The sequence below is a fragment of the Achromobacter sp. 1L-A-4-B-C2 genome, assembly GCF_057291955.1.
Genome location: NZ_JBXAWP010000001.1, coordinates 1 through 222172 on the forward strand (window position 1 = coordinate 1; position 222172 = coordinate 222172).

Consider the following 222172-nt stretch of genomic DNA (forward strand, 5'->3'; position numbering starts at 1 on the left):
AGTGAGGTATGTTCTTAAACTTGACGTCTAAGGTACTTCACTTCTAGTGAGCACTTGATTTCATTGTGCTTGTGAAGCAAGCCAAGGTTTAACCCCGGACTTAAATCACAGTGCATCGCATCAAGCGCCCACACTTATCGGTTGTTTAATTGTTAAAGAGCGGTACTGCAAATTCGGTACTACAAACTGCTTACTGCTACCTGCTGATCCTGCCAGCGCTGCCCGGCTTTCGCCTTGCGTCGCTTGCTGCTTTCAGCAGCAGAGAGGCGAGATTATGAAGAAGTTTTTATCGCTTGTCAAGTCAGCTTCGTTCGCTTTCGCGCCACCGCTTTCCTGCCTGCGACCTCTTCAGGTCTGCCCTCTTTAGCAGCTATCGAAACATCAGAACACCCATCCGGGTAAACCCTAAGTTTTCGGCAACTGCCAAGCCTGAAACTATAACACGACTTTTGCAGATTATGCAACCGGCTCTTGCCTAATTTGCATCCTATCTTGCAACCCCGCCACTGGCTTTCGCTAGGGCGACTCTGGAAACCAGAGGTCGGTTACTACTCAGGTGGCTTGCGATTTCGATTCGGGTAAACCCTTGTTCGTCACCACCAGCCAAGCCCAAGACTATAGCACGATTTTTGCAGACTGTGCAACTGGCTTTTGCCTGATTTGCACCATTCCTTGCAATCCCACCTGACTGCCATCGCTGGCTGCTTGGCGGCAGGCCGGAGCCCGTCGTACTGCTTGGCTTCGCCGTTCAAAATGTCTGAACTGCGAAGGAGCGAGACTATAGCACAAGTTTCGGGCCTGTCATGAAGGCGACTCAAACGTCGACGCATAGGGTGCGCCGGCCAGGGCTTCCTCCAGTCTCTCTATATATAGAGGATGCCCTCGGCGCCCCAGCCCCTATATATATAGCGACAAAGCGTGGTCATGCTTATCGCCGGTGGAGACGTCTACCAGCGCAGATAGTCCACGTTGCGCAGGCGGGCCAGTTCGCGGTGCACGGTGGTTTCGTGAACCAGCCACTCCGGTACGCCGACGTCTTGCATGATGCGAGGGTCCATGTCGGCGGCCACGTTACGCATGCGAGACTGCATGCGCCACAAGCGGAACGCCGCCCACAGCAGCGGCACCAACCCGGCGCCTGGCTGAAAGCTCGGGTGCCCGCCGGACGCGGTAGCCGGGAATGACGGCGAAACAGGTGAAAGTTGGGCGGACATGACCGTCTCCTTATTGCGTTTGACGATTCGGTAAGCGTAGCCGCCCAAATACCCGATGAAAATCCAATTGTTTTCGGCTTATTGGTCAGTTACGCTAACCAGCAATTCAATGTCCGAACATTCCGCCATGCGCCTCCCGCTCAACACCCTGCCCGCTTTCAGGGCCGTTGCCGAATTGCAGAACCTGCGCGCCGCCGCCGAGCGCCTTCATTTGACGCACAGCGCGGTCAGCCAGCAAATCAAGGGATTGGAAGAGCAGCTGGGTTTCGCGCTGTTTGAGCGCAGCGGACGCGGCATTGTCTTGAATAGCGCCGGCGCGGCGTTGTTGTGCAGCGTGCAGAGCGCGCTGGCCCTGCTGGACGAAGGCGTCATGGCGGCCGCCGCGTCGGCTACCGGTAGTGAACAACGGCTGCGCGTGTCGGTACTGCCGTCATTCGCTCAGCGTTGGCTATTGCCGCGCATGGCGCGTTGGCGTGCGCGCCATCCGGGTGTGTCGCTTGAGATCGAGACGTCCCAACAGGTGGTCGATCTGGTTCGGGACGGATTTCATGCGGCCCTGCGATTTGGCCGCGGACCGTGGGCGGGCGTGGAGTCCGAACCGTTGTTCGACATGCCGTTGCCCTTGATCGCCTTGGCGTCGCCAGAAACCGCCGCGTCGCTGGAAGACGACACGGCCCAAACGCTGGCCCGCCAGCCGTTGCTGGGCGAGCGGGAAATGTGGCAACACTGGTTCAACGCGGCGGGTCTGCGCACGCTCGTTACGCCCGTCGCCACGTTCAACGACGCCGGCATGATGTTGCAGGCCGCCGAACAAGGGCTGGGCATCACTCTTGGCCGCGAGCTACTCGCGGCAGATGCGCTTTGCGCGGGACGGCTCGTGCGCGTGTCGCCCATGCGCGTGCACTATGAGCAGGCGCAGACCTACCACTTGGTTTATCCGCCAAGCCTGCGCGAGTGGGCGCCGCTTGTCGCGTTGAAACAGTGGCTGCACGAAGAGCTGGAGTTGTCCCGCTGCGCGCTGGTTACGCCTTCATCCGACACCGACACGGACACGGGCATGAGCACGGACGCGGGGCCAGCCCGCCAGTGACGCCAGCTTAAGCAGCTTTGCGCGTCGCCGGTTTGTCAGCCTGCATCGAGTCCGTTTCATTGAAACGCTGGTGCCACGAAAAGGCCTCTTCCAGCAGATGCGGGGTTTGGCCGCCGCGCTGGCAAGCGCGATCAAAATAGTCCCGCAATGCCGCACGGTAGGACGGGTGCACGCAATTCTGGATAATGACGCGGGCGCGTTCACGCGGCGCCAACCCGCGCAGGTCGGCCAGGCCGCATTCCGTGACCAGCACGTCGACATCGTGCTCGGTATGGTCCACATGGGACACCATGGGCACCACGCTTGAGATATCGCCGCCCTTGGCCATCGACTTGGACACAAAGATGGCCAAGTGCGCGTTGCGCGCGAAATCGCCCGAGCCTCCGATGCCGTTCATCATGTGCGTACCGCCGACGTGCGTGGAATTCACGTTGCCGTAGATGTCGAATTCCAATGCCGTATTGATGGCGATAATGCCCAACCGACGAACGATCTCGGGCGCATTGCTGATCTCTTGCGGCCGCAGCACGATGCGTTCGCGGTAATGCTCCAGGTTTGCCAAGATCTTGTCGTACACCGGTTTGGACACGGTAATGGACGAGGCCGACGCAAACGCCAGCTTGCCCTGATCCAGCAACTCGATGGCGCTGTCTTGCAGCACTTCCGAGTACATCGTCAGCGCCTCGAAGTCCGATGATTCAAACCCGTGCAGCACGGCGTTGGCGATGGTGCCGATGCCGGCCTGCAACGGCAACAACGCATTGGTCAGGCGGCCGGCGTCGACTTCACCGCGCAGGAACGTATTGATATGCCCGGCGATGGCATTGGTTTCGTCGTCCGGCGGCAAGGCGTTGGAAGGGCTGTCCGGCTCGTGTGTGATCACGATGGCGGCGATCTTGTCCGGGTCCACCTGGATGAACGGCTGGCCGATACGTTGATCGGCGGTCACCAGGCCGATCGGCTGGCGCGCGGGGCGGTCGGCGGGCACGTAGATGTCGTGCAGCCCTTCGATGGCAGCAGGGATACCCAGGTTCAATTCGATGATGATCTGGTCGGCCTGCTGCGCGAACGACGCCGAATTGCCCACCGACATCGTCGGCACGATGGCGCCCGTTTCGGTAATGGCGGCCGCTTCGATAATCGCCACGTTGATCGGTCCGATATGACCGGCTCGCAATTGCTCCACCGTTTCGGACAGATGCTGATCGATAAAGGCAATATCGCCCTGATTGATCTTGCGCCGCAACGTGGTGTCGACCTGGAACGGCATGCGGCGCGACAACACGTTTGCCTGGGCCAGCATCTTGTCGGTGTCATGCCCCAACGACGCACCCGTAATCAAGGTGATCGACAGCGGCTCGTGTTCGGCGCGGCTGGCCAGCGCGGCCGGCACGGACTTACAGTCGCCCGCACGCGTGAAACCGCTCATTCCGACGGTCATGCCGTCCTTGATCAGCAATGCCGCCTGGTCGGCGGACGTGATCCGGGCAAGCAGCCCGGGATGGCGAATACGGTCGGAATGCATGGTGTCTCCACATTTAAAGGCCAACGGCTTGCGGCCGGACGCAACCATGACGGCCTTGCGCGTCCGGGCGCCGTCTGACGCGGCGTTTCCCGATATCCCGGCACAGACACAGGCACATTGCCGCCGTCCGGGACGAATTTTTCGCAGTATAGGAAGGCGCGTTGAAATCTCGTAATGACTTAAAATCATCAAAATCAGTCGTTTTTTTCATCGTTTTAATGGTCATTGCGCCCACGAGCGCACCGGGAGCCTGCCGCCATGGACGTGCGCGCATTGCGGTATTTCGTTGAAACGGTCAGGCACGCCAGCTTCACGCAAGCGGCCAAGACGCTGTTCGTGACGCAATCCACCGTCAGCAAAATGATCCGCCAGCTGGAAGAAGAAGCGGGCACGCCGCTGCTCATTCGCGATGGGCACACCGCCCGGCCCACCGATACCGGGCGCGTGATGTACCTGCGCGGTTTGCAGGTCCTGGAGACCATGCGCCAGCTGACCGAAGAACTGCGCCAGACCGCCGACGTGCGGCGGGGCGCGCTGGAAGTGGGTATTCCGCCGATGATCAACTTGCTGTTCACGCCGGTGGTCAAGCGCTTCCGAGAACTGCACCCTGGCATCCACCTGACCTTGCGCGAAGGCACCGGCCAAGCCGTCGAGGCGCTGGTCGCCAGCGGAGAACTCGAGGTAGGCGCCACCATCCTGCCCATTGCGCCCGACGGTGGACTGGCCGCCCAGCCCTTCGGGCGCTACCCGATCTGGGTGATCGGGCCGCCAGATGCGCCCTGGGCGGGAAAGACGTCGCTGCCCCTTAGCGCCCTGCGCGACGCGCGGCTGCTGATCCCCACCGACGACTTCGCCATCACGCGTCGGCTGCGCCAGGCGTTTGCCGACGCGGGTTTTCAGCCCGGCATCGCCGCCCAAAGCGCGCACTGGGACTTTCTGGTGGCAATGGCGTCGGCCGGGCTTGGCGTGGCGCTGCTGCCTGAACCGCTGATGCAGCGCATCAAGACGCGCGGGCTCAGCACCGCCAAGTTGGCCAAGTCCGGCATGCAATGGGAGGTGGGCCATATCTGGTTGCGGTCCGGCTACCTGTCGTTCGCCGCGCGCGCCTGGCTGGAGGTGTGCGACGCGGTGTTGGGCAAGCCCAAAAAGTCCGGCACGAGGGGGCCGGCGCCGCGCGCCGATTGAATCCAAACGTTGGCCTGGTAAACAGGATTTTCGAAGGCGCCCGAGCTAGCGGCGGTGTCCAGGCCTTTCCGGCGGAATCCGGCCCTATTTATCCGGCCGGCAGAAGACTGACTTGCCAGGCGGCAAAAGGAATTTTGAACCGGGGACACAGCACTATTTTTGTTGCAACGGCGGGGCTCGCGGCTTGTTATGCTGCCGCCTCGACGCGAGTGATTCGCCCCCGGAATATGACCCCCATCGCCTCCCCTTTTTTCCCCAGCCTGCGCCACGGGCGCATGCCCGCGTTCGCCGCCTTTCTCGCCGCGATACTGCTGTCGCTGTGCTTGATGCCCGCCTTCGCGGCGCCGCCGCCCAACCCTACTGAAACCGAGGCGGTGCTGGCTGCGGCTCGCAAGCAGATCGACGACATCCGCAAGCGTTTCACGGACGAGACCGACGACGCCGCCCTGGTCAAGCAACGCGGCGACGCGCTGGACATCCAGTCCAAGGCCGATGCGGCTACCGAAGCGCTGACCCCGCAACTGGCCAGCGTGACCGCCAGGCTGAGCGAGCTGGGCGCTCCGCCCGACGGCGCAAAAGAAGCGCCCGACGTGGCGGCGCAGCGCGCGCAACTGGAAAAGAACAGCCGCGCCCTGGACGCGCAGCTGAAGCTGGCCCGGCTGCTGTCCGTGGACGCCGGCCAAACCGCCGAACAGATTTCGGCGCAGCGGCGTACCCAATTCCAGGCGCGCATGGGCGAGCGCCGCGATTCCTTCCTGTCGAGCCAGTTCTGGACGGAATTCCGTTCCGAATTTCCGCGCGATCTGGAACGCCTGGAAGCCTTGGGTGACGACCTGTCCACGGCCATCGGACAGACACCGAAATGGGGCTGGCTGCTGCTGATTGCCATGGCCGCGCTGGTGATCGCACTTCGAATCTGGATCGGCCGCCTGATCCTCAAGCTGACCGCGACGCGCGTGCCGCCAGGCCGCCTGCGCCGCTCGTTCCTGGCCGTGGCGCAGGTGATGTTGTCGGTGGCGACGCCGGGCGTCATCGCCCTGCTGATCCATACCGGCCTGGACTGGAATTCGCAGCTGTCCGACAACACGGCCGCGCTGTTGGCCACGCTGGTAGCCACGGTCTGTTTCGGCGGCTACGTGTCGGGCCTGGGCAACGCGCTGCTGTCGCGCAACCGGCCGTCGTGGCGCTTGCCGCCTATCCATGACCTGGTCGCCGCGCGCTTGCACTGGCTGCCCAATCTGCTGGGCACGCTGGTCGTCATGATCTGGCTGGCCGAGCGCCTGCCCGTTTTGCTTAACGCCAGCCTGACGACGACCATCACGCTGACCGGCATCGTGGCCGTGTTGATCATGGCGACCATGAGCACGGTGCTGGCCATCGGCCGGCGCTTGCGGCGCAAGATCGTTCAGGAAAACGAGGCGCCCGCGCCCTTCTGGGTGTCGCTGTTGCTTGGCGCGGTCTGGGCCGTGCTGGTCCTGGGCATGGCCAGCCTGCTGGCCGGCTACGTGGCCTTTGGCGCGTTCCTGGCCAAACAGGTGCTGTGGATCCTGATCGTGATGGCGTCCGCTTATCTGCTGTCGACACTGATCGAAGACGGTTTCAGCACGCTGCTGGGCACGTCCCACCGCGACGGCGAACGCGAAGGTCCCAGCCTGCGCGACCAGGCGGCCGTATTGCTGTCCGGCGTGGGTCGCGTGGCGGTGGGCCTGCTTGCCATCATCCTGCTGCTGGCACCGTTTGGCGAAGGCCCGATGGACCTGCTCCAGCGCTTTGACCAGCTGCGCAAAGGCCTGGCGATCGGAGAAGCGCAGATCCGGCCTGGCGCTGTCTTGCAGGCGCTGATGGTGCTCGCCTTGTCACTGCTTAGCGTCAAGGTGCTTAAGCGTTGGCTGTCCAACCGTTATCTGCCCACTACCGAGCTGGACCCGGGGATGCAGCTGTCGGCGGCCACCTTGTTCGGCTATGCGGGCTTTGTGATCTCGTTCGCGCTGTCGCTGTCCGCCGCTGGCATCGGCCTGGAACGCGTGGCGTGGATTGCCAGCGCGCTGTCCGTGGGTATCGGTTTTGGCCTGCAAGCCGTGGTGCAGAACTTTGTGTCCGGCCTGATCCTGCTGGCCGAGCGCCCGGTCAAGGTGGGCGACTGGGTGTCGTTGGGCGGGGTCGAAGGCGACATCCTGCGCATCAACGTGCGCGCCACGGAAATCCAGATGGGCGACCGGTCCACCGTGATCGTTCCGAACTCGGAGTTCGTGACCAAGACGGTGCGCAACGTGACGCGGTCCAATCCGCTTGGGTTGGTGCAGATCAAGCTGCCACTGCCGCTGTCAACGGATGCGGAAGCGGTGCGCGAACTGATGCTGCAAGCCTTTGCCGACCACGAAGATGTGCTGGACACCCCGGCTCCCAATGTATTTTTGGACGGCCTGGAAAATGGCCATCTGATCTTTAACGCCAAGGGCTACGTATCGTCGCCGCGCGCGGCCTATGGCGTACGCAGCGCCTTGCTGTTCACCGTTCTGAAGCGTCTGCACGATGCGGGCCTGGAGGTCTCGTCGCCGCCCACCATGCTGCTGGCATCGGCGCCCCCCGGCCCGCCGAACCCGCCCGAACCCACCGCAGCCGTGGCGCCCCCGCCCTCAGCGTAGGCGCCAGCCGGTTCATCGCGATCGGCCCCGGTTCAAGCCCGGCCATCCCAGTTCATCCCAGTTCATCCCGGCGAATACAGGTCGGCGAAGCGCTGGCGCTCCAGGCGCGGATTGCGCAGCGGCGGCGAGGCCAGCGCGGTGGTTTGCGCGGTTTGCACCGGCACCGCTTGCAAGGCGGCGGTGGTCGCAAGCGGGCGTAATTGCGCCTGGGGTTGCGAGGGTGCCGCCAAAGTGCCGGCGGGCTGCGTCCCCACAGCGGGCGCTCCGGCGGTCGCCGTGGTCGGGGCCGCCTGTGCGACCGCCGTCGTGTCAAAGCGGTGATCGGCCGTCGTCAAGGCGGGATTGGTGCACAAGCCTTGCGCCACCAAGGCCGCCTTGGTGCGGTCGTCGGTCTGGCACAGGATGTCGATTGCCGCCGTTTCCAGCCGCCGTGAACGATCGGCGTCCTTGGTCGACGCGGCGGCCTGCATGGTGCGTTCAAAATTGCGCCGCAAGCTGCACTTCTGATCTTCGATCGGAATGGCCACGTTCATGCCGAAGCCCACCACGGACCCGCCGCCACCGGCGGACACCATGCAGCTATCGGACGAAAACGAACCATAAAAACTCTGGCCGCCAACCGGGGGCACCGTCTTCACGGTGCTGGATCCGCTGTTGTTCGAGTTCAGCGTAATGCCCTGGTTGTTGCCGGCGTTGGTTGCCCCCGACGATGCAGACGTCGTGGAACTTGAATTGCTGGTCTGTGCAACGGCCGAGCCGGCTGCAAGCGACAGCGTGATGGCAAACACGATTTTCTTCATGATGTCCCCTCGACCGGACGGCCGTAGCCGTCCGGAAAATCGGTCAGCGATTGAACCCGCCAACGTGACCCATCGACCCCACACCACCAATCGCCCCGAATGCGCCGATGTTGGCGGACGCGAAGGTGCCGGAGGCCGTTGCCTTGGTTTCCGTGTTCCCGAACGAGGCGCCGCCGTTGGCGATGCTGTCGCCCACCATGATCGGCGCGTTGCCCGAAATGTGGCCGTAGGATTCGCTGGTGGCATATTGCCGCGTGCTGGTCACCACCGTGGTGCCGTCCCGATTGAACGTTCCGCCAACTTGCGCCACGCCGCCCGTTTCGCCAAACGAGGTCTGGCTGGACGAGCCATAGCCGTTGACCTGGGTGGCCACGACGGAACTGCCGGTCGAGATGGATGAAGCCGTGCCATTGATCGTGCCGGCGTGGCCGGTGATCGACACGGAAGGCATGTTTGGACCGCTGGCATACGCGGATGCGGCAAACAATGACAGCGCTGCGACGACTGCGAGCTTTTTCATTTGAGCTCCTCCTGATCCGTTTCATACGGATGCTCAGGTGCCGGTGGCCTACCGGCGCGGACCCCTACGTCATGCCGGGCGCCTGACTGAAATGTTGGGCGTGGGACTTTCGTATTGGTACGGAATGATTGCTCCGTCCTAGGCTCGTCGATATCGGCTAAACGGGCGACCGGTTCCGTAAGGATGCAGTCAAAGGCAGGTAGCGGGCCGCACGAATGGCGTGCCAACCGGCATCACGCCGTGCGTATGGCCGATGAAAGTCGCAGGCGCGTGCCGTGCCCGCGGGCCGACCTTCAACTCTAAGGATGGCTCGGCGCGCGGTCGGCTCGGACAAGGGGCCTACCGCGCACGCCGGGGATGAGCGAGCGAGTGACCTTTAGGCTTACTGTCAGCCTTGCGACAAGCTGACAATGCGCAGCAATTGTGCCGACTCGCGGCGCGCCAACCACAGGTCGCCGGCCACCAGCAGCAACAGGAAGCCGCACTCGGCAAGGTCCAGGTCGGACACGAGGTGGTAGCTGACCAGCAGTGCGATGCCCGACAAACCGGCCAGCCAGGCGGGCCAGGGCGACAGCAAGCTGTCGCTGTTGGCGGACGTGCCGCGCCGGACGCAAAGCCACGCCATCAGGGGCAAGAAAAGCATCGACAGGGGAATGTAGACGGCGATGGCCGACAGCAAGACCGCTACGCTGAACTGTGTGTGCAGTGACAGGGCCATCAGCGCAACGGCGCCGATGCCCACATACCAGAACAGGCGCAGGGTAATGAGACGAGTCAGGACGGCGGCTCGGGAATTCATGAACAGGCTAAGCAAGAAATTATCAGCCATACTACTCCGGCCGGCCGGTGCTTACCCGACCCCATTTATTTGGAGACTCGTCATGATCCAGGAAATTGCCAGCATCCACGTTCGCGAGGGCCAGGAAGCGCTGTTCGAAGCGGGCGTCGCGCAGGCCAAGCCGCTGTTCCTGCGCGCGCGCGGATGCCACGGCATGGAACTGCACCGCAGCATCGAGCAACCGCAGCGCTACACGCTGGTGGTGGCCTGGGAAACGGTTGAAAACCACATGGTCGATTTCCGCGAATCGCCCGACTTCCAGGAATGGCGCAAACTGGTGGCGGGGTTCTTCGTCGAGCCGCCCGTGGTGCATCATGAACAGCAGGTGATCTGACCGCCCGGCGCCTGATGTCTGGGCGCCAGGCGTCAGGCGTCAGGCATTAGGCTTCGCCAGGCGGATCGTCGTATTTGCGGGCGCTGCCCGCGAACCGGTCCGCCGGATATTTCTCGGCGTTTTTCACCATCTTGCGCGCCACGGCATCGGCAATGTCGATGCCTAATTGATCCGCCAGCGCCACCAGGTACATCTGCACATCGGCGATCTCGTCGGCAGCGTGCGCCAACTGCGTCGGCGTCATCTCGCGCGACTGGGCCTCGGTCAGCCACTGGAACAGCGACACCAGCTCGCCCGCCTCGCCCGACAGCGCCATCGCCAGGTTCTTGGGCGAATGGAAAGGTTGCCAGGCCCGCTCGGCCGTGAAGGCCCGCAGCGCCAGCTTGATATCTTGCAGATCCGACATCTTCGTTCCTACGCCGTGGCCAGCCGCGCATTGGCCGCCAGCGCCACCGCGACCGTGGTGCGCACATCAGCCAGCGCCCGGTGGGTAGGGTTGGACGCACCCACGTGCCGCGCCAGGATTTCCAGTTTGTGGGAGGGCAATTCGGGCCACGCGCGGCGCGCCAACGCCAGCGTGCAATGCGTGGCATTGACGAACGGCAGGCCGGTGCGATCCGCCGTGGCGCCCAGAAAACGCCGGTCAAAAGACGCGTTGTGAAAGAACACAGGCAGGTCTTCGACGAATTCAAGAAACGACGAAAACGCCTGCATCACCGGCACGCCGTGACGGTCGACTTCGGCCTGCGTGATACCGGTCAAGCGGGTGATGAAGGACGGCACGGGCGACGACGTTCGAACCACCTGCGTATATTCGCGCGCCAGCGTGCCGCAGGTCTCGACGCGCACGGCGGCAAATTCCAGGATCTCGCAGGTGGCGGTCGACAGGCCGGTGGTTTCCAGGTCGGCCACGATGAATGGCCCCCGCAGCGCTTGAAGCGCCGAGGCCAAGGCCGCCGAAGCCTGCGTCTTGGCGGGCGTTCTTGCGGACATTCTTGCCGGCGTTCCGCTGGTGGATTTGCCGGCAGGTCCGGCCAATGCATCGGTCGATGTCGTCAGCGCGGGCGACAGCCCCGTGCGTGCGCGGCGATAAAAGAACGTCACGGCGTCACGGTCGTTGTAGCCAAGGGCGCAAAACGGGGCGACCCATCAGCCAACTGGCCAAAAAACAGCGAAGCCGGCCGCACCCACAGGCCGCGCTCGTGAGGCCAGAGGTGTTCGTACACCACCATCGACTCTTCGGTTTCGGAATGTCGGGCCGTGCCCACATAACGGTAAAGGCCGCCCTTGTAGTGGCGGTGAGAGGCAAGAGCCAGGGCTTCGGATTCAGTCATGGACGGTGGCCGCAAAAAAATCGACCTGGGCGGGAATGCTCCGGCCCAGGCCTGGGATTCAAACAATACCGTCTTTATAGCGCAATCGGCGCCGGCTTCAGTACCGCACGTACTCCAAGACGGGCGCCGGCGGCAACGCCGTATTGGCCGCGGGCCGGGCGCGCAACGCGGCGGTCACCGGTTTGACCACGCCCGCGGGCTGACGGCTAGCCCGCGCCGCCTGCGCGTCAGCGCTGGCCTGCGTCGCGCGCAAGGTCTGTTCGGCGTCGGCCGTCATCTGCGTGATGTCTTGCGTGACACCGCCCAGCTTGGCCGACTGCGCCAGTGACACATTGACCACCTCGGCCATGATTTCCGTCACGCGGCGCGACGACGCCACAATGTCCTCCATGGTGACCCCGGCGGATTGGACCTGCCCCGCGCCGCTTTCGATCTGTTCAACCGACGTGGTGATCAAGCCCTTGATTTCCTTGGCGGCTGCCGCGCTGCTCTGGGCGAGGCTGCGGACCTCGGCCGCAACCACGGCAAAGCCCTTGCCATGCGCGCCCGCGCGCGCGGCCTCTACCGCCGCGTTCAAGGCCAGGATGTTGGTTTGAAACGCAATGCCGTCCATGACGCCGATGATTTCCGATATGCGGCGCGAGCTTTCCGTGATGGCGCCCATGGTGCGCACCACGCCCTGTACGGTCTTGCCGCCCTGCTCGGCCACCTGGCTGGCGTCCAGCGCCAGCGCATTGGCCTGACTGGCGCGCTCGGCGTTTTCGGTCAGGCCCTGGACCGCCACGCGCAAGGTCTGCGCCGCGGTGAAGCGCTTGGTAATGTCGGTGGCGAATTTCACTACCTTGAAGGGGCGGCCCTCGGCGTCGAAGATGGGGTTGTAGCTGGCCTCGATCCAGACCTGGCGGCCGCCCTTGCCGATGCGCAGATACTGGCCGGTGTCATATTGGCCGCTGCGCAACTTGCGCCAGAACTCTTTATAGGCGGCCCCGCGCGCTTCGTCCGGGCGCACGAACATACTGTGATGCTGGCCTTCCACTTCCGCGGCCTGATAGCCCACGGTTTTCAAGAACAGGTCATTGGCGCGGATGATTGTGCCGTCAAGTTCAAATTCAATAATCGCCTGCACTTTCGAAATCGCGGCCAACTGCCCTTCGGTATCCGCTTGCCGTTGTTGCTGGTCGGTAATGTCGGTGGCGTATTTCACGACCTTGAGCGGCCGTCCGCGCTTATCGAAAATGGGGTTGTACGAGGCTTGCAGCCAGACGTCCGTGCCGTCATGGCGCACACGGCGATAGCGCCCGGCGTCATAGGCGCCCTGGCCCAGCTTGTGCCAGAAGGCCGCGTATTCCGCTGATTCCCGTTCTTCAGGGTCTACGAACATACCGTGATGATGTCCCACGACTTCATCAAGCGTATAACCCATCGTGTCCAGGAAGTTCTGGTTCGCCATGAGCACATGGCCCTGAAGGTCGAACTCGATTACGGCTTGCGCTTTGTGAATGGCGGATATCTGACCGTACAGGTCGGCCTTCTGCATGCCGCGATTTCCACGGAACAGCCGGCTTAATGTGATCCATTGCATAGGGTTTCTCCTGCCAAAGTGGGACGAAGTGCTGCCGATGACCAAAAGGTAATTTCAAATCAGAACCGATTGGCGCGTCCCAACCCTGCCTAGGCAATGCACGCCGCGCCGCATGCACTACCGCGTATGGCCGTCGCCCCAATGGCGACGAAGCCGACTAAGAAGATAAACCGTTCAGAATGTATCCAGTCGAAAATATTAATCCTATAAACGTACGTTTCTCCACCTTTTGGCTCGTTCAACGAAAAAAAATCGCGTTATTCGATAATCCTGATGGGTTTCTATGTTGGTATAAACCCGGTGCAACCTGAGTTACCACATGGGCACATTGCAGTTTCTGACAATTAACTAAAAAGGGCCGACTCCATATATGGAACCGGCCCTTTTATTAATATGAAAAACGTCATCGGGATTTATCCGTCCCTTATAAAATACTGTCCGGCTTGTCACTTAATATCGACCATGCGCGAGCCGTTAATGTCTCCCGCTTTTGCCTCTGGCGCGTCGTGCAAACGATCAGGCTGCGTCCAACTCGCGATACTGGCGGAATATGCATTCGCCAAAGGGCAACCGCCTGCCACTGGCAAAGTAGGGCTGCAATGCGGGCAGCGCCGCAACGCGCGCATGCAGCGCCATCACATTCGGATAATTGGACGCCACCGTCCCCATGCGCTTCGGAAAGGCGTAGAGCAAGCCATCAACCAGATGAAACAGCGATAGGTCCACGTAGGTCCAGCGGTCTTCGCCCGCCAACCATGCCTTCGGCCCGGCCAATACGCGCTCGAAATAGGACAGGAACTTCGGAATGCGCTCTTCCCGGAAAGTCCGGGCGCGCCGCGCGGCCTCTTCTTTTTGGTCTTCGTAGTAATCGTTGGCCGAAATGGGATGGTGGGTGTCGTGTGCCTCGGTCACCATATCGGCGATGGTCAGCTGCAATTGATTGACCCATAACCGCCCTTCCAGCGACTCGGGCGCCAGGCCGTGCTCTTCACCCAGGAACAGCAGGATATTTGCAGTCTGACCCAGCGTCATCTCGCCCGCCACCAGATAAGGCGGCGCAAACGGAGGATGCGGACGCGGCGTGCGCATGTCTTCGATCAACGCATCGTCCGAGGCGCCCGGCTCGCGCGCCCGCTCGCGATAAGGGATGGCGCCCGCTTCCAGCGCCAGGCGCACGAATTCACCGCGTCCGGGAATGGTTTCCCAATACCAAAGGTCGTAGGTCATGCCGTCTCCTTGCGTCGGGGGCAGGCTCAGGCGGGCAAGGCGTCGACGCTGTCTTCCTGCCCTTGGGGTTGCAGGCCTTGGGCCTGTTGATACTGGCGCGGCGATACGCCAAAGTGCGCGCGGAAATCACGCGAGAAATGCGCGCCGTCCGCAAATCCGCAGTCCAACGCAATCTGCGTAATGCTGCAAGGATTATTCAGCAACAACCAGCTTCCATATTCCAGCCGCAGTTGCCGCTGGAACGCCATCGGGGATTTTCCTGTCGCCTGCCGGAACGCGCGCTCCAGTTGCCGTCGCCCCACACCGACATAGCGGGCAATGGCGTCCAGCGGCGGGGGATTGTCGATGCGCTGCTCGATAAAGTGCGCAGCCTGGCGCACGCGCAGGTCCTGGATGCCGGACAAGTCGGTGCGGAAATGCGCCTGCGGCACCCGGCCGGGGCGCACACCTTGCAGCATCATGTGCCGCATTGCCTGCTGGGCCTTGTCCCGCCCGCAATGCCGGGCGACCAGATACAGCGCCAGATCGATGGCGGCCGTAGAACCGGCGCAGGAAATCAGGTCGCCCTCGTCCACGAACAGGCGGTCCACGACCGCGCGCGTTTGCGGAAAGCGCGCACGGAAAGCATCCAGCACATTCCAATGGACGCAGACCGTGCGCGGCCCGACCACGTCGGCCTGCGCCAGGGCGAACGTTCCGGTGCAGATGCCCAGAAGGCGCACCCGCCTTGCCGCCGCCAGCCGCAGCCAGTCGCGTAGCGGTTCCGGCATGCGGCCATTGATGTAGTCGTTGCCGCCGCACACGGCGACGTAGTCGAATTCGGCGGGGTCGGCCGGCAAGCCGTCGGCAACGTCTATCGTCAGCCCGGCGCTGGCGCGGCGCGGTTTGCCGTCCCAGCTCATGACACGCCACGAGGTATGGATCTGACGACTGCGGCCACCGTGGTCGCCCGCCAGGCGCAAAACATCCACCAGGCCGGCGAAAGCGGCCAGCGTGAACTGGTCCATCAACACGATGCCGACGTTCAATGCGGGTTTTTCCCGAGGCAGCGCGTCGTGGGCGTCGTCATAGGAGGGCGACTCGGCGGCGGGGTTGTCGGTGGCGGTCATGACGCAATTATTCAAGTTTTTGTCCCGCGCCTTCAAGCTCGTTTTCCCGTGCATCGCCCAAGATGCATCCATGGCAATGTCGGCAAGCGCCTCACTGGGCTCAGACTTCCGGAACATGCCAACAAATCGACAAGGGGAATCCACGATGGCAACACTTACCCGCAGCGCTTTGGCCGCCGCCCTGATGGGCGCCGGCCTCTTGATGGCCGGCCCCGCCGGTGCGCAGCAGCAGAAGATCACCGTCGCCTGGTACGGCGGCAACTGGGGCGATGCGTTTCGCGCTTGCGTGGCCGAGCCCTACACCAAGGCCACGGGCGTCACGGTGGTGCCTGAAGTGGGCACGTCGACAACCACCCTGGCCAAGCTGCAACAGCAAAAGAACGCGCCAACGATCGACGTGGCGTGGATGGACGGCGGCATCAGCGAACTGGCCGCGCAGGCCGGCGTGCTGGACACGCTGGACCCGGCCACCATTCCCAATCTGAAAAATGTGATCGACCAGGGCGTCTATCGCAATGGCGACGCGGCCTACGCGGTCAGCACCGGCTATTACTCGCTGGGCATCACCTACAACACCAAGGAAGTGCGCGAGGCCCCAACCAGCTGGAAGGACTTGTGGAAGCCCGAGTACGCCGGCGCCGTGGCCGTGCCGTCCCCCGCAAATTCTTCTGGCGTGCCGTTCGTGTTCTTCCTGGCGCGCGTCTGGGCGATAGACCCGTCCAACCTGGCGCCGCTCTACACCAAGCTGGCCTCGCTGGACACCGCGCTGTTCTTTGATAGCTCGGGCGCCGCCAGCAACGCCTACCAAAGTGGCGAGGCCATCATCGGCGCGCACTTCAACGTGGGCGCCTGGGACTTGATCGACAAGGGCCTGCCCATCGGCTTTGCCGTACCCAAGGAAGGCGCGTGGGCCACCGACGCCCGCCTGCATCTGGTCAAGGGCGCGCCCAACGCGGCGGCCGCCAAGAAGTTCATCGACACCGCACTGACGCCCGACGCCGCCGCCTGCCTGGCCACGCGCCTGTACCTGGGCCCGGCCGTCAAGGGCGTGCAGGTACCGCCGGACGTGGCCCGCAAGCTGCCGTGGGGCGCCGAAGGTTCCGTCAAGAACCTGAGCCTGTTCGATTGGAACCTGATCAACAGCCGCCGCGCGGAAGTCACCGACGCGTGGAACCGCCAAGTCGCTCGCAAGCGCTAGGCCGGGGTCGACCATGTCTGCTTTGCTTTCCATCGAAGGCGTGTCGATGCGCTTTGGCGCCTACCAGGCGCTGGACCGTATCGACCTGGACATCCAGCAGGGGGAATTCGTGGCCCTGCTGGGGCCCAGCGGTTGCGGCAAGACCACGTTGCTGCGATCGATTGCCGGCTTTCTGACACCGGAATCGGGCCGCATCCTGATCGACGGCCAGGACATCAGCCGCCTGGCCGCGCACCACCGCCCGCTGAATACGGTGTTCCAGAACTACGCGCTGTTTCCGCACATGACCGTGTTGGAGAACGTGGCGTACGGTCCTCGGCGCCAGGGTGCGTCCAAGAAGGACGCGGCGGATCGCGCACGCGCCGCGCTGGATATGGTGGGGCTGGCCGACTTCGGTGCGCGCTATCCGCGTGAAATGTCCGGCGGCCAACAGCAGCGCGTGGCGCTGGCGCGCGCCATTGTGAACCAGCCCAAGCTGCTGTTGCTGGACGAGCCCCTGTCGGCCCTTGACCTGAAGCTGCGCAAGCGCATGCAGCTGGAACTCAAGCATCTGCAAGCCAAGCTGGGCATCGCCTTCATCTTCGTCACGCATGACCAGGAAGAAGCAATGACGATGGCGGACCGCGTCGTCGTGATGCACGCCGGGCGCATTGAGCAGGTGGGCGCGGGCACGGATATCTATCGCCGCCCCGCCACGCGATTCGTGGCGGAATTTATCGGCGACGCGAACTTCATGACGTATACCGCGGCGGACGACGACGCGCTGCGTCTGGATACGCAAGGCGTGCTGGTGCCGCTGGCGGGCCATGCCGCGCCCGCACGCGGCGTGGCGGTGCTGCGTCCGGAAGATCTGCGCCTGGCCGATGGGCAAGACGCGTGCAGGTTGACGGGCGTGGTGGCCGACGTAATCAATGTGGGCAGCCACAGCATGATCCATGTGGATGTGGGCGGGCAGACGGTCGTGGCGCGTCATAGCGGCATCGCGCCGTCGGGCTTGCTGCCCGGCGCGACCGTCAGCCTGTCGTTCGCGCCCGAACAACTGCACCTGATCGGTGAACAGCCATGACGCGCCGCACCTGGCTATCGCCTGGCTTGCTGCTGGCGGCACCCGCGCTGTTCTTCGCGGCGTTCTTCCTGGCGCCGTTGGCCGTGGTTGCGGTGGCCAGCATCACCAGTGCTGCCGCCGGCCCCGACAGCGCGGGCGGCATGACCTTGACCGCGCAGCAGTACCTGCGCGTGCTGGCAGACCAGTACCACTGGGACGTCATCCTGACGACCTTCCGGCTGGCCTTTTTCACCACGATCGTTTGCGTGATCCTGGGCTATCCGCTGGCCTGGTACCTGGTGCGCGTCGTGCGATGGCAGGCGTGGCGGCGTTTTTGCGTGATCCTGCTGGTGGTGCCCTTGTTCACCAGCAACATCGTGCGCGCGTTTGGCTGGATGGTGCTGCTGGGCCGCAACGGGCTGGTGAACCAGGCGCTGGTGGGCGTGGGCGCGGCGGACCGGCCGGTGCGCTTCATCGGTACCGAGACCGGCATCCTGATCGGCATGGTGTACGTGCTGCTGCCCTTCGTGGTGCTGGCGGTGGGCAATGCGCTGGCGCGCGTCGACCCGGCTTGCGAGCACGCCTCGGCCGACCTGGGCGCCAGCCCCGCCGCCACCTTCCTGCACATCACGTGGCCGCTGACGCTGCCGGGTGTGGTGTCCGGCGCCATCATCGTCTTCACGCTGGCGGTCAGCGCGTATGTGACGCCGGCACTGCTGTCGGGTGGACGGATATCGGTCTTGTCCATGTTGATCTTCCAGCAATACAGCTCGGTCTTCGACTTTCATTACGGCGGCGCGCTCAGCATGGTGCTGCTGGTCTTCACCTTGATCCTGGTGGCGCTGGCCAACCGCGCCGCCACCTTGCCGGGAGCCGCGCGATGATCGCCCGCCACCTGATCCGCCTGATCGCGCTGGCTGTGCTTGCCTACCTGGCGCTGCCGCTGGTCGTCATCCTGGGCTCGTCGTTCACGACCACGCCGTACCTGGCGTTTCCGCCGCACGGCTGGACGCTGGACTGGTATCGCACGCTGCTGGTCGAAGCCGGCTACGTGGCGGCATTCACGACCAGCACGGTGCTGGCGCTGGCGGCCACCGTGGTGGCGGTGTTGCTGACGGTGCCGGCCGCGCTGGCGCTGGCGCGCTATGACTTCCCGGGCAAGGCGGCGATGACATCGGTGCTGATGTCGCCGCTGGTGTTGCCGCACATTGTGCTGGGCGCGGCGCTGTTGCAGTACGGCGCGTACTTTGGGTTGACGCGCAGTTTCCTGTCGCTGTTGATCGGGCACATCGTCATCATCGCGCCGTTCGTGTTGCGCTCGACGCTGACGTTGCTCACGCCCGAACAACGCGCGCTGGAAGAGGCGTCGGCCGACTTGGGCGCCAACCCATGGACCACGTTCTTCCTGGTAATGCTGCCGCAGATCCGGCCCGGCATCGTCACGGGTTCCATCTTCGCGTTCATCTCGTCGTGGATCAACGTGGAGCTATCCATCTTCAACACCACGGCGGACCTGAACACCATACCCGTCAAGCTATTCAATTATGTGCAGTACACGATCGATCCGACCATCGCAGCCGTATCGGGCGCCACGATTGTGGTTGCGGTGATCGCTATCGTCATCCTGGATTTGACCGTCGGATTGGACATGCTGTCCGAACGCGGCAAATAGTTTCCCCCATCCGCTTTTCCCCTTCATCCTACTTAGTCTGGAGCCACAGTCATGCGCAAGCAAGACGCGTTCGATGTCATCTATACCCATACCGAAGGCGAGCCCCTGTGCATCGTGCACAGCGGCATCCCCTACCCCGCCGGATCCACCATCCTGGAAAAGCGGGCCTTTCTGGAGCAGAACTACGACTGGTTGCGCCAGGCGCTGATGCGCGAGCCGCGCGGCCACAAGGACATGTTCGGCGTGTTCCTCACGCCGCCGTCCAGCCCGCAATTCGATGCCGGCCTGATCTATATCGACGGCACCGAGTATTCGCACATGTGCGGCCACGGCACCATTGCCGTCAGCATGGCGATGGTGGCCAACGGCCTGGTGGCGCGCGGCAAGGACGGCATCACCAAGATCCGCTTTGAAACCACGGCGGGCCTGGTCGTGTCGGAAGTCGCGTCCGAAGGCGACAACGTGCTGTGGACGCGCTTTGAAAACGTGCCCGCGTACGTGGCCGCGCAGGACATCCCGGTGGAGCTGCCGGGCTACGGCAAGCTGTCGGCCGACATCGTGTGGGGCGGCAATTACTTCGGCATCGTCGACCTGTCGGGCTGCGACCTGCGCATCTCGCCGGACAACGGCACCGAGCTGTCGCGCATGGGCCTGATCGTGCGTGACCAGTTGAACGCGCGCCACCGCATCCAGCATCCGACCGAAGCGCACATCAACAACCTGAACTTCATCACCTTCTGGCACCAGCCCACAATCGAAGGCGCGTTCTACAAGAACGTGCACGTGTTCAGCGCCGGCCAGCTGGACCGCTCGCCCGGCGGCACCGGCACCAGCGCCATGATGGCCATGTTCGAAGCACGCGGAAAGATGGGGCTGAACCAGCCGATCAAGTCCGAAGGCTTGCTGGGCAGCGGCACGTTTGAGGGCTGCTTGTTGGGCGAAGTGGACTTGAACGGCACGCGCGCCGTGCGTCCTACCGTCAAGGGCACGGCCAGCATCCTGGGCACCGCGCGTTGGGTCATTGATCGCAACGACCCGGTCGGCGCGGGCTTCCTGATTCGTTGATCGGGTAATCACCGATCGTCCAGAAACCACAATGCGCGACGGGCTACCCGGCCCGGCGCGCATTGTCTCATCGTGCCGCGGTGCGCGATCACGCCGTGGCGGCGTCTTCCAGAATCAGCTCGGCGCCGCGCTCGGCCACCATCATCACGGCGGCCTGCGTGTTGCCCGACACCATCTTCGGCATCACCGATGCGTCCACCACGCGCAAGCCCGTCACCCCGTTCACGCGCAGGCGCACATCGGTGACGGCGGCGGCGTCCGACCCCATGCGGCAGGTGCCGATGGGGTGATAGATGGTTTGCCCATTGCGGCGCGCGAAGTCCAACCATTGTTCATCGCTTTGCACCGCGTCGCCGGGGCTGAGCTCGGCCTGGATATAGGGCTGCATCGCGGGTTGCCCGACAATGCGCCGTGCAACCTTCATGCCGCCCACCAAGCTGTCGCGGTCAATCTGCGCCGACAGGAAATTCGGGCGAATGGACGGGCCCGCCAAGGGGTCCGCCGACTTGATGTGTATGGTGCCGACCGATTCCGGGCGCAGCTGCGCCACACCGACCGTCATGCCCGGTTGACGGTCCAGGATGCGTTCGGCGGCATTGGCGTAGCTGGCGTGCACAAAGAAAAACTGCACGTCGGCCGTGGGCAAATCGGGCGTGCTTTTCACGAAGCCGTGCACCAGCCCCGTGCCCAGCGTCAGGATGCCGGTGTGGCGGGTGTAATAGCGCGCCACCTGCTGCGCCAGTCGCCAGCCGCGCGACATCTCGTTCAACGTCACCGTGCCCTTCACCCGCCAATTCATGCGGGTGGCGAAGTGGTCGATGTAGTTTTCACCCACTTGCGGCTGCGCATGCACCAGCGCAATGTTGAACGATTGCAGCAAGGCGGGGTTGCCGATGCCGGACAGTTCCAGCAACTGCGGCGACTGCACCGCGCCCAGGCACAGGATGGTTTCGCGGGCGGCGCGCACGGTGTGTTCCTGCCCGTTCTTGCGGTACGTGACACCCACGCAGCGCTTGCCTTCAAACACCAGTCGCGTCACGTGCGCGCCGCATTCGACGCGCAGGTTCTTGCGCCCGGCGGCCGGCCTCAGGTAGCCGTCCACCACGCTCCAGCGGCGGCCACGGTGCTGAAGCACCTGGTAGTGGCCCACGCCTTCTTGCTTGCCGCTGTTGTAGTCAGGGTTCAAGGGCTGGCCGTCTTCTTGCGCGGCGCGCAGGAACGCGTCGGACACGGGAAACCGTTCGGCCACTTCTTCCAAATGCATGGGGCCGTTCTTGCCGCGTGTCTCGCCACCGCGCTCGTAATGCTCGATCTTGCGAAACAGCCGCTCGGCCTGTGCGTAATTCCAGCCGGTTGCGCCCGCGGCTTCCCAGCCGTCGTAATCCCGCGGCTGGCCTCGCACGTAGATCATGCCGTTGATCAAGGTGGAACCGCCCACGCCTTTGCCGCGCGGCACGGCGATGGTGCGGCCATAGACGTTGTCTTCGGGCTCGGTGGCAAAGCGCCAGTTGTAGTCGGGGTTCACCAGTAGCTTGGAAAAACCCGCCGGTATTGAAATCCACATGCTGCGGGCTTCCTGGCCCGCCTCCAGCATCAAGACGCGATGCTTGCCGTCGGCGCTGAGCCGGTTGGCCAGGATGCAGCCCGCCGTGCCGCCGCCCGCAATAATGAAATCGAAATCGCCCATCGTTCTACACCTTGTCCTGATGTCCGCCGCCTGCCTTATTTGGCGGGCTTATTTGGCTGCCGTCACGCCCAGCATTTCGGCCATCAATGCAATCTGGCAGACGAGCATCGGCGCGCCGTAATGCACTTTGCAGCCCTTGGCTTGCGCGGCCAGCAGCAGCGCGGTGTCTTTCGGCTGCATGATGACTTCGCACACAAGCTGCTTGGGCGTCAGGCGCTCGGTATCGAGCGGCAGCGCGTCGCCTTCCTTCATGCCCAGCGACGTGCCGTTGACCACCACATCATGGCCCGAAGGGTCGGGCGTACCCACGGCGATGTTCGCGTCGGGATGCAGCGACAGGATGCGCGCCTTCAGGTCCTCGGCCTTGGCCGGGGTGCGGTTGGCGATGGTCAACCGCGACACGCCGGCCTGCACCAAGGCAAAGCCGATGGCATTGGCCGCGCCGCCCGCGCCCGCCAGGTAGGCGCTTTTGCCGCGCAGGTCCACGCCCGCGGTTTGCAGTCCGCGCACAAAGCCTTCGCCATCCAGCATGTGCGCGGTGAGCTTGCCGTCGGCATCGCGGCGCACCACGTTGGCGGCGCCGATCTTGCGCGCCACCGGCGTCACGTCATCCACCAGGTCCAGGATGGCGGTCTTGTGCGGCATCGTCACGATGACGCCGCCCAGGTTCTCCAGCCGGCGCAAGCCTTCGACCACGGCGGCCAGATTATCGGGACGGGTGTGAAACGGCACGCAAACGCCGTCGTAGCCCAGCTGCGCGAACAGTTCGTTCATGCGCTGCGGCGTTTTCACGTGATGGATCGGGTCGGCCAGGATGCCGAACAGGCGGGTGTTGCCGGTGATTTCCTTCATGGGTTCTCCAGATTCAAAAGCGGTAGATTCAGGATGCGATGACTTCGCGGGCGACGGCGCCGATACCGGCCGCGTCCAGCTGGTAATGCGCGTAGAGCGTCGTGGGCGGCGCGATCAGGCTGTATTCGTCGTAGATGCCGTGGCGGCGCAGGCGCGTGCCGGTGCCGGCGTCGGCCAACACTTCGGCAACGGCAGACCCCAGGCCGCCCAGCACATTGTGCTCTTCCACCGTCATCATGCGGCGGGCCTGGCCGGCGGCGGCCAGCACCGCATCGCGGTCCAGCGGCTTGATGGTCGGCATGTCGATCACGCCCACGGACAAGCCATCCGCACGCAATTGCTCGGCGGCGGCCAGTGCGGCGTGCAGCGTGATGCCGCAGGCAATGATGTTCAAGTCAGAGCCGGTGGAATGCACGATGGCGCGGCCGAATTCAAACGGCGTGCCGTCTTCATACACCTGCGGATCGCGGCCGCGCCCGATGCGAAAGTAGATCGGCTCGGGCCAGTTGACCGATGCCTTGATAGCGGCGGCCAGCTGCGGGCCGTCGGCGGGCGACACGACCGTCAGGCCGGCCAGGGCACGCATCGTCGAGATGTCTTCGGTGGCGTGGTGCGACGTGCCATAAAACCCCAGGCTGATGCCGGTGTGATGGCCGATCAGGCGCACGGGCAGCTTCGTGTACGCAACGTCCATGCGAATTTGTTCGCAGCACAGCAAGCCAAGGAAAGACGCAAAGGTGGCCACGAACGGCATCATGCCGGTGGTGGCCAGGCCGGCGGCGGCCGACACCATGTTCTGCTCTGAAATGCCGAACTGGATGTAGCGGTCGGGATAGGCGGTGGCGAAGCGGTTCAGGCCGTTGGAGTATTGCAGATCGGCCGAGCCGGCGACCACCGGATGCCCGGCCTGAGCCAATTCAATCAGCGCATCGGATAGGTACGACAGCCCGGGGTTCACCGCGTTCAGCGCGCGGTACTGCCAGGAGTCGGGGGATAGGACTTGTGCCTGTGCCATTCAGATCTCGCGGGAAAGAATTTCGTCGACAGCGCTTTGCGCGTCTTGCGGCGCCAGGTAGCCCAGATGCCACCCCGGCTCGGTTTCCATGTAGGACACGCCCTTGCCCTTGATCGTCTTGGCGATCACGCAGGCGGGCTTGTCGCGCGTGTCGTCCGCGCGCAGGCGGCGCAGCAGCGCGGTCAGGTCGCGCAGGTTATGGCCGTCAACCTCCTGCACCTCCCAGCCAAACGCCAGCCACTTTTCCCGCAGCGATTCCACGCCCATCACGTCGTCTACCTTGCCGTCCAGCTGGTAGCCGTTGCGGTCAATGATGGCGACCAGGCGCGACAGCCGGTGGTGGGCGGCGAACAGCGCGGCTTCCCAGACCTGGCCTTCCTGCATTTCGCCATCGCCCAGCATCACGAAGACGTTGAAGTCGCGCCGGCTCATGCGGCCACCCATCGCCATGCCGACGCCGTTGGACAGCGCGTGCCCGATCGAACCGGAACTGAAATCGACGCCGGGGACTTTGCTCATGTCGGGGTGGTCGCCCAGCGGGCTGCCCAGGCGCGTATAGCCGTCCAGCAACGCGCGGTCGATGAAGCCGTGATCGGCCAGCACCGGAAACAGCCCGACGGCGGCGTGGCCCTTGCCCATCAGGAAGCGGTCGCGATCGGGCCAATGCGGCTCGCCCGGACGCAGCCGCATCACGTCGTAGTAGAGCGACGCAAAGATCTCGGCGCACGAAAAGACCGAGCTGTAATGCCCGACCTTGGCAATTTCAATCAATCTGATTGTCTCGAGCCGGATGTAGCGGGCCTTTTCCCGCAGCATCGCAACTTCCCCCTCGGTGGGGGCCTCCTGGTGCTGGCGCATGGCGCGTCCTTTCTACGTTAGGATATATGATATATAATATACCCATTGTGCTCGGATTGGCTATGGCGGGCTAGAATTCATCCCGGATTCACCCGTTCCCCCTAATACAGCAAGCCCGAAACGTCATGCCCAGCCTTAAACCGGTAAAGAAAGAGAACCTGTCCGTCAGGGTCTACAACGAAATCCGCAATGCCCTCATCAACGGGCAGTACGAACCCGGCGAACGCCTGATCATCGGCGAACTGGCTCAAGAGATGGGCGTGTCGATCACGCCCGTACGCGAAGCCATCTTCCGGCTCATCAGCGAACAGGGCTTGGAAATGCAGGCGGCCACGGCCGTCTACGTGCCTTATGTGAATTCGGAAAAGTTGCGGGAAATCCAGCAGATCCGTTTCCACCTGGAAGGCATGGGCGCGGCCGAGGCCGCGCAGAACATCACGCGCAAGCAGCTGGACAACCTGATCGCCCTGCAAAAGGATTTCATCTCCTGCACGTCGACCGATCCGAAGCGCGCCAGCTACCTGAACCGCAAGTTCCACTTCGCCATCCTGGAAGCCAGCAACAAGCCCATCTTGCGCAGCACCGTCGAATCGTTCTGGGTCATTACCGGGCCGATCCTCAAGGTGTTCCACGTCAAGACTGCCGGGCTGGACTATTCCGAAAACGAACACCGCCACGAAGCCGTGCTGGAAGCGCTTGAAGCGCGCGATTCCGAAGCCGCGCGCAGCGCCATCCAGGCCGACCTGGTCTGGGGCGGCAAGATCATGATCGATTGGTTGGTCGAACGCGAAAAAGAGCTCGACTACCGCCCTCCCGTGCCACGCAAATAGGAAGACTTCATGCTGAAGATTTTTGGCGCGCCCAGCCGCTACATACAAGGCGCGGGCGCATTGGACACCCTGGGCCAGACCGCCACCTTGTTCGGACGCCGCGCGGCACTGGTCATCGACAGCTATGTCCATGGCGTACTGGGTCCAAGAATCGAAAGCCTGTGCGCCGGGCACGACGTTGCGGTGACACCGCTGATCGTCGACGGCGACCTGACGCCCGAGCTGATCGACGCCCTGCGCGCGCAAGCCGCGCAGGCAGGCATCGACATGGTGATCGCCGTGGGCGGGGGCAAGTCGCTGGATGCGGGCAAGGCGGTGGCCAAGTCTTCGCACTGCCATCTGATCACGGTGCCGACGGTGGCTTCCAACGATGCGCCCACCAGCAAGAACTACGTGCTCTACGACGCGCATCACAACCTCCTAGCCGTTGAGCACATGCTGTTCAACCCCACCATCGTGCTGGTCGACACCGCCATCATTGCCACCGCGCCCGTGCATTTTTTCCGCGCCGGTCTGGGCGACGCCGTGTCCAAGAAATTCGAAGCGGAACAATGCCAGCGCAACGGCGGCAAGAACATGTACGACGGCGCGCCGCTGCTGACGGCGCAACTGATTGCGGACGGCTGCCTGCGCACGCTGCTGGCCGACGGCGTGGACGCCGTGGCCGCGGCCGGCACCGGCCAGCCCACGCCTGCATTCGAGCGCGTGGTGGAAGCGATGATCCTCATGAGCGGTCTCGGTTTTGAAAGCGGCGGCCTGTCCATTGCCCACGCGTTGACGCGCGGCCTGCCCAAGATCGGCGGCGTGGCCACCGCGCTGCATGGCCTGCAAGTGGCGGTCGGCCTGCTGGTGCAGCTGGATCTTGAACAACGCAACGACGGCATGCTGGCGGACCTGACCCAGTGGTACGCGCAGGTCGGCCTGCCCACCACCCTGCGCGAGCTGGGCGCGGCCGACATGCCCAGCGATGCAGACCTGACGCTGGCGGCCGAGCTGAGCCTGAAGGCCCGCCACGCCGCCAACTTCGATCATCCGCTGGACGTCGCCACGCTGGCGGACGCGCTGCGCCGCCACGCCTAGTCACGCCCCACGCAGCGCGGCCGGCCAGGCCCGCCGCGCTTGCCGATCAGAACGCCACGTTGTCCCGCCCTTTCAGCCCCAGCTTGGCGCGCGCTTCGTCGGGCGTGGCCACTTCCAGGTTCAGCGCTTCGACAATGGTGCGAATGCGCTCGACCTGTGAGCGGTTCGATTCGGCCAGCTGGCCCGGCCCGATCCACAACGAATCTTCCAGCCCGACCCGCACGTTCGATCCCATTGCCGCGCCGATGGTGGCCAGCGGCATCTGATTGCGGCCGGCACCCAGGATGGACCATTCATAGTCGTTGCCAAACAAGCGGTCGGCGGTGCGCTTCATGTGCATCAGGTCTTCCGGGTGCGGGCCAATGCCGCCCAGAATGCCGAACACCGACTGGATGAAAGGCGGCGATTTGACCAGCCCGCGGTCAACGAAATGCGCCAGGTTGTACAGGTGGCTGATGTCGTAGCACTCGAATTCAAAGCGCGTGCCGTTGGCGTTGCCCAGCGTCAGGATCGATTCAATGTCCTGGTACGTGTTGCGGAAGATCAGCGACCGGCTGTTCTCAAGATGCTCGCGTTCCCAATCGTGCTTCAGGTCCTTGAAGCGGTCCAGCATCGGGAACAGGCCGAAGTTCATCGACCCCATGTTCAGCGACGCCAGCTCCGGCTTGAACGTCGTGGCCGGGCGCATGCGTTCTTCGACGGTCATGTGCGGGCTGCCGCCGGTCGTGATGTTGATGATGGCGTCGGTCTCGTTCTTGATGCGTTCCAGGAACGGCTTGAACAGCGCCGGGTCTTGCGACGGCTTGCCCGTTTCGGGGTCGCGCGCATGCAGGTGCAGCACCGCTGCGCCGGCCTTGGCCGCGCCGATGGCCGCTTCGGCGATCTCATCCGCCGTGACCGGCAGGTGCGGCGACATGCTGGGCGTGTGGATGGCGCCCGTCACGGCGCAAGTGATGACGACTTTCTGTTTGGGCTTAGCCATTGTTGTCTCCGTCCTGTTGTTTGTGGCGCATCAAGCGCATCAGTTTTTCGTCGCGCCAGAAGCGGCGCTTGGCAAGGTCTGGTTCCGGCAGCAAGCGGCGGCGCTCGTCGGCCAGCGCTTGCACCAGCGGCGCGTCCCATGCCACGCATTCGGTTTGGTCCGCGCCTATGGACTGGTACAGCCCGCCATAGCGCGCGCAGTAATCCGCAATGCCGCCGGGCGCATTCAGGTCGATGGTTTCAAACGGCCCCATGAACGACCAGCGCAGGCCCAGGCCGTCCTTGACGGTGGTATCGATGTCCTCGGCGCTGGCGATGCCCTCTTTCGCCAGACGGAAGGCCTCGTGCAACAAGGCGCCTTGCAGGCGGTTCAAGATGAAGCCTTCGATTTCCCGACGCAGCCGCACGGGCTTCTGACCGATGGCGGTCATGATGCGGCTTGCCGCCTCCAGCGCATCCGGACTGGTCCACGGCGCTGGGCAAAGTTCCACAACCGGAATCAGATACGGCGGGTTGACGGGGTGCGCTACCAGGCAGCGATGGCGCCCTGGCAAGTGCTCGGTGAACTGGCTGGCCGGAATGCTGGACGTGGAACTGCCGATCACCGCGTCGGGCTCGGCGGCCGCATCCAGCTCGGTGAACAGAGCCCGCTTGATGTCGACCTTCTCGGGCGAGTTTTCCTGGATGTAGCACGCGCCCTTGACCGCATCGGCCAGGCTGTCGGCAACGTGCACGCGCTGGATGATGGCGTCGGCGTCGGTCAACAAGCCTTGCGCTTGCAACTCCTGCAACTGTTGCAGGATCAGCGTGCGGGCCTCGGCCAGCATGGCGGCATTCACGTCATGAAGACGCACCTGCCAGCCCATGCGCGCAAATACGATGGCCCAGCCCTGGCCGATCAGGCCGGTGCCGATGATGGCGGCAACGGGGGCCGCGGAATCGGCGTCCATCAGTAGAGCTTCTGCGTGAAGCCGTCCACCACGATGGCCTGGCCCGTCACGCTGCGGGCAGCCTCGCTGGCGTTGAACAACACCATGTTGGCGATGTCGCGCGCAGTGACCATGCGGCCCAGCACCGCCTGGTTTTCGTACTGCGCGGCAATTTCCTCAACCGGCCGCCCCAGCGTGTCGGCCTTCGCGGCGATCACGGCGCGGATGCGCGGGCCTTCCACGGCGCCCGGCAGGATGGCGTTGACGCGGATGCCGTGCGGGCCAAGCTCAATCGCCAGCGACTTGGTGAACCCGATCACGGCCCACTTGGACGCCGAATACACCGAGCGCCCGGCAAAGCCCAGGTGACCGGCAGCGGACGAAAGGTTGATCATCACGCCCGCCTTGGACTGCTTCAAATGGGGGATGGCCTGGCGCGCGCAAAGAAACTGGCCGGTGATGTTCACGGCCAGCGTGCGGTCCCAGTCGGCCTTGGACAAGGTTTCGACATAGCCTGTGGGGCCGGCAACGCCCGCGTTGTTGATCAGGATGTCCAGCCCGCCCAATTTTTCCTTGACGGCGGCAAACAGCGCGCCCACGCTATCTTCGTCGGACACGTCGGCCACCATGGCCTGCACGCCCGGCAGCTCGGACGGGATGGCGGCCACTCTGGTTTCGTTCACGTCGCAGACGAAAACCGTGGCGCCGGCGTGGTGGAAAACCTTGGCCATCTCCAAACCCAGACCATCCGCGCCCGCGGTGATCAGCACCTTTTTGCCAGCGAAATCGACTTCCTCGAACATGCTGTTGTCTCCTGGTTTTTATGGGAAAGCTTGCGTTTGATCATATACGATATATGACAAAGCGCGGAAATTTCCCCGCTTTCCGGGTTACCCCGCGCCAGGGGGCCGGCCCCTTTCGCCCGGCGGAATATTGCGGTTAATTTCCTGCGTCATCGGCCGCTAAGGCTTTATTCATGCGGCTTTAGGGAATTCCCCGATTCGGCTTGCTGCGGCCCCCACTAGAATCCAAGGCGGGGTTTTTGTACCTGACCGGCGCATATATCATATATTTAAAAAAGACGGACAGCACTCAAGACAGTCCGCATCCCATACCGACAAAGGAGCGTAGACAGTGTTCAAGTTCAATAAAATTATTTTGGCGCTGGGCGTGTGTGGCGCACTGGCAAGCGGCACCGCAGCGGCCGACATGAAAGTGGGCGCCCTCTTCCCGTTCAGCGGTGCGCTCGCGCTCCTGGGTCAAGAGAGCTATCGCGGTCTGGAGCTGGCCGTCAACGAGATCAACGCCGCCGGCGGCGTCAACGGAGAGAAGATCGAAATCATCAAGGCGGACGCCGTGGACCCGACGCAGGCCGTGTCGGAAACCAAGCGCCTGATTTCGGCCAACGTGGTGGGCGTGTTCGGCAGCTACGCATCGGGCATCTCGTACGCGGCCTCGCCCGTGACGGAACTGGCCGGCGTGCCGTACTTTGAACTGGGCGCCACCGCCCACAAGATCACCACGCGCGGCTACAAGTACCTGTTCCGCAGCAACCCGAACACGGCGCTGTACGGCGTGTCGGTCGTCAACGCGCTGCATGACACCATTGCCCCGGGCATGGGGCTGAACCCCAAGGACATCAAGATCGGCATCATCCACGAAGACGGGCCTTATGGCACCGACGTGGCGGCCACCGAGAAAAAGCGCGCGCAGGAACTGGGCTACACCGTGGCCGAAGTGCTGCCGTATTCCGCCAAGACCGTTGACCTGTCGTCGTTGATCCTGCGCCTGAAGGGCGCCAAGGTCGACGTCGTGCTGCAAACGGCCTACCAGAACGACGCCATCCTGTACTTCAGCCAGGCACGCGCCGCGGGCTTCAAGCCCAAGGTCGTGATCGGCGCGGGCGGCGGCTATTCGCTGGCCGATACGGCCAAGGCCGTGGGCGCCGACATGAACGGCGTGTTCGACCTGGACTTTCCCCAGTCGTCCATCAACCCGGCCGGCGCGCCGGGCCTGGACAAGTTCCTGCAAGCCTACAAAGCCACCTACAAGAGCGACCCGCAGTCGGGCCACAGCCTGACAAACTACGTGGGCGCCAAGGCTTTCTTTGAAGCCATCGGCAACGCCAAGTCCACCGACAAGGACAAGATTCGCGCCGCCGTCATGGCCTACAAAAAGCCGGCCGGCCAAACGGCTAACGGTTGGGCGTTCGACTTCGGCGAAGACGGCCAGAACAACGCCTCCACGTTCTACGTCATGCAGTGGCAAGACGGCAAGCTCGTCACCATTGCGCCCAGCAACCTCGCACTTGGCAAGCCCGTCTTCAAGAAGTAAGCGCGACGCCAGTGATCAGGCGCTCGGGGGCGCCTGATGTTTCCCGGGACACGCGCGCCCCGGCGCGGCCGCCAATGCAGCAGCCGCGCCGGGGCCGCATCCCGCTCTAAGAGGTTGCACCATGGATATCTTCATTCAACTGGTCATCAATGGCCTGTTGCTGGGCGGCGCATACACCATCATCAGCCTGGGGCTGACACTGATTTTCGGCGTCGTGCGTGTCGTGAACTTCGCGCACGGCGAGTTCCTGATGATCGGCATGTATCTGGTTTATCTGATTGCCGCGCAATTCGGCGTCCACCCGTATGTGGGGCTGGTTCCCGTTGCGGTGATCCTGTTCGCGCTGGGTGCGCTGACGCAAAAAGGCATCATCCAGCCGTTGCTCAATGCCGACCAGCACATTCAGATTTTCGCCACGGTGGGCGTGTCCACCATCTTGCTGAACCTGGCGCTGGTGATCTTCGGCGCCAACGTGTATCGCGCGCCGGTGGAGCTGGGCACGAACGCCATCGACGTGGGCAACTTCTCGATGGTGACCGGGCAGCTCATCACCTTCGTGATCGGCATCAGCCTGGCCGTGTTGCTGCACCTGTTCATGCATCGCACCTACCTGGGCCGCGCGCTGCGCGCCGTGGCCCAGCATCGCTATGCCGCCACGCTGATGGGCGTGAACGTGAACAACGTCTACGCCATCGCCTTCGGCCTGGGCACCGCGTTCGTCGGCATCGCGGCCGGCCTGCTGGCGCCGCAGTATCCGGTGTTTCCGACGGTGGGCACGTACTTCGTGCTGACCGCCTTCGTGATCGTGGTGCTGGGCGGACTGGGCAGCCTGTATGGCGCCGTGGCCGGCTCCATGATCATCGGCATCGTCGATACGCTGGCCGGTTATTACATCGCCCCCGACCTGAAAGAGGTCGTGTATTTCGGGATCTTCCTCTTGATCCTTGTCCTGCGACCGAACGGCCTGTTCGGCGTTGGCACAGAGTGATCAGAGCCACAAGGAGCGAGACGTGTTTCCCGACTTTCGAAGCCCCAAAGCCTACGTCAGCCTGATTTTGCTGATCGTGATGTTCCTCGTGCCCGCCGTCATGGGCACGCCTTTCTGGACCAACCTTTTTGTCTTGCTGTTCGTCTTCGCCTCGCTGTCCGTGGCGTGGAATATCGTCGGCGGCTACGCCGGCCAGTTGTCGCTGGGCCATGCCGTGTTCTACGGCATCGGCGGCTACACCGCCACGCTGCTGACGCAGAACTTCGGCATTTCGCCGTGGATCGGCATGCTGGCGGGCGCGGCCATCTCGGCCGCCGTCGCCATCCTGATCAGCTATCCCACGTTGCGGCTGCGCGGGCCCTTCTTCGCGCTGGCCACCATCGCCATCCTGGAGGTGGTACGGCTGCTGGTCATCCACGAGGAAAGCTGGACGGGCGGTTCCAGCGGCATCAGCCTGCCGCTCAATATCGGCTGGGCGTGGATCGTGTTCCGCGAAAAGATGAACTACGTGATCATCGCGTTCGGCCTGTTCCTGTTCGTGACGTGGGTGTCGTGGGCGATACGCAAGTCGCGCATCGGCCACTACCTGATCGCGATCCGCGAACGCGAGGACGCCGCGCTGGCCGTGGGCATCCATACCGTGCGCGTCAAGATCATCGCGGCCGTCGTCTCGGCCATGCTGACCAGCATCATCGGCACGTTCCACATCACCTACCTGACCTTCGTGGATCCCAGTTCCGCGTTCTCGCTGGAGCTGTCGATCCAGGTGGCCATGTTTGCGCTGATCGGCGGTCTGGGCACGGTGGCCGGGCCGATTGCCGGCACGTTCCTGGTGCTGCCCATCGCCGAGCTGGCGCGCGGCTGGCTGTCCAGCGTGGGCAACGGCATGCACGGGCTGATCTACGGCCTGATCCTGGTGGCCGTGGTGCTGACGATTCCGCGTGGGCTGGCGGGCGCCTTCGGACCCGCCATTGAACGCGGGCTGGCGCGCTTGCCGTATCTGGGCACGCCGCGCAAGAAGCCGAAGCTGGCCGACGAACTGCGGCTGCGCGCCGCGACCCGATCCGACCAGCCGGTCTTGAAGGCGGACAAGCTGTTCAAGAGTTTCGGCGGGCTGCGCGCCACCAACGACGTGTCGCTGACGCTGAACCAGAACGAAATCCTGGGCATGATCGGGCCGAACGGCGCGGGCAAGACCACGGTGTTCAATCTGCTGTCGGGCTTTCTGTCGCCGGACAAGGGCGATATTTCGATGCTGGACGCCGACGGCAACTGGGTCACCTGCAAGACGCCGGACGAGTTCGCGCACAAGGGCCTGGGCCGCACGTTCCAGATCGCCAAGCCGTTCACCGGCCTGACGGTGCTTGAGAACATCATGCTGGGCGCGTTCATCCGCACCTCCAACCGTGACGAAGCGGAGCAGATCGCGCTGAAAGTCGCGGAACAGACGGACCTGCTCAAGTACCTCAACACCGAGGCGCGCAGCCTGACGGTGGGCGGCATGAAGCGGCTGGAAATCGCCCGCGCGCTGGCGATCAAGCCGCGCATCCTGCTGCTGGATGAGGTGATGGCGGGGCTGAACCCGACCGACATCGAGAAGTCGATCCAGATGATCCGGCGCATCCGCGATTCGGGCGTGTCGGTGCTGCTGATCGAACACATGATGCAAGCCACGATGGCGCTGTCCGACCGCATCATCGTCCTGAACGAAGGCGCCGTGCTGGTCAGCGGCGCACCGAAGGACGTGGTCGAGAACCCCGCCGTCATCGAGGCGTATTTGGGCAAGGAGTACCAGGATGCTTAAGGTGTCGAATCTGTCGTCGGGCTATGGCAAGAGCCAGGTGCTCAACGGCCTGAACTTCGAAGTGAATGCCGGCGAAATCGTGACGCTTATCGGCGCGAACGGCGCGGGCAAGACCACCACGCTCAAGACGCTGTGCGGCGTCATTCCGGCCATGCAGGGCAAGGTTGAATTCGAAGGGCAGGACCTGACCAACCGCAACCCGTACGACATCGTGGATGCGGGCATCACGATGATTCCCGAAGGCCGCCAGCTGTTTCCGCACTTCACGGTCAAAGACAATCTGCTGATGGGTTCGTACAAGCGCGCGGCGCGCCCCATCGTGGCCCGCAAGCTGGACGAAGTGCTGCGCATTTTCCCGCGCGTCAAAGAACGCCTGTCGCAGTACGCCGGGTCGCTGTCGGGCGGTGAACAGCAGATGGTGGCGATTGCCCGCGGCATGATGGCGGACCCCAAGCTGCTGGTGTTCGACGAGCCTTCGCTGGGCTTGTCGCCGCTGCTGGTGCAGCAGATGTTCGACATCATCCGCAACGTGACGTCGCATGGCGTGACGGTGCTGCTGGTCGAGCAAAACGTGTTCCGCACGCTGCGGCTTGCCGATCGGGGCTACGTGCTGGAAAACGGCGCCATCGTGCGCACCGGCACCGGCGCCGAGCTGCTTAGCGACCCCCATGTCAAAAAGGCCTATCTGGGCCACTGAACTCCAGGATTCCCCTATGTCCCTACGCTGCACATTCATCGACCATGGCAAGGGCGGCGCGCCCGATTGCATGCAGGTCGCCCAACGCGACATGGAAGAGCCCACCGGCCGCCAGGTGCTGATTGAAGTGGCCTACGCCGGGGTCAACCGCCCCGACGTGCTGCAACGCTCGGGCTCGTATCCGCCGCCACCGGGCGCATCCCCCTACCTGGGGCTGGAAGTGTCCGGCACCATCATCGGCATCGGTCCCGATGTCACCGCTTGGAAGGTGGGCGACGCCGTCTGCGCGCTGACGCCCGGCGGCGGCTATGCCCAGTATTGCCTGGCCGACGAGCGCCACTGCCTGCCCGTGCCGCGCGGGCTGGACATGCTGACCGCCGCCGCCATTCCCGAAAACTACTTCACCGTCTGGACCAATGTGTTCGACCGCGCCCGCCTGTCCGCCGGCGAGAAGTTCCTGGTGCACGGCGGCTCAAGTGGCATCGGACTGACGGCCATTCAGCTGGCCCGCGCGTTCGGCGCGCAGGTCTGGACCACCGTGGGCAACCGGGCCAAGGCGGACGCCTGCGTGAAGGCCGGCGCGCATCACGCGCTGCTGTACCGCGACACCGACTTCGAAACCGCCGTGCGCGACGCCACCCAGGGCACGGGCGTGGACGTCATCCTGGACATGGTGGGCGGGTCGTACATCAACAAGAACATCCGGCTGCTGGCGGTGAACGGCCGACTGGTGCAGATCGCCTTCCTGGAAGGCAGCAAGGCCGAGATCGACGCCCTGCCCATCATGACCAAGCGCCTGCAATTCACCGGGTCGACGCTGCGCCCGCGTTCCGATGAGGACAAGGGCGCCATTGCCCGGTCCCTGGCGGAAAAGGTGGTGCCGTTGATGGAACAAGGGCAATGCCTGCCGCTGATCCATGAGGTCTTCCCGCTGGCCGACGCCCACCGCGCGCATGCCTTGATGGAAAGCAGCCGGCACATCGGCAAGATCATGTTGAAGGTGCAGGCATGAGCGGACGCTTTGATGGCCAGGTCGCCATCGTGACAGGCGCCGTGGGCGGCATCGGTTCGGCCATCGTCGGAGGTTTTGTGGCCGAAGGCGGCCGCGTCGGGCTGATCGATTTCAATGCCCAGGCTGGACAGGCCTATGAAAAGGTCCTGCAAAAACGCGGCCACGACGTCGCCTTCGTGCCCGCCGACGTCGCGCACTTCGACCAGTGCCAGGCGGCCTACGATCGCATCACCGCCGAACTGGGCGCGGCAACCATCCTGGTGAACAATGTCGGCATTTCGCCCAAGACGGACGGGCGCGCGTTGAAGGTCTGGGAAATGCCGCCCGGCGAATGGGACAAGGTGGTGTCCGTCAACCTGAACAGCGTGTTCTACATGACGCGCCTGGCCACCCCGCACATGGTCCAGCAGCGCCAGGGTCGCGTGATCAACATGTCGTCGGTGGCGGGCAAGGCGTATTGCGACATCGTGGCGGCGCACTACGCGGCCACCAAGGCGGGGCTGCTTGGGCTGACCCGGCATTGGGCTGCCGAGCTGGGTGAATTCAACGTGACGGTGAACGGGCTGGCGCCGGGCCGCATCAGCACGCCGCTGCTGAAAAGCGTGCCGCAGGAAATCAACGACGCCGTGGCGCGGGTGACGGCGCTACGGCGTCTGGGCACCCCCGAGGAAGTGGCCGACGCCTGCCTGTTTTTTGCGTCCGACCAGGCGCGGTTCGTGACCGGCCAGGTGCTGGATGTGGCGGGCGGCTGGCTGATGACCTGAGCCTGCAAGCCGGTAGGCACGCCGCGCCGCCGCCCGCACTGCGGATCAGGCGCCTTGCACGCCCAGTCGGTACACCACCGTGTCCAGCCGGCTGACGCCCGCCCCTTGGAACTTGGGTTCTTTGTCGAGGATGTCGCGGCGGTCGATGATGACCGCCGGCGCCACGCCCGCGAAGATGGCTTGCACTTCACTGTCGAGCACCGCGAACGGCGGCCCCGCCATTTCTTCTTGCGGATAGTCCAGCGTAATCAGCAAGCCCCGGGCAATGGGCGATAGCTGCCCGTATACGTGGCGCACGTAGTCGCCGCGCATGTCCTCGGGCAAGGCCACCAGCGCCGCGCGGTCGTACGCGCCCACGCAGTGCGACAGCAGCTGGGAATCCAGCTTGAAGATGTCGCCGCGGATGATTTCAATATTGCCCGCCACGTAGTGCGTGCCGTAGACGGATTCATGCGTGACCGGGCGCAACTCGTTTTCGCTGAAGAACTGTTCCACCGCCAACTGCGACAGTTCCACGCCCAGCACGGTGTGCCCCTGCGCCGCCAGCCAGACCATGTCCAGCGACTTGCCGCATAGCGGCACCAAAACCCGACCCCCCTTCGGTACGGCCAACGTGGGCCAGTACTTCTGCAAGAGCGGCGTAATCCGGGTTTGATGAAAGTGCGTGCGCCCTTCGCGCCAGCGTTCCAACCAGAATTCTGCGTCCATGTCCTGTCTGCTCCTCCTGTGTTTCGATTGCAAGCTATACGCTTTTTGCCGGGCCGGCCGGGGCCCGGGACGGCGGCGCGCCCGGCGTACCGGGCCACCTGCGGCGCGCGCGCTGACGCGCGATCCGGTGCCGGGCATTGTAGTGCCGGGATAAATAAGTGACGCCAACACAGTGACGCCGGCGTCACAGGCCGGTATGCTCTGCACCAGCATGCCCTTCCCCCTTAGGAACCGATGCCCGACGCTCAACACCTTCAGACCCTGCTTGGCCAGTGCGCGGAAAAACGCGAATCCGCCCTGGCGGAGGTCTATCGCCTTGCGTCCCCGCATCTGTTTGCGCTGGCCAGACGTATGTTGAGGGACCAGGCCGCCGCGGAAGACGTGCTGCAAGAGTGTTTCGTATCGATCTGGCGCCAGGCCGGCCAGTATCAGGCCACGCAAAGCCAGCCGATGACGTGGATGACTCGCATCGTTCGCAATCGCTGCATCGACCGCCTTCGTCGGCCCGATGTGGTGGTGCCGGACCCGGACGACACGTTGACCCTGGCCATGGCCGATGACAGTCCGGGTCCGCTGGCGCGTCTGCAAAGCAACCAGGAAGGCCGTCGGCTGGCTGATTGCATGGGCGAACTGGAAGGGCCGCAACGCGTTGCCATCGCCATGGCGTTTTTTGACGACCTGGCGCATCCCGACATCGCGGCGCGCCTGGACACGCCGCTGGGAACGATAAAGAGCTGGATACGCCGGGGCTTGCAACGGCTGAAAAGGTGCTTGGAATGAACTACCGCCACCCCGAATTGCAGGATCGCCTGGCCGCCGATTACGTGCTGGGCGGTTTGCGCGCGGGTGCGCGGCAACGCTTCATCACACTGATGCGCGACGACGCCGGCCTGCGCCGCGCCGTGGCCGAATGGGAAGACCGCCTGCTGCCCTTGGCATTGGCCTTGCCGCCCGAAACCCCGCCCGCGCATGTCTGGAAAGCCATTGCCGCGCGCATCGCGCCGGCCCCCGCCGCCGCCCGCACGTCCGCGCCACCGCGTGCCCTGTCCTGGTGGCGCGCCGTGTCCGCGGGCCTGGCCACCGCCGTGGTGGTACTGGCCTTCCTGATGCTCAAGCCGCCCACCGAGCCCGTCCAGGTCCGCACCGTTGCCGTGTTGTCGAACGACAAGGTGCCCGGCGCCATGGTCGTGAACACCCTGCCGGACAACCGTCTGGCCGTGCAGCCCATGCAGGACTTGGTCGCGCTGGCGGATGGCCGCGCGCTGGAGCTGTGGGCCATTTCGCCGGGGCAGGCGCCGCGCTCGCTGGGCGTGGTGCTACCCGGCCAGACCACGGTGCTGGCTCCCAGCCAGCTGCCGCAACAGGGTGACACCGTTGCCATTACGCTGGAACCGGACGGCGGCGCCCCCAATGGCATCCCGACCGGCCCGGTCGTGCTTAGCGGCAAGGTCATCTGATCAGGGTTTGTCCCAGGAAGAATTCGCGCATCCAATCGAAGGCCAGCCCCGTATCTCCTCATGACGGCCACACAAAAGGAGATCGTCATGAAATTGCTAGCCCAGATTGCCATCGCTACCTCTGCCCTGACCATGTCGCCCACGTTCGCGGCGGACGTCGTGGTGGGCGGCCAGGCGATGATGCCCACCAAGAACATCGTCGCCAACGCGGTCAATTCCGCGGACCACACGACGCTGGTGGCTGCGGTGAAGGCGGCGGGTTTGGTCGATACGTTGCAGGGCAAGGGCCCGTTCACGGTGTTCGCGCCCACCAACGCCGCCTTCGGCAAGCTGCCCGCCGGTACGGTTGACACGCTGGTCAAGCCTGAAAACAAGGCCACGCTGACCAAAATCCTGACTTACCACGTGGTGCCCGGCAAGCTGGACTTCGACGCGCTGGCGGCCAAGATCAAGAAGGGCGGCGGCAAGACGGAACTGACAACGGCCAGCGGCGGCAAGCTCTGGGTGATGATGAACGGCAAGCACAACCTGACCCTGAAGGACGAAAAGGGCGGTATGTCGACCATCAGCACGTACGACGTCTATCAGTCCAACGGCGTGATCCATGTCGTGGACACGGTACTGATGCCCAACTGATTGGGAGCCGGCCCTGCGGGGCCGTGGTTCCAGGCCCGGCCCAAGCGCCGGGCTTTTTTGCGTTCGGCATTTTTGCGTTCGGCTTGCCCGTGGCGCGTTTTGCAGCGCAATGTGGGCGTGCTGTTGGCTTGCTCTTGGCTTACTGTTGTTTGCTGTTGGCGCGATGCTGACTTTTTCAGCCTCTCTTTTTTTACCGCGCGCCGCGCTTCCGGTATCGTAGGCGTCCAACACCCCGCCCCGCTTGCCCAACCGCTTCAGGAACCGCCGACCGCCATGCTTGCGCCCCTACGCCGCCGTTTGCTTGCCTGCTTACTGGGATCGGCGCTTGCCTCCCTGGCCTTGCCCCCCGCCCACGCACAAGGCGCCGCACAGCTGGACCACGCGTACCAAGCCGAGCTGCGCGCCGAAAACGAAGCGTTGCATGCGCGCGTCCAGCAACTGCCGCCCGCCATGCAGACGCTGAACTCGCGGATATCCGCCGCGCTGCGAGCCAACGACCCGCAAGAGGCGCAGCGCGTGGCCGAAGAGATGGCCAAGCAGGATCCGCGCAACGCCGACGTCAGGCTGTTCCTGGGAAAGCTGCAAGCGCAGCAAGGCAACCTGCCCGCCGCCCAGGATCTGTTTGACGAAGCCATCAAGCTGAATCCGGACGACAAATGGGCGTACGTCAACAAAGCCGGCGCCCAGGCGCAACGCAAAGACCTGCCCAACGCCCTGGCTACCGCGCAAGCGCTGACCAGCCGTTTCCCGGACTGGAGCATCGGCTACAACCTTCAGGCCGCGTTGCTGGACAGCATGGACCGCCAGGCCGACGCGCTGGAAGCCTACCAAAAGGCCGTGCGCGCCAAACCCGCCAGCGCGCTGATTCTGTCCAACCAGGGTAATTTGCTGCGGCGCCTGGGCCGGCAGACCGACGCGCGCTTGTCTTATGAAGACGCCTTGCGAATCCAGCCCGGTTACCCACTGGCCCAGTCCGCGCTGGACGAGCTGCGCAAATGAGCGGACGCGCCATGATGACGCGTCGCCAGCTGCTGGCGGGGCCGGGCCGGGGTCTGGGTCTGGGGCTGGGTTTAAGGCTGAGTCTGGGTCTAAGGCTGGGCCTGGGCGGGCTGCTGCTGGCGCCGCTACGCGCACTGGCCGCCATCGACCGCAAGCCCATCATTCGGCAAGTCTTCGCCACGCCGATCGAAGCCATTCCGATCACGGCCCAGCACGCAGCGCTGATACGTTTGCTGCGCGTGCAATGGATGCCGATCGAATCCGGCGCGCCGGGCATCGATTTTGAACAGCCGCTGCTCGGTGGCCCGGACGCGCTGGCGGCCGCTCGCCGCGCACTGAAAACGTCGGACGATGCGCTGGTCATCCAACGCCTGGCCGAAGTGTGCCGCGTGGTGCCGGGCTTTGTGACGTCGGCGGGCAAACTCGCCCCGGGCCGTTACACGGTGCCGGCCGAGATGAAAGACACATTCGACTTCCCGCAAAGCGGCGTGGACGCGCAAGGCGGCTTCACGTTGCGCGCCGAACATCTGACAGTGTTGCGCGCTGCGGTGTGGCGCGAGGCCGGCCCGCAAGAGCTGCAAGCCGTGCTGCGCGAAGGCGATCGTTTCTGGCCGATGCCCATGATCGACGGCAAGCGGCCCTATGGCGACGCCAGTTTTTACCAGATCGACATGGCTCGCCTGCTGGGTGAGCCGTATCCCCTGAACGCCCGGGGCACCGCCATCACCGAAGCGGCCAAAGACGCCCGCCTGAAGAATCTGCATTACGAAACCCTGGCCGCGCTGCAAGTGTTTCTGGGCCACGCCGTCGTGCGCAAGGCCAAGCGGTGATGCGCTACACGCGCCGCATCAGGCTGCGCAGGTCGTCCCCGATCGGCACGGCGGCCAACAAGGTCAGCAGCAGCGCCAGGGGCCAGGTCGACCCGAAGCCAAAGTGGAAGAACGAGTACGCGCCCGTCACGCCGCCTACAAAAAACAGCGTGACCATCAGGCTCAGCACGATCAGCTTGCCGCGGTCAGCGCGCACCGGCGGCGTGTGCTGGGCATCGCTTTTCGCCACGTTCCAGTAAAACAGCTTGCCCAGTTCGATACCGATGTCGGTCACCATGCCCGTGACGTGCGTGGTGCGGATTTCAGAGCGCGACACCTTGGTGATCATCGCGTTTTGCAGGCCCATGATGTAGCACAGCAGCATCACGGTGCCCGGTACATAGAACCAGCGCAGCGTTTCCAGGTTAGCGCCCAGCAAGCCGAACAGCAGCAGCAACACGGCTTCCACCAGCAGCGGCAAGGCGTATTCGCTAGCCAGATGGGACCGCCGCCCGAAGTTGATCAGGAACGCGGAGCTGGCCGCGCCCGCCAGAAACGACAGCAACGCCGCCATGCCCTGCAACACCACCACGATGCCGCCCAGCGCCATGTGGTCCGCCATCATCGAGACAATGCCGGACATGTGCGAGGTGTACTGCTGGACGGCCAGAAACCCGCCCGCGTTTACCGCGCCGGCGGTAAAGGTCAGAAAATAGGCAAGGTGCCTGTTGGCTTGCGGGCTGCGGCTGACCGCCGTCAGCCGGCGCAAATACGGAATGGCCACGCGATTCCCTTCAAACGAAGAGCGTGCCTACGGCAACGCGACACACATTCTAGTCGGCGTCCACGGGCCGGCCTAGGGTTGGCGCACGGGGAAGTAGACGCCACCCAACGCGCCGTTCATGCCGCAGTACGGCGGGCCGCCCGCCGCCTTGTCCTTGGCCGGCGGGGTATCGACCACGACAAGCGCCGCGCCCTTGCGCGACAGTGTCAGCGTCCAGCCGCCGGGGTCGTCCGCCTCGACCACCAGCGTGTCTCCCTTGACCGTCGCCACGCCACTGGCGTCGCACAACCAGCGCGCATTCTGCGGCTGCGCGGCCTGGGCCTCGACCATCAGCTTGCCATCGGCCTGACGGACGATCGTGATGCCACCAGCCAGGTTGTCCCAGCTGCCTTCAAAACCCTGGCGTGGCGTCAGCACCAACGACGCAAGAAAAGCGTCGCGGTATTTCAGGCGGTCGGACAAGCTTTCGACGCGCTCGGCGGCGCTGCCGGGCTCGGCATAGTCTTCGTTGCGCACGCCGACAAAGTAGCGCTGGTCTTGCGTCAGCGCGCGGGCGGTGTCGGCGTCGAACGCCTTCTTGGCCTCGGCAAAGCGGCGCGCGATGCTGGCGTCTTGCGTGGCCAGGGCATCGCTGGCGCAGATGGCGCGGTCTACGTCGGCCGTGGCCTTGGCGCAGTCAAACGAGGGCTGCGGCGCGGCGCCCGCAGGCGCGACCATTGCCAGGGCGGTGACGGCCAGCGCAGCCAACCACGGCTTGACCGTCGGGGAAGGCACGCTGGCGAGAAAGCGATGTGTCATGGGAGGTCTTCAAGGCGGGGACGGAACGCGAAGATTCTACTCGCGCCGCCCCCGTTTCGCGCAGCTCTCGGTCGCACTCCGAACCGCCCAATGACCTGGGCGCGCCTGCGCCGCGGGTGGCCCCGCGCCGTTTACACCGCGCCCGATTCCGCCAATTGCTTGCGGCGGAACTCGCCCTGGCGCACGTGCATCCAGCCGGGATACTCGGGCGGCAGCGCGCTGACCTTGTCCAGCGCCGCCAGCTCATCCTGCGTCAGCTTGATGGCGGTTGCCGCCAGGTTGTCGTCCAGCTGGTCTACCCGCTTGGCGCCGATGATGACGCTGGTCACCACCTGCTGGTGCAGCAACCACGCCAGCGCCACCTGCGCCACCGACACGCCGCGCGCATCGGCCACGGATTTCAGGACGTCGATGCTGTCATAAGCGCGGTCGCGGTCCACCGGCGGGAAGTCGAAGGCGGCGCGGCGGCTGCCGGCTTCGGCAGAGCCGTCACGGCTGTATTTACCACTGAGCAAGCCGCCTGCCAGAGGGCTCCACACCATCAGGCCGACGCCTTCGCTTTGCAGCATCGGAACCAGCTCGCGCTCCAGGTCGCGCCCGGCAATTGTGTAGTACGCCTGTAGCGATTCAAAGCGCGCCAGCCCCAGGCGTTCGGCAATGCCCAGCGCCTTCATGATCTGCCAGGCCGCCCAGTTGGACACGCCCACATAACGCACGTGGCCATGCTGGACCAGCGTGTCCAGCGCGCGCACGGTTTCTTCAATGGGCGTGGCCGGGTCAAAGCCGTGGATCTGGTAGAGGTCGATATGATCCAGCTGCAAGCGCGACAGGCTTTTCTTCACGCCATCCAGAATGTGCACACGCGAATTGCCACGCGCATTCACGCCCGCGCCGGTCTGGCCGAACACCTTTGTGGCAATGACGACGTCGTCTCGCGCGACCTTCAAATCGCGCAGCGCCTGGCCGGTGATGATTTCCGACCGCCCCTCGGAATAGACGTCGGCCGTGTCGATAAAGTTGACGCCCGCTTCCAGGGCGCGACCGACCAGACGGTTGGCGTCTTCCTGTTGCAGGTTGCCGATCTTGCTCCACAACTCGCCTTCGCCGCCGAAGGTCATGGTGCCCAGGCAGAGTTCCGAAACGAATAGGCCGGTGCTGCCAAATTTCTTGTATCGCATGGTGGTGCTCCTTCTGCGGCACGGCGGATCCGTGCGCCCCGGGATGGGACGCCGAACGCAACTGGCCGGGGTGCGAACAGTATGCGTCGCAAGCGGCCGCCACGCGCTGCTTGATCCTGCCCGTTTTTTGCCTGATTCTCTGGCGGGTGCGCCGGAGAATCAGGCATACGCCCGATCCTCCTGATTTTTTGCCCATTTCTCCATAGGCTATCTGGCCCCGGTTCGGCGTGCCCACAGCGGGCATACACTGGAGCCCGCCCCCTATTCCGCCGAGCCTGTGCCGCCGCCAGGCCCGCGCCCCTCTCGGAGCCTCCATGCCTATTACTACCGAGCAAACCGAAGCTTCCGTCAATATTCCCGGCTTGGACGGTGCTTACGAACCCGCCCGCCGCGAGCTGCTTTGCACCTTGGACCGCATGACGGGCACGCTGGAGGGCTCGTTGGATACGCCCATCGAAGGCTTGTATCTGCATCGCCTGTCGCAACCGACCGGCGCCAAGCCCGGTTTGCAAAAAGCCGCGCTGGCCGTCATCGCGCAAGGCTCCAAGCGCTTGTTGATCGGCGACGAGAGCTTTGAATACGACCCCTTTCATTACCTGATCTCGTCGGTGGACCTGCCTGTGGTGGCCAAGGTGTCGGTGGCCAGCCCCACCCTGCCCTACCTGGGCTTGCGGCTGGACCTGAACCCCGAGGAAATCGCCGAGCTGATCAGCGACGAAAACCTGCCGCCGCTGGTGCCCGCCGAGGCCTCGCGCGCGCTGTGCGTCAATCCCCTGGGCGGCTCGCTGCTGGACGTGGTGCTGCGGCTGCTGCGGCTGCTGGACACTCCGCGCGACATCCCCATCCTGGCGCCCATGGTCAAGCGCGAGCTGCTGTACCGGCTGCTGATGAACGGCCAGGGCGTCGTGCTGCGCCAGACGGTGCTGCAAGACAGCCAGCTCAACCGCGTGGCCAAGGCCATCCGTATCCTGCGCGACAACTACGCGCAACCGCTGCGCGTGGAAGAAATTGCGCGCGACGTGCACATGAGCGTGTCGTCCTTGCACCACCATTTCAAGCAGGCCACCGCCATGAGCCCGCTGCAATACCAGAAGCACCTGCGCTTGCAGGAAGCGCGCCGGCTGATGTTGAGCGATGACGCCGGCGTGGCCTTGGCCGCGCACGCCGTGGGCTACGAAAGTTCGTCGCAATTCAGTCGCGAATACAGCCGTCTGTTCGGCACCCCGCCGCTGCGCGACAAGCAGCGCTGGAAAGAAGAGTCGGTGGGCGCGGCCGCCTGAGTTCGGCTTAGGGCCCGCGCGGCCGTCATCGCGTTATATGCTCCCGCTACGTCTTAATTCCGAAAGCGCGGGAAGTCATGCACGATTTGAATGATCTTTACTACTTTGTCCAGGTCGTGAAACACGGCGGCTTCGCGCCCGCGGGCCGTGCGCTGGACATCCCCAAATCCCGCCTCAGCCGCCGCATTGCCCTGCTGGAAGAACGGCTGGGCGTGCGGCTGATCCAGCGTTCCACCCGCACCTTTGCCGTGACCGAATTGGGGCAGGAATATTACGACCAGTGCCTGTCGATGCTGGCCGGCGCCGAGGCCGCGCAAGACGTCATCGACCGCACCCATGCCGAGCCGCAAGGCACGATACGCATGAGCGCGCCGCCCGCTTTGATCTATTACTTTCTAGGCGATGTGGTCGCGCGGTTCATGCAGAAGTGCCCCAAGGTGCACGTGTATTTGAAGAGCTTTTCGCGTTCCGTGGACGTGCTGCGCGAAGGCTTTGACCTGGCCGTGCGCGTGCGCTTCGGTCCCCTGGAAAACAGCGATCTGGTCATGAAGCCGCTGGGCACGAGCTGCCAGAGCCTGGTCGCCAGCCCCGCGCTGGCCCGCAGGCTGCCGCCGGACGCCGACGTTGCCAGGATTGCCGAACTGCCCACGTTGGCGCTGGGCACGGAACAGCGCGAATGCCAGTGGCGGCTGGACGGGCCCGATGGCGTGCGTCAGAACGTAGCGTTCACCCCGCGCCTGGTCACCGACGACATGCTGGCGCTGAAGCAGGCCACGATGCGCGGCGTGGGAGTGGCCGCACTGCCTCTGATGATGATTCGCGAAGAATTGGACGCGGGCACGCTGGTGCCGGTGGGCGCGCCCTGGGTGCCGGAGCCGGGCGCCGTCCATGCGGTGTTCCCCTCACGGCGGGGGCTGCTGCCCGCCGTGCGCGAGCTGCTGGATTTCATGGCGACGGAGTACCGTGAAAACGCCCAGCGCGAATGCGATACGCAGCAGCGCCACGGCATCCCTGGCCCGAAAGCCCCGCACCCATCGTCCGATAAATAGAACGCTGAGACGCAATTTGCCCGACTACCGGGGTTATTGGTTGATATTTAGAATTCTGTTCATGCACTCACCGCGCAACACCGCGCACCAAACCTGAAGACATAACGGAGCAAACCATGACCAAGCCCTACGTGAAACTGGACAAGAACGAAGCCGCCGTCCTGCTGGTTGACCACCAAGCCGGCCTGCTTTCGCTGGTGCGCGATTTCCAACCGGACCAATTCAAGAACAACGTGCTGGCACTGGCCGACCTGGCCGAATACTTCAAGCTGCCCACCATCCTGACCACCAGCTTTGAAGACGGGCCCAACGGCCCGCTCGTCCAGGAACTGAAAGACAAGTTCCCCACCGCCCCCTACATCGCCCGCCCCGGCAACATCAACGCCTGGGACAACGAAGACTTCGTCAAGGCCGTCAAGGCCACCGGCAAGAAGCAGCTGATCATCGCCGGCGTGGTCACCGAAGTGTGCGTCGCCTTCCCCGCCCTGTCGGCCCTGGAAGAAGGCTTTGATGTGTTCGTCGTGACCGACGCCTCGGGCACCTTCAACGAAGTCACCCGCAACGCCGCCTGGAGCCGCATGGAACAAGCCGGCGCGCAGCTGATGTCTTGGTTCGGCGTGGCATGCGAACTGCATCGCGACTGGCGCAACGACGTGGAGGGCCTGGGCACCCTGTTCGCCAACCACATCCCCGACTACCGCAACCTGATGGCGTCGTACTCGGCCAACCGCAAGGCCAAGTAAACCCCCGCCCGTTTTGCCAATGCAGGCCGGATGCAAAAATATTTGCATCCGGCCTGCATCCGTTTGGGCTCCCCGCGTGTAGTACCTGTACCGGCGCGCAATGGGCGCGTCGTCCACAGACCTTTCACGTTGCTGGAGACCGCTCATGAAGACCCAACGTTCGCACCGCATTCCCGCCGTTGCCGGCCTGTTCGCCGTGTCGCTTCTTGCCGCCTGCGGCTCGATGAGTTCCAAATCCATGGCTTATTCGCAGGCCAACCTGCCCGCCAGCGTCCAGGCGCCCGCCGGCAACAAGGTGGCCTGGGAAACCGTGGGCGTGGGCGAGATCACCTACGAATGCCGCGCCAAGGCCGATATGAAGGGCCAGGCCGAATGGGTGTTTGCCGGCCCGAAGGCCGTGCTTAACGACCGCAAGGGCAAGCAGGTGGGCACGTATTACGGCCCGCCCGCCACGTGGGAAGCCATGGACGGCTCGAAGCTGACCGGCACGCAAGTGGCCGTGGCGCCGGCGGGTGACGGCAACCTGCCTTACCAGTTGGTCAAGGCAAACCCCGCGATGGGCGCGGGCGCGTTGACCGGGGTGACCTACATTCAGCGCGTGGCCCTGAAGGGCGGCGTGGCGCCCAAGACCCCTTGCACCACCGCCATGCTGGGCCAGAAGAGCCAGGTGCAATACCAGGCCGACTACATTTTCTACAAGGCGAACTGATCCCGTGGGCCCGTCGTATTCCGACGGGCCTACGGCAGGGGACTCCGGGTAAGATGGCGCAACTTCCCACCGCGCAGGCTGATCACGCGCGGCCGCCCTCTTCCCGCTCCCCCGCTCTTGCATGCCGAACCGCCTTGATCCGGATTTCGATTACGAAGCCGCCTTGCAGGAATGCGCCGCCGGCCGCCGGGCCGCGCTGGAGGCCCTGTATCGGCAAGAAGGCCCGCGCCTGTTGGGTGTGGCCCAACGACTCCTGCGCGACCGCGCTTGGGCGGAGGACATCGTGCATGACGCATTCGTCAAGATCTGGAAGCAGGCGGGCGCCTTTGACGCATCGCGGGGTTCGGGACGTGGCTGGGTCTACAGCATCACCCGCAACCTGGCGTTGAACGCGCTGCGCGACACCGCGCGCGAAACCGACGTAGACGACGACGCCGCTGCCGCCCTGGACGCGCGACACGCCATCGAGGCCTGGCACGACACGCGTGACGCGTTCGACTGGCGCGCAAGCGCGGGCCGCATGGCCCCGTGCCTGGAAGAACTGGAACCCGTGCGCCGCAACTGCGTGCTGCACGCGTATGTCGAGGGGCTGACGCACAGCGAGATCGCGCAACGCCTGGGCGCGCCGCTGGGCACCGTCAAGGCGTGGATCAAGCGCAGCCTGCAAGCGCTGCGGGAGTGCCTGGCATGAACGCCCCGCAAGATGCTTACGACGACACCGACGAACTGGCAGGCGAATACGTGCTGGGCACCTTGCCGGCCGACGCGCGCCGCGCGGTGCAAACGCGCATGACGCACGATGCCGCCCTGCGGGCCGCCGTGGCGCGATGGGAAGCGCGCCTGCTGCCATTGACCAATCTGTCGACCCCGGTGGAACCGTCGGCCAGCCTTTGGCCGCGCATCGTCGGCACCTTGGATGCGGCGCAGGCCAAGGGCACCGCCCATGCCCGCGTACAAGCCCATGCCCGGGGACAAGCCCAGACGAACACGTCGGCGGCCCCGCGGTCGCGCCCTATCGGCCCACCCAAGCCGGGGCTGTGGGACAGCCTGATGTTCTGGCGCAGCGTAGCCGTGGGCGGTATGGCGGCGGTGCTGATCCTGGGCAGCACGCTGGCGCTGCGCCCTGCATCGACGCCGTCGGCCCCGCAATACGTGGTGGTGTTGGTGGCGCCCCAATCGCAGGCGCCGGGCTGGGTGGTGCAGGCGCAGGCCGGGCAAAGCGCCGTGCAACTGGTGCCCATCGCCGCAACGGAAGTGCCGCCGGACCGGGCGCTGGAATTCTGGACCAAGGCCGACGGCTGGGCCGGCCCGGTATCGCTGGGTTTGATCAAGCCGGGCGAACCCGTCGTAATCCCGCTTGACAAGCTGCCGCCGCTGGAGCCCAACCAGCTTTTCGAGCTGACGCTTGAACCCAAGACCGGCTCGCCCATCGGCAAGCCGACCGGCCCGATTCAGTTCATCGGGCGCGCGGTCAAGATGCTGTAGCCGGCAGGCGCGGGCTAGCGCTTGCGGCTGAAGGGATACGCTTGCTGGGCAAGGAAGGTGCCCGGCATGTCGTTATCCAGGATGCCGTAGTTTTCGGGCAGGCGATTGCCCACGCCGCGCACGGCCGTGCCGAAGATGTAGTCGATGAACGAGAAGTGGGCGGCGTAGTTCTTGTCGATGGCTTCCGTGTCCGACGAGTGGTGCCAATGGTGAAAGTCCGGCGTCACGATGATGTAGCGCAGCCAGCCCCACGGCAGCTTCACGTTGGAATGGATCAGCACGGCCTGGAAGCCGACGATGATGATGTAGGCGTCCAGCACGGCCTTTGAAAACCCCAGCACGAACAACACGCCCAACACCGCCACGCGCGTGATCAGCAGTTCAACGATGTGCAGGCGCGATCCGGCCAGCCAGTCCAGCGTGCGCGTGCTGTGGTGCACGGCATGGATGCGCCACATGAACGGGACCTCGTGGTAGACCCGATGCGCCGCGTACTGCGCCAGGTCCGCCACCAGCACCGCTACGAACAATTCCAGCAGATACGGCATCGACTGGATGGCGGCCTGTAGCGGCTCGTAGGCTGCCCAGGAAAACAGCCGGTGGATAAAGAAGTTGATGCACAGCAGCACCGCCCCCACCGACAGGTGGTTGAACAGGAAATGCTTCATGTCCACCTGCCACTCGCCGCGAAACACGGGTTGGCCGGGATACAGCGGCGTCAGCTTTTCGAAAATGATGAAGACCATGCTGGACGCCAGCAGGTCCAGGATGAACCAGTCCAGGCCCAGGTACGGGTGGTTGCCGGTATTGGACGTGGTCACTACGACCTGGCTGCCCCCGGCGGCCACCGCGCAGCAGACCAGCACGAAAGCCGAAATATTCAGCCAGCGCTGGCGACCCAGCACGATGTTGGCCAGTGCGATCGACCCTGACACCAGCAACGCGGAAAACAGCAGCGTGCGCATCGCCTCCACGGAATAGAAGGCGCGCAGTTCCGGCGTGGTCAGGTAAGCGGGAAAGTGGAAAGCCAATACGCCCAGCACGGCCAGAATGGCCAGGAACAGCGCGATCACGCCGCTCATCATGCCGGTCCCCGGGTGGATACGCCCGTCCTTGCTGAAAAGAGCAAAAACCTGCCGAACATTGGACGCGCGTTGTTTCATGTCTAAAAGATGACGGACCACGGGGTGCCGAGTGTATCTCCGGGCACACCCTTTCATGTAATCAAAAGTGAGCATCAACGACATTTTCACGCCGCGTATCTGCCGGCTTTGCGGGCGGTCAATTCACGCCAAGGGCGGTGGGCGCCGCGTGGTTGACAAGGCGCGGGGGTTGGCGTGTCATGGGCGAGCCGACGCGTGCCGCGTCCCGGTGCGTCGCCGGTTCCCGTCAACGGGTTCCCAAGAGAGAGGCCCTAATGTTCCCTGAATATCGCCAACTCATTACGCAGATGAAATCCGAGAACGCGCATTTCTCGGCCTTGTTCCAGCGCCACAACGACCTGGACCAGGAGATTCAAAATATGGAGGACGGCGTCGTGCCAAGCTCGGGCGTCAACATTGAAGTGCTGAAAAAAGAAAAACTACAGCTCAAGGACAAGCTCTACGGCCTGCTGCGGGCCGCCGACCAGAAGGCCGGCTGACACCCCAGCTTTGGGCGCTACATCAGCTCAAGCCCCGCCCCCCGCACGATGACCGCGTACTTGGCCATTTCAGAACGGAAGTACGCCGCCGTCTGCTCGGGGGGCATCAGCAAGATCTTGTTGTTCTGGGTGGCCATGGCCTGTTTGACCTCGGGCGCATTGAACGCCCGCCCCAATGCGTCGTAGACGCGCCGCACCTCGGCCGCCGGCAGCTTTGCCGGCCCCGCTGCCGCGAACCAGCCGCCTATCTCGTAGTCAACCAGGCCCTGCTCGCGCGCGGTGGCAAGATCCGGCAATGCCTCCATCCGTTCGCCGCCACAGGCAGCCAGCGCCTTGAGCGCCCCGCTTTTGATCTGCGGCAGGACCGACGGCAGCGACAACACCCCGAAATCCACCTGCCCGCCGATCAGGTCCGCCATCATGGGCCCCACGCCCTTGTACGGAATATGGCGCGCCTTGACGCCCGCCTGCTGCACGTACATTTCCGCCGCCAGATGCAGGATCGTGCCATTGCCCGACGACGCGTAGTTGTAGCGGCCCGGTTCCCGCGACAACAATGCCGTCAGATCCTTCAGGTTGTTGGCCGTGATGTTCTTCGGGTTGGCCACCAACAGGAACGGCGTCATGCCCACCATGCTGATCGGGGTGATGTCCGCCAGCGGATCGAACGGCAAGGACTTATAGACGCTGGGAAAAATCACATGGTTGTTCGACACCATGCTCAGCGTGTAGCCGTCGGGCGCCGACCGCACCAACGCCGACGTACCGACGATGCCGCCCGCGCCCGGCTGGTTTTCCACCACCACCGTGTGGCCCAGCGCCGACGACAAGGCCGGGCCGGCCGAGCGCGTGATCGTGTCCACGCCCGAGCCCACGCCTACCGGCAGGATGAACTTCACGGGCCGGTCCGATTGCGCGCGCCCCAGGCCCGGCACGGCCAGCATCGCGGCGCCCAGCGCCCCCAATAGTTGTCGGCGGCTCCAACCCGCGCGTTGATCGTTCATGTCTGTCTCCTGGTTGTTTTTTATTGCCGTTCATCAGGCCACCGCGCCCTGCTCCCGAAGCGCCGCGATCTGCGTCGCGTCATACCCCAGGTCTGCCAGCAGTGCGTCGGTATCCGCGCCCAAGGTGGGGGGATGCTGTCGTACCCCAAGCCGATGGCCGTCCATCATCAAGGGGAATAGCGCCGCGCCCGCCATCTGGCCGGCGCGTTCACCGTCGGGCAGCCGGATGTCGGCCAGCCCGCCCGTCGCGCGCAAATGGGGGTCGTCGTAAAGCGCTTCGGGTTTGACGATGGGCGCGAACGGCAGGCCGATGCGTTCGAAAACCGCCGCCAGTTCCGCCGCGCTGTACCCCGCCAGACGCGCGCGCAGGTCCGCCAGCAAGGTGGGGCGCAAGCGCACGCGGTCGTTGTTGGTCGCCATGGCGGGGTCGCGCTTCAAATCATCAAAGCCGAAAGCGTCGCAGAACGTGATCCACTGCGCATCGCTGACGGCCGCCAGGAAAATCTGCTCGCCATCCTTCACGGTGAAAACGTCGTACAGCGCCCAGGCGGATACACGTTCGGGCATCGGTGCGGACGGCTGGCCGGTGATCGCGTATTGCAGCATGTGCTGCCCCACCAGGAAGACATTGTTCTCGAACAGCGCCGATTGCACTTCCTGGCCGCGTCCGGTGATGCCCCGCTGAATCAGCGCGGCCATCGCGCCGATGGCGCCGAACATGCCGCCCATGATGTCGTTCACGCTGGTGCCGGCGCGCACCGGGTCGCCGGGCCGCCCGGTCATATAGGCCAGGCCGCCCATCATCTGCACAACTTCATCCAACGCGGTGCGCATGGCGTAGGGCCCGGGCAGGAAACCCTTGTGGCTGACGTAGATCAGCCGGGGGTTGTCACGTGCCAGCGACGCGTAATCCAGCCCGTACTTGGCCATGGTGCCCGGCCGGAAATTCTCGGCAACCACGTCGGCGCCGGCGGCCAGCTTGCGCGCGGCCTCGGCGCCGGCGGCGCTTTGGATGTCCAGCGCAATGCTCTTCTTGTTGCGGTTGAACATGGGAAAAAACCCCGCGCCCACGCCCAGCAGATGCCGCGTGCGGTCACCCTGTACGGGCTCGACCTTGATGACTTCCGCACCCAGGTCGGCCAGCACCATGCCGCAGGTCGGGCCCATCACCATGTGCGTGAATTCGACCACGCGCAGGCCGGCAAGCGGCAACGCGCGCGAAGTCTGCGGCAAGGACGGTTCTTGATGTGGTTGTGACATGACAAAGCTCGTGTGAAGTGCGCGGGCGCTTAAAGGCGCGCGCCGCGGGAACCATGGGTGTGAGGCTGCGCAAGCGAATGCGATGCAGCGCGGAACGTCTTGGGCACGCCGGCGCGCCACAACGCCCCATGCAATGGCTGCCCGGGCAGCCATCCATCCACGGCAGCGCGCAGCGCCAGCAGGGGATCGATGTCCACGCCGGTGGCGATGCCCATGCTTTCCAGCATGAACACCAGGTCTTCCGTACTGACGTTGCCGCTGGCGCCGGGCGCATGTGGGCACCCGCCGATGCCGCCCAGGCAGGCATCGAAGCGCGACACGCCGGTCTGCAACGCGGCCAGCACATTGGCCAGGCCGAGCCCTCGCGTGTCGTGAAAGTGCGCACAGCACAGGCGCTCGCCGGCAATGCGGCGCGCGTCGGTAAACAGACGCTGCACCGCCGCGGGGTCCGCATAGCCCACCGTATCGGCCAGGCTGACGCGGTCCGCGCCGGCGTCCAGCAGCGCCTGCATCAAGCGCAACACGTCGTGCGGCGGTACCTGCCCCTGCAAGGTGCAGCCAAAGGCCGTGCCGACGCCGCCTTCGATCAACATCGACGAGCCCGCCGCGTCGCGCGCCGCGCGTATCTGGCCCACCATCGCGACGACCTCGTCGGGCGTTTTGCGCAGGTTTGCCACGCTGTGTGCATGGCTGGCCGACAAGGGCACCAGCATCAGGTCGGCGCCGCTATCCAGCGCGCGTTCGGCGCCCTTTACGTTGGGCACCAGGACCGACACCGACAGACCGGGCAGTTTTTTCGCGTGAGCCACCAGCGCGTCCGTGTCCGCCAACTGCGGCAGCAGACGGGCGGGCACAAAAGAGCCGATCTCGATTTCGCGTTGACCGGCGGCGTAGGCGGCGTCGATCCATTCGCATTTGGTGTGGGTTGGCAGCACCACGGGCAGGCTTTGCAGCCCATCGCGCAGCCCCACTTCGCGCACGACGGCGGTGGGGGGAATCACAAAAGATGGGGCAGTCGGCATGGCGGCGGATTCGGCAAGGGGTGGGAAGACCGATGAAGATGAAGATGAAGATGAAGATGAAGATGAAGCCAGTTTAGATATTCTCTATTCGCGCACCAGCGGTATTTTGGAACGTTTAATATTCCCAATCGGAATTTCATATCAAGGCAGCCCGCCATGCGCGACCTGGACATCACCACCCTGCGCCTGTTCATCTCGGTATGCGAAACCGGCAATATCGCGCGCGCCGGCGAACGCGCCAGCATCGTGGGATCGGCCATCAGCAAGCGGCTGGCGCAACTGGAAGACACGGTGGGCGCCAAGCTGCTGACCCGCAAACGCCGGGGCGTCGAGCCCACCGAGGCTGGCGAGACCCTGCTGGAACACGCGCGCGCCATATTGGCCAGCTCGGACCGCATCGAACGCGACATGTCGGCCTATGCCAGCGGCGTCAAGGGCCAGGTCCGCATCCTGGCAACGGCGTCCGTGCTGGCGGAATCCCTGGCCGACGACATCGCGGCGTTTCTGCAAATGGCGCCCCATCGCAACATCCGGGTCGACATGGAAGAACGCGTCAGCCAGGAGGTCGTGCGCGAGGTAAAGGGCGGCATTGCCAGCCTGGGCATCTGCTGGGACGCGGCCGACTTCCACGGCCTGCAAACCCGGCCCTACCGGGGCGACCGCCTGGCTGTCGTGACCGCGCCCGGCCATCCGCTGGCGCAGCGCGAGGCGGTATGGTTTGACGACGCGCTGGACTTCGAACACGTCAACATGCCCGCCGCCGGCGCGGTCTTGCGCATGTTGCAGACGGCGGCAAGCCATAGCGGCAAGATCCTGCGCCACCGCGTCACCGTCAGCAATTTCGATTCGGCGTTTCGTGTGGTGTTGGCCGGCCTGGCCATCAGCGTCGCGCCCATCGAGGTCGCCACGCCCTATGCGCTGGCCCATGGGCTGCGCGTGCTGCCACTGCTGGATCCCTGGAGCCATCGCCGCTTCGCCATCTGCATGCGCGACGCGCAAGCGCTATCGGCGGCGGCGAGCCTGTTGCTGGACCACCTGGTGGCGGCCGGACATGCCTCTGCGTGAACGCCACCACGGCGCGGCAAGGCACGGCGTGCCGGGCCGGGCATGTACCCAAGTTCGCATACGGCGCGCCCCCGGACATCGTCTTAAGCCGCCCTGAACTCGGTTTAGATTAATTAGTTTTTCTAATCTGGCCCCAGCAGCTAGTCTGTCGCCCTTTTCATGGGGGTTGCAATGACGACCGCGTTCGTTCCTGGATTTTTGCTCAGCCTGGGCCTGATCGTTGCCATCGGGGCGCAAAACGCTTTCGTCCTGCGACAGGGCCTGCGCCAGGAATATGTGTTTGCCGTGTGCCTGGCCTGCGCCGTGTCCGACGCCATCCTGATCGCGACGGGCGTGGCCGGCTTCGGGCTGGCGGTGGACACGCTGCCCTGGCTGGAGCCGGCCATGCGCTATGGCGGCGCGCTGTTCCTGTTTGTGTACGCGCTGCGCAGCCTGCGGTCGGCGTGGCGCACGCAGCACGACAGCCTGGCGCCGTCGGCCACGCAGACGGCCGGGCTGGGCGCCACGCTGGCCACCTGCCTGGCATTCACCTGGCTGAACCCACATGTCTACCTGGACACCGTGGTGCTGCTGGGGTCCATCTCCAGCCAATACGAAGGGCAGAAAGTCGCCTTCGCGCTGGGCGCCATGTCGGCTTCGTTCGCGTTTTTCTTCACGCTGGGTTACGGCGCCCGCCTGCTTCGACCGCTGTTCGCCAACCCGCGCGCCTGGCGCGTGCTGGATGCCTGCGTGGGCGTGGCCATGCTGGCCATCGGCTTGAAATTGGTGCTGTAAACGCGCCGACTTGCGGCTGGCCGCAGTCATCTACAATCCGTTGACGCCGGCCGCATCAAGGGCCGGCCCGCAACACACAGGTAGCATGACGCGCGCGAAGAAACCAGCAGCAAGAAAGAAACGCCCCGCCGCCCGGGGCAATACAAAATCCGCCGGCCGAGCCTACCGGTTCATCAGGGCGCTGCTGGTGTCGTCGTTGGCCAGCTTCGGCGCCGCCACCTATGTGCTGAAACCGCAATGGCCCGCGCAACTGACGCCCGACGCCATTCTGGCTCGCCTGGGTTGGCCCGCGCAGGAAAAAATTGCCCCGGCCGTGATTCCGTCGGGCGCGCTGACCCACACGCGGTTTGCCGACTGTCCGCAGTTCTTCCCGAAAGGCCAGATGCCTGTCGTGCCGTCCGGCGCGGCGCTGCGCGAACTGTGCTTTACCGGCTTTGCCGTCTTGCATAACGGTCAAACCAAAACCCCCGTTTTCGTTGTTGAACGCCTGAACCGCAAGCTGCTCGCGCAGGCGCAGGGCATGCAGCGCACTGACAAGTTCTACGCGGAAGCGCGGCTGCCCGGCGCCGAACGCGCCGCGCTGGATGACTACAAGGGGTCGGGCTATTCGCGCGGTCACATGGCGCCGGCCGGCGACATGTATTCCAAGGAAACCATGGCGCAAAGCTTCTCGCTGGCGAACATGGTGCCCCAAGATCAGACACAGAACGCGGGCTCGTGGAGCCGCATCGAGCAGGACACGCGCAAATACGTCATGCGCGCGGCGGGCGACGTGTACGTCTATACCGGCCCCTACTACAGCGGCAAACCGGCGACGATCGGCGCCGGCGTCGCCGTGCCCAGCCACGTCTATAAAGTCGTGTACGACGCCACGACGGGCCGCTCGTGGGTGCACTGGCAGGCCAACGCCGCCAGCGCCAGGGAAGGGGCGCCCATCAGCTACGACGAATTCGTGCGCCGCACCGGCATCCAGCTGCTGCCGTCGGGCGGCTAGCCGACGGCAGCCGTGCGCGGGGTCGCAACGATTACGGCTTCAACACCACCTTGATGCAGCCGTCCTGCTTGTCGCGAAAGGTCTTGTACATGTCCGGGCCGGCTTGCAGATGTTCGTGGTGCGTGATGACGAATGACGGATCGATGCGGCCTTTGACGATCATGTCCAGCAACTCATCCGTCCAGCGTTGCACGTGCGTCTGGCCCATGCGCCAGGTCAGCCCCTTGTTCATCGACGCGCCAAACGGAATCTTATCGATCATGCCGCCGTATACGCCAGGCACGGACAACACGCCCCCCGGCCGGCATACGTAGATCATTTCACGCAGCACGTGCGGCCGGTCGGTCTCGGCGCCCACCGCCTGCTTCACGCGGTCGTACATGCCGCCCATGGCGCTGGCTGAATGCGACTCCATGCCCACCGCGTCGATGCACTTGTCCGGCCCCTTGCCCTGCGTCAGCGCGTTCAGCCGTTCCACCACGCTTTCTTCCTCGAAGTTGATCGTAATGGCGCCGCCGTCCCTGGCCATCTGCAACCGCTCGGGCACATCGTCGATGCAGATCACCTGACGGGCGTTGAGCAGCACGGCGCTGCGCACCGCCATCTGGCCCACCGGCCCCGCGCCCCACACCGCAACGGTATCGGTGGGCTCGATCTCGCATTGCATCGCGGCCTGCCATCCCGTGGGCAGGATGTCGCCCAGGAACAGGACCTGGTCGTCGGTGAGTTCGGGCGGTACGGGAATATGCGTGGTGTCGGCCCACGGCACGCGGACGAATTCCGCTTGTCCGCCCGCGTAGCCGCCCGTCAGGTGCGTGTAGCCGAACAGCCCGGCCGTGGTGTGACCGAACATCTTGGCCGCATCGTCGGCATTGCGGTTGGTGCGTTCGCAGACCGAAAAATTGCCGCGTCGGCATTGGTCGCACTGACCGCAGGTGATGGTGAATGGAATCACCACGCGGTCCCCTACTTTCAGGCGCTTGGTCTCGCTGCCCACTTCGACAACCTCGCCCATGAATTCGTGCCCCATCACATCGCCCGATTTCATTTCCGGCATGAAGCCGTCGAACAAGTGCAGGTCCGACCCGCAGATGGCGCAGGCGCTGACCTTGATGATGGCGTCGCCGGGATGTTCCAGAATCGGATCCGGAACCGTGTCGTACCGGATGTCGTGCTTTCCGTGCCAGCAAAGTGCTTTCATGTGTGTCCCCTTAGACATGCAACCGCAGCGTTGCGAATCGCGCGGTGGGGGCAGCAACTATCGTGCCTTCGCAGCGGGTTTTCCGGGCGCTACCGCGTGCGTGCGTGGGCATGCGGATTGCTAGGTTGCATGGCCCCGCCGGGCGGCATCGCGCTGGCGGGCCTCACCCAGGAGACACGCATGACCAAGCACGTCTATGTCGCAGCGCTTTGCGGCGCCATCATGTTGGGCGCACATGGCGTGGCCGCCGCGCAATCCGCGCAATCCGCGCCCAAGCCGGACCCCGCCGACTCCGCCGCGTCGATCACCAAGCTCAATAGCGAAGACCGCGGCTTCCTGACCCGGGCGGCGGAATCGGGTTATCTGGAAGTGGACGGCAGCAAACTGGCGTTGAAGAAATCGCAGAACGCAAAGGTCAAACAGTTCGCGCAAAAGATGGTCGACGACCACACCCGCGTGGGGCAGCAATTGCAAGCGCTGGCAAAACAGAAAGGCTTCGAGACGCCGAAGGAACCCTCGCTGGTGCAAAGCGCCAAGCTCAAGGCGCTGGACCTGCGCAGCGACGGCTTTGACGAGGCGTACAGCGACGAGATCGGGGTGGCCGCGCACGGAGACGCCGTCGAACTCTTCGACAAGGCCACCAAAGAGTCCAACGATCCCGACCTGAAGCGCTTTGCCGCCGACACGCTACCCGCGCTGAAGCGCCATCTGCAAGAAGCGCGCGCACTGCAAAAGGCCATTAAGGGCCAGGGCCAGGCGAAATAGCACGGCGCGCCAGGCATGGTGTTTGCTGAATGGCGCTGCGCCAATCATGGCCACCTTCACACCCATCACACCCATCAACACACGGGAGCAGACAATGACCCAGAAGACTTTGCAGGATCTATTCGTGCATGAACTGTCGGACATCTACAGCGCCGAGAAGCAACTGACGCGGGCGTTGCCGAAGATGGCCCGCGCCGCTTCGGACCCAGCGCTTGCTGAAGCGTTCACCCAGCATCTGGAAGAAACGCGCGGCCAGGTCGAACGCATCGACAAGATCATCGAATCCGCCGACTTCCGCCTCAAGCGCATCAAGTGCGCGGCGATGGAAGGCCTGGTGGAGGAAGGCCGCGACGTGATCGAAGACGTTGAAAAAGGGCCGGTGCGCGATGCTGCGTTGATTGCCGCCGCGCAGAAGGTCGAGCACTACGAAATTGCCGGCTACGGCACGTTGTGCACCTTCGCCAAGCAGTTGGGCCTGACCGAGGCGTTGACGCTGTTGAAGGAAACGTTGGCCGAGGAAAAGGCCACCGACGAAAAGCTCAGCATGCTGGCGCTACAGCAGACCAACGCGGAAGCCGCGCAGGCTGGTAAAGCCAAGTAAGGCCAGACAAGCGGCCTGAGCCGCCCACACCCCGAGGTCCGACGCGTGGGGGCGTCTTCGGATCTCGGGGTGTTTTCTTGATGCGCGGGTCCGAACGGTGCCGCAGCCGGTTCAATCCCGAATCGAACCCGCATCAATCACGTATGCGTGAAGGCCGCCGGGCACGACGGCCGCTGCCGCTTGCATCGTTCCGCCTGCCTGGCGATGCCCCGCCCGTTGCCAACGCAATGCCGACGCCGAAAGCGATATACACCAACAGCAAGGCGCCGCGCGTCAGTCGCTGCTCAAAGCCGGGTTGCAAGCGCTTGGGCGTTAATTGGTAATCGGCAAAACACGATGTGGCGGCCACCAGCGCCCCTTCCATCCACGGCCGCTTGCCCCAGCGCGTCTGCTGTACGCGTGCGCTGGCCCGGGCGTGCAGCGTGGCCCAGAAGATAGACGCCGCATGGTGGATCAGCAGCCCGGTCGCCGTGTGCTTCCAGCTGGGGTCATCCTGGTGCAGCGCGCGCTCGCCCCACAGCCACTGGCTGGTCGCATTGGTCGCGGCGGCGGCGTGCCCGGTCTGGTGCTTAGCCAACGCAATCAATGCCAACGTGGACAACGCGCTGGCCGCGCTACCGCTGCGTACGCCTTCTACAAAAGCTTGCCGCCATTCATGCATGGTGATCCCCTGGTTGATGTGGTGGCAGCCCGGGGCTTGTTGCCCCGACCCCGCCAGGTATGCAGTTTGCTGAACCCGCTGAACCGATCTGGCGCCGCGACAAAAAAGGAACAGGCATGAAAATTCTGCTGACCGGTGCGCATGGATTTATCGGCAGCCGGCTGGTCGACGCCCTGCGCGAAGACGACCATCAGCTGGTATGCCTGGTGCGCACGCCACGCCCCCGCGACTTGAACGTGCCGCGAGCAAGATACGTGCCCGCGGACTTTTCTCGGCTGACGCGGGTGGAAGACTGGGCGCCGCTGTTGTCCGGCGTGGATGCCGTTATCAATACGGTCGGAATTTTTCGGGAGTCGGGTTCGGCCAGCTTTGCCAACGTGCACGACAAGGCGGCCAAGGCGCTGTTCGCGGCGGCCCGGCAATACGGCGCGCAGGTCATCCAGTTTTCGGCGCTGGGGGCGGATGCCGAGGCCGCATCGGGCTTTCATATCAGCAAGCGCGCAGCGGACGAGGCGTTGCGCGCGGCCGGCGCACCGGCTTACATCGTGCAGCCGTCGCTGGTCTATGGCGTGGGCGGCAGCAGCGCCGCGCTGTTCAACCAGCTTGCCGTCATGCCTGTCGTCGCTTTGCCTGCGGGCGGCTGGCAGCGCGTTCAGCCCGTGCACATCAATGACGTGGTTGCGGGCGTGCGCGCGATGCTGGCGCAGCCGGCGCCCGGTGCGGTCACCGTGGCGTTCTGCGGCCCCGAACCCGTCACCGTGCGGACCTACCTGTCGATGCTGCGCAGCGGGCTGGGCGTGGCGGGAAGGCAGTGGATCATTCCGGTGCCGTCGCGTATGGCGAGCGCCGCGGCCAGGGCCGGCAGCTGGATGCCAGGCTCCTTGATCGACGCGGACAGCCTGGCCATGTTGAACCGCGGTAATACCGGCAACCCGATCGCCTTCGCCGCGCTGCTGGGCCGCAGCCCCGTCGCCCCCCCTTCGTTCATAGCGCCGCATGAGCAGGCACCGCTGCGCGCCGACAGCATCCTGCGCACGATGCTGCCCGTGATGCGGCTGTGCATCGCGGCCGTCTGGCTATGGACGGCGGCGGTATCCATGGGCTTGTACCCCATCCAGGACAGCCTGGCGCTGCTTGCCGACGCCGGCGTGCCCGACGCCCTGGCCCCGATCATGCTGGCGGGCGCGGCGGGCCTGGACCTGGTGCTGGGCGTGTTGACGTTGATGAACCTCGGGGGGCGCAGGCGCTGGGTGTGGCTGGCGCAGATGGCCTTGATACTGGGCTATACCGCCATCATCACCGTGCAATTGCCCGAGCAGTGGCTGCACCCCTTCGGCCCCATTTCGAAAAATGTGCCGATGCTGGCGGTGCTGGCGCTGCTGTATCTATGCGATAGCCGCGCGCGGAGGCCGTGATGGAATATCTTTGGTTCAAGCTGCTGCACATCCTGTCTTCCACGCTGCTGTTCGGCACGGGCATCGGGTCGGCGTTCTACCTGCTGTGCGTGGTCCTGCGCCGCGACGTCAAGGTGGTGGCCTCGGTGGCGCGCGTGGTGGTCGTGGCCGACTGGCTGTTCACCGCCACCACCGCCGTCATTCAACCGCTGACGGGCTGGTATCTGGCCCACCTGATGCAGTTGCCCTTGAACACGCCGTGGCTGTCCGCCTCGTTGATGCTGTATGCGGTGGCGATCGCTTGCTGGTTGCCGGTCGTGAGGCTGCAAATGCTGATGCGCGACAGCGCGACGGCCTCGGCCGCTGCCGGCGAACCGCTATCGCCCCGATTCATGCGCTACTTTCGCGCATGGTTCGTGCTGGGCTTTCCGGCGCTGGGCGCGTTCCTGGGGATTTTCTGGCTGATGGTGTTCAAGCCGGCGTAGGGGTGGGCCGTGGAAGGATCCGCGCCTTTGAACCCGTCCCCGTGGCGCGGCCTGGTGCCGTCTGGTGCCGCTTGCTGCCGCTTGCTGCCGCTTGCTGCCGCCTGGTGCCGCTTGCTGCCGCTTGGCGCCGCCTGGTTCGGGTAAGGGGGGCCAGCTTGGAACGGGACTTGCTGAGCGGCACTGGCACCGCCCGACAAGCACGGGCGGTCCTTGGATGCTTCACGTCAGGAGAAAACAATGAAAACGCAGATCAGCTATCGCAAACTCGACGGCGACCACGGCGTCGCCCTGGTCAACGGCGGTATCTCAGAGACACTGCAAGCCAAGCGTGAATTGGCGAACTGGCTGGAACTGCCTGAAGGCAGCAGCGCCAGCACCGAAGAACAACAGGTGGACATCCGCCTGAAACAAGGCGGCATTGCCCCGGAATCGGTGCAGTTCAACCACATCAGCGAATAGCCCGCCACAAAAGCACAAGGGCTTACGCCGTAAAAGCGTAAGCCCTTGATTTTTTTGGTCGGGGCGGTGGGATTCGAACTCACGACCCTCTGCTCCCAAAGCAGATGCGCTACCAGGCTGCGCTACGCCCCGAAGGGTGGCAACTATACCAGAATCCCGGCCCCCCGGGCGTAGACGCGCCGCGTGGTCGTGTGAACGTGGTCATGTCGCCCAAGACGATGCGCCCAAATAGAAATCGGCGCGCCATGAAGGCGCGCCGATTTTTTTATCCGCGCATCGGGCCAACGGTCCTTACGACAGGGCCCGCGCCGCAGCATCCATCAGCCGAAGCGGCCCGTGATGTAGTCCTCGGTTTCCTTGCGCGAGGGCTTCACGAAGATCTGGTCGGTCTGACCGAATTCCATGAGTTCGCCCAGGTACATGTAGGCGGTGTAGTCCGAGCAGCGCGCCGCCTGCTGCATGTTGTGCGTCACGATCACGACCGTGTAGTCGTTCTTCAGTTCGGCGATCAGCTCTTCGATCTTGGCGGTGGAAATCGGGTCCAGCGCCGAGCAGGGCTCGTCCAGCAGCAGCACTTCGGGCTTGATCGCCACGCCGCGCGCGATGCACAGGCGTTGTTGCTGGCCGCCCGACAGGCTGTTGCCGCTTTGATGCAGCTTGTCCTTCACTTCGTTCCACAGCGCGGCCTTGCTCAAGGCCCATTCCACGCGCTCGTCCATTTCGCCCTTGGACAGGCGCTCGAACAGGCGCACGCCGAACGCGATGTTGTCGTAGATGCTCATGGGAAACGGCGTGGGCTTCTGGAACACCATGCCGACCTTGGCGCGGATCAGCGAGATATCCGTCTTGGCCGTCAGCAGGTTCTCGCCGTCCAGGATGATTTCGCCTTCGGCGCGCTGGCCCGGGTACAGCTCGAACATGCGGTTGAACGTGCGCAACAGCGTGGACTTGCCGCAGCCCGACGGGCCGATGAAGGCGGTGACCTTCTTCTCCTGGATCGACATGTTCACATTGCGGATCGCATGGAACTTGCCGTAGTAGAAGTTCAGGTTCTTGACCTCGATCTTGTTCTTGACGGCGGTAGCGGTGTTTTCCATTTCTTTTCCCTTGGCTCCGGCGCGCCACGCGCGCCGGCAAAGCGATCTTTACTTGCGGAACATGTTGCGGGCAATGATGTTGATGCCCAGCACCAGTAGCGTAATCAGCGTGGCGCCGGCCCAGGCCAGGTCGTTCCAGTCCTTGAAGGGGCTGGCGGCGTATTGGTAGATGACGACGGGCAGGTTGGCCATCGGCGCGTTCATGTTGAACGACATGAACTGGTTGGACAGCGCCGTGAACAGCAGCGGCGCGGTCTCGCCGGAAATCCGGGCAATGGCCAGCAGCACGCCGGTGATGATGCCGGTCTTGGCGGCGCGATAGCACACCAGCGTGATCATGCGCCACTTGGGGCAGCCCAGCGCCGCCGCGGCTTCGCGCAGGCTGTTGGGCACCAGTAGCAGCATGTTGTCGGTGGTGCGCACCACCACCGGAATCACCAGGATGGACAAGGCCAGCGCGCCGGCCCAACCCGAGTAATGGCCCACCTGCGCCACGTACACGGCGTAGATGAACAAGCCGATGATGATGGACGGCGCCGACAGCAGCACGTCGTTCAAAAATCGCGTGGCAGGCGCCAGCCAGCCGCGCTGACCGTATTCCGCCAGGTAGGTGCCGGCCAGGATGCCAACCGGCGTGCCGATCAGCGTGCCTACGCCCGCCATCACCACGCTGCCGAAGATGGCGTTGATCAGGCCACCGGTTTGCCCGGGCGGCGGCGTGATTTCGGTGAACAGCGTGTACGACAGCGCGGGCGCGCCCTTGGTCAGCAGCGTCAGGATGATCCAGAACAGCCAGAACAAGCCGAACACCAGCGTGCCCAGCGACACCGTCAGCATGATGCGGTTGAGGATGCGGCGGCGCCGGTAGACGCCATTCTGCATATTGAGTACGGAGACAGCCATGATCTTTTCCTTGTGCTCGCGGCGCGTCAGGTCTTACGGCCTTCGCCGGCGGAAAGGCGTACCAGCAGCACCTTGGCCAGGGCCAGCACGATGGTCGTGATCAGGAACAGGATCAAGCCCAGTTCCAGCAACGCCGACTTCTGGATGCCGCCTGCTTCGTTGAATTCATTGGCCAGCGCGGAAGCAATCGAGTTGCCCGGCGAGAACAGCGAGCCCGACCATTTGAACGCGTTGCCGATCACGAACGTCACGGCCATCGTCTCGCCCAGGGCGCGGCCCAGGCCCAGCATGATGCCGCCGATGACGCCCGACTTGGTGAAGGGCAGCACCACGCGCCACATCACTTCCCAGGTCGTGCTGCCCAGCCCGTAGGCGGATTCCTTCAGCATCGCGGGCACCAGCTCGAACACGTCGCGCATCACGGCGGCGATGAACGGGATGATCATGATCGACAGGATCAGGCCGGCGGTGAAGATGCCGATGCCAAAAGGCGGCCCGGCAAACAGCCCGCCGATGACGGGCACGTTGCCCAGCGTGGCGATCAGGAACGGCTGCACGTACTGCTGGAATACCGGCACGAAGACAAACAGCCCCCACATGCCGTAGATGATGGACGGAATGGCAGCCAACATTTCGACGGCGGTGCCCAGCGGGCGACGCAGCCAGGTCGGCGACAGTTCGGTCAGGAAGATGGCGATGCCGAAGGAAACCGGCACGGCGATGATCAGGGCGATGGCCGACGTCAGCAAGGTGCCGATGATGGGCACCACGGCGCCGTAGTTCTGGTTGACCGGGTCCCAATCGTTAAGCCACAGGAACGACAAGCCGTATTTGGCCAGCGATTCGCGGCTGCCGTAGATCAGGGATACCAGAATCGCCGCCAGCAGGATGAACACCAGGAAGGCGAACAGGCGGGTCAGATTCTTGAACAGCGCATCCATCAGCGCGTTTTTATTTTGCTTCATAGGCGAAGGCGTGCCGGTAGTCACGGAGTCCGCCACGCTGGGCGAAAGCGGCACACTATTATCCATTACCGCGCTCATGGATGGACTTTCCTTAGATGACCTGGGTGGAAACGGGAACTGCTGGGGCGAGCCGCCCCGGGTCTCTTGGTGGCCAAGATTTCCGGGGCGGTCGCCGTCGGGTCAAGCGCGTGGCAGGGAAGCGTCAGGCCGTGCCCAAGGCAGGTCAGACGCCAATCTTGCGCGCTGTCCCCGGTTTACTTCCAGACGGGGGTGCCGTCGGCCGACTTGACTTCGCCCCAGGCGGCGCGGATTTCCTTGGTCACGGCTTCCGGCAGCGGCACGTAGTCCATGGCTTCGGCCGACTTGGCGCCGTTCTTGAACGCCCAGTCAAAGAATTCCAACACGGCCTTGCCTTGCGCCGGCTTGGCTTGCGACTTGTGCACCAGGATGAACGTGGCGGCGGTAACGGGCCACGAATCGGCGCCCGGCTCGTCGGTCAGGACCACGCCCATGCCCGGCGCGCCCTTCCAGTCGGCGTTGGCGGCCGCGGCAGCGAACGCCTTTTGCTCGGGCTGGACGAACTTGCCGGCCTTGTTCTGCAGTTGCGTCCAGGCCAGCTTGTTTTGCTTGGCGTAGGCGTATTCCACATAGCCGATCGAGTTCTTCAGCTGGCCGACGTAGGCGGCGACGCCTTCGTTGCCCTTGCCACCCTGGCCGGTGGGCCACTTGACGGCCTTGCCTTCACCGACTTGCGACTTCCAGTCAGCCGACACCTTGGACAGGTAGTTGGTCCAGCCGAAGGTGGTGCCCGAGCCGTCCGAACGGTGCACGACGATGATGTCGGCCGACGGCAGCTTGACGTCCGGGTTCAGCGCCTTGATGGCGTTGTCGTCCCACTTCTTGATCTTGCCCAGGAAGATGTCGGCCAGCACGGCGCCCGACAGCTTCAGCTTGCCCGGTTCCACGCCGTCGATGTTCACGACGGCCACAGTGCCACCGATCACGGCCGGGAATTGCAGCAGGCCGTTCTTTTCCAGGTCAGCCGCCTTCATGGGATCGTCCGAGGCGCCGAAATCGACGGTCTTGGCGATGATCTGCTGTTGGCCGCCGCCCGAACCGATCGACTGGTAGTTGATCGCGTTGTTGGTGGCTGCCTTGTAGTCCGACGCCCACTTGGCGTAGATCGGGTACGGGAACGATGCGCCCGCGCCGGTCACATCGGCGGCCTGGACGGCGAAAACGGCGGCGCTCAGCGCAACGCCCACGGAAACTTGTTTGAAGACACGTTTGAACATCAGGGTTCCTTCTGTGCTCGTTAAAGGAGTCTAGTCAGGCTTTTTCTAGTGCCTGTCTTTCAGCGACCCTCGCATCTTAGGGGCCCAACGTGACAAGATAGTGACAGTCACATACGCTTCATCAATCGCTTTGCGCCCCGCTAAAAACGTCGCGGCCGCCCCGGAAATACCGGGGCGGCCGCGTTCGTTAAGGCAAAAGCGCTGTGGTCGGAACGGACGCTACACGCCCAGCTTTTCAATCAGGTATTGATGCAGATTGAAGGGCTCGCGCCGGCTTTTTACCCGGGTGTAATCACCATCGGGCCGCTGCTGCCATGCCAATTGGTTATCGCGCAGCGCATAGGTGAACGCCTCGTCGATGACGCGTTTCTTCAACGCCTTGTCGTAGACCGGGAACGCGATTTCAACCCGGCGGAAGAAATTGCGGTCCATCCAGTCGGCCGACGACAGATACACCGTTTCCTCGCCATCGGCGTAGAAATAGAAGACGCGGGAATGCTCCAGGAAGCGTCCCACAATGGACCGCACGCGGATATTCTCGGACAGTTCCGGCACGCCGGCCCGCAGCGCGCACACGCCCCGCACGATCAGGTCAATCTTCACGCCCGCCTGGCTGGCCTTGTAGAGCTCTTCGATGATCTGCTCTTCCAGCAGCGAATTCATCTTGGCCATGATGCGGGCGCGCTTGCCCGCCTTGGCCGCGCGGGCCTCGGCGCGTATCAGCGCCACCATCCCGTCGTGCATGGTGAAGGGCGATTGCATCAGCGCCTTCAGCGACCGGCGCGCGCCCAGGCCCGTCAGCTGCGCGAAGACCTTGTCCATGTCCTCGCACAATTTCGGGTCGGCCGTCAGCAGGCCGAAGTCCGTGTACAGACGCGCGGTGCGCGGGTGGTAGTTGCCGGTGCCCAGGTGCGCATATCGGCGCAGGCGGCCTTTTTCGCGGCGCAGCACCACGGCCATCTTCGCGTGCGTTTTGTGGGCCACGACGCCATAGACCACATGCGCCCCCACCTCTTCCAGCTTGGACGCCCAGTTGATGTTGGTCTGCTCGTCAAAGCGCGCCATCAATTCCACCACCACCGTCACTTCCTTGCCGGCGCGCGCCGCCGCCAGCAGGATCTTCATCAGCTCGGAGTCTTCACCGGTGCGGTAGATGGTCTGCTTGATGGCCATGACGTCGGGGTCCAGCGCCGCCGCCGTCAGGAAATCAATGACCGGCTGAAACGACTGGTACGGGTGGTGCAGCAGGCGGTCCTGCTGGGCCACTGCGTCGAACAGGTCTTGTGGTTTGTCGCCCACCTTGTCAAAAGGCGCAGGCACGGGCGCGCGGTATTCCGGGAACAGCAGGTCGGGCCGCAGATCGGAATTGCACAGCTGCATCAGACGCGACAGGTTCACCGGCCCGGGAACGCGGTACGTGTCTTCGGCCTTTAGCGAGAATTCGCGCTGAAGAAAGGTCTCCAGTTCCACCGGCGTCAGTTTGTCGATTTCCAGGCGCACGGCGGCGCCGAAATTGCGTTGCGACAACTCGCCTTGCAGGGCGTGGCGCAGGTTGGTGACTTCTTCCTCGTCCACGAACAGGTCGCTGTTGCGGGTCACGCGCCATTGGTAGCAGCCCAGCATTTCCAGGCCGGGAAACAGTTCGCCCACGAAGGCGCGCAGCAGCGACGTCAGCAAGATGAAGCCTTCCGGATGGCCGGAGAGTTCGGGCGGCATCTTGATCAGGCGCGGCAGCGCGCGCGGCGCCTGCACCACGGCAATCGACGCCTGACGCCCGAAGGCGTCGGCGCCGGCCAGCGACACAATGAAATTCAGGCTCTTGTTGTAGACACGAGGAAACGGATGCGCCGGGTCCAGCCCGATGGGGGTCAGCAGCGGCATCACATCGCGGTTGAAGACGTCGCGCGCCCATTGCTGCTGCTCGGCATTCCATTCGGACGCGTGATGCAGGGTGATGCCCTCGGACTGCATGGCCGGCAGGATGGCGTCGTTAAGCAGGTTGTATTGCCGCGCCACCAGCTCGTGCACGGCCTGCTGGACGTTTTCAAACGCCTGATCGGGCGTCATGCCATCAGGGCCGACCAGGTTCGGCGACTGGCGCTGCTGCTCTTTCAAGCTGGAAATCCGGATTTCAAAGAACTCGTCCAGGTTCGAGCTGACGATACACACGTACCGCAGGCGCTCTAGCAGCGGCGTTTTCGGATCTTCCGCCATCGCAAGCACGCGTTCGTTGAATTTGAGCAGCGACAACTCACGATTCATGAGCAAGGGCTCGCCGGGCGGGCGTGTGGGCATACCGGATTCCATACGTTGGGAACAGAGCGTGGAGTTTTACTGCAAAAGAGTGACGGTTCTATGACACAAGTGCAAAACCGTAGCGTACGTCAAAATCGGGACATATAGCGCAACCGGATTATTCGGCCAAGCCCATGATCCATAAGCGAAAACCCGAATCTCAAGGCACTGTCACATGGGGTCTCTATAATCAGGCCACCTCAAAGCCTATATTACGAGCCGCATGGATCAACTTCTGGCCGCGGTGGACCTCGGGTCCAACAGCTTTCGCCTCTCCATCGGACGCATCGTTCAACAGGACGGTACGCCCCAGATTTACCAGATCGATCGTCTCAAGGAAACCGTCCGGCTTGCCGCCGGCCTGGATGCCGAGAAACGCTTGGGCGACGACGCCATCGAGCGCGCCATCGCCGTCCTGGAGCGTTTTGGCGACCGCCTGCGCAGCTTCCACCCCAACCGGGTACGCGCGGTTGCCACCAATACGTTTCGCGTCGCGCGCAACACGCGGGATTTCCTGCCGCGCGCGGAAGCCGCGCTTGGCTTTCCCATTGAAGTCATCGCCGGCCGTGAAGAAGCCCGCCTGATCTTCTCGGGCGTGGTCCACACCCTGCCCCCATCGCCCAACAAGCGCCTGGTCATCGACATTGGCGGCGGGTCCACCGAAGTCATCATCGGCAAGGGCCACGAGCCTGCCCTGATGTCCTCGTTGTACATGGGCTGCGTCAGCTACAGCCGCCAGTTTTTCTCGGATGGCGTGGTCGATGCGCACCAGATGAAGCAGGCCGAGCTGGCAGCGCGACGCGAAATCGAAGTCATCGCCAAGCAGTACCGCAAGATGGGCTGGAAAGAGGCCTATGGCTCGTCCGGCACCGCCAAGGCCCTGTTCGCCATCCTGACCGAAAGCCGCTTTTCCGATCGCGGCATCACGCGCGCCGGGCTGGCCAAGCTGAAAGACCGCATCGTGCGTTCGGGCCGCGTCATCCCGTCAGAGCTGCCGGGCATCAAGATCGAGCGTTCCGATGTGCTGCCCGGCGGGCTGGCCATCATGACCGCGCTGTTCGATGAGCTTGGCATCGACGTCATGCACACGGGTGACGGCGCATTGCGCCTGGGCGTGCTGTACGACCTGCTGGGCCGCGACGACGAGCACGACAAGCGCGACGAATCGGTACGCCAGTTCATGAAGCGCTATCACGTCGACGTCAACCAGGCGCGGCGCGTGCGCCACGCGGCGCTGACGCTGTTCGACGCCATGTTCCCCGAAGGCCCGGAACGCGCCGAACTTCGGCCGGCGTTGGGCTGGGCGGCGGACTTGCACGAAGTGGGCCTGTCGATTGCGCACAACGCGTATCACAAGCACACGGCGTACGTGCTTGAAAACGCCGACATGCCGGGCTTCTCGCGCGCCGACCAGCAGTTGCTGGCGCTACTGGCCCTGGGCCATCAAGGCAAGTTGACCAAGCTGGAACCGCTGATCCGCACGCGGCCGCAATGGAAAGCCATCCTGAGCCTGCGCCTGGCGGTATTGCTGTTCCGCCGCCGTGGCGAAATCGAACCGCTGCCGCTGACCGCGTCGGTGCGCGAAAACTCTATCGTGGTCCGGGTCAACCGGGAATGGCTGGCGCAACACCCCTTAAGCGACTTCACGCTGCGTGCGGAAGAAGCCGAATGGAACAAGGTGGGCTTTTCGTTCGAAGTGCTGGAATTCTGACAGCGCAATTCCGGCGCGTTGGCAACAAAAAGGGCAATGGCGCTGGCGCCATTGCCCTTTTTTAAAACAAAGACAGATCCGTCTGACGGCGCAGCTGCTTGAGTTCAAGCCGCAAAGGCCGCGTGGCCCGCCGTATCAATCTGATTTTCATTCGGCGGAACAGGCGGCGCATGATGATCAGCGCTGGCCGTTCAGGGCCGCGGGCTGGTCCAGCCCGAAGTGGCGGCGATAGCGCTCGTCCATGCGCTCCATTTTCAGCAGCACCGGGAAGTCGGCGGCGTTGAAGTCCGGGTCCCAGGCGGGTTCGCCACAGACCTTGGCGCCCAGCTTCAGATACCCCTTGATCAGTGGCGGCACGCGGGCCGGCAGCGTGCTGTTCAGCTTTTCAACCGGGTAACGGTGCAGCGGGGTCACGTGGGGATCACCGCTTTGGGGCAGTTGCGGCATGATCGTGCGCCACACTTCGGCGGCGGTCACACCGTCATCGCGCAGGCTGACGCTGGCGCAGCCCAGCACGTATTCGTAGCCGCCGCGTCGCAGGTATTCCGTCAGGCCGGACCACAGCAGCATGATCACCGCGCCGTTGCGGTAGTCGGAATGGGTGCACGAGCGGCCGACTTCAACCAGCTGGTCGCGAATCGGGCCCAGCCCGGAAAGATCGAACTCCGACTGCGCGTAGTAGCCGCCGGCTTCCCGCGCTTTTTCCGGCGTCAGGATGCGATAGGTGCCGACGACGCGGCCCGTATCCATTTCGCGCACCATCAGATGTTCGCAATAGGGGTCGAAGCGGTCATGCTCGATACCGTCATGCGCGTCGGGAAACACCGCGCCCATGTCCTCGGTGAAGACGTCGTAGCGCAGACGTTGGATCTGCTCGATTTCTTCAGCCGTGCGCGCCAGGCCTACCGCCAACACTTTCGGGGAGTTGCCCATCCAGGGTTCGGCGGGTTTACGGCTTGGGGTGGTGCGTGCTAATTCCAGCATTGCGCGTAGCTCCTAGAGAGTCCGGTCAGTTTGGACGCCCTGTATGTCAAAGACTTGACCAATATGTTACGTGACTATGAAGTTTAGTTCGGGGGAGATGGGTCAACTTTAGGCGAATCTCGACAAAACTTTACAATTCAATACCAAACCCGAATGCAGAAAAGCCACCCACCGAGACTCGGTGGATGGCTTTTTCTAAAGCGGCTGGGCCGGGCTCAGGCCAGGCTGGCGGCGAGCTTCTCTGCGGAGGAAACGGCAAGGGATTCATCTTCAGCTTCGACCATCAGGCGAAGCTTCGGTTCAGTGCCCGATGCGCGGATCAGGATGCGGCCACGGCCGTTCAGTTCGGCCTCGACGGCGGCACGGGCGGCGGTCAGGCCGGGGTGGGTTTTCCAGTCCTGCCCCGGGGTCAACGGCACGTTGATCATCTTCTGCGGGTACATGCGCAGGTCGCGCACCCACTCGGCCATCGTCGTATTGCCGCGACGCAAGGCAGTCAGCACCTGCAGGGCGGCGATGATGCCGTCGCCCGTGGAGTGGCAATCCAGGCACAGCAGGTGGCCCGAGCTTTCGCCGCCGTACTGCCAGCCGCGCGCCTGCATCTGTTCCAGCACGTAGCGGTCGCCCACGTTGGCGCGCTCGAAACCAACGCCCAGGCGCTGCATTTCGCGCTCGAAACCGAAGTTGGTCATCAGCGTGCCCACCACGCCGTCGACCTTGCCGCGCTGCATGCGCTCGCGGACGATGGCGTAAAGCAATTCGTCGCCGTTGTAGATGCGGCCTTCGCCATCAACCACTTGCAGACGGTCGGCGTCGCCGTCCAGGGCAACGCCCAGATGCGCGCCACGCGCCTGCACTTCCTTGGCCAGGGACTCGGGGTGCAGCGCGCCCACGCCCTTGTTGATGTTGAAGCCGTCCGGATGCACGCCGATGGCATGCACTTCGGCGCCCAGTTCGCGGAACACATGGGGGGCGATGTTGTAGGCGGCGCCATGGGCGGCGTCTACCACGATCTTCATCCCGTTCAAGTCCAGGTCGTTGGGGAAGGTGCTCTTGCAGAATTCAATGTAGCGGCCCTGCGAGTCCGACATGCGGCGGGCGCGGCCCAGGCCTTCAGAGCTGACGCAACCCAGCGGCTCGTCCAGCGCGGCTTCGATGGCGGCTTCGATTTCGTCCGGCAGCTTCATGCCCTGCGCCGAGAAAAACTTGATGCCGTTGTCCTGGTACGGATTGTGGGAAGCACTGATCACGATGCCGGCCACCAGGCGCAGCGCGCGGGTCAGGTACGCAACGGCCGGCGTCGGGATCGGGCCGGCAAGCAGCACGTCGATGCCCGCAGCCGACAAACCGGCTTCCAGCGCGGATTCCAGCATGTAGCCGGAAATGCGCGTGTCCTTGCCGATGACCACTTGCGGGCGGCTGCCGCCGCGTCCGGCGTGCTCGCGCGCCAGCACACGGCCGGCCGCATAACCCAGGCGCAGGGCGAACTCGGCATTGATGACCGGGCCGCCTACTTCACCGCGCACCCCATCGGTGCCGAAATACTTGCGTTGACTCATGAACTGATTGCTCCTTGTTCGGCCGCATGCCATACCTTAAGGGCATCAACGGTGGCGGCAACATCGTGCACACGCACGATGGAGGCGCCCCGCGACACGCAGGCAAGCGCTGCGGCGATGCTGCCGGGCAGCCGGTCGCCGACCGGTCGGCCCGTGGCCTGCCCGATCATGTTTTTACGCGACAGGCCGATCAGCAATGGATAGCCACCGCTGCGCAAGCTGGACAGCCGACGCAGCAACTGGAAATTCTGGTCTGCCGTCTTGCCGAAGCCGAAACCCGGGTCCAGCACGATACGGCGGGGGTCAACCCAGGCGGCACGCAGCTTCTGCGCGCGCGAACCTAGGAAAAGTCCGATTTCACCGATCAGGTCGGTGTATTCGGGGGGCGCGGCCTGCATGGTGCGAGGCTCGCCCTTCATGTGCATCACGCACAGCCCGCAGCGCGATTGCGCTACCGCCTCGATGGCGCCGGGCTGTCTGAAGCCATAGATGTCGTTGATCATGTCGGCCCCCGCATCGAGCGTGGCGCGCATGACTTCGGGCTTGAAGGTGTCGATGGACAGCGGCACGCCGCAATCTCGCAGGGCCTCGATCACGGGCAACAGCCTATCAAGCTCGTCCGTGATGGACACCGGGTCGGCGCCCGGCCGCGTCGATTCGCCGCCCAGGTCAAGGATCTGGGCGCCTTCTTCGATCAGTTGGCGCGCGTGCGCCACCGCGGAATCCGTATCGTCGTGCTGGCCGCCGTCGGAAAACGAGTCCGGCGTGACATTGACGATACCCATGACAAGCGGGCGCTCGAGATCAAACTCGAAGCGCCCGCAAAGGAAGTTATTTGCCATAACTCAGGACAAAAAACCTCAGACTGCTGCAGCCGTGCTGCCGCCAGCCGCCAGCCCGGTGCTGGGCGGCGTGTCCGTCGAATCCGACGGACCTTGCGGCGTTTTCGGGGGACGCGGAGGACGGCCCTCGATGATGTCGTTGATCTGGTCGGCGTCGATGGTTTCCCATTCGAGCAGCGCGGCCGTCATGACTTCGACCTTGTCGCGATTGTCTTCCAGGATCTTGCGCGCAACTTGGTATTGCTCGTCGATGATGCGGCGGATCTCGGTGTCCACCTTCTGCATGGTGGCTTCGGACATGTGCGTCGTCTTGGTGACGCTGCGGCCCAGGAACACTTCGCCTTCGTTCTCGGCATAGACCATCGGGCCCAGCTCGTCCGTCATGCCGTAGCGGGTGACGATGTCGCGGGCGATGGCGGTGGCGCGTTCGAAGTCGTTCGAGGCGCCCGTCGTCATCTGGTCCATGAACAGTTCTTCGGCGATACGGCCACCGAACAGCACGGCGATGGTGGACAGCAAGCGGCCCTTGTCCATGCTGTAGCGGTCGGTTTCCGGCAACTGCATCGTCACGCCCAGCGCACGGCCGCGCGGAATGATGGTGACCTTGTGGACCGGGTCAGTCTTGGGCAGCAGGCGGGCAACGATCGCGTGGCCGGACTCGTGGTACGCGGTGTTCTTGCGTTCCTCTTCGGGCATGACGATCGAGCGGCGCTCGGCGCCCATGATGATCTTGTCCTTGGCCTTTTCGAAGTCGGACATATCCACCGTGCGGCCATTGCGGCGGGCGGCGAACAGCGCGGCTTCGTTGACCAGGTTGGCCAGGTCGGCGCCCGAGAAACCGGGGCAGCCGCGCGCCAGGATGGTCGCGTCGACGTTAGGCGACAGCGGAACCTTGCGCATATGGACTTTCAGGATTTGCTCGCGGCCACGGATATCGGGCAGCGGCACCACGACTTGACGGTCGAAACGGCCCGGACGCAGCAGCGCCGGATCAAGCACGTCGGGACGGTTGGTTGCGGCGATCACGATGACGCCCTGGCCGGATTCAAAGCCGTCCATTTCAACCAGCATCTGGTTCAGCGTTTGTTCGCGTTCGTCGTTGCCACCACCCAGGCCGGCGCCGCGCTGACGGCCCACTGCATCGATTTCGTCGATGAAGATGATGCAAGGCGCGTGCTTCTTGGCGTTTTCGAACATGTCGCGGACACGGGCCGCGCCCACGCCGACGAACATTTCAACGAAGTCCGAACCCGAGATGCTAAAGAACGGTACCTTGGCTTCGCCGGCGATGGCCTTGGCCAGCAGCGTCTTGCCGGTACCCGGCGAGCCTACCATCAGCACGCCACGGGGAATGCGGCCGCCCAGCTTTTGAAACTTGCTGGGGTCGCGCAGGAAGTCGACCAGTTCCTGGACGTCTTCCTTGGCTTCATCGCAGCCGGCAACGTCGGCAAAGGTGATTTGATTGGTGTTTTCGTCGAGCATGCGAGCGCGCGATTTGCCGAAGCTGAAGGCTCCGCCCTTACCGCCGCCCTGCATCTGTCGCATGAAGAAAACCCATACGCCGATCAACAGCAGCATGGGGAACCACGACACGAAGATGCTCATCAGGAGCGATTGCTCTTCACGCGGCTTGCCAGAGACCTGGACGCCGTACTTCAGCAGATCGGAGACCATCCAGAGGTCGCCGGGCGAAGTCAGCGTATAGGCGCGGCCCGCGTCCGGGGTGACGTACAGCACCTCGCCCTGAACGTCGACCTTGCGGATACGTCCCGCCTTGGCGTCGTCCATGAACTGCGTGTAGGTCACGCCGTCCTGGGTCTGAGCGCGTCCGTCGAACTGTTTGAAGACGGTGAACAGCACCAGGGCTATCACCATCCAGACAGCGACTTTCGAAAATGAATTATTCAAGGTCGATCTCCTGCTTTCGATTCCGACCGGCAACCGCGCACCCGCATATGGCACAGTCACAAGTATGTCAATAGCCCATTCTACCCTGTTGGACCCGATTGCGTCCTGGGATCCCTGGGGTCCGTGTAGTTACGTCTGATTTGTCGTTATGGTGGTCGTTGTCTCGGCAAGCAGGTAAGTTCTTTGGGGTTCCAAGGCAGCATGCCCCGGCCCGGGTTACTTCAGATCGCGGGCAACCAGAAAGGTTTCCGAGGATTTATCCCGAGACGCCTTTGGTTTGCGCTCGACTACACGCTTGAAGTGCTGCTTGAAGGACTGCACGATCTGCGAAAAACCGCTGCCGTGGAAGGCCTTGACGATCAGCGCCCCATTGGGCTTGAGATGAGCGCGGGAAAACTCCATCGCCAGCTCGCACACATGCTGAATGCGCGCGGAGTCGGCACTACCCACGCCTGACAAGTTGGGGGCCATATCCGAGATTACAAGGTCTACGGCGCGAGATCCGACCATGTCTTCCAATTGTTTCAGAACGTCATCGTCGCGGAAGTCGCCCTGGATGAATTCCACCCCGGCCACCGGCTCCATGGGAAGCAGATCCAGCGCAATAATACGTCCGTCCACGACGCCGCCCGGCCCGGCCAGGCGCTCGCGCGCCACTTGGGACCAGCTGCCCGGGGCCGAGCCCAGGTCAATGACCAGGTCGCCCCGGCGCATCAGCTTTTCAGTGTCCAGGATCTCGATCAGCTTGAAGGCGGCACGGGCGCGATAGCCCTTCTGTTGCGCCAGCTTCACATAGGGATCGTTGATGTGCTGGTGAATCCAGTCTTTAGAGAATTTATTCTTGGCCATTACCGTACAATTCCACGCATGCCTATATTAGAACTTACCTCTCGTGAGCGCAGCGACCTTCGCTCCGCCGCTCACCCTCTGCGCCCCGTCGTCCTGATTGGCGACAATGGCCTGACCGAAGCCGTGCTCAAGGAAATCGACCTGGCACTGGCTTCTCATGGCCTCATCAAGGTACGCGCCGGCGGCGATGACCGCGAGGCCCGCGAGACCATGTTGTCGACGATCTGCGACACCCTGTCTTGCGCCCCGGTGCACCACCTGGGCAAGACGCTGATTCTGTTCCGCCCCCTGGCCGGCAACGTCAAGCCCGCCGCGCTGGCTGCTATGGAGCCCGTGGCTCCTGCCAAGCGCCGCGCTTCCGAACCCTACACGCCGAAGAAGCTGGCCGCCGAAGGCAAGAGCCTGGCCAAGCGTCCGCGCCGTAGCGAGTCCGAAGAGCCCAAGCCGGCCAAGGCCCGCTTCGTGCCGCAAGACCAGCTCAACAAGAACGGCAAGCCCATGCGCCCCAGCAACAAGCGACCTACCGCCAGCGGCCACGGCATTCCCCGCCGCGCCGGCAGTGCGCTGAGCCTGCGGGCCGGAGCACGCAGCGGCACCAGCCGCAAGACAGCAAAAAAATAAGGCCGGGCACAAAAACGGGCGCTTTACGCGCCCGGTCCACCATAGCGATCCGCGTAGGTACCGCGGGCAGCCAGCCTAACGCAGGCTTCAAGCTATGGCGTTTTGACAGTGTACCGCCAAGGCGATCGCGTTAGATGTAACGCACGCCCAGAACTTCATATTCGCGAACGCCAGCCGGGGCCTTGACCTCGACCACGTCGCCTTCGCTTTTGCCGATCAGCGCACGCGCCACCGGGCTGGATACGGAAATCAGATTGGCCTTGATGTCGGCCTCGACGTCACCGACGATCTGGTACGTCACGCGGTCACCCGAATCCAGGTCTTCGATATCCACGGTAGCGCCAAACACGGCGCGGCCTTCGGCATCCAGCGAAGTCGGATCGATCAGGTGGGCGTTGGAAAGCGTGCCTTCAAGTTCGGCAATCCGGCCTTCGATAAAGCCTTGGCGCTCGCGAGCAGCGTCATATTCGGCGTTTTCCGACAGATCGCCCTGCGCTCGCGCTTCGGCGATGGCGTTGATAACGGCAGGACGTTCCACGGTTTTCAGCCGCTGGAGCTCTTCTTGCAAGCGCTCGGCCCCGCGCACGGTCAAAGGAATGGCAGACATGTCGTTTCCCAAACAAAAAGTAGAAAAACGCCCCGACGGAGCGTTCTCGGTGAAGGTCGTTACCCTGGCGCGCACCCGCTGTCGGTGCAAGATTTGACACGAAGCTAGCGGCGCGGACGACCAAAACAAAACCCCGGCTCGGGTCGGAACCGGGGCAATCAAAGTCATATTGTGGGCAAACTCCACCGGAATTGCAAGCCACCCCGGAAAACGTGCTTTTGCACGCATTTCGGGGCTGTAACCCGCCAAAAACGGCTATTTCGTCAAAAATCCCTCAAGGCGGCGCGGGCTGGCTTGACGATCGCGAAGGGCTGTGACCAAAAAGATACTATTCAATAGTATTTTGTCATCGAGCCTGGCGCGGCGCCTGCCAGATACCGGCCAGATCACCGACCGGGGCCACGACCCGGCCACCCCACTTCTAGACCACCGGCCCCGGCTTCCGACGGCGCAGCAGCGCATACAGGAGGATGGCGCCGAACGTGGCGGTGCCGATCCCGCCCAGCATGAAGTCACCGATCTTGATGGTGAAGTCGCCCGCGCCCAGCACCAAGGTGACGGCGGCGACAATCAGATTGCGGTTGTCGCTGAAATCCACCTGGTTGACCACCCAGATTCGCGCGCCCGCAATGGCGATCAGGCCGAACACCACCACCGACATGCCGCCCAACACCGGCCCGGGAATCGTCTGGATCAGCGCGCCGAACTTAGGCGAAAAGCCCAGCACGACGGCGATCAGCGCGGCCACGACGAAGACCAGCGTGGAATAGATGCGGGTAACCGCCATGACCCCGATGTTCTCGGCGTAGGTCGTGACGCCCGTGCCGCCCACCGCGCCCGACACCATGGTTGCCACGCCGTCGCCCACGAAGGCGCGGCCCAGATAGCGGTCCAAGTCCTGGCCCGTCATCGCGCTGACGGCCTTCACGTGCCCCAGGTTTTCGGCGACCAGGATGATGGCGACCGGCACGATCAGGCCCATGGCCTCGGCCTTGAAGACCGGAGCGGCAAAATGCGGCAAGCCGATCCAGGCCGCGGCGGCCACGCCCGAAAAGTCGATGGGCTTGCCCAGCCCCATGCCGTTGGCCAGCACGGCGTACACCACGCACGCCAGGATCAGCCCGACCAGGATCAACAGGCGCTGGACCATGCCCTTGGTGTAGACGGCGATGCCGCCGACGCAAACAATGGTGACCAGCGCCATGAACGTGTCAAAACCCGACGCGCCCATCGCACCCTTGGCCGCGATGGGCGCCAGATTCAAGCCGATCACCGCAACCACCGCGCCCGTGACGACAGGCGGCATCAAGGCATCGATCCAGTTGGCGCCGCTGCCCGAGCGCGCATTGACGATCCACACGATCACCCCGATCAGCGTATAGGCCAGGCCACACGCGATGATGGCGCCCAGCGCCACGCCGATGTTGGCGTTGGCGCCACCACCCGCGTAGCCGGTGACCGCGATCACGCCGCCGATGAAAGCGAAGCTGGACCCCAGGTAGCTGGGCACCCGGCCGCCGACAAACAGGAAGAAGATCAGCGTGCCGATGCCGGACATCAAGATCGCCACGTTGGGATCAAAGCCCATCAGCAACGGCGCCAGCACCGTCGAGCCGAACATGGCCACGACGTGCTGCGCGCCCATGGCGATGTTCTTGGGCCAGGACAGCCGTTCGTCGGGCGCAATAATGACGCCGGGTTCAGCGTCGTCCGCCAGGCGCCAACGCGGGAAATAGGAATTGGACATGGATATCCCAAATAAGGTGTCGGGGTAAGCGGGCGCCAGTGTAAAGGGGGCCACGAAAAGGCGGCAATGTTTAAGTTGCGCTTGCCCAATGCCGTTCATTAGTTGAACGCCCCGCAATTCCCCCCAAGTACCAGGAGACATCATGGCTATCAATTCCCTCGGCGGCTCATCCCGGATCGGCAGTTTGGCCGACCTGTGGGTCCAGAAGATTCAAGCCAATAAGGAAGCGAAGGATCCCGCGGGCGGGGAGGCGACCACGGTCACCCCCGACGGCAAGATCCGCGTCAACAACGCTGGGGCGCAGAGCGTTGGGGGCACCAAGGCCTCGGAAGACACCGGTAACGACGACGAATTCACGCGTCAGATCAAAGAGCTGCAAAAGCAGCTCAAGCGCATCATGGATCAGATCGCCAAGGTGCAGGCCAGCGGCATGTCGGACGAGATGAAGGCACAGCAGCTTCAAGCGCTGAACGGCCAGGCCATGCAGATCCAAGGCCAGATCCAGCAGGTGCTGGTCCAGCAGGCCAAGGCGGCCATGGCCAGCGCCGCGGCCGGCGCATCGGGCGGCGGCGTATCCACCACGGCTTGATCGCAGCGCGTCATCAGCGGGGGGCCACCATCACGGCCCCACGCTGATGAGCCGCATCAAAATTTCTGATTGGACGCGTTGCAGACCAGACATTACTGTCTCCAGACAAATTAAAACTACGGAGACAAACCATGCACGCAATGCGCACCGCCCTTGCAGGCGCCCTTGCAGGCGCCCTGCTGGCCGTCTGCTCGGCACCTGCCCTGGCCGGCACCGTCACGGTGATCACGTCGTTCCCGAAGGACCTGACGCAGGCCTACAAGACCGCGTTTGAAAAGGCCAACCCCGGCATCACGCTGGAAATCCTGAACAAGAACACCGTGTCGGGCATTGCCTATGTGCGCGAAACGCCCGCAGGCCAACGCCCCGAAGTGTTCTGGGCCAGCGCGCCCGACGCCTTCGAAGTGCTGGGCCGCGACAAGCTGCTCGCCAAATCGTCCGACGTGGCGAACAAAGACGTGCCGGACAAGGTGGGCAACTATCCCATCAACGATCCGTCGGGCATGTACCTGGGCCAGGCGCTGGCCGGCTACGGCATCGTCTACAACACGCGCTATATCGCGGCGCACAAGATTCCCGCGCCCGTGGAGTGGAAGGATTTGCTGTCGCCCAAGTGGTTTGGCCACGTGGGCATCACGTCGCCGTCGCGCTCGGGCACCATGCATTTGACCGTGGAGACCATCCTGCAAGGCGAAGGCTGGGATGACGGCTGGAACACCCTGCTGCGCATGTCCGGCAACAGCAGCGCGGTGACAGAACGGTCATTCGGCGTGCCCGACGGCGTGAACAACGGCCAGTTCGGCGCCGGCCCGGTCATCGACTTCTTTGGCCTGTCCAGCAAGTATTCGAAGTTCCCCGTGGAATTCGTCTATCCGTCCGAGACCGCGATCGTGCCGGCCAACATCGCCTTGATCGACGGCGCGAAAAATACCGAGGAAGGCAAGAAGTTCATCGCCTTCACGTTAAGCCAGGCCGGCCAGGAGCTGCTGCTGGAACCGAAGATCTCGCGTCTTCCGGTGCTGCCGTATTCCGCGCTTGCCGGCAAGATCCCGCCCGGCTATCCAGACCCGGCGGACATTGCCAAGCGCAGCAAGGTGCAATTTAACGCCGACCTGTCCCAGACGCGCTATTACGTCGTGCAATCGCTGTATGACCAAACCGTCACTTTCCGCTTGAAGGAATTGCAGGCCGCCACCAAGGCGATCTACGACGCCGAGGCCAAGCTGGGCGACAAGGCCAAGTCGGGCAAGGCGGCCGAGCTGCTGGCCCAGGCGCGCAAGCTTGCCTGGGCACCGCTGGTCGATGGCAAGAAGGCCGCCGACCCGGCCTTCCTGGCGATCTTCGCGGGCAATAAGAAAGACGCCGCGGTCAACCAGCAGATCACGCAACTGGAAGGCGAGTGGAACGGCAAGTCCAAGGCCAACTACGAAGAAGCCGTGAAGCTGGCCAAGCAGGCTGCCGCGCTGTAAGCCGCCTCTGGCTAACCGCCCGTGGCTGACCGCCCGTAGCTAACCGCCCGTGGCTAACCGCCCGTAGCAAACCGCACCGGTCACACGGCCGGTGCGCCGTCCCCTGGCAACGATTTCGGGAATCTCGATGAATTCTTCGGGCCACTCACGCCTGCCCGCCGGCCCCGTATTGACGGCGCTGCTGGTATTCGGCTTTCTGCTGCTTTTTCTTGTCGTGCCCGTGGGCACGGTCTTCTACAGCGCCTTCGTGAACGCCGACGGCAGTTTCACGATGGGCCACTTCGGCGCCTTCTTCAATCAGCCGCTAATGCAGGAAGCGTTCTTCAACAGCCTGTACGTGGCGGGCTGGTCGGCGCTGCTGGCCTCGCTGATCGCGGTGCCACTGGCGTACTTCACGGTGCGCTTCGATTTTCGCGGTGCGCTGATCATCCAGACGCTGGGCGTGCTGCCGCTGATCATGCCGCCGTTTGTGGGCGCCGTCGCGATGCAGCTGATCTTCGGGCGGTCGGGCAGCGTCAACCTGCTGCTGAACGACTGGTTCGGGTTCACGATCCCGTTCATGGAAGGCTTGAACGGCGTCATCTTCGTTGAAGCGCTGCACTACTTTCCGTTCATCCTGATGAACCTGGTGGTGGCGTTGCGCAACATCGACGGCGCCATGGAAGAAGCCGCATTCAACCTGGGCTCGCGCGGGTTTCGCCTGTTCCGCCGCGTGATTTTCCCGCTGGCCCTGCCCGGCTACGTGGCCGGCGCGTCGCTGGTGTTCGTCAAGGTGTTCGACGACCTGGGCACCCCGCTGGTGCTGGGCACCACCAACATGCTGGCGCCGCAAGCGTACCTGCGCATTACGCAGGTGGGGCTGGAAGATCCGCTGGGCTATGTGATCAGCGTCATCATGATCGCGTTTTCGATTCTGGCGCTGTGGCTGTCGGCGCGCGTGCTGAAGGGGCGCGATTATTCCACCCTGCAAAAGGGCGGCAACTCCATCCAGAAGCGCAAGCTGGGGCCAATGGAAAGCGTGCTGGCCTATGGGTGGATCATCCTGGTGCTGCTGCTGGTGCTGTCGCCGCACATGGGCGTGCTGCTGCTGTCGCTGGCCAGCGTCTGGAGCTTCGCCCCGCTGCCGGATGGCTACACGCTGGCGCATTACTCGGCGGTGTTCTCGGAATCGCAGGGCATGATCGCCAACACCTTGCTCTATTGCGGTCTGGCGGCCGGGGTGGACGTCATTCTTGGCACCGCCATCGCCTACCTGATGCTGCGCACGCGGTTGCCGGCGCGGCAGTGGCTGGACTTGATGGCGTCGGCCGCGCTGGCGATACCGGGCATCGTGCTGGCAATCGGTTTCCTGCGCACGTTTCGCGGCATCGAGCTGCCGGGTACCGGCACGTTGCTGACCTCGTCGTGGATCATCATCATGATCGCGTATTCGGTCAGGCGCCTGCCCTACGCGCTGCGCTCGTGCGTGGCCTCGTTGCAGCAGATCAACGTGTCGCTGGAGGAAGCCGCGCAATCGCTGGGCGCCACCCGCATGAGCACGATCCGCCGTGTCGTCGTGCCCTTGATGGCGGGCGGCATGCTGGCCGGCTTCGTGACCAGCTTCGTGACGGCGGCGGTGGAATTGTCGGCCACCATCATGCTGGTCACCAAGGACAGCCAGGCGCCCATGAGCTACGGCATCTATCTGTATATGCAAAGCGCGGCGGGCCGGGGGCCCGGCGCCGCGCTGGGCGTGCTGGCGGTGACCGCGGTGGCCATCGGCACGTATGTATCGCACCTGCTGGTAGAGCGCGCGCAGTCGCGCCAGCGTCCGGCACGCACTGAAGGGGAATCCGCATGAAGAAGGTCAGCGTAGAGTGCCGCAACATCCGCCTGTCCTATGGCAAGACGGAAGTGCTGAAAGACGTGAACATCCACATCGAGCCGGGCGAGTTCTTTGCGCTGCTGGGCCCGTCCGGCTCGGGCAAGTCGACGCTGCTGCGCTTGATCGCGGGCTTCAATCGCCATAGCGCCGGCCAGTTGCTGGTGGACGGCAAGGACATCACCGGCACCCCGCCCTGGGATCGCAACATCGGCATGGTGTTCCAGAACTACGCGTTGTGGCCGCACATGACGGTCTGGGACAACGTGGCTTTCGGGCTGGTCGAACGCAAGTTGCCGCGTGCCGAGATTCGCGCCAAGGTCGAAGCCGCGCTGGAACTGGTGGGCCTGTCGCAGTATGGCAAGCGCCGGCCCAACCAGCTGTCCGGCGGGCAGCAGCAGCGCGTGGCGCTGGCACGCACCATCGTCATTGAACCGCAGGTGCTGCTGCTGGACGAGCCGCTGTCCAATCTGGACAAGAAGCTGCGCGTGCAGATGCGCCAGGACCTGTTGAGCCTGCAACGGCGCCTGGGCATCACCACCATCTTCGTCACGCACGACCAGGAAGAAGCCATGACCACGGCCGACCGCATGGCGGTGCTGGACCACGGCGTGGTGCAGCAGATCGGCGCGCCCAGCACGCTGTTCGACTATCCGACGAACCGCTTCGTGGCCAACTTCGTGGGCACGATGAATGTGCTGGAAGGCGATGTGCGTGAACGCACCAGCGGCAGCGTAGTGCTGGCCGTGCCTGGCGTGGGCGACCTGCACCTGCCTTTGACGGCCGAAGCCCCCGCCGCCAGCCGCCTGGCCGCCAGCTTCCGGCCGCACACCGTACAGATCGAAATGGCGGACGGCCTGGGCGACGCGCGCTATGTGTGGCTGCCCGGCATTGTGGAAAGCAGCGAATTCCTGGGCGAGTTCACGCGCTACCAGGTGCTGATCGGTGAACAACGCCTGACGGCGGATCAGTCGCACCTGGCCGGGCTGTCGCCGTTTCCTATCGGCGCGCCGGTATCCATCGGACTGGAACCCACCCAGATACGGCTGTTGGCGGCCTAAACTTGCCGCCATGGAAATCTATCAGATCCGCGCCTTCGTCACGGTTGCCCGCCTGGGCAACCTGACGAAGGCGGCCGAAGCGCTGTCTCTGACGCAGCCCGCCGTGACCGCGCAGATCAAGGCGCTGGAACAGAGCCTGGGCGTAGCCTTGTTCGACCGCAGCGGCGGGCGGCTGGCGCTGGCCAAGGCGGGCGAGGTGCTGCTGCCCACGGCGGAATCGCTGCTGGTGCTGGGCGCGCAATTCAAGTCCGAGGCGCAACAACTGCAAGGCAGCCTGCATGGCGTTGTGGAGCTTGGCGTACCCAGCGAAAAACCGGATTTCCTGCGCCTGGGCGAGCTGGCCTCGGCCGTGACGCAGCGCCTGCCGCTGGTAGAACTGAAGACGCAGACACTGCCCACCGCCACCTTGGCCGAACAAGTCAGCACCGGGCGGCTGCCGGCGGCGCTGACCATCGCGGCCAATCCCCCGCGTGGCGTATTGTGGCTGCCGCTGCGCAGCGTGCGCTATCGCATCGCGCTGCCCCACGACCATGCCGCGGTGCTAAAGCGCGGCGGCTGGCGCGAAGTGGCGCAGTTGCCGTGGCTGGACGGCCCGTCGGGCAGCCACACGCATCTGTTGCTGCGCGACATGTTTGAACGCCACGGCCTGTCGCCTCGCGTCGTCATGCAAAACGATGACCAGGCCAACCTGGAAGCGCTGGTGCGCGCCGGCGCGGGCTGCGCGCTGTTGCGCGAAGAGACCGCGCTGGCGGGCGCCGCCTCCCATGATTTCATCGTGTGGGGCCAGGCTCGCGCCGACGCCATGCTAGGCTTCATCCTGCCTTATGAGCGCGCTAGCGAGCCCGCGCTCGTCGCGTTAAGCTCGATCATTCATGCCATCTGGAAGCCCCGCGCGGTTATCGCGCCGGCCCAACTTTAGTGCCCAAGCTTTAGTGCCCAAGCTTTGATTCCCACGCTTTACCCTTCTCCCTGCCTTATTCCCCACTACGACCGTAATGACTGAAATCTGGTTCATCCGCCATGGCGAAACCGACTGGAACCGCCAGCGCCGCCTGCAAGGCTGGAAAGACATTCCCTTGAACGAATTCGGCGTCAACCAGGCCAGCCTGCTTGCCGCGCGCCTGCGCGACGAGGCCCGCCACACACCCATCCACGCCATCTACAGCAGCGACCTGCAACGGGCCCACGCCACGGCGGTGCCGGTATCCGAACAACTGGGCTTGCGCGTGCGGGTAGAGCCCGGCATCCGCGAGCGCGGCTTCGGCGTGCTGGAAGGGCTGGACCACGAACACATCGACGTGCAGGCGCCCGAAGCCGCCGCCGCTTGGAAAAGCCGCGACCCCTTGCGACCCCTGGATGGCGGAGAAACTCTGGGCCAGTTCCAGTCGCGCGTCATTTCCACCGTGGACGACATCGCTAGCCGCCACGACGGCGAGCGCATCCTGATGTTCACGCACGGCGGCGTGCTGGACATCATCTGGCGCCATGCCTCGGGCGTGCCGCTCAATGGCGCGCGCGATGCCGCGCTGCTGAACGTCAGCATCAACCGCGTCGGCGTACAGGGGCGTAAATGGGAAGTGCTGGACTGGGGCGACGTGGGTCACGTGACCGATGAGGTCGGCGACGACGTGGTGCCGTAACACGGCACCGCGTTCACGGGCGGCAGGTTCATCTTGCCGCCCGTTCGCGCATCACCCCGCTTTGCGCGGCTTGCGTGGCGCGTCACGCGCCAACTTGTCGTACACCGCGTTGGGCAACAGGCGCATCAGCTTGGCCACCACGCCCATCTGCCACGGGATCACCGTGTAAGACGTGCCACGCGTAATGGCCGCCTGCGCGCGTTGCGCAAAGGCGTCCGCCTCCATCAGGAAAGGCATCGAATACGGGTTCTTCGCCGTCATGGCGGTCTTGATGTAGCCCGGCGCAATGGTCACCACGCGGATGCCATCGCCCGCCAGCTCCAGCCGCAGGCTTTCGCAGTAGGTCACCACCGCGGATTTAGAGGCGCTGTAGGCGCCAGCCCCCGGCAGTCCACGCACGCCCGCCACGCTGGCAATGCCCACCAAACGGCCCGATCCGGCGGCGCGCATGGCGCCGACAAAGGGCTCGAAGGTGGCCACGGTGGCCAGCAAGTTGGTGTCGACAATGGCTTTGAAGACGTCATAGTCCTCACCGTGCTCGGTCAACGTGCCGGCACTGATGCCCGCGCTGGCGATGACGATATCCACCCTGCCCTGGCAGAACGCAATGAAATCGGCCGCCGCTGCATGCAGCGCGGCACGGTCGCGCACGTCAACCGCATAGCAACGATGGCTGCCCGGCAAGCTGTCGGCCAATTCACGCAGCGCGTCTTCGCGCCGGCCCAGGAGACCCAGCGTGGCGCCCGATGCGGCGTACTGCTGCGCCAGGGCGCGTCCCAGGCCACTGCTGGCGCCGGTGATGAAGACTCTGTTCATGGAATCGTCTTAAGCGAATAGGAATGCAGGGATGGAAAAAGGGCGGCCCTGATCAAGGGCCGCCCCGGCATCCTACCTCAAGCCCGCGGGCTTGGCGCTGTCGCGTCAGCCTTGGCCGCTAAGCGATGCGTGCAAGTCCTGCAACGGATACACCTGCAAGCCCAGGCCCTGGCGCAGATACTGCATGCCTTCAACCGCGGCGCGGGCGCCGGCGATGGTGGTGAAGAAGGTGACGCGAGCGGCCAGCGATTGCGTACGGATCGTGCGCGAATCGACGATCGCGTTGCGACGTTCTTCAACCGTGTTGATGACCAGCGCGATTTCGCCGTTCTTGACCATGTCCACGATGTGCGGACGGCCTTCGGTGACCTTGTTGACCACTTGCACCGGAATGCCCGCGGTTTCAATTTCGGCCGCCGTGCCGCGCGTGGCGACCAGCTTGAAGCCCAGGGCATGCAGGCCACGCGCCACTTCCACGGCGCGGGGCTTGTCCTGATTCTTCACGCTGATGAACACCGTGCCGGATTCCGGCAGGCGCACGCCAGCAGCCAATTGCGACTTCACGAAGGCTTCGCCAAAGCTCATGCCCACGCCCATCACTTCGCCCGTCGACTTCATTTCCGGACCCAGGATGGTGTCCACGCCCGGGAACTTCACGAACGGGAACACGGCTTCCTTGACCGAGAAGTAAGGCGGCACGACTTCCTTGGTGATGCCTTGCTTGGCCAGCGTCTGGCCGGCCATGGCGCGCGCGGCGATCTTGGCCAGCTGCAGGCCAGTGGCCTTGGACACGTAGGGCACGGTGCGCGATGCACGCGGGTTCACTTCCAGCACGTAGACGTCGCCGCCCTGGATGGCGAACTGCACGTTCATCAGGCCGCTGACGTTCAAGGCCTTGGCCATCATCGTCGTCTGGCGCTTGATCTCGGCGATGACTTCCGCCGACAGCGAGTAAGGCGGCAGGCTGCAAGCCGAGTCGCCCGAGTGCACGCCGGCCTGCTCGATGTGTTCCATGACGCCGCCGATGAACACGGTTTCGCCGTCGGCCAGGCAGTCCACGTCGACTTCGGTGGCGTTGTTCAGGAAGCGGTCCAGCAGCACGGGCGAGTCATTGCTGACCTTAACGGCCTCGCGCATGTAGCGCTCGAGGTCTTGCTGTTCGTGCACGATTTCCATGGCGCGACCACCCAGCACATAGCTGGGACGCACGACCAGCGGGTAGCCGATCTCGGTGGCGTGAGCCAGGGCCTCGCCTTCCGTGCGCGCGGTGCGGTTGGGCGGCTGACGCAGGCCCAGCTTGTTCAGCAGCTTCTGGAAGCGTTCGCGATCTTCAGCAACGTCGATGGATTCCGGGCTGGTGCCGATGATCGGCACGCCGTTGGCTTCCAGGGCGCGCGCCAGCTTCAACGGCGTCTGGCCGCCGTACTGGACGATCATGCCGACCGGGTTTTCCTTGTGGACGATTTCCAGCACGTCTTCCAAGGTCAGCGGTTCGAAGTACAGGCGATCGGACGTGTCGTAGTCGGTGGACACGGTTTCCGGGTTGCAGTTGACCATGATGGTCTCGTACCCGTCTTCACGCAGCGCCAGCGCGGCGTGCACGCAGCAGTAGTCGAACTCGATGCCTTGGCCGATACGGTTCGGGCCACCGCCCAGCACGATGATCTTCTTGCGATCGGTGGGCGCGGATTCGCACTCTTCTTCGTACGTGGAATACATGTACGCGGTGCGGGTGGCGAATTCGGCGGCGCAGGTGTCCACGCGCTTGTAGACCGGGCGCACGTTCAACTGGTGACGCAGCTTGCGCACTTCGGATTCAGCGGAATCCAGCAGGAACGCCAGGCGGCGGTCGGAGAAACCGCGGCGCTTCAGTTCCCACAGGGTGGCGTAGTCCAGGTCGGCCAGCGTCTTTTGTTCCAGCGCCAGTTCGATGTCGACGATTTCCTTGATCTGCGACAGGAACCACGGGTCGATGTGCGTGATGTTGTGCACTTCGTCCAGCGTGAAGCCTTGCGCAAAGGCATCGCCCACGTACCAGATGCGTTCCGGACCGGGCTCGCCCAGTTCGACTTGCAGCTTTTCGCGGTCGGTGGTTTTCTGGTTCAGGCCGTCCACGCCCACTTCCAGACCACGCAGCGCCTTCTGGAACGATTCCTGGAAAGTGCGGCCGATGGCCATGACTTCACCCACGGACTTCATCTGGGTGGTCAGGCGCGCGTCGGCGGTGGGGAATTTTTCGAAGGCAAAACGCGGCACCTTGGTGACGACGTAGTCGATCGACGGTTCGAAGGAGGCGGGCGTGGCGCCGCCGGTGATTTCGTTCTTGAGCTCGTCCAGCGTGTAACCCACGGCCAGGCGCGCGGCAACCTTGGCGATGGGAAAGCCGGTGGCCTTGGATGCCAGCGCCGAAGAACGCGACACGCGCGGGTTCATCTCGATGACGATCATGCGGCCGTTCTTCGGGTTGACGGCAAACTGCACGTTCGAGCCGCCCGTGTCCACGCCGATCTCGCGCAATACCGCGATCGATGCATTACGCATGATCTGGTATTCCTTGTCGGTCAGCGTCTGGGCCGGCGCCACGGTGATCGAGTCACCGGTGTGCACGCCCATCGGATCCAGGTTTTCGATCGAGCAGACGATGATGCAGTTGTCCGCCTTGTCGCGGACCACTTCCATCTCGAATTCCTTCCAGCCCAGCAAGGATTCTTCGATCAGCAGCTCGTTGGTCGGCGACGCTTCCAGGCCGCGACGGCAGATCGTTTCGAATTCTTCGGCGTTGTAGGCGATACCACCGCCCGAACCGCCCATGGTGAAGCTGGGGCGGATCACGGCGGGGAAGCCGGACGTGCCCACTTCCGCGGCGATGCGGCGTTGCACTTCCCAGGCTTCGTCCATGCTGTGGGCCACGCCCGACTTGGCCGATTCCAGGCCGATGTCGGTCATGGCCTGCTTGAACTTCTGGCGGTCTTCGGCCTTTTCGATGGCGTGTTCGTTCGCGCCGATCAGTTCCACGTTGTACTTCTTGAGCACGCCGTGGTGGGCCAGGTCCAGCGCGCAGTTCAGCGCGGTCTGACCGCCCATGGTCGGCAGCAAGGCATCGGGCTTTTCACGCTCGATGATCTTTTCAACGGCTTGCCAGGTGATGGGCTCGATGTAGGTGACGTCGGCCGTTTCCGGGTCCGTCATGATCGTGGCGGGGTTGCTGTTCACCAGGATGGTGCGATAACCCTCGGCCTTGAGCGCCTTGCACGCCTGTGCGCCGGAATAGTCGAATTCGCAGGCCTGCCCGATGATGATGGGGCCGGCGCCGATGATGAGTATGCTTTTTAGGTCTGTACGCTTGGGCATGATGCAATCTTTACTTTTGGCCGGACATCAGGGCGATGAACTTGTCGAACAGTTCAAGGATGTCGTGCGGACCCGGGCTGGCTTCGGGGTGACCCTGGAAGCAGAAGGCCGGGCGGTCGGTGAGCTCGAAGCCCTGCAACGTGCCGTCGAACAGCGACACGTGCGTGACGCGCGCATTGGCCGGCAGGCTGGCCGCATCGACCGCGAAGCCGTGGTTCTGGCTGGTGATGAACACGCGCTTGGACTGGAGGTCTTGCACGGGGTGGTTCGCGCCGTGGTGGCCCGTCTTCATCTTGAGCGTCTTGCCGCCCACGGCCAGGCCCATGATCTGATGGCCCAGGCAGATGCCGAAGACCGGCAGCTTCTTGTCCAGGAACACGCGCGTGGCGTCGATGGCGTAGTCGCAGGGCTCGGGGTCGCCGGGGCCGTTGGACAGGAACACGCCGTCAGGATTGAGCTTCAGGACGTCTTCGGCGCTGGTTTGCGCCGGCACCACGGTCAGGCGGCAGCCACGATCCGCCAGCAGGCGCAGGATGTTGGTCTTGATGCCGTAGTCGTAGGCAACGACGTGGAACTTGGACTGGTCGGGCTTTGCGAAACCTTCGCCCAGTTGCCACGTGCCTTCGGTCCATTCCGTCGTGGATTTTTGCGACACGTCCTTGGCCAGATCCTGGCCAGCCATGCCGGCAAAGCCCTTGGCCATTTCAACGGCGCGTTCGGCGTCGGTGCCCACGAAGATGCAGCCGCCTTGGGCGCCTTTTTCTCGCAGGATGCGGGTGAGCTTGCGGGTGTCGATGCCGGAAATGGCGACGATGCCCTGCGCGGCCAGATAGTCGGGCAGGGATTGCGTGGAACGGAAGTTCGACACGCGGGCGGGACAGTCGCGGACCACGAGTCCGGCGGCATAGACGCGATTGGCTTCCACGTCTTCGGCGTTGACGCCGGTGTTGCCAATGTGCGGATAGGTCAGCGTAACGATCTGACCGCTATAGCTGGGATCGGTGAGAATTTCCTGGTACCCGGTCATCGCGGTGTTGAACACCACTTCGGCAACGGTAGCCCCAGGCGCACCGATCGACACGCCTCGAAAAATGGTACCGTCCGCCAGAGCCAGAATTGCAGGAGGGAAGCGGTTGATCCCCTCGGGAAAAAGTTGCGGCAGCACAGTAAACCCCGGTTTTAGAATCGATAATCAAACCTTCGGATTATACCTTGACCGGGCCGATTCCCCGGCGAACCGCGCCAAATAAGGCCAGGATGGCGATTCCCCCCCTTCCCCCGGCTTCCCTCTCCCACTCCTGGCTGACGGCCGGACGCCCACGGCAGTGATACGCTAAGGAACCTTCAACCTTAGCCGTCGTGAGCCGTTACTTGTCCATGTCCAGCCAACTTGACGCCCTGCGCAATCACACCACCGTTGTCGCCGACACCGGAGATTTCGAAGCGATGAAGGCGTTGCGTCCCACAGACGCCACCACCAACCCGTCCCTTATTTTGAAAGCCGTACAGCAAGAGGCCTATCGCCCCCTGCTGGAACAGACGGTGCGCGATCACCAGGGCGCCTCGGCGCCCGAGCTGGTCGACCGCCTCTTGGTCGCCTTTGGCCGCGCCATTTTGAACATCGTGCCGGGCCGCGTGTCGACCGAGGTCGATGCCCGCCTGTCGTTCGACACCCGCGCCACCATCGAGCGGGCGCGCGGCCTGATTGCCCTGTATGAAGCCGCCGGCGTGCCGCGCGAGCGCGTGCTGATCAAGATAGCCTCCACCTGGGAAGGCATCCAGGCCGCCCGCGCCCTGCAAGCCGAAGGCGTGCGCTGCAATCTGACGCTGCTGTTTTCGCTGCCCCAGGCCGTTGCCTGCGCCGATGCGCGCGTGCAGCTGATCTCGCCCTTTGTCGGCCGGATCTATGACTGGCACAAGAAGGCCGCCGGCGCCGCGTGGGTCGAGGCCGACAACGCCGGGCCGCAAGATCCCGGCGTGCTGTCGGTGACGCGCATATACCGGTATTACAAACAGCACGACATTTCTACCGAAATCATGGGCGCCAGCTTCCGAAACGTGGGCCAGATCCTGGCGCTGTCGGGGTGCGACTTGCTTACCATCAGCCCGGACCTGCTCAACCAGTTGGCCGGCACGCAAGGCGATGCACCGGCGCAATTGCGCGCCGACGACACGGGCCCGTCAATTGACCGTATCGGCGCGGACGAGGTCAGCTTCCGCACGCTGCTCAATGAGGACGCGATGGCCAGCGAAAAACTGTCCGAAGGCATCCGCCTGTTTGTCGCCGACGCCGTAAAGCTGGATGCACTGATCGACGCACAGCGTCGCTGACCCTCCGGCATTGCGCAAAAAAAGTCGCGTGCCCACGGTTTGGGCACGCGACTTGCTGACATACCTGTTGGCCTGCTGGATGGTGGCCTTAGCGGTGATCGTCCGAATGCACCTGCAACGCTTCCAAAAAGCGCGACACCATGTTGTACGCCGCGACGGTTGCGGTCAGTTCGACAATGAGCTTTTCCGAGCCCATGGCGGCGCGGGCGGCTTCAAACACCGGCTGCGGCACCTGCACGTGGCGCGTCATGGCGTCGGTGTAGGCCAACACGGCTTTTTGACGTGGGTCGAACAGCGTTGAGTTTTCCCAATCGCCCAGCGCATCCAGCTGGGCCTGCGGCACGCCTTCACGAAGCGCGATCGGCGCGTGCTGATCGGCCTCGTAAGGCGCGCCGTTAAGCGCGGCAACGCGCATGATGACCAGTTCGCGCAGGTCTCCGGGCAAGCTGCTCAGTTGCCGGATGGAAGTCAAATAGTTCAGCCAGCCTCCGGCCACTGCGGGGCTGTGCAGCAGCATTTGGTACAGATGAAGCACGCTGCCGCGCTCTGCAACGATGCGCTCCACCAGGGGACGTGCGTCGGGATGAGACAGATCGGCGTAGGCAAGACGGGCCATGGAAGCTCCAGATAGGTGACAGGGCTGCAAATGCATACATTCATACAATATATTTGACATAATGACAGCTCATTGCGCGTCCCAGGTACCCCACCCACAATGAATGCGCCGACCCATTCCCCTACGCCAGTCACGCTCGCCAATTGCGATAGCGAACCCATTCATATTCCGGGCGCTATTCAGCCATTGGGCGCGTTGTTGGCGTTCGACTCGGATGGCATTTTGCAGTTTGCCAGCGAGAACGCCCCCACCGTGCTGGGCGCGCCGCTGACGCTGGGCCAGTGCTGCCCAGCGGGCACGCTGCCCCCCAGCCTGGCGCATTGCCTGATGGCGTGGCTGGACGATCCCGAACCCATCTTCGATCCCCTGACGCTGTCCCTGAACGGCGCCATGTTCGATGTCATCGGCCATCGCAACAGCAATGGGCTGACTATCGTGGAGTTGGAACTGCGCGTTTCAACGGACGCGGATATGGCGGACCCGGCGCGCATCTACCGCAGCATTGAACGCGTCCGGCGCCAACGCGATATCGCCGGGCTGCTGGAGTGCGCCGTGCGCGAAGTGCGCCGCGCAACCGGCTTTGACCGGGTGATGGCATACCGTTTTCATCCGGACGACAGCGGCGAGATCGTGGCCGAAGAGCGCCACGAATCGCTGGAAGACTGGGTGGGTCGGCGCTACCCCGCCGGTGACATCCCCGCGCAGGCTCGCCGCCTGTACACCGTGAATACGCTGCGCCAGATCGCGGACGCCCGGTATGCGCCCGTGCGCGTCCGGGGCGCACCGTCCGCCAGCGCCACGCCGCTGGACATGAGCTTTTCGGCGCTGCGCAGCGTGTCGCCGATTCACCTGGAATACATGGCGAACATGGGCGTGCAGGCCTCGATGAGCCTGTCGCTGGTGATCGAGGGCAAGCTGTGGGGCATGATTGCGTGCCACCACCATGCGCCGCGCCCGATCCCCTACCCCGCCCGGCTCGCTTGCGAAGCCATGGCGCAGGTGCTGTCCGCCGCGGTGGCCAACATCGAAGGCGCCGAACGCGCGGCGCAAGCGCGCCGCAACGCCGCGCTGGTCAGTGAAATAACGGAACGGGTGTCGGCGTCCGAAAACCTGCACCTGGCCTTGTCCAGCGGCCCGGACACGCCCGCCTCGCTGATTCCCAACGACGCCGCGCTGTGCCTGTGGGGCAACAGCGTCACCGTGTTCGGCGGCATTGCCCCGCGCGGTGAATTGGCCGGCATCCTGTGCGCGCTGGACCAAAGCGGACAGCGGGTGGTGCACACCGACAACATCGCGCGCGACTACCCCGAATTGCAAACCGATCTGGTGCCGTACGCCGGCCTGTTGGCGTGCAAATTCGACCCCATGAACAACGGCTGGCTGATCTGGCTGCGCAAAGAACAGGTTGAAACCCTGGTGTGGGGCGGCAAGCCCGAAAAGCAATACGCCGTGGGCAGCCAGGGGCCGCGCCTGACGCCGCGCGGCTCGTTCGAGGCCTGGCGCGAAGTGGTGCGCAATACCTGCACATCGTGGCTGCCGGGCGAACTGGAAGCCGCCGACAACCTGCGCGACGAACTCTCTCACATCGCAACCAGCCGCGCCGCTGACGTAGACCGGGCCCGCACCGCGCTGCTGGCCATGCTGGGCCACGATCTGCGCGACCCCCTGCAATCGATTTCGATGGCGGCCACGCTGCTGTCCAAAACGGATTCGGGCGCGCGCATGGGCGAGCGCATCCGATATTCCAGCGGCCGCATGCAACGCCTGATTTCGCAAGTGCTGGATTTGTCGCGCCTACAGGGCGGCATGGGGCTGGGCATCGAAAAAGGCCTGTGCAACCTCAGCGACCTGGTCAATGGCTTGATCGAGGAAAAGCGCCAGGCCTACCCCGGCTTGCGCATCGAGCCGGACGTGCAACCCGGACTGGCGCTGATGGCGGACACCGACCGCATCGCCCAGGTCGTGACCAACCTGATGAGCAACGCGCGCCAGCATGGCGCGCCCCGCCAGCCCATCCAGGTGCGCGCGCGGCAAGACGGCGACCACATAGAATTGCAAGTCACCAACCATGGCGCGCCGATTGCACCGGAAGTGCTGGCGCACCTGTTTTCGCCGTTCAAACCCGAGTCGCTGGGCCATTCGCGCAACCGCAATGGCTTGGGACTGGGCCTGTACATCGCCGAGCAGGTGGTGCGCGGCCATGACGGCGACATCTCGGTGCAGTGCCGGGAAGGCCTGGTCATTTTTACGGTAAGACTGCCGCGCGAATCCCGCGCCGCAGCCACCCCCTGAAGTATGGAGAACCTTTTGAACGAAGTGCGCGCAGTTCGCGTCCTGCTGGTTGACGACAATGAAATGGGCTCGGAGTTGCTTGCCGAATTCCTGGCGCTTTCCGGCGTGGAAACACGCTGCGCCCCCACAGGCGAAGCCGCTTTGGAAATGGTCGACAGCTTCCGGCCCGAGGCCGTGTTGGTGGACATACTGCTGCCCGACATGGACGGCTATGAACTGGCAACGCGGCTGCGCGCGCGCACCGAATCTCCTCGCATCTACGCGTTAAGCGGCCTGGCTCGCCACGAGCGCCGCGACGAAGACGGCATGTTCAACGGCTGGATCGAAAAGCCCGCGGACCCCGACGCGCTGCTGGCCATCCTGCGGCAAGCGCACTGAGGCCGCCATGTCGACGGCCAATCCCATGAATGCCCTGGTAGCCCAGGGCGTGCGGTTCAAAGTGCTGGCGCAGGTATTTCCCGTGCTGCGCCATGAAGTTGTCGGCCCCTTGTCCAACGCCACGTTGGCCGCCGCGATGCTGCGCCAAAGCCCGGAAGGCGCCGACGCCGATACCTTGCAGCAACGATGCCACCGCCTGGCCGGCGACCTGACCGGCATGCTGGAAGACAGCGTCACCATCGTGCGCGAGCTGGATCAGTGGCTGCTCGATAGCGGCGCAACCACGTCCACGCAGACGCTATTGCGCGAGTGCCGCAAGCTGATGTTCTCGCATCTGCTGCTGTCGCGACACAGCATCGTGTGGCCGGAAGACGTGGCGGATTTGCAGGTGCCGCAATTCACGTCGCGGTACCTGTTGCTGGCCTGGCTGTTGAGCCTGCTGTCCACGTTGCCGGCGGATGCCGCGCTGACGCTGGATTGTTCGCGGGCCGACGTGTGGCACGCGCATTTCCCGGCGCTGCCCGATACCGCCAAGGCGCCTGCCGACGCCCCCGTCGCCTTCCCGCCCGAAGACATTGAACTGCTGGCGGCGGCATCAGGCTGGCGGCTGCGACGGCAGGCGCAATGCTGGTCGCTGCACCTGCCCGTAACGCCTGCCCCAGCATGAGCGACCGCCTATGATTTCCCCGGTACACCAAGTGCTGCGCGACGGCACGCGCGACAGGCATGAAACGCTGGATCAAGGGCTGGCCCTGACCAGCGGCGACCTGGACCGCGACGGGTATCTGAACTATCTGCGCGCCTTGCTGGGGTGGCTGGAACCGCTGGAGCGCCGCCTGTGGCAGCTGGATTGGCCTGACAGTTTGCAAGCGCACGCCCGTGCCGGAAAAAGCGATTGGATACGTGCGGACCTGGCGGCGGCCGGCGACGCCGCGCCCGTGGCGCACTGCCCCGACGCGCCCCGCGTAAACGCTGCCGATGCCTACGCGCTGGGTGTGGCCTATGTGGTGGAAGGATCACAGCTGGGCGGACGCTTTCTGGCCAAACAGCTGGCAGATATCAGCCCTGCCCTTCCACTGCGCTATCTGCGCGGTTATGGCGAAAACCTGGGCCCAATGTGGAAGAACTTTCTGCATTATCTGGACAGCGAGGCCGGCGCCCAGGGGCGCGAAGCCCGCGCATTGCAAGGCGCGCGCGACGCCTTCGACAGCCTGACGGTCTGGCTGCACAGCCGGCAAGCGCTGCGAACCTGAATCTGTCAGGTGCGCAGCGCCGGCTGACCGACTACAGTTTTTCGGTTTCGCCCGACTTGGGTTGCCACTTCATCAAGCGCTTTTCACCGATGCCCACGATGTAGTCCAGCACCAGCGCAAACGCCGTCAGCACCACTATGCCCGCGAACACGGTGTTCACGTCGAACGTGCCCTCGGCTTGCAGGATCAGGTACCCGACGCCGCTTGCCGACCCCAGATATTCACCCACCACCGCGCCCACGAAGGCCAGGCCCACCGACGTATGCAGGCTGGAGAACACCCAGCTGGTGGCAGACGGCAGGTAGACGTGACGCAGCAGCTGACGCTTGCGCGCGCCCAGCATGCGAGCGTTGTCCAGCAAAGTGGGGCTGACTTCGCGCACGCCCTGGTAGACGTTGAAGAACACGATGAAGAACACCAGCGTGACCGCCAGCGCCACCTTGGACCAGATGCCCAGCCCGAACCACATGCCGAAGATCGGCGCCAGGATGACGCGCGGCATCGAGTTGGCCGCCTTGATGTAGGGGTCAAGGATGGCGCTGGCGCGTGGCGACAGCCCCAGCCACAAACCAAAGCCCAGGCCCGCGATGGTGCCGATGAAAAACGCCAGCACGGTTTCGGTCAACGTCACCCACAAGTGGGTGTAGATGTCGGCGTTGGTGACGAACCAGGCCCAGATGCGGCCCCAGACTTTCAGCGGTTCGCCAAAGAAGAACGCCACCTTGGAATCGCGCGACGCAAAATGCCAGACGCCCAGGATGACGACCAGCAGCAACAGTTGCCAGAAGCGCAGGCTGGCGGAACCGGATTTGAATGACTTCGACATACCTCAGGCTCGCTTCTGTTGGGCATAGCCCTTGAGCACTTCTTCGCGCAGCACGGCCCAGATAGCCGAATGCAGTTCAACGAAGCGCGGATGGGCGCGGACCTCTGCCACGTCGCGCGGACGCGGCAGGTCTATGGCGAATTCCCCAATCGGGTGCGTGCCCGGGCCGGCAGACAACACGATCACGCGGTCGCTCATGGCAATGGCTTCGTCCAGGTCGTGCGTGATGAACAGCACGGCCTTGCGCTTGGCCATCCACAAATCCAGGACCTCGTTTTCCATCAACTGGCGCGTCTGGATATCCAGCGCCGAGAACGGCTCGTCCATGAGGATGATGTCGGGGTCGCGGATCAGCGTCTGGGCCAGCATGGCGCGCTTGCGCATGCCGCCCGACATCTGGTGCGGATAGCGGCTTTCAAAGCCGCCCAGGCCCACGCGCCGCATCCATTCGCGGCCGCGTTCCAGCGCTTCGGGGCGCGGCACGCCCGCGAAGTCCAGACCGGCCACCACGTTGTCCAGCGCACTGCGCCAGGGCAAGAGCGCCTCGCCCTGGAACATGTAGCCCGCGCGCGAATTGATGCCCGACAGCGGTTGCCCAAAGACCTTTACCTGCCCGCTGGACGGTGCCAGCAAGCCGGCGCCGACATTAAGCAGGGTGGATTTGCCGCAGCCGGTCGGGCCCACCACCGACACGAACTCGCCCGGCGCGATGGCCAGGGTCGTGTCGCTGACGGCGGTGTAGCGCTGCGACCGGTCGTCGCGCGAAACAAAGGTGCAACTGATATTTTCCAGCGATAGTGCGGCTTCAGCCATTGGCGTACTTCTCGTTGGCGCGGCGCGCGAAATCGTTGGTCCAGACCTTGGACGGATCAATCTTCGAGCCGTCGAAATCCGCTTGGTAGGCGGCCAGCGCCTTGAGCGCGGTGGCGGCGCCGTCCTCGGGGATCATGCCATTGGGCGACAGGCCTTCCAGGCTCTTGGAAATGGCGGCCTTGTACACGGCCGGATCGCCCAGCAGGTAGGTTTCCGGCACGATCTTGGCGATCTCGTCGGGGCCCGCCTTTTGAATCCATTTATCGGCGCGCACCAAGGCGTTGGTCAGCGCCTGGGTGGTGTTGGGGTTGGCGTCGATGAATGCTTGCGGCGCGTACAGGCAGCCGGCGGGCATGTTGCCGCCGAAGATGTCCTGGGTGTCTTTCAACGTGCGCGTGTCGACAATGATCTGGATATCGCCCGGCATTTCCAACATCGACACCACGGGGTCGGTGTTGGAGATGGCGTCGATCTGGCCACTGCGCAGCGCGGTCACCGCGCCGGCGCCGGCGCCCACACCGATGATGGAAACGTCCGATGCCTTCAGCCCGTGCTTGGCCAGGAAGAAGCTGACCACCATGTTGGTGGACGAGCCCGGCGCGGTCACGCCGATCTTCTTGCCCTTGAGGTCGGCCGGGCCCTTGTAGTTGGGCAGGTTTTTCTTGGACACGCCCACGCCGATCATCGGCGCGCGGCCTTGCAGCACGAAGGCGCGATAGGCCTGGCCCTTGGACTGCATCGACAACGTGTGCTCGAACGCACCGGACACGACATCGGCGCTGCCGCCGACCACGGCTTGCAGGGCTTTGGAGCCGCCGGCAAAGTCCGCGATGCTGACGTCCAACCCTTCGTCCTTGAAGTAGCCGCGTGCTTCGGCGATGGACAGCGGAAGATAGTAGATCAGGGGCTTGCCGCCGACGGCGATCTGTACCTTGGTCTTTTCCAGTTTTTGTGCGCGCACGATGGCGGGCGCCAGGCTCATGATGCCGGCGGCGCCGGCGATCTTGAGCAACTCACGGCGAGTAACTGACATGGGGTTGTCTCCTTAGTTGTCGGGTTTACCGATAGCGCCGGTCTTCGCCAGCTCGTCAATAGCCGCTGAATCATACCCCAGCGATTTCAGGACTTCCTCGGTATGTTCCCCTAATTTCGGGCCTACCCAGCGCGTCTGGCCAGGGGTTTCAGACAGCTTGGGAACCACGGCGGGAAGCTTGACGGGGCTGCCGTCGGCAAGGCGATGTTGTTCGATCATGCGGCGCGCCAGGAACTGCGGATCATTGAACATGTCGGCCACGCTGTAGATTTTTCCGACCGGCACGTCCGCCGCTTTCAGGGTGCCCAGCGCCTCGTCGATATTGCGGCCGTCGCACCACTGCTGGATGGCGCCATCGATCTCTTGGACGCGGCGCGCGCGGCCGTCGTTACGCACCAGATCAGGGTCTTCGGCCAGGTCGTCGCGGCCGATGGCCCGCATCAGGCGGTGGAAGATGGCGTCGCCATTGCCGGCGATGACGATGTTCTGGCCATCGCGCGTGGTGTAGGTGTTGGAGGGCACGATGCCGGGCAACGCACCGCCGGTGCGTTCGCGCACCACGCCGGCCACGTCATATTCGGGCACCAGGCTTTCCATCATGTTGAACACGGCTTCGTACAGGGCCACGTCGACCATCTGGCCCTGCCCCGCCTGGCATGCCTCGCCCGTCTTGCCGTTCCAGCGCCCGCCCGTGGCGTCGCGATGGCGCAGCGCCATCATCGCGCCGATCACGCCATGCAAGGCGGCGATGGAATCGCCGATGGAAATGCCGACCCGCAGCGGCGGCCGGTCGGGGTGGCCCGACACGTAGCGCAGCCCGCCCATCGATTCACCGATGGCGCCAAAACCCGGCTGGTCTTTCATGGGGCCGGTCTGGCCGTAGCCAGACAGCCGCACCATGATCAACGCCGGGTTGATGGCGCGCAATTGCTCAAAGCCCAGGCCCCACTTTTCCAGCACGCCCGGCCGGTAGTTTTCAACCACGACGTCGGCGTCCAGCGCCAGCTTGCGGGCAATTTCCTGGGCACGCGGGTCTTTCAGGTTCAGGGCTATGGACTGCTTGTTGCGCGCCTGCACCGTCCACCAGAGCGAATTGCCCTCGTGCAGATGGCGCCAGCTGCGGATGGGGTCTCCGCCGCCCGTGCCATCAGGCCCGTGGGGCGTTTCCACCTTGATGACGTCGGCGCCGAATTCGCCGAAGATGCGCGCGGCGAAGGGGCCGGCGATGAGCGTGCCGAGTTCCAGGACTTTTAGTCCGGTCAGCGCTGACATGGTTTGTCTTCCTCACGTTTCGTGCCGCGCCGATGCATTGCCGGGCGGCTATTTTGACGTTGCGAGCCCTGCTTTGCTAAGTGGTCTTGCGCTCCATCAGCGCCCAGGCAATGGTGCCGGCGTCCACGTATTCAAGCTCGCTGCCCGCGGGCACGCCGCGCGCCAGCCGGGTCACGCGCAGGCCGCGTTCGCCCAGCGCTTCGCCCAGGAAATGGGCGGTGGTCTCACCTTCCGCCGTGAAGTTGGTGGCCAGGATAACTTCCGCGACCACGCCGTCGGTGGCGCGCTTGATAACGCGGTCGAAGTCCAGCTCGCGCGGGCCGATGCCTTCCAGCGGCGCCACCCGGCCCATCAACACGTAGTACAGGCCACGGTAGCCGTGGCTGGACTCGATCATGTTCTGGTCGGCCGGCGTTTCCACGATGCACAAGAGCGAGGGGTCGCGCTTGGAGTTGGCGCAGGTGCCGCAGACCTCGTCTTCAGAAAAGCTGTTGCACCGGGCGCAATGTTTCAGGTCCCGCACGGCGCCGGCCAGCGCCCGCCCCAGCATGTCCGCGCCTTGCGGGTCGTGCTGAAGCAGGTGATAAGCCATGCGCCTGGCCGATCGGACGCCGACGCCGGGCAGGCGCCGAAGCGCCTCGATCAGAGACACCAGCGGTTCGGGTTCAGGCAGTAAAGGATCCATTGCAGCCCAGGGCAGCCTTGCTTAGAACGGCAGCTTCATGCCCGGGGGCAGCGGCATGCCGGCGGTGACGCCCGCCATTTTTTCCTGCGACGTGGTTTCGGCCTTGCGCAGCGCGTCGTTGAACGCAGCGGCAACCAGGTCTTCCAGCATGTCCTTGTCATCGCCCAGCAGCGACGGGTCGATCACGACGCGCTTGACGTCGTGGCGGCAGGTCATGGTGACCTTGACCAGGCCGCCGCCGGAGGCGCCTTCGACCAGGATTTCGGCCAGCGCGTCTTGCGCCTTCTTCATGTTTTCCTGCATCTGCTGCGCCTGGCGCATCAGGCCGGCCAGTTGTCCTTTCATCATGATGGATGTTCCTTGAACGAGGGAAATAAGAGAGGGGCCGCCGCGTCAGGCAGCGGCCGGGGGATCAACGTGGCGGATGGAGTCGGGCACGACATACCCGCCGAAATCGGCCAACAAGGCTTGCACAAAAGGATCGACGGCCACCGCGTCTTCGGCGGCCTGCTGGCGCGCGGCGCGTTCGGCCTTGGCCACGGCATGCGCTGTGTCCTCGCCGGTGACGCCGACCTGCACGTCCAGCCGGATGCCCTGCCCGAAATGTTCGCACAAGACGGTTTGCAGGCGAACCCGGCTTTCGCTTTCGGCCAGGGTTTTTACGGCAACGCGCAGGATGATGGCATCGCCCTGCACGCCGGCCCATTCGCTTTGCCGCGCGAGTTCGGCCGCCAGGCCGGTCACGGGCAGGGTCGCGGCCAGCCCGGGCCAGGCGGCTTGCGTCATGTCTTCGATGCGGGCGCGCGACGAACGCTTGCGCGAAGGCGCAGCGCCCTCACGGCGGACGGGGGCTACGGGCGGCGCCACGGAGGGCGCACTGGCCAGCGTTTCAAAACCATCGTCGTCGGGATCGGATGTGAATCCGCTCTCGGGAACAAAGCCGCCTTCGGCTTCAAACGGAATTTCTTCGTCGACCCAGGACGGCGGGCCGTCGGGGTCAGCTTCGGCCGGCGCAGTCGCCAGCACAGCAGCCACCGCGGGCGTCACCGCCAGCGCCGCAGAGCCTGCGGCCTTGGCGGCCGAGGCCTCCGGCGTGGGGAGGGATGCGGAGGCGGCGGGGGCCTGGGCGGGCGTTCCGGCGACCGGCGATCCGGCGGCGGGCGACCCCGCGGCGGGCGATCCCGACGCATTGGCCGCGGATGCAACCGTGCTTGCCGGTTGCGCGGAGTCTTCAGGGACGTCTTCCCAAGGCGGCACGCCATCCGCAGAGGCGACGGCTGGGGAAGCAGCAGCCTGCTGAGCAGCTGCGCCAGCTTGTGCCGACGCGATGGCCACCTGCGGCGCGGCGGGCGCGAAGTCGGCAGCCGGGGCGTCGACGGTCGGACCAGCGACGGTCGGTGAGGCGACAGCCGGAGAAGCAACCGCCGGTGAGGCGACCACTGGAGCATTGGCGGCCATTGAACCGGGCAAGTTCGACGGCGCGTCCGCTGCTGCCTTCGAGGCGGCGTTCACCGAGGGTGCGGCCTGGCCGACGGGGCTCGCAGTCGAAGCCGTCGCGGAGGCCGACATCGGCGCGGATGCTGGCGCGGCCAAGGGCGCAACTGCGGGTGCAGAGACAGAAGCCGCTGCGGGTGCAACGACAGGGGCAACTGCGGAAGCGACAGGGGCAGCTGCGGAAGCGACGGGAGTAGCGGCGGGAGCGGCAGAAGCAGCTGCGGAAGCGACGGGAGTAGCGGCGGGAGCGGCAGAAGCCTCAATCGCAGCCGCAGCATGAGCATGAGCGACCGGCGCGGCCGACGCATCGGCCTCAATCGCTGCCGCCACTGTCGCCGGCGCCGCCATCTGGCGAGCGGGCGTGGCGGGCGCTTCCAGGGCGGTCTGCGGACCCGCATCGCCGTTCAGCGCCAGCATGCGCAGGCAGGCCATGATGAAGCCTGCGTACTCGTCGGGCGCCAGCGTCAGTTCGCCTCGGCTGTGCACCGCCACGGAATAGAACAGCTGCACGGCGTCGGGATGCAGGCCCAGCGCCAGCCGCGCAATGTCGGCGGCCAACGGATCTTCGGCGGGCGTGACGCCCGTGACGCGCTGCTCGATCGCGACACGCGACAGCAACACTGCCAGGTCGGCCAAGGCGCCGGCATACGACAAGCCGCGTATGGCTAGCTCGTCGGCAACCGCCAGCACGCCCTTGGCGTCGCCGGTGGCCAAGGCCTCAAGCAGGCGCACCAGGTGGCGTTGGTCGATGGTGCCGAGCATGCCGCGCACGGCGTCCTCGGTCATGTTGCCGGCGCTATAGGCAATGGCCTGGTCGGTAAGCGACAGCGCGTCGCGCATGGACCCTTGCGCGGCCTGGCCGATCAGGCGCAGGGCGGGCACTTCAAACGCGACTTCTTCGTGGCCCAGCACGGCTTGAAGGTGCCCGACGATGGAATCGGCCGGCATCTGCTTCAAGTTGAATTGCAGGCAGCGCGACAGCACCGTCACCGGGATCTTTTGGGGGTCCGTGGTGGCCAGGATGAATTTGACGTGAGGGGGCGGTTCTTCCAGCGTCTTCAACATGGCGTTGAAGGCGTGGCCGGTCAGCATGTGCACTTCGTCGATCATGTAGACCTTGAAGCGCCCCGCGCCCGGCGCGTACACCGCCTGTTCCAGCAACTGCGTCATTTCCTCGACGCCGCGGTTCGAGGCCGCGTCCAGTTCCAGGTAGTCGACAAAGCGTCCGGCGTCGATCTCGGTACAAGCGCGGCAGACACCGCAAGGCTTGGACGTGATGCCGGTTTCACAGTTAAGGGACTTGGCCAGGATGCGGGACAACGTGGTCTTGCCCACGCCCCGCGTGCCGGTGAACAACCAGGCATGGTGCAGGCGTTGGGTGTCGAGCGCATGGGTCAGCGCGCGCACCACGTGATCCTGTCCCACGAGGGTATCGAACGATCTCGGCCGCCACTTGCGGGCCAGTACCAGATAAGTCATGGCTGGATTGTAGAGCCTGTTTCGCGTGCTGGCTGAAATGCAAAGGGGACGGGCTTATTCCCGTGGAACGAATCCCTGGAAAATAACCCCGTCCCCCTTGAAAGCGAAGGGCCATGAAATGAAATCATGACCCTTTGCTTTGAAGAATCCGGTTGGCGAGCCTTACTCCGGCACTGACCCTAAACGACTATGGCTGCTTCGTTCCCGACCTGACCAGGTTCACCGTCGAACCATGCGGAGGGGCCCGCCAACCGGAATTCTAGCAGAGCTGCGCTTCGCTTGCTTGCAGCCTTCCGGTTGGCGGGCCCCTGAGGGGCGGTATGTTGCCCCCTCCCCGGCCCTCCCCCCGAGGGGGAGGGGGTGATGGCTTTGCTTCGCTTGCCATTTTTGGCTCGCTTCGCTTTGCCTTGCTTCGCTTTGCCTTGCTTCGCTTTGCCCTTGCTTCGCTTTGCCCTTGCTTCGCTTTGCCCTTGCTTCGCTTTGCCCTTGCTTCGCTTTGCCCTTGCTTCGCTTTGCCCTTGCTTCGCTTGCCTTGCTTCGCTTTGCCCTTGCTTCGCTTGCCTCGCTTCGCTTTGGCTTGCTTCGCTTCGGCTTGCTGCGCTTTAGCTTGCTCCGGTTTGCCTTGCTCCGGTTTGCCTCACTGCGGTTTGCCTTGGTCCGGTTTGCCTTGGTCCGGTTCGCCTTGGTCCGGTTTGCCTTGGTCCGGCTTGCCTTGGTCCGGCTTGCCTTGGTCCAGCTTGCCTGGGTCCGGTTTGCCTTGGTCCAGCTGCCGTGCTCGCCTTGCGTTGCCTTGTTCCGCCTTGCCTTGCTTGGCCTTGCTTGCGCCTTATCGGCTTGCTTGCGCCTTATCTGTATGTTTGGCTCGCATTGATGGCGTTCGCGAGCGGGTTGCCTGGGGTTGCTTGGCGGCTTTGGGGCGGGGTTATTTGTTTGGGGCCAGGGGGCTTTTGGTTATTGGTGTAGGTCGATCCAGGCTTTGGCTCGGGGGAAATAGAGGGCGGCTTTGGCTTTGCGGCCGTCTAGGGACGTGACTTGCGAGCAGTAGCGCAGGAGTTGGTCGCCGTGGCGTTGGCGCATTCTGGTGGCGAAGGCGGCGGGGGGTTCTCCGGGGTGGGGGCGGCCCGTTTTGTAGTCGACGATCAGCCAGCCGTCTTCGGTGCTCAGCGCCAGGTCGATGACGGAGACCTTGCCGGCGGCGTCGATCAGGGGCCATTCGCGGCGGGCGCCGGATTGGGATAGCAGCCATAGGCCGCGTTCGTCGGACAGGGTGGCTTGCAGCGTTTCCAGTACGGCTTCGGCGGCGTCGTCGGCTTGGGAGGCGGGGATGCCGGCCCGGGTCAGCTGGCGACGCATGGCGGGCAGGCGGTCGGTCAGGGCTTCGGGCGGCCAGGCTTGTACGCCGTCTTGGCCGATGCGGGCAAGCCAGGCGTGGGCCAGCGTGCCGATGGCGGCGTCGTAGCCGGCTTCCAGTTGCCAGGCGGGGTGTTCGGTGCCGTCGCCCCAGGCGCCGCGGTCGGCGGTGCCGAAACCGGCGCTGATAAGGACGTTGGACTGTTGGGCCAATTGCGTCAGGCCGTCGCCGGCGACGCGGCGCAGGGGTTCGCCTTGCCATTCGGGAGTGTCGGCGGCGTCCGGTTCGGGCTGTTGGTCCAGCGGGGGCGGTTCGGGGGTGACCAGGCAGGGCCAGAGGCGGCCCAGCAGGCTGGCGGATGGCGGGGCTTTCACCTGGCCGCTGGCTTCGTCGATGGACACGTGGCCCACCAGGTGCAGGCGTTTGCGCGCGCGGGTGGCGGCCACGTACAGCAGGCGGTCGATTTCATAGGATGCGCGGCGGGCCTCGCGGGCGCCCAGGTAGCGCGATATCGGGTCGGCCTCGACCTCGGCGCGCGGCTTGACAGGGCCGAACAGCACGCGGCCACTGCTTTGTTCGAAACGCACCAGCGGCGCCTGGTCGCCGCGCGGGGCGCGATGCAGGCCGTACAGGATCACGGTTTCAAATTGCAGGCCCTTGGATTTGTGCATGGTCATGATCTCGACGGCGCCGTCGTCCTCGTCCGCCGCGTCGGGCGCGGCGAACAAGCGCGAGATCCCGGCGTCCAGCGCTGCGGGGTCGATGGCACCGTGCGGGGCCAGGCGTTCGACCAGCTGGAACAGGCTTTCGGCGTCGTTCGACACCGACAGGCCGGCGTACAGCGCGGGGCCGCCCAGGCGGCGCCACAGGGATTCCACCCAGGCGGCGAACGGCATCGCGCCCGAGGCATTGCGCTTGTCCAGCAGCACGGCCGCCACTTGCCGCAGCCGTTCGAATTCGTCGGGGCTCAGCAGGGCTTGCGCCAATGGCGGCTCGGGCGCGGGCGATTCGGCTTCAGGCCATGCGCCTTGTGCAACACGGCCGACGCCGGACGATGCGCTGTCCAACGGTGCGGATTGCGAGGCGCTGCCTGCGGCGCCTGGATTGGCGTCGAACAACGCGGATTGCGAGGCACCGTTTGCGGCGTCTGGACTGGCGTCAAACAACGAGCGTTGCGCGGCACCGCCCTGCGCGCCTGAGTCGGCCTCGAACAACGAGCCTTGCGGGCCGCTGGCGGAGATACCGCGCGCCGGCGCGACGACTCGCGAGGCGCCAGCAGCCGCCGTCGGAGCGGTGGTCGGAGTCATGCGCAGCGCGCGTTCCAGCAGTACCGGGACCGGCGTGACGTGGTCGTCGCCGAACAGGCGTTGCAGGGACGTCAGCGTCAGCCCGCAGTACGGGGCGCGCAGTACCGACAGCCAGGCCATGCGGTCGGCCGGGTGCGACAGCGCGCGCACCAGTTGCACCAGGTCGGCCACCACCGGCCGCAGCGCCAGGGGCACCAGGTCCACGGCGCGGCAGCGGATGCCTTCCTGCGCCAGCCGGCGCGTCAGATTGCCCAGATGGCTGCGCGCGCGCACCAACACCGCCACGGGGTGCTTGGCGCCTTTGTGATCGATCAGCGCCTGGCGCACCAGGCCGACGGCGATATCTTCTGCCTGCTCCTCGGCGGGCGTGCCGCCCGCGCGCGACCAAGCGGGGTGGAATCGCACCGCGGGGTCGGGCAGCGCCTCGTGGAACGCGGTGGACGGGCTGTACGCGATGGCGCCCGCCGCGGCGTCGCTACGCCGGGGCAGCAGACCCGCAAACGAACGGTTCACCCATTCCACAATGCCCGCCTGCGAGCGGAAGTTGTCGGTCAGGTTCAGGAAATCAGGCGTCAATTCGCCCACGCCGATATCGGCCACCTCCAGGAACAGGCCCACTTCCGCCTTGCGAAACCGGTAGATCGATTGCATCGGGTCGCCCACCAGGAACAGGCTGCGCCCGTCACCCGCCTGCCAGCCCGACGTCAACGTGCGCAGCAAGTCCAGCTGTGTCTGGCTGGTGTCCTGGAATTCGTCGATCAGCAGATGGCGAATGGACGCGTCCAGTTTCAGCAACAGTTCGCCGGGATCATCGGCGCTGCCCAGCGCAGCGGCCGCGCGTTGCGCGATTTCGATGAAATCGACCTCGCCTTTGTCCGCGAAGCGCAGGCGCAGTTGCGCCACCGCCAGCGCCAGCGTCATCAACTGTGCGCCCAGCACTTCCCATTGCGCGTCCGTGAAATGCGGCGCCGGAATGTCGCGCACGGCGTGCAGGCGGCGCACCCAGGCGGCCTGCCCGTCGGCCGATTCCAGCCATGCCACAAAGGGTTCCTTGTGCGCGCACTTGGCCGGAAAGCCCAGGTTTTTGTTGACGGTCTTGCGCAGGCTGCCGGTGCCGGTCAACAGCAGATGTGCCACGGCTCGCCACTGGTCCAGCATTTCGGCGTCCGGCGGCAGTTCTTCCGTCCAGTCCAATAGCGCCAGCAGTTTGTTGTCGTCCTCGCCATCCTGCAAATGGGACGCGGCCAGGCGGGCCGGGCCGCACAGCGCATCGGCCCAGCCCAGCGGCATGGCGTCGCACAGCGCGTCCAGGTCTTCGCCGATGGCCTCGGCCAGCATCGCTTCCATGCCGGCGCGATCGGAGCCGTGGCGCAGCAGCGGCAGCCACTGGTCGCGCTGGCCCAGCATGTCGGCCAGGGCATCCTTGGCCGCCTGCACGTCCACATCCAGATGCTTGAGCAACACGCGCACCGCGTCGTAGTCATCGGCAAGATCCAGCGTGGCGCGCGCCGCCGCTTCGTAGTGCGCGCGTGCATCGTCGGTAATGTCCGGCATGCCGCCCAGCTCGGACAGCCACGGCATGCTGCGCACCAGGCCCGCGCAAAACGAGTCGATGGTGCGTATGGCCAGGCGCGCCGGATGGTCCAGCAGATGCCAGCCCTGCTCGGCATTGCGCGCCAAGGCGGCGCGCGCCAGTTCCCAGCTGCGGCGCTCGTGCATGGCCTCGGGCGGGGCGTCCAGCCCACGGCGCAGCTTGCTCAACACGCGCGCATGCATTTCGGATGCCGCCTTGCGCGTGAACGTGATGGCGACAATTTCCTCGGGCCGGTTCACCGTGGCCAGCAGCGCCAGGATGCGGTCGGTCAGCAGTTCGGTCTTGCCCGAGCCGGCCGGCGCCTGCACGAGAAAAGAGCGGGTGGGATCCAGCGCATCGGTACGCGCGGCGTGGTCCTGTGGCAGGCGTTCAGTGTCGGCCATGGCTTAGGCGTCCTCGTCGTCAAGATGCAAACGCAAGAACGGCAATGCATCGCAGTATTTCAAATCGTCCCGGCGGTAGGCCATGTTGGTGGCCACGCCCGCCACATACTCATCAGCCAGCGCTTCGATGGCAACGCGCCAACGCTGCCGGATCTCGGGCCAGGTCAGACCATCGAAGAACTTGCTGTCGCTGGCCAGCGTCACGCCGGGCACGCCAAGGTCTTCATCGGCCAGGCCTTGCGCCGCGACCTGCCGCGCATGGATCTGCGCCAGCACCAGCCCGGCGACCTCGCCGCCCGCGGCATCGGCAAGCACCGACGCGTAGAACGGCAACTGCACATTCACGGGCCGACTGCGCGACCAATCGGGTTCCGGCTTGGCGGCGGCCACGCCCGTCTTGTAATCGACGATGACGTTGCGCCCATCGGCCAGGGTGTCGATACGGTCCAGACGCAATTTCAGGTTCAACGCGCCGCGTTGCCACTGGTGGTTTTTTTCGACCTGGGCAACCGCGAACGGCAAGCGCTGCGCTTCCATGTCCAGCCACGCGGCCAGCACGGCGCGCGCGCGTTGGCATTCCAGCGCCTTCAACGCGGGCGCGTAGTCTTTGAGTTCTTCGTCGGCAGCCTGCGCCACGGCCTGCTCCAGCAAGGCAGCCAGCCGGCTCGTGGCCATGATTTCATGCAGCGTGTCCTGGTCGGGCATCATGCCCCATACCAATTCCAGCGCCTTGTGCAGGAACTGCCCGCGCACGTTCACCGTGGCGCTGTCGGCATAAGGCGCCAGCTCGCGCCCGCCCAGGCGGTGGCGCACGAACGCCCAAAGCGGGTTGCGCGCCTGCGTGTCCAGCACGTCCAGCCCGCCGCCGCCCCGGTTGCCCGGCGCCAGTGGCGGCCCCTGGTTGTCGTCCAGCGACTCTTGTGGCAAGGGCGCAGTGGGAGCCGCCGCCGGCGGCATCCAGTCGCTTAGTGAAGCGCCCGCGATCAGCGGCGATGGCCGTAGCTCGCGTTCCCCGTCCATGTGCGCGTGGCTGACGATGATGTCGGGCGCGCAGCGGCACAGCGCGGCGTACATGCCTTCGGCCCATTCGCGTTCGCGTTCCGGCGTGGCGCGTGGCGCCTTGGCCTGGCGCAGCACGGCCAGCGGCAACAGCGGGTTGGGCTTGGGCGAGGCCGGCAGCACGTCGTCCGTCAAACCCAGCATCCAGACGCCGTCCCAATAGCCGCCTTCGGCTTCCAGCAGGCCCAGCACGTCAAGGCGCGCCGTGGGATCGCGCTGCGGTTGAAACGATGCCGACCGCGCCACGCTTTGCAGCAGGTTGACCGCCGCCACCCCGCCCAGCCGGCCGGCCGCCGGCGCCAAGGCCGAAAAGCTGCCCAGCGCGTCGCCCAATGCGCCCATGACCTGGTAGGCCACGCTGTCCAACACGCCTTCGCCCGGGAAACCCAGCGCCGTCAGCGACGCTTTCATGCGCAGCATCCAGACGTCGCACGTCGCCTGGCGGCCGCCTTGCGTCCAGATTTCCAGCGCCTGATGCCACGCCGGCGCCAGCGCGGGAAGATCGGCCAGCAGTTTTTTCCAATCATGCGGGCTGACATGTTGTACGGCTTGACGGCGCCAGCGCGCGTCGATGGCGGCCAGGCGCGCGCGGTCGCGGACATCGCCGGCACAATGCCCGGCCAGCAAGGCCGCGCCCAGAACGTCTACGCCGCAGCCCTTGCCGCTTGCACATTCCGCCAACGCGCGCAGCCACGCCAGTGCGGCACGCGCCATCGGCCATTCATTCAGTGGCCGGCCCACGGCCACGTTGAAGGCATGCGCGGGCGCCCCGTCGCGACCGGCCAGCGCCTGGCTCAAGATGCGGCGCGCGAATGGCGATTCGGCTTCCAGCTGCGGCGAGACGATCGCAAAGCGCCCTTGCGGATGCGCCTTCAATTGGCCGGCAGCCCAAGCCGCCGCCGAGCGCCATTCGGCGCCTTGGTCGGCCGCTTCGAAACGGCGCGCCACCGTTTCAACACGCTGCTCGTCACGCCATTGCGACACCCGCGAACCCTGCATTTCAAAGGCGCTGAGCAGGCGGCGAAATCGCGGCGACATATCGGTAAAGCCGGCCAGGACCAACTGCGCGGGCGTGCGCAGACGGCCCTCTTCCAAGGCGCGCAGCACGCGCGCGTAGCCTTGGTTGGCGTCTTCGGCGTCGATGCCGGCCAGCGTTTGCCGGTAGCGCACGCGCCAGCGCGCAAAGCCGCGATATTCATCCGTGTCGGCGCCCGAAGGCACTTGCAGGTCCCATTCGTCCATCAGCAGGTCGGCGTCCATCGCCAGCCTGGCCGCCTGGCTGGCGTCCAGCAGCACGCGTTCGGCTTCTTCGGCGCGGATGGCTTCGGTCCAGACCAGTTGCGTGGCGAAGCTGTCCAGCCGATAGGCGGGCACGTCGTCGTCCGCTTCGAAGGCCAGCTCGTTGGCGGATTCGGCAAGCCAGGCGGACAGCGGCAGGATGCGCGGCAACTCGCTGACCTGGCGTTCCTGGCGCAGCAGCCCGGCCAGTTCCAGCGTAAGGCGGCGCGACAGCCGGTTGTTCACCGTCAACACCAGCGTGTCGGCGGCAGCCAGGGCGCCGATATCCGGCAGCGATAGAAAGGGATGGGAAAGCGACGCGTCCTGCATGGGCATCCGTAAATCGCGCGCCCGAAGGCCGCGCGGGAAGACGAAAAAAAACGACGGGAAAATTACCGTCGTAGGATACCGCGAGCCGCCGGGGCAAAGGCGGCTAAAAGCCGCAAAGCGATGCCAGGTTTTCCCAATGCACCTGCATGTCGGGCGCGGTGTAGCCCCAGAAAGCCAAGCCCAGCACCGCCGCCAGCGCCAGCATGCCCACAGCGCGCCAGGCGCGATGGCGGCGGGCGGCGGGCGGTTGGGCAGGCGGCAGGGAAGGATCGTGGGAGGGCATCACAGGCGCGTCGATTTCGGTGAAATTGCGGGACAGTTTTATCTCGGTTTCAAACAAACACGAAGGGGGCAGGCAAGCGTAACGGCGATTTTGGGCCGGTTTCGAAGCGGTTTCGAAGCGGGTTAGAAACGGGTTAGAAGCCGTTTCGAAGCGGCTGCGAAGCGGCTGCGAAGCGGCTGCGAAGCGGCTGCGAAGCGGCTGCGAAGCGGCTGCGAACCGGCTGCGAACCGGCGCCAGCCACCACGCCATCTCAGGCCGATACGGGGCGCGTCTCCACAGGCGTGACCGGCTGTTCGCGCACCGGCAGGCACAGCAGCGCGGCAATCACGGCAAGCGCCACGCCCAGCCACCAGACCATGTCGTAGTTACCGGTCTTGGCGTACGCGTACCCGCCCAACCACACTCCGATAAAGCTGCCCAGCTGGTGGCCCAGGAACACGATGCCCGATAGCGTGGCGGCATAGCGCAGCCCGTAGATCTGCCCGATCAGCCCCTGGGTAAGCGGCACGGTGCCCAGCCAGAACAGACCCATCCACGCGGCGAACACGTACAGCACCCACGCCGACAGCGGCACCGCCAGCAACAGCAGGATGCCGAACGCGCGCATGAAATACACCACGGCCAGCAGCCGCTTCTTGCTGTATTTGCCGCCCAGCTTGCCCGCATAGAACGAGCCCAGCACATTGAACAGGCCGATCAACGCCACCGCCGTCGCGCCCTGCCCCGCCGTCAAGCCGCCATCCGTCACGTAGGCCGGCAAGTGCAGCGTGATGAACGCGGTGTGAAAGCCGCAGACAAAGTAGCTCCAGAACAGGAAGTGAAACGACGGATGGCGCACGGCCTGCCGCACCGCGGACGCCAGCGACTGCTGCGGCCCGGACTGCGCTTGCGGGCGCCCGCGCAGGTAATAGGCCAGCGGCGCGGCACAGGCCACGAACAGGGACAAGACCCACAACGCGCCGGGCCAGTCCATGCCGGTGATCAGCGCCTGCCCGGTCGGCACCACGGCAAACTGGCCCAACGAGCCGCCCGCGCTGGCAATGCCCATGGCCGTGCTGCGGTAGGCCGCCGGCACCGCGCGCGCCACGACCGGCAGGATCACCGGGAACGTCGTGCCCGCCTGCCCCAGCCCGACCAGCACGCCGGCCGACAGGTACAAGGTGGTTTCATCGGTGGCGAAGCGGGTGCCGATCATGCCCAACATGTACAGCACGGCGCCCAGCGCGATGGTGCGGCCCGAGCCGTAGCGGTCGGCCAGGATGCCCATGAAGATGCAGGCCACGCCCCAGACCAGGTTCTGTAGCGCGAAGGCCATGGAAAAGACATCGCGGCCCCAGCCGTGGGCCAGGCCCATCGGCTGCATGAACAGGCCGAAGGTGGCGCGCACGCCCATGGCAAGCAGCACCACCAGGGTGCCCAGGATCAGGGTGCGCGTGGAAATCGTATCGGTTTGCGTAGACATGAAACCCGTGTCTGGTTGTTGTGTGGGTTTGCGTCCCCTCCTCGGGACTCGGCAAACATCATATACAAGTCGCCGCGCGCCAAACCGTAATAGCCCTTCTGGCGAATCACGCTTTATGCCGCGCTGTCACTAGGGCCTACCCCGTACGACCAAGGTCGAGTGTCCGAGCCGGTGATGCGTCTCTATATTGGGCAGAGGCCCGCAAGGCATCGCTGCGCGGGCCGACCCGGATGCCTACACGCCGTCCGGCAATAACAACAAGGAGCCCGACCGTGCCCACCCCCGACCCCACCCCCGGCGCCACCCCCGCCACCCCCGCGACCATCACCGACGCCGTCATGCGCCATCCCAAATACCAGGAATTGTTGCGACGCCGCAGTCGCACCAGCCTGCTGTTCTTCGCCATCACCGCCGTCATCTACGCCGGCTTCATCCTGACGCTGGCATTCGACCCCGTCTTCTTCGGCAGCCCCGTGCCGGACATGACGATGAGCATCGGCGTACTGACCGGCACGTTGGTCGTGTGCAGCGCCGTGGTGTTGATTTCCGCTTACGTGCATATCTCCAATTCCGTGTTCGACCCGCTGTTGGCCGCCATCATCAAGGACGTGTCATGAAAAACAAGAAACTGGGCGCCGCATTGATTTTCATATCGGGTTGCGCGCTGGCCGGATCGGCACGCGCCGCCACCACCGGCCAGGCCAGCATGTCCGCCATCGTCATGTTCCTGACGTTCATCGCGGGCACCATGGGCATCACCTATTGGGCCGCAAAGCGCACCCGCACCACGTCTGATTTCTACACCGCCGGCGGCGGCCTGTCGGGGTTTCAGAACGGGCTGGCCATCGCGGGCGACTACCTGTCCGCCGCCTCGTTCCTGGGCATCGCGGGCATGGTGTACGTCAGCGGCTTCGACGGCATGATCTACGCCATCGGCTTCTTGTTCGGCTGGCCCGTGGTCATGTTCCTGATCGCGGAACGGCTGCGCAACCTGGGCCGCTACAACTTCGCCGACGTGACCTCGTTCCGGCTGGCGCAAACGCCGATGCGAGTGCTGGCCGCCAGCGCATCGCTGCTGATCATCGCGCTGTACCTGATTGCGCAGATGGTGGGCGCGGGCAAGCTGATCGTGCTGCTGTTCGGGCTGGACTACAACGTGGCCGTGGTCATCGTCGGATCCCTGATGATGATCTACGTGGCCTTCGGCGGCATGACGGCCACCACCTGGGTGCAGATCATCAAGGCCGTGCTGATGCTGCTGGGCGCTACATTGATGACGGTGCTGGTCATGGCTGCGTTCAGCTACAGCCCCGACGCCTTGCTGGCCGAAGCCACGCGCGTGCACCCGTCCGGCCGCGAACTGCTGGCGCCGGGCGCGCAGGTCAGCAGCAACCCGCTTAACGCCTTGTCGCTGGGTATTGCGCTGGCGTTCGGCACGGCTGGCCTGCCGCATATCCTGATGCGATTCTTCACCGTGTCCAACGCGAAAGAAGCGCGCAAATCGGTCATCTACGCCAGCTCGTTCATCGGCTACTTCTACCTGCTGACGTTCATCATCGGCTTTGGCGCGGTGGCGTTGCTGGTGCGCCATCCCGAGTATTTCGTCACGGGAGTCGACGGGAAGTTCGACATGCTGAAAAGCCTGATCGGCGGCACCAACATGGTGGCGGTGCACCTGGCCAACGCCGTCGGCGGCAACCTGTTGCTGGGCTTTTTGGCGGCGGTAACCTTCGCCACCATCGTGGCGGTGGTGGCCGGGCTGGCGCTGGCCGGCGCGGCGGCCATTTCGCATGACCTGTACGCCAACGTCATTGCACGCGGCCGCGCCACTGAACGCCAGCAGATGCGCATTTCACGCTTGTCCACCATCGCGCTGGGCATCATGGCGATCTTGCTGGGCATCGTGTTTGAAAACCAGAACGTGGCCTTCATGGTGGGCCTGGCGTTCGCCATCGCGGCCAGCGCCAACTTCCCGGTGCTGGTGCTGTCCATTTCGTGGCGCGGCTGCACCACGCGCGGGGCCACCATCGGCGGCTTCCTGGGGCTGGCCAGCGCCACGCTGTGGGTCGTGCTAAGCGACACCGTCTGGGTGGATGTGTTCGGTTTTTCCACCCCCATCACGCCCTTTCCGAACCCCGGCATCCTGTCCATCCCGCTTGCGTTCTTCTCGATCTGGCTGTTTTCAAAGTTGGACAACAGCCCGCGCGCACAACAAGAAGCCGCGGCCTTCGACGCGCTGACCGTGCGCAGCCAGACGGGCATCGGCGCCACCACGGCGGTTGCGCATTGAACGCCGCGCATGAATACGGACATGAACATGAACATGAACATGAGCATGAACATGCACCGTGCCCGATAACGATCTCCCATCAACCGCCCCAGGAGCCCTAATGGAACCCATCCCCGATCGCTACCCCGTCCCGCAAGGGTTTGCCGGGCCGCAGACGGTGACGCAGGAGCAATACGCGCAGCAGTACGCGGCGTCCTTGCAAGACCCCGACGCGTTCTGGGCAAACGCCGCCAAGCGCTTGCAGTGGTATCAGGAACCCACCCAGATCCGCGACGTGGACTTGTCGGCCGATAACTTTCACATCCGCTGGTATGCCGATGGCGAGCTCAACGTCAGCGTCAACTGTCTGGACCGGCACCTGGAAGCGCGCGGCGACAAGGTCGCGCTGATCTGGGAATCCGATGACCCCGACCTGCCCTCGCAACGCATCACGTATCGCGAGCTTCACGCCAAGGTCTGCCAGATGGGCAACGCGCTTCGCCGCCAAGGCATCGGGCGGGGCGACCGCGTCACGATCTACCTGCCCATGATCGTCGAAACCGTCGTGGCGTTGCTGGCCTGCGCGCGCATCGGGGCCGTGCACAACGTGGTGTTCGGCGGTTTCGCGCCCGCTTCCATCGCGGACCGCGTGCGCAACTGCGGCGCTAAAGCCATCATCACCGCCGATAGCGGCCGTCGCGCGGGCCGCGGCATCCCCCTGAAAGACAACGTGGACGCCGCGCTGAACATGCCGGGCATGGAAGGCGTGCGTACCGTGCTGGTGGTGCCCCACGCCGGCACGCCGGTCACCATGACCGCCAACCGCGACCACTGGCTGGATCAGCTGATGCAAGCCGAGTCCACCGACTGCCCGCCCGAGCGCATGAACGCCGAGGACCCGCTGTTCATCCTGTACACGTCGGGCAGCACCGGCAAACCCAAGGGCATGCTGCACACCACGGGCGGTTATCTGGTCTACGCCGCCTACACGCACGCCGCCATCTTCGACATCCGCGACAGCGATGTCTTCTGGTGCACGGCCGACGTCGGCTGGATCACCGGCCATAGCTATCTGGTGTACGGCCCGCTGGCCAACGGCGCCACCACCGTCGTGTTCGAAGGCGTGCCCAGCTACCCGGACGCCTCGCGCTTCTGGCAGGTTATCGACAAGCATGCCGTGACCGTCTTCTACACCGCTCCCACCGCCATCCGCGCCCTGATGCGCGAAGGCCCGGGCCCGGTGCTGCGCACGTCACGCCAGTCGTTGCGCTTGCTGGGCACGGTGGGCGAACCCATCAACCCCGAAGCCTGGCGCTGGTATCACGGCGTGGTGGGCGCGGGCCGTTGCCCCATCGTGGACACGTGGTGGCAGACCGAAACCGGCGGCATCCTGATTTCGCCGTTGCCCGGCGCCAAGGCCGCCAAGCCCGGCGCGGCCGGCACGCCGTTCTTCGGCATCCGGCCCGAGCTTGTTGACGTCAAGACCGGCGCCATCATCGAGGGCGCCGGCGAGGGCAACCTGTTCATCCGCGACTCCTGGCCGGGGCAGGCGCGCACCGTGTACGGCGACGAACCGCGCTATATCCAGAGCTGCTTCAAGGATTACCCCGGCATGTACTTCACGGGCGACAGTTGCCGTCGCGACGAAGACGGCGACTACTGGATTACCGGGCGCGTGGACGATGTGCTTAACGTCAGCGGGCACCGCATCGGCACCGCCGAACTGGAAAGCGCGCTGGTGCTGCATCCCAAGGTGGCGGAGGCCGCGGCCGTGGGCTTCGCGCATGACATCAAGGGCCAGGGTATCTACGTGTATGTCACGCTGAAGGCGGGCGCGGAACCGTCCGATGCGCTGCGTCACGAACTGGTGGCGCACGTGCGCCGCGAGATCGGCCCCATCGCCACGCCCGACCATCTGCAATGGGCGCCCAGCCTGCCCAAGACGCGCTCGGGCAAGATCATGCGGCGCATCTTGCGCAAAGTTGCCGAGAACTCCGTGGACGATCTGGGCGACATCACCACACTGGCCGATCCGTCGGTGGTGCAGGCGCTGGTCCGCGAACGGCGTGTGGCATGATCGGCCGATGCCTGTCCTGCTTATCGCCGATGACCACCCGCTGTTTCGAGAAGCCCTGCGTGGTGTGATCGGCCGGGTCTTTCCCGGCGCGGTCATCCACGAGGCCGACCAGGTCAGCGTGCTTTACGACCTGGTCGATTCCTGCCCCGACGCCGACCTGCTCTTGCTGGACCTGGACATGCCCGGCTCGTCGGGCCTGGGGCCGCTGAAGCAGTTGCGCGGCCAACATCCGCAACTGCCGATCGTCATTGTGTCGGCGCATGAAGATCCGCTGCTGATACGGCGGGCGCTGGATCACGGCGCGATGGGCTTCATCCCGAAATCGTCCGATGCGCAAATGCTGCGCGCGGCCCTGATCCACGTGATGGACGGTGGCGCCTGGGTGCCAGGCGCCACCCCTGCCGCCAAGGCGTCGGCGGCACGCGAACCCATGATGGCGGCCAGCGTACGCGAACTGACGCCACAGCAGTTTCGCGTGTTGCAGATGGTGGGCGCCGGGCTGTTGAACAAACAGATCGCACATGAATTGCAGGTGTCCGAAGCCACCATCAAGGCGCACATGACGGCCATCATGCGCAAGCTGCGCGTGTCCAACCGGACGCAGGCGGTATTGATTGCCGAACGCCTGGGGCTGGGCACCTGGCGTTGCGGCATCAAGGTTTGAGCGTGGCCTGAGCGCGCAGTTTTGCGGCCAGGAAGGCGCGCAGCGACGCGGGCTTGACGGGCTTGGCCAGCACCCGATAGCCGCGTAACCGCGCAGCCTGCTTCAAGGCGCTATCGCCGTCCACCGACAGCAACGCGCCTCGTACGGACGGCGCGGCCGCGCGCAGCGCATCCAGGCTGTCCAGGCCGTCAAGGCGGTCGCGCAAGTGATAGTCCACCAGCAGCACGTGCGGTTGATGCCGCATCATCGACAGCGCCTCGTCCAGCGTGGCGGCGCACAGCACGCTGGCCTGCCAGCGGCCCAGCAGCGCCTGCATGCCGCCAAGCACGTCGGGGTCGCTATCCAGGCACAACACACGCAGGCCTTGTAGCGAGCCATGCGACAGCGGGCGTTCCAGGCGCGGCGGCGGCCCTTGCAGGCACGTGTTTGATCGCGGCACGCTGATCGAAAACACACTGCCGCGCCCAACGGCCGATCGCGCGTCCAGCGGATGCCCCAGCAGCGAGGCAAACCGCCGGCAGATGGACAGGCCCAGACCATACCCGCGAAGGGGCTCGTCCTGCTCCGGGGCGTGGCGCTGAAACTCGTCGTAGACGGTGCGTAGCTGATGGGGCGCAATCCCCGGCCCGGTGTCCCAGACCTGCAAGCGCACGTGCCCGCCGCAGGGCCGCGCGCTTAACAGGATGCGGCCGCTGCGTGTGTAGCGCAGCGCATTGGCCAGGAAGTTCTGCAAGATGCGGCGCAACAGGCGCGGGTCGCTGCGCACCGGCAGCGGGCGCCTGGCATGCAGGCGCAATTGCAAGCCCGCCCGCAGCGCGACCAGGCCGTACTGGTCCGCCAGTTGGCGCAGCAGCGGTTCGACGTCGAAGTCGCAAGGCTCTGCCTGCAACATGCCGGCGTTCAAGCGCGACACATCGAGCAAGCCGTCAAGCAGCTCTTCGGCCGCGCGCAGTGACGTGTTGATCCGCCCGGCCAGGTAGCGCTGCGCCTCGGGCTCATGTTCCTCGTTCAGCGCCGACGCAAACAAGCGCGCCGCGTTGATCGGTTGCAGCACATCGTGACTTACCGCCGTCAGAAACTGCGTGCGTGACTGCTGCGCCGCCTCGATCTGGCGGGTGCGCGCGCTGACACGCCGCTCAAAGGTGTCATGGATGTCGCGCAGTTGAAGCTGCACGCGCTTGAAGTCGGTGATGTCGCGGTAGCTGGTGACGTAGCCGCCTCGCGGCAACGGCCGGCCCCGAAGCTCCACCACCCGCCCACACCGCAACGTGCGCTGGCCACGATAGACGGTGCCCGCCCGCATGAAGCCGACCCGCTTGCGCACGACCGCTTCGATATCCAGCCCGGGGCCAGAGCCAAATTTGCCACGCCGCGCGTTGAAGCGGATCACGTCCGCGACGGGTCGGCCGACTTTGAGCAGGCCGTCCGGATAGTCAAAAAAATGTTGATATTGCCGATTCCACGCCACCAGCCGCATACGGGCATCCACCACGCTGACGCCCTGATCGATGCTGTCCAACGTGGCCAACAGGTCGGGCACGCGGGGCAGCGCCCCCGCGCCGGGCCGAAAGCGTCCCGCCCACCGAAGCGCGGCAACCGCGAGCGGGGCAAGGGCGAACAAGGCAAGCGCAAGCCAGCCCAGCGTCATGGCGCAAGTCTCCTGCATAGGGGGCGGGCCGAGGGCGCAAGTTGTAATTGTGATGATGCCCGGCGGCGTTGCGCATTATGACGCGGGCGCGGCGGCGAACGCGCTCCGGGCTGACGTCCGGCCTGCAATATCAGACAAGTACGAAGCCGCCGGGCGGGCAAGCCCGCCATACCTTTTGCACCGGCCGCCGCCGGTGGCTGTACGCCGCTGAAGGCCCAAGGCAGTGATAAACTCTGGCCCGGTCGCCACCCCATGCGCGACCCCAGCCTGACCGTCTCGCCGTAGTTAAATGGATATAACCGGCCCCTCCTAAGGGTCAATTGGTGGTTCGATTCCACCCGGCGAGGCCACCCTCCGGCCTCGATTCCCACGCCGATTTGCTCCCCGCCATGCCACGCGTTCAGCCAGATGAGGGTTAATCCGGGCTACGCTCACGCGCCTTGCGCCGGTAGCTTCTCATGTCGCTCCTTGTGACGAATTGAATCTTCGTCAATACGTCACCGATATTTTTTTCGGGCAAGATGGCGAATCGCCTTGCGTGCAACTTGATGTGCTGTTTAAATTCGACGCGTAAGCCCCTAATTCATCTGGACTTTTCCTGAACCGACGTCACGCCGGCTTAAGAAATACTTTTTCACAGACTGACAAGCCTGCTCAACCATGGCATTTTCCTGGAAACGTGCAATTGCGAACGCGGTAGCGCCGGCGGCGCTGGCGCTGTGCGCGCTCCTGCCCCCCGCCGCGCAAGCCGCGAAAAATTCTGACCCTTGCAAGACCAACGCCAAATCGGCGGCTTGCAAGGCGCAACAAGCCAAGAAAGCGCCTGCTCCCAAGGCCAGCGCCGGCAAGACGTCGGCGGGCAAGCAAGCCGCGCCGAAGTCTTCGGCCTCTGCCAAGCAAGCCGCGCCCAAATCTTCGTCCACCGCCAAGAAAGCCCCGCCCAAGTCTTCGTCCACCTCCAAGAACGCCGCGCCCAAGGGCGGCAAGCAGGTGGCCGCCAAGGCCACGCCGCCTAAGAAAGGCGCCGCCGCCACGGGCAAGAACGGCAAGCCGAACAAGCCCGGCCGCGCCCAGCGCCTGGCTGCGGCCGGGGCTGCGTCGGCAGCCATGCCGCCGCCCGCCTCGTCGGTGCGCGCGGAAGCGGCGGCGCTGCGATCCAGCACCGCCTATGTGCAAGACCTGGAAACCTCGACCGTCCTTTTTGCCAAGAACGAAAACGTGGTGCGCCCCATCGCTTCCATTTCGAAGCTGATGACCGCCGTGGTCGTCGTGGACGCCAACTTGCCGATGGATGAAATGCTTGAGATCACCGACGACGACGTCGATGGCCTGAAGCACACAACGTCGCGTCTGCGCGTGGGCACCAAGCTGTCGCGCGGCGACATGCTGCACTTGGCGCTGATGTCTTCCGAGAACCGCGCCGCCAACGCGCTGGGCCGCCATTACCCGGGCGGCCTGCCCGCGTTCGTGGCCGCCATGAACGCCAAGGCGCAATCGTTGGGCATGACCAGCACGCGCTTTATCGAGCCCACCGGCCTGTCCAGCAACAACGTGTCGTCGCCGCACGATCTGGCCCGCCTGCTGCGCGCGGCCTCGCAGCGGCCGTTGATTCACCGCTACTCGACCGACACCGAGTACGAAGTTGAAATCAACAACCGCACGCAAACCTTCCGCAACACGAACCTGCTGGTGCGCAAGCCCGACTGGGACATCAAGGTATCCAAGACCGGCTACATCAACGAAGCCGGCGAATGCCTGGTGATGCTGGCTCGCATCAATGGCCGCGACCTGGCCATCGTGCTGCTGGATTCGCAGGGCAAGCTGTCACGGATTGGCGATGCGGTGCGCATCCGCCGTATCGTGCAGAACGAAGTGGCGCTGGCGTCGATTCAACCGGGTGGCTGAACGCCTGACCCGCTAAGCGCTGCGCAATGAAAAGGCCCGATCTGATCGGGCCTTTTCTTTTGGATGCGCGGCGCTTGAATGCGCTACGTTCGCCGGCGCAATTCGGTCTTGCTACGCGGCGGCGCGGCGTTTGGCGCGCAGCGGCTCAGCGTCGTACATGGAAGCGGGCAGGCCTTGCAGCACGGCTTGCGGGTTCAGCGATTGGATCGGCACGGCCGCGTCGCGCGGAATCCGGCCATCGGCTTGCAGCAGTTGATAACGCAGGCAGCACACGCGCAGGAACGACGTGAAGTTGGCGGCTTCGCCCCGATATTCGACCAGTTCGTCGTACAGGCGCTCGATCAGTTGCGTAACGCGCATGCCGTCGCGCCCCGCGATTTCTTCCAGGGTTTGCCAGAACAGCCGTTCCAGCCGCAAGCTGGTTGCCACGCCGTGCAGGCGCAAAGACCGGGTTTCGGGCGCGTACGACTGCTCGCTTGCGCGGATGAAGATTTCACACATGGGGGGCTCCTGCAAGGTCGGCGCGCCATGCCAGACGGCGCGCCTGCGGTGGACCACTGTACGACGTTTGGCGCGGCGGCTGCAAGATACCACGCCGCCGCCATGCGCCGCGCCCTGCCCCGTCCCGTTGACCCTTGAATACGCGGCCCGCGACCCCGACATTTTTGGGGGCCGGAGTCTAACGATTCTGCAACGACACGTTTCCTATCGCCTTCCATCAACTACGGGTTGATATAAATCATGGATTAAAAGCTGTCCGCGTTCGAGCATGGTGAAACAGACCTGACTTCGGAGGTAGAGATGGATAAAACCATGAAGGCCGCAGTAGCGCGCGCATTTGGCGAACCCCTGGTGATCGAGGAAGTCGCGGTGCCGCGACCCGGGCCGGGCGAATTGCTGGTCAAGATCGAGGCCTGCGGGGTTTGTCATACCGACCTGCATGCCGTGCAGGGCGACTGGCCCGTCAAACCCAACCCGCCCTTCATTCCCGGCCACGAAGGCGTCGGCCACGTGGTGGCGGTGGGCGCGGGCGTGACCCATGTGAAAGAAGGCGATCGCGTCGGCATCCCGTGGCTGTATTCCGCTTGCGGCCATTGCGAACATTGCCTGGGCGGCTGGGAAACCCTGTGCGAACAGCAACAGAACGCCGGCTACTCGGTCAACGGCGGCTTCGCGGAATACGCGCTGGCAGCCGCCGACTACGTGGGGCTGCTGCCCAAGAACGTTGGCTTCATCGACATTGCTCCCGTGCTGTGCGCGGGGGTGACCGTCTACAAAGGCTTGAAGATGACGGACACGCGGCCCGGCAACTGGGTCGTGATTTCGGGCGTGGGCGGGCTGGGCCACATGGCCGTGCAATACGCCCGCGCAATGGGCCTGAACGTGGCCGCCGTGGACATCGACGACGCCAAGCTGGATCTGGCTCGCCGCCTGGGCGCCGAAGTCACCGTCAATGCCCGGACGACAGACCCGGCGGCTTACCTGAAGCGTGAAATTGGCGGCGCCCATGGGGCGCTGATCACCGCCGTGTCGCCCAAGGCTTTCGAACAGGCGCTGGGCATGGTGCGGCGCGGCGGCACCGTGGCGCTGAACGGCTTGCCACCGGGCGACTTCCCGCTGTCCATCTTCGACATGGTGCTCAACGGCGTGACCGTGCGCGGTTCCATCGTGGGTTCGCGCTTGGACTTGCAGGAATCGCTGCAATTCGCCGAAGAGGGCAAGGTCCGCGCGACCGTCTCCACGGACCGGCTGGAGAACATCAACAGCGTGTTCGACCGCATGAAGCAAGGGCAGATCGAAGGCCGCGTCGTGCTGGACTTTGCCTGACCCGACCTGACGGGATCGGTTGAACACAAGGGCTTTCGGGGCGTGATCCCGTGATCCAGTGATGGCTTGATGGCTTGAACGCAAAGGCTTCCCGGGGCAATCCCATGCCCCGGGGAGCCTTTGTGCGCTCGTCCCGTCAGTGCGTGATCTTCGTGCCCAGCACCGCCAGGAACTGCGACAGCCATGCCGGATGCGCGGGCCACGCGGGCGCGGTCACCAAATTGCCGTCGGTATAGGCCTGGTCGATGCCGATCTCGGCATAGGTGCCGCCCGCCAGACGCACTTCCGGTGCGCACGCCGGGTACGCCGAGCACGTGCGGCCTTTCAGGATGCCGGCAGCGGCCAGCAACTGCGCGCCATGGCACACGGCCGCGATCGGCTTTCCGGCTTGATCGAAATAACGCACGATCTCCAATACCTTTTCGTTCAAGCGCAGGTATTCCGGTGCGCGGCCGCCCGGAATGACCAGGCCGTCATACGACGCCGGTTCGACGCGGGCAAAATCAAAATTCAGCGCAAAGTTGTGGCCGCGCTTTTCGCTGTAGGTTTGGGCGCCTTCGAAGTCGTGGATGGCGGTGGCAATGGTGTCGCCCGCTTTCTTGTCCGGGCAGACCGCGTGCACGGTGTGCCCCACGGCCAGCAGCGTCTGGAACGGCACCATGGTTTCGTAGTCTTCGGCGTAATCGCCGACCAGCATCAACAGTCTTTTGCTCATGGAAGTCTCCTTGGGATGAGGGCAGCCGGTTGCGCGCCCAGCGTGGTGGGGCCCGGTTCTTGATGTTGTAGCGGCCATTGTGCCCCCGCCGCGAAGACGGATGGTGGTAATGGGATACCACGCCCGGCAGGCAAGCGTGGCATCCCGCGTGGCGCCGCAAAGGCGTTCAGCGCGGCAGCGATGCGCCGCCGCAGATCGCGATGTCCTGGCCGGTGATCGCCGCCGCCTCGCGCGACATCAGAAAGTGCACCAGTGCCGCGATTTCGTCGGGCTGGATCAGCCGGCCCATCGGCGGCATGCGCGGCGCGCTGGCCGCGCGCGCCGGATCATCCAGCATGGCCGTCTGCGTGGCGGCCGGCGACACCACGTTCACCGTCACGCCCTGCGGCGCCAGCTCGGCGGCCCAGCTGCGCGCCAATGCCACCAGCGCGGCCTTGGACGCGGCGTACTGGCTGCGACCCGCCATGCCCTGCGCCACGCGGCTGCCGATCAGCACCACACGGCCATCACCGCGCGCGGCCATCTCGGCCGTCAGGATCTGCGCCATGCGAACGGCGACATCCACGTGCAGCTTCCACATGCGCTCCCCGTCGGCCGGGTCCATCAGCGCCAGGGGCCCGACCCGCAATATGCCCGCGGCATGAACCAGCGCGCGCGCATCCTTGAGCGTATCCAGCACGCGCCGCGTTGCCGCCTCGTCGCACAGGTCGACCGTAATGTGGCGATAGGCATCGTGCCGCGCCACGGCCGGCCCGATGTCCAGGCCCGCCACCTGCCACCCCGCCGTCAGCAGATGCTGCACGATGGCAAGCCCGATGCCGCCCGTGGCGCCTGTCACCACGGCCAGGCCGGCGCTGCGTTCATTCGACATGAATGCGCCCCTCTTGCACGATCTTGAGCGAGCGCGCCATGTCGTCTTTCTGGAATTGCGCGAACGCACCGGCGGACCCCGGCGTCAAGGTCACCCCCAGCTGTTCGTACTTGGCCGTCATGCCCGAGGACAGGGCCTTGTTGACCTCGGCGTTCAACTTCTCGACAACGGGGGCGGGCGTGCCGGCCGGCGCCCACAGCCCGTACCAGCTATAGAACTGATAACCCGGCAAGATTTCGCTGACGGTGGGCACGTCGGGCAGGTTGGGCAAGCGCGCCTCGGACGTCACGGCCAGTATCTTCAGCATGCCGCTTTTGTAGTACGACACCGCGCCCAGCACGGGGTCGATGAAGCCGTCAATACGCCCGCCTACCAGGTCTTGCAGCGCGGGCGACGTGCCGCGATACGGGATCACCGTGTAGTCCAGGCCGCCTTGGCGCTTGAGCAGTTCTGTAGCCAGATGGCCGGCCGACCCGATCGAGCCCACGGCAAAAGTCAGGCGGCCCGGGTTCTGCTTGGCATACGTCAGCAGGCCGGCCAGGTCCGTTACCGGCAGATCTTTTTTCACGGACAGGGACAACGGCGCCTTCCCCGCCAGGGCCACGGGCACAAAGTTCTTGTCGACGTCGTAAGGCACCGACTTCATCGTCATCGGCGCCGTCGTGAAGGTCGACGCGTTAAATAGCAGGGTGTAGCCATCGGCCGGCGACTTGGCCACCACGTCGGCGCCGATGATGCCGTTGCCGCCCGAGCGATTTTCCACGATGAAGGTTTGCCCCGTCTGCTCGCTGAGCTTCTGGGCCAGATCGCGGCCCAGCATGTCCAGCGTGCCGCCAGGCGGAAAGGGAATCACAAACCGGACCTGATGCGACGGATAGCTGTTCTGGGCCTGGGCCAGACCCTGCACCCCGCCGCCGGCAAGACCGACGCACAGCGCAACCAGGCCGCGCAACACGATTCTTTTTTGCATGATTTGTCTCCTCTTATTGATGATCCGTTGCGGCATCGTGCGGCGGTATGGCCCCAAGGCCATCCGCCTGCTTGCGTGCCGCCACGCGCGCAATCGGTGCTAGCGCGCCAGCAACTTCGCGTTCGACAGCGCCGGGCGCAGTGCGTCCATGTCGGCGTCGCCGGGCGCCTCGGTGGGCGGGCGCACGGTGGCGTTGTCCAGCACTCCGGCCAGGTACATGCCGGCCTTCATGCGGGCATGCGCCTCGCCAGTGGGCTCGCCGCCGCCGTAGACCGCATCTTTCAGCGGCGTGATCAGCGCCTGCACCTGCTGGGCGCGCTTCAGGTCGCCCGCCTTGACGGCTTCCCACAGGTCGATGATGAGTTGCGGGATGAAGGTGGCGAAGCCCACCAGCGCGCCGTCCACGCCCTGCACCATCGAGGCCAGCAGGTATTCGTCGTGGCAGGTCAGGATGGCCTTGGACGCATCCGCGTCGCGCAGCGCCTGGATGTCGCGGGCATATTTGTTCATGTCGCGCTGGCCCACCTTGAACGCCTGCACGTAAGGCAGGCGGGCCAGGTCCGCCAGCAGCTGCGACGAATACGAGGCGCGCGTCCACGCGGGATATACGTGGCACACCAGGTCCAGGTCGGGCGCGGCGCGGTGTATGGCGTCGAAATAATCCAGCGCGTGGCCGGGCGTGAAGCCAAAGCGCAGCCAGTGATGAGGCGGCATGACGTCCAATGCGGCGGCGCCCGCTTCCCGCGCGGCGCGGGCATGTTCCGTTGCCTCGGCAATGCCTTCGCACACAATCGACGAAATCACCGGCAGCTTGCCGCGCAGCTCGTCGGCCACGATACGGGTGACCTGCGTGCGTTCGGACGGGGTCAGGGAAAACACCTCGCCGGTGTGGCCGTTGGTCATGACGGCAACCACGCCTTCATGGCCGGCCAGCCACGACGCCAGGCGGCGAAGCGCGGGTTCGTCGATGCGGTGGTCGGCGGTAAAGGGGCAGGAAATTGCCGGGATGATGCCGCGGTAATTCGAGATGGAAGCCATGCTGCGTCTCCGTATCTTGTACGTGTTGGAATGGCTTTATGATCGCGGTAGCCCCTTGCGGCCGTCCAATACTCGAATTGCATAGAATTATTTTTGCTGCGGCGCACACACCTCATGGGACCCGGAAATCGACCTTTGGACATGAATTGGCTGGAGGACTTTTGCGCCCTGGCCGAGACAGGCAGTTTTTCGCGCGCGGCGGAAGCGCGCGCCATCGCACAACCGGCATTCAGCCGACACATTCGCGCGCTGGAAGAATGGGTGGGCGCCGACCTGTTCGACCGCAGCACCCACCCCACCGAGCTGACCGCGGCGGGCCAGAAATTCCTGCCGCTGCTCAAGCAGGTGATGGCCGACTTGGAGGCCGCGCGCATCAAGGCCATGGCCGCCCACGCGCAGCATGGCGCCAGCCTGCGCTTTGCCGCGACGCATCTGCTGGCGTTGTCGTTCTTCCCCAAATGGCTGACGCGGCTGGAAACCAGGATGGAAGTCGGCGCCATCCAGATGATGTCCGACAGTTTCCAGGCCTGCGAAGACCTGATGGCGCAGCGTCGCGTGCAGTTCCTGCTGTGCCACCGTCATCCTCAGGTAGCCAGCCGGCTGGATGAATTCGCCTATCCCAAGGTGTGCCTGGGTACCGACGTGCTGGTGCCGGTCAGTGCGCCGGCCTCGGACGCCAAGGGCGAACCGACACACCGCCTGGATGGCGACGACGCAGTGCCGTTCCTGGCCTATGGGTCCACATCAGGACTGGGCCGCATCGTGGCCAGCCAATTGCGATACATGCCAATGCACGCCGACCGCATTCAGACCAGCTTTGTCGGACCGCACGCCACGCTGCTGCGGTCCATGGCGATCCAGGGCCGCGGCATCGCGTGGCTGCCGGACATGCTGGTGCATGAAGACTTGCAAGACGGCAAGCTGGTCCGCGCCGGGGGACCGGAATGGGACATCCCGCTTGAGATCTGCCTCTTCAGGCAACCGAGCGACATGGCGCCGGTTGCCGAAAACTTGTGGGCGCTGGTCAGCGCCTGAGCCGCACGACCGCCTTATTCCAACGCCACCGACACCGGCTTTGCGCCCAGCACCGTGACCAGCACGTTGGGGTCGATGCCGATCAGGTAGCCGCGCCTGCCGCCGTTGATATAGACGACGGGGTACGTCAGCACATCGGCTTCGACCCACACCGGCATTTTCTTGCGCGTGCCGAAGGGCGACGTGCCGCCCACCTGGTAACCGGAATGCCGCTGCGCCACCTCGGGCTTGCAGGGCTCGACCTTTTTCAGGCCGGCCTGACGCGCCAGGTTCTTCGTGGAGACCTCGCGGTCGCCGTGCATCACCACGATCAAGGGCTTGGCCGATTCGTCTTCCATCACCAAGGTCTTGACGACGGCATGCGGGTCCAGGCCCAGCTGGCGCGCGGCCTCACCGGCACCGCCATGGTCGACGTAGTCATAGGTGTGCTCGGTGTAGGGCACCTTGTGCTGCTTGAGGAGCTGGGTGGCGGGGGTTTCCGAAACGTGGCGGGCTTTGCTCATGGATAGGCCGGGTTGAGATGGGGAAGAAGAGGAACAAGAACAGGGCTAAAAACAAGGCAAAGAACGGCCGTCCGCCGGTGGCTATCCGCGCGGGTGGTGGGCGGCGTGCAGCGCCTTGAGGCGCTCGCGTGCCACGTGCGTGTAGATCTGCGTGGTGGAAATATCGGCGTGGCCCAGCAGCATCTGCACCACGCGCAGGTCCGCGCCATGGTTCAGCAGATGCGTGGCAAAGGCGTGGCGCAGCACGTGCGGGGATAGCGGTGCGTGGATGTCGGCCAGCAACGCGTATTTTTTCACCAGCTGCCAGAACGCTTGCCGCGACATGGCTTCGGCGCGGCCGGTAATGAACAACGCGTCGCTCTGCCGGCCCGCCGCCAGTTCGGGGCGCGCCGTCTTCATGTACTGGTCGATCCAGTGGGCGGCCTCGGCGCCCAGCGGCACCAGGCGGTCCTTGCCGCCCTTGCCCAGCACCACGCGCACCACGCCTTCGTTCAGGCTGACATCCAAGGCGCGCACGCCCACCAGTTCGGACACGCGCAGGCCGGTGGCGTACAGCGTTTCCAGCATGGCGCGGTCGCGCAGGCCGCGCGGTTGCGTGGCATCCGGTGCGCGCAGCAACGCATCCACCTGTTGTTCAGACAGCGTCTTGGGCAGGCGCGGCGGTTGCTTGGCGGCAATCAGGGTCAGGCAGGGATCGCGTTCGGCGCGATGCTCGCGCAGCGCCCAGGCGAAAAAGCGCCGCAGCGTGGCCAGCCGGCGGTTGGCGGTGGTGGCGCGGGTTTCTTCGTGGCGGAAGGCGAACCAGGCTTCGATGTCGGCCTTGTCGGCCTTGGACAGCGGCTTGGCTTGCCCGACGGGCAACGCGTGCGCGCCGGCCGCATCGCCATAGCGGTCGGCCATTTCTCGGGCGTACGCTTCGGGGTCTTCCAGCCAGCGGGCGAAACCCGTCAGGTCGCGGCGATAGGCGGCCAGCGTGTTGGCGGACAAGCCGTCTTCAAGCCACACGGCGTCGATGAAGGCGTCGATATCGGCTTGGGAAGCTAAGGGCGGGCGGGAAGTCGACATAGGGATGCGGCATTCTAGAACGTTCGGAAGACGGCGGCAGGCTCGAAAGCCGAGGGCGCGTCGGGCAGCCGGCGGTTATCGTTCCCCGACGCCCGCCGCCGCGGACTTCAGCCAGGCTTCAAACAGCTTCAGTGCGTCAGAGCGCTCGCTGCGCTGTGGATAGCCAAAGTAATACCCCTGGCTGACGGTCAGCGACTGCGGCACCGGCATGGCCAGCGTGCCCTGGTCCAGCGCGGGCTGCGCCAGAAAGCGCGGCATCAGCCCCACCCCCAGACCGGCCTGCACCGCCGCCATCACCATGGTGAACAGCTCATAGCGCGGGCCGCCCGCCGCCTGCGGGCCATAAAGATGGTTATTGGCGCCGTACCACTGGCGCCAGGCGTCCGGCCGCGAGGCCAGGTGCAGATGCGTCATGCCCGCCAGCACGCTGACCCCGGCTTGCGCCGTCTTGGCGGCCCGGGCGGCCAGCGCCGGCGCGCACACCGGCACCAGTTCGCGCTCGGGAAACAGCAACACGCCCTGGGTGCCGGGCCACAGGCCGTCGCCGTGATACAGCGCGCCGTCAAACGGCTGGTCCTTGAACTGAAACGGCAAGGTGCGCACCGACAGGCTGACGGTGATGTCCGCGTGCGCGTCCTGGAAATCGGCCAGTCGCGGGATCAACCATGTGGTAGCCAGCGTGGGCACCACCGCGATATGGATGCTGCGCCCCATGCCGGTGCGGCTGACCAGCCCGAAGGTGTCTTTCTCGATCTGGTCCAGATGGTGACGGATGCGTCCCGCGTATTCGGCGCCGTGATCGGTCAGCACGATGCGCCGGCGCACGCGGGTGAACAGTTGCACGCCCAGGCGTGCTTCCAGGCTGGCCACCTGGCGGTAGACCGCGCTGTGAGTCAGGGACAGTTCTTCGGCCGCCCGGGAAAAGCTGCCCAGCCGGGCCGATGCCTCGAACGCCTGCAAGGCGGTCAAATTGGGGATGCCGTTTCTCATGGACCAAACTGCCTGAAAGCCAACAGGGCACTACGTGCCGGGGAATCAATAGATTGTGCAATTTTATCAATTGCGTTGTGCGGCCAGGGCACATATCCTCGGGAGTCTTATCCTCGGCTACCCACGACACCCCACCATGTCTCAGCAAGATTCCCGCCTTGGCGGTCACATTCTGGTCGACCAACTGGTCGCCCAGGGCGTCAAACACGTTTTCTGCGTTCCCGGCGAGAGCTACCTGGCGGTGCTGGACGGCCTGCACGACGCGGACATCAAAGTGACGGTGTGCCGTCAGGAAGGCGGCGCGGCCATGATGGCCGACGCGCACGGCAAGCTGACCGGCGAACCCGGCATCTGCATGGTGACCCGTGGCCCGGGCGCGTCCAACGCGCTGGCCGGCGTGCACATTGCCAAGCAGGATTCCACGCCGCTGATCCTGTTCGTGGGCCAGATCGAACGCGGCATGCGCGAACGCGAAGCCTTTCAGGAAATGGATTACCGCGCCGTGTTCGGCACGCAGGCCAAGTGGGTCACCGAGATCGATCAGGTCGAACGCATCCCCGAACTGATCTCGCGCGCGTTCCACATCGCCACGTCGGGCCGTCCCGGCCCCGTCGTGATTGCGCTGCCCGAAGACATGCTGGTCGAAGCGGCCAAGGTGGCCGACGCCCCGCGCTATGAGTTGATCGAATCCTCCCCCACGGCCGGCCAATTGGCCGACCTGGAAAAGTTGCTGGCCGACGCCAAGAACCCCGTCGCCATCCTGGGCGGCACCCGCTGGGACGCCCGCGCGGTGCAGCAGTTTGCCGACTTCGCGCAGCGCCATGCGCTGCCCACGGCCGTGTCGTTCCGCCGCCAGATGTTGTTCCCGGCCGACCACCCGTGCTTTATCGGCGACGTGGGCCTGGGCATCAACCCGGCACTGCTCAAGCGCGTGGCAGACGCCGACCTGATTCTGCTGGTGGGCGGCCGCATGTCCGAGAACCCCAGCCAGGCCTACACGCTGCTGGACATCCCTGTCCCCAAGCAAAAACTGGTGCACGTGCATCCCGACACCGCCGAACTCGGCCGCGTCTACCGCGCCACGCTGGCCATCAACACGTCGCCCGCCGCGTTCGCCGAATCGCTGGGCGGCCTGAAGGCGCCGGCCAAGCCCGTGTGGGCGGAAGGCACGCAGGCCATGCGCGAGTCGTACCTGAAATGGAGCGACCCGGAAACCATCACGACGCCGGGCACGCTGCAAATGGGCCAGGTCATGGCCTATCTGGAAAAGACGCTGCCGGCCGACGCCATCATGACCAACGGCGCGGGCAACTACGCCACCTGGCTGCATCGCTTCCACCGCTTCACGCGCTTTGGCACGCAGTTGGCGCCGACGTCGGGCTCGATGGGCTATGGCCTGCCCGCGGCAGTGGGCGCCAAGCGCGTCTGGCCTGACAAGACGGTTGTCTGCTTTGCCGGCGACGGCTGCTTCCTGATGCACGGCCAGGAATTTGCCACCGCCGTGCAGTACGACCTGCCCATCATCGTGGTGCTGGTCGACAACGGCATGTACGGCACCATCCGCATGCACCAGGAAAAGCACTATCCCGGCCGCGTATCCGCGACCGAACTGAAAAACCCGGACTTTGCCGACTACGCGCGCGCCTTTGGCGGCCACGGCGAACGCGTGGAAACCACCGAACAATTCGGCCCGGCTTTCGAACGCGCGCTGGCCAGCGGCAAGCCGGCCATCCTGCACTGCTTCATCGACCCCGAAACCATCACCCCGTCGACGACCTTGGAAAAGATCCGCGACGCGGCGCTCAAAGCCCAGCACTGACACCCCTGATCCGGCCGGCAATCCAGCGGCGCGCTCCCCCGCGCGCCGCCCTCGGAAACCCGAACTTGCCGCCCGAATTATTTTAGGTTTAAACTTTCTAGATTCCGAATACGGAAATCCATAGCGGAGACCCAGCATGTCCTCGAATCCTTCTTTTCAATGGCAAGATCCCCTGTTGCTGGACCAGCAACTGACCGAAGAAGAACGCATGGTGCGCGATGCCGCCTATGCCTATTCGCAGGACAAGCTTGCCCCCCGCGTGCTGAACGCCTTCCGCAACGAGAAGACCGATCCGGAAATCTTCTCTGAAATGGGCGAACTCGGCCTGCTGGGCGCCACCATTCCTGAAGCCTACGGCGGCGCCGGCATGAACTATGTCAGCTACGGCCTGATCGCCCGCGAAGTCGAACGCATCGACTCCGGCTACCGCTCGATGATGAGCGTGCAGTCGTCGCTGGTGATGGTGCCGATCAACGAATTCGGCAGCGAAGCGCAAAAGCAGAAGTACCTGCCCAAGCTGGCTCGCGGCGAATGGATCGGGTGCTTCGGCCTGACCGAACCGAACCACGGTTCCGACCCCGGCGGCATGGAAACCCGCGCCGTCAAGACGTCCGACGGCTACAAGATTTCCGGCAACAAGATGTGGATCACCAACTCGCCCATCGCGGACGTGTTCGTGGTGTGGGCCAAATGCGTTGGCGGCGACTTCGACGGCAAGATCCGCGGCTTCATCCTGGACAAGGGCATGAAGGGCCTGTCGGCCCCCGCCATCCACGGCAAGGTCGGCCTGCGCGCGTCGATCACCGGCGAAATCGTCATGGACGAAGTGGAAGTGTCCGAAGACCAGATGATGCCCGGCGTGTCCGGCCTGAAGGGTCCGTTCACCTGCCTGAACTCTGCCCGCTACGGCATCGCCTGGGGCGCTGTCGGCGCCGCCGAAGCCTGCTGGCATACCGCCCGCCAGTACACGCTGGACCGCAAGCAGTTCGGCCGCCCGCTGGCCGCCAACCAGCTGATCCAGAAGAAGCTGGCCGACATGCAAACCGAAATCACGCTGGCCCTGCAAGGCTGCCTGCGTTTGGGCCGCATGAAGGACGAAGGCACCGCCGCCGTCGAAATCACGTCCATCATGAAGCGCAACTCCTGCGGCAAGGCGCTGGACATTGCCCGCCTGGCTCGCGACATGCTCGGCGGCAACGGCATTTCGGATGAATTCGGCGTGGCCCGCCACCTGGTGAACCTGGAAGTGGTCAACACCTACGAAGGCACCCACGACGTGCACGCCCTGATCCTGGGCCGCGCGCAAACGGGCATCCAGGCGTTCTATTGATCGCTTGATCCGTTGATGGATCGATCGCTTGCCGGTTCGCCGGCTTGAATGCAAAAACCGCCTTCGGATGAAGGCGGTTTTTTTTGGGGCACACGGCACACGGCGCGCGGCGCGCGGACCCGTTGTTTTAGTTTTCGCCCGACAGATCAAACAGGCTTGTCGCGTCCAGTTCCAGCACGCCTTCGTCGTGCTGATTGATGACCGTCCAGGCCCACGTGATGATGCCCAGGTCCGGGCGCGATGACGACGTGCGCGCGCCTTGCACGCGCGCTTCCAGGCGCAGCGTATCGCCGGGGCGCACCGGCGTGCGCCAGCGCACTTCGCCCAGGCCGGGCGAACCAAACGATTCGGAGTCGTGCAGCGCGGCGTCCACCGCCATCCGCATCGCCAACGCGCACGTGTGCCAACCGCTTGCGATCAGCCCGCCCCAGCGCCCTTCCGCCGCGCGCTGCGGGTCGGTGTGGAACCATTGCGGGTCGAATTTGCGAGCAAACTCCAGGATCTCGGCTTCGGTGACGGTGATGGGACCGGCCTTGATCAGCATGCCGTCCTTGAATTCAGCGAACTTCATTTGTTTTTTTCCCCCGGAAAAACAAGCGGCGCGCTCAAGGCGCGCCGTGGTCTTCACGTATGTCACGCTGGTGAATGACGCTAATAGGTCTCGAAATGCAGGCGCCCTTCGCGGCGCAGCACCTCGTGCAGGATAGACCAATCCTGCCCCGATTGCATCGTCACATCACGCAAGGCGTCCAGCACGCCGACTTCCATTCCCTTCAAGCCGCAGACATAGATACAGGTGTTGCGATCCGCTAGCAAATCGCACACTTGCGCCGCTCGTTCGCGGATCAGATCCTGCACATAACGCTTGGGCTGGCCGGGCTCTCGCGATAGCGCCAGATTGATGTCGATGAAGTCGCGCGGCAGCTTCATCAACGGCCCGAAGTACGGCAGCTCGCGCTCGGTGCGAGCGCCGAAGAACAGCATCAGCCTGCCGTTTTCGCCGAAGTCGATGCGGCGCCGGTAGCGCTCGGTCATGGCGCGCATCGGCGCCGAGCCCGTGCCGGTGCAGATCATGATGAGGTTGGCGCGCGGGTGGTTCGGCATCAGGAACGTATGCCCAAAGGGGCCGATGACTTGCACGGTATCGTTCTTGGCCAGGTCGCACAGGTAGTTGGAACACACGCCGTGCGCCGCCGCGCCGCCGTGGTCTTCGGTAACGCGCTTTACCGTCAACGACAGATTGTTGTAGCCCGCGCGTTCGCCATCGCGCGGGCTGGCCAATGAATACTGGCGCGCATGATGCGGGCGGCCCTGGGCGTCGACCCCGGGCGGAAGAATGCCGATCGATTGCCCTTCCAGCACGGGAAACGGCAGTTCGCCAAAATCCAGCACGATGTGGTGAATATCGCTTTCGGTATCGGCGCCCGTCACGCGGTAGTTGCCCACCACCGTGGCCGTCATCGGCGCCTTGTGCGTGTACAGGTTGACGTAGGGATGCGCCGCCGACCACGGCGGCACGGACGCGCCGGCCGGGGTGAAGGACGCTTGCACGGGCGCTGCGGCAAGCGTTTCGGCGGCCTGCGACAACGGCGAATCCAACGATGTGTCGGCGCCTTCGATCGGGGTCGATGTCGGGCTTGCCGCCGGCAGCGCCTTTTCCTTGGGCAGTTCTTCCCAGCCGAACTGCTCTTGCACCGAATACGCTTCGCTGCGCACCATCAGCCGCCAGTTATCGATCGACCCGGTGGGGCACGGCGGCACACAGGCCATGCAGCCATTGCAGATGTCCGGGTCCACCACGTAGTTGTTGGAATCGTGCATGATGGCGTCGACCGGGCAGGTTTCTTCGCACGTATTGCAGCGAATGCAGATCTCGGGGTCGATCAGGTGCTGCTTGAGCACATCTACGGGTAATGGGGCGTTCATCGCGGTCTTCCCAATGCGCGGGCGGGCGGCACGCGCGCGCCGCCCCCTTCGCCTTCAGTTGAAACGGACGTAGTCAAAGTTGACCGGCTGGCGGTTGATGCCCATGACGGGCGGCGCGATCCAGTTGGCGAACTTGCCCGGTTCGGTGACACGCCCCATCAACGACGCCACAAAGGCGCGGTCCTCGGGCGTGGGCAGCCACTTGTGGCTGTTGGCCTGCCATTGGGATTCAGACAGGATTTCGCCTTCGGGCGACATGCGGATGCCGGCCAGCGTGCCGATCTGGCGGTTGAACGCCTTGTGCGGCACGTGCAGCCGGAACGGGATGCCGCTTTTCTCGATGACCTTGTTCCAGCGGCCGATCCCCGCCACGGAGTCGCGGATGAAATCATCGCGCAGCACTTCGTTCAGCGCATTCAGCATGGGTACCTCGACCTCGTTCAGCTTGCCGTTGTTCACGGTCAGCACGCGGTAGGTGTCGTTCTTCAATTGATGGTCGTCGGTGCGCTTGGATTCTTCGTAGCGGCCCTTCAAGCCCGAGCCATAGAAGATGGCGGCGTTGGAAGACTGGTCGGCGCCGAACAGATCGATGGTGACGCTGTAGTGAAAATTCAGGTAGCGCTGGATGGTGGGCAGGTCGATCACACCGGCGGCGCGCACGCTTTCCGGGTCGTCCGTCTTCAATTGGTTCATGACTTCGCAAGTGCGCTGGATTACGCGCGAAATGCCCGATTCGCCCACGAACATGTGGTGCGCTTCTTCCGTCAGCATGAACTTCGTGGTGCGTGCCAGCGGGTCGAAGCTGGACTCGGCCAACGCGCATAACTGGAACTTGCCGTCGCGGTCGGTGAAATACGTGAACATGTAGAACGCCAGCCAGTCCGGCGTTTTTTCGTTGAAGGCGCCCAGGATGCGCGGGTTGTCGGCATCGCCCGACGTGCGCTGCAACAGCGCATCGGCTTCTTCGCGGCCATCGCGGCCGAAGTAGCGATGCAGCAGATACACCATGGCCCACAGGTGGCGGCCTTCTTCGACGTTGATTTGGAACAGGTTGCGCAGGTCGTACTGCGACGGCGCGGTCAGGCCCAGATGGCGTTGCTGTTCAATCGAGGCGGGTTCGGTGTCGCCCTGCGTGACGATGATGCGGCGCAGGTTGGCGCGATGCTCGCCGGGCACGTCCTGCCAGACGTCGCGGCCCATGTTTTCGCCAAAGTGAATCTTGCGCTGGCCGTCTTGCGGCGCCAGGAAAATGCCCCAGCGGTAATCCGGCATGCGCACGTGGTTGAAGTTGGCCCAGCCGTCGGGTTCAACGCTGACGGCGGTGCGCAGGTACACGTCAAAACCGTGCGAGCCGTCCGGCCCCATGTCTTGCCACCATTGCAGGTAGTTGGGTTGCCAGTGTTCCAGCGCGCGTTGCAAGGTGCGGTCGCCGGACAGGTTGACGTTATTGGGGATCTTATCGGTGTAGTTGATTCCAGACATGTCTCGCTCCTTGTTTGTTTTCGGGTCCGCGCTGTTGGTACGCGCTTTTAGCCCGCATTCCCAGCCGGCCCAGGCTCAGACGCGATTCCAGTCGAACGTGGCCTGCTCGCCCTTGCCGTAGAGCTTCAACGCGCCTTTGTCGCCGGCCGCGTTGGGGCGGTTGAAGATCCAGTTCTGCCACGCGGTCAGGCGCCCGAAGATGCGCGTTTCCATCGTTTCCTTGCCACCGAAGCGCAGGTTGGCTTCCAGCCCCGTCAGCGCGTCCGGCGATAGTGCGCGGCGCTCTTCCAGCATCATTCGCACTTCGTCGTCCCAGTCGATGCTGTCCGGCGCGTAGGTCACCAGGCCCAGATCCAGCGCGTCGGTGGCGGACAACGGCTGGCCGGCGCGGCCGCGCACGGCTTCCAGCGGCGCGGTCTCTTCATAGAAACGACGTTGCAGGCGGCTTTGGCCATTGACCATCGGATAAGCGCCGAAATTGCGTTCGCCCACGACGATGTGCGCGTTGGGCGCATCCGGTTCGGCGTCGTTGTCCAGCATGTAGCTGCGGTCGGCGGCCAGCGCCAATTCCAGCAAGGTGCCCACAAAGCAGGAGCCCGGTTCGATCAGCGCGAACAGACTGCGCGACGTGACATCCAGCCGGGCCAGCGTACGGCGCAACATGCCTGCGGTTTCGCGCACAAACCAATGCGTGGCGTGGCGTTGCAGCGCGGCGTCGGCGGCCAGCACGGCGTCGGCGTCGCCCTCGGTCTTGAAGATCCAGGTGCCGATGTCCAGCTCGTTGGTGCGCATGGACAGGATGGCGTCGTCCAGTTCGCGCGCCATTTGCAGCGGCCACCACGCGGCGCCCGCCGTAACGATGTCGTCCAGTTCGGATTGCACCGGTTCCTGCGGCGCGCGCACGGTCCAGGTGGCCAGACGCTTGTCGCGATCAAGGTGGATATCGACGTAGCGATACGACAGACGATCGGGGGTTTCGGTGCGTTCGATGGGCGTCAGCGCAATGCCGTGCTCGCCTGCCTGGCGGTCGCTGGTGTCGGCCAGCGCCAGCGCGCGCTCGCGCACCGCTTCTTCAAAGCGGGCGGGCTTGACCACGTCGTCCACCAAACGCCAGTCCTTGGCGCGCTGGCCACGCACGCCTTCAACCAGCGTGCAGAAGATGTCGGCGTGGTCATGGCGCACGCGGCGCTTGTCGGTCACGCGGGTCAGGCCGCCGGTGCCGGGCAGCACGCCCAGCAGCGGCACTTCGGGCAAGGCCACCGACGACGATCGATCGTCCACCAGCAGGATTTCGTCGCAGGCCAACGCCAGCTCGTAGCCGCCACCCGCGCAGGCGCCGTTCAGCGCCGCAATGAATTTCAAGCCGCTGTGGCGGCTGGAGTCTTCAATGCCGTTGCGCGTTTCGTTGGTGAACTTGCAGAAGTTGACCTTCCACGCGTGCGACGACAAGCCCAGCATGAAGATGTTGGCGCCCGAACAGAAGATGCGATCTTTCATGCTGGTGACCACCACGCTTTTCACTTCGGGGTGCTCGAAGCGAATGCGTTGCAGGGCGTCGTGCAGTTCGATGTCCACGCCCAGATCGTACGAATTGAGCTTGAGCTTGTAGCCGGGGCGCAGGCCGCCGTCTTCGGCCACGTCCATGGCCAGCGTTGCAACGGGGCCGTCAAACGTCAGGCGCCAGTGGCGGTACAGGTCGGGCCGGGTGCGGAAATCAACGCGGGCCTCGGGCCGGGTTTCATGCCCGTTTGCGGTGCTGCTCATGGTGTGTCTCCTCGTACGCCCTGCCTGGACAGGAAAAATACTGCATCACATGAATTATTGTGCAGATTAGTTCAGGCAAAAACGCACGTCAAGCGAGACATGCATAAAAGTGCAGATTTATAGCGGCAGGCCGCAGGCCTTTCGAACCTGGGTGCGCAGGCCGGCAAAGCTTTCCTGGACTTCCAGGTTGCTGGTGACCCACGTCAGGTCGGCCTTGGCGTAGAAGGCTTCCCGCCCGGCAAGGATGCGCTTGAGATCGGCCATGGCTTCGTTGTTGCCCGACATGGGGCGGAAGTCGCCTTGCGCCATGACGCGGCCCATGTGTTCTTCGGGCGTGGCGCGCAGCCAAACCGTGTAGCAATGGGCCAGCAGCAGGTTCAACGTGGCCGGTTCGGATACCAACCCCCCGGGGGTGGCCAGCACCATTTCGGGATAGATCTGCACGGCCTCTTCCAGCGCGCGCCGTTCGTAGCGGCGATAGGCGTTGGGGCCGTACAGGTTATGGATTTCAAGAATGCTGCACCCGGCTACGCGTTCGATCTCGCGGTTCAGCTCGACAAAGGGGTAGCCCAGATCGTCGGCCAGCATCTGGCCCAGGGTGGACTTGCCCGCCCCACGCAGCCCGATCAGCGCGACACGCTGCGTGCGGTTGGGCCGCTGCGCGCCCGCCCCCACGCCAAACAGTTGCGTCAAGGCTTCGCGTGCGCGTTGCAGGTCGGATTCCGTGCGGCCGCTGAGCAGTTCGCGGATCAGCAGCCAATCGGGCGACTCCGTGGTGACGTCGCCCACCAGTTCGGCCAGCGCGCAATTGAAGGCGCGCGCAATCTGCAACAGCACCAGGATGGACGCGTTGCCCACTCCGTGTTCCAGATTGGCCAGATGCCGTTCGGACACCCCCGTCACCTGCGACAGACCCTTGCGCGTCATGCCGCGTATGGCTCTAAGGCGGCGCACCCGCTCGCCTAAAGCCACCAGGAAAGCTTCCCGCCTGGGTTCGGTTGGCGCCGCATCTAGCGCTTGATTCATGTTTGGCTGACTCCGCAAATACCCTGATAAGCCTTGTTTTATGCACTATAGTGCTTGACCCTTTCGTATGGAAGCACTATTTTTCCTTCCAAGCAGTTCCAAGCGGTCATCGCGCATTAAAGCGGCAATAAAGCGCCATTGAAGCGGCACTGAAGTTCATGCCGCATTCCAAAGCGCCGACAGTGTAAAGGAGGAGTCCCGGTGAGCACGCCAGATCAATTCCATGCCCTGATGCAAGCGGCCACGCGGCTGGTGGCCGACGAGCCGCTGGATGCCGGGTTGCAGGCGAAGCTGAACCGCGAGGCCGGCCGCACCAGCGCGCTGTACCAGCAGATCTTTGCCGCCTGTAAGCAAGGCGTGGCCGACGGCTGGATGTGCAACCGCGAAGGCGGCGGCATCCGCTACGGACGCGTCATCAAGCCGGCCGACGACCTGGGCGGCTGCTCGGTGGATGTCGTGGACATGGATGACCTGGCCGGCCCGCACCACGCCCATCCCAATGGCGAAATCGACCTGATCATGCCGCTGACCGCCGACGCCCGCTTTGACGGCCACGGCGCCGGCTGGCTGGTCTACGGCCCCGGCAGCGCGCACAGCCCCACCGTAACGCAAGGCCGCGCACTGGTGCTGTACCTGCTGCCCGGCGGCGCCATCGAGTTCACGCGGCCCGGCAGCTAGCCCCCGCTTGCCGCCCGGCGACAAAAAAACATAGCCCGGGCGCGCCCCACCAGGACATCAGGAGACAACCGTGAACACCTGCCCCGCAGAATTGAACTTTGCCAGCCATCTGGCGGCGCTGAACGCCTCACGCGCCGACAAGCCCGCCTACATCGACGACACGCGCCAGCTGACTTACGGGCAGCTGGCAGAACGCGTGGCGCGCATGGCCGGCGCCTTGCGCGGGCTGGGCTTGCGCCGCGAAGAACGCATCCTGCTGCTGATGCAGGACACGGTCGATTGGCCCGTCGTGTTCCTGGGCGCGCTGCACGCGGGCGTGGTGCCGGTGGCCGTCAACACCTTGCTGACGCCGGATGACTATGCCTACATCGTGACGCACAGCCGCGTGCGCGCCGTGTTCGTGTCGGATGCGTTGCTGCCAACGCTGCAAGCCGCGTTGGCGCAATCGCCGGCAGATGTGGAGCATGTGGTGGCCACACAGGACATTGACGCCCTGCTGGCCGACGGCCCGCGGGCCGACGCCCCGCTCGCCCTCGCCGTGCGCACGCTGTCTGATGAAATCGCCTTCTGGCTGTATTCGTCGGGCTCCACCGGCAAGCCCAAGGGCGTGGTGCACACGCACGGCAACCTGTGGCACACCGCCGAACTGTATGCCAAGCCCGTGCTGGGCATCCGCGAAGACGATGTGGTGTTTTCCGCCGCCAAGCTGTTCTTCGCCTACGGCCTGGGCAACGGCTTGACCTTTCCGTTGTCGGTCGGCGCCACGGTCATCCTGATGGGCGAACGCCCCACGCCGCAAGCCGTTTTCCAACGGCTGACGCGGCACCGCCCCACCGTGTTCTACGGCGTGCCCACCTTGTACGCCAGCATGCTGGCATCGCCCGACCTGCCGCCGCGCGATCAGGTCGCGCTGCGGGTCTGCACGTCGGCCGGCGAAGCCTTGCCGCGCGACATCGGCGAACGCTTCACGCGGCACTTCGGCTGCGAGATCCTGGACGGCATCGGTTCCACCGAGATGCTGCACATCTTCATCTCGAACCAGACCGGACAACTGCGCTATGGCACCACCGGCAAGCCCGTGCCGGGATACGAGGTGCAGCTGCGTGACGACAACGGCGCGCCGGTCGCGCCGGGCGCCATCGGCGACCTCTACATCAAAGGCCCCAGCGCCGCGCTGATGTACTGGAACAACCGCGACAAGACGCGCCAATGCTTCCTGGGCGACTGGCTGAAAAGCGGCGACAAATACACCTGCGACGCCGACGGCTACTACACCTACGCCGGCCGCAGCGACGACATGATCAAGGTCAGCGGCCAATACGTGTCGCCTGTTGAAGTCGAGAACATCCTGGTGCAGCACGAAGCCGTGCTGGAAGCCGCGGTGATCGGCGTGCCCGACCACGACGGCCTGGTCAAGACCAAGGCGTACGTCGTGCTGCGCCCCGGCTTCGAACCCGACGCCCAGACCGGCGCCGCGTTGCAGCACTACGTGAAGCAGCATCTGGCGCCGTTCAAGTACCCGCGCCAGATCGACTTCACCGAAGAACTGCCCAAGACCGCCACGGGAAAAATCCAGCGCTTTCGGCTGCGCCAGCTGGAAGAAGCCACGCTATGAAGTCCGCTTGCCGACACTCTCGGCGCGCGGACTAACCCCGGCCGGCTTTGCGCCAGCCCATGATAAGCACGGAGACAAACCATGAACCACGCCCTGACCCAGGCTGCGATTGCCGCGGCCTTGACGCTAGCCGCCACCAGCGCGCAAGCCGCCGACAAGCTCAAAGTGGGCTTCATGCTGCCCTATAGCGGCACCTACGCCGCGCTGGGCAACGCCATCGAAAACGGCTTCAAGCTGTACGTTGCCGAGCAAGGCGGCAAGCTGGGCGGGCGCGACATCGAGTACTTCAAGGTCGACGATGAATCCAATCCGGCCAAGGCCGCTGAAAACGCCAACCGGCTGATCAAGCGCGACCAGGTCGACGTGCTGATCGGCACGGTGCATTCGGGCGTTGCGATGGCGCTGGCCAAGGCCGCCAAGGACAGCGACACCACGCTGATCGTGACCAACGCGGGCGCCAACGCCATCACCGGCCCGCTGTGCGGCCCCGGCATCTTCCGCACGTCGTTCACCAACTGGCAGCCCGCCTACGCCATGGGCCCCGTCGCCTACGGCAAGGGCCACAAGACCGCCGTCACCATCACCTGGAAATACGCGGCGGGCGATGAAGCCATCGGCGGCTTCAAGGAAGGCTTTGAAAAAGCGGGCGGCAAGGTCGTCAAGGAACTGAGCCTGCCATTTCCCAACGTGGAATTCCAATCGCTCCTGACCGAGATTGCCGCCACCAAGCCCGACATGGTGTTCACCTTCTTTGCGGGCGGCGGCGCGGTGAAGTTCGTGCAGGACTATCACGCCGCCGGCCTGGACAAGACCATTCCGCTGTATGGCTCCGGCTTCCTGACCGACGGCACCTTGCAGGCGCAGGGCGCATCCGCACAAGGCCTGCTGACCACGCTGCACTATGCCGACGGGCTGAATACGCCGCGCGACAACGCGTTCCGCGCCGACTACGCCAAGAACTACAACGCCCCGCCCGACGTCTATGCCGTCCAGGGCTATGACGCGGCGCAGCTCATGCAATCGGGCCTGACGGCCGTCAAGGGCGACTTTGCCAAGAAGGCGGACTTTCGCAGCGCCATGCGCGGGGCGACGGTGGACAGCCCGCGCGGCCCGTTCACCTTGTCGGCGGCCGGCAACCCGGTGCAGGACATTTACCTGCGGCGCGTGGACGGCCTGGAGAACAAGGTGGTGGACGTCGCCGTGAAGAAGCTGGCCGACCCGGCCCGAGGCTGCAAGCTCTGACGCGACGCGGCCACAGGAGGGCCCCATGGACATCAGCATCCTGCTTATTCAAAGCCTGAACGCATTCCAGTACGGCTTGCTGCTGTTCCTGGTGGCCAGCGGCCTGACGCTGATCTTCGGCATCATGGGCATCATCAACCTGGCCCATGGCAGCTTCTACATGATCGGCGCCTACATGGCGTTTGCGCTGGGGCCGGTGGTGGACCGCTGGCTGGGCGGCGGCTTCCTCACCACGCTGGCCGTGTGCGTGGTGCTGGCTGGTGCTTTGGGCTATGTGCTGGAAGCCGCCTTCTTCAGCTACCTGTACCACCGCAACCACTTGCAGCAGGTGCTGATGACCTACGGGCTGATCCTGGTCTTTGAAGAACTGCGCAGCATTCTCGTGGGCAACGACGTGCACGGCGTGCCGTTGCCGGCGTGGCTGCAAGGCAGCATTTCCCTGGGCGGCGTGATGACGTATCCGGTCTACCGGCTGTTCATTTCTGCCGTCGGCATTGCGGTAGCGCTGCTGCTGTATTGGGTGATTTCCCGCACGCGGCTGGGCATGATGCTGCGCGCCGGCGCCAGCAACCGCGAGATGACGGGGTCGCTGGGTATCGACGTCAACAAGCTGTACCGGCTGGTCTTCGCGGCCGGCGTGGCGTTGGCCGCGTTGGCCGGCACCATCGCCGCGCCCGTGTCGTCGGTGTACCCGGGCATGGGCAACGGCGTGCTGATCATCTGCTTCGTCGTGGTCGTGATCGGCGGCATCGGTTCCATACGCGGCGCCTTTTTGGCCGCGATGCTGGTGGGCTTTGTCGAGACCTTTGGCCAGGTGCTGTTTCCGTCGGCGGCGGGCGTGCTGGTGTATCTGCTGATGGCGTTCATTCTTCTATGCAAGCCCGAAGGGCTGTTCAAACAGGGCTAGCCATGCAGAAACTACTTCCCATCGCAACGCTGCTGGCGCTGGCCGCCTTCGCGTTCAGCGGCAGCGACTACTACACCGGGCTGGCGATCAAGGTGATGATCTACGCCATCTTCGCGCTAAGCCTGCAATTGCTGGTGGGCGGAGCCGGTTTGGTCAGCCTGGGGCACGCGGCGTTCTTCGGCATCGGCGCCTACGTGGCGGCGTTGCTGTCACCGGAATCCGAGGCGGCAAGCCTGTGGTGGCTGCTGCCGGCGGCCCTGCTGGCGGCAGCGCTTTATGCGGTGGTGACGGGTGCGCTGGCGCTGCGCACGCGCGGCGTGTACTTCATCATGGTGACGCTGGCGTTTTCGCAGATGGCTTACTACGTCTTTCACGACACCAAAGTGGGCGGCGGCAGCGACGGCATCTATCTGTATTTCCGGCCCGAATTGGCGTTGGGCAGCTGGGTGCCGTTCGACCTGGGCAACGCCACCACGTTCTACTTTTTTGTACTCGCCTGCCTGGCCGTGACCTGGGGCTTCCTGGCGCTGCTGCGGCGCTCGCCGTTTGGGGCGGCGCTGGCGGGCATCCGCATCAACGAGCAGCGCATGCGAGCGGCCGGGTATTCCACGTATCCCTACAAGCTGACGGCGTATGTCGTGGGCGCCACGTTGGCGGGCCTGGCGGGGTTTCTGTTCGCGCTGAAAGATGGTTTTGTCACGCCGGAACTGTTGGCCTGGGAACAATCGGGGCTGGTGCTGTTGATGGTGATCCTGGGCGGCATGGCCAGCCTGGGCGGGGCGGTCATCGGCACCGTGGCGCTGGTGCTGATGCAAGAGCTGTTCCAGTCGCAAGCCTTGTTTGGCGACTACGCGCGCCATTGGCACTTGCCGCTGGGCATCGCCATCATCGCGCTGGTGGCCTTGCTGCCCAACGGCATCGCGGGCCTGCCCGCGCAATGGCGACAACGCCGCGATGCGCGACTCGCGGCCGCACATGCCGCAGGGGCGCCTGCCGCAGGGGCGCCTGCCGCAGGTTCGCCTGCCGCCTCCACAGTCCGTCTGCCGCAGGGACGCCTGCCGCAGGATCGCCTGCCGCAGGATCGCCTGCCGCAGGATCGCCTGCCGCAGGATCGCCTGCCGCAGGATCGCCTGCCGCAGGACCGCCTGCCGCAGGACCGCCTGCCGCAGGATCGCCTGCCCGTCCAAGGGGAACCTCATGTCTGATCTTCTGCTTGCCGCCATGGGCGTCACGCGGCGCTTTGGCGGGCTGACCGCCGTGAACGGCGTGTCCCTGTCGCTGGCGCGCGGGCAAGTGCACGCCGTCATCGGCACCAACGGCGCGGGCAAGTCCACGCTGATCAATATCCTGTCCGGCGAGCTTGCGCCCAGCAGCGGGCAGGTCATGCTGGGCGCACAGGACATTACCGCCTGGCGCCAACCGCAACGAGCCCGCGCCGGGCTGGGCCGCAGCTACCAGCGGTCCACGTTATTCCCCGAATTAAGCGTGTTCGAAAACTGCCGCCTGACCGCGCAGGCGGCACGCCAGCGCTTCTGGCATTGGTGGCGCCCAGCCGCCGATTGCCGCCGCACCGCCGAGCTGGCGCACCACGCGCTGGAACGCACCGGCCTTGCCGGCGATGCCACGCGCACGGCCGGCCTGCTGCCACACGGCCGCAAGCGTCAGCTGGAAATCGCCATGTGCCTGGCGGGCGAGCCGCAGGTGTTGTTGCTGGACGAGCCCCTTGCCGGCATGGGTCCGGAAGAAACCGACCGCATCCTGGACCTGCTGCAAACATTGAAGACGGGCCACGCCATCCTGCTGGTCGAACACGACATGGACGCGGTTTTTCGTATCGCCGAAACCATCACGGTAATGGTCAACGGCACCGCCATCGCCAGCGGCCCGCCCGAGGCCATACGCGCCAACGCCGACGTGCGCACCGCCTACCTGGGTGAAGACGCCCAGCCCACCCACGCACAAGGAGCCGCCGCATGCACGCCATCGCAAACCACGACGCGCTGATCGAGGCCGGCGGCTTGCACGTGTACTACGGCGCCAGCCATGTGCTGCGCGGTGTCGACATGCACATCGCGCGCGGCGAATCCGTTGGGCTTGTCGGCCGCAACGGCATGGGCAAAACCACGTTGATTCGCAGCCTGATGGGCCAGGTCAAGAGCTCGCGCGGCCAGGTGCGCGTGGCCGGGCGCGATTGCACACGGGCGCCCGCCCACGCCATTGCACAACTGGGCGTGGCCTACGTGCCCGAAGGCCGAGGCATATTTCCAAATTTGAACGTACGCGAAAACCTGCAAGTGGCGGCGCGTGCCGGCGTGCGCGGCGGGCGCGATTGGACTTACGCGCGCGTGCTGGAGACCTTTCCCCGACTGCGCGAACGGCTGGGCCACGGCGGGCAGCAACTATCAGGAGGCGAACAGCAGATGCTGGCCATCGGACGCGCGCTGATGACCAACCCCGATCTGCTGATTCTGGACGAAGCCACCGAAGGGCTGGCCCCGCTGATCGTGGCCGAGATCTGGCGCATCATCCGTGACATCCGCTTGACCGGCATGTCCACGCTGATCGTCGACCGCAACTATCGCGCGGTGCTCGAACACACCGACCGGTGTCTGGTGATGGAAAAAGGACTGATAGTCGAAGACGGCAATAGCGCGTCGCTGGCCCGGCAACCGGAACAGCTGACGCGCTATCTGGGCGTGTAGACGTACGCGCCCCGCCGTACTTCAGATGATGGCTTCGATCAGGAAGGGGCCACGGCGCTTGAGGCCGTCGGCCAGCGCGCGCGCGAAGCCTTCCACCGTATCCACGCTGACCGCCTCCACGCCCATGCCGCGCGCCAGGTGCGTCCAGTCCAGGTAGGGTTCTTCCAGGTCCAGCATGCGGCGCGCATTGCGGCCCGGTTCTTTCACGCCTACGTTTTTCATCTCGCCGTGCAAGGTGGCGTAGGAACGGTTGGCCAGGATCACTGTCAGGCAGTCCAGGTTTTCGCGCGCCTGCGTCCACAGCGCCTGCAAGGTGTACATGCCGCTGCCGTCGGCTTGCAGCGTGATGACCTTGCGGTCCGGGCACGCCACGGCCGCGCCCGTGGCCAGCGGCAGGCCGATACCGATTGCGCCGCCCGTCAGCATCAGCCAATCGTGCGGAGCGCTGCTGGCGCTATAGATCGGAAATTCGCGGCCCTGCGTGATGGACTCATCGCACACGATGGCCTGCTCGGGCAAGGTATGCGCGATCAGGATGTTCACGGCGGCGCCCGTCAGCTTGCCCGAGGACGGCACCTCATAGGCGGCGGCCGGGGTGGCCAGGCGCGGTGCATCGGCGGCAATGCCCAGTTCGTCGGCCAGCCATTCCAGCGCGTGGGCCAGGTCTTGTTCGGCCGAGGCCAGCACCACCTGATTGCTGTCAGCCGGGGCCAACAGGCTGGGCTTGCCGGGGTAAGCAAAAAACCCCACCGGCGCCTTCGCCCCTGCCAGCACCAGATGTTTGACGTCTTTCAACTTGGCCACCGCAAGATCAATCGGATACGGCAAGCGATCGACCGGGGTGCGCGCGCCGCCGCGCTCGATGCGGCGGTTGGACGTTTCCGACATCAGGCGCACACCCGTCGCGCGGGCGATGCGCCCGGCGGCGTTCAGTGCGCGTTCGCGCAGCGCGGCGCCCCCCAGCATCAGCACGGTCACTTCGCCCGAACGGATCGCCGCGGCCGCCGCGCGCACGGCGTCCGCCGAAGTCTGGGCCAGCGCGGCATCCTTGACTTGTACGGGCGCGGGCGCGTTGTCGGGCAGATCGGTCCAGGCAGTGTCAGCCGGCAGGATCAGCGTGGCGATATTGCCGGGCGCCTGCCGCGCCACGCCAATGGCTTCGGCGGCGTCCGCCGACACGGCAGCGGCCGTCATGGTGCGCTTGACCCAATGCGACATCGGCCGCGCCACGCCTTCCACGTCGCTGGTCAGCGGCGCGTCGTATTGCACGTGATAAGTGGCGTGGTCGCCCACGATATTGACCATGGGCGTACGCGCGCGCTTGGCGTTGTGCAGGTTGGCCAGCCCGTTGCCCAGGCCAGGCCCCAAGTGCAGCAAGGTGGCGGCCGGCTTGTCGGCCATGCGCGCGTAACCGTCGGCAGCGCCCGTCACCACGCCTTCGAACAGACCCAGCACGCACCGCATCCGGGGCTTGCGATCCAAAGCCGCGACGAAGTGCATTTCAGACGTGCCGGGGTTGGCAAAACACACGTCCACATCGTTGGCCAGCAAGGTATCGCAGAGACTGTCAGCGCCGTTCATGATTTTCCCTAGTCGTTTTCAATGGCGATGCGGGCGCATCCGCGCCCGCCTGATATGCATGATAGGTAGCGTATCAAAAACGCGATAGACCCATTTTCGGTTGGGGGCATGGAACCATTCCACCTACATTCCGCCTGCCGAAATCAAACCCCGGCCCCAATAAAAAACGGCCTGCATACGCAGGCCGTCTCGTCAGTGTGGCAGCGTCAGCGGATCGGCCATGGGTACATGGCGCCACCGTTGCTCCACAGTGCATTCGTGCCGCGTTGCAGGCCCAGCTTGCTGTCCTTGCCGACGTTTCGCTCGAACACTTCGCTGTAATTGCCCACTGCCTTGATGGCGTTGTAGGCCCATTTTTCGTCCAGCCCCATGTTCTTGCCCGCGCCCGGCGTCACGCCCAGGATGCGGGACACGTTGGGGTTGTTGCTCTTGAGCATCTCGTCCACGTTCTTTTGCGTGATGCCGTATTCCTCGGCTTCCAGCAGGGCGAACAACGTCCAGCGGACGATGCCCAGCCAGTTTTCGTCGCCTTGGCGCACCATCGGCCCCAGCGGTTCCTTGGAGAAGCGTTCGGGCAGGATTTCGTAGTCGTCCGGCTTGGCCACCTGCGTGGCGCGCACGGCGGCCAGTTGCGAGGCGTCGTCGGTGAAGGCGTCGCAGCGGCCGGATTCAAAGGCGCGCACCACTTCGGTCACCTTGTCGATCACCACGGGTTTGAATTCGATTTTGTTGGCGCGAAACCAGTCGGCCAGGTTCAGTTCGGTGGTGGTGCCCGGTTGCACGCAGACCGTGGCGCCGTTCAGCTCCTTGGCGCTTTTCACGCCCAGCTTCTTGTTGACCAGAATGCCCTGGCCGTCATAGAAGCTGGCGGCCACGGCGGACAGCCCCAGCGAGGTGTCGCGCGTTTGCGTCAGCGTGACGGTGCGCAGCAGCACGTCGACTTCACCCGACTGCAATGCGGTGAAGCGTTGCTGCGTGGACAGCGCGGTGCCCTTGAATTTGGTGGGGTCCCCGAATACGGCTGCGGCGACGGCGCGGCAGATGTCCACGTCCATCCCTTCCCATTCACCCTTGCTGTTGGTAGCCGAAAAGCCGGAGACGCCGTCGGTCAAACCGCATTGCACGAATCCCTTTTTCTTGACCGCATCCAGCGTGGGGCCGGCAAGCGCCGCCTGGGACACACAAGCCAGGGCCAGGGCGCCGGCTGCAAACAAAGTTGACCGCTTCATTGATGCCTCTCCTGAGAGTGATGTCCGTGCCGGCTTGTAAGACGGCGGCGGCTGAAACCAAGCCCGGCTTTACAGGGCCGGCCGCCAGATTACGCCATGTCCACGGCGTGAACAACGCGGCTTTCCCTAGAGGAAACCCCAAGGATGACAAGCTTGATAGATTCCGGGCATTTGTCCGATGACCGAACTTTATCGAACCCTTGCGCCCCGTATGGCAGGCCCCTGCATGCCATACTTTTTTTGCGTCGATGTCCGATACGCGGCATCGCCGCCCCAGCCCTAAAACGCCGAGCGCGCCACATAAAAAACCCGGCGCGCATCGATATTCGGTCGATTCATGGAGGAGACAAATCCATGGCACATGTTTGCAATTCGCAGCCCCGCCGCAATGCCGCCGCCCCGCGCCGCCTTGCCCTGAAAACCGTGCTGTGCGCAGCGCTGGCCGCCGTCGGCATGATGGCCGGCCCCGCGCATGCCGCTGATGACTGGCCCACCAAGCCCATCAAGATCATCGTGCCCTACACGCCGGGCGGCTCCACTGACATCGTCACCCGCATCGTGGTGGAAAAGCTGGCGCCGCGCCTGGGCCAGACCATCATTGTGGAAAACAAGCCCGGCGCGAACAGCAGCGTGGGCTCGGCCATGGCGGCCAAGGCCGACCCCGACGGCTACACCTTTCTGGCGATGCTTCCCGCTTACCTGGTCAATTTCCACCTGTACAAGCTGAACTTCAAGCCCACCGACCTGGTGCCGGTTGTGCAGATGGCCGACCTGCCGCTGTTCCTGTTCGTGGCGGAAGACGTGCCCGTCAAGACGGTGGCCGAGCTGGTCGACTATGGCCGCAAGCACCCCGACAAGCTGACGTATGCCTCCAGCGGCACGGGGTCGAACGCGCATCTGACCGGCGCCATGTTCGCCTCGCAGAACAAGATTGCAATGACGCACGTCGCCTACAAGGGCAGCGCGCCGATTTTGACCGACCTGCTGGGCGGGCGCGTGTCGATGGTGTTTGACCCCATCCTGGTGCCCATGCAGTACGTGAAGCAGAACCGGCTGAAGGCACTGGCCTTCACCGGCAAGGAACGCTGGCCCGACGAGCCCTCCATTCCGACCATGGGCGAAGCCGGCCAGCCGGGCTTTGAAACGGGATCATGGGCGGGCCTGCTGGCGCCGGCCAACACGCCTCAGCCGATCATCGACCGCATGGCGCGCGAGATCGCCGAGGTGGTCAAGGACCCCGAGGTCAAGCGCAAATTCGTGGACGTGGGCTTCATGCCGGTGGGCGGCACGACCGCGCAATTTGCCGACCTGATGCAGAAAGAGTCGGCCCGCTACGCCGAGGTCATCAAGCAAGTCGGCATCACCGCGAACTGAAAGGCGGCGGGCGGCGGCATGGCCGGGCGCCCGCCCGATCGGAGCTTCACCATGATCAACAAGTTCATCGACACCCCCGAGGCCGCGGTCTCGGATATCCACGACGGCGCCACGGTGCTGATCAGCGGCTTCGGCGGCGCGGGTATGCCCACCGAACTGATCCACGCGCTGATCGACCAGGGCGCGCGCGAGCTGACCGTGGTCAGCAATAACGCGGGCAATCGCGAAACCGGGCTGGCCGCGCTGATCAAGGCGGGCCGCGTGCGCAAGGTGATCTGCTCGTTTCCGAAGGCCTCGCACTCCTGGGTCTTTGATGACCTGTACCGGCGCGGCGGCATCGAACTGGAATGCGTGCCGCAGGGCACCATCGCCGAACGGCTGCGCGCGGCCGGGGCCGGGCTGGGCGGGTTCTTTACGCCCACTGCCTACGGCACCGAACTGGCGGCAGGCAAGGAAACGCGCATCATCAACGGACGCGGTCACGTATTCGAAACGCCGCTGCATGGCGACTTTGCGCTAGTCAAGGCCGATCAGGGCGACCGCTGGGGCAACCTGACTTATCACAAGAGCGCGCGCAACTTCGGCCCGATCATGTGCATGGCGGCCAAGACCACCATCGTGCAGGTGCGCGCCAAAGCCGACCTGGGCGAGCTGCCGCCCGAAGCCATCGTCACGCCCGGCATCTTCGTCAAGCGCATCACCGAGGTGGCGAACGCCGCCTTTTCCAGCTGAGGCCCACGTATGTACCAACCCCTGACCCGCGAGGCCATGGCGCGCCGCCTGGCCCTGGATATTCCCGACGGCAGCTACGTCAACCTGGGCATCGGCATGCCGGTGCTGGTGGCCGCTTGCCTGCCCGATGATCGCGAGATCGTGCTGCACAGTGAAAACGGCATCCTGGGCATGGGCCCACCGCCTTCAGAAGATGCCATCAACCTGGACCTGATCAACGCCGGCAAGCAGCCGGTGACGCTGCTTGCCGGCGGCGCATATTTTCACCACGCGGATTCGTTCGCGATGATGCGTGGCGGCCATCTGGACATCTGCGTCATGGGCGGCATGCAGGTCGCGGCCAACGGCGACCTGGCCAACTGGTCGCTGGCCAAGCCGGGCGAAGCGCCCGCCGTGGGTGGCGCGATGGACCTGGCGGTGGGCGCGCGCAGCGTGTTCATCATGATGGAACACAACAGCAAGAACGGCGATCCGAAAATCGTCGAACGCTGCACTTATCCGCTGACGGGCGCGGGCGTGGTTGACCGTATCTACACGGATTTAGCCGTGATCGACGTGACGCCGGACGGCTTGGTTGTTCGAGATATGATCGACGGCATGACGCTGACCGAACTGCAAGGACGCACCGGCGCGCCGCTGCGCGCGGGCTGATGCTGCCCAACCTGCCCCCACCCGGCTACGCGCTGCCGCTGGCCGAAGACGAGCATCCCGACCAGTTCCGTGGCGACCCGGACTACATGCTGACCCTGGCGCGCGGCCTGCACGTGATCCGCGCATTCGGCACGCGCCGCCATCCGCAAACCGCCGCTGAACTGAGCCGCCGCGCCGGGCTGCCGCGCGCCGTGGTGCAGCGCTGCCTGCACACGCTGGTGCTGCTGGGCATCGCGGAACAGCACGGCAGGCTGTTTGTGCTGACGCCGCGCATCCTGGGCCTGGGCTACGCGTATTTCTCGTCCACGCCGTTCGTCTCTCTAGCCCAGCCGGTGCTGGAAGAGCTAAGCGCCACGGTCAACGAGACCTGCGCGCTGGCCATCATGGAAGGCAACGAAATGCTGTACCTGGCGCGTTCGGAAGTGAACCGCCTGCTGGCCACGTCCATGGGGCTGGGCAGCCGCCTGCCGGCATATTGCACATCGATCGGGCGCGTGCTGCTGGCGCAATTGCCCGAGCCGGCGCTGGCCCGCTACTTTGCCGCCACGCCGTTGCAGCCCTACACGGAATTCACGCTGACCACCGAAGCCCCGCTGCGCGCCGAACTGGCGCGCATTCGCGAGCAGGGTTACGCGGTGGTCGACCAGGAATTGGAATTGAACGTGCGCGCGATTTCGGTGCCGGTGCGCTCGGCCAGCGGCAAGGCGTGCGGCGCCGTGAATGTCAGCGTCAAAGCGGCGCGCGTGCCGCTGACGCGGCTGACGGACGAGTTCCTGCCGCCGCTGCGTCAGGCGGTGGAACGAATCGGGGAATTCCTGGTGGCGTAGGAAGGTGAACGCGCGGCCAGGGCAAGGCGGCCGCCGTTGCGAGGGAACGACGGCCCGGCGTTCGAGCATCGATCTGTTTGAGCCCGATGTTCAAGCCCCGATCTGTTCGAGCCCCGATCTGTTCGAGCCCCGATCCGTTTGAGCCCCTCCTGATCGAGCCCCTCCTGATCGAGCCCGTGCTGTGCGTGCCCGTTCTATTCGAGCCCGTTCTGTGACGCGCGCCTGTCCCTACGAAGCCAGGTCGGTGGTATCCAGCGTGAACGCCGCCGCCGCGCGGCCGATGCGATCGTTGACGGCGTGCCAGGCGTCGGTGGCAGGCGGCGCCTGCACGACGATGCGCGCATAGCCCTGCTTGTCCAGATCCCGCAGCAAGCCATACAGCGCCTGCGCATAACGCGTCGGGTCCGCCGGCACCGGGTGCCATTGCAGACGCGCATCCAGCGCGTCGGGCTTGTCGCCATACGCCACCACCACCACCTTGCCGGGCGGCAGGTTGCGGCCTTGCGCCACGTCGCGCAGGCGGTCGTCGGATGCCAGCTCAAGGGGGGTGCGGGGCGCGTAGTGCGCCTTCAGCGTGCCCGAGGCGCGCGGCGCGGCGGCATCCGGCGCGAACACCTGCACGCCCAGCACCGCTTCGATCTGCGCGGCGCTGATATGGCCCGGGCGCAGCAGCACGGGGCCCGCGCCGCGGTCCAGGCGCGACAAGTCAAGAATGGTGGATTCGATGCCCACTTCCGATGCGCCGCCTTCCAGCACCGGCATGCCGGCCGCGACTTCATCAGGGAATTCGGCGCGCACGTGGTCGGCGCGGGTGGGCGATACCTGGCCGAACTTGTTGGCCGATGGTGCCGCCACGCCGCCCTGCCCGTTCGGCTTGCCCGCCGCGAACGCCGCCAGCAGCGCCTGCGCCACGGGATGCGACGGGCAGCGGATGCCGATGCTGTCCTGCCCGCCGCTGACGGTGTCGGCGATGTGCGGCGCGCGCTTGAGGATCAGCGTCAGCGGGCCGGGCCAGAACGCGTCGATCAGCAGACGCGCCTCGGTCGGGACGTCTGCCGCCCAATAGCCCACGTCGCCCGTGGGCGCAATGTGCACGATGACAGGGTGGTTCGACGGCCGGCCCTTGGCCGCGTAGATCTTGGCCACCGCCTGCGGGCTTTGCGCATCCGCGCCCAGGCCGTAGACGGTTTCGGTCGGAAAGGCGACCAGTTCACCGTCCAGCAGGCGTTGCGCGGCGTGGGATATTTCCGCGTCGCTGGCGGAGTCGGGCGGGGGCAAGGAAGACATCGGGATCGTCGCGGGTGACTCGGAGTGACTCGGCGTTATTCGGGCGTGACTCGGGCGTTACTCGGGCGCCTGCATGCCCAGCGCGGCAGCCACGCTCGCGGCATCGCTGCGGGCCTGCTCCAGCGTGGGCGCCACGATGGTGATGTGACCCATCTTGCGGGCGCGACGCGCATCGCGCTTGCCATACAGGTGCAGCTTGGCGGTGGGCACCGCCAGGGCCGCCGCCCAATCGGGTTCGCGCTGCTGCGTGGCCGTGGGCGATTCGTACCAGATGTCGCCCAGGATGTTCAGCATGACGGCGGGCGCCAAGAGCGCCGTGCTGCCCAGCGGCAAACCCGCCATGGCACGTGCCTGCTGTTCGAACTGGCTGGTGACGCAGGCGTTCATCGTGTAGTGACCGCTGTTGTGCGGACGCGGCGCGATCTCGTTGACGATCAGGCTGCCGTCTTTCAGCACGAAGAATTCCACGCACAGCACGCCGTGATAGCCCAGGCCTTGCGCAATGGATTGCGCGGCTTCGGTCGCGCGGGCCTGCCGTTCGGCATGCGCGGCGTCCGACTGCACGGGCGCGGCGGTGGACACCGCCAGGATGCCGTCGCGGTGCACGTTGCGCGCCACCGGGAAGACGACGCTTGCGCCGTCGAAACCGCGCGCCAGCACCACCGAGATTTCGTAGTCCAGCGGCATCAGCGCTTCCAGCACGCAGGCCACGCCGCCAAATTCGGCGAAGGCGGCCAGCGCTTCGTCGCGCGTGCTGATGCGGGCCTGGCCCTTGCCGTCATAGCCCAGGCGCGCCACTTTCAGGATGCCGGGAAACAAGGCGTCGGGCGCGGCGCGCAGGTCTGCTTCGGTGCGGATGGCGGCGTGCGGCGCCACGGCGATGCCTTGCGAGGCGATGAAGGTCTTTTCGGCGATGCGGTCCTGCACGATGGCGACGGCGTCGGCGGCCGGGCTGACGCGGCAACGCGTGGCTAGCGTACGCAGGCTGTCGGCAGGGACGTTTTCGAATTCGGTGGTGACGGCCTGGCAGGTCTGGGCCAAACGGGCCAGCCCGGCTTCGTCGTCATAGGCGGCCTGGATGTGCAGGTCGGCCACCATGCCCGCGGGGCATTCGTCGGCCGGGTCCAGCACCGCGACCTTGTAGCCCAGGCTTTGCGCCGCATGGCAGAACATGCGGCCCAATTGGCCGCCGCCCAACAAGCCCAACCAGCCACCGGGAGCGATCATGAAAGAAGTGGATTGGCTCATACGATCGACGCCTCGGGCGGAACCTTCATGTCGCGCGCGGCTTGCGTCTGGCGGGCGCGGAACGCCACCAGCTTCTGATGCAGGTCCGCATCGGTGCCGGCCAGCGTGGCAATCACGTGCAGCGCCGCGTTGGCGGCGCCCGCTTCGCCGATGGCGAACGTGGCCACCGGCACGCCCTTGGGCATCTGCACAATGGACAGCAGAGAATCTTCGCCGCGCAGGTATTTGGACGGCACCGGCACGCCAAACACCGGCACTTCGGTCAGCGCCGCCATCATGCCCGGCAGGTGCGCCGCGCCGCCAGCGCCGGCGATGATGCCGCGCAGGCCACGGCCATGCGCGGCCGCGCCGTATTCGGCCATGTCCTGCGGCATGCGGTGCGCGGAAATCACGCGCGCCTCATAGGCCACGCCGAAATCCTCAAGCATGCTGACCGCGTGCTTCATGACCTCCCAATCGCTGGAAGATCCCATAATCACGCCCACCACGGGCGAGGCCTTGGCCGCTGCGGAAGTCTTGGCTGTCATAACCGGTGTCAAAGAGGGTAAGACCGCGGAAACCTGCCCGCGGAATGTCAATGGACCGCGGATCCAGTCCGCGAAACCCGGTATTTTACCCGGCGCGCGCGGCAGGCTATGGCGCGGTGGCCTTGGGCAGCCACAGATAGGTGTCCGGGTTGTCCGGGCACGGGCCAAAACCGCATTCCAGCGTGGTGCCGCCGACGTTGGCCAGCGTCATGACAAAAAACAGGGCCATGACCAGGATGCCCAGCGCCGACACGGGCTTTTTCAGCATGGTGTCGCCCCATTTGCGGTCGGCCGTCTGCATCAGCACGCAGAAGACGATGATGGCCGCAAACGCAATGAACGCCCAGGTATAGAAGTGCATGCCCAGGAATGGCGAGCCATAGCCGGGATCGCCGGGCGCCAGGTGCAGCAGCACTTGCCGGCCCGAGGCGACCATGCCGCCCAGCGACGCCGCGATGCTCATCGCGTAATGCATGGGGGACGGGCCCAGGCGCAGGTTCAGCAGGAACCCCACGCCGGCCAGAATCAGCGCCACGCGTTGCAGCAGGCACAGCGGGCACGGCAGTTCGTCATAAATGAGTTGCCAGGCGAACGCCATGGCCAGGATGCCGGTCACGCCCAGCAGCGCCAGCCCATTGATGACACGCGAGCCACGCGCCGGATTACCAGAGAAGATCATCGCCCGGCCTTTACAGCGACAACGCCAGCGGCGTATTCATGTGATGCACGCACCAGGCCGCGAAGATCAGCAAGGTCAGCAGCCAGAAGGTCACGCATGGACGGCGACGGCCCAGCACGCCAAACCACACGGCGATCAGGCCAGTCAGAAACGGCAACATCATGATCATGCGACGGGCTCCTGTCGGCGGCGTCCTGTAAGCAACCGAGGAGTATAACGTAACAATCCGACATATTTGTTATCGAAAGCCCGGATGCGCGCGCGGCGAACTTATGCGTCCCCCCAAAGAAAAAACCCGCTCGGTGGACTCACCGGCGGGTTTGTTTTCGTCTAGGCGGCGTCAACGGCGCCCGACGGGATCAGGCAATCAGGCGGTCCAGCGCTTCGCGGTACTTGGCGGCGGTCTTTTCCAGCACTTCTTGCGGCAGGCGCGGGGCGGGCGGGGTCTTGTCCCAGGTCTGGGTTTCCAGCCAGTCGCGCACGAACTGCTTGTCGAACGACGGGGGGCTGATGCCCACGCGGTAGCCGTCGGCCGGCCAGAAGCGCGACGAATCGGGCGTCAGCACTTCGTCCATCAAGTGCAGCGTGCCGTTATCGTCCAGGCCGAATTCAAACTTGGTATCGGCAATGATGATGCCCTTGGTGGCGGCAAAGCGCGCGGCTTCGGCGTACAGCTTGAGGGTCACGTCGCGGATGCGTTCGGCCATTTCCTGACCCACTTCCTTGACCACGTGCGCGAAGTCCACGTTTTCGTCGTGCATGCCGAATTCGGCCTTGGCGGCGGGCGTGAAGATCGGTTCGGGCAATTGGCTGGCCTGTTGCAGGCCGGCGGGCAACTGGATGCCGCAGACGCTGCCGGTGGCCTGGTAGTCTTTCCAGCCGGAGCCGATCAGGTAGCCGCGTGCAACGGCCTCCACCAAAATCGGCTTCAGGCGCTTGACCACGACGGCGCGTCCGCGCACCTGGTCAACTTCGTCCGGCGCCACCACGTCTTCGGGCTTCACGCCGGTGGAGTGGTTCGGCAGGATGTGGGCCAGCTTCTGCAACCAGAATTCGGTCAGCTCGGTCAGCACCTGTCCTTTGCCGGGAATGGGGTCGTCAAGAATCACGTCGAACGCGGAGATACGATCCGACGCGACGATCAGCAACTTGTCGTCGCCCACCGCGTACATATCGCGCACCTTACCGCGGCCCAGCAGCGGCAAGGACTTGATGCTGGATTGATGCAAAGCAGAAGTCACGGGAATGGCCTATGGCAAAAATGAAGATTCCCGCCACGGGCGAGCGCCAGGGCGGGAAGTAGAACGAAATCGAAACTTGCGCAAAAGGCGGCATGGCCTGTGCAAGACGCATAGATTACTGCAAATATGCCCGTCTTGCCGGGCGGCAAGGGCCGGGTTAGCCTCTGATTCCCGACTCACGATTCGCGCCGACCGCCCCAGCCGCGTCACGGCGCAGACCTCACGCCCGGAGACAAAGCCGTATGCAGGATGCTTCCCTTAAACGCCCGTCCGCCGCCGACGCGCAGGTACACCTGACTGGCGGTTGCCAGTGCGGCGCGATCCGTTACGCCGTCACCGACGAACCCATCACCGCCGCCACCTGCCACTGCCGCGACTGCCAATATTCCAGCGGCGGCGCGCCGGCCCATGCGTTGATCTTTCCCGCCGGCTCGATCACGATGCTGCGCGGCCAGGCCAAGGAACACCGCTACAAGGGCGATTCGGGCCACACGGTGATGCGCAGCTTCTGCGCGGCCTGTGGCACGCCGCTGTTCGGCGGCTCGGAAGGCATGGCTTACGAGGTGGTGCGCGCGGGCTCGCTGGATGATCCGGAAGCCTTTCATGCGAAGGTGTCGATGTGGACGAGTTCGGCGCCGTCCTGGCATCACATCGATCGCAGCATGCCGCACTTTCCGCAAAACTCGCCGCCGGCCTGAACCGCGGGTTGACGCGTCCGCCCAAGAACAAAGGGGCGGGTCCACTACGGACCCGCCCCTTTTTGCATCACCGCGTCGCCGCCCGATGGCAGCGGCGTGGCAGGCTTATTGCACCACTTGCGACAGCTTGCCCGACGCGTATTGCGCGGCGATTTCCGTCAGCGGCAGCGCGCGGATCTTGCTGGCGTTGCCGGCGGTGCCGAATTCCGTGTAGCGAGCCACACAGATCGCCTTGGCGGCGGCGCGGGCGGGCTTCAGGTATTCGCGCGGGTCGAACTTTTCGGGGTTCTCGGCAAAGAAGCGGCGGATCGCGCCGGTCATGGCCAGACGGATATCGGTGTCGATATTGATCTTGCGCACGCCGTACTTGATGGCTTCCTGGATTTCCTCGACCGGCACGCCGTAGGTTTCCTTCATGTTGCCGCCGAATTCGCGGATTTCAGCCAGCAGTTCCTGCGGCACGCTGGAACTGCCGTGCATCACCAGGTGGGTGTTGGGCAGGCGGGCGTGGATTTCCTTGATGCGGGAAATCGACAGGATGTCGCCGGTGGGCTTGCGCGTGAACTTGTAGGCGCCGTGGCTGGTGCCGATGGCAATCGCCAGCGCGTCCAGCTGGGTGCGGCGCACGAAGTCGGCGGCTTGTTCCGGGTCGGTCAGCAGCTGGTCCATGGTCAGCTTGCCGTCGGCGCCGTGGCCGTCTTCCTTGTCGCCTTCCATGGTTTCCAGGGAACCCAGGCAGCCCAGTTCGCCTTCAACCGTCACGCCCAGCTTGTGGGCGACGTCCACCACCTTCTTGGTGACTTCGACGTTGTAGTCGTAGTCGGCAATGGTCTTGCCGTCTTCTTTCAGCGAACCGTCCATCATCACGCTGGAGAAGCCCAGGTCGATGGCGCCTTGGCAGACCTTGGGCGACTGGCCGTGATCCTGGTGCATCACGACGGGGATGTGCGGGTAGGACTCAACCGCGGCCTGGATCAGGTGCTTCAGGAAGCCTTCGCCCGCGTACTTGCGCGCGCCGGCCGAGGCTTGCATGATCACCGGGCTGTCGGTCTCCGCAGCGGCTTCCATGATGGCCTGGACCTGTTCCAGGTTGTTGACGTTGAAAGCCGGAATGCCGTAGCCGTTCTCGGCGGCGTGGTCGAGCAACTGGCGCATGGAGACTAGGGCCATGAGTGGTCCTCCTAAGTACTGTTTATTGAAATGGTTGAAGGCTTGCTGAATGGGGTGATTTTACGGGGGTTTCCAGGAAAGGTCTTGCAACCGCCGGTATCCAGTCCATTCAGCCGAGGACGGAAGGCGTACAACCGGTCTACGCCTTCAACCTCCACCCAGCCCCCGCCCGACTCCGGCCCCGGTCTCAGGGCCGACCGGCGTGCGGTACGTCCACCCGAGTCGTCAGAATGCGGGCTTCGGGCTTGGCGCGGCGGTTTGCCTCGATGAAATCCGGCGCGGCCGCCATGAACAGCGTGCAGCCGTCCGGACCGCCCAGCGCCGCGGCGAAGATGCCGAATTCGCCGGTATCGATCTGTTCCAGAATGGCGCCGCCCCGCTCCACCCGCACGATGCGCTTGCCGATGGCGTCCGCCACCCACAGCGTGCCCTCGGCATCCAGCGCGCCGCCATCCGGCGCGATGGCCGACGCGGCGATCAGCACCGACAGGTCGTCGCTATCCGGCAACGGGCCGAAGTTGGCCCAGTCGCGGCGCGGACCCAGTGCCCCCGTGGGCAGGATGTCGAATTCCGAGATCCGGTTGCCGAACGTCTCGTTGACAATCAACGTGTTGCCATCCGGCGTGATGAACGAGCCATTGGGAAAGCACAGCCCATCGGCCACAGCCTGCGCAACGCCGTCCGTGTCGACGCGCACCAGCGTCGTGGTCGCGACGGGTTCGCCCGCCATCAAATCGAAACCGAAGTTGCCGACGTACGCCCGGCCCTGCGCATCCACCACCATGTCGTTGATCGGGCCGCCCGCCAGCGAGGACAAATCCGCATGCACGCTTAGCGTGGCGTCAGCTTCCCGGCGCAACACCTTGCGGTCTTTCATGGATGAGATCAGCAAGCGGCCATCAGGCAGCCAGCCCAGGCCCGAGGGCTGCTGGGGCACGCGGCAGATCAGCTCAATATTGCCCTTCAGATCCACGGCGATGACCTGCCCGGTATAGAAGTCCGACGCCCACAAGCGGTCTTCGTGCCATCGCAAGCCCTCTAGGTAGGTGTATCCCGTTGCCAGCACGGACAGTTCGCGTTTCGGCATTGCCTTGTCTCCTGTTATCGCCCCATCGGGGCCGGCTTTTCAAATGCGCCGCATGGCCGATGCGTTCGGCCGGGCGGACCCATTCTGTCACGTCAAAGGTGTTACGGATATGTCCCCAAGATGACAACTGACTGTCAGGTGGCGGGCGTTAACATCGCGCCCCAAGGGAAAACCCGTACCCCGGGATTTGCCTTGGCATCCCCCAAACCGGACCGCCTTTCCCGCCCCATGCCGGCGGGCCGACCCCCACCCCGGGGCGCTATGCGGCGGGTCCCTTGTTTCCGTTTTGATCATGAATACAAAGAAGCTGACGCGTTACATCGGCATCGCCATGGTGCTGGGCGTCGTGGTGGGCTACGTGTGCAACAAGACGGCGCAGGACGCGAAGCACGCAGCGGAAATTGCGTCGTACTTCAGCCTGGTCACGGACATCTTCCTGCGCATGATCAAGATGATCATCGCGCCGCTGGTCTTCGCGACGCTGGTGTCGGGCCTGGCCAGCATGAGCGACGCGAACGCCGTGGGCCGCATTGGCCTGCGCGCCATGGTCTGGTTCATCGCGGCGTCCGCCGTGTCCTTGCTGCTGGGCCTGCTGCTGGTCAATATCTTCCAGCCGGGCGCACACATGAACCTGGCGATTCCGGACACGGGCATCACCTCGGGCCTGAAGACGGGCGACTTCACGCTCAAGGCCTTCATTGCGCACGTGTTCCCCAAGAGCATCGCCGAAGCGATGGCCAACAACGAGATCTTGCAGATTTTGGTGTTCTCGCTGTTCTTTGGCGCAGCGTTGTCGTTCATACGCGGCAAGGGCCACCACACGATCTACACCATGATCGACGAGCTGGCCAAGATCATGTTCCGCGTCACCGACTACGTGATGCGCTTTGCGCCGCTGGGCGTGTTCGCCGCCATGGCCGCCGCCATCACCACCGAAGGCCTGGGCGTGCTGGTCAGCTACGGCAAGTTGATCGGCGAGTTCTACCTGGGCCTGGCGCTGCTGTGGGCCATTCTGTTTGGCGTCGGTTACCTGTTCCTGGGCAAGTCCACGCGCCGCCTGGGCGGGCTGATCAAAGAGCCGACCTTGCTGGCATTTTCCACGGCCAGCAGCGAATCGGCCTATCCGAAGACCATCGAAGCACTGGAACGCTTCGGCGTGTCCAAGCGCATTTCGGGCTTTGTACTGCCGCTGGGGTATTCGTTCAATCTGGACGGCTCGATGATGTATCAGTCGTTCGCCGTCCTGTTCATTGCGCAGGCTTACAACATTGAGATGAGCTTTGCGCAGCAGTTGACGCTGTTGCTGGTGCTGATGGTGACCAGCAAGGGCATGGCGGGCGTGGCGCGCGCGTCGCTGGTCGTGGTGGCCGCCACCCTGCCGATGTTCCATTTGCCGGAAGCGGGCCTGCTGCTGATCATGGGCATCGACCAGTTTTTCGACATGGGCCGCACCGCGACCAATGTGGTGGGCAACAGCCTGGCCACCGCCGTCATTGCGAAACTGGAAGACGACCGCGACGATGCGGCGGCTTGATCGGGCTGTTGGATCGGGCTGTTGGATCGGGCTGCTTGATCGGGCCACGTAATCGGGCCACATGATCGGGCGCTTGACCGCGCCGCAAGCGCGGGCGCAACATAGGCTTCCCGTTCTTGACCTGCGGCGCGGCGTGCCATCCGGCAGCGCCCGCCCCATGCAATGCCATGACACCCCTCCCCCTGCGCGGCATCCTGGCGGCAATCGCCCTGGTTGCCGCCGCTGACGCAAACGCCTGGACCCGCATTTCCTGCGACCTGGCCGGCACAGTCACCACGCCCGCGCTACAGATGCGGCAAAGCCGCACCGACGGCACGACGCTGTCTCAAACCACGTTTCGTATCAAGGTCAAGGCGGCCGACATTCCGGAAGGCGCGCGCGCGGATACGGATTGCACCGAATTCGTAAACCGCGAAATGGACGTGTCGCTGGAGGACACGCCGCCCGGCCAGATTCGCCAGGGCAAGCCAATCAAGCTGCGCTACCGCTACGACGAATCGTTGGGGCAAAGCCTGTCGACAAAATTCGAGCTGGTCCGCTGAAGACCCCGCCGCCGCCACGAGGGCGGATCGGCGGAGCGCGCAACCTGCTTTCAGTGCTGGGTCAGGCTTTCAGTGCTTGATCGGACTGTCAGCGCCTGGCCGGGTTTTCAACTGCTTAGTCGTTGACCGAGCACGACACCGGCGCGCCGTCTTCGAATTCGACGTCATACGTGTGGACCGGATCCCACGGCAGCGTGAACCACAGTTCGTAGCCGTCGCCGTCTTCGTCGAACAGCCACAACGCGCGCAGCACGGCTTTTTCGGCCATAGCGTCGGCGGTTTCTTCCTGCAGCAACTGGTCGTCTTCCAGACCCAGCTTTTTGTAGTGCTCGTACGAATAGTTATCCAGCAGGAACTCGGCCGCTGCCAGGATGTGATCGTCAAGATTGTCGATGATGCCCTTGACCACCTTGGAGGCGCCGCTGTCGGGCTCTTCGCCATCCGTCTGGATCATGACGTGAATGGGGGGCCGGCCATCGCCGGCAGGCACGTTTTCGGCCGCCCACAGATCGGGTTCTTCGGGGTCTTGGGTGAAATTGAATCGTGCCATTGCGCGCTCCGGAAAATTGGATGGCGAGCCGAAAAAGTATCGGCTGCGCCTCAGGCCGTTACGCCTTTCGCCATTTAACCAGATGCGCGGCGACCCGTCTGTGGCTGCCCGCGATGTTTTTGACGCTACACCCGTTCCAGTGCCAAATGCGGCAGTGCGGGAAGCTCGGTTCGGATACTGTCGCCCGGGCAGACCGCCCCGCCCTCGATCACAATCCCCATCACGCCGGCGCGCCGTTGCAGGCTGCCGTCCGGGTTGCGGCCCAGCACGGCGGCCATCAGACCTTTCTGATATTGGTCCAGTTGCACGCACGGATTGCGCAACCCGGTGATTTCGATGATTGCGTCTTCGCCGATACGCAGTCGCGCCCCGCGTGGCAACGCCAACAGGTCAATACCGCGCGTGGTGATGTTTTCGCCCATCGTGCCTTCGGCCACATTGAAGCCGGCCAGTTGCAGCTCGTCGTGCAGTTCCGCCTGAATCAGATGCACCTGGCGCAGGTTGGGCTGCGTGGGGTCGGCCCGCACGCGCGAGCGATGCTTGACGGTCACCCCCTGATGCGCGTCGCCTTCGACGCCCAGCCCCTTGACCAGCAGGATGGTCGGCACGACCGGCTTGCTGAACGCATGCGTTGCGCTTAGCGCCACGGCAATCACGATCGGATTCATCGCGGTACTCCGGAAAAACAGGGTGTCATGCCGCCTCGCGTTGCGCTTCGGGCGACGCCGCCGCGTGCGTGCGCGTCGGCAGATAGTGCGTGGAGAATACCAGCCGGCCGGCCGACCAGGTGTGACTGATCAGTGACAGCGCGCCAACTTGTGCCACTGCCACCAGATCCGCCCGCTGGCCCACCGCGATCCGGCCCCGATCGGCCAGCCCGCAGGCGTCGGCCGGGTTTGCCGTGACCAGCGCGATGGCTTGCGGCCAGCTCAGGTCGGTTTGCGCCGCCACGGCGAATGCGGCGGCGATCAGCGTGGACGGTTGGTAGTCCGAACACAGGCAGCTGGCCACGCCCGCGCGGATGGCGTCGATGGCGCGCATCGACCCGCTCTGGCTTTGCCCGCGCAACACGTTGGGCGCCCCAAGAATGGTGGGCAGGCCGCAGGAAACCGCCGCGCGCGCCGTGTCCAGCGTGATGGGGAATTCGCTCATCGACACGCCCAGGTTACGCATCGTGGCGATGCGCTGCACGGAATCGTCGTCATGGCTGGCGGTGGCGATGCCCAGCGCATGCGCGTGCGCCAGCAGTGCCTGCACGCGCGTCACCGCCCCGTCCTTGGCGCGTGTCTTGGCGTGGGCCGCCTCTTCGGCCTGCTCGCGGCTCATGGCGTGGTTGCCCATCATGTATTGCAGATAGGATTCCAGCGTCTTGAACTGCCCCTGCCCCGGCGAATGGTCCATCACCGACAACAGGTCCACCGCGCCCTCGTCCATCAATGCGCGCAATACGTCCACCGAGGTTGGGTCGGTGACTTCGTAGCGGCAATGCACGCGGTTGTCCACCAGGCTGTGCGGGCGGAACGCATGCACCGCGCGCACCACCTGCGCCGCCGTCTGGTTGTTGCGCACGCCCCATTCATTGTTGGCGAAAGACAGCGCATGAAAAGGCGTGGTGATGCCCGCGGCGGCGTTGCGACGGTCGACCTGCGCCACCGCGAAATCGAACGGAAACAGCACGCGCGAGCGAGGCTCCGCTTCCTTTTCGATGGCGTCGCAATGCAGGTCGATCAAGCCGGGCATCAAGGTCTGGCCTTGCAGGTCCACCACGCGGTCCGCCCGCGCGCCGTCCGGCTCGATGGCCACGATGCGGCCGTCATCGATCAGCACCGCGCTGTTCTCCAGCACGCGGTCGGGCATGATCACGCGGGCATGGGTCAGGTATGAGCTTGGCATGAGGGCTCCAGGGCAAGCGAGGCGGGCGGCGCGGGGCGCAGCGCCAGGGTTTGGGTGGCAACGGCGTCGCGCACTTCGGCGTCGTGAAAGATGCCCAGCAGGCAGCGGCCCGCCGCCAGTGCTTCGTGGATCAGAGCGATCACCACGCGGCGGTTGTCGGCATCCAACGACGCCGTGGGTTCGTCCAGCAACAGAATCGGATGGCGCGCAATAAAGCCGCGCGCGATGTTGACGCGCTGCTGCTCGCCGCCAGAAAACGTGGCGGGCGCCAGGCCCCACAAACGCGGCGGCACATTCAAGCGTTGCAGCAAGGCGCCGGCCTGCTCGCGCGCATCGGCGGCGTCCACGCCCGCCACGCGCAGCGGCTCGGCCACCACGTCCAGCGCGGACACCCGGGGAATGACGCGCAGGAACTGGCTGACGTAGCCGATGACGTCGCGGCGCAGCGCCAGGATGCGCTGTTCGGGCGCGCCCACCAGCTCGACCCATTCATCATGGGCGCGCACGCGGATGCTGCCTTCGGTGGCCAGGTAGTTGCCATACAGGCAACGCAGCAAGGTGCTTTTTCCGGTGCCCGACGGGCCGGCCAGCACCAGGCAATCGCCGGCGGCGGCGGTCATGTCCACGGCATCCAGCACGGGCAGATGCATGCCGCCCTGGTTGTGCAGCGTGAACCGTTTCACCAGCCCCCGCACTTCGATCATGGGTGAGGATGCATGCATGGTCAGCTCTGCAAAATGGAAGACACCAGCAACTGGGTGTAGGGGTGTTGAGGGTCGTCAAGAATCTGGTCGGTCAGCCCGCTTTCAACCACAACGCCGCCGCGCATCACCAGCGTGCGATGCGCCAGCAGCCGCGCCACCGCCAGGTCATGCGTGACGACGATGGCGGCCAGGCCCAGGTCCGTGACCAGTTGGCGCAGCAGGTCCAGCAGCCGCGCCTGCACGGACACGTCCAGCGATGCCGTGGGTTCGTCCATGAACACCAGGCGCGGGTGCGTCACCAGGTTGCGGGCGATTTGCAGACGCTGCTGCATGCCGCCGGAAAACGACACCGGCGTATCGTCCAGCCGGCCCACGTCGATCTCCATCTTTTGCAGCCAGTTGCCCGCCACGGCGCGCAGGTCGCCGTAGTGCCGGTCGCCCACCGCCATCAGCCGCTCGGCGATATTGGCGCCCGCGCTGACCTGCATGCGCAGCCCGTCGCGGGCGTTCTGCCGCACGAAGCCCCAATCGGTGCGCGACAACAATCGCAGCCGCGCGCCTTGCAGGCCGGCCAGGTCGATGAAGCCCTGGTCACGCGTGTCGTACCAGACGCTGCCTGCATCGGGCGCGGTCTGGTGCGACACGGCCGACAGCAAGGTGCTTTTGCCCGAGCCCGATTCCCCCACGATGCACAGCACTTCGCCCGGATACAGGTCAAAGCTGACGTCGCGGCAGCCGTGCACGCCGTCCCACGTGCGGGTCAGCTTGCGCACGGAAAGCAGTGGATGCGCGTTCATGCGGCGGCCTCGTTGTCGCGTTGCTGCGTTTGGCGGTGATTGCAGTATTCGGTGTCCGAACACACAAAGCGGCGTGTGCCGGCGTCGTCCAGGATGATCTCGTCCAGATAGCTGTCCCGCGAGCCGCACAGGTCGCAGCATTCGGCCCAGGTTTCCACGGTGAACGGGTGATCGTCGAAGTCCAGGCTCTTGACCGAGGTGTAGGGCGGCACGGCGTAGACGCGCTTTTCGCGGCCGGCGCCGAACAGCATCAGCGCGGGGCTGCCGTCCAGCTTGGGGTTGTCGAACTTCGGGATGGGTGACGGCCGCATCATGTAGCGGTCGTTCACGATGACGGGGTAATCGTAGGTGGTGGCGATGTGGCCATGCTGCGCGATGTCTTCGTACAGCTTGACGTGCATGCCGCCGTACTCGGCCAGCGCGTGCATGGTGCGCGTTTCGGTTTCGCTGGGTTCCAGCCAGCGCAGGGGCTCGGGGATGGGCACCTGGAACACCATGACCTGCCCTTCGCGCAGCGGGGTTTCCGGGATGCGGTGGCGGCTTTGCACGATGGTCGCCGCGGGCGTGGACGTGGTGGTGGCCACGCCCGTGACGCGGCCGAAGAAGCGGCGGATGTTGATGGCGTTGGTCGTGTCGTCCGAACCCTGGTCGATGACCTTAAGCACGTCATCCGTGCCGATGATGGCCGCCGTTACCTGGATGCCGCCCGTGCCCCAGCCATACGGCAGCGGCATTTCGCGGCTGCCGAACGGCACCTGGTAGCCGGGGATGGCCACGGCCTTGAGCAAGGCGCGGCGCAACATGCGCTTGGTGGATTCGTCCAGGTAGGCAAAGTTGTAGTGCTCGTCGCGCGGGACCGTGGCGGCCGAGGCGGTGGCCGGATCGTTGGCTATGGCCTGGACCGTGGCGGTGGCCGTCGCGTCCGCCTTGTTGTTCAGCGTTGCATTCGTGTTCGGGGTCATTGCGAAACAGCCTCGTCCATCAGGTCGCGGGAAGCGGGTTGCGGCGCGTGCCGGTCGGCGCGCAGCCGGCGCAGCAGTTCCAGGTTGGCCTGGAAGTCCACGTAATGCGGCAGCTTCAAGTGCTGCACAAAGCCGGACGCCTCGACGTTGTCGCTGTGATACAGCACGAATTCGTGATCGTTGGCGGGCGAGTCGGCGCGCTCGCCCAGCTCTTGCGCCTTTAGCGCACGGTCCACCAGCGCCATCGACATGGCTCGGCGTTCGCCGTAGCCGAACGTCAGGCCGTAGCCGCGCGTGAACTTCGGGCCGTCTTCGCCGTTGCCGGCGAACTGGCTGACCATCTGGCATTCGGTGATTTCGATTTCGCCCACCGTGACGGCAAAGCCCAGCTCTTCCACCATCATGTCGACTTCCAGCGTGCCGTAGCGGATCTCGGCGGCGAAGGGATGGGTGTTGCCATAGCCGCGCTGCGTGGAATAGCCCATGGACAACAGAAAGCCCTCGTCGGCGCGTGCCAGGTTTTGCAAGCGTGCCGGGCGCGATGCCGGAAATTCCATCGGCTGGCGCGTCAGGTCGAAAGGCTCGGGGTCGCCCTCGGGCACGGGTTCGGCGTCGATCAGGTCATCGTGCGCCAGCAGGTCCGTCACGCGCGGCATGTCGCTGTCCAGGGCGTCAGTGCCCGGGGGCAGCGCGTCGGCCTCGCGCTGGGCCGCCAGCGTGAAGTCCAGCAGGCGCTGTGTGTAGTCGTAGGTGGGGCCCAGGATCTGCCCGCCGGGCACGTCCTTGAACGTGGACGAAATGCGGCGTTGCAGGCGCATGGCGCCGGTGTCGATCGGCTGCGTATAGCCCAGCCGCGACAGCGTTGTGCGATAGGCTCGCAGCAGGAACACGGCTTCGATCTGGTCGCCGGCGGCTTGCTTGAGCGCCAGCGCGGCCAGTTGCGGATCGTAGAGCGAGCCCTCGGCCATCACGCGTGACACGGCCAGCGGCATCTGTTCGCGGATCTGGTCCAGGCTTAGCTCGGGCACCTCGCGGTTGCCGCGGCGGTAGTCGTCCAGCATGCGATAAGAATTCAGGATGGCGCGCTCGCCCCCTTTGACGGCGACGTACATGTCAGTTCTCCACGCGCGTGGTGCGCGGCAATCCACAGATCCGCTCGCCTTGCGTCAGGAACACGTCGACGCCCAGCGGGAAACGTTGGTGGTTCAGGCGCCATTCGCGCCAAAAGCCGTCGGGCAAGCCCGCTACCGACAGCGCGTGACGGGTCTGGATGCCGGGGCCGCCGAGGCTGACGGTGTCATGCGCGGCGTTCATGACGCCGTCGTCGGCCAGCGCGTCGACGTCGATCAGCAAAGTGGTGGACAGGTCGGGATACGCCGGGTCGCCCGCATGGCAGGCCGACAGCGCGGGCGCGGCGTGGCCGGACGGCACGGCGGCAAAGCGAGCCAGCGACGGCGACGGCACGAAGGGGCATCCGCAGTGAAAGCGCAGGAACGTCACGACGTCCTCGTTCACGCCGGGCGGCAACCACAGCGGGGTGTCACCGTCCACCAGCGTCAGCAACAACGCCGTCATCGCCATCGAAAGCCCGGCGGGCACGCCGGTGCGCGCGGTGATCCGCTGGATGCGACCGGGATGCGCCAACGCGCGCAGCGCGGCGCGGAAGGTGGTTTGCGCATCGTTGACGGGGTCGGCAAAGCCGGGCAGCAGGCCGCGCCGCGCGGCGGGCGCGGCGGGCGCGGCGTCGGTGCGGATCGGCTGGGCCTGGGCTTGCAGGTCCTGTGCTTGCGCGCTTTGTGCTTGCAGGCTTTGTGCTTGCAGGCTTTGTGCTTGCAGGCTTTGTGCTTGCAGGCTTTGTGCTTGCAGGCTTTGTGCTTGCAGGCTTTGTGCCTGCATGGTCTGTGTCGGCATGTCAGTCCTCGCCTCGCACCATCGTGAAGAATTCGACCTTGGTTTGCGCGGCCACGCGGGCCTGGGCATCGACCTTGTCGGCATGCGCCCGCGCCAGCGGCTGGATCACTTGTGCATCCACCGTGTCGTGCCATTCGGGCAGTTGCAGCAGCGCGTCGGCCACGGCGGCCTGTTCGGCGTGCCGGGCGCTGCGCCCCTGCACATAGGCCATGCCCACCACGCCGTCGGCCAGCGTGACGGCGCAACGTGTCACCGTCATTTCGCCAAGGTTGAAGCGCGCCCCGGTGCCGCCGCTACGCGCCCGCACCATCGCCATGCCGGTCTGCGCGGGCCGCAGCATCTGGTGGGCGGGTACGCCGCCCAACCCTCTGAAAGCGCCTTCCAGCGCGGCCGGGTCGGCCAACGACAGCACGCGCATCCAGGCGGCGCGCCTGGCGTTCGCCGCGGTCTGCCCTGCTTGTGAGTGATCCATTATTTCCTCTACACGTCTAGACGACTGGATGAAGTATGATCGCTGACAAATTGAAGTTCAACAGTCTGGCGTGAATTTTTGATGACAGTTGCGGCGGCGATGCATCGGCTGCACATCGCCTACCCGGCCGCCGCCGCATGGTGCACAATCACAGCCATTCTTCATGAAGCTGATGTGACAGCAAGAGCGCACCCTATGGTCGAACGAGGTTCCGGCATCGCCGTCTGGCGGCAAATTGGCGAGTCCCTGGCGGACGACATCCGCAACAAGCTCTATATGGCGGGCGAACAGCTGCCGTCCGAGCCCGAACTGGCCGCCAAGTTTTCGGTCAACCGGCACACCATCCGCCGCGCCATGGGCGAGCTTGAGCAAAGCGGGCTGGTGCGCATCGAACAGGGCCGCGGCACGTTCGTGCAAGAACACGCCATTGATTACGCCATCGGCAAGCGCACGCGCTTTTCCGAAAACCTGCGTAGCCAGGGCGTGCTGGGCCACCAGGAGGCGCTGGGCAGCCAGACGCTGCGCGCCGCCGATATCGCCAAGCACCTGGGCCTGGCTCGCACGGCGCCGCTGTTGCGCGTGCAGATTGTTGGCAAGGCCGAAAACCGAACCATCAGTACCTCTGAACACTACTTCGACGAAAAGCGCTTTCCCGATTTTGCCGACCGGCTGACCGCGCTGCGCTCGGTGTCGAAGGTGTATGGCCACTACGGCATTGGCGACTACACGCGCAAGTGGTCGCGCATTACCGCCACACTACCCACGCCCGAAACCGCGCGCTTGCTGGGTCAGCCCAAAACGCGGCCCATCCTGCAAGTGGAAGCCTTGAACGTGGACCAGGAGGGCGCGCCGTTGCAATACAGCATCACCCGCTTTGTCGGCGACCTGGTGCAGCTGATGGTGGCGGACGACAGCTGATCGGCCGGCTCGCCGTGCCGCGCACCGGCGCGGAAAATGCAATATCAATCATCTAGACATCTGGCTGTCATGCTAGACCGATAACTTGGCGCAATGAACTCACACGCCCCCTCGCCCCTGGCCGGTGTCACAGGCCAACGCATCCTGACGCCGCGCGGCGTTGAACAGGCCAGCCTGCGCTTTCAAGGCGGACTGATCGACGACGGCGCAAGCGCCCCCGCGCGCGGCGCGCCGTGGTTCGACGCCGGCAGCCTGCTGGTGCTGCCCGGCATCGTGGACTTGCACGGCGACGCGTTTGAACGCGCCATCATGCCGCGCCCCAGTGTCACCTTTCCGTATGACAGCGCGTTGTTCGATGTCGACCGCCAGTTGCTGGCCAACGGCATCACCACCGAATTCCATGGCGTGACCCTGTCCTGGGAAGGCGGCCTGCGCGGCGAAGCCTATGCCGAACGCATGTTCGACGCGCTGGAGCGCATGAAGCCGATGATGGGCGCACGGCATTATGTGCACCTGCGTTTTGAAACCCACCACATCGGCGGCGTGGACCTGGCGCAGCAGTGGATTCGCGATGGCCGGGTGCGCTTTCTGGCGTTGAACGATCACCTGCCCAGCATGGCGCGCCGTCTTGGCGATGAACGCAAGCTGATGCAGTACGCAGACCGCGCGCAGTGCGATCTGGACACCTTCCAGCAACGCATCCGCGCCGCGATGTCGGCGGCCGATTCCGTGGCGGACGCCATGCGTGACCTGACGCTGTGCGCGCAGGCCGCGGGCTTGAAGGTGGCCTCGCACGACGACCCCGACGCCGCCACGCGCCGCTACTACCACCAGCTGGGTTGCGGCGTAGCCGAATTTCCGCTGACCCGCGAAGCCGCCTGCGTCGCCCGCGATCTGGGCAACGCCGTGGTCTTCGGCGCGCCCAACGTCGTGCGCGGCGGCAGCCATACGGGCGCGCCGGGCGCCACCCAGATGATCCAGGCCGGGCTGTGCGACGTGTTGACGTCCGACTACTACTACCCCGCGCCGCTGGCCGCCGTGATGCGGCTGGTGCAGGACGGCGTGTTGCCGCTGGCGCAGGCCTGGAACCTGGTGTCGATGAACCCCGCGCGCGCCGCCGGCCTGAAAGACCGGGGCGCCTTGGCGCCGGGCCTGATCGCCGACGCCATCGTGGTGGACGACCATCTGCCGGGGCTGCCGCGCGTGGTGGCCGCCATTGTCGGCGGCGAACTGCGCTATGCCACGCGGGTCTTCGGCGACGATCACAGCCAACGCATGGCGGCCTGACCATGGCGCTTGCGCATCGCTACGCCCTGTACCTGTCGCCCGCCAAGCCCTGGCGCGATGGTGGCAGCCGCTGGCTGGGACGCTGCGCCGACACGGGCGCGGCGCTGTCGCCTCTGCCGGGCATGCCATCCGCCGCGCACGACTGGACTGCCGCGCCACGCCATTACGGCCTGCATGCCACGCTGAAGCCGCCCTTTCGCCTGGCATCGGGCGCGACCCCGCAGGCGCTGGACGACGCGGCTCGCACGCTTGCGCGCGGCTTTGCGCCATTCAGCGTCATGTTGGAATGCGCCACGCTGCGCGGCTTCCTGGCCTGGCGCATCGCGCAGGCGGATGCCGATGGCCACAGCCGCATCCAGGCCTTGGCGGACGCGGCCGTGCGCGATCTTGACGCCCTGCGTGCGCCCCCCACCGCCGACGAACTGGCAAGGCGCCAGGCCACTGCGTTGACGCCCGCGCAGCAAGCCATGTTGGCGCGCTGGGGCTACCCCTATGTCTTTGATACGTACACGTTCCACATCACGCTGACCGGCAAGTTGGAAGGCGACGCGCTGGCCGCGGCGCAACACAGCGTGGCCGCCTTTGCCGAGCCGTTGCGCGGGCAGGCCATGCCCGTGTCTGGCGTCAGCCTGTTCGTGCAGCCGGAGCCGGGTGCGGATTTCGTCGCCGCGCGCCACTACCATTTCGACGGCGCGCAAACAGACGCCATCGGCGTGCAGGCCTTGCAAGGCGCCCCCGCGCCATGACCGGGCCCGCACCGGTTCCGCCGCCGGCTTGCGGCGCGCGGCTGATCTACTTGATGGGCGCATCGGGCAGCGGCAAGGACACGCTGCTGCGTCGTGTGCGCGCCCAATTGCACGCGCATGAACCCGTGCTGGTGGCGCACCGCTACATCACGCGCGACAGCGGCGCCACGGAAGACGCGCTGTCTTTGACGCCTGACGAATTCGACCGCCGCGCGGCCTTGGGTTGCTTTGCGATGCGTTGGGCCAGCCACGGGCTGCAATACGGCATCGGCATCGAAATCGACACCTGGCTGGCGTGTGGCGCGGTGGTGATCGTGAACGGTTCGCGCGCGCACCTGCCCATCGCGCACGCGCGCTATCCCGCGTTGACGGCGGTCGCGCTGACCGTTGCCCCGGCGCTGCTTGCGCAGCGGCTGGCGGGCCGGGGCCGTGAAAGCGGCGAGCAGATCGCGCAACGGCTGGCGAGCGCGTCGCGGGACTACGCGGTGCCGGCGCAGTGCGTGATACGGCGCGTCAGCAACGATGCCGACCCGGATGTGGCGGCCGCCGAGTTGCTGGACATCGTGCGGCGAACCATCGCCGTTTAGGCCGGGGCCGGGGCCGGGGCCGCCCCCGTACCAATGGACGCCCCCGCGTCGCCGCACAGGTCCAGCAGGATCTCCGAAAACCGTTCCTCGGCAGCCAGCACCTGATCGCGTTTGCGTCGGATCAGGTTGATGGGCGGCAGTTCCCACCCGAAGTCCCAGGGCAGCATGCCCAGCTTTCCGCGCTGGCAAAGCTCGCGCGCGATGTCTTCCGGCACCACGGATATCAGCGTTTCGTTCATCGTCAACATGCCTTCGATGACATCCGTGGAATAGGCTTCCAGCACGGGGGACGGCGGCCGCAATCCCGCGCGGATGAAGTGTTCAACAATCAATTGCCGCGTGGGGGTGTTGGCGGCGGGCAGCACCCAATCCATGGCGGCGACAGCGGCCCAATCCGGCTTGCGCCGCGCCAGCCGTTGCGCCAGCCTGCTGTGGGCGATCAGGCGCGGCCGCTGGCGGTACAGGACCTTGTGCATCAGGTCGTCCAGCGCCACGGTGGACGTGGCCCGGCTGATGATGCAATCCAGCTCGTGGCGGCGCAGCATGGGCACCAGATGGTCCGTGGTCGCGCGATGCAGGGTCAACGTGACGCCATAACGCTGATGCAGGCGGCTGATGGCGGCGGTCAGCAAGGCGCTGGACACGTAGGGCACCACGCCCACGTTCAGGTGCGCGGAATGGCCGGCATGCAGCGCCTGGACTTCGCGCGCCCATAGGTCCAGGTCGCTTTGCAGGTGGCGCGCGCGCACCAGCGCCAGGTTGCCCAGCGGCGTGGGCAACAGGCCACGACCGCTGCGCAGGAACAGCGGCCCGCCGAAAATATCTTCAAGTTCGGCCAGCGCCTTGGTCACGGCGGGCTGGCTGATGCCGGTAGCCGCCGCCACACGAGTCAGGGACCCATGCCGGGCAATGTTGGCCAGCAGGGCCAGATGACGGTGCTTCAGGCGATTGGACAGTCGGGTGGGGTCCCAGCTCATGCGGTACTCGGTGGCGTTCTATAACCGGACGGTTATTGAATCATGCCCATAAAGATGATTCCAGTTATTTCACGACCCTATACTGCGGTCGTTCCCCGCCTGTCACCGAGCCGCCCCATGAGCGCATCATTTACCACCCGTCCTGAAATTCGCGGCACCTTTGGTGTTGTGTCGTCCACACATTGGCTGGCGTCGCAGGTAGCCATGGGCGTGCTGGAACGCGGCGGCAACGCCTACGACGCGGCCGTGGCCGGCGGCTTCACGCTGCAAATCGTCGAGCCCCACCTGAATGGCCCGGGCGGCGAAGTGCCCATCCTGCTCTGGAACGAAAACGAAAAGCGCATGCGCGCGCTGTGCGGCCAGGGGCCCGCGCCCGCGCTGGCCACGCCGGCCGCGTTCCGCGCGCTGGGCGTGGAGATGGTGCCCGGCATCGGGCTGCTGCCGGCCACCGTGCCCGGCGCGTTCGGCGCCTGGCTGACGTTGCTGCGCGACTACGGCACGTGGGAATTGGCCGACGTCTTGCGCCCCGCCATCGATTACGCCCGCAACGGCTTCCCGCTGGTGCCGCGCGTGTCGCAGGCCGTGCTGGCCGTGCAGGCGCTGTTTCGTGATGAATGGACCACCTCGCGCGACGTCTGGATGCCCGACGGCCGCGTACCCGCGCCCGATTCGCTGTTCTGCACGCCCGCCATCGCCGACACGTACACGCGCATCCTGGACGAGGCGCACGCCGCCAGCACCGACCGGCGCGGGCGCATCGACGCCGCGCTGGACTGCTGGTATCGCGGCTTTGTGGCCGATGCCATCGACGCCTACTACACCAATGAGCCGGTGCGCGACACCACGGGGCAGCGCAACCGTGGCCTGCTGCGCAAGTCCGACCTGGCCGATTGGCGCGCCACCTACGACGAGCCTGTTACCACCCAGTACGGCCGCTACACCGTGGCCAAGTGCGGCGTGTGGTCGCAAGGGCCGGTGCATTTGCAGCAGCTGGCAATGCTGCGGCATCTGGGCATGGACGGGCTGGACCCGACCTCGCCGCAATTCGTGCACCGCATTGCCGAAGCCGCCAAGCTGGCCTTCGCGGACCGCGCCGCCTGGTATGGCGACCCCGACTTCACCCCGGTGCCGCTGGCCGCGCTGTTAAGCGACGCCTATGCCCGCGAACGCGCGGCATTGATCGGCACCCACGCGTCGCCCGATTTCCGCCCCGGCAGCCCGGCCGGCCTGGCGCCCCGCCTGCCGGACCTGGACGCCGCGGCCCGCACGCTGGCCGCCTCGGACACCCGCTTTGGCGTGGGCGAACCCACGTTCGCGGCCTTGCCGCCCGTGGCCGAATGGGCCGCGCGCGAGATATTCGTGGGCGACACCTGCCAGATCGACGTGATTGACCGCGACGGCAACATGGTGGCCGCCACGCCGTCGGGCGGCTGGCTATCGTCCAGCCCGGTCGTGCCGGGCCTGGGCTTTCCGCTGACGACCCGTTTGCAGATGACCTGGCTGGACGATGGCGTGCCCGGCCAGCTGCAACCGGGCAAGCGCCCTTGCACGACGCTGTCGCCAGGCCTGGTGCTGCGCGACGGGCAACCTTATATGGCGTTCGGCACGCCGGGCGGCGACCAGCAGGACCAATGGACGGTGGCGTTCTTCTTGCGTCACGCCATGGGCATGAATTTGCAGGAAGCCATCGACGCGCCGTCCTGGCACATCGATCACTTCCCGGGATCGTTCTGGCCACGCACGCAAACGCTGAACCGCCTGACGGTGGAATCGCGTCTGCCCGAGGCCACCATCGACGCGCTGCGCGCGGCGGGCCACGACGTCAAGGTCGGCCCCGCGTGGTCCGAAGGGCGCATCAGCGCGTGCACGCGTGAACCGGGCATGGGCGGCGGCTTGCTGCTGCGCGCGGGGGCCAACCCGCGCGGCATGCAGGGGTACGCCGTTGGCCGCTGACAACAGGCGGCATTGAACACGCATACGCACACCACAAACCGCAACCACAAACCGCATTCACGAATCACATCCACTTTTTCAAACAGCCGGCGCCCAGACCGGCACTTACACAGGGGTAATCACCATGAAACTGTCTTTCCAACGACTGATGCGCGTGTGCGCGCTGGGCCTGGCCCTGGCCACGCCCGCCTTGTCCCAGGCCGCCTGGCCTGAAAAGCCGATCACGCTGATCGTGCCGTGGGCCGCGGGCGGGTCCACCGACATTCTGGCGCGCGTGCTGTCCGAAGGGCTGACGCAATCGCTGGGCCAACCGGTCATCGTGGAGAACCGGTCGGGCGCGTCCGGCAACATCGGCACCACCTTCGTGGCGCGCGCCAAGCCGGACGGCTACACGCTGCTGGTGGGCTCGATGAGCACGCACACGATGAACCAGGCGCTGTATTCCAACATGCCGTTCGATGGCGTCAAGGACTTCACGCCCATCGCCGAACTGGCGCTGGTGACGAACACGATGGTGGTGCACCCCTCGGTGCCCGTCAGCAACGTGAAGGAATTCATCGCCTACGTGAAAGACCGCCCGGATGCGGTGGCCTATGCCTCGGCCGGCCAAGGGTCGACCAACCACCTGAGCGCCGCGCTGTTCGAGAAAGCCGCCGGTGTGAAGATGATGCACATCCCCTACCGTGGCGGCGCGCCCGCGGTGCTGGACACCGTGGCCGGTCGTACGCAGGTGCTGTTCAGCGCCGGCACGCAAACCCTGCCGCACGTGCAGTCCGGCAAGCTGAAGCTGTTGGCCGTGACCGAAGAAAACCGTTCGCCGCTGTTGCCCGAGGTACCGACCGTGGCCGAAACGCTGCCGGGCTATGAGCTGTCGGTGTGGTACGGCGCGTTCGGCCCGGCCGGCATGCCGCCGGAGCTGACCGCGCGCCTGAACCGCGAGATCAACCTGATCCTCAAGCGCCCCGACGTCATCAAGAAGATGGGCGACATGGGCGTGCTGCTGACGGAAACGACGCCCGAGCAGTTCGGCCAGATCCTGGCGCGCGATGCCGACAAGTACGGCAAGCTGATCAAGGAACTGGGGATCACGGCGGAATGAACGCCACGCCGACTTCCGTGACGCCGGCGGCAGCCGGCGTGTCGGCCATTGCACAAGCCTACGCCGCCGCGGATGCGACGGCGGCCTTGCAGGCCATTGACGCCTACGCCCATGGCCGGCTTGAACATGCCTTGTGCACCGTCAACCGCTTTGACGCCGACACCATGCGCGTGGTGCGCTTGTACAGCTCGAACCCCAACGCCTATCCGCCGGGCGGCAGCAAGGACAAGCGCGGCACGCCGTGGGGCCAGCACGTGCTGCTGGACCAGCGCGTGTTCGTGGGCGAAGGCGAGGCCGCCATCCGCGAATTCTTCAACGACCACGACGCCATCCGCGAACTGGGCCTGCAATCGGTCATCAACGTGCCGGTGTCGTATGACGGGGTTTGTCTAGGCACCGTCAACTTCCTGATGCCGCGTCCCAAGGTGTCGGACGCGGACGTCGACCACGCCCGGCTGGCAGGCCTGTTGGCCCTGCCCGCCCTGCTGGCGCTGCGCCGCGCCGACTAGATCAGCGCGCGCCGGATGCGCGAGGACAACATGTCGATGGCCACCACGAAGGCCACGATGATGATCATCACCGCGCAGGTTTCGGCGTAGCGGAAGCTGCGGATGATTTCCCACAGCACCGTGCCGATGCCGCCCGCGCCCACGATGCCGACCACCGAGGCCGAGCGCACGTTGGATTCAAAGCGGTACAGCGAATACGAGATCCACAGCGGCAACACTTGCGGGATCACGCCGTACACGATTTCTTCCAACGCGTTGGCCCCGGTGGCGCGCACGCCTTCGACCGGACGCGGATCGATGGCTTCAACGGCTTCCGAGAACAGCTTGGCCAGCACGCCGGTGGTGTGCACCCACAAGGCCAGCACGCCCGCGAACGGCCCCAGGCCCACGGCCACGATGAACAGCATCGCGAACACCATTTCATTGATGGCGCGGCACGCGTCCATCAGGCGTCGCATGGGCTGGTAGACCCACGCCGGCACCATGTTCGACGAACACAGCAGACCCAGCGGCACGGCCACCACGATGGCCAGGAACGTGCCCCACACCGCGATCTGCACGGTGACGATCATCTCGTCCAGGTACATGCGCCAGTCGCGGAAATTCGGCGGGAAGAAGTCGGCGGCAAACTGCGCCATGTTGCCCGAGTCGCGCAACAGATCCATCGGCCGCATGTCCGCGCCGCCCCATGACATCACCAGCAGTGCAAGAACAAAGGCCCAGACCAGCAAGACCGGCAGCGAAGAACGCGGCGCGGTGGGCAGGCGAGGGGAATGGGTGGCTAGGCTCATGGCGGTCCGATGGATGGCGATCAGGAAAGTTATTGCTTGGCGACGGCGGGTTGGCCCAGCGCGGCCAGCTTGCTGTCCAGGTCGGCCAACTGCTTTTGCTTTTCGGCCTGGCCCAGCGTGCTGTCGCCTTCTACCTTGGCCTTTTCACGGGCCAATTCGATCTGGCGGATGGGCACGAGCTGCTGGTTATCCGACGCGCGGAAGCCCTGGTACGTCAGCGCCTTCAGGTTGGCCAATTCGCGCTGGGCGTCCTTGCCCTTGCCGTAGTTGACGAAGAAGTCGCGGATGCGGCCCTTCAAGTCGGCCGGCAGGTCCGAGCGCATGACCAGCGGATCAGCCGGAATCAACGGCGACTTCCACAGCACGCGCACGCTGTCGTTGGCGTCCTTGCCCGTATTCAGGCGATAGCGCTCCAGCGCTTCCGTGTTGTTGACGGCAACATCCACCTGCTTGTTGATGACCGACAGCAGATTGGTTTCGTGGTTGCTGGCGCGCACCGTCTTGAAGAACGTCTTGGGTTCGATCTTGTTGGCGGCCCACAGGTAGTACCCGGGCACGGCGGTGCCGGACGTGGAGTTGGGGTCGCCCGCGCCGTAGCTCAGCTTGCCGCCGTTTTTCAGCACGTCGTCCAGCGTCTTCAGGTTGCTGTCCTTGTTGACGATCAGCAGCGACCAATAGCCGGGGTTGCCGTCCTTGTCGATCACCGACGCGAACACTTCGCCCTTGGCGCGGTCCACGGCTTCAATCGCCGACTTGTTGCCGAACCAGCCCATCTGCACCTTGTTAAAGCGCATGCCTTCGATGATGCCCGCGTAGTCCGAGGCGAAGAAGGGTTTGACCGGCACGCCGATGGCGCGGCTCAGGTCGTCGATGACGGGCTGCCAAACCGACTTCAGGTTGGTCGACGATTCGGTCGAGATGATGCCGAAGTTCAACGTCTTGGCGTCTTGCGCGACGGCCTGGGTGGACAGCGCGGCGGCGGCGATCAGGGTAAAGAAGGTTCTGCGTAGCATGGATGACTCCGGGGTGGATTCGGTGAAAAGGCCGTGGGGTCGCGGCGTTGCAATCAAAGGTCAGGTCAGGCGGCGTGCGCCAACCGCGACAGCGGCGCCAGCGCCGGCATGGCGGGCGACTGCTGCGTGTATTCGGGAAGCAGCTCGGACAGTTCAGAGCCGTACAGGTCGCGCAGCATTTCGGGGGTCAGGTCGGCGGCGCGGCCGTCGTACACCACCTTGCCGTGGCGCAACGCCACTACGCGCGGGCAGTAGCGCAACGCCACATCCACCTGATGCAACGACACCACCACCGCCACCTTGCGCGTGCGGTTGATGTGGGCCAGCGTGTCCATTACGCGGCGCGACGATTCGGGGTCCAGCGATGCGATGGGTTCGTCGGCCAGGATCACGCGCGCGTTCTGCACCAGCGTGCGGGCAATGGCGGCGCGCTGCTGCTGCCCGCCGGACAGCGTGGAGGCGCGCTGAAATGCGTAGTCGTCTATACCAACCTGGGCAAGCGCATCCAGGCCCTGACGCACCTCGGCGCGCAGGAACCAGCGGGTCAGGCTGCGCCACAGCGGCACGCGCGGCAACATTCCGGTCAACACATTGGTAATCACCGGCAGGCGGCCCACCAGGTTGAATTGCTGAAACACAAAGCCGATGCCGGCGCGCGCGGCGCGCACGTTGCGGCTTAGCCGGCCATGCTGCTGAATAAGCTGACCGTTGACGGTCACGCTGCCCTGGCCCGCATCCCCGGCCACAAAGCCGGCCAGATGGCGCAGCAAGGTGGACTTGCCCGAACCGGACGCGCCCAGCAGCGCCACCATTTCGCCGTCGGCGACTTGCAGGCTGACGTTGTCCAGCGCCTTGGCCCCGGCATGGAAGGTCTTGCTCAAGCCCTGTACTTCAATGGCGACCGTCATCGCTGATCCCCTTGTCTGTGGTCATGGGCGCATTCTGTTTTCGCGGCATGACAGCGCGATGACCCGGCGAACAATTCGGATGGGATAAAAACCGGGGTCAGCAACGCACTGAAAGAGATCCGTCACAATCGCCGCCGCCGACGGCTTGCAGCCTGGGTCGGCGCGGGTATATTCAGGAAATCCCCCACTCGCTTGGCGCTCATCATGATTACCGGTTCCTGCCTGTGCGGCCGCGTGGCTTACGAGATCAACGGCCCCCTCACCAACGCCCTGAATTGCCACTGCATCATGTGCCGCAAGTCCCACGGCGCGGCTTTCCGCAGCCGTGCTTCCGTGCAAGTGTCTGATTTCAAATGGACCAAGGGCGAAAACCACGTCACCTGGTATGCCTCGTCACCCGGCAGTTATCGCGGTTTTTGCGAAGCTTGCGGCACGCCTTTGCTAAGCCGCTTTGATCAGACGCCCGACACCTATGGCCTGCCGCTGGGCGCGCTGGACGACGACCCGGGCGTCAAGCCCGCCGCCCACTGCCACGTGGCCAGCAAGGCGCCATGGTTCGACATCACAGACGACCTGCCGCAATACCCGGACGACTTCCCCGGCGTAGTCGAACCGGACGCGCAGGCGCAAAACGTCAGCTAGGCATTGAAGCGGCGCGATTTGCCCCCATAAATAGAGCAGACCGCGCGGGCTTGCGTGTTTGCCCCCGGGGCGCCCATGAGTCGTCCAGCAGCAACTATCGCGGCTTTGCCGCAGATAAATACTGGCTAATCGGCGCGCTTTGCAGTAACATAAGTCCGTGATTTTTCCGCAAAAACCGGGCTTCGGTCACTCTGCGTGCCAACCTGTACTCCTTCGGGTCACCCCCCAAGATACCCAGGCTGCCCCCGGTTTGGTTGAACCTTGCCGGGCGACCTTCCTACTGTCGGCGACGTCACGACTGTCCCACGCGCCGCAGCCCTCTGCGCCGCAAGGCACGCAGCAAAAGTTCCAACCCGCTTCTTCCGGTGCTGTGCGCTTGCACGGTATCGCGACCAAGCCGCGCCGTGCGCGCACATTGCCCACGCTGCGCGAGTATCCGTCATTTCAGACATCCACCCGGGATGCCGTGGCCATTACCCGCGCTTGCCCGAACGTTTTACGTTCAACCGCTGGACCTGGTTATCTGTGTCCAACGCGCTTGCCGCTTCGTGCGGCGCGTCATGCCGCCGGCCTGGCTGCGCGTATTGATCAAGGAGTAGAGAATGGCTAAAGAAGAACTCATCGAATTGGATGGCATTGTTGACGAAGTGCTGCCCGATAGCCGCTACCGCGTCAAACTGGACAACGGCATCGAAGTTGGCGCTTACGCCTCCGGCCGTATCCGCAAGCACCGCATCCGCATCCTGGCGGGCGATCGCGTCACCCTGGAAATGTCGCCGTATGACCTGACCAAGGGCCGCATCAACTTCCGTCACAAAGACGAGCGCGCACCCGCGCCGCACCGTCCCCAGCAATACCGCCGTTAAGTCAGGACCTCAGGGCCGGCCACAAGGCCGGCTCCCTGTCTTTATGTCGCACCGGTCCGGGGCCTTACCGCCCTTAAGGCCAAACCGCGACATGCCGTAATGCGTGGAACGTCCGTTCGTGAAAAAATGGCAACCCGGTCAGGCGCAATGTCTGGCGGGATACGCATGAAGCAAGATGGATTTCACAGAAGAATTGCAAGCCGCTGCTGACCAGCTTTCCCGGACGCGAAGAAAATTCGCCAAAGGGGAGGAAGGGCTGCGCCTGCTGCGTCAATCGCGCGAGGCGTTCATCAACAGCCTGCGCAACACCGGCCTGACCTACGCCGAAGCCAAGATCAAGTACGACAACTGCCTGGACGAACAGGAAGCCGAACAGCTTCATGTGCGCCAGCAGATGGAATATGCCGAGCGCATGCATCAGTTCGTGCTGAACAAAATCGCGCAGCAGGCCGCCACGGCGTAACGCGCCGGCCGGGCAGCCACGCCCGGCGCTGCATCAGGGCTTGAACGCCCCGATGAAAATGGCGGGATCGACCCGCGCATCGTTCAGGCTGACATTCCAGTGCAGGTGTGGCCCCGTGGCACGCCCGGTGGCGCCCACCTTGCCCACCACGCCGCCACGCGGCACCTCATCCCCCACCTTCACGTCAATGGCCGACATGTGGCAGAACATGCTGATGAAGCCCTGGCCGTGGTCGACGAACACCGTCTTGCCGTTGAAGAAATAATCCCCCACCAACACCACCACACCCGCCGCCGGCGACTTGATCGGCGTGCCCGCGGGCACGGCAAAGTCCAGGCCCGAATGCGGGTTGCGTTCCTGCCCGTTGAAAAAGCGGCGCAGCCCGAACGGGCTGGATAGGCGGCCACCGCTTACCGGACGGTCCAGCAACAGGTTGCTGGGCGTGACGCCGGCGCGGTAGGTCCGGTTGGCCGCGCTTTGCTCGGCCATTTCGCGTTCGATGCGCTTCATGTCGTCCGGGTTGGGGTCGACCTGACGCGGATTCTTCAAGGTGATGTGCTGCGCCACGTATTCCTTGGCGCCCACCGAGAACGACACCTTGCGTTCGCCGTTGGCATCGCGCACCACGGCCTGCTGCTCGCCCGGTTTGACGCTAAGCGGAATGCCAAGCACGGCGATCCACCGCTTGCCCTCTTCGCGCACCACCATCACGCGGCGGTCCAGGAAGGTGACCTCGGGCGCACGGTCGGCATCGCCCAGCGGCAGGATGGCAACGCCGCCCGGCACGGGCGCGTTCAGCTTGCGCGAAATAAAGCCTTGCTGCGTGGCGGCACGCGCCGGCAGGCCGCAAGCCATGGCCGCCACCGCAAGGCCCAGGCGCAGAACGTCGCGGCGCAGGATCAGACGGCTTACAGGCACAGGTTCGCCGGTTCGATGATGCTCTGGTCGCGGCGGGCGATGCGCGTGGACAGGCGCGCTTCGGTCTTGCCCTTCCAGGTAGTCGTGCTGAGCACGGCTTCGACACCCAGGCTGTCTTCCTGGACCAATTCAAACCCGTTGCGGATTTCCTGGCGCTTGAAGTTAACGCCCATGTTCTTCCAGGCGTCGGCCACGCACGTCGTGTAGTCGTCGGCCGTGCGCTGGGTGGCGCCGTAGAAAACGGGGTCGCGCTTGCGCACGTCTTGCACGTTGGCGCAGGCTGACAAGGCGGTTAGGACGGCGAGGGACAGGGCGATGCGAACCTTCATGACGGTAGGACTCTTTAGGCAAATAAGTGGACGGAGCGGCCAAAACTATAACGCAGCAGCCGGTCAGGACTGCGGGGCGCGACGGGCCGATTTGGGACGGAAGGCGTCGATGATCTCGGGGCGGGTCTCGGCGTACGGCCCGCCGATCAGGTCGATGCAATACGGGATCGCGGCGAAGATGCCCGGCGCGATCACCGTGCCGTCATCGCCCTTCAAGCCTTCCAGCGTTTCACGGATGGACTTCGGTTGGCCCGGCAAGTTCACGATCAACGCGGCGTGCGACGGTGTTTCGCGGATGACCGCCACCTGGCGCGACAGGATCGCGGTGGGCACGAAGCGCAGGCTGATCTGGCGCATCTGTTCGCCAAAGCCGGGCATTTCCTTGGTGCCCACGGCCAGCGTGGCCTCGGGGGTGACGTCGCGGCGGGCGGGGCCGGTGCCGCCCGTGGTCAGCACCAGGTCGCAACCGCGGATGTCCACCAGTTCAATCAGTGTTTCGGAAATACGCGCGGGCTCGTCGGGAATCAGGCGGTCCACCGCCTGCCACGGCGACACCAGCGCCGTCCCCAGCCATTCCCGCAAGGCGGGCAGGCCCTGATCCTGGTAAACGCCGGTGGCGGCGCGGTCAGAGACGGACACCAGGCCGATGATCAGGTCGTCGGGATGGCGGCGGGCGATTCGGGTGGGCGTGGTCATAGGCGGTGGCGATGGCTGAAAGCGACAAGGGGGAACGGGTCCGCCGGGCGATAAGGCGGGCGGCGCGGCGGTCAATCATGGAAATCCAGAAGACGGCCGCGATGACGATGCTATCGCATTCTTTCCCAGGAGAAAGGCGTCCCCGCCCCCACCAACCCGCCCGCGGACGTGTGGCAAAAAAGCGAATCGTCCGTGGCCCCGGTTTCGCGCGCTTGTTTGCGTCATGGGGCCTGGATAACATCCGCTAACAAAATACTTCCCTGGCTGGCCCGTCGCGCCTGTTGTCTCCATGTTCAAACGCACTTTACGGCAGCACGCGCTGGCCGCCGCGCTGGCCCTGACGGCCGCGGTCGCCGCGGGATGGCTCGCCTGGCATACGCTGGCATTGAAAACGGAACCCGTGCCCGCCGCCGCCCCGGGCATCTACATTCCCAACCTGGGCAATACGCTGCAAGAACAGACGCGCAACCTGTCGCGCCTGAGCCAGGCACTGCGCACCGGCGACCGGGTGGTGATCCTGGGGTCTTCCGAGCTGACCAGCAACGACCTGCGCTTTGTCCCCTACCGCTATCTGGCCGACGAGTTACAGATGCCGGTGCTGGCCTACGGCCATTCGGGCTTCCAGTCCCTGGGGATGCAGCTGGTGCTGGCTGCACTGGCCGATGACCTGTCGCCCGCCTCGCGCGTGGTGGTGATGTTGTCGCCCGGATGGTTCGACGGCGATGGCGGGCTGGGCGCCGACGAATTCAAGGAACACGCCAACCCGCTGCTGCCCCGGCTGCTCAAGCAACCCGAAGGCCGCGCCGAACTGGCACGCTGGCTGCGCGACAAAGGTGATGCGGGCGTGGCTTGGTCGATGATGACCGAGCAGGCCTATGTTTTCAGGCAACGGCTGGTCGACCTGTGGACACCGGCCCATGCCGCCCCCGCCCCCGAGCGGGAACGCGAGGGCCCCGCTGCTGCTGCCCGCGTGGTGGATTGGGACGCACTGGCCGAAGAGGCGCAACGTGCCGAGCAGGACTTGATGACCGGCAACCGCTACGCGGTGCGGGACGACTTCTTCAACAAATACCTGCGGACCCTTCCCGAGGGCGGCAAAACCGCGTACCTGCCGCAACCCCTGACAGGCCGCGACGAACTGCGCGAACTGACCGCCCTGATGGCGCTGCTGCACCAGCATGGCGTGAATGCGCTGTTTGTCATGCAACCGCTGCACCCGATGGTCTTCAAGGACCTGAACCGTTTCCAGCCCGTGCAAGAGGAAGTGGGCGCCCTGTGCCGGCGCTATGCGATGACGTGCATGGATATGTACGACGCCCCCTTTGAAGTGGGCATGCTGCGCGACGTGCAGCATCTGGGCGAGCTCGGCTGGCTGCGGGTGAACCAGAAGATTGCCCAGGTGTTCCGGCCATGACCCCTGCCCGCCCCGCCCCTGGCCAGACCTTTCCCGCTGGAGGGATGCCGCAATGAAAAGAACGCTGTGGCTGTGCCTGCTTTACCTCGGCGTGTTCGCCGTGCTGCTGATCCAGGCGGACACCTCCGCCAATCTGGGCAAGCCGATGGAGATCGAGTTCCAGTATTCGAAATTCTGACGGCGCGCCCCCAGGGCGGGGAAAATTGGTTGTCCAACGCAACCAGGGCCAGGTCACAAATCTGCAATAATCGGCTCCTCACGCCGGAACCTCGCCCCCCGCCTCCATGTTCGACCTCTTCCACGGCCTTGATCTCTGGGTCGGCCTCAGTCTTGTGCTGGCCCTGACATTCGTCCTGGCCTTCGAATTCATCAATGGTTTCCACGACACGGCGAACGCCGTGGCCACGGTCATCTACACCAAGGCCATGCCGCCGCATCTTGCGGTCGTGCTGTCCGGTATCTTCAATTTCCTTGGCGTGTTGCTGGGCGGCGTGGGCGTTGCCTACGCCATCGTGCACCTGCTGCCGGTGGAATTGCTGATCAACGTGGACACCGGCCGCGGGCTGGCCATGGTGTTCGCCATGCTGGCCGCCGCCATCGCCTGGAACCTGGGCACCTGGTACTTCGGTATCCCCGCGTCCAGTTCGCACACGCTGATCGGCTCGATTCTTGGCGTGGGCCTGGCCAATGCACTGATCACCGACCTGCCGCTGGGCGAGGGGGTCAACTGGGGCAAGGCCGTGGACATCGGCATGTCGCTGGTGGCCTCGCCGATAGCCGGATTCATCGTCGCGGGTGGGCTGCTGTTGCTGCTCAAGCGCTGGCTGCCCACCTCCAAGATGCACAAGACGCCCGAACAGCGCCGCGCCATCGACAACAAGAAGCACCCGCCGTTCTGGAACCGGCTGGTGCTGGTGCTGTCAGCCATGGGCGTGAGCTTTGTGCACGGGTCCAACGACGGGCAGAAGGGCATCGGACTGATCATGCTGGTGCTGATCGGCATCGTGCCGGCCAACTTCGTGCTGGATACGACCAGCACCACCTACCAGATCGAACGCACCCGCGACGCCGCGAACCACCTGAACGTGTTCTACCAGCGCAACGAAGCCATGCTGGGCGACTTCCTGGCGCTGAAGCGGGCGCCGGCCGCGTCCGACCTGCCGCGCAACTTTCGCTGCGACCCCGAATTGACCGTGCCCACCATCGCCGCGCTGCAAACGGACCTGGCCGGTGTCGCCAACTACGCCGACCTGTCGGCCGACAAGCGCATTGACGTGCGCCGCTACCTGCTGTGCCTGGACGACACCGCCAAGAAGGTCGCGCGCATCGAAGGGCTGCCCGCCCGCGAACGCGCCGACCTGCAACGCCTGCGCGCCGACCTGACCGCCACCACCGAATACGCCCCCTTCTGGGTGATCGTGGCAGTGGCCCTGGCGCTGGGCGCCGGCACCATGGTGGGATGGCGCCGCGTAGTGCTGACGGTGGGCGAAAAGATCGGCAAGCAGGGCATGACCTACGCGCAAGGCATGTCGGCGCAGGTGACGGCCGTGGCAGCCATCGGGCTGGCCAACGTGTTCAGCCTGCCGGTATCGACCACCCACGTGCTGTCCTCGGGCGTGGCCGGCACCATGATCGCCAACAAGAGCGGCCTGCAAGGCAATACGGTGCGCAACATCCTGCTGGCCTGGGTGCTGACGCTGCCCGCCTCGATGGCGTTGGCGGCCGCGCTGTTCTGGATCGGCGTGCAGTTCACCGGCTGACCGGCTGACCGGCTGACCGGCTGACGTCTTTGCCGGCCGTGCGGGCAATCTGCACGGCCGATGCAACACTCTGGCGATCACGTCAGGCTTTTTCCGCCCGCAGCCCGCGTCTACCATCACGCCATGGCTACCCAAACCCCCACCCTGCATTACATCTTCGACCCGCTTTGCGGCTGGTGCTACGGCGCCGCGCCGCTGGTGGACGCCGCCCGCGATATTGCCGGCCTGCACGTGGCGCCGCACGGCGGCGGCATGATGACCGCGGGCAACCGCCAGCCCGTCACCGACGCGCTACGCCGCTATGTCATGCCGCACGACGAACGCATCGCCGGCCTGACCGGCCAGGTCTTCGGCAAGGACTATTTCGACGGCCTGCTGCGCGACAGCGGCGCGGTGTTTGACTCCGAGCCCCCCACCACCGCCATCCTCGCCGCCGAGCAGCTTGACGGGCGCGGGCTGGACCTGCTCAAGCGTTTGCAGCACGCCCACTACGTAGAGGGCCGCCGCATTGCGGACCCGGCCGTGCTGGGCATCCTGGCGCGCGACATCGGGCTGGACGGCGCAGCGTTCGACGCCGCCTATGGCGCGGCGCAAGGAGCCGACACGGCAGCGCACATCGCGGCCAGCCGGCAGTTGCTAGCCCGGGTAGGCGGCAGCGGTTTCCCCACGTTTGCGCTGGAACTCGGTGGCGTTTACACGCTGCTGGAACCGGCTCGCTACCTGGGCCGCCCCGCCCAATGGCAGGCCGACCTGCGGCAACGGATCCAAGCGGCGGCTTAGGCGGTCAGGACTCTTCGATGTCGCCGTCGCGTTGCAGGGCCCGGTGCATGGCCGGGCGCGCGGCCAGGCGTTCGATGTAGCCGTTGAACACGTCCGATTCGGCAATCACGTTCACCTGCATCATGTATTGCAGCGAACCGCCCAGCACGATGTCCACGGCTGAAAACGCGTCGCCCAGGAAAAAGGGCCGGGCTTGCAACACGCGGGTCAGGACCTGTTCGACTTCGTCGGCCGACCCCCACCCCGGTGCGCCGGCATGATGCGGCTGCTTGAAGGCGCGTTCGACCATGGCCGGCTCGAACACCCCGGTGGAATACGCCAACCAGGTCAGATACGGGCCACGATTGGGGTCGCCGATGCGCGGACCCAAGCCTTTCTCGGGGAACAGATCAGTCAGGTACAGCGCGATGGCAGGGGTTTCAAAGATGGGCACACCGTCGTGCACCACGGCCGGCACCTTGCGGTGCGGATGAATGTCGATGTAGTCGGCGGGCATGTGCCCGGCGCTGTCGGTGCCCCGGATGGACACCATTTCGGTGTCGTACGGCACACCCAGTTCTTCAAGCAGCCACAGAACCCGGAACGAGCGCGAACGCGGCGCATGGTAGAGCGTAAGCATGGTCGGCCTCCTTTGGACACCGACCATTTTGCCTGGGCTTGCGCACGGGCGAAAGACGTCAGATTGCGGATTATTCCGCCGCGCCCAGGGCCCGCAATTGCGCTTTCAGCCGCCGCACTTCCTGGCTCAGGTCCAGGATCAGTGCCACGGCATCCAGGCTGGCGCCGAAATCGTGCTCAAGCTTGCGAGCATGCAGCGCGCGCTGCAAGTCCATGCTGTAGAAGCACCATTGCTCGGGTTGGCGGCCGTCGGCGTTGACGATGCCGACCTCGACCAATTGGGCAACCCATTCCACTTCCGCGTTGCAGGCGCGGGCCAGGTCATGCGCGCTGAGCGGCTGGGATTTGCCCACGACGGTGGCGCTGGTGATGACAACTTTGTTCATGGTCAAACCCCCATGTGGCGTCGCGGGTTGAACGGCGCATCCTGTTGCAGCTTGCGGTAGGCCGCCTTGGCCGCCTCGCTATCGGCGGGCGGCAACACCAGGTCCAGCACCAGATACAGGTCGCCCGGGGGATCACCGGGAATGCCGCGGCCGCGCAGGCGCAGCTTGCGGCCGTTGCCCGACCCCGCCGGAATCGAGACTTCCACCGTGCCGCCGGGCGTGGGCGCGTTCACTTTCGCGCCCAGCGCGGCCTCCCAGGGCGCCACCGGCAGGGTCATGTAAAGATCACGGCCATCGGCGCGGTAGCGCGCATTCGGCTTGAAGCGCACCTCCAGATACAGGTCGCCGTTTTCGCCGCCGCCGTAGCCGGGCATGCCTTGCCCCGACAGGCGGATGTATTGGCCTTCGCGTACGCCCGCGGGGATGCGCACGCTCAGGGTGCGCGTTTTCATCTGTGGGCGTCCCTGCTCGTCCATTTCCATGGACCGCAGGCTGATGTCGCGCGTGGCGCCCTTGAGCGCGTCTTCCAGGTCCACTTCGATGGCGGCGTGATGGTCGTCCCCGCGCGCACGAAACTCCTGCTGGCGCGCGCCGCCGCGTTGCCCGCGGCCGCCGAACAACGACGAAAAAAAGTCGCTGAACTGCGCCTCGTCGCCGGGCGCCGCGCCTCGGTGGAATTCGAAACCTTCGTCCCATCCGGGCGGGGGCTGAAAGCCACCGTCGGGCGACACGCCGGCGGCCAGGTTGTCATAGGCCAGCCGCTTTTCCTGGTCGCGCAAGACGTCATAGGCTTCGTTGACGTCGCGCATGCGGGTCTCGGCGTCGCTTTCCTTGCTGACGTCGGGATGGTATTTGCGGGCGAGTTTGCGGTATGCGCGCCGGATCTCGTCTTCCGACGCGCCGCGCTCCACCCCGAGAATGCTGTAGTAGTCCTTGAACTCCATATGCCAGCTCACCTTAAGGGTTTCGGCCGCCGCGGGCTGTGCCGTATCCGGCCTGGGATATCAAGAAGATAGGGGTTGCGGACCGATTTATCAATGCGCAATATCAGACCAAATCGCGGATGCGCCCTGTCACCCGAGTGGCGTAGTATCTGTTTTTACCGGTGCTGTTACCGGCGTTTTACCGGTGGCCCCGCCACCGCCCTACCCCCACGCAGGATCCACGATGAAGATGAGCAACATCCCCTTCGGCACCACGGACTGGTCCGAAGTCGAACGCACCGAACACGCCGGCGACACGGGCATGGCCTACTGGCGCACCCGCCAATTTGGCGACGTGCGCGTGCGCATGGTCGAATACACGGCGGGCTACCTGGCCGACCACTGGTGCACCAAGGGACACATCCTCTTCTGTCTGGAAGGCGAGCTGCACACTGAACTGGAAGACGGCCGCCAGTTCGTGCTGACCCCCGGCATGAGCTACCAGGTGGCCGACCAGGCCGAGCCGCACCGTTCGTCCACCACCACGGGCGCCAAGCTCTTCATCGTGGATTGATCCCGCCAGCGCAACGAGCGCAGCGAGCGCAACGATGCAATGCCACGGGGACGCACTGACGCGGCCACGCGACACGCAAAATTGCAGTTGCGTTACGCTTTGAAAATCATGCGGCACACCGCCGCGTGTCGATGCATTGCCACCTGCCAGACCCCTCGCCTGACCGGAGACTAGATTTGGGCGCCCCGATTACGCTTTACGTTGATTCCCAGTTCCTTAGCCCCTACGCCATGTCGGTGTACGTGGCGCTGACCGAAAAGCAATTGCCTTTCGAAGTGCGCCCCATCGACCTGAACGCCGGTGAGCAACGGATGCAGCCCTACCAATGTCGGGCGCTGACTGCCCGGGTCCCCGCGCTGACGCATGACGATTTCAACCTGACGGAATCCAGCGTCATCGCCGAATACCTGGAAGAGGTTTTTCCCGCGCCCAAGCACGCCGCGCTGTATCCGTCGGGCGTGCGCGAACGCGCCCGCGCCCGCCAGTTGCAGGCGTGGCTGCGCAGCGACCTGGCCCCCTTGCGCCAGGAGCGCCCCACCGAAACCGTGTTCTACGACACCCCGGGGCAGCCCTTGTCGGACGCCGCGCATGCTGCCTCGGCCAAGCTGACACAGGTGGCCAGCTATCTGATCGGGGTGGGCCAGACCACGCTGTTCGACGATTGGTGTATTGCTGACCTGGACCTGGCCGTGATGCTCAAGCGCCTGGCGCTGGATGATTTGCCCGACCCGTTGCGCGCCTACGTCGACGCGCAGTGGCAACGCTCGTCTGTTCGGAAATGGCTGGAGCACAACGCCGCCGCGCGCGACTAAGCGCCTGTTCCCGCCACGGCGCCGTGGCAGCAGCCACTGCACGACCGTCTTGCAAGCGACGCTGCCGCCCACCGGGGTCCGGCAGCGTTGTCGGACACATCTGAAAAGCAGGGACGCTTAACGCTTTTTTGCAGGCCCCCCTCCGACTTATGTTGCGGCGCAGCATTCGTTGCGGTGTAATGGGGAGGTCAACTTGGCCGGTTCCACTCGGGGCCGGCCCGGCGGCACGTCGCCGCCGGAAGCAACTTACAGGAGATCGCCATGGCCGATTCCGGCAACGATCGCGTCCCCGCCCCGCCCATGAACCCCTGGACGGCCGCCTACGAATACGCCTTGGACGCCTGGCAACGCGGCGTGCTCTACGCCGACGTGCTGCGCCAGCGCGGCAACCAGTACCACGACCACATGGCCAAGCGCGCGCCCAACGTGCTGAGCATGGAGTCCGAGTTTGTGCTGGACGGCCGCGAGCTGCCCCGCCCCGTCAACTACGGGCTGCTGCGCATCAAGCCGCCCGAAGGCGTGGAAACCGACCCGATCAAGCGCCCTTTCCTGGTGGTTGACCCGCGCGCCGGGCACGGCCCGGGCATCGGCGGCTTCAAGCCGGAAAGTGAAATTGGCGTAGCCATTCGTGCCGGCCACCCCTGCTACTTCGCCACCTTCCTGCCCCAGCCCATGCCGGAGCAGACCGTCGAAGATGTGATGATGGCCGAAGCGCGCTTCCTGGAAGAAATCATCGCGCTGCATCCCGATGCGGAAGGCAAGCCCGTGGTGGTGGCCAACTGCCAGGCCGGCTGGCAGATCATGATGACCGCCGCCATACGCCCCGAACTGTTCGGCCCGATCATCGTGGCCGGCGCCCCGCTGTCGTACTGGGCGGGCTGGCGCGGGATGAATCCCATGCGCTATTCCGGCGGCTTGCTCGGGGGCAGCTGGCTGACGGCAATGACCAGCGACCTGGGTAACGGCAAGTTCGACGGCGCCTGGCTGGTGCAGAACTTCGAAAACCTGAATCCCGCCAATACGCTCTGGTCCAAGCAGTACAACCTGTATTCCAAGGTGGACACCGAGGCCCAGCGCTACCTGAGCTTTGAAAAATGGTGGGGCGGCCACGTCTTCTTGAACGGCCCCGAAATCCAGTACATCGTGGACAACCTGTTCGTGGGCAACCGCCTGGCCACGGCCGGCCTGGTCACCTCGGACGGCATCCGCATCGACCTGCGCAATATCCGTTCGCCCATCGTGGTGTTCTGCTCGAAGGGCGACAACATCACGCCCCCGCCGCAAGCACTGGGCTGGATCCCCGACCTGTACCAGAACGAAGCCGAAGTGCTGGCTCATGGCCAGACCATCGTCTATGCCGTGCACGAAAGCATCGGCCACCTGGGCATCTTCGTGTCGGGCAGCGTGGCCCGCAAGGAACACCAGGAGTTCACGTCGAACATCGACATGATTGACGTCCTGCCGCCGGGCATCTACGAGGCCGAAATCGCCGACAAGACGCCCGACACGCCCAACGCCGACCTGGCCTTTGGCAACTACGTGCTGTCGTTCGAGCAGCGCACGCTGGATGATGTGCGCACCATTGTCGACCGCAAGGAAGAGGACGATCGGCGCTTTGCCGCCGTGGCCCGCATTTCGGACATCAACCTGGGCATGTACCGCAGCTTCGTGCAACCGTGGCTGCGCGCCATGGTCACGCCGCAGTCGGCGGAATGGGCGCAACGCCTGCATCCGCTGCGCTTGCCCTACGAGCTGATTTCGGACCGCAACCCGGCCATCGCGCCCATTGCGAAGGTGGCGGAACAGGTTCGCGCGCACCGCCAGCCGGTGTCCGAGTCGAACCCGTTCCTGATGGCGCAGGAAATGTTCTCGAACTGGGTCGAAACCAGCCTGAACATCTGGCAGGAAATGCGCGACTCGGCGGACGAACGCACGTTCATGGGCGTGTACGGATCGCCGCTGGTGCAGGACCTGGCCGGGCTGGGCGCACGGTCCGGCCCCCCGCGCAAGCACCCGGGCGTGTCGCCCGAGCATCGCCGCTTCATGGAAGAACGCACGGCGGACCTGCGTTCGCTGTTGCAGGAAGGCGGCCTGCGCGTGGCCGCGATCCGCATGCTGCTGTACGTGTCCGGCGCGGAAGGCGGTCTGGACGAACGCAGCTTTGCACTGATCCGCAAAGTGCGCGCCGAGTCCGACAACGCCATGACGCTACAGGAGTTCAAGGACACCATACGCGACCAGGCCCTGATCCTGACGCTGGATTCCGACGCCGCCATTCAGGCGATGCCGCGCCTGCTGGACAAGTCATCGCCGGCCGCGATTCGCGACGCGCTGAACACCATGAAGCACGTGCTGGAAGCGGCCGAACCGCTGAGCCCGGCCGCGCGCGAAAGCCTGACGGAAATGGAGCGCATCTTCGAAGCCGCCGAACGCCGTGCACAGAAGCGCGAGCAGAGCCACGCGCCCGCGCAGCTGACGTTGGCCCCGTCGCCGACCGCGCCTTCGTTGAGCTTGATCGACGCAGCCGCCCAGGTACCGGCCAAAACCGCCAAGCCGCACCCGGCAGCCGCCAAATCGGCGGAAGACTCGGTGGCGAAGTCGGCACCGAAGTCCGCAGGAAAGCCCGCCGCAAAGTCGGCTGCAAAGTCGGCTTCAAAGTCCGCTGCAAAGTCTGCCGCAAAGTCCGCAACCCAGGCCGCCGCAATGTCCGATGCCAAGCCTGCCGCGAACAGCACCGGCAAGACAGCCGGGAAGCCGGCTGACACGGCCGGGGCCAAACCCGCCGCAAAGACCGCTGCCAAGCGCGCGGCAAAGCCCGCCGCCAAGTCCGCGTCCAAGTCCGCCGGCACCGCCGGCGCCGGTCAACCCGCCAAGGCCAAGCGCGCATGACACTGCCTACCTCGACGCATTACGACACGCTGATCGCGCGCGCCCAGACGCTGGAGCCCGCCTTCTGCGCCATCGCCCACCCTTGCGACGAACCGTCTTTGTCGGCCGCCCTGGAGGCGCGTGATCTGGGCTTGCTGCACCCCATCCTGGTGGGGCCGGAACAGAAGATCCGCGATACCGCCGCGCAGTTCAAGCTGAACCTGGGCGATGCCCGTATCGTGGATGCGCCGCACAGCCACGCTGCGGCCGAAACCGCCGTGGCGCTGGTGCGCAACGGCGAGGCCACGCTGCTGATGAAGGGCAGCCTGCACACCGACGAACTCATGCACGAAGTCGTCGCGCGCACAACGGGGCTGCGCAGCGGCCGGCGCATCAGCCATGTATTCATCATGGAGGTGCCCACCTATGCCGGCCCGCTGTTCATCACGGACGCGGCCATCAACATTTTCCCGGACCTGGAAACCAAGGCCGACATCATCCGCAACGTGATCGACCTGCATCACGGGCTGGGGCTGGGCGAGCCCCGCGTGGCGATTCTGTCGGCGGTGGAACAGGTCACGCCCAATATTCCCAGCACCATCGAAGCGGCGGCCTTGTGCAAGATGGCCGATCGGGGGCAGATCGCGGGCGGCCTGCTGGACGGCCCCCTGGCGCTGGACAACGCCATCAGCCCCGAGGCGGCGCGCATCAAAGGCATTCGGTCGCCCGTGGCGGGCGTGGCGCAGGTATTGGTCGTGCCCGATCTTGAAGCGGGCAACATGCTGGCCAAGAACCTGACGTTCCTGGCCAACGCTGAAGCAGCGGGCATCGTGCTGGGCGCACGCGTGCCCATCATCCTGACCAGCCGCGCCGACAGCCCGCGTTCGCGGCTGGCCTCGTGCGCGGTGGCGGCCATCTACGCGCACCACCTGAGCCAGCTGGCGGCCCGCCCGCTGATCTGACGCGCGCCTATTGCCGCAAGTATTGCCGCCCCTGTTGCCGCACCTCTCGCCGCTCCCCCACCACCACCGGAACCCAGAGCCATGAGTGACACCCGCGACACCATCCTCGTCATCAATGCCGGCAGTTCCAGCATCAAGTTCTACCTGTACGACGTCGACGGCAACGAGCAACTTGCGCCGCGCCTGGGCGGGCAGCTTGAGGGCATCGGCACGTCGCACCCCAAGCTGCGCGTACGTGACGCGGCGGGCCAGACACTGGTGGAACGCGACATCGCGCCCGGCCATGCGCCCGACGTGCCCAACGCGCAGGAAGTCGTGGGCACGTGGCTTAGCGGCCATCTGGGCGGTACGCCGCTGGCGGTGGGCCATCGGGTGGTGCATGGAGGGCCTGATCTGTCCGAACCCGTGCTGATCGACGACGGTGTGCTGGCCAAGCTGGACACGTTCACGCCGCTGGCTCCGCTGCATCAGCCCAACAACCTGGCGCCCATCCGCGTCATCCGCGAGCGTCGGCCGTGGATACCGCAAGTGGCGTGCTTCGATACCGCGTTTCATCGCAGCCATTCCGACGTGGCCGACCGCTACGCGCTGCCCGAATCGCTGTACCAGGAAGGCGTGCGCCGTTACGGCTTTCACGGCCTGTCCTATGAATACATCGCGCAGCGCTTGAAGCAGGCACTGCCCGAACTGGCCATGGGCAAGATCATTGCCGCGCACCTGGGTTCCGGCGTGTCCGCCTGCGCCATGCATGAAGGCAAAAGCGTGGACAGCACGATGGGCTTCACGGCGTTGGAAGGCCTGCCCATGGGCACGCGCCCGGGCCGGCTGGATGCGGGCGTGGTGCTGTGGATGATGGAACGCGGCATGGACCACGACCAGATCGAACACCTGCTTTATCACGACTGCGGCATGAAGGGCCTGTCCGGCATCAGCAACGACATGCGCGAACTGCTGGCCAGCGACGCGCCCTCGGCCCAGCTGGCGCTGAAGTATTTCGCGTGGCGCGTGGCCGAAGGCATCATCGGCATGGGCTGCGCCATGAACGGCATCGACGGCATCGTCTTTACCGCCGGCGTGGGCGAGAACTCGCCCCAGATCCGGCAGATGATCGTGGACCACTGGGGCTGGCTGGGCATCAAGCTGGACCCCGAGCGCAACGCCCATCAAGGCCCGCGAATTTCCAGCGACGACAGCCGCATCGGCGTCTACGTGGTGCGCACAAACGAAGAGCTGATCATCGCGCAGCACACGCTGGCTTTGGTGCGCCAACGATGAGCAAGCCAACAATGAGCAAGCCGACGATGAACTCCCCCGCCCCCTCCTCTAGCGCGGCGCTGCCGCTGGCCGGCAAGCGCGGCCTGGTCACCGGCATCGCCAATGCGGATTCCATTGCCTGGGGCTGCGCCAAGGCGTTTCGCGCCATGGGCGCCGAACTGGCCGTGACCTATCTGAATGACAAGGCGCTGCCCCACGTCGAGCCGCTTGCGCGCCAGGTGGATGCGCCCTTGCTGATGCCGCTTAACCTGCTGAACGACGGCGAACTCGAAGCCGTGTTCGACCGCATCACGGCCGAATGGGGACAGCTGGATTTCGTGCTGCATTCCATTGCGTTCGCCCCGCGCGCCGACCTGCACGGCCGCGTTACCGACTGCTCGCGCGAAGGCTTCCTGCAAGCCATGGACGTGTCGTGCTGGTCTTTCATCCGCATGGCGAAACTGGCCGAACCGTTGATGAAAAAAGGCGGCGCGCTGTTCTGCATGAGCTACTACGGCTCGCAGATGGTCGTCGAGCACTACAACATGATGGGTCCGGTCAAGGCCGCGCTGGAATCCGCCACGCGCTACCTCGCCGCCGAGCTTGGGCCGCAGGGCATCCGGGTGCACGCGATTTCGCCCGGGCCATTGAAAACGCGCGCCGCATCGGGCATTGCCGAATTCGATGCCTTGCTGGACCGCGCGCAATCCAAGGCGCCCGCGCGCAGCCTGGTGTCCATCGACGACGTGGGCGAAGCCACCGCCTGGCTGGCCACCGACGCCGCGCGCCTGATGACGGGCCAGACGCTGTATATCGACGGCGGCTATCACATCATCGATTAGGCTCAGGCCAAGGTGGCCGGCGGCGCCTGGCGCCAGCGCTCGATCGCATCGACCGCCTGTTCCGGGGTGCCGAAGATCTTGTCGCGGCCGATCTTCTTGACCAGCCCCGAACGCTCCAGCGCCATGCGGAACTGGCCGTGCCCGCCCGCCAGCAACAAGGTGATGTTGCGGGCGTCCAGTTCGCGCTTCAGTTCATAAAGCGCTTCCACCGCATCGGCATCCGCCTGCGTCATGGCCTCGGCATCCAGCACGAACCACTGGGTGTCGGCCGCCGCTTGCTCGATAACGTCGCGCGCGCGGCGCCGAAACGCATCGGCGTTGAAAAACCAGATCGACGATTCAAACAACCAGATCACCGTGCCGGGCACGGGATGCGCATCTGGATTCAGGTGCAGCTTGCCCAATACGGACTCGCCGGGCAGCCGGCCCAGCAGCGCATCGCGCGGGTTGCCCGACACATACATCGCGTACAGCAAGGTCGCCCCCACCGACACCGCCACGCCCCGCAGCACGCCAAAGCCCACCACGCCCACGGCAGCCAGGATGCCAAACGCCAGTTCGATGCGGGAAATTCGCGCCAGGCGCAGGAAGGCCTTGACGTCGAACAGGCTGGCGGCGGCCAGCAACAAGATGGCCGACAGCACCGCCTGTGGCAGCCAGAACAAGGGCGCGCTCAACAGGCCCACCACGATGGCCAACGCCAAGGCGGCGCTGACACTGACCAGCGGCGACGAGCCGCCCGCCACCAAGCCCACCGCCGTCCGCGAATCCGCGCCCGTCACCACAAAACCCTGGAACAGACCGGCCGCCACATTGGCCGCGCCGAAGCCCACCAGCTCGCGGTTGGGGTCCACGTGTTCGCCCGTGCGCGCCGCAAAGCTGCGCGCGGTGACGATGCCGCTGGAAAAGCTGACCACCAGCACGCCCGCCGCGCCCAGCAGAATGCTGTCGACCCCCTCAAGCCGAACCGGCAGGCTGATGCCCGGCAAGCCGGCGGGCACCTCGCCCACCACCGCGATGCCCAGGCTGGGAAAATCGAATAGCCATGACAACAGGCAGCCGCCCACCACCAGCAGGATCGGCCCCGGCCAGGTCGGGCGCCAGCGCTTGAAGGCCACCAGCAACAGGCAGGACGCCAGCCCCAGGCACAGTGTGGGAATCTGGATCTCCTGGATACGGCGCGATAGCTCAAGGAAGGGGTGCACCAGCCCGCTGTTGCGCAGCCCCACCCCCGTCAGCCCGCTCAGTTGCGACAGCCCCAACGTGATCGCCACGCCCGCCATGTAGCCGATCAGCACGGGGCGCGACAGCAGGTTGGCCAGAACGCCCAGCCGCAGCACGCGCGCAATCAGGCAGCCGACGCCCACGGTCAATGCAATGCCGGTGGCGGCCACCAACCGGTCTTCGGGGGAGGTCAGCGCCATGCCGGTCAAGGTGGCGGCGATAAGGGTGCAGGTGGCCGTGTCCGGCCCCACGATCAGCGTGCGCGACGAGCCGAACAAGGCGTAGCCCAACATCCCCGCAATGGCGGCCCACAGCCCGGCCACGGGCGGCACGCCCATCATCGCCGCGTAGGCCAGGCCCACCGGCAGGCCGACGGCGGCCACGCTTAAGCCCGCCATGATGTCGCGTCGTGCCGATTCCCGCGTCATGCCGCGGAAATTATTCAGGCCGGGAAAAAAACGTAGGTTCATGATGCTGCAAGCGACCTGATCGAAGAGACTGCGCGACAACACGCATAGACGGTCAAGGCTACACCAAGGCCAAGCCACGGCAACGGCTTCAGATCAAGTCGCCACGAAATCAGGCGGGCTTTTTCGCCAGCTTCAGAAAAACACGCCGGGGTTCGACGATCCAAAACATTCCCAAAAGGAATGAAGATCGTTGCGTTTTTATCTCTTTTATCGAAATGCCGGATTGCGTAGAGTCCTTCGGCATAAGAAAAGCGGCGCCACGCCGCACCATCGCACACCGACACGGCCTACCGCCCTTGCCACCCGGCGCGGACCCAAGGCCGGCATTTCAGGAGACTCCATGTCCTTGCCCATTCTTCGGCGCGTCAGCCGCGCCCTGGTTCTGACCGCGCTTGCCGCCGGCATCGCCCCCGCTGTCCACGCCCAGACTTACCCCGAGCGCCCCATCAAGCTGGTGGTGCCCTGGCCCCCGGGCGGCGCCACCGATTCCCTGGCGCGCCTGCTGGCGCAACGCCTGACCGACCGCTTGGGCCAGACGGTGATCGTGGACAACAAGGCGGGCGCGGGTGGCAATATTGGCACGGCGTCGTTCGTGCGCGAAAAGGCCGACGGCTACACGTTGCTGATGGCCACCAGTTCGACCAACGCGGCAAACCCGCATTTGTATTCCCGCCTGGGCTTCGATGCGTCCAAGGACTTTGCGCCCGTGGCCTTCGTGGCCGAGATCCCCAACATTCTGGAAGTGCCCAAGCAATCGCCCTTCAAATCGGTGGCCGACCTGATCGCCGGCGCCAAGGCCGAACCCGGCAAGTTGAACTACGGTTCGGGCGGCGTAGGGTCTTCGCAGCATCTGGCGGGCGCGATGTTCAAGCACCTGACCGGCGCCGACGTGCTGCACATTCCGTACAAGGGCAGTGGCCCCGCCGTGTCGGATCTGCTGGCCGGGCAAGTCGACATGATGCTGGACACCGGCTCGCTGGCGCAGGTTCAGGCCGGCGCGTTGCGCGCGCTGGCCGTGGCGTCGCACCAGCGTCTGCCGGCACTGCCGGACGTGCCCACCTTCGAGGAAGCGGGGGTGCCCAAGATGATCGCGTCGGCCTGGTACGGCATCGTTGCCCCCGCCGGCACGCCGCCCGCCGTGGTGCAGCGCCTGAATAAGGAAGTGAACGCCGTGGTGGCCGAGCCCGAGGTCAAGCAGCGCATGGAAAGCATGGGCGCGCTGGTACCGGCGGGGCAAACCGCCGAGCAATTCGGCGCCTTCATCCAATCGGAAATCGCGCGCTACGCGGACATCGTGAAAATTTCGGGCGCCAAGTTGGAATAAGCGCTCCGGACACAGATGAAAAAAAACGCCCTGAAATAAAGGGCGTTTTTCATGGAGAACGGCGCGCGGCAAGCGCCACGACTTGGGCGCTGCCGCCCTGCCTTACTCCGCCGCGCGCGCTTCCAGCACGGCCACGGCAGGCAGGGTCTTGCCTTCCAGGAATTCCAGGAACGCGCCGCCGCCCGTCGAGATGTAGCCGACTTGTTCGCCGATGCCGTACTTGGCGATGGCAGCCAGCGTGTCGCCGCCGCCGGCGATCGAAAAGCCGTCCGATTCCGCGATTGCGCGCGCCACCACTTCGGTGCCGTTGGCAAACTGGTCGAATTCAAACACGCCCACCGGACCGTTCCACACGATGGTGCCGGCCTTCTTCAGGATCTCGGCCAACTGCGCCGCGGTCTGCGGGCCGATGTCCAGAATCATGTCGTCATCGGCCACGTCGGTGGCCGCCTTGACAGTGGCTTCGGCGTCCGCGCCGAATGCCTTGGCGCACACCACGTCCACCGGAATCGGCACGGCCGCGCCGCGCTGCTTCATCATGTCGATCACGGCGCGCGCCTGCTCAACCTGGTCGGGTTCCGCCAGCGACTTGCCGATAGGCAGGCCGGCAGCCAGCAGGAAGGTGTTGGCGATACCGCCGCCCACGACCAACTGATCAACCTTGTCGGCCAGCGATTGCAGGATCGACAGCTTGGTCGACACCTTCGAGCCGCCCACGATGGCGACCAGCGGGCGCTTGGGTTCGTGCAGCGCACGGCCCAGGGCGTCAAGCTCGGCTTCCAGCAAGGGGCCGGCGCAGGCCACGGGCGCAAAGCGCGCGATGCCGTGGGTGGTGGCTTCGGCGCGGTGGGCGGTGCCGAATGCGTCGTTGACGTACACGTCGCACAACGCGGCCATCTTCTTGGCCAGCGCTTCGTCATCTTTCTTTTCGCCGACGTTCACGCGGCAGTTTTCCAGCAGCACGACCTGGCCGTGATCGACCTGAACGCCGTCGACCCAATCGCGCACCAGCTGCACGGGCATGCCCAGCAATTCGGACAGGCGCTGGCCGACCTTGGCGAGCGAATCGGCGTCGGTCAGCACGCCTTCTTTCGGGCGGCCCAGGTGGGACGTAACCATCACGGCGGCGCCGGCGTCCAGCGCCAGGCGGATGCCGGGCACGGATGCACGGATGCGCGTGTCTTCGGAAATGCGGCCGGCGTCATCGAACGGCACGTTCAAGTCGGCGCGGATGAACACACGCTTGCCGGACAGGGCGCCGGACTTGGCCAGCGCGGACAGGGTATTGACCTTGGACATATTTGCTTTCCTACGATAGGCGAACAAAGGGGACGAACCCATTTTCCGCATTGGCGGAAAACAAATCCGTCCCCTATGGACTGACCGTGTTGCTTACTTGGCCGACATCAGCGCGACGGTGGTGTCGAGCATGCGGTTCGAGAAGCCCCACTCGTTGTCGTACCAGGACGAGACCTTGACCAGGCGGCCCGAGACCTTGGTCAGCGACGCATCAACGGTGCTGGAGGCCGGGTTGTGGTTGTAGTCCACCGAAACCAGGGGCTCGGTGTTGTAGTCCAGGATGCCCTTGAGCTCGCCTTCCGACGCGGCCTTCAGGATGCTGTTCACTTCTTCGGCGGTCGTGTCGCGGCTGGCCACGAACGACAGGTCGACCAGCGACACGTTGATGGTCGGGACGCGGATGGCGTAGCCGTCCAGCTTGCCGTTCAGTTCCGGCAGCACCAGGCCCACGGCGGCGGCAGCGCCGGTCTTCGTGGGGATCATGCTCATCGTGGCCGAACGCGCGCGGCGCAGGTCTTCGTGGTAGACGTCGGTCAGGACCTGGTCGTTGGTGTAGGCGTGAACGGTCGTCATCAGGCCGTTTTCCAGGCCCAGCTTGTCGTTCAGCGGCTTGACCAGCGGGGCCAGGCAGTTGGTGGTGCACGATGCGTTCGAGATGACCGTGTCGGTCGACTTGAGCACGCCGTGGTTCACACCGAACACGATGGTGGCGTCCACATCCTTGCCGCCCGGGGCCGAGATGATGACTTTCTTGGCGCCGCCCTTGATGTGCGCGCCGGCCTTTTCCTTGGTCGTGAAGAAGCCCGTGCATTCCAGCACGACGTCAACCTTCAGGTCGCCCCAGGGCAGTTCAGCCGGGTTGCGGTTGGCCAGCACGCGGATCTTGTCACCGTTGACGACCATGAAGTCGCCGTCGACTTCGACGGTGCCCGGGAACTTGCCGTGGGCGGTGTCGTAGCGCGTCAGGTGCGCGTTCGTCTTGGGATCACCCAGGTCGTTGATGGCGACGATTTCGATATCGTGCTTCTTGCCACCTTCGTAGTGGGCACGCAGGATGTTGCGGCCGATGCGACCGTAACCGTTGATGGCGACGCGAATAGTCATACTAAGCTCCTTTTTTACAAAACCTGTTTGACGGTCTCGGCCACCTTGTCGGCGGTCAGCCCGAAGAACTTGAACAATGCGCCGGCCGGGGCGGATTCACCGTAGCGGTCGATGCCGACCACGGCGCCTTCCAGGCCCACGTACTTGTGCCAGAACGCGGTCACGCCGGCTTCGACAGCCACGCGCGGCAGGCCCTTGGGCAGCACGGATTGCTTCCAGGCGGCGTCCTGCTTGTCGAACACGTCGGTGCTGGGCATGGAAACCACGCGCACGGCGATGCCTTCCTTGGCCAGCTGCGCCTGCGCGTCCAGCGCAATGGCCACTTCGGAGCCGGTGGCGATGATGACGGCGCGGGCGCCTTCGGCATCGCGCAACACGTAGCCACCGCGCGCGATAGCGTCCACGGTGGCGGCATCACGGGGCACGAACGGCAGGTTCTGGCGCGACAGCAGCAGCGCGGTCGGGCCGCCGTCGTGCACGTCCATGCCGATGCTGGTCGGGCGCGTCACGGCGGCGTTCCAGGCCACGGCCGTTTCAGCCGTATCGCAAGGACGCCACAACGACAGGTTGGGAATCAGGCGCAGGCTGGCAGCGTGTTCGATGGATTGGTGGGTCGGGCCGTCTTCGCCCAGGCCGATCGAATCGTGCGTGAACACGTGCACCACGCGCTGTTTCATCAGCGCGGCCATGCGGATGGCGTTGCGCGAGTAGTCCGAGAACGTCAGGAACGTGCCGCCGAAGGGCAGGTAGCCGCCGTGCAGCGCCACGCCGTTCATGATGGCGGCCATGCCGAATTCGCGCACGCCGTAGTTGATGTGACGGCCGAACTGAATGCCCTTGTCGCCGGCGCGAACGGCGCCCACGCCCTTCCAGTCGGTGAAGTTGGAACCGGTCAGGTCGGCGGAACCGCCCAGCATTTCGGGCAGCAACGGCGCCAGCGCGGCGATCGCGAATTGCGAAGCCTTGCGGGTGGCGACGGTTTCGGCCTTTTCCAGCGTTAAGGCCAGGAAAGCCTTGAACTGGTCGGCATAACCCTCAGGCATTTCGCCCTTCATGCGGCGCGTGAATTCAGCGGCTTCGGCGGGGAACGCGGCGCTGTAGGCGTCAAACGCGGTCTGCCATTCGGCTTGGGCCGCGGCGCCCGACTTGCGGCCATCCCAGCCGTCATACACGTCTTGCGGAATCTGGAACGGTTCCGACGACCAGCCCAGCGCGGCGCGCGTGGCGGCGATTTCGTCCTTGCCCAGCGGCGCGCCGTGCACGTTGTGCGTGCCGGCCATGTTGGGCGAACCCTTGCCGATAACGGTGCGGCAGATCACCAGCGTGGGCTTTTCCGACTGCGAACGCGCGGCCTTGATGGCGGCGTCCACGGCGGCGACGTCGTGGCCGTCAACGCCCCGGATCACGTTCCAGCCGTAGCCTTCGAAGCGCTTGGCGGTGTCGTCGGCGAACCAGTGTTCAACGTGGCCGTCGATCGAGATGCCGTTATCGTCATACAGCACGACCAGCTTGGACAGCTTGAGCGTGCCGGCCAGCGAGCACACCTCGTGCGAGATGCCTTCCATCAGGCAGCCGTCGCCGGTGAAGGCGTAGGTGTGGTGGTCGACGATGGTGTGGCCGGGCTTGTTGAATTCAGCGGCCAGCAGCGCTTCGGCCAGCGCCATGCCCACGGCATTGCCCAGGCCCTGGCCCAACGGGCCGGTGGTCGTTTCCACGCCCGGGGTGATGCCCACTTCGGGGTGACCCGGCGTCTTGGAATGCAACTGGCGGAAATTCTTGAGTTCGTCGATCGACAGGTCGTAGCCCGTCAGGTGCAGCAGCGCGTAGATCAGCATCGAGCCGTGGCCGTTGGACAGCACAAAGCGGTCGCGGTTGGCCCAGGCGGGATCCTTCGGGTTGTGGCGCAGGTTGCCCGTCCATAAGGCCTGGGCGATTTCCGCCATGCCCATGGGAGCACCCGGATGCCCGGAGTTCGCTTGTTGCACTGCATCCATCGCTAGGGCGCGGATGGCATCCGCCAAGGCAAGTTTAGGGGCGGTCGGATTGCTCATTCGGAAGGCTCTTTGAAGCTGGCGCGCCTACGGGAAATATAGGGGCCAGTTGAGTGGGTTGCGAAGCAGACGATTTTAGCATCAGGGGATTTCCCTCACGCCATCGCCCTTAAGCCCGATGTAAACAAGCGTGTCGCCGGGAATCAAAGTGGTAGGCTACGCGCTCGAATAATCCGATTGCCCGCGCCCTCGTAGCCGCCCTCTTCGCCCGAACCTCATGTCCGCCCCCCGCTTCTTCTGCGACATCGCCCTTTCCGCCGGTACCCGCATCGCCTTGCCCGACGCCCTGGCGCACCACGCGCTGCGCGTGCTGCGCTTGAAAGCGGGCGAAACCGTTGTGCTGTTCAACGGCCAGGGCGGCGAATACCCGGCCGTGCTTGAAGTGGACGGCAAGGCGGGCTACGCCACGCTGGGCGACTTCAACCCGCGCGAAGCCGAGCTTGCCGGGCGCATCACGCTTGTGCAGGGTCTGCCCTCCGGCGACAAGATGGACTGGGTGGTGGAAAAAGCGGTTGAGCTGGGCGCCGCCCGCGTCAGCCCCATTGCCGCGCAACGCAGCGTGTTGCAGTTATCGGGCCCTCGGTTGGACAAGCGCGTGGCGCATTGGCAGCGCATTGCGCAATCGGCCGGCGAACAATGCGGCCGCAACCGCTTGATGGCGGTGGATGCGCCGCAAACGCTTGCCGATTGGCTGGCCCAGCCGGCGGACGGCCTGCGGCTGCTGTGTCACCCGGAAGCCGGCGACGATCTGGCCGGCAAGCTGCGCGCCACGCCGGACTTGCAGGCGTTGACCTTGCTGGTCGGCCCCGAAGGCGGCTGGTCGGACAAAGAACTGGAACTGGCCCGCCAGGCCGGCGTCCAGGCGGTTCGCTTCGGCCCGCGCGTGCTGCGCACCGAAACGGCCGGGCTGGCGCTGCTGGCGGCGGTCAGCGCGTTGATGAGCTGGTAGCGGAAGGATGCGCGGTTAATCGTCCGCGCCCGCAGAGAATCGTTTTAGGCCGCAGTTAATCGTTTTCGGCCGCGGTTAATCGTTTTCGCCCGCGGTTAATCGTTTTCGCCATAGGGCGCTGCGGCGATGCCGGGTTCCGGGTCGGGGTGGCGGCCCGCGTGTTCGATCACAAACGCAAAGATGCGGCCGTTTTCACGTGCAAAGTCGGCAGCGTCCGAACACACGGTTTCAATTTTTGCGGCGTCTTCTTCCAGCACCGGGTCGCCGGAGTGCAGGCGGTACAGCCACAACACCACGCCCGTCTTGTGGTCCAGGACCGTGTCGCACAGGCAGTCGTACAGCGCATCCAGGTTGCCGCCGAAGTACTCGGGGAAATCCACCGCCTTGACGATGGCGCGAAGCACCGCTGAACGACTGCGGGCGGGGTCACAGTTGGCAACGAACAAGGACAGGCCAAGCTCGTGCGAGGCGTCCACGACGGCCTTCTTGTCCAGCCCCTCATGAGGCAGCGCTCCCCCGCGCAGAAGCTGCTTCTGCAACGTAGATTGGCCATTGCGCGTCATGCCTGAGCCTCCTTGAAAAAGGCGATCACTTCTTCGTTACGCTGCATCGTATCGGCATAACCCAGTTCGATCAATCGCTTGGTGTAGCTGGATTCGAATAGCAGATACGACATCAGCGCACCGCCGCCAGGACGGCCTGGGTCGGACGATACACCGAGTACGCGGAAAAGAGCACGGGCTTGCGCGGGCATGTCATCCAAGTGCTCAAGCGCCATCGTATCCAGCGACTGGCTGGGGGTGATGGTCAGCACCTGGATGCGGCGCACGTTGATCTGCGCGCCCTCCGGCGTCGCGTGGTCCATCAGGTAGTTGATGCGTTCCAGGCGCTCGACGTCCACCGACAGGCCATCCAGGAAAATGCTGGACAGCGCATGCCCGCCCACCTGGGCCAGCGACGGATAGGGCGGAGAATCTTCCCGGTTCTCGGGATGGGTGTCATCCCGAAAGCCCGTGCCGATCACCAGCACGCGATGGGCGCCCAGGTGTATGGCGGGGCTGATCGGCGCCAGTTGCCGCATGGACCCGTCGCCGCACCATTCACCCTTGCCGTGCACCGGCACCTGGCGCGCGGGAAACACGAACGGGATGGACGACGAGGCCATCAGATGGTCGATGCCGATAGGCGTGGGTATGGCCAGCCGCAAGTAGCGATGCCAGGGTTCGATGGGCGTGTGCGCCTGGTAGAACGTAAGGTGCTCGCCGCTGGTGTAGCCCGATGCCGTGATCGCCAGCGCCGACAGCGACCCGCGCTCGAGGTTGCCGCGCAGGTGGTCGAAATTCAGCACGCGGCCCAGCAGCGCCTCCATGGGGCTGTTGTCCAGCAGCGACTGCGGCCGCTTGCGCGTCAGGCCCGAATACATCCAGCCCAGCGCCAGCAACCCCAGCCAACGCACACCCGTGCGAATCAGGCCGGGCGCGTCGGCGCGGTAAATCATGTCGGTGTTCAGCGACGACCACAAGCGGCGGATACGGCGCACACCCAGGTGCGGGCGGTCGGCGCGGCACGCCAGCGCAGCGGCGTTGATGGCCCCCGCCGAGGTGCCACAGATGATGTCGAAGGGATTCTGAAAGCGCGAATGCCAGTCCGGGTCCAGCAAGTCCATGATGGCGCTTAGCACGCCCACCTGGTACGCGGCCCGCGCGCCCCCACCCGTCAGGACCAGACCGGTCGGCGTGCGTGGGCACGCCGGACCGGCGGGACTGACTTCAACGTGGCGTGTTGACATCGACCACAGTCATCGCGGTCATGTTCACAATGCGGCGCACGGTCGAGCTTGAGGTCAGGATGTGCACCGGCGCGTTGCAGCCCAGCAGGAACGGGCCAACCGCCACGTTGCCGCCCGCCGCCGTCTTGAGCAGGTTGTAGGCGATGTTGCCCGAATCCACGTTCGGGCACACCAGCAGGTTGGCCTCGCCTTTGAGCGTGGACGACGGCAGGATGCGCATGCGCAGCGCTTCGTCCAGCGCGCAATCGCCGTGCATTTCGCCGTCGATTTCAAGCTCGGGCTCTTTTTCGCGCACGATTTCAAGCGCGCGACGCATCTTGGCGCCCGACGCGGAACTGCCCGATCCGAAATTCGATCGCGACAGCAGCGCCACCTTGGGCGCCAGGTACATACGGCGCATTTCGTTGGCGGCCGCGATAGTGAATTCGGCGATCTGCTCGGCCGTGGGTTCGTCGTTGACGTGCGTGTCCACCAACACCACCGTGCGCTCGTTGAGCAGCAGGATGTTCATCGCGGCATACACGTTGTGGCCAGGGCGCCGGCCGATCACTTCGTCCACGAACCGCAGGTGATCGTGGTAGGCGCCCACCGAGCCGCAGACCATGCCGTCGGCATCGCCCAGGTGCACCATCATCGCGCCGATCAAGGTCATGCGGCGGCGCATTTCCACGCGCGCCATTTCCTTGGTGATGCCGCGCCGGCACATGCGTTCCCAGTACGTCGTCCAGTACTGATGGAAGCGTTCGTCGTATTCCGGGTTGGTCACTTCAACGTCTTCACCCAGGCGCAGGCGCAGCCCCAGCTTTTCGATACGGGTCAGCAGCACCGATGGGCGGCCCACCAGGATGGGGCGGGCCAGGCCTTCGTCAACCACGACCTGCACCGCGCGCAGCACGCGTTCGTCTTCGCCTTCCGCGAACACGATGCGCGCCGGGCCGCCTTCGCGCACGATGCGCTTGGCGGCCGAGAACAGCGGCTTCATGAACGCGCCCGAGTGGTACACGAACTGCTGCAACTGCTCTTCGTAGGCTTCCAGGTCGGCCAGCGGGCGCGTGGCCACGCCGCCGTCCATCGCGGCCTTGGCCACGGCCGGCGCGATACGCACGATCAAACGCGGGTCGAACGGCTTGGGGATCAGGTATTCCGCGCCAAAAGAGATATCGAACGTGCCGTAGGCCGCTGCCACGACTTCGTTCTGTTCTTCCTGGGCCAGCTGGGCAATGGCGTAGACCGCCGCCTTTTCCATTTCACGCGTGATGGTGGTGGCGCCCACGTCCAGCGCGCCCCGGAAAATGTACGGGAAGCACAGGACGTTGTTGACCTGGTTCGGGTAGTCGGAACGGCCCGTGGCCATGACCACGTCATCGCGAACGGAATGCGCCAGTTCGGGCAGGATTTCCGGCGTGGGGTTGGCCAGCGCCAGGATCAACGGGCGCGTGCCCATGGCCGCAACCATTTCGGGCTTGAGCACGCCGCCGGCGGACAGGCCCAGGAACACGTCGGCGTCCTGAATCACTTCGGCCAGCTTGCGGGCATCGGTCTTTTGCGCGAAACGCGCCTTGTCCGGGTCCATGAGTTCGACACGGCCTTCGTAGACCACGCCTTCAATGTCGGTGACCCAGATGTTTTCCAGCGGCAGGCCCAGGTCCACCATCAAATCCAGGCACGCCAGGGCAGCAGCGCCGGCGCCCGAGGTCACGACCTTGACCTTCTTGATGTCCTTGCCCACGACCTTCAAGCCGTTGATGAACGCGGCCGATACCGTGATGGCGGTGCCGTGCTGGTCGTCGTGGAACACGGGAATCTTCATGCGCTCGCGCAGCTTGCGCTCGACGGTGAAGCATTCCGGCGCCTTGATGTCTTCCAGGTTGATGCCGCCGAAAGTGGCTTCCAGCCCGGCAATGATCTCGACCAGCTTGTCCGGATCGGTTTCATTGATTTCGATGTCGAACACATCCAGGCCGGCAAACTTCTTGAACAGCACCGCCTTGCCTTCCATGACGGGCTTGGAGGCCAGCGCGCCGATGTTGCCCAGGCCCAGCACGGCTGTGCCGTTGGTGATCACGCCCACCAGGTTGCCGCGCGCGGTGTAGCGAAACACATTGGCCGGATCCGCCACGATTTCTTCACAGGCCGCCGCCACGCCGGGCGAATACGCCAACGCCAGATCGCGTTGGTTGGTCAGCTGCTTGGTCGGGGTGACCGAGATTTTTCCGGGGCGACCGTGCTCGTGATATTCAAGGGCGGCTTTGCGAAGGTTGGCATCCATAGGGGCGGCTACTGGCTATAAGTGAAACAGAGGGAGGAATTCTATTCCCATGGCGCGCGCCGCGATACGTTTGCGAAAGCGCTGGTGAAAGCTCGCCCACCGGACGGGGCAGGCGCCGAAATCTTACAGCAACCTGAACACATTTCAGGTTTCATTGGGCAGGAATAAGGGAAAACGACCCGCGGGATCGAACAGCGTCTTGACGCGGGCGTCCAGCCGAAACGTCGCCAAGCCGGGGGTCGCCGGGGACGGCACATGGGCGCCCGGCTGCGGCTCGGGCTGGGCCTCGGGCTGCGGCTCGGGCTGCGGCTTGCTAAAGGGCGGCACATCAATCAGCGTGACGCTTTGCACCCAGGCCAGCGTACCGCCATGCCCCAACAGCAAATGCGCCAGGTTCACCGTGGCCGGCGCCTGCGGCTTCAGGGCGTCCAGCCGATAGCGGCCCAGCCAGTGATAGCCGTCGTTCGTTGCGAACGCGTCGCCGCCCGAGGCCAGCTGGAACAGCGCCGGCACCAGGGCCTGCACGGTGGCTGATCGCAGGGGCTGCACGTCGGCCTCGCCAAACGGCCCCAAGGTTTCCTCAACGCCGTCGGCCAGCATCACGTCCACCCCGAGCACGCCCGAGGCCGCGCAGCAACCCGCGGGCCACGGCGCCGGTGCGGCCAGCCATTCGGCCAAGGTCATGGCGTCAGGAAAACCGGCGAACTGCCGCAGCCCGGCCTGGGCCAGCGCGGCCATCGGCACGCCGGGCTGCGCGCGCCAGCGGGGGGTGTCGCCGGCCAGGCGCGCCAAGCCCGCCAACCGCGACGGATCGATACGCAAACGCGGCGCGCTGCTCGCCGCGTAAGGCCCCGTTGCGCCCTCCAGCGCCATCACGACGCGATATTCGGCGCACAGCGCGCGGGCGTGCGCCACGTCGCCGTCACGCGCGGGCGTCAGAATGGCTTGCACGCCACCCGGGCCGTTCTCGCCCAGATCAACAACCTGGCCTTGGCAAAGCAGCGTCAGCCGCTGCATGAAAGCGGCCCATGGCGTTTGCGCGGGCCGCCTGCCAAGCAGGAAAGCGCGCCGGGATGGCTGCATGACTACAATTCCTTTTTGCTTCAAAGACGCTTTTCGAGAATCCAATGCCCCGCCTTGCCGCTCGCACTCAAGACTTTCTGACATTCCAGGTAGTGGAACTATTCAAGCAGGCGCAGGCGCTACAGGCGGCGGGCCACGACATTATCAGCCTGGGCATCGGCGAACCGGACTTTACCGCGCCGCCCCAGGTGGTGGAAGCGCTGGAACGCGCCGCCCGCGCCGGGCTTAGCGGCTACGGCCCGCCCGCCGGGCTGATGCCGCTACGCGAGGCCATTGCGCAGTTCTACCACGACAAGTTCGGCGCCAAGATCAATCCGGCGCGCGTTATTGTCACGGCCGGCGCATCCGGTGCACTGACGCTGGCGTGCGCGGCGCTGGTCAACCACGGCGGCGAAGTCCTGATGCCTGACCCGTCCTACCCGGCCAACAGCAACTTCGTGCTGGCGGCGGGCGGCGTGCCGCGCTTGATTCCCAGTTCCGCCGCCAAACGCTTCCAACTGTCGGCCGACGACGTGGCCCGGCATTGGACGCCCGCGACGCAGGGCGTGCTGGTGGCGTCACCCAGCAACCCCACCGGCACATCCATCGCACACGAAGAACTGGCGCAACTGCTGGCGCAGGTTCGTGCGCGCGACGGCTTTGCCATCGTCGATGAAATCTACCTGGGATTGTCGTATGAAAACGCGCCGCGATCCGCGCTGACGCTGGACGATGACATCATCGTCATCAACAGTTTCTCGAAATTCTTTCACATGACCGGCTGGCGCCTGGGCTGGATGATCGTGCCGGAAGACATGGTGGCGCCCGTGGAAAAAATCGCCGCCAGCCTGGCGATCTGCGCGCCCACGCTGGCCCAGCACGCCGCGCTGGCATGCTTTACCGAACAGGCGATGAAAACCTTCGAGCACCGGCGTGAAGCGTTCAAGCAGCGGCGCGACTACCTGTTGCCCGAATTCGAACGCCTGGGCATCCACGTACCCGTCAAGCCAGACGGCGCGTTTTATATCTATGCCGATATCAGCAACCTGGGCATGGACAGCGCCACGTTTTCGCAGCAACTGCTGCTGCAAGCCGGCGTGGCTGCCGTGCCGGGACTGGATTTCGGGCCGGCCCACGGCAAGCACACCATGCGCTTTTCCTACGCGACGGGGCTGGACCGCCTGGAGAAAGCCGTGGCCCGCATCGGCAAGCTGCTGCAACGCTGATCCGCCATTTGCCGGCGCTTCCGGCGGTCGTTGCGATACCGTCCCAATGAAAAAGCGCGCTCGGTAAAGAGCGCGCTTTTTCGTCTGGCCGGCCGGGCGGTATCGGGCAGACAGGGTGTCCGGTATCAGTCCCGTGCCAGGGCAATGCCCGATGCCAGGGCCAAGCGCCGGCGTTCCGCCTGGACCTTGGCGCCGTAGCCGTTGTCGTCCGGCCCCGTGGAACCCACGTAGCAGGCCAGCCCGGCGTCGACCGAACCGCGCCGGTTGATACAGTCCCGCAGAATCGTCGCCCCGACGCCGATGTTGGCGGCCGGGTCCAGGGCGGTCTTGCCCACGGCGTCGAATTTGTCCTGGTGCACGCTGGTCATCACCTGCATCAAGCCTTGCGCGCCCACATGGCTTTCGGCCAGCGGGTTATAGCGCGACTCGATGGCGATGACCGCCAGCACCAGCAAGGGATCCAGCTGCTTTTCGCGGCTGACCTTGTAGACGGTGTTCAACAGCGGGCCGGTAGCGTCATACGCCACCTTGTATTTGCGCGAGATATAGTTGCGCAACGCTTCTGCCTGCGGGCCGGTCGCCGACAAGGCGGGCTTCTTGGGCACTGGCGGCGCGACGCGCGCCGGCCCCAGCATGCCGGTGGCATTGCTGGCAGGAGCGGTTGGTACGGCCATGGCAATTGCCGACGCCGTGTCGGAACCCAGTTCGGAGCCGGTGTCGGGTTCGACGCCGGTTTGCATGGATGAAGGCGCTAGGGCGGTCAACAAGGCTTTGTGCACTTGCAATGCCTGGTCGCGCAAACCTGGCAGGGCAAATCCCATGCTTACCGTCACAATCACTGCAATGCCCAGATAGACTGAGCAAATACGCAAGGACTCGGCAAGATATTCGTGCACTCCTTGGGCCATATTCCTGAACAGGCTGGCCACTGACGCATCGGGCATGAAAACCTCCTGCGTGGAAAAAGAGGGAGTCAATGTTAACCTCTCTTTCGACCTCAAATGTAACCAAATCGCTGGGATCTGTAGTGAAATACCGCGACCTTAGAGACTTCCTCGCCCAACTTGAACGCATGGGCGACCTCAAACGCATTGCCGCGCCGGTGTCCACCCGGCTGGAAATGACCGAGATTTCCGACCGCGTGCTGCGCGCCGAAGGCCCGGCCCTGCTGTTTGAAAAAGCGCTGCACGACGGCCAACCGGCGCAGATGCCGGTGCTGACCAATCTGTTCGGCACGCCGTCCCGGGTGGCGCGCGGCATGGGCGCCGACAACGTCAGCGCACTGCGCGATATCGGCGAACTGCTGGCGTCGCTGCGCGAGCCCGAAGCCCCCAAGGGCCTGCGCGATGCGCTGGCCAAGGTGTCGATGCTGAAAGCGGCGCTGTGGGACATGAGCCCGAAAAACGTCAAGAGCCCGGCCTGCCAGGAAATTGTCTGGGAAGGCAAGGATGTGGACCTGACCCGCTTGCCGATCCAGACCTGCTGGCCCGGCGATGTGGCGCCGCTTCTCACCTGGGGCCTGGTCATCACGCGCGGCCCGAACGCCAAGCGGCAGAACCTGGGCATCTATCGCCAGCAGCTGCTGGGCCCGAACAAGCTCATCATGCGCTGGCTGTCGCATCGCGGCGGCGCGCTGGATTTTCGTGACCACGCGCTGGCCAACCCCGGCACGCCGTTCCCCATCGCCGTCGCTCTGGGCGCCGACCCGGCCACCACGCTGGGCGCGGTGACGCCCGTGCCCGACAGCCTGTCCGAATACCAATTTGCCGGCCTGCTGCGCGGTTCGCGCACCGAAGTTGCCCAGGCGCTGGGCAGCAACCTGTCGGTACCGGCGTGGGCCGAGATCGTGCTGGAAGGCCATCTGCTGCCCTCCTCCGACCCGCGCGCCGTCAAGCCCGTGGTGCCGGACGGCGTCAACCCGCCGCCCAACAGCGACTACGAGATGGCGCTGGAAGGGCCGTACGGCGACCACACCGGTTACTACAACGAGCAGGACTGGTTTCCGGTGTTCACCGTCGAACGCATCACGATGCGGCGCAACCCCATTTACCATTCCACCTACACCGGCAAGCCGCCCGACGAGCCCGCCGTGCTGGGCGTGGCGCTTAACGAAGTGTTCGTGCCGCTACTGCGCCGCCAGCTGCCGGAAATCGTCGACTTCTACCTTCCACCGGAAGGGTGCAGCTATCGGCTGGCGGTGGTGTCGATCCGCAAGCAATACGCGGGGCACGCCAAGCGCGTCATGTTCGGGCTGTGGAGCATTCTGCGCCAGTTCATGTACACAAAGTTCATCGTGGTGGTGGACGAAGACATCAACCCGCGCGACTGGAAGGAAGTGGTCTGGGCGATGACGACGCGCATGGACCCCGTGCGCGATACGCTGCTTGTCGAAAACACCCCCATCGACTATCTGGACTTCGCCTCGCCGGTCTCGGGGCTGGGCGGCAAGATGGGCTTGGACGCCACCAACAAATGGCCCGGCGAAACCCAACGCGAATGGGGCACGCCCATCACGATGGATGCCGACGTCAAGAAGCGTGTGGACGATATCTGGAGTCAGCTGGGCCTGTAGTTGTGGCTGTGGCGTGCAGCCCGTGGCCGCACGGTCAGGCTTTGGTACTGACCAAAAAAAACCCCGCAATGCAGATGCATCGCGGGGTTTTTTGTGGCGCTTTTTTATGGCGCAAGCCGCAGCAAGGTTGAACGCGTTATTCGTCGTCCTGGCGCGAGCTTTGCCACATCTTGAACAGCTGCCAGCCGACCAATGCGCCGCCCGCGATCTTGAGCAGCTTGAAGCGCTTGCCGCCGCGCATCAGCAAGGTCGAGACGGACGAGGTGACGACCGGATAACGACGCGCCAGCGTGATGGCCTGCAAGGCCCAGCGCGACGCCCCGCCCGCAGCCAGCCGGGGTAAAAGTCCCCGGATGATCGCAGCGGGTTCCAGCCGATGGCCGGTCGTCACGATGTCATGCACCAACGATTCGCGTTCGATGGCGGCGCGGGCGCGCAGCAATTCGATGCGCACGGCGCGATCCACGGTGGGAGACCTTTTCGACATGGTTCAGTCCTCCTCGCGTCGGCGCGCCGGGGGCTCGTCGTCTTGCGCGTCGCGCACCCGTTCAAGCAGTTCCGCGTCGCGGCTCAGCTCGTCAAGGGTGGCCGCAAAGGGCGCCGCGCCATAGACCAGGCCATGGCGCACGACCAGCAACAACGCAATGCCGACAATGCCGTAGAACGCCGCCAGCAGGCCCAGGGCCATGTAGCGGTCTTCGGTGGGCCAGAACAGCACCGCCACCGTTACCGTGAACACCAGCACCGCAAGCGTCAAAAAGAGCAACGCCGCGAAGGCCATGCCCAGCAGCTTGAGCAGGCGCGCCTTTTCGTCGGCGGCTTCCAGCGCGAGCAGCTCCAGGCGGGTGCGCAACAGCCCGACCAGGCTGGACGCGACTCCGAAAACAGATTTTCGTAGACCCATGTTGTCAGGAACGGCGGGCGGGCAGCGCCGGCATGCCGACGTTGCCCGCCCGATCGTTCAAACCAATCAGCGGCGGCTGATCAGCAAGCCGAGCAGCAGGCCGGTCACGCCTGCGATGCCGATGGCTTGCCAGGGGTTGTCATGCACGTAGTCGTCGGTGGCGCGAGCGGCTTTGCGGCCACGTTCGAGCACGGCGTCTTGCGCTTCATAAAGGGCTTCGCGGGTGCGCTTGAGCGAGGTCATGGCGCGGTCGCGCAATTCGTTGGCCTTTTCGCCCGTGGTGCCCGCCGCTTCGCGCAGCAGGTTTTCGGCGTCGTTCAGGCTGGTCTTGACACTGTCGATCAGTTTTTCTTTTGCGACTTCTTCGGATTTTCTCGTGGCCATTTTTTTGAGCTCCTGTTGTGTGTCTATGACAAAAATATAATACCAGCCGCCCTGCCCGCAGCAAGACGTGCTTGATACCGTGTGCTACTTGATCTGCGTAATTTCAACCGCTGATTTCACGCCTGATTGATCTATGTCTTGCTTCATCACCAGGTTCACCGCCGGGCAATACCAATCGGTGACCGTCGTGTTCATGCCGGGTATCGGAATGGTCAGGCCCTGGAACGTCGCCATGGTGGGGTCGGAGTTGCGCGTGTAGGTGACCGGGTGGCAGGACTGGTTGCCCAACGCCGTGTTCAACGACGTTTTCTGGCCCACGCTTTTCTCGCCGATGCGCACCGTGGTGCTGGGCTGGCCCCCGACCGGCGCTTCTTTGCCGATCTTCAAGCGGAAGGACGAGCCGGGCAGCTTTTGCCCGGCGTTCAGTTTGCCGTCGTAGGCAAACAAGCCCAGCATGCGCAGGTCGAACTGGCCCTCGGAAGGCTTGGGGGCTTCGCCCGCCGAGGCATAGCGCAGGAAGGTGGCCTGTCCGCCCTTGACCGTCATCAGGTAATCCAGCTTGGACTTGCCCGGCGGCAGGCCCGCGTAGCCAAACGTGGCCACGCCTTGCACGCGCGCCCGGCAGTTATCGCCATTGCTTTTGGTAACTTCGGTGAAGGTCAGGTCCGCGCCCAGGGACAGGTTGCCCGAGCCGGTCAACTGCACCGCGCCACCGTCATGCATGAACTGGGCGTCGCAAACGCCCGCCTGCACCGACGCCGAGGCGCCCACCGCGCCCATGCACAACACCAAGGATGCGATTTTTTGCATCGTCAATTACCACTCCAGAATTCGGGACTTGCCACCCACGGCTGGCGGCGGCTGGGTTGATACTACACCGGTTGCCGTGCCCGACATATGTCCACTCGTGTCGGCTAATCGCTGCCCGCCAAATAAATTCTGGATATATGAATTCAAGAAATCAAAAGTTGTGGGGATGAAGGCCCGTCCCTATGATCGGGGGATATTTTGCCGGGTACGCCCGAGGCGGGCACACGATGAAGCTTTTCCCGATTTTTGCTGACCTGAAGGGTCGGCGGGTGCTGGTGGTGGGTGGCGGCGCGGTAGCCGAACGCAAAACGCTTGCACTGCTGGAAGCCTTTGCCCAAGTGGTGGTGGGCGCGCCGGAACTGACGCAGGCATTGACCGAACTGGTGGCCCAGGGCCGCGTTGAACATATGCCGGGCCGCTTTGACGCCGCCTGGCTGGAGGACGTCTGGCTGGTGGTGGCCGCCACCGACGACCGCGCGGCCAACGCCGCCGTGTCCGAGGCGGCCGGCGCGCGCCGCATCTTTACGAATGTGGTGGACGACCCGGAGCTATCGTCGTTCCAGGTGCCGTCCATCGTCGACCGCTCGCCCGTCATCGTGGCTATTTCGTCCTCGGGCGTGGCGCCTGTGCTGGCGCGCCGCGTGCGCGAGCGCATCGAATCCCTGTTCGACCACACGTTGGGCCAGCTGGCCGCGTTGGCCGCAACCTATCGCAAGCGTATCCGCGCCAGCCATCCCGACCTGGGCGCGCGCCGCCGCTTCTATGACTGGCTGCTGGACGGCCCAGTGGCCGGCCTGCTGCGCCAGCAACAACCCGCCCAGGCCGAAGCCGCGCTGAGCCAGGCGCTGGACAAACCGCTTGCGCCCGCTGAAGGCAGCGTCGTGCTGGTGGGCGCCGGCCCCGGCGACCCCGGGCTGCTGACATTGAAGGCGCTGCGAGCGCTGAACGAAGCCGACGTCATCCTCTACGACCGCTTGGTCAGCGACGACGTCATGTCCCTGGCGCGCCGTGACGCCGACCGCATTTGCGTGGGCAAGCTGCCCGGCGAAAACCATCACGCTACCCAGGCTCGCATTCACGCCCTGCTGGTCGAGCACGCGCAAGCAGGCAAGCGCGTGGTGCGGCTGAAAGGGGGCGACGCCTTTATTTTTGGCCGGGGCGGCGAAGAACTGGAACATTTGCGCGCGCATGGCGTGCGCTTTGAAGTGGTGCCCGGCATTACGGCGGCGCTGGCCTGTGCGGCCTATGCCGGCATTCCGCTGACGCATCGCGAGCACGCCCAATCGGTGCGGCTGATCACGGCGCATTGCCGCGAAGACGAAGACAACCTGGACTGGCCCGCGCTGGCGCGTGAAAAGCAGACCTTGGCTTTCTATATGGGCGTGGGGCAGCTGGAACTTCTGACCCGGCGCCTGCTGGGCCATGGCCGCGCAGCCGACACCCCGTTCGCGTTGATCGAAAACGGCAGCCGGCCGGAACAGCGGGTGCTGTCGGGCACGCTGCAAGCGCTGCCCGAACTCGCGGCCGAACATGGCATCCGGTCCCCCGCCCTGTTGATCGTGGGTGAGGTGGCCGGGCTGGCACCAAAGCTGCGATGGTTCGGCCAACACATCGACGGGGAAGCGGTCCGCGCACCTGGCGCGTGAGCTGCGTTGCGCGGGCCCCGGCTGCCGGATCGGCAGCCGTCCGAGGCGCTAGCTAGGCAGGTTCACTAGGTAGCCGGATCACTAGCTAGCCGGATCGCCAGACAGCCTGGCCGCCAGACAGTCGCCCGCCGGGCTCCCCCCGTCAGACCGTCTTCTGGGTCGTACCGAAGATGCGGTCGCCCGCGTCACCCAGGCCGGGCATGATGTAGCCGTGTTCGTTCAGGCCGTCATCGATGGACGCCGTATAGATATGCACGTCGGGGTGCTTGGACAGCACGGCATCGATGCCCACGGGCGCGGCCACCAGCACCAAGGCGCGGATTTCCTTGCAGCCGGCGCGCTTGAGCAAATCAATAGCGGCGACCATCGAACCGCCAGTGGCCAGCATCGGGTCGACAATCAGCGCCAGGCGCTGGTCCAGCTCGCCGACCAGGCGTTCCAGGTAGGTATGGGCTTCCAACGTCTCTTCGTTGCGGGCCACGCCCACCACGCTGACCTTGGCGCCGGGAATCAGGCTGAGCACGCCGTCCAGCATGCCGATGCCGGCGCGCAGGATTGGCACCACGGTGACCTTCTTGCCGGCGATCTTCTCGACCTGGACCTGTCCACACCAGCCCTCGACGGTGGCGGGCGCCAGCGGCAGGTCCTTGGACGCTTCGTACGTCAGCAGCGCGCCCACTTCCTGCGACAACTCTCGAAAGCTCTTGGTGCTGAGGTCGGCGCGACGCATGATCCCGAGCTTATGGCGGATCAGCGGGTGGCGGATTTCGTGCACGGGCATGTGCGTAATTCTCCAGAATATTGAAATACAGGGTTTGTCGCCTCAGGCGGCCGTTCGCATGCCGCAACTGAGGATCGTAATCGGTTTAAAGCCCTTGGGGGGCAGCAAGCGCACATCGTGCGCGCCGCGTGGGGGCCACCTTCATTGATCGGCCAGCCATGCGATCAGGGCGTCGTCGAAAGCCCGGACGGCCCCCGCCTGTTCGTGGTTCACGATGCTGACGACCACGTAGCGCTTGCCGCTGGCTCCCAGCACGTAGCCGGCGATGGATCGCACGTCGCGCAGCGAGCCGGTCTTCAGGTGCGCCATGCCCTGCGTGCCATCGCCCTTCAGGCGGCGGCGCACCGTGCCATCCACCCCGGCAATGGCAAAGGACGAAATGTACTCGGGCATGACCGGCGAATTCCACGCCACGGTCAACATCGAGGCCAGGCTGTCGGCCGACACCCGGGCCTCTCGCGACAGGCCCGCACCGTTGTCGATGACCAGTTCGGGCATGTCCAGGCCCTGCTTGACCAAGGCGCCCTTGGCCGCCGCCTCGCTGCTGGTCACCGTGGCCGGCCGCCGGCCGCGCTCTGCGCCCAGCGTCAGCAGCAGCGTGCGCGCCATGACGTTGTTGCTGCGCTTGTTGATCTGGCGGATGACCTCGGACAAGGTCGGAGATTCATGCGAGGCCAGCACCACGGCGTCCGCCGGCACCATGCCCGATTTGACCTGCCCCTTGAACGTGCCGCCCAGCTCTTTCCACAACATGCGAAAGATTTCGGTGGCGTAATCCGGCTGC

210 protein-coding genes, 2 tRNA genes, 1 other RNA gene and 2 pseudogenes (1 of these 215 cut by a window edge) are annotated in these 222172 nt (G+C 65.0%); 99 read left to right on the plus strand and 116 right to left on the minus strand.

The window, feature by feature from the left end; translation table 11 throughout:
* Nucleotides 1–947: 947 nt before the first annotated feature.
* Nucleotides 948–1214, minus strand: a complete 267-nt coding sequence (locus AC0Z35_RS00005; RefSeq protein WP_485131632.1) for an isoleucyl-tRNA synthetase — start codon at nucleotides 1212–1214, stop codon at nucleotides 948–950.
* A gap of 127 nt (nucleotides 1215–1341) precedes the next feature.
* Here AC0Z35_RS00005 and AC0Z35_RS00010 point away from each other — a divergent pair, with 127 nt between their 5' ends.
* Nucleotides 1342–2304 (plus strand): LysR substrate-binding domain-containing protein, encoded by a 963-nt coding sequence (locus tag AC0Z35_RS00010; protein WP_104144605.1) that lies wholly within the window; start codon nucleotides 1342–1344, stop codon nucleotides 2302–2304.
* Between the two features lie 7 nt (nucleotides 2305–2311).
* Here AC0Z35_RS00010 and scpC read toward each other — a convergent pair whose 3' ends face one another.
* Entirely contained in the window at nucleotides 2312–3829 is a 1518-nt protein-coding gene (gene scpC / locus AC0Z35_RS00015) for a succinyl-CoA:acetate CoA-transferase ScpC (RefSeq protein ID WP_485131631.1), read from the minus strand.
* A gap of 258 nt (nucleotides 3830–4087) precedes the next feature.
* Between scpC and AC0Z35_RS00020 the strand changes: the two genes are divergently transcribed.
* Nucleotides 4088–5014, plus strand: coding sequence for a LysR family transcriptional regulator (locus tag AC0Z35_RS00020; RefSeq protein ID WP_046807946.1), 927 nt, complete (start codon nucleotides 4088–4090; stop codon nucleotides 5012–5014).
* A gap of 275 nt (nucleotides 5015–5289) precedes the next feature.
* Nucleotides 5290–7659, plus strand: a complete 2370-nt coding sequence (locus AC0Z35_RS00025; protein WP_485131630.1) for a DUF3772 domain-containing protein — start codon at nucleotides 5290–5292, stop codon at nucleotides 7657–7659.
* Nucleotides 7660–7721: 62 nt separating this feature from the next.
* On the opposite strand, the gene AC0Z35_RS00030 is transcribed toward AC0Z35_RS00025, so the two are convergent.
* The 3 genes from AC0Z35_RS00030 to AC0Z35_RS00040 form a co-directional block, all read right to left on the minus strand.
* Nucleotides 7722–8459 carry a hypothetical protein gene (locus tag AC0Z35_RS00030; protein WP_120156576.1) on the minus strand — a complete coding sequence of 246 codons (738 nt, stop codon included), beginning with the start codon at nucleotides 8457–8459 and terminating at the stop codon, nucleotides 7722–7724.
* 43 nt (nucleotides 8460–8502) lie between these two features.
* Entirely contained in the window at nucleotides 8503–8979 is a 477-nt protein-coding gene (locus AC0Z35_RS00035) for a hypothetical protein (RefSeq protein ID WP_046806176.1), read from the minus strand.
* A 388-nt stretch (nucleotides 8980–9367) separates the two neighbouring features.
* On the minus strand, nucleotides 9368–9808 hold the full coding sequence (locus AC0Z35_RS00040; RefSeq protein ID WP_223264900.1) for a hypothetical protein: 441 nt from the start codon (nucleotides 9806–9808) through the stop codon (nucleotides 9368–9370).
* A gap of 52 nt (nucleotides 9809–9860) precedes the next feature.
* On the opposite strand from AC0Z35_RS00040, the gene AC0Z35_RS00045 reads away from it, so the two are divergent.
* Nucleotides 9861–10151, plus strand: a complete 291-nt coding sequence (locus AC0Z35_RS00045) for an antibiotic biosynthesis monooxygenase family protein (RefSeq protein WP_046806177.1) — start codon at nucleotides 9861–9863, stop codon at nucleotides 10149–10151.
* A 46-nt stretch (nucleotides 10152–10197) separates the two neighbouring features.
* Here the strand turns inward: AC0Z35_RS00045 and AC0Z35_RS00050 are convergent, their stop codons facing one another.
* The 6 genes from AC0Z35_RS00050 to AC0Z35_RS00075 form a co-directional block, all read right to left on the minus strand.
* Complete coding sequence (locus AC0Z35_RS00050) at nucleotides 10198–10557, minus strand: nucleotide pyrophosphohydrolase (RefSeq protein WP_485131629.1); 360 nt, start codon at nucleotides 10555–10557, stop codon at nucleotides 10198–10200.
* A gap of 8 nt (nucleotides 10558–10565) precedes the next feature.
* Nucleotides 10566–11144 (minus strand): 3'-5' exonuclease, encoded by a 579-nt coding sequence (locus AC0Z35_RS00055; protein ID WP_104144501.1) that lies wholly within the window; start codon nucleotides 11142–11144, stop codon nucleotides 10566–10568.
* Nucleotides 11145–11251: 107 nt separating this feature from the next.
* Nucleotides 11252–11485 carry a DUF1653 domain-containing protein gene (locus AC0Z35_RS00060; protein WP_046806179.1) on the minus strand — a complete coding sequence of 78 codons (234 nt, stop codon included), beginning with the start codon at nucleotides 11483–11485 and terminating at the stop codon, nucleotides 11252–11254.
* A 97-nt stretch (nucleotides 11486–11582) separates the two neighbouring features.
* On the minus strand, nucleotides 11583–13067 hold the full coding sequence (locus tag AC0Z35_RS00065) for a methyl-accepting chemotaxis protein (protein ID WP_046806180.1): 1485 nt from the start codon (nucleotides 13065–13067) through the stop codon (nucleotides 11583–11585).
* A 516-nt stretch (nucleotides 13068–13583) separates the two neighbouring features.
* Nucleotides 13584–14294: a glutathione S-transferase gene (locus AC0Z35_RS00070; protein WP_485131628.1), complete on the minus strand. Its 711-nt coding sequence runs from the start codon at nucleotides 14292–14294 to the stop codon at nucleotides 13584–13586.
* Nucleotides 14295–14320: 26 nt separating this feature from the next.
* Nucleotides 14321–15403 (minus strand): GlxA family transcriptional regulator, encoded by a 1083-nt coding sequence (locus AC0Z35_RS00075; RefSeq protein ID WP_219990765.1) that lies wholly within the window; start codon nucleotides 15401–15403, stop codon nucleotides 14321–14323.
* A gap of 145 nt (nucleotides 15404–15548) precedes the next feature.
* Here AC0Z35_RS00075 and AC0Z35_RS00080 point away from each other — a divergent pair, with 145 nt between their 5' ends.
* From AC0Z35_RS00080 to AC0Z35_RS00100, 5 genes are read left to right on the plus strand one after another with little or no spacing between them, the layout of a single operon-like run.
* Nucleotides 15549–16601, plus strand: coding sequence for an ABC transporter substrate-binding protein (locus tag AC0Z35_RS00080; RefSeq protein ID WP_120156579.1), 1053 nt, complete (start codon nucleotides 15549–15551; stop codon nucleotides 16599–16601).
* 13 nt (nucleotides 16602–16614) lie between these two features.
* The gene (locus AC0Z35_RS00085; RefSeq protein WP_319308334.1) at nucleotides 16615–17667 is read left to right on the plus strand and encodes an ABC transporter ATP-binding protein; all 1053 of its coding nucleotides are present in this window, start codon (nucleotides 16615–16617) and stop codon (nucleotides 17665–17667) included.
* Nucleotides 17664–18530: an ABC transporter permease gene (locus AC0Z35_RS00090; RefSeq protein WP_120156581.1), complete on the plus strand. Its 867-nt coding sequence runs from the start codon at nucleotides 17664–17666 to the stop codon at nucleotides 18528–18530. Before AC0Z35_RS00085 ends, AC0Z35_RS00090 begins: the two co-directional genes overlap by 4 nt.
* Complete coding sequence (locus AC0Z35_RS00095) at nucleotides 18527–19318, plus strand: ABC transporter permease (RefSeq protein WP_485131627.1); 792 nt, start codon at nucleotides 18527–18529, stop codon at nucleotides 19316–19318. The genes AC0Z35_RS00090 and AC0Z35_RS00095 overlap by 4 nt, the downstream gene beginning before the upstream one ends.
* A gap of 51 nt (nucleotides 19319–19369) precedes the next feature.
* Nucleotides 19370–20383, plus strand: a complete 1014-nt coding sequence (locus tag AC0Z35_RS00100) for a proline racemase family protein (protein ID WP_104144506.1) — start codon at nucleotides 19370–19372, stop codon at nucleotides 20381–20383.
* Between the two features lie 88 nt (nucleotides 20384–20471).
* Here the strand turns inward: AC0Z35_RS00100 and AC0Z35_RS00105 are convergent, their stop codons facing one another.
* Genes AC0Z35_RS00105 through AC0Z35_RS00120 form a run of 4 tightly spaced genes read right to left on the minus strand, consistent with a single transcriptional unit; the run spans nucleotide 20472 to nucleotide 24753 of the window.
* Complete coding sequence (locus AC0Z35_RS00105) at nucleotides 20472–22070, minus strand: GMC family oxidoreductase (RefSeq protein WP_485131626.1); 1599 nt, start codon at nucleotides 22068–22070, stop codon at nucleotides 20472–20474.
* Between the two features lie 48 nt (nucleotides 22071–22118).
* Nucleotides 22119–22922, minus strand: a complete 804-nt coding sequence (locus AC0Z35_RS00110; RefSeq protein ID WP_485131625.1) for a shikimate dehydrogenase family protein — start codon at nucleotides 22920–22922, stop codon at nucleotides 22119–22121.
* Between the two features lie 28 nt (nucleotides 22923–22950).
* Nucleotides 22951–23937, minus strand: coding sequence for a transketolase family protein (locus AC0Z35_RS00115; protein ID WP_046806188.1), 987 nt, complete (start codon nucleotides 23935–23937; stop codon nucleotides 22951–22953).
* The gene (locus AC0Z35_RS00120; RefSeq protein WP_485131667.1) at nucleotides 23938–24753 is read right to left on the minus strand and encodes a transketolase; all 816 of its coding nucleotides are present in this window, start codon (nucleotides 24751–24753) and stop codon (nucleotides 23938–23940) included. It abuts the gene before it with no gap.
* Between the two features lie 167 nt (nucleotides 24754–24920).
* Between AC0Z35_RS00120 and AC0Z35_RS00125 the strand changes: the two genes are divergently transcribed.
* Nucleotides 24921–25625, plus strand: a complete 705-nt coding sequence (locus tag AC0Z35_RS00125) for a GntR family transcriptional regulator (protein ID WP_046806190.1) — start codon at nucleotides 24921–24923, stop codon at nucleotides 25623–25625.
* A 9-nt stretch (nucleotides 25626–25634) separates the two neighbouring features.
* Nucleotides 25635–26705 carry a glycerol dehydrogenase gene (locus tag AC0Z35_RS00130; RefSeq protein WP_104144510.1) on the plus strand — a complete coding sequence of 357 codons (1071 nt, stop codon included), beginning with the start codon at nucleotides 25635–25637 and terminating at the stop codon, nucleotides 26703–26705.
* Nucleotides 26706–26751: 46 nt separating this feature from the next.
* Here AC0Z35_RS00130 and kce read toward each other — a convergent pair whose 3' ends face one another.
* The 3 genes from kce to AC0Z35_RS00145 are packed head-to-tail and all read right to left on the minus strand — an operon-like array spanning nucleotide 26752 to nucleotide 29418.
* A complete protein-coding gene (kce, locus tag AC0Z35_RS00135) occupies nucleotides 26752–27687 on the minus strand; it encodes a 3,5-dioxohexanoate:acetyl-CoA acetone transferase (RefSeq protein WP_046806192.1) in 936 nt (311 codons plus the stop codon).
* Nucleotides 27680–28636 carry a 3-hydroxyacyl-CoA dehydrogenase gene (locus AC0Z35_RS00140; RefSeq protein ID WP_485131624.1) on the minus strand — a complete coding sequence of 319 codons (957 nt, stop codon included), beginning with the start codon at nucleotides 28634–28636 and terminating at the stop codon, nucleotides 27680–27682. Before AC0Z35_RS00140 ends, kce begins: the two co-directional genes overlap by 8 nt.
* Nucleotides 28636–29418, minus strand: coding sequence for an SDR family oxidoreductase (locus AC0Z35_RS00145; protein ID WP_104144512.1), 783 nt, complete (start codon nucleotides 29416–29418; stop codon nucleotides 28636–28638). Before AC0Z35_RS00145 ends, AC0Z35_RS00140 begins: the two co-directional genes overlap by 1 nt.
* A 331-nt stretch (nucleotides 29419–29749) precedes the next feature.
* Between AC0Z35_RS00145 and AC0Z35_RS00150 the strand changes: the two genes are divergently transcribed.
* The 6 genes from AC0Z35_RS00150 to AC0Z35_RS00175 all read left to right on the plus strand — a co-directional run bounded on the left by AC0Z35_RS00150 (nucleotide 29750) and on the right by AC0Z35_RS00175 (nucleotide 36214).
* Nucleotides 29750–30949, plus strand: a complete 1200-nt coding sequence (locus AC0Z35_RS00150; protein WP_046806195.1) for an ABC transporter substrate-binding protein — start codon at nucleotides 29750–29752, stop codon at nucleotides 30947–30949.
* 121 nt (nucleotides 30950–31070) lie between these two features.
* Nucleotides 31071–31937, plus strand: a complete 867-nt coding sequence (locus AC0Z35_RS00155; protein ID WP_046806196.1) for a branched-chain amino acid ABC transporter permease — start codon at nucleotides 31071–31073, stop codon at nucleotides 31935–31937.
* Nucleotides 31938–31959: 22 nt separating this feature from the next.
* Nucleotides 31960–33741, plus strand: coding sequence for a branched-chain amino acid ABC transporter ATP-binding protein/permease (locus tag AC0Z35_RS00160; protein ID WP_046806197.1), 1782 nt, complete (start codon nucleotides 31960–31962; stop codon nucleotides 33739–33741).
* Entirely contained in the window at nucleotides 33734–34438 is a 705-nt protein-coding gene (locus AC0Z35_RS00165; RefSeq protein ID WP_046806198.1) for an ABC transporter ATP-binding protein, read from the plus strand. Before AC0Z35_RS00160 ends, AC0Z35_RS00165 begins: the two co-directional genes overlap by 8 nt.
* A gap of 16 nt (nucleotides 34439–34454) precedes the next feature.
* Entirely contained in the window at nucleotides 34455–35450 is a 996-nt protein-coding gene (locus AC0Z35_RS00170; protein ID WP_104144513.1) for an NAD(P)H-quinone oxidoreductase, read from the plus strand.
* Complete coding sequence (locus AC0Z35_RS00175; RefSeq protein WP_485131623.1) at nucleotides 35447–36214, plus strand: SDR family oxidoreductase; 768 nt, start codon at nucleotides 35447–35449, stop codon at nucleotides 36212–36214. Before AC0Z35_RS00170 ends, AC0Z35_RS00175 begins: the two co-directional genes overlap by 4 nt.
* A 45-nt stretch (nucleotides 36215–36259) precedes the next feature.
* Here the strand turns inward: AC0Z35_RS00175 and AC0Z35_RS00180 are convergent, their stop codons facing one another.
* Complete coding sequence (locus AC0Z35_RS00180) at nucleotides 36260–36922, minus strand: thiopurine S-methyltransferase (RefSeq protein WP_046806201.1); 663 nt, start codon at nucleotides 36920–36922, stop codon at nucleotides 36260–36262.
* 234 nt (nucleotides 36923–37156) lie between these two features.
* On the opposite strand from AC0Z35_RS00180, the gene AC0Z35_RS00185 reads away from it, so the two are divergent.
* The 5 genes from AC0Z35_RS00185 to AC0Z35_RS00205 all read left to right on the plus strand — a co-directional run bounded on the left by AC0Z35_RS00185 (nucleotide 37157) and on the right by AC0Z35_RS00205 (nucleotide 40844).
* Nucleotides 37157–37702 carry a sigma-70 family RNA polymerase sigma factor gene (locus tag AC0Z35_RS00185; RefSeq protein WP_046806202.1) on the plus strand — a complete coding sequence of 182 codons (546 nt, stop codon included), beginning with the start codon at nucleotides 37157–37159 and terminating at the stop codon, nucleotides 37700–37702.
* Nucleotides 37699–38379, plus strand: coding sequence for an anti-sigma factor (locus AC0Z35_RS00190; RefSeq protein WP_104144516.1), 681 nt, complete (start codon nucleotides 37699–37701; stop codon nucleotides 38377–38379). Before AC0Z35_RS00185 ends, AC0Z35_RS00190 begins: the two co-directional genes overlap by 4 nt.
* Before the next feature lie 87 nt (nucleotides 38380–38466).
* On the plus strand, nucleotides 38467–39015 hold the full coding sequence (locus AC0Z35_RS00195) for a fasciclin domain-containing protein (protein ID WP_046806204.1): 549 nt from the start codon (nucleotides 38467–38469) through the stop codon (nucleotides 39013–39015).
* 273 nt (nucleotides 39016–39288) lie between these two features.
* Nucleotides 39289–40014, plus strand: a complete 726-nt coding sequence (locus tag AC0Z35_RS00200; protein WP_485131622.1) for a tetratricopeptide repeat protein — start codon at nucleotides 39289–39291, stop codon at nucleotides 40012–40014.
* A complete protein-coding gene (locus tag AC0Z35_RS00205) occupies nucleotides 40011–40844 on the plus strand; it encodes a hypothetical protein (RefSeq protein WP_485131621.1) in 834 nt (277 codons plus the stop codon). The genes AC0Z35_RS00200 and AC0Z35_RS00205 overlap by 4 nt, the downstream gene beginning before the upstream one ends.
* Before the next feature lie 10 nt (nucleotides 40845–40854).
* Here AC0Z35_RS00205 and AC0Z35_RS00210 read toward each other — a convergent pair.
* From AC0Z35_RS00210 to AC0Z35_RS00220, 3 genes and pseudogenes are all read right to left on the minus strand, one after another.
* Nucleotides 40855–41607 (minus strand): annotated as a pseudogene (locus AC0Z35_RS00210) (YoaK family protein); the annotation flags it as partial.
* Nucleotides 41608–41679: 72 nt separating this feature from the next.
* Complete coding sequence (locus AC0Z35_RS00215) at nucleotides 41680–42405, minus strand: lysozyme inhibitor LprI family protein (RefSeq protein WP_485131620.1); 726 nt, start codon at nucleotides 42403–42405, stop codon at nucleotides 41680–41682.
* Between the two features lie 131 nt (nucleotides 42406–42536).
* The gene (locus AC0Z35_RS00220; RefSeq protein ID WP_046806207.1) at nucleotides 42537–43583 is read right to left on the minus strand and encodes an aldo/keto reductase; all 1047 of its coding nucleotides are present in this window, start codon (nucleotides 43581–43583) and stop codon (nucleotides 42537–42539) included.
* Between the two features lie 314 nt (nucleotides 43584–43897).
* Here AC0Z35_RS00220 and AC0Z35_RS00225 point away from each other — a divergent pair, with 314 nt between their 5' ends.
* The 6 genes from AC0Z35_RS00225 to AC0Z35_RS00250 all read left to right on the plus strand — a co-directional run bounded on the left by AC0Z35_RS00225 (nucleotide 43898) and on the right by AC0Z35_RS00250 (nucleotide 48849).
* Nucleotides 43898–44863, plus strand: coding sequence for an AraC family transcriptional regulator (locus tag AC0Z35_RS00225; RefSeq protein WP_046806208.1), 966 nt, complete (start codon nucleotides 43898–43900; stop codon nucleotides 44861–44863).
* A gap of 77 nt (nucleotides 44864–44940) precedes the next feature.
* Nucleotides 44941–45912, plus strand: a complete 972-nt coding sequence (locus tag AC0Z35_RS00230; RefSeq protein ID WP_120156594.1) for a LysR substrate-binding domain-containing protein — start codon at nucleotides 44941–44943, stop codon at nucleotides 45910–45912.
* A 116-nt stretch (nucleotides 45913–46028) separates the two neighbouring features.
* Nucleotides 46029–46655 (plus strand): isochorismate family cysteine hydrolase YcaC, encoded by a 627-nt coding sequence (ycaC, locus tag AC0Z35_RS00235; protein ID WP_046806210.1) that lies wholly within the window; start codon nucleotides 46029–46031, stop codon nucleotides 46653–46655.
* Nucleotides 46656–46800: 145 nt separating this feature from the next.
* On the plus strand, nucleotides 46801–47364 hold the full coding sequence (locus AC0Z35_RS00240) for a DUF3455 domain-containing protein (RefSeq protein WP_219990776.1): 564 nt from the start codon (nucleotides 46801–46803) through the stop codon (nucleotides 47362–47364).
* Between the two features lie 121 nt (nucleotides 47365–47485).
* On the plus strand, nucleotides 47486–48055 hold the full coding sequence (locus AC0Z35_RS00245; protein WP_046806212.1) for a sigma-70 family RNA polymerase sigma factor: 570 nt from the start codon (nucleotides 47486–47488) through the stop codon (nucleotides 48053–48055).
* A complete protein-coding gene (locus tag AC0Z35_RS00250; protein WP_104144524.1) occupies nucleotides 48052–48849 on the plus strand; it encodes an anti-sigma factor in 798 nt (265 codons plus the stop codon). Before AC0Z35_RS00245 ends, AC0Z35_RS00250 begins: the two co-directional genes overlap by 4 nt.
* A gap of 14 nt (nucleotides 48850–48863) precedes the next feature.
* Here AC0Z35_RS00250 and AC0Z35_RS00255 read toward each other — a convergent pair whose 3' ends face one another.
* Entirely contained in the window at nucleotides 48864–50012 is a 1149-nt protein-coding gene (locus AC0Z35_RS00255; protein WP_046806214.1) for a sterol desaturase family protein, read from the minus strand.
* Nucleotides 50013–50266: 254 nt separating this feature from the next.
* Here AC0Z35_RS00255 and AC0Z35_RS00260 point away from each other — a divergent pair, with 254 nt between their 5' ends.
* Nucleotides 50267–50491, plus strand: coding sequence for an HP1242/YdcH family protein (locus AC0Z35_RS00260; RefSeq protein ID WP_046806215.1), 225 nt, complete (start codon nucleotides 50267–50269; stop codon nucleotides 50489–50491).
* Between the two features lie 17 nt (nucleotides 50492–50508).
* On the opposite strand, the gene AC0Z35_RS00265 is transcribed toward AC0Z35_RS00260, so the two are convergent.
* The 3 genes from AC0Z35_RS00265 to AC0Z35_RS00275 are packed head-to-tail and all read right to left on the minus strand — an operon-like array spanning nucleotide 50509 to nucleotide 53777.
* Nucleotides 50509–51495 (minus strand): Bug family tripartite tricarboxylate transporter substrate binding protein, encoded by a 987-nt coding sequence (locus AC0Z35_RS00265; RefSeq protein ID WP_162941250.1) that lies wholly within the window; start codon nucleotides 51493–51495, stop codon nucleotides 50509–50511.
* Between the two features lie 33 nt (nucleotides 51496–51528).
* Nucleotides 51529–52755: a CaiB/BaiF CoA transferase family protein gene (locus AC0Z35_RS00270; RefSeq protein WP_485131619.1), complete on the minus strand. Its 1227-nt coding sequence runs from the start codon at nucleotides 52753–52755 to the stop codon at nucleotides 51529–51531.
* A 29-nt stretch (nucleotides 52756–52784) separates the two neighbouring features.
* A complete protein-coding gene (locus AC0Z35_RS00275) occupies nucleotides 52785–53777 on the minus strand; it encodes a hydroxymethylglutaryl-CoA lyase (protein ID WP_485131618.1) in 993 nt (330 codons plus the stop codon).
* Nucleotides 53778–53933: 156 nt separating this feature from the next.
* Here AC0Z35_RS00275 and AC0Z35_RS00280 point away from each other — a divergent pair, with 156 nt between their 5' ends.
* The 3 genes from AC0Z35_RS00280 (at nucleotide 53934) to AC0Z35_RS00290 (ending at nucleotide 56610) form a co-directional block, all read left to right on the plus strand.
* A complete protein-coding gene (locus AC0Z35_RS00280) occupies nucleotides 53934–54842 on the plus strand; it encodes a LysR family transcriptional regulator (protein ID WP_485131617.1) in 909 nt (302 codons plus the stop codon).
* A 171-nt stretch (nucleotides 54843–55013) separates the two neighbouring features.
* Entirely contained in the window at nucleotides 55014–55616 is a 603-nt protein-coding gene (locus tag AC0Z35_RS00285) for a LysE/ArgO family amino acid transporter (RefSeq protein ID WP_219990780.1), read from the plus strand.
* Between the two features lie 85 nt (nucleotides 55617–55701).
* Nucleotides 55702–56610, plus strand: coding sequence for a DNA/RNA non-specific endonuclease (locus tag AC0Z35_RS00290; protein ID WP_162941251.1), 909 nt, complete (start codon nucleotides 55702–55704; stop codon nucleotides 56608–56610).
* A 31-nt stretch (nucleotides 56611–56641) separates the two neighbouring features.
* Here AC0Z35_RS00290 and AC0Z35_RS00295 read toward each other — a convergent pair whose 3' ends face one another.
* Nucleotides 56642–57811, minus strand: coding sequence for a zinc-dependent alcohol dehydrogenase (locus AC0Z35_RS00295; RefSeq protein ID WP_046806221.1), 1170 nt, complete (start codon nucleotides 57809–57811; stop codon nucleotides 56642–56644).
* A 180-nt stretch (nucleotides 57812–57991) separates the two neighbouring features.
* Between AC0Z35_RS00295 and AC0Z35_RS00300 the strand changes: the two genes are divergently transcribed.
* Both AC0Z35_RS00300 and AC0Z35_RS00305 read left to right on the plus strand, forming a co-directional pair.
* Nucleotides 57992–58576 carry a DUF4142 domain-containing protein gene (locus AC0Z35_RS00300; protein ID WP_485131616.1) on the plus strand — a complete coding sequence of 195 codons (585 nt, stop codon included), beginning with the start codon at nucleotides 57992–57994 and terminating at the stop codon, nucleotides 58574–58576.
* A gap of 94 nt (nucleotides 58577–58670) precedes the next feature.
* Nucleotides 58671–59177 carry a YciE/YciF ferroxidase family protein gene (locus AC0Z35_RS00305; RefSeq protein WP_046806222.1) on the plus strand — a complete coding sequence of 169 codons (507 nt, stop codon included), beginning with the start codon at nucleotides 58671–58673 and terminating at the stop codon, nucleotides 59175–59177.
* 133 nt (nucleotides 59178–59310) lie between these two features.
* Here AC0Z35_RS00305 and AC0Z35_RS00310 read toward each other — a convergent pair whose 3' ends face one another.
* A complete protein-coding gene (locus AC0Z35_RS00310; RefSeq protein ID WP_120156601.1) occupies nucleotides 59311–59838 on the minus strand; it encodes a hypothetical protein in 528 nt (175 codons plus the stop codon).
* Between the two features lie 116 nt (nucleotides 59839–59954).
* Between AC0Z35_RS00310 and AC0Z35_RS00315 the strand changes: the two genes are divergently transcribed.
* The 3 genes from AC0Z35_RS00315 (at nucleotide 59955) to AC0Z35_RS00325 (ending at nucleotide 62176) form a co-directional block, all read left to right on the plus strand.
* The gene (locus AC0Z35_RS00315) at nucleotides 59955–61253 is read left to right on the plus strand and encodes an SDR family oxidoreductase (RefSeq protein ID WP_485131615.1); all 1299 of its coding nucleotides are present in this window, start codon (nucleotides 59955–59957) and stop codon (nucleotides 61251–61253) included.
* A complete protein-coding gene (locus AC0Z35_RS00320) occupies nucleotides 61253–61717 on the plus strand; it encodes a DUF2269 family protein (RefSeq protein ID WP_046806225.1) in 465 nt (154 codons plus the stop codon). The genes AC0Z35_RS00315 and AC0Z35_RS00320 overlap by 1 nt, the downstream gene beginning before the upstream one ends.
* A gap of 237 nt (nucleotides 61718–61954) precedes the next feature.
* Entirely contained in the window at nucleotides 61955–62176 is a 222-nt protein-coding gene (locus tag AC0Z35_RS00325; RefSeq protein WP_120156604.1) for a hypothetical protein, read from the plus strand.
* A 55-nt stretch (nucleotides 62177–62231) separates the two neighbouring features.
* On the opposite strand, the gene AC0Z35_RS00330 is transcribed toward AC0Z35_RS00325, so the two are convergent.
* The 6 genes from AC0Z35_RS00330 to ppk1 form a co-directional block, all read right to left on the minus strand.
* Nucleotides 62232–62308: transfer RNA gene (locus AC0Z35_RS00330), tRNA-Pro, on the minus strand.
* Nucleotides 62309–62496: 188 nt separating this feature from the next.
* Nucleotides 62497–63273 (minus strand): phosphate ABC transporter ATP-binding protein PstB, encoded by a 777-nt coding sequence (gene pstB / locus AC0Z35_RS00335; protein WP_006221056.1) that lies wholly within the window; start codon nucleotides 63271–63273, stop codon nucleotides 62497–62499.
* A gap of 48 nt (nucleotides 63274–63321) precedes the next feature.
* The gene (gene pstA, locus AC0Z35_RS00340; protein WP_082134619.1) at nucleotides 63322–64176 is read right to left on the minus strand and encodes a phosphate ABC transporter permease PstA; all 855 of its coding nucleotides are present in this window, start codon (nucleotides 64174–64176) and stop codon (nucleotides 63322–63324) included.
* Between the two features lie 26 nt (nucleotides 64177–64202).
* A complete protein-coding gene (pstC, locus tag AC0Z35_RS00345) occupies nucleotides 64203–65219 on the minus strand; it encodes a phosphate ABC transporter permease subunit PstC (RefSeq protein ID WP_046806883.1) in 1017 nt (338 codons plus the stop codon).
* Nucleotides 65220–65395: 176 nt separating this feature from the next.
* Complete coding sequence (gene pstS, locus AC0Z35_RS00350) at nucleotides 65396–66436, minus strand: phosphate ABC transporter substrate-binding protein PstS (protein ID WP_046806884.1); 1041 nt, start codon at nucleotides 66434–66436, stop codon at nucleotides 65396–65398.
* Between the two features lie 219 nt (nucleotides 66437–66655).
* The gene (gene ppk1, locus AC0Z35_RS00355; RefSeq protein WP_046806885.1) at nucleotides 66656–68731 is read right to left on the minus strand and encodes a polyphosphate kinase 1; all 2076 of its coding nucleotides are present in this window, start codon (nucleotides 68729–68731) and stop codon (nucleotides 66656–66658) included.
* Between the two features lie 223 nt (nucleotides 68732–68954).
* On the opposite strand from ppk1, the gene ppx reads away from it, so the two are divergent.
* Complete coding sequence (gene ppx, locus AC0Z35_RS00360) at nucleotides 68955–70442, plus strand: exopolyphosphatase (RefSeq protein WP_046806886.1); 1488 nt, start codon at nucleotides 68955–68957, stop codon at nucleotides 70440–70442.
* Between the two features lie 177 nt (nucleotides 70443–70619).
* Here the strand turns inward: ppx and AC0Z35_RS00365 are convergent, their stop codons facing one another.
* The 5 genes from AC0Z35_RS00365 to AC0Z35_RS00385 all read right to left on the minus strand — a co-directional run bounded on the left by AC0Z35_RS00365 (nucleotide 70620) and on the right by AC0Z35_RS00385 (nucleotide 76584).
* Nucleotides 70620–71426 carry a GNAT family N-acetyltransferase gene (locus tag AC0Z35_RS00365; RefSeq protein ID WP_046806887.1) on the minus strand — a complete coding sequence of 269 codons (807 nt, stop codon included), beginning with the start codon at nucleotides 71424–71426 and terminating at the stop codon, nucleotides 70620–70622.
* Nucleotides 71427–71641: 215 nt separating this feature from the next.
* Nucleotides 71642–72985 carry a phosphoglucosamine mutase gene (glmM, locus tag AC0Z35_RS00370; protein WP_046806888.1) on the minus strand — a complete coding sequence of 448 codons (1344 nt, stop codon included), beginning with the start codon at nucleotides 72983–72985 and terminating at the stop codon, nucleotides 71642–71644.
* Nucleotides 72982–73827 carry a dihydropteroate synthase gene (gene folP / locus AC0Z35_RS00375; protein ID WP_046806889.1) on the minus strand — a complete coding sequence of 282 codons (846 nt, stop codon included), beginning with the start codon at nucleotides 73825–73827 and terminating at the stop codon, nucleotides 72982–72984. Before folP ends, glmM begins: the two co-directional genes overlap by 4 nt.
* 18 nt (nucleotides 73828–73845) lie before the next feature.
* Nucleotides 73846–75735 carry an ATP-dependent zinc metalloprotease FtsH gene (ftsH, locus tag AC0Z35_RS00380; RefSeq protein WP_485131614.1) on the minus strand — a complete coding sequence of 630 codons (1890 nt, stop codon included), beginning with the start codon at nucleotides 75733–75735 and terminating at the stop codon, nucleotides 73846–73848.
* Between the two features lie 216 nt (nucleotides 75736–75951).
* Nucleotides 75952–76584: an RlmE family RNA methyltransferase gene (locus tag AC0Z35_RS00385; protein ID WP_046806891.1), complete on the minus strand. Its 633-nt coding sequence runs from the start codon at nucleotides 76582–76584 to the stop codon at nucleotides 75952–75954.
* Nucleotides 76585–76602: 18 nt separating this feature from the next.
* Between AC0Z35_RS00385 and AC0Z35_RS00390 the strand changes: the two genes are divergently transcribed.
* Nucleotides 76603–77205, plus strand: coding sequence for a YhbY family RNA-binding protein (locus AC0Z35_RS00390; RefSeq protein ID WP_485131613.1), 603 nt, complete (start codon nucleotides 76603–76605; stop codon nucleotides 77203–77205).
* A gap of 130 nt (nucleotides 77206–77335) precedes the next feature.
* Here the strand turns inward: AC0Z35_RS00390 and greA are convergent, their stop codons facing one another.
* Nucleotides 77336–77812: a transcription elongation factor GreA gene (gene greA, locus AC0Z35_RS00395; protein WP_006221068.1), complete on the minus strand. Its 477-nt coding sequence runs from the start codon at nucleotides 77810–77812 to the stop codon at nucleotides 77336–77338.
* Nucleotides 77813–78233: 421 nt separating this feature from the next.
* Nucleotides 78234–79559 (minus strand): solute carrier family 23 protein, encoded by a 1326-nt coding sequence (locus AC0Z35_RS00400; protein ID WP_485131612.1) that lies wholly within the window; start codon nucleotides 79557–79559, stop codon nucleotides 78234–78236.
* A 142-nt stretch (nucleotides 79560–79701) separates the two neighbouring features.
* On the opposite strand from AC0Z35_RS00400, the gene AC0Z35_RS00405 reads away from it, so the two are divergent.
* The 6 genes from AC0Z35_RS00405 (at nucleotide 79702) to AC0Z35_RS00430 (ending at nucleotide 86179) form a co-directional block, all read left to right on the plus strand.
* Entirely contained in the window at nucleotides 79702–80148 is a 447-nt protein-coding gene (locus AC0Z35_RS00405; protein ID WP_485131611.1) for a FlxA-like family protein, read from the plus strand.
* Between the two features lie 131 nt (nucleotides 80149–80279).
* Nucleotides 80280–81617, plus strand: a complete 1338-nt coding sequence (locus AC0Z35_RS00410; RefSeq protein ID WP_120156685.1) for an extracellular solute-binding protein — start codon at nucleotides 80280–80282, stop codon at nucleotides 81615–81617.
* Between the two features lie 127 nt (nucleotides 81618–81744).
* Nucleotides 81745–83457, plus strand: a complete 1713-nt coding sequence (locus AC0Z35_RS00415; RefSeq protein WP_485131610.1) for an ABC transporter permease — start codon at nucleotides 81745–81747, stop codon at nucleotides 83455–83457.
* Nucleotides 83454–84539 (plus strand): ABC transporter ATP-binding protein, encoded by a 1086-nt coding sequence (locus AC0Z35_RS00420; protein ID WP_104144540.1) that lies wholly within the window; start codon nucleotides 83454–83456, stop codon nucleotides 84537–84539. Before AC0Z35_RS00415 ends, AC0Z35_RS00420 begins: the two co-directional genes overlap by 4 nt.
* Nucleotides 84540–84549: 10 nt before the next feature.
* Complete coding sequence (locus AC0Z35_RS00425) at nucleotides 84550–85458, plus strand: LysR family transcriptional regulator (RefSeq protein WP_219990859.1); 909 nt, start codon at nucleotides 84550–84552, stop codon at nucleotides 85456–85458.
* 76 nt (nucleotides 85459–85534) lie between these two features.
* On the plus strand, nucleotides 85535–86179 hold the full coding sequence (locus AC0Z35_RS00430; RefSeq protein WP_485131609.1) for a histidine phosphatase family protein: 645 nt from the start codon (nucleotides 85535–85537) through the stop codon (nucleotides 86177–86179).
* A gap of 51 nt (nucleotides 86180–86230) precedes the next feature.
* On the opposite strand, the gene AC0Z35_RS00435 is transcribed toward AC0Z35_RS00430, so the two are convergent.
* The 3 genes from AC0Z35_RS00435 to carA all read right to left on the minus strand — a co-directional run bounded on the left by AC0Z35_RS00435 (nucleotide 86231) and on the right by carA (nucleotide 91511).
* Nucleotides 86231–86995, minus strand: coding sequence for an SDR family oxidoreductase (locus AC0Z35_RS00435; RefSeq protein ID WP_485131608.1), 765 nt, complete (start codon nucleotides 86993–86995; stop codon nucleotides 86231–86233).
* Nucleotides 86996–87100: 105 nt separating this feature from the next.
* Nucleotides 87101–90346, minus strand: coding sequence for a carbamoyl-phosphate synthase large subunit (carB, locus tag AC0Z35_RS00440; RefSeq protein ID WP_046806901.1), 3246 nt, complete (start codon nucleotides 90344–90346; stop codon nucleotides 87101–87103).
* Nucleotides 90347–90356: 10 nt separating this feature from the next.
* Complete coding sequence (gene carA / locus AC0Z35_RS00445; protein ID WP_046806902.1) at nucleotides 90357–91511, minus strand: glutamine-hydrolyzing carbamoyl-phosphate synthase small subunit; 1155 nt, start codon at nucleotides 91509–91511, stop codon at nucleotides 90357–90359.
* 212 nt (nucleotides 91512–91723) lie between these two features.
* Between carA and tal the strand changes: the two genes are divergently transcribed.
* Nucleotides 91724–92677 (plus strand): transaldolase, encoded by a 954-nt coding sequence (gene tal / locus AC0Z35_RS00450; RefSeq protein WP_485131607.1) that lies wholly within the window; start codon nucleotides 91724–91726, stop codon nucleotides 92675–92677.
* Between the two features lie 88 nt (nucleotides 92678–92765).
* On the opposite strand, the gene AC0Z35_RS00455 is transcribed toward tal, so the two are convergent.
* The gene (locus AC0Z35_RS00455) at nucleotides 92766–93293 is read right to left on the minus strand and encodes a carboxymuconolactone decarboxylase family protein (RefSeq protein ID WP_485131606.1); all 528 of its coding nucleotides are present in this window, start codon (nucleotides 93291–93293) and stop codon (nucleotides 92766–92768) included.
* Between the two features lie 99 nt (nucleotides 93294–93392).
* Here AC0Z35_RS00455 and AC0Z35_RS00460 point away from each other — a divergent pair, with 99 nt between their 5' ends.
* The 4 genes from AC0Z35_RS00460 to AC0Z35_RS00475 are packed head-to-tail and all read left to right on the plus strand — an operon-like array spanning nucleotide 93393 to nucleotide 97216.
* The gene (locus tag AC0Z35_RS00460; RefSeq protein WP_485131605.1) at nucleotides 93393–95585 is read left to right on the plus strand and encodes an ATP-binding protein; all 2193 of its coding nucleotides are present in this window, start codon (nucleotides 93393–93395) and stop codon (nucleotides 95583–95585) included.
* Between the two features lie 24 nt (nucleotides 95586–95609).
* Nucleotides 95610–95963 carry a response regulator gene (locus AC0Z35_RS00465; protein WP_223264912.1) on the plus strand — a complete coding sequence of 118 codons (354 nt, stop codon included), beginning with the start codon at nucleotides 95610–95612 and terminating at the stop codon, nucleotides 95961–95963.
* Between the two features lie 25 nt (nucleotides 95964–95988).
* Nucleotides 95989–96630: a hypothetical protein gene (locus AC0Z35_RS00470; protein WP_485131604.1), complete on the plus strand. Its 642-nt coding sequence runs from the start codon at nucleotides 95989–95991 to the stop codon at nucleotides 96628–96630.
* Between the two features lie 10 nt (nucleotides 96631–96640).
* On the plus strand, nucleotides 96641–97216 hold the full coding sequence (locus AC0Z35_RS00475) for a biliverdin-producing heme oxygenase (RefSeq protein ID WP_046806907.1): 576 nt from the start codon (nucleotides 96641–96643) through the stop codon (nucleotides 97214–97216).
* Nucleotides 97217–97247: 31 nt separating this feature from the next.
* Here the strand turns inward: AC0Z35_RS00475 and AC0Z35_RS00480 are convergent, their stop codons facing one another.
* From AC0Z35_RS00480 to AC0Z35_RS00535, 12 genes are all read right to left on the minus strand, one after another.
* On the minus strand, nucleotides 97248–98042 hold the full coding sequence (locus tag AC0Z35_RS00480) for an ABC transporter permease (RefSeq protein WP_006222859.1): 795 nt from the start codon (nucleotides 98040–98042) through the stop codon (nucleotides 97248–97250).
* Between the two features lie 3 nt (nucleotides 98043–98045).
* Nucleotides 98046–98855: an ABC transporter ATP-binding protein gene (locus tag AC0Z35_RS00485; protein WP_104144548.1), complete on the minus strand. Its 810-nt coding sequence runs from the start codon at nucleotides 98853–98855 to the stop codon at nucleotides 98046–98048.
* Nucleotides 98848–99888: an ABC transporter substrate-binding protein gene (locus AC0Z35_RS00490; RefSeq protein WP_046806909.1), complete on the minus strand. Its 1041-nt coding sequence runs from the start codon at nucleotides 99886–99888 to the stop codon at nucleotides 98848–98850. The genes AC0Z35_RS00485 and AC0Z35_RS00490 overlap by 8 nt, the downstream gene beginning before the upstream one ends.
* 12 nt (nucleotides 99889–99900) lie before the next feature.
* The gene (locus AC0Z35_RS00495) at nucleotides 99901–101160 is read right to left on the minus strand and encodes a CaiB/BaiF CoA transferase family protein (RefSeq protein WP_219990865.1); all 1260 of its coding nucleotides are present in this window, start codon (nucleotides 101158–101160) and stop codon (nucleotides 99901–99903) included.
* Nucleotides 101161–101236: 76 nt separating this feature from the next.
* On the minus strand, nucleotides 101237–101845 hold the full coding sequence (gene recR / locus AC0Z35_RS00500; RefSeq protein ID WP_485131603.1) for a recombination mediator RecR: 609 nt from the start codon (nucleotides 101843–101845) through the stop codon (nucleotides 101237–101239).
* A 21-nt stretch (nucleotides 101846–101866) separates the two neighbouring features.
* On the minus strand, nucleotides 101867–102193 hold the full coding sequence (locus tag AC0Z35_RS00505; RefSeq protein WP_006221090.1) for a YbaB/EbfC family nucleoid-associated protein: 327 nt from the start codon (nucleotides 102191–102193) through the stop codon (nucleotides 101867–101869).
* Between the two features lie 45 nt (nucleotides 102194–102238).
* A complete protein-coding gene (gene dnaX / locus AC0Z35_RS00510) occupies nucleotides 102239–104818 on the minus strand; it encodes a DNA polymerase III subunit gamma/tau (protein ID WP_485131602.1) in 2580 nt (859 codons plus the stop codon).
* A gap of 151 nt (nucleotides 104819–104969) precedes the next feature.
* An RNA gene (gene ffs, locus AC0Z35_RS00515) (signal recognition particle sRNA small type) lies at nucleotides 104970–105067 on the minus strand.
* A gap of 702 nt (nucleotides 105068–105769) precedes the next feature.
* Nucleotides 105770–109453, minus strand: coding sequence for a UvrD-helicase domain-containing protein (locus tag AC0Z35_RS00520; RefSeq protein ID WP_485131601.1), 3684 nt, complete (start codon nucleotides 109451–109453; stop codon nucleotides 105770–105772).
* Nucleotides 109454–109456: 3 nt separating this feature from the next.
* Nucleotides 109457–112120, minus strand: coding sequence for a PD-(D/E)XK nuclease family protein (locus tag AC0Z35_RS00525; protein ID WP_485131600.1), 2664 nt, complete (start codon nucleotides 112118–112120; stop codon nucleotides 109457–109459).
* Nucleotides 112121–112223: 103 nt separating this feature from the next.
* Nucleotides 112224–112403, minus strand: a complete 180-nt coding sequence (locus AC0Z35_RS00530; protein WP_485131599.1) for a hypothetical protein — start codon at nucleotides 112401–112403, stop codon at nucleotides 112224–112226.
* Nucleotides 112404–112653: 250 nt separating this feature from the next.
* Nucleotides 112654–113865 carry an MFS transporter gene (locus tag AC0Z35_RS00535; protein WP_046807928.1) on the minus strand — a complete coding sequence of 404 codons (1212 nt, stop codon included), beginning with the start codon at nucleotides 113863–113865 and terminating at the stop codon, nucleotides 112654–112656.
* A gap of 338 nt (nucleotides 113866–114203) precedes the next feature.
* Here AC0Z35_RS00535 and AC0Z35_RS00540 point away from each other — a divergent pair, with 338 nt between their 5' ends.
* The 4 genes from AC0Z35_RS00540 to AC0Z35_RS00555 all read left to right on the plus strand — a co-directional run bounded on the left by AC0Z35_RS00540 (nucleotide 114204) and on the right by AC0Z35_RS00555 (nucleotide 118875).
* On the plus strand, nucleotides 114204–114482 hold the full coding sequence (locus tag AC0Z35_RS00540) for a DUF485 domain-containing protein (RefSeq protein ID WP_046804506.1): 279 nt from the start codon (nucleotides 114204–114206) through the stop codon (nucleotides 114480–114482).
* Nucleotides 114479–116155 (plus strand): cation/acetate symporter ActP, encoded by a 1677-nt coding sequence (gene actP / locus AC0Z35_RS00545; RefSeq protein ID WP_485131598.1) that lies wholly within the window; start codon nucleotides 114479–114481, stop codon nucleotides 116153–116155. Before AC0Z35_RS00540 ends, actP begins: the two co-directional genes overlap by 4 nt.
* 100 nt (nucleotides 116156–116255) lie before the next feature.
* Nucleotides 116256–118211 carry an acetate--CoA ligase gene (gene acs, locus AC0Z35_RS00550; protein ID WP_485131597.1) on the plus strand — a complete coding sequence of 652 codons (1956 nt, stop codon included), beginning with the start codon at nucleotides 116256–116258 and terminating at the stop codon, nucleotides 118209–118211.
* A 7-nt stretch (nucleotides 118212–118218) separates the two neighbouring features.
* Nucleotides 118219–118875 (plus strand): response regulator transcription factor, encoded by a 657-nt coding sequence (locus tag AC0Z35_RS00555; protein WP_120156699.1) that lies wholly within the window; start codon nucleotides 118219–118221, stop codon nucleotides 118873–118875.
* Here AC0Z35_RS00555 and AC0Z35_RS00560 read toward each other — a convergent pair.
* Nucleotides 118865–120523, minus strand: coding sequence for an ATP-binding response regulator (locus AC0Z35_RS00560; RefSeq protein ID WP_485131596.1), 1659 nt, complete (start codon nucleotides 120521–120523; stop codon nucleotides 118865–118867). The genes AC0Z35_RS00555 and AC0Z35_RS00560 overlap by 11 nt on opposite strands.
* A 275-nt stretch (nucleotides 120524–120798) precedes the next feature.
* On the opposite strand from AC0Z35_RS00560, the gene AC0Z35_RS00565 reads away from it, so the two are divergent.
* Nucleotides 120799–120873, plus strand: a tRNA-Arg gene (locus AC0Z35_RS00565).
* A gap of 310 nt (nucleotides 120874–121183) precedes the next feature.
* A complete protein-coding gene (gene pbpG, locus AC0Z35_RS00570; RefSeq protein ID WP_485131595.1) occupies nucleotides 121184–122428 on the plus strand; it encodes a D-alanyl-D-alanine endopeptidase in 1245 nt (414 codons plus the stop codon).
* Between the two features lie 111 nt (nucleotides 122429–122539).
* Here pbpG and AC0Z35_RS00575 read toward each other — a convergent pair whose 3' ends face one another.
* On the minus strand, nucleotides 122540–122929 hold the full coding sequence (locus tag AC0Z35_RS00575) for a ribbon-helix-helix domain-containing protein (RefSeq protein WP_046804450.1): 390 nt from the start codon (nucleotides 122927–122929) through the stop codon (nucleotides 122540–122542).
* 300 nt (nucleotides 122930–123229) lie between these two features.
* Here AC0Z35_RS00575 and adhP point away from each other — a divergent pair, with 300 nt between their 5' ends.
* Nucleotides 123230–124255 carry an alcohol dehydrogenase AdhP gene (adhP, locus tag AC0Z35_RS00580; RefSeq protein ID WP_046804449.1) on the plus strand — a complete coding sequence of 342 codons (1026 nt, stop codon included), beginning with the start codon at nucleotides 123230–123232 and terminating at the stop codon, nucleotides 124253–124255.
* A gap of 136 nt (nucleotides 124256–124391) precedes the next feature.
* Here adhP and AC0Z35_RS00585 read toward each other — a convergent pair whose 3' ends face one another.
* The 4 genes from AC0Z35_RS00585 to AC0Z35_RS00600 all read right to left on the minus strand — a co-directional run bounded on the left by AC0Z35_RS00585 (nucleotide 124392) and on the right by AC0Z35_RS00600 (nucleotide 127849).
* Nucleotides 124392–124970 (minus strand): DJ-1/PfpI family protein, encoded by a 579-nt coding sequence (locus AC0Z35_RS00585; protein ID WP_046804448.1) that lies wholly within the window; start codon nucleotides 124968–124970, stop codon nucleotides 124392–124394.
* A gap of 166 nt (nucleotides 124971–125136) precedes the next feature.
* A complete protein-coding gene (locus AC0Z35_RS00590; RefSeq protein WP_485131594.1) occupies nucleotides 125137–125841 on the minus strand; it encodes an SDR family NAD(P)-dependent oxidoreductase in 705 nt (234 codons plus the stop codon).
* Nucleotides 125831–126811 carry a Bug family tripartite tricarboxylate transporter substrate binding protein gene (locus AC0Z35_RS00595; protein WP_485131593.1) on the minus strand — a complete coding sequence of 327 codons (981 nt, stop codon included), beginning with the start codon at nucleotides 126809–126811 and terminating at the stop codon, nucleotides 125831–125833. The genes AC0Z35_RS00590 and AC0Z35_RS00595 overlap by 11 nt, the downstream gene beginning before the upstream one ends.
* A gap of 99 nt (nucleotides 126812–126910) precedes the next feature.
* On the minus strand, nucleotides 126911–127849 hold the full coding sequence (locus AC0Z35_RS00600) for a dihydrodipicolinate synthase family protein (RefSeq protein ID WP_485131592.1): 939 nt from the start codon (nucleotides 127847–127849) through the stop codon (nucleotides 126911–126913).
* A gap of 141 nt (nucleotides 127850–127990) precedes the next feature.
* Between AC0Z35_RS00600 and AC0Z35_RS00605 the strand changes: the two genes are divergently transcribed.
* Nucleotides 127991–128884: a LysR family transcriptional regulator gene (locus AC0Z35_RS00605; RefSeq protein WP_485131591.1), complete on the plus strand. Its 894-nt coding sequence runs from the start codon at nucleotides 127991–127993 to the stop codon at nucleotides 128882–128884.
* 14 nt (nucleotides 128885–128898) lie between these two features.
* Here the strand turns inward: AC0Z35_RS00605 and ybaK are convergent, their stop codons facing one another.
* The 3 genes from ybaK to AC0Z35_RS00620 all read right to left on the minus strand — a co-directional run bounded on the left by ybaK (nucleotide 128899) and on the right by AC0Z35_RS00620 (nucleotide 131442).
* A complete protein-coding gene (ybaK, locus tag AC0Z35_RS00610; protein ID WP_104144562.1) occupies nucleotides 128899–129387 on the minus strand; it encodes a Cys-tRNA(Pro) deacylase in 489 nt (162 codons plus the stop codon).
* An 81-nt stretch (nucleotides 129388–129468) separates the two neighbouring features.
* Entirely contained in the window at nucleotides 129469–130452 is a 984-nt protein-coding gene (gene xerD / locus AC0Z35_RS00615) for a site-specific tyrosine recombinase XerD (protein ID WP_485131590.1), read from the minus strand.
* A gap of 75 nt (nucleotides 130453–130527) precedes the next feature.
* On the minus strand, nucleotides 130528–131442 hold the full coding sequence (locus tag AC0Z35_RS00620) for a LysR substrate-binding domain-containing protein (protein ID WP_046804441.1): 915 nt from the start codon (nucleotides 131440–131442) through the stop codon (nucleotides 130528–130530).
* Nucleotides 131443–131578: 136 nt separating this feature from the next.
* On the opposite strand from AC0Z35_RS00620, the gene AC0Z35_RS00625 reads away from it, so the two are divergent.
* Nucleotides 131579–133261 carry a thiamine pyrophosphate-binding protein gene (locus AC0Z35_RS00625; RefSeq protein WP_485131589.1) on the plus strand — a complete coding sequence of 561 codons (1683 nt, stop codon included), beginning with the start codon at nucleotides 131579–131581 and terminating at the stop codon, nucleotides 133259–133261.
* 136 nt (nucleotides 133262–133397) lie between these two features.
* Nucleotides 133398–134591: an acyl-CoA dehydrogenase gene (locus tag AC0Z35_RS00630; protein ID WP_006221118.1), complete on the plus strand. Its 1194-nt coding sequence runs from the start codon at nucleotides 133398–133400 to the stop codon at nucleotides 134589–134591.
* Between the two features lie 127 nt (nucleotides 134592–134718).
* Here AC0Z35_RS00630 and AC0Z35_RS00635 read toward each other — a convergent pair whose 3' ends face one another.
* The 5 genes from AC0Z35_RS00635 to AC0Z35_RS00655 form a co-directional block, all read right to left on the minus strand.
* Nucleotides 134719–135162 (minus strand): MaoC family dehydratase, encoded by a 444-nt coding sequence (locus AC0Z35_RS00635; protein WP_046804439.1) that lies wholly within the window; start codon nucleotides 135160–135162, stop codon nucleotides 134719–134721.
* A gap of 80 nt (nucleotides 135163–135242) precedes the next feature.
* Nucleotides 135243–136517: a benzoyl-CoA 2,3-epoxidase subunit BoxA gene (boxA, locus tag AC0Z35_RS00640; protein ID WP_485131588.1), complete on the minus strand. Its 1275-nt coding sequence runs from the start codon at nucleotides 136515–136517 to the stop codon at nucleotides 135243–135245.
* Between the two features lie 54 nt (nucleotides 136518–136571).
* Nucleotides 136572–137999 (minus strand): benzoyl-CoA 2,3-epoxidase subunit BoxB, encoded by a 1428-nt coding sequence (gene boxB, locus AC0Z35_RS00645; protein WP_006221121.1) that lies wholly within the window; start codon nucleotides 137997–137999, stop codon nucleotides 136572–136574.
* Nucleotides 138000–138074: 75 nt separating this feature from the next.
* Nucleotides 138075–139763 (minus strand): 2,3-epoxybenzoyl-CoA dihydrolase, encoded by a 1689-nt coding sequence (gene boxC, locus AC0Z35_RS00650; RefSeq protein WP_120156709.1) that lies wholly within the window; start codon nucleotides 139761–139763, stop codon nucleotides 138075–138077.
* A 117-nt stretch (nucleotides 139764–139880) separates the two neighbouring features.
* A complete protein-coding gene (locus tag AC0Z35_RS00655; RefSeq protein ID WP_046804436.1) occupies nucleotides 139881–140789 on the minus strand; it encodes a helix-turn-helix transcriptional regulator in 909 nt (302 codons plus the stop codon).
* A 201-nt stretch (nucleotides 140790–140990) separates the two neighbouring features.
* On the opposite strand from AC0Z35_RS00655, the gene AC0Z35_RS00660 reads away from it, so the two are divergent.
* The 5 genes from AC0Z35_RS00660 (at nucleotide 140991) to AC0Z35_RS00680 (ending at nucleotide 146436) form a co-directional block, all read left to right on the plus strand.
* Entirely contained in the window at nucleotides 140991–141467 is a 477-nt protein-coding gene (locus tag AC0Z35_RS00660; RefSeq protein ID WP_485131587.1) for a DUF4863 family protein, read from the plus strand.
* A 70-nt stretch (nucleotides 141468–141537) separates the two neighbouring features.
* Nucleotides 141538–143082: a benzoate-CoA ligase family protein gene (locus tag AC0Z35_RS00665; RefSeq protein ID WP_485131586.1), complete on the plus strand. Its 1545-nt coding sequence runs from the start codon at nucleotides 141538–141540 to the stop codon at nucleotides 143080–143082.
* A gap of 81 nt (nucleotides 143083–143163) precedes the next feature.
* The gene (locus AC0Z35_RS00670) at nucleotides 143164–144324 is read left to right on the plus strand and encodes an ABC transporter substrate-binding protein (protein ID WP_046804433.1); all 1161 of its coding nucleotides are present in this window, start codon (nucleotides 143164–143166) and stop codon (nucleotides 144322–144324) included.
* A gap of 25 nt (nucleotides 144325–144349) precedes the next feature.
* On the plus strand, nucleotides 144350–145231 hold the full coding sequence (locus AC0Z35_RS00675; protein ID WP_104144568.1) for a branched-chain amino acid ABC transporter permease: 882 nt from the start codon (nucleotides 144350–144352) through the stop codon (nucleotides 145229–145231).
* Between the two features lie 2 nt (nucleotides 145232–145233).
* On the plus strand, nucleotides 145234–146436 hold the full coding sequence (locus AC0Z35_RS00680; protein ID WP_485131585.1) for a branched-chain amino acid ABC transporter permease: 1203 nt from the start codon (nucleotides 145234–145236) through the stop codon (nucleotides 146434–146436).
* On the opposite strand, the pseudogene AC0Z35_RS00685 reads toward AC0Z35_RS00680, so the two are convergent.
* A pseudogene (locus AC0Z35_RS00685) lies at nucleotides 146359–146538 on the minus strand (hypothetical protein); the annotation flags it as partial. The gene AC0Z35_RS00680 and the pseudogene AC0Z35_RS00685 sit on opposite strands and share 78 nt — an antisense overlap.
* Here AC0Z35_RS00685 and AC0Z35_RS00690 point away from each other — a divergent pair.
* Both AC0Z35_RS00690 and AC0Z35_RS00695 read left to right on the plus strand, forming a co-directional pair.
* Nucleotides 146453–147235 (plus strand): ABC transporter ATP-binding protein, encoded by a 783-nt coding sequence (locus AC0Z35_RS00690; RefSeq protein WP_485131666.1) that lies wholly within the window; start codon nucleotides 146453–146455, stop codon nucleotides 147233–147235. The pseudogene AC0Z35_RS00685 and the gene AC0Z35_RS00690 overlap by 86 nt on opposite strands.
* Nucleotides 147205–147933 carry an ABC transporter ATP-binding protein gene (locus AC0Z35_RS00695; protein WP_485131584.1) on the plus strand — a complete coding sequence of 243 codons (729 nt, stop codon included), beginning with the start codon at nucleotides 147205–147207 and terminating at the stop codon, nucleotides 147931–147933. Before AC0Z35_RS00690 ends, AC0Z35_RS00695 begins: the two co-directional genes overlap by 31 nt.
* 21 nt (nucleotides 147934–147954) lie before the next feature.
* On the opposite strand, the gene AC0Z35_RS00700 is transcribed toward AC0Z35_RS00695, so the two are convergent.
* A complete protein-coding gene (locus AC0Z35_RS00700; protein ID WP_046804428.1) occupies nucleotides 147955–149514 on the minus strand; it encodes an acetolactate synthase large subunit in 1560 nt (519 codons plus the stop codon).
* Nucleotides 149515–149720: 206 nt separating this feature from the next.
* Nucleotides 149721–150743, minus strand: a complete 1023-nt coding sequence (locus AC0Z35_RS00705; RefSeq protein ID WP_104144572.1) for an amino acid ABC transporter substrate-binding protein — start codon at nucleotides 150741–150743, stop codon at nucleotides 149721–149723.
* A gap of 354 nt (nucleotides 150744–151097) precedes the next feature.
* On the opposite strand from AC0Z35_RS00705, the gene AC0Z35_RS00710 reads away from it, so the two are divergent.
* Genes AC0Z35_RS00710 through AC0Z35_RS00725 form a run of 4 tightly spaced genes read left to right on the plus strand, consistent with a single transcriptional unit; the run spans nucleotide 151098 to nucleotide 154327 of the window.
* Entirely contained in the window at nucleotides 151098–152117 is a 1020-nt protein-coding gene (locus tag AC0Z35_RS00710; protein WP_485131583.1) for a Bug family tripartite tricarboxylate transporter substrate binding protein, read from the plus strand.
* A gap of 51 nt (nucleotides 152118–152168) precedes the next feature.
* On the plus strand, nucleotides 152169–152849 hold the full coding sequence (locus AC0Z35_RS00715) for a 3-oxoacid CoA-transferase subunit A (protein ID WP_104144613.1): 681 nt from the start codon (nucleotides 152169–152171) through the stop codon (nucleotides 152847–152849).
* Between the two features lie 9 nt (nucleotides 152850–152858).
* The gene (locus AC0Z35_RS00720; protein ID WP_046804421.1) at nucleotides 152859–153500 is read left to right on the plus strand and encodes a 3-oxoacid CoA-transferase subunit B; all 642 of its coding nucleotides are present in this window, start codon (nucleotides 152859–152861) and stop codon (nucleotides 153498–153500) included.
* On the plus strand, nucleotides 153500–154327 hold the full coding sequence (locus AC0Z35_RS00725; RefSeq protein ID WP_046804420.1) for an IclR family transcriptional regulator domain-containing protein: 828 nt from the start codon (nucleotides 153500–153502) through the stop codon (nucleotides 154325–154327). Before AC0Z35_RS00720 ends, AC0Z35_RS00725 begins: the two co-directional genes overlap by 1 nt.
* A gap of 228 nt (nucleotides 154328–154555) precedes the next feature.
* Here the strand turns inward: AC0Z35_RS00725 and AC0Z35_RS00730 are convergent, their stop codons facing one another.
* From AC0Z35_RS00730 to AC0Z35_RS00755, 6 genes are all read right to left on the minus strand, one after another.
* Nucleotides 154556–155614 carry an L-threonylcarbamoyladenylate synthase gene (locus AC0Z35_RS00730; protein ID WP_485131582.1) on the minus strand — a complete coding sequence of 353 codons (1059 nt, stop codon included), beginning with the start codon at nucleotides 155612–155614 and terminating at the stop codon, nucleotides 154556–154558.
* Nucleotides 155615–155671: 57 nt separating this feature from the next.
* The gene (locus tag AC0Z35_RS00735; RefSeq protein WP_314359863.1) at nucleotides 155672–156862 is read right to left on the minus strand and encodes a 5-(carboxyamino)imidazole ribonucleotide synthase; all 1191 of its coding nucleotides are present in this window, start codon (nucleotides 156860–156862) and stop codon (nucleotides 155672–155674) included.
* Nucleotides 156859–157389, minus strand: coding sequence for a 5-(carboxyamino)imidazole ribonucleotide mutase (gene purE, locus AC0Z35_RS00740; protein ID WP_046804417.1), 531 nt, complete (start codon nucleotides 157387–157389; stop codon nucleotides 156859–156861). Before purE ends, AC0Z35_RS00735 begins: the two co-directional genes overlap by 4 nt.
* A 106-nt stretch (nucleotides 157390–157495) precedes the next feature.
* The gene (locus tag AC0Z35_RS00745; RefSeq protein WP_314359861.1) at nucleotides 157496–158068 is read right to left on the minus strand and encodes a disulfide bond formation protein B; all 573 of its coding nucleotides are present in this window, start codon (nucleotides 158066–158068) and stop codon (nucleotides 157496–157498) included.
* A gap of 10 nt (nucleotides 158069–158078) precedes the next feature.
* A complete protein-coding gene (locus AC0Z35_RS00750; RefSeq protein WP_046804415.1) occupies nucleotides 158079–158237 on the minus strand; it encodes a DUF5993 family protein in 159 nt (52 codons plus the stop codon).
* A 190-nt stretch (nucleotides 158238–158427) separates the two neighbouring features.
* Nucleotides 158428–159309, minus strand: a complete 882-nt coding sequence (locus tag AC0Z35_RS00755) for a phosphoribosylaminoimidazolesuccinocarboxamide synthase (RefSeq protein ID WP_046804414.1) — start codon at nucleotides 159307–159309, stop codon at nucleotides 158428–158430.
* Nucleotides 159310–159551: 242 nt separating this feature from the next.
* Here AC0Z35_RS00755 and AC0Z35_RS00760 point away from each other — a divergent pair, with 242 nt between their 5' ends.
* Nucleotides 159552–160007: a GFA family protein gene (locus AC0Z35_RS00760; protein ID WP_485131581.1), complete on the plus strand. Its 456-nt coding sequence runs from the start codon at nucleotides 159552–159554 to the stop codon at nucleotides 160005–160007.
* Nucleotides 160008–160112: 105 nt separating this feature from the next.
* Here the strand turns inward: AC0Z35_RS00760 and fba are convergent, their stop codons facing one another.
* Together fba and AC0Z35_RS00770 are read right to left on the minus strand one after the other, a co-directional pair.
* Nucleotides 160113–161177: a class II fructose-bisphosphate aldolase gene (gene fba, locus AC0Z35_RS00765; RefSeq protein WP_046804412.1), complete on the minus strand. Its 1065-nt coding sequence runs from the start codon at nucleotides 161175–161177 to the stop codon at nucleotides 160113–160115.
* Nucleotides 161178–161364: 187 nt separating this feature from the next.
* Nucleotides 161365–162264: an SMP-30/gluconolactonase/LRE family protein gene (locus AC0Z35_RS00770; protein ID WP_485131580.1), complete on the minus strand. Its 900-nt coding sequence runs from the start codon at nucleotides 162262–162264 to the stop codon at nucleotides 161365–161367.
* 292 nt (nucleotides 162265–162556) lie between these two features.
* Here AC0Z35_RS00770 and AC0Z35_RS00775 point away from each other — a divergent pair, with 292 nt between their 5' ends.
* A complete protein-coding gene (locus AC0Z35_RS00775; RefSeq protein WP_104144615.1) occupies nucleotides 162557–163798 on the plus strand; it encodes a dicarboxylate/amino acid:cation symporter in 1242 nt (413 codons plus the stop codon).
* Nucleotides 163799–163965: 167 nt separating this feature from the next.
* Entirely contained in the window at nucleotides 163966–164340 is a 375-nt protein-coding gene (locus tag AC0Z35_RS00780) for a hypothetical protein (RefSeq protein ID WP_046804404.1), read from the plus strand.
* 115 nt (nucleotides 164341–164455) lie between these two features.
* Here the strand turns inward: AC0Z35_RS00780 and AC0Z35_RS00785 are convergent, their stop codons facing one another.
* The 9 genes from AC0Z35_RS00785 to phnG all read right to left on the minus strand — a co-directional run bounded on the left by AC0Z35_RS00785 (nucleotide 164456) and on the right by phnG (nucleotide 171629).
* Nucleotides 164456–164890, minus strand: a complete 435-nt coding sequence (locus tag AC0Z35_RS00785; protein ID WP_046804403.1) for a hypothetical protein — start codon at nucleotides 164888–164890, stop codon at nucleotides 164456–164458.
* A 125-nt stretch (nucleotides 164891–165015) separates the two neighbouring features.
* Entirely contained in the window at nucleotides 165016–165558 is a 543-nt protein-coding gene (locus AC0Z35_RS00790; RefSeq protein ID WP_104144580.1) for an MOSC domain-containing protein, read from the minus strand.
* A gap of 25 nt (nucleotides 165559–165583) precedes the next feature.
* Nucleotides 165584–166783, minus strand: coding sequence for an alpha-D-ribose 1-methylphosphonate 5-triphosphate diphosphatase (locus tag AC0Z35_RS00795; RefSeq protein ID WP_485131579.1), 1200 nt, complete (start codon nucleotides 166781–166783; stop codon nucleotides 165584–165586).
* Nucleotides 166765–167505, minus strand: coding sequence for a phosphonate C-P lyase system protein PhnL (gene phnL / locus AC0Z35_RS00800; protein WP_485131578.1), 741 nt, complete (start codon nucleotides 167503–167505; stop codon nucleotides 166765–166767). Before phnL ends, AC0Z35_RS00795 begins: the two co-directional genes overlap by 19 nt.
* 2 nt (nucleotides 167506–167507) lie before the next feature.
* The gene (gene phnK / locus AC0Z35_RS00805) at nucleotides 167508–168284 is read right to left on the minus strand and encodes a phosphonate C-P lyase system protein PhnK (RefSeq protein ID WP_046804399.1); all 777 of its coding nucleotides are present in this window, start codon (nucleotides 168282–168284) and stop codon (nucleotides 167508–167510) included.
* The gene (locus tag AC0Z35_RS00810) at nucleotides 168281–169246 is read right to left on the minus strand and encodes an alpha-D-ribose 1-methylphosphonate 5-phosphate C-P-lyase PhnJ (RefSeq protein WP_485131577.1); all 966 of its coding nucleotides are present in this window, start codon (nucleotides 169244–169246) and stop codon (nucleotides 168281–168283) included. Before AC0Z35_RS00810 ends, phnK begins: the two co-directional genes overlap by 4 nt.
* Complete coding sequence (locus AC0Z35_RS00815) at nucleotides 169243–170358, minus strand: carbon-phosphorus lyase complex subunit (protein ID WP_485131576.1); 1116 nt, start codon at nucleotides 170356–170358, stop codon at nucleotides 169243–169245. Before AC0Z35_RS00815 ends, AC0Z35_RS00810 begins: the two co-directional genes overlap by 4 nt.
* A gap of 1 nt (nucleotide 170359) precedes the next feature.
* The gene (gene phnH / locus AC0Z35_RS00820) at nucleotides 170360–171001 is read right to left on the minus strand and encodes a phosphonate C-P lyase system protein PhnH (protein WP_485131665.1); all 642 of its coding nucleotides are present in this window, start codon (nucleotides 170999–171001) and stop codon (nucleotides 170360–170362) included.
* Between the two features lie 157 nt (nucleotides 171002–171158).
* Nucleotides 171159–171629 carry a phosphonate C-P lyase system protein PhnG gene (gene phnG / locus AC0Z35_RS00825; RefSeq protein WP_319307543.1) on the minus strand — a complete coding sequence of 157 codons (471 nt, stop codon included), beginning with the start codon at nucleotides 171627–171629 and terminating at the stop codon, nucleotides 171159–171161.
* A 195-nt stretch (nucleotides 171630–171824) separates the two neighbouring features.
* Here phnG and phnF point away from each other — a divergent pair, with 195 nt between their 5' ends.
* The 4 genes from phnF (at nucleotide 171825) to phnN (ending at nucleotide 175167) form a co-directional block, all read left to right on the plus strand.
* A complete protein-coding gene (gene phnF, locus AC0Z35_RS00830; protein ID WP_120156723.1) occupies nucleotides 171825–172547 on the plus strand; it encodes a phosphonate metabolism transcriptional regulator PhnF in 723 nt (240 codons plus the stop codon).
* Between the two features lie 93 nt (nucleotides 172548–172640).
* Nucleotides 172641–173834: an alpha-D-ribose 1-methylphosphonate 5-triphosphate diphosphatase gene (locus AC0Z35_RS00835; RefSeq protein ID WP_485131575.1), complete on the plus strand. Its 1194-nt coding sequence runs from the start codon at nucleotides 172641–172643 to the stop codon at nucleotides 173832–173834.
* Nucleotides 173835–173836: 2 nt separating this feature from the next.
* A complete protein-coding gene (locus AC0Z35_RS00840) occupies nucleotides 173837–174580 on the plus strand; it encodes a DUF1045 domain-containing protein (RefSeq protein ID WP_485131574.1) in 744 nt (247 codons plus the stop codon).
* Complete coding sequence (gene phnN, locus AC0Z35_RS00845; RefSeq protein WP_485131573.1) at nucleotides 174577–175167, plus strand: phosphonate metabolism protein/1,5-bisphosphokinase (PRPP-forming) PhnN; 591 nt, start codon at nucleotides 174577–174579, stop codon at nucleotides 175165–175167. Before AC0Z35_RS00840 ends, phnN begins: the two co-directional genes overlap by 4 nt.
* On the opposite strand, the gene AC0Z35_RS00850 is transcribed toward phnN, so the two are convergent.
* Nucleotides 175164–176144, minus strand: coding sequence for a LysR family transcriptional regulator (locus AC0Z35_RS00850; RefSeq protein WP_485131572.1), 981 nt, complete (start codon nucleotides 176142–176144; stop codon nucleotides 175164–175166). The two genes, phnN and AC0Z35_RS00850, sit on opposite strands and share 4 nt — an antisense overlap.
* 117 nt (nucleotides 176145–176261) lie before the next feature.
* Between AC0Z35_RS00850 and AC0Z35_RS00855 the strand changes: the two genes are divergently transcribed.
* The 3 genes from AC0Z35_RS00855 (at nucleotide 176262) to AC0Z35_RS00865 (ending at nucleotide 179705) form a co-directional block, all read left to right on the plus strand.
* Nucleotides 176262–178097 (plus strand): gamma-glutamyltransferase family protein, encoded by a 1836-nt coding sequence (locus tag AC0Z35_RS00855; protein ID WP_319307538.1) that lies wholly within the window; start codon nucleotides 176262–176264, stop codon nucleotides 178095–178097.
* 124 nt (nucleotides 178098–178221) lie between these two features.
* Nucleotides 178222–179196, plus strand: a complete 975-nt coding sequence (locus AC0Z35_RS00860) for a Bug family tripartite tricarboxylate transporter substrate binding protein (RefSeq protein WP_046804389.1) — start codon at nucleotides 178222–178224, stop codon at nucleotides 179194–179196.
* Nucleotides 179193–179705: a GAF domain-containing protein gene (locus AC0Z35_RS00865; protein ID WP_104144591.1), complete on the plus strand. Its 513-nt coding sequence runs from the start codon at nucleotides 179193–179195 to the stop codon at nucleotides 179703–179705. Before AC0Z35_RS00860 ends, AC0Z35_RS00865 begins: the two co-directional genes overlap by 4 nt.
* On the opposite strand, the gene phnE is transcribed toward AC0Z35_RS00865, so the two are convergent.
* From phnE to phnC, 3 genes are all read right to left on the minus strand, one after another.
* Entirely contained in the window at nucleotides 179702–180496 is a 795-nt protein-coding gene (phnE, locus tag AC0Z35_RS00870) for a phosphonate ABC transporter, permease protein PhnE (protein WP_046804387.1), read from the minus strand. The two genes, AC0Z35_RS00865 and phnE, sit on opposite strands and share 4 nt — an antisense overlap.
* Before the next feature lie 29 nt (nucleotides 180497–180525).
* Nucleotides 180526–181509 carry a phosphonate ABC transporter substrate-binding protein gene (phnD, locus tag AC0Z35_RS00875; protein ID WP_219990902.1) on the minus strand — a complete coding sequence of 328 codons (984 nt, stop codon included), beginning with the start codon at nucleotides 181507–181509 and terminating at the stop codon, nucleotides 180526–180528.
* A gap of 65 nt (nucleotides 181510–181574) precedes the next feature.
* Complete coding sequence (phnC, locus tag AC0Z35_RS00880; RefSeq protein ID WP_046804385.1) at nucleotides 181575–182417, minus strand: phosphonate ABC transporter ATP-binding protein; 843 nt, start codon at nucleotides 182415–182417, stop codon at nucleotides 181575–181577.
* 204 nt (nucleotides 182418–182621) lie between these two features.
* Here phnC and AC0Z35_RS00885 point away from each other — a divergent pair, with 204 nt between their 5' ends.
* The 3 genes from AC0Z35_RS00885 to AC0Z35_RS00895 all read left to right on the plus strand — a co-directional run bounded on the left by AC0Z35_RS00885 (nucleotide 182622) and on the right by AC0Z35_RS00895 (nucleotide 184388).
* The gene (locus AC0Z35_RS00885; RefSeq protein WP_120157595.1) at nucleotides 182622–183059 is read left to right on the plus strand and encodes a GFA family protein; all 438 of its coding nucleotides are present in this window, start codon (nucleotides 182622–182624) and stop codon (nucleotides 183057–183059) included.
* A gap of 602 nt (nucleotides 183060–183661) precedes the next feature.
* A complete protein-coding gene (infA, locus tag AC0Z35_RS00890; RefSeq protein ID WP_006221179.1) occupies nucleotides 183662–183925 on the plus strand; it encodes a translation initiation factor IF-1 in 264 nt (87 codons plus the stop codon).
* Between the two features lie 175 nt (nucleotides 183926–184100).
* Entirely contained in the window at nucleotides 184101–184388 is a 288-nt protein-coding gene (locus tag AC0Z35_RS00895) for a hypothetical protein (protein ID WP_046804383.1), read from the plus strand.
* Nucleotides 184389–184421: 33 nt separating this feature from the next.
* On the opposite strand, the gene AC0Z35_RS00900 is transcribed toward AC0Z35_RS00895, so the two are convergent.
* The 3 genes from AC0Z35_RS00900 to mog form a co-directional block, all read right to left on the minus strand.
* Nucleotides 184422–185243: a peptidoglycan DD-metalloendopeptidase family protein gene (locus tag AC0Z35_RS00900; protein ID WP_485131664.1), complete on the minus strand. Its 822-nt coding sequence runs from the start codon at nucleotides 185241–185243 to the stop codon at nucleotides 184422–184424.
* Between the two features lie 53 nt (nucleotides 185244–185296).
* Nucleotides 185297–185635: a hypothetical protein gene (locus AC0Z35_RS00905; protein ID WP_046804382.1), complete on the minus strand. Its 339-nt coding sequence runs from the start codon at nucleotides 185633–185635 to the stop codon at nucleotides 185297–185299.
* Nucleotides 185636–185698: 63 nt separating this feature from the next.
* Nucleotides 185699–186331 (minus strand): molybdopterin adenylyltransferase, encoded by a 633-nt coding sequence (gene mog / locus AC0Z35_RS00910; RefSeq protein ID WP_319307536.1) that lies wholly within the window; start codon nucleotides 186329–186331, stop codon nucleotides 185699–185701.
* A gap of 289 nt (nucleotides 186332–186620) precedes the next feature.
* Here mog and AC0Z35_RS00915 point away from each other — a divergent pair, with 289 nt between their 5' ends.
* The 4 genes from AC0Z35_RS00915 (at nucleotide 186621) to AC0Z35_RS00930 (ending at nucleotide 190285) form a co-directional block, all read left to right on the plus strand.
* A complete protein-coding gene (locus AC0Z35_RS00915; protein WP_104144594.1) occupies nucleotides 186621–187745 on the plus strand; it encodes a D-alanyl-lipoteichoic acid biosynthesis protein DltD in 1125 nt (374 codons plus the stop codon).
* 52 nt (nucleotides 187746–187797) lie between these two features.
* Nucleotides 187798–187923, plus strand: a complete 126-nt coding sequence (locus tag AC0Z35_RS00920; protein ID WP_255221300.1) for a hypothetical protein — start codon at nucleotides 187798–187800, stop codon at nucleotides 187921–187923.
* 106 nt (nucleotides 187924–188029) lie between these two features.
* On the plus strand, nucleotides 188030–189505 hold the full coding sequence (locus AC0Z35_RS00925; RefSeq protein ID WP_104144595.1) for an inorganic phosphate transporter: 1476 nt from the start codon (nucleotides 188030–188032) through the stop codon (nucleotides 189503–189505).
* 123 nt (nucleotides 189506–189628) lie between these two features.
* A complete protein-coding gene (locus AC0Z35_RS00930; RefSeq protein WP_485131571.1) occupies nucleotides 189629–190285 on the plus strand; it encodes a DsbA family protein in 657 nt (218 codons plus the stop codon).
* A 4-nt stretch (nucleotides 190286–190289) separates the two neighbouring features.
* On the opposite strand, the gene AC0Z35_RS00935 is transcribed toward AC0Z35_RS00930, so the two are convergent.
* The 3 genes from AC0Z35_RS00935 to AC0Z35_RS00945 form a co-directional block, all read right to left on the minus strand.
* Nucleotides 190290–190904: a glutathione S-transferase family protein gene (locus AC0Z35_RS00935; protein WP_120156729.1), complete on the minus strand. Its 615-nt coding sequence runs from the start codon at nucleotides 190902–190904 to the stop codon at nucleotides 190290–190292.
* A gap of 70 nt (nucleotides 190905–190974) precedes the next feature.
* Nucleotides 190975–191289: a chaperone modulator CbpM gene (locus AC0Z35_RS00940; protein ID WP_046804377.1), complete on the minus strand. Its 315-nt coding sequence runs from the start codon at nucleotides 191287–191289 to the stop codon at nucleotides 190975–190977.
* A 2-nt stretch (nucleotides 191290–191291) separates the two neighbouring features.
* Nucleotides 191292–192233, minus strand: coding sequence for a DnaJ C-terminal domain-containing protein (locus AC0Z35_RS00945; protein ID WP_319307561.1), 942 nt, complete (start codon nucleotides 192231–192233; stop codon nucleotides 191292–191294).
* 223 nt (nucleotides 192234–192456) lie between these two features.
* On the opposite strand from AC0Z35_RS00945, the gene AC0Z35_RS00950 reads away from it, so the two are divergent.
* From AC0Z35_RS00950 to fabI, 6 genes are all read left to right on the plus strand, one after another.
* Nucleotides 192457–192786: a DHCW motif cupin fold protein gene (locus AC0Z35_RS00950; protein WP_046804375.1), complete on the plus strand. Its 330-nt coding sequence runs from the start codon at nucleotides 192457–192459 to the stop codon at nucleotides 192784–192786.
* Between the two features lie 176 nt (nucleotides 192787–192962).
* On the plus strand, nucleotides 192963–193598 hold the full coding sequence (yfcF, locus tag AC0Z35_RS00955) for a glutathione transferase (protein ID WP_219990906.1): 636 nt from the start codon (nucleotides 192963–192965) through the stop codon (nucleotides 193596–193598).
* Nucleotides 193599–193859: 261 nt separating this feature from the next.
* Complete coding sequence (locus AC0Z35_RS00960; RefSeq protein WP_485131570.1) at nucleotides 193860–196487, plus strand: DUF3141 domain-containing protein; 2628 nt, start codon at nucleotides 193860–193862, stop codon at nucleotides 196485–196487.
* Complete coding sequence (locus AC0Z35_RS00965; protein ID WP_120156734.1) at nucleotides 196484–197428, plus strand: phosphate acetyltransferase; 945 nt, start codon at nucleotides 196484–196486, stop codon at nucleotides 197426–197428. The genes AC0Z35_RS00960 and AC0Z35_RS00965 overlap by 4 nt, the downstream gene beginning before the upstream one ends.
* An 81-nt stretch (nucleotides 197429–197509) precedes the next feature.
* Complete coding sequence (locus AC0Z35_RS00970) at nucleotides 197510–198703, plus strand: acetate/propionate family kinase (protein WP_104144600.1); 1194 nt, start codon at nucleotides 197510–197512, stop codon at nucleotides 198701–198703.
* Between the two features lie 26 nt (nucleotides 198704–198729).
* Entirely contained in the window at nucleotides 198730–199524 is a 795-nt protein-coding gene (fabI, locus tag AC0Z35_RS00975; protein ID WP_104144621.1) for an enoyl-ACP reductase FabI, read from the plus strand.
* Between the two features lie 2 nt (nucleotides 199525–199526).
* Here the strand turns inward: fabI and AC0Z35_RS00980 are convergent, their stop codons facing one another.
* Nucleotides 199527–201218: a SulP family inorganic anion transporter gene (locus AC0Z35_RS00980; RefSeq protein WP_185975369.1), complete on the minus strand. Its 1692-nt coding sequence runs from the start codon at nucleotides 201216–201218 to the stop codon at nucleotides 199527–199529.
* 340 nt (nucleotides 201219–201558) lie between these two features.
* Here AC0Z35_RS00980 and AC0Z35_RS00985 point away from each other — a divergent pair, with 340 nt between their 5' ends.
* Nucleotides 201559–202542, plus strand: a complete 984-nt coding sequence (locus tag AC0Z35_RS00985; protein ID WP_104144601.1) for a Bug family tripartite tricarboxylate transporter substrate binding protein — start codon at nucleotides 201559–201561, stop codon at nucleotides 202540–202542.
* Between the two features lie 102 nt (nucleotides 202543–202644).
* Here AC0Z35_RS00985 and AC0Z35_RS00990 read toward each other — a convergent pair whose 3' ends face one another.
* The 3 genes from AC0Z35_RS00990 to tkt all read right to left on the minus strand — a co-directional run bounded on the left by AC0Z35_RS00990 (nucleotide 202645) and on the right by tkt (nucleotide 206996).
* Entirely contained in the window at nucleotides 202645–203841 is a 1197-nt protein-coding gene (locus tag AC0Z35_RS00990; protein ID WP_046804369.1) for a phosphoglycerate kinase, read from the minus strand.
* A gap of 93 nt (nucleotides 203842–203934) precedes the next feature.
* Nucleotides 203935–204945, minus strand: coding sequence for a type I glyceraldehyde-3-phosphate dehydrogenase (gene gap / locus AC0Z35_RS00995; protein ID WP_046804368.1), 1011 nt, complete (start codon nucleotides 204943–204945; stop codon nucleotides 203935–203937).
* Nucleotides 204946–204959: 14 nt separating this feature from the next.
* Nucleotides 204960–206996, minus strand: coding sequence for a transketolase (gene tkt / locus AC0Z35_RS01000; protein ID WP_314359802.1), 2037 nt, complete (start codon nucleotides 206994–206996; stop codon nucleotides 204960–204962).
* A 217-nt stretch (nucleotides 206997–207213) separates the two neighbouring features.
* Here tkt and AC0Z35_RS01005 point away from each other — a divergent pair, with 217 nt between their 5' ends.
* On the plus strand, nucleotides 207214–207945 hold the full coding sequence (locus tag AC0Z35_RS01005) for a 16S rRNA (uracil(1498)-N(3))-methyltransferase (RefSeq protein WP_485131569.1): 732 nt from the start codon (nucleotides 207214–207216) through the stop codon (nucleotides 207943–207945).
* 95 nt (nucleotides 207946–208040) lie between these two features.
* On the opposite strand, the gene AC0Z35_RS01010 is transcribed toward AC0Z35_RS01005, so the two are convergent.
* The 4 genes from AC0Z35_RS01010 to AC0Z35_RS01025 all read right to left on the minus strand — a co-directional run bounded on the left by AC0Z35_RS01010 (nucleotide 208041) and on the right by AC0Z35_RS01025 (nucleotide 213086).
* On the minus strand, nucleotides 208041–208508 hold the full coding sequence (locus tag AC0Z35_RS01010; protein ID WP_046804365.1) for a barstar family protein: 468 nt from the start codon (nucleotides 208506–208508) through the stop codon (nucleotides 208041–208043).
* Nucleotides 208505–209734, minus strand: coding sequence for a patatin-like phospholipase family protein (locus AC0Z35_RS01015; protein ID WP_370512738.1), 1230 nt, complete (start codon nucleotides 209732–209734; stop codon nucleotides 208505–208507). The genes AC0Z35_RS01010 and AC0Z35_RS01015 overlap by 4 nt, the downstream gene beginning before the upstream one ends.
* Complete coding sequence (locus AC0Z35_RS01020; protein ID WP_485131568.1) at nucleotides 209715–212003, minus strand: NADP-dependent malic enzyme; 2289 nt, start codon at nucleotides 212001–212003, stop codon at nucleotides 209715–209717. The genes AC0Z35_RS01015 and AC0Z35_RS01020 overlap by 20 nt, the downstream gene beginning before the upstream one ends.
* A 144-nt stretch (nucleotides 212004–212147) precedes the next feature.
* Entirely contained in the window at nucleotides 212148–213086 is a 939-nt protein-coding gene (locus AC0Z35_RS01025) for an FAD-binding protein (RefSeq protein WP_485131567.1), read from the minus strand.
* 44 nt (nucleotides 213087–213130) lie between these two features.
* Here AC0Z35_RS01025 and AC0Z35_RS01030 point away from each other — a divergent pair, with 44 nt between their 5' ends.
* Nucleotides 213131–214291: a pyridoxal phosphate-dependent aminotransferase gene (locus AC0Z35_RS01030; protein ID WP_485131566.1), complete on the plus strand. Its 1161-nt coding sequence runs from the start codon at nucleotides 213131–213133 to the stop codon at nucleotides 214289–214291.
* A gap of 125 nt (nucleotides 214292–214416) precedes the next feature.
* Here AC0Z35_RS01030 and AC0Z35_RS01035 read toward each other — a convergent pair whose 3' ends face one another.
* Nucleotides 214417–215235 (minus strand): lytic transglycosylase domain-containing protein, encoded by an 819-nt coding sequence (locus AC0Z35_RS01035; protein ID WP_046804361.1) that lies wholly within the window; start codon nucleotides 215233–215235, stop codon nucleotides 214417–214419.
* Nucleotides 215236–215318: 83 nt separating this feature from the next.
* Here AC0Z35_RS01035 and AC0Z35_RS01040 point away from each other — a divergent pair, with 83 nt between their 5' ends.
* The gene (locus AC0Z35_RS01040) at nucleotides 215319–216863 is read left to right on the plus strand and encodes a UbiD family decarboxylase (RefSeq protein ID WP_104145552.1); all 1545 of its coding nucleotides are present in this window, start codon (nucleotides 215319–215321) and stop codon (nucleotides 216861–216863) included.
* A gap of 136 nt (nucleotides 216864–216999) precedes the next feature.
* Here AC0Z35_RS01040 and AC0Z35_RS01045 read toward each other — a convergent pair whose 3' ends face one another.
* The 4 genes from AC0Z35_RS01045 to AC0Z35_RS01060 all read right to left on the minus strand — a co-directional run bounded on the left by AC0Z35_RS01045 (nucleotide 217000) and on the right by AC0Z35_RS01060 (nucleotide 218961).
* Nucleotides 217000–217350 carry a hypothetical protein gene (locus AC0Z35_RS01045; protein WP_046804359.1) on the minus strand — a complete coding sequence of 117 codons (351 nt, stop codon included), beginning with the start codon at nucleotides 217348–217350 and terminating at the stop codon, nucleotides 217000–217002.
* Between the two features lie 3 nt (nucleotides 217351–217353).
* The gene (locus AC0Z35_RS01050) at nucleotides 217354–217767 is read right to left on the minus strand and encodes a phage holin family protein (RefSeq protein WP_319307513.1); all 414 of its coding nucleotides are present in this window, start codon (nucleotides 217765–217767) and stop codon (nucleotides 217354–217356) included.
* Nucleotides 217768–217833: 66 nt separating this feature from the next.
* Complete coding sequence (locus tag AC0Z35_RS01055) at nucleotides 217834–218151, minus strand: ElaB/YgaM/YqjD family protein (RefSeq protein ID WP_006221213.1); 318 nt, start codon at nucleotides 218149–218151, stop codon at nucleotides 217834–217836.
* An 84-nt stretch (nucleotides 218152–218235) separates the two neighbouring features.
* A complete protein-coding gene (locus AC0Z35_RS01060) occupies nucleotides 218236–218961 on the minus strand; it encodes a hypothetical protein (RefSeq protein WP_082134441.1) in 726 nt (241 codons plus the stop codon).
* A 227-nt stretch (nucleotides 218962–219188) separates the two neighbouring features.
* On the opposite strand from AC0Z35_RS01060, the gene cysG reads away from it, so the two are divergent.
* Nucleotides 219189–220607 carry a siroheme synthase CysG gene (gene cysG, locus AC0Z35_RS01065; RefSeq protein WP_485131565.1) on the plus strand — a complete coding sequence of 473 codons (1419 nt, stop codon included), beginning with the start codon at nucleotides 219189–219191 and terminating at the stop codon, nucleotides 220605–220607.
* A gap of 142 nt (nucleotides 220608–220749) precedes the next feature.
* On the opposite strand, the gene upp is transcribed toward cysG, so the two are convergent.
* Together upp and dacB are read right to left on the minus strand one after the other, a co-directional pair.
* Nucleotides 220750–221388: a uracil phosphoribosyltransferase gene (gene upp, locus AC0Z35_RS01070; protein WP_046804355.1), complete on the minus strand. Its 639-nt coding sequence runs from the start codon at nucleotides 221386–221388 to the stop codon at nucleotides 220750–220752.
* A 141-nt stretch (nucleotides 221389–221529) separates the two neighbouring features.
* Nucleotides 221530–222172, minus strand: the 3' portion of a protein-coding gene (gene dacB / locus AC0Z35_RS01075) for a D-alanyl-D-alanine carboxypeptidase/D-alanyl-D-alanine endopeptidase (RefSeq protein ID WP_370638726.1). The gene runs 806 nt beyond the window's last position; 643 of the gene's 1449 nt are visible here — the last part of the coding sequence; the start codon falls outside the window, past its right edge; its stop codon occupies nucleotides 221530–221532.

What these genes read in the sequence shown, in the direction of transcription:
- AC0Z35_RS00005 (WP_485131632.1), bottom strand. Translation starts at nt 1,214, where the DNA reads ATGTCCGCCCAACTTTCACCTGTTTCGCCGTCATTCCCGGCTACCGCG.
- AC0Z35_RS00010 (WP_104144605.1), top strand. Translation starts at nt 1,342, where the DNA reads ATGCGCCTCCCGCTCAACACCCTGCCCGCTTTCAGGGCCGTTGCCGAA.
- scpC (WP_485131631.1), bottom strand. Translation starts at nt 3,829, where the DNA reads ATGCATTCCGACCGTATTCGCCATCCCGGGCTGCTTGCCCGGATCACG.
- AC0Z35_RS00020 (WP_046807946.1), top strand. Translation starts at nt 4,088, where the DNA reads ATGGACGTGCGCGCATTGCGGTATTTCGTTGAAACGGTCAGGCACGCC.
- AC0Z35_RS00025 (WP_485131630.1), top strand. Translation starts at nt 5,290, where the DNA reads ATGCCCGCGTTCGCCGCCTTTCTCGCCGCGATACTGCTGTCGCTGTGC.
- AC0Z35_RS00030 (WP_120156576.1), bottom strand. Translation starts at nt 8,459, where the DNA reads ATGAAGAAAATCGTGTTTGCCATCACGCTGTCGCTTGCAGCCGGCTCG.
- AC0Z35_RS00035 (WP_046806176.1), bottom strand. Translation starts at nt 8,979, where the DNA reads ATGAAAAAGCTCGCAGTCGTCGCAGCGCTGTCATTGTTTGCCGCATCC.
- AC0Z35_RS00040 (WP_223264900.1), bottom strand. Translation starts at nt 9,808, where the DNA reads ATGGCTGATAATTTCTTGCTTAGCCTGTTCATGAATTCCCGAGCCGCC.
- AC0Z35_RS00045 (WP_046806177.1), top strand. Translation starts at nt 9,861, where the DNA reads ATGATCCAGGAAATTGCCAGCATCCACGTTCGCGAGGGCCAGGAAGCG.
- AC0Z35_RS00050 (WP_485131629.1), bottom strand. Translation starts at nt 10,557, where the DNA reads ATGTCGGATCTGCAAGATATCAAGCTGGCGCTGCGGGCCTTCACGGCC.
- AC0Z35_RS00055 (WP_104144501.1), bottom strand. Translation starts at nt 11,144, where the DNA reads ATGTCCGCAAGAACGCCCGCCAAGACGCAGGCTTCGGCGGCCTTGGCC.
- AC0Z35_RS00060 (WP_046806179.1), bottom strand. Translation starts at nt 11,485, where the DNA reads ATGACTGAATCCGAAGCCCTGGCTCTTGCCTCTCACCGCCACTACAAG.
- AC0Z35_RS00065 (WP_046806180.1), bottom strand. Translation starts at nt 13,067, where the DNA reads ATGCAATGGATCACATTAAGCCGGCTGTTCCGTGGAAATCGCGGCATG.
- AC0Z35_RS00070 (WP_485131628.1), bottom strand. Translation starts at nt 14,294, where the DNA reads ATGACCTACGACCTTTGGTATTGGGAAACCATTCCCGGACGCGGTGAA.
- AC0Z35_RS00075 (WP_219990765.1), bottom strand. Translation starts at nt 15,403, where the DNA reads ATGACCGCCACCGACAACCCCGCCGCCGAGTCGCCCTCCTATGACGAC.
- AC0Z35_RS00080 (WP_120156579.1), top strand. Translation starts at nt 15,549, where the DNA reads ATGGCAACACTTACCCGCAGCGCTTTGGCCGCCGCCCTGATGGGCGCC.
- AC0Z35_RS00085 (WP_319308334.1), top strand. Translation starts at nt 16,615, where the DNA reads ATGTCTGCTTTGCTTTCCATCGAAGGCGTGTCGATGCGCTTTGGCGCC.
- AC0Z35_RS00090 (WP_120156581.1), top strand. Translation starts at nt 17,664, where the DNA reads ATGACGCGCCGCACCTGGCTATCGCCTGGCTTGCTGCTGGCGGCACCC.
- AC0Z35_RS00095 (WP_485131627.1), top strand. Translation starts at nt 18,527, where the DNA reads ATGATCGCCCGCCACCTGATCCGCCTGATCGCGCTGGCTGTGCTTGCC.
- AC0Z35_RS00100 (WP_104144506.1), top strand. Translation starts at nt 19,370, where the DNA reads ATGCGCAAGCAAGACGCGTTCGATGTCATCTATACCCATACCGAAGGC.
- AC0Z35_RS00105 (WP_485131626.1), bottom strand. Translation starts at nt 22,070, where the DNA reads ATGGGCGATTTCGATTTCATTATTGCGGGCGGCGGCACGGCGGGCTGC.
- AC0Z35_RS00110 (WP_485131625.1), bottom strand. Translation starts at nt 22,922, where the DNA reads ATGAAGGAAATCACCGGCAACACCCGCCTGTTCGGCATCCTGGCCGAC.
- AC0Z35_RS00115 (WP_046806188.1), bottom strand. Translation starts at nt 23,937, where the DNA reads ATGGCACAGGCACAAGTCCTATCCCCCGACTCCTGGCAGTACCGCGCG.
- AC0Z35_RS00120 (WP_485131667.1), bottom strand. Translation starts at nt 24,753, where the DNA reads ATGCTGCGGGAAAAGGCCCGCTACATCCGGCTCGAGACAATCAGATTG.
- AC0Z35_RS00125 (WP_046806190.1), top strand. Translation starts at nt 24,921, where the DNA reads ATGCCCAGCCTTAAACCGGTAAAGAAAGAGAACCTGTCCGTCAGGGTC.
- AC0Z35_RS00130 (WP_104144510.1), top strand. Translation starts at nt 25,635, where the DNA reads ATGCTGAAGATTTTTGGCGCGCCCAGCCGCTACATACAAGGCGCGGGC.
- kce (WP_046806192.1), bottom strand. Translation starts at nt 27,687, where the DNA reads ATGGCTAAGCCCAAACAGAAAGTCGTCATCACTTGCGCCGTGACGGGC.
- AC0Z35_RS00140 (WP_485131624.1), bottom strand. Translation starts at nt 28,636, where the DNA reads ATGGACGCCGATTCCGCGGCCCCCGTTGCCGCCATCATCGGCACCGGC.
- AC0Z35_RS00145 (WP_104144512.1), bottom strand. Translation starts at nt 29,418, where the DNA reads ATGTTCGAGGAAGTCGATTTCGCTGGCAAAAAGGTGCTGATCACCGCG.
- AC0Z35_RS00155 (WP_046806196.1), top strand. Translation starts at nt 31,071, where the DNA reads ATGGATATCTTCATTCAACTGGTCATCAATGGCCTGTTGCTGGGCGGC.
- AC0Z35_RS00165 (WP_046806198.1), top strand. Translation starts at nt 33,734, where the DNA reads ATGCTTAAGGTGTCGAATCTGTCGTCGGGCTATGGCAAGAGCCAGGTG.
- AC0Z35_RS00170 (WP_104144513.1), top strand. Translation starts at nt 34,455, where the DNA reads ATGTCCCTACGCTGCACATTCATCGACCATGGCAAGGGCGGCGCGCCC.
- AC0Z35_RS00175 (WP_485131623.1), top strand. Translation starts at nt 35,447, where the DNA reads ATGAGCGGACGCTTTGATGGCCAGGTCGCCATCGTGACAGGCGCCGTG.
- AC0Z35_RS00180 (WP_046806201.1), bottom strand. Translation starts at nt 36,922, where the DNA reads ATGGACGCAGAATTCTGGTTGGAACGCTGGCGCGAAGGGCGCACGCAC.
- AC0Z35_RS00185 (WP_046806202.1), top strand. Translation starts at nt 37,157, where the DNA reads ATGCCCGACGCTCAACACCTTCAGACCCTGCTTGGCCAGTGCGCGGAA.
- AC0Z35_RS00190 (WP_104144516.1), top strand. Translation starts at nt 37,699, where the DNA reads ATGAACTACCGCCACCCCGAATTGCAGGATCGCCTGGCCGCCGATTAC.
- AC0Z35_RS00195 (WP_046806204.1), top strand. Translation starts at nt 38,467, where the DNA reads ATGAAATTGCTAGCCCAGATTGCCATCGCTACCTCTGCCCTGACCATG.
- AC0Z35_RS00200 (WP_485131622.1), top strand. Translation starts at nt 39,289, where the DNA reads ATGCTTGCGCCCCTACGCCGCCGTTTGCTTGCCTGCTTACTGGGATCG.
- AC0Z35_RS00205 (WP_485131621.1), top strand. Translation starts at nt 40,011, where the DNA reads ATGAGCGGACGCGCCATGATGACGCGTCGCCAGCTGCTGGCGGGGCCG.
- AC0Z35_RS00215 (WP_485131620.1), bottom strand. Translation starts at nt 42,405, where the DNA reads ATGACACATCGCTTTCTCGCCAGCGTGCCTTCCCCGACGGTCAAGCCG.
- AC0Z35_RS00220 (WP_046806207.1), bottom strand. Translation starts at nt 43,583, where the DNA reads ATGCGATACAAGAAATTTGGCAGCACCGGCCTATTCGTTTCGGAACTC.
- AC0Z35_RS00225 (WP_046806208.1), top strand. Translation starts at nt 43,898, where the DNA reads ATGCCTATTACTACCGAGCAAACCGAAGCTTCCGTCAATATTCCCGGC.
- AC0Z35_RS00230 (WP_120156594.1), top strand. Translation starts at nt 44,941, where the DNA reads ATGCACGATTTGAATGATCTTTACTACTTTGTCCAGGTCGTGAAACAC.
- ycaC (WP_046806210.1), top strand. Translation starts at nt 46,029, where the DNA reads ATGACCAAGCCCTACGTGAAACTGGACAAGAACGAAGCCGCCGTCCTG.
- AC0Z35_RS00240 (WP_219990776.1), top strand. Translation starts at nt 46,801, where the DNA reads ATGAAGACCCAACGTTCGCACCGCATTCCCGCCGTTGCCGGCCTGTTC.
- AC0Z35_RS00245 (WP_046806212.1), top strand. Translation starts at nt 47,486, where the DNA reads ATGCCGAACCGCCTTGATCCGGATTTCGATTACGAAGCCGCCTTGCAG.
- AC0Z35_RS00250 (WP_104144524.1), top strand. Translation starts at nt 48,052, where the DNA reads ATGAACGCCCCGCAAGATGCTTACGACGACACCGACGAACTGGCAGGC.
- AC0Z35_RS00255 (WP_046806214.1), bottom strand. Translation starts at nt 50,012, where the DNA reads ATGAAACAACGCGCGTCCAATGTTCGGCAGGTTTTTGCTCTTTTCAGC.
- AC0Z35_RS00260 (WP_046806215.1), top strand. Translation starts at nt 50,267, where the DNA reads ATGTTCCCTGAATATCGCCAACTCATTACGCAGATGAAATCCGAGAAC.
- AC0Z35_RS00265 (WP_162941250.1), bottom strand. Translation starts at nt 51,495, where the DNA reads ATGAACGATCAACGCGCGGGTTGGAGCCGCCGACAACTATTGGGGGCG.
- AC0Z35_RS00270 (WP_485131619.1), bottom strand. Translation starts at nt 52,755, where the DNA reads ATGTCACAACCACATCAAGAACCGTCCTTGCCGCAGACTTCGCGCGCG.
- AC0Z35_RS00275 (WP_485131618.1), bottom strand. Translation starts at nt 53,777, where the DNA reads ATGCCGACTGCCCCATCTTTTGTGATTCCCCCCACCGCCGTCGTGCGC.
- AC0Z35_RS00280 (WP_485131617.1), top strand. Translation starts at nt 53,934, where the DNA reads ATGCGCGACCTGGACATCACCACCCTGCGCCTGTTCATCTCGGTATGC.
- AC0Z35_RS00285 (WP_219990780.1), top strand. Translation starts at nt 55,014, where the DNA reads ATGACGACCGCGTTCGTTCCTGGATTTTTGCTCAGCCTGGGCCTGATC.
- AC0Z35_RS00290 (WP_162941251.1), top strand. Translation starts at nt 55,702, where the DNA reads ATGACGCGCGCGAAGAAACCAGCAGCAAGAAAGAAACGCCCCGCCGCC.
- AC0Z35_RS00295 (WP_046806221.1), bottom strand. Translation starts at nt 57,811, where the DNA reads ATGAAAGCACTTTGCTGGCACGGAAAGCACGACATCCGGTACGACACG.
- AC0Z35_RS00300 (WP_485131616.1), top strand. Translation starts at nt 57,992, where the DNA reads ATGACCAAGCACGTCTATGTCGCAGCGCTTTGCGGCGCCATCATGTTG.
- AC0Z35_RS00305 (WP_046806222.1), top strand. Translation starts at nt 58,671, where the DNA reads ATGACCCAGAAGACTTTGCAGGATCTATTCGTGCATGAACTGTCGGAC.
- AC0Z35_RS00310 (WP_120156601.1), bottom strand. Translation starts at nt 59,838, where the DNA reads ATGCATGAATGGCGGCAAGCTTTTGTAGAAGGCGTACGCAGCGGTAGC.
- AC0Z35_RS00315 (WP_485131615.1), top strand. Translation starts at nt 59,955, where the DNA reads ATGAAAATTCTGCTGACCGGTGCGCATGGATTTATCGGCAGCCGGCTG.
- AC0Z35_RS00320 (WP_046806225.1), top strand. Translation starts at nt 61,253, where the DNA reads ATGGAATATCTTTGGTTCAAGCTGCTGCACATCCTGTCTTCCACGCTG.
- AC0Z35_RS00325 (WP_120156604.1), top strand. Translation starts at nt 61,955, where the DNA reads ATGAAAACGCAGATCAGCTATCGCAAACTCGACGGCGACCACGGCGTC.
- pstB (WP_006221056.1), bottom strand. Translation starts at nt 63,273, where the DNA reads ATGGAAAACACCGCTACCGCCGTCAAGAACAAGATCGAGGTCAAGAAC.
- pstA (WP_082134619.1), bottom strand. Translation starts at nt 64,176, where the DNA reads ATGGCTGTCTCCGTACTCAATATGCAGAATGGCGTCTACCGGCGCCGC.
- pstC (WP_046806883.1), bottom strand. Translation starts at nt 65,219, where the DNA reads ATGAGCGCGGTAATGGATAATAGTGTGCCGCTTTCGCCCAGCGTGGCG.
- pstS (WP_046806884.1), bottom strand. Translation starts at nt 66,436, where the DNA reads ATGTTCAAACGTGTCTTCAAACAAGTTTCCGTGGGCGTTGCGCTGAGC.
- ppk1 (WP_046806885.1), bottom strand. Translation starts at nt 68,731, where the DNA reads ATGCCCACACGCCCGCCCGGCGAGCCCTTGCTCATGAATCGTGAGTTG.
- ppx (WP_046806886.1), top strand. Translation starts at nt 68,955, where the DNA reads ATGGATCAACTTCTGGCCGCGGTGGACCTCGGGTCCAACAGCTTTCGC.
- AC0Z35_RS00365 (WP_046806887.1), bottom strand. Translation starts at nt 71,426, where the DNA reads ATGCTGGAATTAGCACGCACCACCCCAAGCCGTAAACCCGCCGAACCC.
- glmM (WP_046806888.1), bottom strand. Translation starts at nt 72,985, where the DNA reads ATGAGTCAACGCAAGTATTTCGGCACCGATGGGGTGCGCGGTGAAGTA.
- folP (WP_046806889.1), bottom strand. Translation starts at nt 73,827, where the DNA reads ATGGCAAATAACTTCCTTTGCGGGCGCTTCGAGTTTGATCTCGAGCGC.
- AC0Z35_RS00385 (WP_046806891.1), bottom strand. Translation starts at nt 76,584, where the DNA reads ATGGCCAAGAATAAATTCTCTAAAGACTGGATTCACCAGCACATCAAC.
- AC0Z35_RS00390 (WP_485131613.1), top strand. Translation starts at nt 76,603, where the DNA reads ATGCCTATATTAGAACTTACCTCTCGTGAGCGCAGCGACCTTCGCTCC.
- greA (WP_006221068.1), bottom strand. Translation starts at nt 77,812, where the DNA reads ATGTCTGCCATTCCTTTGACCGTGCGCGGGGCCGAGCGCTTGCAAGAA.
- AC0Z35_RS00400 (WP_485131612.1), bottom strand. Translation starts at nt 79,559, where the DNA reads ATGTCCAATTCCTATTTCCCGCGTTGGCGCCTGGCGGACGACGCTGAA.
- AC0Z35_RS00405 (WP_485131611.1), top strand. Translation starts at nt 79,702, where the DNA reads ATGGCTATCAATTCCCTCGGCGGCTCATCCCGGATCGGCAGTTTGGCC.
- AC0Z35_RS00410 (WP_120156685.1), top strand. Translation starts at nt 80,280, where the DNA reads ATGCACGCAATGCGCACCGCCCTTGCAGGCGCCCTTGCAGGCGCCCTG.
- AC0Z35_RS00415 (WP_485131610.1), top strand. Translation starts at nt 81,745, where the DNA reads ATGAATTCTTCGGGCCACTCACGCCTGCCCGCCGGCCCCGTATTGACG.
- AC0Z35_RS00420 (WP_104144540.1), top strand. Translation starts at nt 83,454, where the DNA reads ATGAAGAAGGTCAGCGTAGAGTGCCGCAACATCCGCCTGTCCTATGGC.
- AC0Z35_RS00425 (WP_219990859.1), top strand. Translation starts at nt 84,550, where the DNA reads ATGGAAATCTATCAGATCCGCGCCTTCGTCACGGTTGCCCGCCTGGGC.
- AC0Z35_RS00430 (WP_485131609.1), top strand. Translation starts at nt 85,535, where the DNA reads ATGACTGAAATCTGGTTCATCCGCCATGGCGAAACCGACTGGAACCGC.
- AC0Z35_RS00435 (WP_485131608.1), bottom strand. Translation starts at nt 86,995, where the DNA reads ATGAACAGAGTCTTCATCACCGGCGCCAGCAGTGGCCTGGGACGCGCC.
- carB (WP_046806901.1), bottom strand. Translation starts at nt 90,346, where the DNA reads ATGCCCAAGCGTACAGACCTAAAAAGCATACTCATCATCGGCGCCGGC.
- tal (WP_485131607.1), top strand. Translation starts at nt 91,724, where the DNA reads ATGTCCAGCCAACTTGACGCCCTGCGCAATCACACCACCGTTGTCGCC.
- AC0Z35_RS00455 (WP_485131606.1), bottom strand. Translation starts at nt 93,293, where the DNA reads ATGGCCCGTCTTGCCTACGCCGATCTGTCTCATCCCGACGCACGTCCC.
- AC0Z35_RS00460 (WP_485131605.1), top strand. Translation starts at nt 93,393, where the DNA reads ATGAATGCGCCGACCCATTCCCCTACGCCAGTCACGCTCGCCAATTGC.
- AC0Z35_RS00470 (WP_485131604.1), top strand. Translation starts at nt 95,989, where the DNA reads ATGAATGCCCTGGTAGCCCAGGGCGTGCGGTTCAAAGTGCTGGCGCAG.
- AC0Z35_RS00475 (WP_046806907.1), top strand. Translation starts at nt 96,641, where the DNA reads ATGATTTCCCCGGTACACCAAGTGCTGCGCGACGGCACGCGCGACAGG.
- AC0Z35_RS00480 (WP_006222859.1), bottom strand. Translation starts at nt 98,042, where the DNA reads ATGTCGAAGTCATTCAAATCCGGTTCCGCCAGCCTGCGCTTCTGGCAA.
- AC0Z35_RS00485 (WP_104144548.1), bottom strand. Translation starts at nt 98,855, where the DNA reads ATGGCTGAAGCCGCACTATCGCTGGAAAATATCAGTTGCACCTTTGTT.
- AC0Z35_RS00490 (WP_046806909.1), bottom strand. Translation starts at nt 99,888, where the DNA reads ATGTCAGTTACTCGCCGTGAGTTGCTCAAGATCGCCGGCGCCGCCGGC.
- AC0Z35_RS00495 (WP_219990865.1), bottom strand. Translation starts at nt 101,160, where the DNA reads ATGTCAGCGCTGACCGGACTAAAAGTCCTGGAACTCGGCACGCTCATC.
- recR (WP_485131603.1), bottom strand. Translation starts at nt 101,845, where the DNA reads ATGGATCCTTTACTGCCTGAACCCGAACCGCTGGTGTCTCTGATCGAG.
- AC0Z35_RS00505 (WP_006221090.1), bottom strand. Translation starts at nt 102,193, where the DNA reads ATGATGAAAGGACAACTGGCCGGCCTGATGCGCCAGGCGCAGCAGATG.
- dnaX (WP_485131602.1), bottom strand. Translation starts at nt 104,818, where the DNA reads ATGACTTATCTGGTACTGGCCCGCAAGTGGCGGCCGAGATCGTTCGAT.
- AC0Z35_RS00520 (WP_485131601.1), bottom strand. Translation starts at nt 109,453, where the DNA reads ATGGCCGACACTGAACGCCTGCCACAGGACCACGCCGCGCGTACCGAT.
- AC0Z35_RS00525 (WP_485131600.1), bottom strand. Translation starts at nt 112,120, where the DNA reads ATGCAGGACGCGTCGCTTTCCCATCCCTTTCTATCGCTGCCGGATATC.
- AC0Z35_RS00530 (WP_485131599.1), bottom strand. Translation starts at nt 112,403, where the DNA reads ATGCCCTCCCACGATCCTTCCCTGCCGCCTGCCCAACCGCCCGCCGCC.
- AC0Z35_RS00535 (WP_046807928.1), bottom strand. Translation starts at nt 113,865, where the DNA reads ATGTCTACGCAAACCGATACGATTTCCACGCGCACCCTGATCCTGGGC.
- AC0Z35_RS00540 (WP_046804506.1), top strand. Translation starts at nt 114,204, where the DNA reads ATGCGCCATCCCAAATACCAGGAATTGTTGCGACGCCGCAGTCGCACC.
- actP (WP_485131598.1), top strand. Translation starts at nt 114,479, where the DNA reads ATGAAAAACAAGAAACTGGGCGCCGCATTGATTTTCATATCGGGTTGC.
- acs (WP_485131597.1), top strand. Translation starts at nt 116,256, where the DNA reads ATGGAACCCATCCCCGATCGCTACCCCGTCCCGCAAGGGTTTGCCGGG.
- AC0Z35_RS00555 (WP_120156699.1), top strand. Translation starts at nt 118,219, where the DNA reads ATGCCTGTCCTGCTTATCGCCGATGACCACCCGCTGTTTCGAGAAGCC.
- AC0Z35_RS00560 (WP_485131596.1), bottom strand. Translation starts at nt 120,523, where the DNA reads ATGACGCTGGGCTGGCTTGCGCTTGCCTTGTTCGCCCTTGCCCCGCTC.
- pbpG (WP_485131595.1), top strand. Translation starts at nt 121,184, where the DNA reads ATGGCATTTTCCTGGAAACGTGCAATTGCGAACGCGGTAGCGCCGGCG.
- AC0Z35_RS00575 (WP_046804450.1), bottom strand. Translation starts at nt 122,929, where the DNA reads ATGTGTGAAATCTTCATCCGCGCAAGCGAGCAGTCGTACGCGCCCGAA.
- adhP (WP_046804449.1), top strand. Translation starts at nt 123,230, where the DNA reads ATGGATAAAACCATGAAGGCCGCAGTAGCGCGCGCATTTGGCGAACCC.
- AC0Z35_RS00585 (WP_046804448.1), bottom strand. Translation starts at nt 124,970, where the DNA reads ATGAGCAAAAGACTGTTGATGCTGGTCGGCGATTACGCCGAAGACTAC.
- AC0Z35_RS00590 (WP_485131594.1), bottom strand. Translation starts at nt 125,841, where the DNA reads ATGTCGAATGAACGCAGCGCCGGCCTGGCCGTGGTGACAGGCGCCACG.
- AC0Z35_RS00595 (WP_485131593.1), bottom strand. Translation starts at nt 126,811, where the DNA reads ATGCAAAAAAGAATCGTGTTGCGCGGCCTGGTTGCGCTGTGCGTCGGT.
- AC0Z35_RS00600 (WP_485131592.1), bottom strand. Translation starts at nt 127,849, where the DNA reads ATGGCTTCCATCTCGAATTACCGCGGCATCATCCCGGCAATTTCCTGC.
- AC0Z35_RS00605 (WP_485131591.1), top strand. Translation starts at nt 127,991, where the DNA reads ATGAATTGGCTGGAGGACTTTTGCGCCCTGGCCGAGACAGGCAGTTTT.
- ybaK (WP_104144562.1), bottom strand. Translation starts at nt 129,387, where the DNA reads ATGAGCAAAGCCCGCCACGTTTCGGAAACCCCCGCCACCCAGCTCCTC.
- xerD (WP_485131590.1), bottom strand. Translation starts at nt 130,452, where the DNA reads ATGTCGACTTCCCGCCCGCCCTTAGCTTCCCAAGCCGATATCGACGCC.
- AC0Z35_RS00620 (WP_046804441.1), bottom strand. Translation starts at nt 131,442, where the DNA reads ATGAGAAACGGCATCCCCAATTTGACCGCCTTGCAGGCGTTCGAGGCA.
- AC0Z35_RS00625 (WP_485131589.1), top strand. Translation starts at nt 131,579, where the DNA reads ATGTCTCAGCAAGATTCCCGCCTTGGCGGTCACATTCTGGTCGACCAA.
- AC0Z35_RS00630 (WP_006221118.1), top strand. Translation starts at nt 133,398, where the DNA reads ATGTCCTCGAATCCTTCTTTTCAATGGCAAGATCCCCTGTTGCTGGAC.
- AC0Z35_RS00635 (WP_046804439.1), bottom strand. Translation starts at nt 135,162, where the DNA reads ATGAAGTTCGCTGAATTCAAGGACGGCATGCTGATCAAGGCCGGTCCC.
- boxA (WP_485131588.1), bottom strand. Translation starts at nt 136,517, where the DNA reads ATGAACGCCCCATTACCCGTAGATGTGCTCAAGCAGCACCTGATCGAC.
- boxB (WP_006221121.1), bottom strand. Translation starts at nt 137,999, where the DNA reads ATGTCTGGAATCAACTACACCGATAAGATCCCCAATAACGTCAACCTG.
- boxC (WP_120156709.1), bottom strand. Translation starts at nt 139,763, where the DNA reads ATGAGCAGCACCGCAAACGGGCATGAAACCCGGCCCGAGGCCCGCGTT.
- AC0Z35_RS00655 (WP_046804436.1), bottom strand. Translation starts at nt 140,789, where the DNA reads ATGAATCAAGCGCTAGATGCGGCGCCAACCGAACCCAGGCGGGAAGCT.
- AC0Z35_RS00670 (WP_046804433.1), top strand. Translation starts at nt 143,164, where the DNA reads ATGAACCACGCCCTGACCCAGGCTGCGATTGCCGCGGCCTTGACGCTA.
- AC0Z35_RS00675 (WP_104144568.1), top strand. Translation starts at nt 144,350, where the DNA reads ATGGACATCAGCATCCTGCTTATTCAAAGCCTGAACGCATTCCAGTAC.
- AC0Z35_RS00680 (WP_485131585.1), top strand. Translation starts at nt 145,234, where the DNA reads ATGCAGAAACTACTTCCCATCGCAACGCTGCTGGCGCTGGCCGCCTTC.
- AC0Z35_RS00690 (WP_485131666.1), top strand. Translation starts at nt 146,453, where the DNA reads ATGGGCGTCACGCGGCGCTTTGGCGGGCTGACCGCCGTGAACGGCGTG.
- AC0Z35_RS00695 (WP_485131584.1), top strand. Translation starts at nt 147,205, where the DNA reads ATGCACGCCATCGCAAACCACGACGCGCTGATCGAGGCCGGCGGCTTG.
- AC0Z35_RS00700 (WP_046804428.1), bottom strand. Translation starts at nt 149,514, where the DNA reads ATGAACGGCGCTGACAGTCTCTGCGATACCTTGCTGGCCAACGATGTG.
- AC0Z35_RS00705 (WP_104144572.1), bottom strand. Translation starts at nt 150,743, where the DNA reads ATGAAGCGGTCAACTTTGTTTGCAGCCGGCGCCCTGGCCCTGGCTTGT.
- AC0Z35_RS00710 (WP_485131583.1), top strand. Translation starts at nt 151,098, where the DNA reads ATGGCACATGTTTGCAATTCGCAGCCCCGCCGCAATGCCGCCGCCCCG.
- AC0Z35_RS00715 (WP_104144613.1), top strand. Translation starts at nt 152,169, where the DNA reads ATGATCAACAAGTTCATCGACACCCCCGAGGCCGCGGTCTCGGATATC.
- AC0Z35_RS00720 (WP_046804421.1), top strand. Translation starts at nt 152,859, where the DNA reads ATGTACCAACCCCTGACCCGCGAGGCCATGGCGCGCCGCCTGGCCCTG.
- AC0Z35_RS00725 (WP_046804420.1), top strand. Translation starts at nt 153,500, where the DNA reads ATGCTGCCCAACCTGCCCCCACCCGGCTACGCGCTGCCGCTGGCCGAA.
- AC0Z35_RS00730 (WP_485131582.1), bottom strand. Translation starts at nt 155,614, where the DNA reads ATGTCTTCCTTGCCCCCGCCCGACTCCGCCAGCGACGCGGAAATATCC.
- AC0Z35_RS00735 (WP_314359863.1), bottom strand. Translation starts at nt 156,862, where the DNA reads ATGAGCCAATCCACTTCTTTCATGATCGCTCCCGGTGGCTGGTTGGGC.
- purE (WP_046804417.1), bottom strand. Translation starts at nt 157,389, where the DNA reads ATGACAGCCAAGACTTCCGCAGCGGCCAAGGCCTCGCCCGTGGTGGGC.
- AC0Z35_RS00745 (WP_314359861.1), bottom strand. Translation starts at nt 158,068, where the DNA reads ATGATCTTCTCTGGTAATCCGGCGCGTGGCTCGCGTGTCATCAATGGG.
- AC0Z35_RS00750 (WP_046804415.1), bottom strand. Translation starts at nt 158,237, where the DNA reads ATGATCATGATGTTGCCGTTTCTGACTGGCCTGATCGCCGTGTGGTTT.
- AC0Z35_RS00760 (WP_485131581.1), top strand. Translation starts at nt 159,552, where the DNA reads ATGCAGGATGCTTCCCTTAAACGCCCGTCCGCCGCCGACGCGCAGGTA.
- fba (WP_046804412.1), bottom strand. Translation starts at nt 161,177, where the DNA reads ATGGCCCTAGTCTCCATGCGCCAGTTGCTCGACCACGCCGCCGAGAAC.
- AC0Z35_RS00770 (WP_485131580.1), bottom strand. Translation starts at nt 162,264, where the DNA reads ATGCCGAAACGCGAACTGTCCGTGCTGGCAACGGGATACACCTACCTA.
- AC0Z35_RS00775 (WP_104144615.1), top strand. Translation starts at nt 162,557, where the DNA reads ATGAATACAAAGAAGCTGACGCGTTACATCGGCATCGCCATGGTGCTG.
- AC0Z35_RS00780 (WP_046804404.1), top strand. Translation starts at nt 163,966, where the DNA reads ATGACACCCCTCCCCCTGCGCGGCATCCTGGCGGCAATCGCCCTGGTT.
- AC0Z35_RS00785 (WP_046804403.1), bottom strand. Translation starts at nt 164,890, where the DNA reads ATGGCACGATTCAATTTCACCCAAGACCCCGAAGAACCCGATCTGTGG.
- AC0Z35_RS00790 (WP_104144580.1), bottom strand. Translation starts at nt 165,558, where the DNA reads ATGAATCCGATCGTGATTGCCGTGGCGCTAAGCGCAACGCATGCGTTC.
- AC0Z35_RS00795 (WP_485131579.1), bottom strand. Translation starts at nt 166,783, where the DNA reads ATGCCAAGCTCATACCTGACCCATGCCCGCGTGATCATGCCCGACCGC.
- phnL (WP_485131578.1), bottom strand. Translation starts at nt 167,505, where the DNA reads ATGCATGCATCCTCACCCATGATCGAAGTGCGGGGGCTGGTGAAACGG.
- phnK (WP_046804399.1), bottom strand. Translation starts at nt 168,284, where the DNA reads ATGAACGCGCATCCACTGCTTTCCGTGCGCAAGCTGACCCGCACGTGG.
- AC0Z35_RS00810 (WP_485131577.1), bottom strand. Translation starts at nt 169,246, where the DNA reads ATGACCCCGAACACGAATGCAACGCTGAACAACAAGGCGGACGCGACG.
- AC0Z35_RS00815 (WP_485131576.1), bottom strand. Translation starts at nt 170,358, where the DNA reads ATGTACGTCGCCGTCAAAGGGGGCGAGCGCGCCATCCTGAATTCTTAT.
- phnG (WP_319307543.1), bottom strand. Translation starts at nt 171,629, where the DNA reads ATGGATCACTCACAAGCAGGGCAGACCGCGGCGAACGCCAGGCGCGCC.
- phnF (WP_120156723.1), top strand. Translation starts at nt 171,825, where the DNA reads ATGGTCGAACGAGGTTCCGGCATCGCCGTCTGGCGGCAAATTGGCGAG.
- AC0Z35_RS00835 (WP_485131575.1), top strand. Translation starts at nt 172,641, where the DNA reads ATGAACTCACACGCCCCCTCGCCCCTGGCCGGTGTCACAGGCCAACGC.
- AC0Z35_RS00840 (WP_485131574.1), top strand. Translation starts at nt 173,837, where the DNA reads ATGGCGCTTGCGCATCGCTACGCCCTGTACCTGTCGCCCGCCAAGCCC.
- phnN (WP_485131573.1), top strand. Translation starts at nt 174,577, where the DNA reads ATGACCGGGCCCGCACCGGTTCCGCCGCCGGCTTGCGGCGCGCGGCTG.
- AC0Z35_RS00850 (WP_485131572.1), bottom strand. Translation starts at nt 176,144, where the DNA reads ATGAGCTGGGACCCCACCCGACTGTCCAATCGCCTGAAGCACCGTCAT.
- AC0Z35_RS00855 (WP_319307538.1), top strand. Translation starts at nt 176,262, where the DNA reads ATGAGCGCATCATTTACCACCCGTCCTGAAATTCGCGGCACCTTTGGT.
- AC0Z35_RS00860 (WP_046804389.1), top strand. Translation starts at nt 178,222, where the DNA reads ATGAAACTGTCTTTCCAACGACTGATGCGCGTGTGCGCGCTGGGCCTG.
- AC0Z35_RS00865 (WP_104144591.1), top strand. Translation starts at nt 179,193, where the DNA reads ATGAACGCCACGCCGACTTCCGTGACGCCGGCGGCAGCCGGCGTGTCG.
- phnE (WP_046804387.1), bottom strand. Translation starts at nt 180,496, where the DNA reads ATGAGCCTAGCCACCCATTCCCCTCGCCTGCCCACCGCGCCGCGTTCT.
- phnD (WP_219990902.1), bottom strand. Translation starts at nt 181,509, where the DNA reads ATGCTACGCAGAACCTTCTTTACCCTGATCGCCGCCGCCGCGCTGTCC.
- phnC (WP_046804385.1), bottom strand. Translation starts at nt 182,417, where the DNA reads ATGACGGTCGCCATTGAAGTACAGGGCTTGAGCAAGACCTTCCATGCC.
- AC0Z35_RS00885 (WP_120157595.1), top strand. Translation starts at nt 182,622, where the DNA reads ATGATTACCGGTTCCTGCCTGTGCGGCCGCGTGGCTTACGAGATCAAC.
- infA (WP_006221179.1), top strand. Translation starts at nt 183,662, where the DNA reads ATGGCTAAAGAAGAACTCATCGAATTGGATGGCATTGTTGACGAAGTG.
- AC0Z35_RS00895 (WP_046804383.1), top strand. Translation starts at nt 184,101, where the DNA reads ATGGATTTCACAGAAGAATTGCAAGCCGCTGCTGACCAGCTTTCCCGG.
- AC0Z35_RS00900 (WP_485131664.1), bottom strand. Translation starts at nt 185,243, where the DNA reads ATGGCTTGCGGCCTGCCGGCGCGTGCCGCCACGCAGCAAGGCTTTATT.
- AC0Z35_RS00905 (WP_046804382.1), bottom strand. Translation starts at nt 185,635, where the DNA reads ATGAAGGTTCGCATCGCCCTGTCCCTCGCCGTCCTAACCGCCTTGTCA.
- mog (WP_319307536.1), bottom strand. Translation starts at nt 186,331, where the DNA reads ATGACCACGCCCACCCGAATCGCCCGCCGCCATCCCGACGACCTGATC.
- AC0Z35_RS00915 (WP_104144594.1), top strand. Translation starts at nt 186,621, where the DNA reads ATGTTCAAACGCACTTTACGGCAGCACGCGCTGGCCGCCGCGCTGGCC.
- AC0Z35_RS00920 (WP_255221300.1), top strand. Translation starts at nt 187,798, where the DNA reads ATGAAAAGAACGCTGTGGCTGTGCCTGCTTTACCTCGGCGTGTTCGCC.
- AC0Z35_RS00925 (WP_104144595.1), top strand. Translation starts at nt 188,030, where the DNA reads ATGTTCGACCTCTTCCACGGCCTTGATCTCTGGGTCGGCCTCAGTCTT.
- AC0Z35_RS00930 (WP_485131571.1), top strand. Translation starts at nt 189,629, where the DNA reads ATGGCTACCCAAACCCCCACCCTGCATTACATCTTCGACCCGCTTTGC.
- AC0Z35_RS00935 (WP_120156729.1), bottom strand. Translation starts at nt 190,904, where the DNA reads ATGCTTACGCTCTACCATGCGCCGCGTTCGCGCTCGTTCCGGGTTCTG.
- AC0Z35_RS00940 (WP_046804377.1), bottom strand. Translation starts at nt 191,289, where the DNA reads ATGAACAAAGTTGTCATCACCAGCGCCACCGTCGTGGGCAAATCCCAG.
- AC0Z35_RS00945 (WP_319307561.1), bottom strand. Translation starts at nt 192,233, where the DNA reads ATGGAGTTCAAGGACTACTACAGCATTCTCGGGGTGGAGCGCGGCGCG.
- AC0Z35_RS00950 (WP_046804375.1), top strand. Translation starts at nt 192,457, where the DNA reads ATGAAGATGAGCAACATCCCCTTCGGCACCACGGACTGGTCCGAAGTC.
- AC0Z35_RS00960 (WP_485131570.1), top strand. Translation starts at nt 193,860, where the DNA reads ATGGCCGATTCCGGCAACGATCGCGTCCCCGCCCCGCCCATGAACCCC.
- AC0Z35_RS00965 (WP_120156734.1), top strand. Translation starts at nt 196,484, where the DNA reads ATGACACTGCCTACCTCGACGCATTACGACACGCTGATCGCGCGCGCC.
- AC0Z35_RS00970 (WP_104144600.1), top strand. Translation starts at nt 197,510, where the DNA reads ATGAGTGACACCCGCGACACCATCCTCGTCATCAATGCCGGCAGTTCC.
- fabI (WP_104144621.1), top strand. Translation starts at nt 198,730, where the DNA reads ATGAACTCCCCCGCCCCCTCCTCTAGCGCGGCGCTGCCGCTGGCCGGC.
- AC0Z35_RS00980 (WP_185975369.1), bottom strand. Translation starts at nt 201,218, where the DNA reads ATGAACCTACGTTTTTTTCCCGGCCTGAATAATTTCCGCGGCATGACG.
- AC0Z35_RS00985 (WP_104144601.1), top strand. Translation starts at nt 201,559, where the DNA reads ATGTCCTTGCCCATTCTTCGGCGCGTCAGCCGCGCCCTGGTTCTGACC.
- AC0Z35_RS00990 (WP_046804369.1), bottom strand. Translation starts at nt 203,841, where the DNA reads ATGTCCAAGGTCAATACCCTGTCCGCGCTGGCCAAGTCCGGCGCCCTG.
- gap (WP_046804368.1), bottom strand. Translation starts at nt 204,945, where the DNA reads ATGACTATTCGCGTCGCCATCAACGGTTACGGTCGCATCGGCCGCAAC.
- tkt (WP_314359802.1), bottom strand. Translation starts at nt 206,996, where the DNA reads ATGAGCAATCCGACCGCCCCTAAACTTGCCTTGGCGGATGCCATCCGC.
- AC0Z35_RS01005 (WP_485131569.1), top strand. Translation starts at nt 207,214, where the DNA reads ATGTCCGCCCCCCGCTTCTTCTGCGACATCGCCCTTTCCGCCGGTACC.
- AC0Z35_RS01010 (WP_046804365.1), bottom strand. Translation starts at nt 208,508, where the DNA reads ATGACGCGCAATGGCCAATCTACGTTGCAGAAGCAGCTTCTGCGCGGG.
- AC0Z35_RS01015 (WP_370512738.1), bottom strand. Translation starts at nt 209,734, where the DNA reads ATGTCAACACGCCACGTTGAAGTCAGTCCCGCCGGTCCGGCGTGCCCA.
- AC0Z35_RS01020 (WP_485131568.1), bottom strand. Translation starts at nt 212,003, where the DNA reads ATGGATGCCAACCTTCGCAAAGCCGCCCTTGAATATCACGAGCACGGT.
- AC0Z35_RS01025 (WP_485131567.1), bottom strand. Translation starts at nt 213,086, where the DNA reads ATGCAGCCATCCCGGCGCGCTTTCCTGCTTGGCAGGCGGCCCGCGCAA.
- AC0Z35_RS01030 (WP_485131566.1), top strand. Translation starts at nt 213,131, where the DNA reads ATGCCCCGCCTTGCCGCTCGCACTCAAGACTTTCTGACATTCCAGGTA.
- AC0Z35_RS01035 (WP_046804361.1), bottom strand. Translation starts at nt 215,235, where the DNA reads ATGCCCGATGCGTCAGTGGCCAGCCTGTTCAGGAATATGGCCCAAGGA.
- AC0Z35_RS01045 (WP_046804359.1), bottom strand. Translation starts at nt 217,350, where the DNA reads ATGTCGAAAAGGTCTCCCACCGTGGATCGCGCCGTGCGCATCGAATTG.
- AC0Z35_RS01050 (WP_319307513.1), bottom strand. Translation starts at nt 217,767, where the DNA reads ATGGGTCTACGAAAATCTGTTTTCGGAGTCGCGTCCAGCCTGGTCGGG.
- AC0Z35_RS01055 (WP_006221213.1), bottom strand. Translation starts at nt 218,151, where the DNA reads ATGGCCACGAGAAAATCCGAAGAAGTCGCAAAAGAAAAACTGATCGAC.
- AC0Z35_RS01060 (WP_082134441.1), bottom strand. Translation starts at nt 218,961, where the DNA reads ATGCAAAAAATCGCATCCTTGGTGTTGTGCATGGGCGCGGTGGGCGCC.
- cysG (WP_485131565.1), top strand. Translation starts at nt 219,189, where the DNA reads ATGAAGCTTTTCCCGATTTTTGCTGACCTGAAGGGTCGGCGGGTGCTG.
- upp (WP_046804355.1), bottom strand. Translation starts at nt 221,388, where the DNA reads ATGCCCGTGCACGAAATCCGCCACCCGCTGATCCGCCATAAGCTCGGG.